Raw genomic sequence first — 230686 nt, 5'->3', positions numbered from 1 at the left:
GAACTTCCAGCCTGGCTTTTTATCACTGGCATCAATATCGACACGAGCCACTTTGCCAAGAGAATTTTTCAATTCATACGCAAAATCAAGCACGCCTTCTTTATGCTGCGCAATTGGAACAATCATTACTTGAGTTGGTGCAGCCTTTGGCGGAATGACAAGACCACGGTCATCGCCGTGAACCATAATTAGTGCACCGATAACCCTTGTTGTAAAGCCCCATGATGTTTGATGAACATATTGCAGTTTTCCATCTTTGTCAGTGTATTGGATTCCGAATGCTTCAGCAAAGCCTGTGCCAAAGTGATGGGAAGTCCCTGACTGAAGCGCCTTTCCATCATGCATCAAGCTTTCAACAGTAAAGGTGGCTTTTGCACCGGCGAACTTTTCTTTTTCAGTTTTTTGCCCTTTTACAACTGGAATAGCTAGGATCCCTTCAAGAACCTCAGCATACACATTTAACATTTTGATCGTTTCTTCCATCGCATCTTCGTCTGTTGCGTGTGCTGTGTGGCCTTCCTGCCATAAGAACTCCAATGTTCTTAAGAATGGGCGGGTTGTTTTCTCCCAACGGACAACGTTAGCCCATTGGTTATATAGTTTTGGTAAATCACGATAAGAATGGATGATATTTTTATAATGCTCGCAGAATAAAACCTCAGAAGTCGGGCGAACTACCAGTCTTTCAGCAAGTTCTTCAGAGCCTCCGTGAGTTACCCAGGCAACTTCAGGAGCAAACCCTTCAACGTGGTCCTTCTCCTTTTGCAGCAGGCTTTCCGGAATAAATAAAGGCATATACACATTTTCATGCCCCGTTTCTTTAATGCGGCGGTCCAGTTCATTTTTGATATTATCCCACAGGGCAAATCCGTATGGCCGAATAATCATCGAACCGCGAACGCTTGAATAATCGATTAAATCTGCTTTTGTGACAACATCTGTATACCACTGCGCGAAGTCCTCATCCATCGCAGTAATATCTTTTACAAATTCCTTAGCCATTTTGACACCTCATCATTTTCTAAAAAATATTTCCCGCTCCAGCGCCTGCTATAGACGCATTTAATTTTTTACATATAAAAAGGCCCTGATCCTAAAAAGGGACCAAGGCCTGGCGGTACCACCCTAAATTCATAAAGCGAATGCTTTATACTCTTTCCATGATAACGGATTTGATCCGCATGTATCTTCAATCCATCCGATACAGAACTCGGAGGCAGGTTCAAATGACCGTCTTAAGAAACCTCGCACCAATGGCTCCCTCTCTTGGTAAGACCTTTTCATTTTACTAATCCCCGTCATTGTTTCAGTTTATATTTTTGAAAAAATTATATATTTCCCATAGCTAAAAGTCAATTCCTTCAAAGGAATATTTTTCATCAGCAATAACCATTATCGCCATTTTTTAATTTTTGATACCTCTTTAATTGACGTTCCGAATCAGTTAAAATGCTATTAATAGCTAAATTGGGGTGGTTTGCATGAAACAGGAAAAAAAGGATGAACTCGTGCTCGATGAGGAGGAAAAAGAAGCATTGCTTGAATACATGAGAATGCAAAATGAAGCCCTGAAACGCATTTTTCATAATGCTGTAGATAAGGAAAAAGATGAAGAGTAAACCGAAGATAAGGATAAAAAAACAATTTTTAAAATCTAGCATTTTCCCCCCTTGCCCCGAATATCAATAGAGAAATGATAGATTTCTAAGGGGGGGCAGGATGTGATAAAGAAAGAACCGGGATTAAAAAGTGGTCCTACTACAAACAACAATAAAAATGATGTTAATGTTAATAATCATTTCAGTTTAACGATTAACTTTGGCGATTCATTAAATGTACTGGCATTGATTGCTGGCATATATCTAATTAGAAGAATCACGAAAAGAAAAAGACTACAAAAACATATAGAGAAATGGCCTTGATTGTTATATAATCAAGGTCTTTTTTTTTGCTCATTGTTCCTAATTGACACAATATTTACTTTGTTATATAGTTTAACAGGTGAATAATTCAATAGGTTAACTACTTTTTTATAAATTAATGGGGTGGAAGCAAAATGGATAACAACACAATTCAGGATTTAATTGACCGCTATGTAAACATTTCTTTTCAGGTACATAGAAAAGCGGAGGCCCTAATTAAAAATCAGCTTGGGAACGAATTAACCAATGACCAGCACTACATCTTAAGATATATCCAGAAGACAGGAGAATGTACCTCGACGGAATTGGCCGAAGCTTTTCAGGTCAATAAAAGTGCAATAACAGCTATTATCACTCGAATGACGGATAGAGGCTTAATACAACGAACTAGAGACGAAAAAGATCGGAGAGTGGTTTATTTAACACCAACCAAAGAAGGCGTCGAACTGTTTCAAAGTGCCCAAGAAAAAGTCCATCAATTAGTTGAATCTATCATTACACAGTTCGATGAAACCGAAATCACAAACTTTATTAACACGTATGAAAAACTAGCAAAAATATTGGATAACAAGAAACTGGAAGAACTGGGGGAATAACAAGTGAGAGCCATTATTAAAGGGAAATGGTTTATCTTAATCGCTTGGATAGCAGTCATCGCTGCGCTTTTTATAGCTGCGCCAAATATGGAAAATCTCGTTCGAGAGAAAGGGCAAATTTCCGTTCCTGAAGGCTACCCCTCCACCCTTGCCGAAAAAGTTCTCAAGGATGTTCAGTCTAGTGAAAATAAGGGTAATTCCTTGCAAACCGCTCTTGTCTTCCATAGTGAAAAAAAATTAACGAAGGACGACTTTGCAGAGGCTGAAAAAGCGATTAAAGAACTAGAAAAAAATAAAGAGACGCTTGGAATTACCGAAATCCTCACCCATTTCACACAAGAAGAACTGAAGGATCAGTTGGTTTCAAAGGACGGTAAAACAATTTTAGTCTCCATTAAAGTTACTTCGAATGATAGAGAAGCTAAAGAAATTGTCAAAGAATTAAATAAAGCAATGGATGATGTCAAACTTGATCATTACTATACCGGCAGCTGGGTGATTGGCGAGGACCTCATCACAAACTCCCAGGAAGGTCTGAAAAAAACCGAAGGTATTACGGTAGTTTTCATTTTAGCAGTGCTGCTGCTTGTCTTTAGATCAGCAGTGGCACCTATTATCCCTTTGATAACGGTAGGATTTAGCTATCTGACAGCGCAATCCATTGTAGCTATTTTAGTAGATAAGGTGAACTTTCCATTATCAACCTTTACCCAGATTTTCTTGGTTGCCGTTCTCTTCGGGATTGGAACGGATTATTGCATCCTGCTTTTAAGCCGCTTTAAAGAGGAATTATCAGTGGATGAAAATGTATCTGAGGCCATCATTAAAACATACAAAACAGCTGGAAAAACGGTCTTTTTTAGCGGAGCGGCCGTGTTAATCGGATTTGCTTCGATAGGTTTCTCCACCTTCCAGCTATACAAATCCGCCGCTGCGGTGGCAGTTGGAGTAGCGATATTATTAATTGCACTTATCACGGTGGTACCATTTTTCATGGCAGTCCTTGGGAAAAAATTGTTTTGGCCAGCTAAGGGGAAGATTGAACACGGCGATAGTAAGATATGGGGTGTAATGGGGAACTTTGCCTTGAAACGTCCATTGATTGCTTTTATTCTTGTTGCCATTATCGCATTACCTTTCCTATTTACGTATAAGGATCAATTATCATTTAATTCGCTTGAAGAAATCAGCGATGAATATCCATCTATTAAGGGGTACAATCTAATTGCAGATTCGTTCGGTCCTGGTGAATCCATGCCAACACAAATTGTCATTAAAAATGACGATAAAATGAACACCACTGAATATTTGTCTATTACCGAAAAAATCAGCCAGGAACTCAAAAAAGTCGATGATATCAAAACTGTCCGTTCAGTCACCAGCCCGACCGGCAAACTAATTGACGATTTCTATATTTCCAAACAGGCCGCAAGCCTTGAGGACGGCCTTGGCAAAGGAAATGAAGGAATTAAACAAATCAGCGGCGGACTCTCTGAAGCAAGTAGCCAGATGGCAGCTAATCAGCCAAAAATGGAGCAGGCAACAGCTGGTATCAGCCAATTAATCTCTGGCACGAATGAAATCAAAACGAATCTGGCAAAGGTTCAAAGCGGCCTTTCAGATATCGAAACAGGACTTAGGCAAGGTGCTTTAGGTTCAACACAAATTAAAGAAGGCTTAACCCAAATCAAAATTAATTCTCAAAAAGCTTTAGATGGAAGCAAACAATTGCTGGCGGGCTATCAACAAACAGAAGCTGGGCTGGGCACTCTATTAAGCAATTATCAAAAAACGGTCGCTGGGTTGGAATTACTAAGCAGCAGCCTTGACTTGAAAGCTAATTTTAATCAATTAGAAACAGATTTTTCAGATGTCAAGAATAGTCAAGACTATCAAACTATTAAGGCGGTAATTGAAGGCATTCCAGGTAATCCGGATGCCACTGGGGCTTATGCGGCAGCACAGCAGCTAACTGCAGGCTTGAATCAGCTTAACGCAGGCCTTAAAGAAGCACAAAACGGTCTTTATACGGCCAATAGCGAATTTGCAAAACTGATTGCAGGCCAAGAACAGTTAATCAAAGGTATGGAACAGCTCCTTCCGGGACTCGAGGCACTTGAGTCTGGTTTATATCAAATGGAAGACGGTCAGGGGCAAATTGTCGCAAATATGCCGAAATTTACTGACGGTCTGGGCGGCATCAATGATGGCCAGCAGGGACTTCTGTCCGGATTTGAAAATATTGGCAGCCAAATTAACCAGCTTTCTGACGGATTAAATCAAAGTTCCGATGGATTAAACCAAGTCTCTAATGGTCTGGTAAGTGCCCAAGATTATTTGACCGGCGTAGCCAAGCAGCAGCAAAATGGTTTTTATATCCCGCAGGATGTTTTAGACAGCAATGATTTTGCGAAAGTTCTGAATGCCTATATGTCAAAGGATCGCAAGGTCATGACGATGGATGTTGTCTTTAATAAGAACCCATACTCTAATGAGGCGATAAACAGAATACCAGTCATTAAAGATGCTGTAAAACGCGCAGTTAAAGGTACCAAGCTTGAAAATGCGAAGGTTGCTATTGGAGGTGTTTCAAGCATGCACCATGATCTGGATACTATTTCCAAAGGTGACTATTCCAGAACTGTTATCTTAATGCTTGCGGGAATCGGAATCATATTGATCATCCTGCTTCGTTCACTGATAATGCCAATTTACCTGATCGGTTCCTTAGTCTTAACCTACTATACTTCAATGTCAATCTCTGAATATATTTTTGTAAACTGGTTAGGTTACACAGGCATCAGCTGGGCTGTACCCTTCTTTGCCTTTGTTATTCTTGTTGCGCTTGGAATCGACTACAGTATTTTCTTAATGGATCGCTTTAACGAGTATCGTGATCTGCCAGTTGAAAAAGCCATTCTTGAATCAATGAAGAAGATGGGGACTGTCATCATTTCAGCAGCTGTCATTTTAGGTGGAACGTTTGCAGCGATGATGCCTTCCGGTGTTTTATCATTACTAGAAATTGCTACGATTCTATTAATTGGCCTTGCTTTATATGCTCTAGTGGTTCTTCCGCTGTTTGTACCAGTTATGGTACGCACCTTTGGAGAAGCCAACTGGTGGCCATTTAAAAAATAACTCCAACACCTAAGAGACTATGAATCACAGTTGAAGGATGGTAAGGACCCTGTCTTTGACCCTGTCAAACTCGGAATTCAAGACGCAGACTTCTGGGAAAAGGAATACAATCCACTTGAAAGTGAAAAGACAGGCTGATATTTAAGCTTATATCTTAAAGGACTAACTCTGATTAAATTCGGGTTAGTTCTTTTTATTTGATTTAATGAAACTTTTTTAGGACTAATTCGTAGAAACTGTTATATGTATTCAGTATGTTTCTCCCTATTCTTATATAAATTTATATGGGAAAGATTGTTAGAAAAATAAGGAGTGAAAAATATGGGTGTTACATTAAGCAAAGGTCAAAAAGTGGATTTAACAAAATCCCACCCCGGCCTTCAAAAAGTTGTTGTGGGTTTGGGTTGGAATATCAATCAAAACGGTTCGAATTTTGATTTGGATGCATCCGCTTTTCTATTGGGTCCATCAGGAAAAGTACAAAGCGATCAGGATTTTGTTTTTTACAATAATCCATCCGGAGGAAATGGAGCCATTATTTATAGCGGCGATAATCGAATTGGCTCCGGAGTTAAGGACGACGAACAAATACGAATTGATCTAAACCAGGTACCCGCTCACATTCATCGGATCGCCTTCACCATTACAATTCATGATGCCCAGGCGAAGCGACAAAATTTCGGACAAGTATCTGATTCCTATGTCCGAATATTTAATGAGCTAAACAATGAAGAATTATTGAGATTTAATCTAGGCAGGGATTTTACAGTTGAAACCGCTATTGTCGCAGCAGAAATATATCGTCATAACGGTGAATGGAAATTTAATGCCGTTGCCAGTGGATTTCAAGGCGGATTGGCTGCCCTTTGTGGAAATTTTGGGGTAACTGTTGATGATGCCCCTGTCAATTCGTCTTATTCTGCTCCGGTTCAACAGTCAAACCGCCAGCCTGGGAATTCATTTCAACCAAGCTCATCCAATCAGTTCATGGGAAATCCTTATCAAACCCAGAACAATAATTCCCATCAATCTCAGTCCTTTTTTCCGCAGAACGGGAGCCAAAATAATAATAATTATGATCCGTATCGCCAAAGTCAAAATCAATATGATCCATACCCGCAAAGCCAAAATACATCCCAGCAGCCGATCCATCTTCAGCCGGATTCTACACATCGACAACCTGCTTTTGGCTTTCCGTCTCAAACATTCCCTTCTTCAACAAGCCCGAGGTCTACATATGGGGGCGATGATATCGTTTGCCCACGTTGTCATTCTTCAAATGTACGTACCGGCAAAAAAGGGTTTGGTTTGGGCAAAGCGGCAATTGGCGGTTTAATTCTGGGTCCTGTCGGTTTGCTTGGCGGGTTTATTGGTCATAACCAATTAAAATTCACCTGCAATAGCTGTGGTAGTAATTGGTCCCCTTCTCAAACAGACTATGCAGAATGGGCAAACACACAAAAAAGACGAGCACAGGAATTATTTAGTCGATACAAGAGTCAGGATGTATTAGATGCCGTCGTTGCAGCTTGTGCATTGGTAGCCATAGCAGATGGTTATTTAGATGCTTCTGAGCGGCAAAAGATGGTCGATTTTGTTAATCAAAGCGAAGAGCTGCGGGTATTTGATACCACCAAAGTCATTCAAAGATTCAACTTTTTCGTCTCCAGGATTGAAAATGATCGAATGCTTGGCCGTGCCGAAGCATTCCGTGCGCTTGGGAAGATTCGCACAAAACCGGAAATTGCCCGCCTGGTCGCCCGCTACTGCATTGCCATCGGCTATGCTGATGGGAACTTTGACCATAATGAAAAGCAGATGGTCGTTGATATCTGCCACGAACTCGGTTTAAATCCAGCTGAGTTTTTATCTTAGGAATGAAAAAAGCCTCATGCAACTAATAAGCGGCAGAGGCTTTTTTCTATTTAACTTTCCAAACTCGTTTATTTTCAACTCGTTTTGTAAAATCTTTTGCATCTAATTTTTCCAAAAATGGAATCATGTATTTACGTGAAAGGTCAAGGACCTCTTTCGCTTCACCCACTTCAAATTCGAGACCCGTAGCGGTTTGAAGTTTATGAACGGCATCATTAAAAACATCTCCATGATAAGCAAACTGATCATCGAGCACCACAATCAACTCTTGGTCTTCTAGGAATCTTCGTAAATCCCCTTCAAGAGAATCCGGAATGCCTGCAGCCGATATATAGTCTTTTAAATTGCGAACTTTTAACTCATCCTTTTTCAATTCAGCGAGCAGATTTTCCGTCCGTTTTGCCCAGTTTTTTGGAACATGCGGTAAAAACTCAGCCAGCGAGACAAACTGTTCTCTCCGGTTAAAAACCTTTTTAGAGATCGCATTTTCTACTACATAATCAAGAAGAGATTTCGGGAATTTTTTTTGCATCGATTGGAGAATTTCAGCTTTATTGACACCCTGCTTCATTGGATTTAAATGATGAAAATCCTGCAGTCTGTCGTAAATATCTTCCTCGATAGACTCGATTAACTGTTGTAATGTGTATTCCTTCCCATTAAAAAGAACAAATTCATTATCCTGGAGATGCTCGGATAAGGTTTCTTCATCCAAGGCAGTCCGTTTGATTAATTCTGGTAATGAGAGGCTTTTCGCTTCCAACAAAGTGGCTGTTATCCGTTCTTTAGGCGTGCCGGCTTTTTTCTTCTCCAGTTCCCCTATCGTTTGCTCTCCAAAACGATATTTATTTCCCCTAGGATCAATAACCCAGCCGCCGCCAATCGTTTCGGTCGGGCTAGGCCGTCTTAAGATGAAACGATCGCCGCGTTTGGTCAGGATTTCCTCCTCAAGTCTTAACTGGCAAAGGATTTCACCGTTCTCTTCTTTGATTTCATTTCTGTCAAAAAAGACAATCCGTCCCATTACTTCGGCTGTCCCAATATGCAGTTTAATCGGCATCCGCTGCTTGATTAAATGCTCCAATTCCTCCACAACACGAATGGAGACATCTATTATTCTGGTTACAATAAAATGCTCCGAGGAAACAAGAACTTCACCGCGTTCCAAATCTTCTTTTGAGACTCCTGACAGGTTAATTGCTGCACGTTGTCCGGCGTATGCTTTTTTCGATGGTTTGTGATGAACTTGTATCTGCCGGGCTCGGACTTCCAGCCCTTTAGGCATGATTTTTAAGACCTGTCCCTCTTCCACTGTGCCTTCATAAACCGTGCCGCGGACAACTGTCCCCTGCCCTTTTACAGTAAACACCTGGTCAATCGGCAGACGGAACGCGCCTTTGGCATCGCGCATCTCTTGTTCCTTGAGCTTTTTAATGATTAGCTGTTTTATTTCTTCAATCCCTTTATTGGATAAACTGTCGATTAAAACAAATGGGGCATCCTCAAATACAGTGCCTTGCAGTTCTGCTAAAATATCATCTTTTACAAGTTCAATGAATTCGTCGTCAACTCGGTCTATTTTAGTAATTGCGATGATCCCGTTTTTGACACCGAGAAATTTTAAGATCTCGAGATGTTCTTTTGTTTGCGGCATGACTCCTTCATCAGCCGCTACAACTAGCACTACTAGGTCAATACCGGCAACGCCAGCAATCATTTGCCGTATAAAGCGTTCATGCCCCGGAACATCGATAACGGAAATCTGGATTTCTTCATCTTCATATAATGGAGCAAATCCGAGTTCAATCGAGATTTGCCGTTCTTTTTCTTCTTTTAATCGGTCAGTATCAATATTGGTCAAAGCCTTCGTTAGGGACGTTTTCCCATGGTCAATATGCCCCGCCATTCCAATTGTAAAATATCTCTTTTCCAAGCCTGCCACCTTCTTTACCGGTCTTCTTCTCTACTGTAGCCTTAATAGGGGGATTGTTCAAGCGAACTTTCTTGGACAAGTATTATTTGGAGGTTTATTTCAAGCGTTTTTTTTGGATGAAGGACATTCCATAAGTCTCTTTGTTGATTTTGTCCTTCATTATGCTTATGAGGGACATTTTCCTCTTTCTATTGATCGAGTTTGTCCTTCATCACGCTTATGAAGGACATTTCCCTCTTTCTATTGAACCAATTTCCCTCTTTCTAATGATGGATTTTGTCCTTCATCACGCGTATGAGGGACATTTTCCTCTTTCTTTTGATTGAGTTTGTCCTTCATCAGGCTTATGAAGGACATTTTTCTCTTTCTCAAAGCCGATTTTGTCCTTCATTATGCTTATAAGGGACATTTTCCTCTTGTCTCGTGTCAATTTAGACTTCATCATCAATTTAATAATTTCGATAGCTGCCCCAGCTTAAATTGATAGCAATGCACCAACCGCACCACAGTACTCTCCATTTTTTAAAAACGTTGGCTGCAATCCAAGCAACTTCAGATAGGTATCAAGGGTCTCTGTCAAAAACGGATTTCCTATCAATGAACTCCCGATAAATACAATTTCTTTCACCTTATGTATGGCTGCAGCCTGCAGTGTTAATAACATAATCGTTTCTCCAATCATATTAGTCAAAGCAGCCATCCTGTCTGCATTGGTATGCTTAACATTCAAACCTTTTGCAAAATTAGCCGCAGTAAGGTCACCGTTAATTGGTGGCTCGTCGGACTCATAGATATCCTTTACTAGTAAATCAAGATTTTCCTTCTGGCCCTTTGCCGCCATTGTGGTTAACTGCTGAAATTCCGACTCATTGGTAAGAATCGTACCAAGCCCCATGAAAGTTCCTCCACCAACCCCGCTTCCAAGTATACGTTCGTACCTTTCTCCATCGACCAGATGCCACGAAGTCCCTGTTCCTACATTTACGACGATAAATGGAGCAGTAATATTCTTTCCCTCTTCAAGTAACAACAGCCTGGCCCCTTCACATGTTGCTTGAAACTCAGGAACAATCGTGCTGTTCGGGAAAAACTTTTCCTTCAAAATGTGAGCCTTTCCACCTGTTAAAGCAGCCATTACATTCGGTGCAACCACTTTTAACCAGGAAACAGCTGAATTTAATTCACCAATTGGATATTTTTTATAATGCATTACTCCATGTTCTCTAAAAGCAATTTTTATCAGCGTACCACCTGCGTCAATTCCTACCTTTTGCATCGTCAATCCCATCACCTCTTCAAGAATTCCAATTATTTAATTCATTTTTAAAGGATATCGACTTGCCATGTCAATTCCTATATGTATTAAGACTAGGAGGAGCAAAAATGATTAAACTAGTGAGGGTTTTAAAGGAAGAAGAGCAAACCCTGCATAATCTCATGCAATTTTATATTTACGAATTCAGCCAATTTATACCTGCCATCATTTTGGGGGAGATTGGCGCTTATAAGCCCTATGATTTAACCCCATATTGGAGCAGTCCCATCCACCATCCATTTTTTATAAAAAAGGATGGGGAACTAATAGGGTTTGCTTTAGTAGAAAGTGCAGCAGAATCGGAACCAAACACCATTCTAGAATTTTTTATTATTCGCAAATATTCAGGGAAAGGCTTTGGAAAAATAGCTGCAAATGAAATTTTCACTCTTTTCCCTGGGAAGTGGCGAGTTACTCAAATCGAGAAGAACGAACCGGCTAAGGCTTTTTGGAGGAGTACCATATCAAAATTCACTGGAGGCAGATTCCACGAAACTACTGATGAAAGAAGATGTACCATACAAGAGTTTGTAACGGTTTGATAAAGGGGTGCCTTCAAGACACCCCTTCTTATATTCTATTATTACGGTCTTCTTTTTTCAAAATGACTAATGAAAAAACCTGGTGCTGCCTCCCTATCCTCCAACAATATGAAGCCATTTTTTTGATATAAATTTTTGGCAGGTTGATTATCCTTTCCAGTGGAAACTTTATATACCTTGATGTTCCGGTCGATTTCCTCAACAGCATTTAAAAGCTTCTCGGCAATTCCCTTTCTGAAGTGTTTAGGGGCAACTACCATTCGGCAAATCGTCAGCTCTTTCACCTCGACTTCATAAGAAACAGCTCCAGCAAGTTCCCCTCTTTCAAAATACCCTAGAAATGATTCACCGGAATTTAGAAAGTCTTCAAAGTTCTCCTTTAGAGGCGGGATATCATTGAAGCCTATTAGATTAGCTTCCACTTGATAAGAGGCTATTTGCATGTTAAATAATTCCTTAACTAAACTACTATTTATTAAATCAATTTTTTGTATCATATAGTCAATTCCTTTTAGTAATCTTCTTTATTTTTTTCATTACCACTGCCGCGGGTGATTCGGTTATGTTTAAAACTAGGATATTAATAGCAATTAAATAAATGAACTCACCAAGAGTGGAGATTCCCACGCCGAATATATAGAAGAAATGAGTTTCTCGTGCATAGCCATCCACCCTCTTATTCTTTCATAGAGAGATGCTCTACCCGATTATACGCTTTAATTTTCCAACCATTTTCCTCAAAATGAATATCATTTAGGCAAGCGTTATCAATCCTCGATTTACCATAGCCTAATTCCCCATTCGACAAATGGGCGAGAATGGCATTAATAACTGCACCGTGGGCGACTAGCAGAACGTTTTTATCCTTGTAGTTGCGTTTGATTTTCTCCAGCCCTCCCATAAGACGTTGAATCAGGGCGTCTGCACTTTCTTGATTGGTATATTTTCTGTCAGGGAATGCCACCCTTATTTCCTCAATGGTCATTCCTTCTGCGTCTCCAAAAGACTTTTCTTTGAAATCGTCCATAACAACCAAAGGAACATTTATATAAGTATTGATAATTTCCGCTGTCTTTTTCGCTCTTTGTAATGGGCTAGTTATGACTACATCCCATTGTGAATTTTTTAGGTATATGCCACTTTCTTCGGCCTGCTTGATCCCTTTCGAATTTAAGGGGATATCCGATCTTCCCTGAAGTCGTCCGATAGCGTTCCATTCTGTTTCCCCGTGTCGTACGATGCAAATCTTAGTAATGTTAATCCTCACCTTTCAATATTTATGATATCGATATTAAATGGAATCTCCAGCAAATCCTCGATCATATAATCTGCTTCCACTTCATTCCATTGAGTGTCTTTTTTCCTAATTGCCTCTTCTTTAATACTTCCAGCATACTAATTAAGTTTGGAAATGGCACACAGTGATTCTTGAAATTCCCCAAATAATCTTCGAGCAATAATTCCCATTTTATATTATTAATATATAGTTCAGAAATCAATTCCTTATACACTCGATCCTTCCAAACATAGCCGTGGCAATCCAATTCTATGAATCTAGATTTATATATTTCTTCTTTTGGAATATGACCCATCCATTTTTTGAAATGCTCATATTGGTTGTCGATAAACTTATGTACTGAGGCATCCCTGTCCAACAATGTCCCGACTAAATCAAATAATACTGCTTTTATCATGGTTTTCCCCCCTACTCTAGATTACCTAAAACCATCATTTACATCAGAACAACCACTAAAAGAATTTTCATTATTAAATACACCTCAAGTCTTAGTTGAAAATAAATCCCTGGTACATCGTGAAAAATCAAAGGATTTCTTAAGATATAAATAGAAAATGTATGAAAGAAAAGGGGATGAGTTTTTAATGAAAAGAATTTTAATACTACTATTGGTTATAACCGGCTTATATATTATTTTTAACCAATCCTACACATTTGATTTGTTTGGGTCTGGCAAAAATAGTATGCGGCCTGCCATTACCAATGATACGAAGGTGATCAAGGTAGATGTGGGCAGTGTCAATGCAACCATTATTCCTGAAGATAGACAAGATTTAAAGGCAGTTTATGAAGGTAAACAAAAGCTGACTGTTAAAGAAAATGGTGATACTGTAGAGGTTAAGCTTAAGAGCAAATGGTTTACATGGTTCAATTGGGGTAAAAACAAAAGCAACCTAAAAATCTACATTCCGAAGGATTACGATAGAGACATGACCATTGATCTTGGATCAGGATATTTAACTTTTTCCGGGGAATCCAAAACTAAACCAATGCAATTACAAAAATTAACTGTTGATATCGGATCTGGATACATGAAGCTTAACAATCTTGATGTGAAAGAGCTTTATCAGGATGTATCATCAGGAAAAGTAAACATCAATACTGTTAAGGCTGATAAAGGTATATTTGATCTCAGTTCTGGGGTTCTCGACATTAAGCATTATTCTGGTGCATTAGCAGCTGATGTCAGCTCAGGGAAGCTGGCAGTTCAAGTTGATGAATTAACGAAATCCATCAAAATGGATGTCAGCTCAGGTTTAGTTAATCTTGACCTGCCGGATGATGCTGATTTTAAATTAAATGGCGAGTTTAGCAGCGGTGTGATTAAATGCGATTTGCCATTGACAGAAAAAGTCCAGGATAAAGACAGCTTCAATGGTACACATGGGTCTGGAAAGCATGCTATTGACCTAGATGTTTCTAGCGGGATTATCCATATTTATTAATCATACTATCTATATAGTTTCCTAACATTCTAAAAAAAGCGGCGCTTAATAATGAGTGCCGCTTTTTGTATGGTAGTAATCTGAAGCAACCCTCCAATCCTCCAAAAATATTGACCAAAGATTAGGACGGCGCCTTACTGCTAAGGGATGATAGCCGACTACAGTAGGGAAACCCTTAATTTCATGAATGGCACCACGAAGCGATTTTACCTCTGCGTCCGGATTTCCGAAAAAGGATTGAACAGCTACATTTCCGAAGCAAAGAATCAGCTTTGGCTGTTTTTCCTCCAACTGCTGTTTAAGATGAATCATGCATGTTTCACGCGCATGTTCTTTGTCATAGGCTCTGACCGGTTTTCGTTTTAAAATAAAGGTTACATACAAATCGTCCATAGTGAAACCAACTTCATTGGCAGCCTTTTGGAGTGTTTGCCGTGTCCCGCATACAAATGGATTTCCTTCCCGGTCTTCACGTGCCCCGGGGTTATCAAGGATAATCATAATCGGGGCATCCGGGTTTCCCTCTCCCCAAACCATCCGTGAACCATGTTTATTTAAGCCGCACTCACTGCAGTCTATTAAGTCTCCCGGAGTTGGTTCTTCCGGCCACAATATTGGACAAAAGTCGGACATATTATCCCTCCAGCCATTGTAAAAACTAATGGTAGTTTAACCTTTTTCCATTTATATAAATACGAAAAATAGCGCGTGGATCTCCCCACTCGCTATTTTTTTAATTCGTAAACACAAACTGCGTCCGACTCCCGGCTTGCCCCGCGATAACCTCAAGTCTTGCATCTATTCGTTCCTTTAATTCCGGAACGTGCGAAATGATTCCCACCAAGCGCCCGCTGCTTTGAATATCCATTAACGCCTCAATCGCCTGTTCAAGTGATTCAGGGTCTAGTGTACCGAATCCTTCATCAATAAACATTGTTTCCAACGAAACCCCGCCAGCATAGTTTTGTACCACGTCTGCGAGCCCAAGAGCAAGTGACAAGGAAGCTTTAAAGCTTTCACCGCCTGATAATGTTTTAACGTGGCGTTCCTGCCCTGTGTATTGGTCAAACACCAGCAATTCTAAACCGCTCTGAGCATTCCCTTTAGCACGGTCTGTTTTTCGCAGCAACTGGAAACGGCCTGACGTCATTTTTCTCAATCTGTGATTGGCTTCCTGTAAAATATCATCCAAGAATGCTGCCAACACATATCGTTCAAAGGTAATCCGGAAGCTGTTTTGGCCCTTTGTGATCTCGTAAAGATGTCCAATCAGCTTATACCGTTCCTCTAGGACCTTCATATTTTCGTTTAATTTTTCCACACGGTTGAAGATTTCCTCGTTATCCCGCTTTTTCACAAAAAGGCCCGTATAATTTCGGTTTAACGCCGCTATTTCACTGTCTATTATTACAAGCTCTTTTTTAAGCCCGTCCACATCTGGAGTTTTCACATTCATTAATTTTTCCGTCAATTCATTCAACCGGTCGGAAACAGAACGTAATTCTTCCCTAAACCCTCGAATCTCTGTTTCTAGGCCGTGAATCACCGCTTCAGAAAGTTTTGACGCATGATAGACATTATAGTTTTCGAAGCCTTGTTCCACCAATTTATTCTTAAAAATCTCACGTTCAGTGGTTAATTCCTGCTGTTTAGAATCAAAGTGCTTCTCAGCGTCTTGCAATCTTGCAGATTCAGCAGCAAGCTTTGCGTTGATGGATTGTAAATGCCGTTGTGCCTCTTCCAGCTGTTTAATGAGCGCATCATATCGGTTTTTAGAAGTGGTGAGTGCTTTTTCATAAGCTGATTCAGAACGAAGATTCTCTGGAATTGTATTCATTATTCTGGTTAGATTTGTCTTCTTCTCAGTATATTGAATTGTCAGTTCCGAAACTTCTTGTCCTAATAGTTGAATCGCCTTTTGCAGCTTTTGTTTTTCTAATTCTTGATTCCCCAGTTCCCTTTTGACCAAATCGAGCTTGTTCATTTTTTCTGCTAATTTTCGCTGCGTTTCCTGCAGACTTTTTTTATTAGTAAGAAGCTCCGATTTCAGCAGTGGCAGGTCAGGTTCAGAGAACTCAGCCCGGTAACCGCGAATTTCCTTTAGGACTTCCTCTAATGTTTCCCTTTGTGTATATTCTGCAGACTGACTCTGGTAAAGCTTTGCTTCATCAAGAGATTTTTCTTTTTCCCATTTTGCCGCTTGTGCTTTCGCTGCCTTCATGTCTTCTTCACTAGGAACACTTCCATCGTGCAGGACGGCTTTAGCAGGGTGATGTTCAGAACCACAAACTGGGCAAGCTTCCCCCTCATGCAATTTTGCGGCTAAAATCGAAGCCTGTCCATGCAGCCATCTTTGCTCCAGTTTTTCCACAAGGGCCTTTGCATCTTGAAATCTGGCAGCCGTGTTTTCATATCTCCCTGAAATTACTTGCAGTTCCTGTTTAGCCTTGTGATGGCGGCCAAGCAAGTTTTCAAATTTATCAAGACGTTCAAGCTCTGATTGCAGTTTTTCAATCTGCTGTTTATTTTCAACAAATGCTAGCTGGCCTCTTTCAATATCCTCCTTTTGCTGCTGAAGGAGTTTTAACCGCTGTTCTGTTAATTCAAGATTACGTTCCGTTGTCACCTGGTTATTTCTTGCAGTTTGCAAAGAGGTTTCTACCTTAGCAACCTCTTTCATGAAAGATGCAAAAGAATAAACATCCTCTTTCATGTTAGCTAAACGGTTTACTTCCTCTTGTGCTGCTTGCCGGTCTACTTCTCTTTCGAGTTCAATTTGGAGGCTAATTTCTGCTTGTGCCTTGACGCTAGTTAAATTTCCTACCTCCGCTTTTAGTGTTGCAACATTCGCCTTTAATCGATCCAATTCGCTCTTCAAACGATGGCATAGCTCTTCCTGTTTGGCTAAAAGGGCCGCTTTTTGGGCACGCTGAACCTGCCTTTCTTTTTCCAAGAACAAATCAACCTGAGACTCAAGGAGAGCCTTCTTTTCCTTCAGTTCTTCCTTCTTTTGCAATTGTTTAAGTATCTCTTCTGCTTCATAAAGCTTGGCTTTAAGCGAATCTTGCTGCTTTATCTTTTCCTTTAGCTCTTCAGATAACTGCTCCAATAATTCCCCCATACCGGCAATTTCCTCTGCCAATAGCGGCATAATGATGGTGTCATTGTCACTTCCGGCAGCTATATATTCACGAAGTTCATTATTGGTCACTGCTTGAATCCGACGAATGGCTTCGTTCCTAGCCTGTACTTGGCCTTCAACGGACTTTTTCAGCTCGTTCGCTTCCTCTTTCAGCTTATCCTCAACCATTTTATAAAGCTGCGTATGGAACAGTCGCTGCAAAATGACTTCCTTATCTTTACTGTCTGATGTTAGCAGCTTGCGGAATTCGCCTTGAGGTATCATTAAAATTTGCCGGAATTGATTGGCATCTATCAGCATGATTTCTTTAATTTTTTCTTCGACATCGCTGATTTTTGAGGCTAAAAGCTTTTTCTCACCTTCGGCATCCCACATATATAATTCAGCTTTTGCTCCGATTGAAGTGTAGCCGTCACCTTTTTCCTTTGGTTTCAGCTGCTGAGGTGAGCGAGTAATGGAATAAACCTTGCCCCTTAATGAAAAATCTAGAGAAATCTCGGTAAGCAAATCATCCTTGGCAAATTGGCTCCTGAGCTCGGGACCGTTTCGATCCTCGCCGCTTGCCTTTCCGTAAATGGCATAGCTAATCGCATCGAAAATCGTTGTTTTTCCAGCTCCCGTTTTTCCGGAAATGACAAACATAGTCCGATTGCCCAGTTCCGTAAAATCAATGATTTCCGTTTCAGCATAAGGGCCAAATGCTTTAATCGTTAGTTTCAACGGTCTCATCTTGTGCCTGCCCCCTTTAACACTTTATCGATGATTTCTGTCATGACTTCTTTTTTGTCCATTGTAAATTCAGACGTTGTCATCTCGTTGTAGAATTGTTCAAACAAATCGATTTCCGACTTTTTCTCGCTCCGAAGGGCATTGAAGGATTGTTTTTTCTTTAAATCAGTCATCTCAATTTTCCGCTCTAAATGCAGCACGTTTGGGTATACTTGGCGCAGCTTATTAATTGGGTCAATAAGAGCCCCATCATCTAATAGGTTTATTTTTAAATAGTCTTGGGTCCGTTCTTTCTCATAAAATTGCGGGTCGAGCAGTTGTTCAAGATATCCCTCAATCTCGCGCATATCATGTGAAGGAGTAAGAGAACGGTAACGCTGTTCAAAGTTCCCCTTCTCATCCATTTCAATGATGGAAATAGTCTTTCTTTGTTTGGCTTCGGAAAATGAATATTTTAACAAGGAGCCAGAATATTTAACCTTTTCGTGGTTAATTGCATCAGGGCTGTGAAGGTGGCCCAACGCCGTATATGAAAACGGCTCAAACGATTCAGCGCCGACGCACCCTGATCCGCCAACGGATAGGATTCGTTCAGAATCGGATTGAACTCCGCCTAAAACAAAGGCATGTCCAACCAAAACATTCGCCTCATTCGGGTTTAAAGTTTCTTCGATTTTGCCAATCATCCTCTTCATCGCTTCTTGATGGGAGTGGATGGAGTCATCCTCTAATAGTTGGCGGACGAAACCAGGTTCTGCGTATGGGAGAAGATAAAAGTTAACCCCATTAATGCTGACTGGTTCAAAGCTGTTCGTGAGTTTGCCAGATAAATAAAATTGGCTGTGCTTGTACCATGAACTGCCAAACGAAAGGCGCTCGGCGCTGTCATGATTTCCAGCAATGGCTACAATTGGAGTTTTTAATTCAACATTTATTTTAAAAAGTATTTCGTCAAGAAGTTCAACGGCATCGGTAGGGGGAACAGATCGGTCGTAGAGGTCTCCGGCAATGACAACTGCATCCGGCTTCTCCTCAGCAACGACGTCCACGAATTGGTTGAGGACCTCGCGCTGATTTTCCGTCATGTAAACGCCGTGTACCAATTTCCCTAAATGCCAATCAGCGGTATGGATAAATTTCATATGCATCACTCCATGTTTTAAATACGTCTATACAATACTATTATTATAGCAAAATATAAAACGGCCTGGTCTTGGAAATCGGTTAAGTTTTTGGAAGTTTGGGGGATACTATCCATTGTGTGGATGCCAATAAAAAACAGTCCGGCACAAGTACCGGACTGTTATAGACTGTTTTTGTTAGTTTGGGAAATTACTTCTTAACTACGTTAGCAGCTTGTGGTCCACGAGCTCCTTCAACTACTTCGAAAGAAACTTCTTGACCTTCTTCTAAAGTTTTGAAACCTTCTGTTTGGATTGCAGAGTAATGAACGAATACGTCGTTTCCGTCTTCTCCTTCGATGAATCCGAAACCTTTTTCTGAATTAAACCATTTTACTTTACCGTTTTTCATGAAAAAAAATCCTCCTATTGGCTTGAAAAAAGCCATGTGTAAAATTCACCAAATTACAACGCAGATAGCTTTACTCATTACTTCATCCAAACTTCGGTCAAAACCTTGATCAAGCATATTACATAAATCTAATCTCGTGCAACGGCTGTTTACAATTTAACACTATTTAGTAGGAATGTCAAGGAAGGGAGGGACGACATAAACTGACATCATTCTATGATATTTTATTATCTAAACAAAATAATTACTTATTAATCTATCAGACGAGGAAGAAAGCAAGAATCATATGTCGTTTTTTGATGAAAAATATTTGGGCTTTCCTTTTGAAAAAGTTGTGACTGGTTTTATTATTTAAATAGAAAAAACCGAAGAATTCAATTCTTCGGCGTAGCTGTTGGTACTTCTTCCTCTTCTTTAAATTTATCCAATATGGTGATGGTATCGACCAAATGATTGTTGAAAATTTGTCTTGCAACTGCTAACAAGTCAATAATCACCGGATCCTTTAACGTATAAATAACTTTGTTTCCATCCTTGGTCCCGGAAACAATGTTTTTCGCCCTTAGTACCTGCAGCTGCTGTGAAACAGCCGAGCCTTCACTACCCGCAAGTGTTTGAATTTCATTGACACTTTTTTCTCCCTCAGCGAGTATTTCTAAAATACGAATTCTTAATGGATGAGCCAAAGCTTTAAAAAATTCTGCTTTAAACCGCTGCATTTCTAAATTCAATTCATCATCACCTTTACTACAAAACTAGAAGGTAGCCGTTAATTTCTGTCTGCTTCCTTCTTTTGCCTCAGTACCGGAAAGATTCTTACATTCTCTAAATGCAAAATGCTTACAGCCCAGGCATTTATTTTGATTTATTTCCTTTAAAGCATATTGAATGGCTTCACCGGTATGGGCAAAGAAATGTTCATTGCCAACCACCTCGTATAACCCTGTTTTTTTCAATACACTTTCCGGCTGCGGATTTATTCCTGATATTAATACTATACCATTTTTGGAAAAGTGGCGTACAATACTTGCCAAATTCGCTTCTCCGGTTGTGTCCATAAATGGAACCCTGCCCATCCTCAGCAACAGAATCTTCGGACGGTAATTGATCGTATTCATGATCGTTTCTTCAAATGTAAGGGCAGCACCAAAAAACAGCGGCCCTTCAATATTAAAGATGCTAATCTGCGGACAGTCGTGTGTATCGGTCACCATCCCAGTTTCCATCTTGGCCCGATTGGTTTGCGGGTTAGGCAGCGCTTTGGCCGTAATCATAACGTCGCTCATCCGTTTGACAAACAGAATGGCTGACATGACAAGCCCTACTTCCACTGCCACCGTCAGGTTCACAAAAACGGTCAATACAAACGTCACCACCAGAACAAGCGAATCGGTCGATTTCGTTTTAAAAATGTGAGCAAAAACTTTTCGCTCGCTCATATTCCAAGCAACGACCATTAATATCGGCGCCATGCTTGCAAGTGGAATAAACGAAGCATATGGTGCAAAAAAGATTAACACAAGCAGAACCACAATTCCATGAAAAATCCCTGATAAAGGTGAAACGGCTCCATTTTTTATATTCGTTGCTGTCCGTGCGATGGCGCCTGTCGCCGGAATCCCGCCAAATAACGGCGTAATCATATTGGCAATACCCTGTCCGACGAGTTCTTTATTGCTGTTGTGACGACCGCCCGTCATCCCATCTGCGACCACCGCCGAAAGGAGCGATTCAATCCCGCCAAGCATGGCAATAATAAATGCCGGCCTTATCAATTCAAGGATGATATCCATATTTAGCTCAGGAAGATGCAGTGCCGGCAGCGTACTTGGAATTTGACCGTAGGCTGTTCCAATGGTTGCTACCTGTCCAGAATAAAACAATGAAGCGGCTGCCGTTGATACGATTAAGCCGATTAAAGGGCCAGGAACTTTTGGCGCGATTTTGGGTGTTATGATAATCGTGACCAAACAGATCGCCGCTGTTAAAATACTGAAAATATTCGTAGTACCAAGGTGTATGATAATTTCCTTAATGTTTAAAATAAATTCTTCATGCTTTTTGATTCCCTCTAAACCTAGGAAACTGGCAATCTGTCCTGTAAAAATGGTTACTGCAATACCTGCAGTAAACCCGATGGTTACAGGCCTGGGTATATATTTAATCAGCGAACCAAGCTTAAATATCCCCATTAAGACAAGGATTACTCCAGCCATGAAACCTGCTATCAGCAGATTTTCATAGCCATACGTCATGACAATTCCAAACAAAATCGGAATAAACGCACCTGTTGGTCCGCCAATTTGATACTTGGAGCCGCCGAATAAGGAGATAAGAATCCCGGCAACAATGGTCGTATAGATTCCATACTCCGGCTTCACTCCTGAAGCTATGGCAAAGGCCATACCAAGAGGGATCGCAATCACCCCAACAATCAACCCAGAGAGCAGGTCCTTTGGTACACTCTTTAAAGAATAATGATGGAACCTTTTGTCAGTAAACATAATCACCCTTCTTATCACCTATTTTTATATATCTGATTATTTGAATATATAATAATAGGAAAATATAATCAATAGTAATTGTTAAATGAAAACTCGCCGATTTGCGGGTCCGATAGGACGGTTCATGAGGCGTAGTTGAATTTATGCGTTAAGAATATAAATTGGAAAAATTTTATTCTTATTAGCTTAAAAATGTACAATTGTTTTCTTTTTTTGTTTATGGTACAATAGCATAGCGATGAGCTGAATTGCATAAGACGAGAAACATTCCTTTTAGGAGCACACAATGTGGAGTGTGGTTTTTTCGCCGCAATACGCAAAGACGCCTGATTTTTCAGGCGTCTTTTTTATTTGCCTCTCATTAAAGTTAGAACTTTTTTCCTATTTCCTTTAAAATATAGATAGGTGTTAATTTTTTTAAAGTGGAGGAATCCGTTATGAATAACCACGAAATTGATTACAAGATTTACGGCGATGATATGCAGTTTGTAGAGGTGGAGCTTGACCCGCAGGAAACAGTTGTCGCAGAAGCGGGGAGTTTCATGATGATGGATGACGATATTCAGATGGAGACCATTTTTGGTGATGGTTCTGGGGGTAGTGGCGGGGGCCTGATGGGCAAGCTATTTTCAGCAGGAAAACGAGTGTTAACAGGGGAAAGCTTATTTATGACAACCTTCACGAATGCAGGTGCAGGGAAACGCCATGTTTCTTTTGCTTCCCCTTACCCTGGAAAAATCATCCCAATGGATTTAAGTCAGTTTGGCGGCAAAATTGTCTGTCAAAAGGATGCTTTTCTCGCAGCGGCAAAAGGTGTTCAAGTCGGCATTGAGTTCCAGCGAAAAATTGGCGTCGGCTTCTTCGGCGGCGAGGGCTTTATCATGCAGAAGCTCGAAGGCGACGGAATGGCGTTTGTTCACGCAGGCGGAACGATCATTAAAAAGGATCTTCTTCCCGGTCAAAGTTTGCGTGTTGACACAGGTTGTTTGGTGGCAATGACCCGTGATGTCCATTATGATATTGAGTTTGTAAAAGGCGTTAAAACGGCGTTATTCGGCGGTGAAGGCTTATTCTTCGCAACATTGCGCGGCCCTGGCTCAGTTTGGATTCAGTCGCTGCCATTCAGCAGGCTCGCGAGCCGGGTATTTGCTGCAGCACCATCACGAGGCGGCGGCAAAGATGAAGGCAGCATCGCCCGCGGACTTTTTGATATGTTTAATGGTGATTAATTAAATTATGGGATTACCTAAATCCAGCAAATAACGAAAACAAAACCGGGTCTAAAGCCCGGTTTTGTTTATTGCTAATTTAATTGAAGCTTTTTCAACTCAGTAAACGCCTGTTCTCTTTTTAAATTATAGGATTGCCAAGAAGGATTCCCTGTTAGTGCCTCCTTTTGCCTGACTTCTAAAAGTTGCGTCAAACCTTCAATATTCTTATCTTTTTCGTATAGTTCGATTAACCCCATGACACCTGTATAGGACAGGCTGTCAAAGTGGTGAACATCAATTTTCCCTGTTAATTCATAGCGGTCGAGGTTCTTGCTTACGACAATTTGATTAGGATCGATAACAGTCATGGCTGTATAATAAAGTAAGGATGAAATAAAGAAAAAATGAAATAACGACAGCCGCTCTATCCAAACTTTCACCAATGTATAGGTAAATATAAGCACTAAGAATATCATAAACGAGTGTGCCATGACTCTTATAAAGGTAAATCCGTACGCATCTTCATACATACTTAGCCTGATAAAAGCGGAGCAAAGCATCACAGCACTTGAAAACACCAAAAGTGTCAGCAGGATTTGCGTAAATCTTTTAATAAAAAGAGATGTCAGACCCACGAAAGTCATCACAACCACAATGATCGATAAATTAATGATGGTGACAAATAACAGTTCAAAAAAACCCTTCCTTGCATACTCGGCATAGGTAAATTCATCCTGAAGGTTTCCGCTGAAGAAATATTTAAACTGAACAACGGTAAATAATAAATAAACGATATTAATTAAACAAAGAACCGTTATGGTGATAATCGCATCCACTTTCAAGCCCTGTTCTGCCCCCTGCTGCCTTATCACATCAATTTGGTTATTAATGGAGACTTGCATAAACCCAAAGAATGCTGCTGTAAAAATAAGAATGACGATTAACCTTATTAATCCTTCAGCATCAAATGCATCGAACCAATTCGGAATACCGCCCATAATCCGTTCAAACTGGGTATCCGCAGACATAAGAAGACTTAAGACTACAAATAGGACCGGAATTGAGATCAGAATACCGATTAAAACCTTTTTCCAGATGATAAATTTTTCTTCATCCACGCCTCGTTTTACACCGCTTCCAATCAGCTTAGTCATTGCTGCATTATATTTAATTACATCTAGCATTCTAAAAAACAAATAAGGTATAAACCAGATTTTATTCCACTGCATACTTTTCGGACTTGTTACAATGACTATATGAAAAACAACTAGTGCAGGTATCACTAAAATGTTGAGTAAATTAAAAAACATATTGTCATTCAAAAAGTAGCTAGCTGCCAGAAGCCAGATGCAGCATAGTACCAGGTAACCGAATCGTTGGTGGGTAAACAAAATGTGCCGGTACCTCCAAAAAAAGACTGCATAAAAAGCCATAAGAAACACCAAATATGAAATCCCTATTTGCCCGCGAAAAAAAGATTCCTCAGCTAAGATCCCAAGCAATAAGCACAAACCTAGAAACAACCAATCCATTTTTTCCATTTTGCTTTCCATATTCATCCCCCATTTACATTGCTTTTCTATATACATCGTAATTCTAGGTAATATAGCAAAAAAAACAGCTTATATCGACGCTTTTCTCCCCCAGCGATAGCCAAGCATACTTATTGGGTACAGAAATATCGTAAAAATGATACAAGCAATAATAAATGTTTTCGTCAATAAAGGAGCAAACCACGAATGTGGTATGATTTCGAAAACAGTTAACATCATTAAAATTAAGTTGGGTATAAGTGATAAAAGAAATGTTTTTCTGAGCAGCTTGCGGCCGCCATGCCCAAAGCCTTTGCCGATTTCATAACCCAATAACGCCCAAAAAAACATATACAAGAAGGCAATTAGAGAGGGTATAGATGTTAGATGATCCCAAATTGATGTCAGCCACGGCCATTGGTACAAGTTATGTATAAGCGTAAGAAAACTGCCACCTGCAAAAAAAATAATATTAAGGAGAAAGAACAGCCATTTCATATTACTTGGCGTGACGGACAAGTCTTCCTTCCAAGCGGCAGCAATTTCTTTCGGACTGCCGAGCCTTGTAAATAAAAGGTCCTCGAGCTTCTCATGATCCGTCCTTTCAAAGGATTCCAAGATGATTTCATCAATATGTGTCTCGTATTCGCGAAGAATATTTTCTTTATCTTTGTGAGTACCGAGTTCTTCGGAAATTTCATTCAGAAACCTATTCTTCAGCTGTTCCATGCTTCGATCTCCCAATAACCTTATTCATTACTTTTACAAAGTCCTGCCATTCTTGTGTTTTTTCTGCAAGCACGTCTTTTCCAGCTTCAGTGATACGATAATACTTGCGGGCCGGTCCCTTCTCCTGCTCCTGCCAATAGCATTCAATGTATTCCTGCTTTTCAAGCTTATGGAGCGCAGGATACAATGTCCCTTCCTTTACACTTAAACCATTTTCACTGCGCTGCTCCAATTCCTTTACTAGCTCGTAGCCATACATGTCGCGTTCGTTTAATAATTGTAATAAGATTAACGAAGTGCTTCCCTTTACCAGTTCACGGTTAAACATTTTTTCACCTACCTAGATTTATTAGGTATATAGAAATTCTACATGACGATTTTTGCCTTGTAAAGGGTTTAAAGATAAAAAAGGGGCTATCCCAAAATGAACTATTAGGGACAGCCCCTTTTTTATGTATAGAATCATTAATTTTGTCTGTTGATTTCCGCTTCAGTGGCTTCGCTTTCCGCGGGCGTGCCCGGGAACCTGGCAAAAATAATGAAAATAAAAAAACTGCCCCAAAAGAGTCGTTATTCAGCGGTCTTTTGGGGCAGTCTCTTCCTGAGCCATTTTATTTCATTTTGAAATCATCCTGCTGACGTTCAATATACTCATCACGTTCACCGCCATCAGACAATTCCTCAGAAAATCCATATCCGGTATCACTCTGCACCAAGTTGCTTGTCCTGATTGTTTTTGGATGTAAATTGTTATTCGGTGCAGCCTGCTCATTCCACTTTCCCATCGATATCACCTCATTTTTATTATTTGGTGATTTTAAAAGATTATCCACTAAAAAACGCTTGGAAATGCCCAAGCGTCATAAGAATTAAATAACCATTTTTTTATCATTTTGAAGTTGTAATTCTTGCTCTTCTGTTCCATCCTGCTCGCGGTTCTTTTTAATTTTAAAATGATAAATCAAATAGCAGGCGATAACAAATGGAATGCCCAGATACAATGCCAAGCGTTGCTCTGAGTCAAATGCCAAACTAGACAATACCACAACGTTTAAAGTTAATGCAATAATTGGCAGAATTGGGAAAAGCGGTGTTTTAAATTTCAAATCCTCCACCTTACCGCCCTCACGGATAAATTTACGACGGAAGGCAATTTGTGAAGCAGTGATGGAAATCCAGCCCACCTGTGCTCCTAAACCCGCCACTGACAAAAGCCAAACAAAGACAGTTTTTTCAGCAAAAAATCCTGATAATAAAGATAATAATGCAATCCCAAGTGTTAACAAAAGCGCGTTTAATGGAACACCCGTCTTAGTTACTTTTGTTAATATAGGGCTGGCCATCTTTTCCTTAGACATTGCATACAACATCCGGGTTGCAGCATAAAGACCTGAGTTTGCTACAGAGAGTAAAGCTGTTAGGATTACAAAGTTCATAATATCAGCAGCATATGGAATACCGATACTGTCAAATACCACAACGAACGGGCTTTCAACCACACCTGCTTTTTCCATTGGAATTAAACCGGCTACGACAAAGATTGCTAACACGAAGAAGAATAGTGTACGCCAAACAGTTTGTTTAATCGATTTTGGAATAGTTTTCTCAGGCTCTTCACTCTCTCCGGCAGCAATCCCGATTAATTCGGTTCCCTGGAACGAGAAGTTTACTGCAATCATTGTAATGATTAAAGCAGTAAAGCCGTGCGGCATAATTCCGTGAGCTGTAAAGTTCGATAAGAATGGGGCAGCATGTCCGCCTTTCATATGAATCAGGCCAAACATGGCAGCGCCGCCTAGTGCGATAAACAGGATAATAGCTAAAATTTTTATACTTGAGAACCAAAATTCTGCTTCACCAAAAGCACGAGCAGATAAAGCATTTAGAGCAAATAATACGATGGCAAAAATTGCACTCCATACCCACACATCTACATGCGGAAACCAACGCTGCATTAGCTGTCCTGCTGACAGTAGTTCAAGTGCAACAGTAACAGCCCAGCCTAACCAATATAACCAGCCAAGAGCAAATCCTGTCCCCGGTCCAATAAATTTAGTGGTATAGGTTTGGAACGATCCCGATACTGGCATGGCGACAGATAATTCACCAAGACAAAGCATTGTTAAAAACATAATGAAACCGCCGACGATATACGAAAGAATTGCTCCTGACGGCCCTGCCTGGCTGATGGTATAACCAGATCCTAAGAACAACCCTGAACCGATGACTCCTCCCAACGAAATCATGAACAGATGGCGGGACTTCATCGTTCTTTGCAGTTCATGGGTTTGATTGTTTTCAGGTAATTGCATGAAATTTCCCCTCTTTCCCATTTAAGTATACGCTTTCAATTTGATGATGATTGTAAAAATAGGAGAAAATGTGACTGGCAGGCTGCCTTTCCCTTTCTGTCATAGAAGAAAGAATAAGCGGATTTATAATTTTATCCAACCGGCAAAACTTTCTAAAATTATCACTATTTTTACGTTATAATTATTTGCAATTTTCATGCCAAAATAAAAAGCTTAATCTTTGACCATTTTTCGAAAATTATAGTGCCAAATTTTTTTGCATATTATTAAATATTTTGCGCTTCAAATGCAAAAATACTCTTCTCAGCAAAATGGGAAGAGTATTTTTATGGATGGAAAATTTAATATTTCTATTAATCGCAGCCGGTAATTTGTAAATCATCTTGAATGATTCCTAACTTGGTTTGCGGATCCACCTTTTGTCCCTGCTTGACATAAATGGATCTTACATACCCGCTTATACCGAACGAAATCTCTACCATGGCACCGTTCTCTGCTCTTACCAGAAATAGTTTCTCCCATTCATACACATGGTTGTTTTCCTTTGTTACAACTTTTTCAACCGTGCCAGAACAGGGACTATAAATGGTTTCATCCTTATAAATCAATTTTGTTCTCTCCTTTTCCAAGATTCCGTCCGATTTCGAAAGCTTTTTTATACCCAGCCGCGGAATTGTGCTGCTTCCGCCATTTTTCTAATACCTGTCATGTAGGCAGCCAAACGCATATCAACTTGATATTCCTGTGCTGTTCGATAGATTTTTTCGAAAGAATCCACCATAACTTTTTTAAGCTTATCTGCTACTTCCTCTTCGGTCCAATAATAGCCCTGATTATTTTGCACCCATTCAAAATAGGAAACTGTTACACCGCCTGCACTTGCCAAAATATCAGGGACAAGCAAGACTCCGCGTTCAGTCAGGATATTCGTTGCTTCAAGAGTTGTCGGACCATTGGCAGCTTCCACTAAGATTGCAGCTTTAATATTGGCTGCATTTTCCACAGTGATTTGGTTTGAAATGGCAGCAGGAACAAGGATGTCACACTCTAATTCAAGCAGTTCTTTATTGGTAATTGTCTCTTTAAAGAGCTGTGAGAATGTACCAAAACTATCTCTTCTATCAAGCAAGTAGTCAATGTCAAGACCATTTGGGTCATGGACTCCACCATAAACATCGGAAACGGCAATAACCTTTGCACCTGCATCATGCATGAATTTAGCTAAATAACTGCCCGCGTTTCCGAAACCTTGAATGACTACCCGAGCACCTTGCAGTTCAATACCTTTTTTCTTGACCGCTTCTTCGATACAAATGGTTACGCCGCGTGCCGTTGCAGTTTCACGCCCTTGGGAACCGCCTAATACGATTGGCTTACCGGTAATAAATCCTGGTGAGTCGAACTCGCGAAGACGACTGTATTCGTCCATCATCCACGCCATAATTTGGGAGTTGGTATAAACATCCGGCGCCGGAATGTCTTTTGTCGGACCAACAATCTGGCTAATTGCACGAACATAGCCGCGGCTCAATCTTTCTAGCTCTCTAAATGACATCTTCCTCGGGTCGCAGATGATGCCGCCTTTACCGCCGCCATAAGGAAGATTGGTGATCCCGCACTTTAAGCTCATCCAGATGGACAATGCTTTTACTTCTTCCTCATTCACTTCCGGGTGGAAGCGAACGCCGCCCTTAGTTGGACCAACCGCATCGTTATGCTGGGAGCGGTAACCGGTAAACACTTTAACAGAACCGTCATCCATTCTGACTGGAATGCGGACTGTCAACAATCTTAATGGTTCTTTTAATAAGTCAAACATCTCGTTTTGGTAGCCCAATTTCGCCAAAGCTTTTTGTATTACTGTTTGTGTAGAGTAAAACAAATTTAATGACTCCTGCTCCTTTTGCTGCTCTTTTGTCATTTCATTTACCACTGCATTAACCGACATGGAAGACACCTCGTCAAAATTTTAAATTATTTATAATCAATTAACTTAAGACCTTTTGAATTTTTGCAACTGCCCAATCAATTTCATCTTTGGAGATGATCAGCGGCGGTGCAAAACGGATAACTGTATCATGCGTTTCTTTACATAACAAGCCTTCTTCTTTTAACTGTTCACAATATGGTCTTGCTTCTTCTGTTAATTCCACCCCGATAAACAATCCCATGCCGCGGACTTCTTTAATCATCGGATTGCTGATTGTCCTTAATTGATCTAAGAAATATTTTCCTAATTCAAGTGATCGTTCAGGCAATTTTTCCTCTTCGATAACATCAAGTGCTGCAATAGACACGGCACAAGCAAGCGGATTACCGCCAAAAGTGGAACCGTGTGATCCTGGATTAAACACACCTAAAACATCGGCATTGGCAACCACGCAGGAAATTGGGAATACCCCGCCTCCTAATGCCTTACCTAAAATAAGCATATCTGGTTCAACTTCTTCCCAATCGCAGGCAAACATTTTACCTGTACGTGCTAAGCCAACTTGAATTTCATCCGCAATAAATAAGACATTGTTTTCTTTACAAAGTTCAGAGGCAGCCTTTATAAATCCTTCAGGAGGTAAAATGATTCCCGCCTCACCTTGAATTGGTTCCATTAAGAATGCTGCAGTATTTGGTGTAATCGCTGCCTTTAGCGCTTCAAGGTCACCGTAAGGAATTAATTTAATGCCAGGAAGCATCGGGCCAAAACCTCGCTTATACTCAGGGTCGGAAGATAAGGAAACTGCTCCCATGGTCCGGCCATGGAAATTTCCTGTGCACGCAATAATTTCTGCCTGATTCTCAGCAATGCCTTTCACATCATAACCCCAGCGGCGCGCAGCTTTTAACGCCGTTTCAACTGCTTCAGCCCCAGTGTTCATTGGAAGCGCCATGTTTTTGTTGGTCAGCTTGCAGATTCTTTCATACCATGGGCCAAGCTGGTCATTATGGAATGCGCGTGATGTTAGAGTTACTCGGTCTGCCTGGTCTTTCAAAGCTTGAATAATTTTTGGATGACGATGCCCCTGGTTTACTGCGGAATATGCACTAAGCATATCCATATAGCGGGTTCCTTCAGGATCTTCCACCCAAACCCCTTCTGCCTTGGAAATGACGATTGGCAGCGGATGATAGTTATTAGCGCCAAATTTATGTGTTTGTTCAATAATTTCAGTAGATTTAGTTGATGTCATAGTCATTTTATGTCCTCCCTTTATATTTGCAAGAGAGCTTGTGAGCCCCCTTGCTATCCTCTAAAAAATTAAAGAGTCTCTGAAGTCGTTTTTGCTTGCATATGAAGAATTAAGTAGTCAGGGCCGCCTGCTTTTGAATCCGTTCCGGACATATTAAATCCGCCAAATGGCTGATAGCCGACAATGGCACCTGTACATCCGCGGTTGAAATAGAGATTGCCAACATGGAATTCACGGCGTGCTCTTTCAATATGCTCGCGGTTATTGGAAACCAATGCACCTGTTAAGCCATAATCGGTGTTATTAGCAATCTGCATCATATGGTCAAAGTCACGAGCTTTAGCGATAGCCAATACCGGCCCGAAAATTTCCTCAAGCATAATACGGGCATTCTCATCGACATCTGCAAATATCGTCGGCTGAATGAAGTAGCCTTTTGAATCGTCCCCTTCACCACCGGTCATGAGTCTGCCTTCTTGTTTGCCAATTTCTATATAGCTCATGATTTTTTTGAAGGATCTTTCATCAATGACAGGTCCCATATAAGTATCGGCTGATTCAGGACTTCCTAGCGTTAAAGTCTTTGTAAGTGCAACCACTTTTTCAAGAACTTCATCATAAACATCTTGGTGAATAACAGCACGTGATCCTGCCGAACATTTTTGACCAGAGAATCCGAAAGCTGAGTAAACGATGGAAGACGCGGCTAAATCTAAATCTGCATCTTTATCGACAACAATGGTATCTTTTCCGCCCATTTCCGCAATCACACGCTTTAGCCAAATTTGGCCCGGGTTAACTTTAGCTGCGCGTTCGTAAATGCGGCAGCCAACTTCACGGGAGCCCGTGAAGGAAACAAAGCGCGTCTTAGGATGGTCAACTAAGTAATCACCAATTTCTGCGCCGCTGCCAGGAACGTAATTCAACACCCCGTTAGGAAGTCCCGCTTCATGCATTAGCTCTACAAATTTTGCAGCAATGATTGGCGTTGAGTTTGCCGGCTTTAAAAGCACAGTGTTTCCGCTAACGATTGCAGCTACTGTTGTTCCCGCCATAATTGCTAATGGGAAGTTAAATGGCGAAATGATGATGCCAACCCCAAGCGGAATATAGTGGAACTGATTAAATTCGCCGAAACGGCTGTTTACTGGAATGCCATCTTTGATATTCAGCATTTGTCTGCCGTAGTATTCTAAAAAGTCAATGGCTTCTGCAGTATCAGCATCGGCTTCTTTCCATGGCTTCCCTGCTTCCTTCACCATGTAACTGGAAAACTCATGCTTACGGCGGCGCAGAATGGCTGCGGCACGGAATATAATGTTGGCACGATGTTCAGGTGACCAGTTTTTCCATGTTTCAAAGGTAGTTAATGCTGTTTGCATAGCACTTTCAGCTAAGTCTAGGTCAACCATCGATACGGTACCGATAACTTCTTCCTTATTTGCTGGATTGATAGACGCAATCTTTTTATCGGTTGTAATTAGCTCTCCGCCAATTACGACTGGATAGTGCTTGCCAAGCTGTGATTGAACAAAGTCTAGTGCATCTTGAAATGCTTTTTTATTTTTTTCTTCAGAAAAATTTGTAAGTGGTTCGTGTGTATACGGTTGCATGTAATTAGACCTCCTTTGTTTGTAACATTCTTTTAATATGCAAGTTCCGTGCCAACTATTTTTTTGCAGTTTAACAACGTTTTTATAAAAAAATACGCCAAGTTTTTTTGCTATTTTGCATATATTTAAGAATTTATGCAAAATCATTTTGCATTGTAGTCTGATTTTTGATTAAATTAGTGCATAAGGGATTTGCAAGGAGAGAAAACGTCATGGAAAATACAAAAAAAACAATCCAACAGCTTCAATATATTAACAGCATGTACAAAAGGATATTGGACGAGGTCGACGTAGGTGTCCACGCCGTCGATAATACGGGGAAAACAATCGTTTACAATAAAAAAATGATGCAAATAGAGTCGATGGATATTCAGGAAGTGATCCATAAGAATTTGCTCGATGTTTTTAAATTTAAAGATAATCAATCTAGTACTCTTGTAAAAGCCCTGCAGGATGGCAAGGAGACCAGCAATGTCAAGCAAACCTATTTTAATAATAAGGGCCGTGAAATTACGACCATCAATAACACTATTCCAATTTATCAAAATGAAAATCTGCAAGGCGCAGTAGAAATTGCCAATGACGTGACAAAACTCGAACGCCTGATAAAAGGAAATACTAATAAAAGCGGCACCAGATATACCTTTGATAATATTATCGGGAATAGCCCTGCCCTTCAAGAAGTGATTGAAGCAGCGAAACGTGCCAGCAGGACTGCATCCTATGTACTAATCGTTGGGGAAACAGGTACTGGCAAAGAGCTTTTTGCGCAGAGTATTCATAATGCCAGCACTCGGCTTGCCGGGCCATTTATTTCACAAAATTGTGCTGCCCTTCCTGATAATTTAATCGAAAGCCTTCTTTTCGGAACGAAACGCGGAGCATTTACTGGTTCTATTGATTCACCGGGATTATTTGAACAGGCTGAAGGGGGCACACTGTTACTTGATGAAATTAACTCATTAAATATGAACCTTCAGGCAAAACTGCTTCGTGTTCTACAGGAACGAATGATCCGCAGAATCGGCGATACAAAGGATACACCTGTTGATGTCAGGGTGATCGCCAATATCAACGAGGATCCGATTGATGCCGTCGCCAATAACAAACTTCGAAAAGATTTATATTATCGGCTGGGGGTGGTAACGATTTTCATCCCGCCACTAAGAGAAAGAAAAGAAGATATTCCATTATTGGTGGAGCACTTCATTGAAAAATATAATGAACGTTTTCAAATGAATGTAAAAGGATTATCTAATGAGGTTAAGCAATCATTTTTTGACTATGATTGGCACGGTAACATTCGTGAGCTTGAACATATCATTGAAGCTGCGATGAACATCATGATGGATGAAGAAATCATCAAGTACTCCCATTTACCGTATCAATACCGCAATAAAATGCAATTGAAGGAAAGAATGCTCCCTCTTTCTTCGGTTAATACCTTTATTAATGAAGAGGCTGATATTGCGATTCCTCTTAAGGAGCAACTGGAGCTTTTTGAAAAATCCTACATCGAACATGTGCTAAAAAAGAATAACCACAATATTTCAAAGAGTGCCAAATTACTAGGCCTAAGCAGGCAAAGTCTGCAGTATCGGATGAAAAAACTAAATCTCAGCCTTTAATAATGAAAAAAAAAAAGCGGTAATGAACGGGATTACCGCTTTTTTGCATTCACAAACAGGGCTTGTTTTACATAAAAATATTATTATATAAAAGTATTTGCAGCAGCTGTTACCTTTTTAAAAATAAAAGCATAATTATTCCATTTTTATCCCATACTAAGAAAAGCGGAAGGCGCCCTTCAATCGGCGTATGGACTGGAGCGCTTCGACTGAGATAAAGGAAACACGGAGAGCGCAAGCGATCCGATGTTGACTTATCGTAGGGAGAAGAGCGAAGTACACTAGCCGATGGCGCCTGGAGCTGGACAATTTTCAAAGTCAAAACTTTTGTCCTATTTGATTAAAAACGTTGAGGTGAAAAAAATGGGACTGCTCAGCTCATTCAATCAATGGAGAGAAACACGCTATCAAAATCATCTCTCCAATATGAAAGACCAAGGCAAATGTCCAGATTGTTTTGGCCGAGGCTACACTGTTTACCCTTACAATGAGTTTGCTTATTTTAATTCGTTCGAATGTCCTGGTTGTCAAGGCAGCGGCCATTATACAGATTGGGAAAGTTACAGATAAATATCCCCAAATTCAAAGAGGCTGTCTCATAAGGTCCTAACACCTTTACTTCAAGAGACAGCCTTTAAATTATTCTATATTCCTATATTCGCTGCTTTCACCAATTCTTTCTTCAAAGCTTTTGAGATTTTCCCAGAATGAAGAGCGGCATAAAGTTCTTCTTTTGTTACCACTGCACCGGCGTCGTCCATGATTGCAGAGGATAAAACTTGAAAGGCATCTTTTACCTCGATTCCTGTCTCCAGCCCTAATTCTTGAGTTAACTCCTGCAGTTCCATCTCATTCTTGCTCAATTCCTTAAAGGCTTTCCTCACTTTAATAGCTTGAGTCAGAAAATCATGTTTTGCCTTGATTAATTGATATTTTAATTTTTCTTTTTCGTTATCAATCTCCTCAATATATTTCTGTTTCAAATCAATTAAATTCTCCAATACCTTTTTAAGACGATGTTGTTGATAAATTTCAATTGCCTTAAGCTGATTTTCCATGTCATGTGAAATACTTGATGCTATTTCATAATCCTTTTTTGCTTTAATGTATACCTCCTCTTCCACCTTGCCGGCTTTAAAAGCTTCCTCAGTTTTTCTATAACGATCCTTTACATCATTGAAAACCATAATCCTTACTTCATTTTCGTCCATCACTCTTTGTTTGGCATTTTCATAGCTATCTTTTATTTCTATAGCCTCTTCAAAGTATTTATAAAGCATTGATGAATATTTGCTAAAATCCATCCCCGCAGTCTCCCTTCTTCCAAATTATTTTCTTGTCTTTTTTAAAAGACGACCCTTATTAATCAAATTATGCAGCATGGCCATTTTTTGCATAGGGTTTCTAACTAGAAGGGCTGGATTTTTTAAAATTTAAAATGAATAAAAAAAAGAAATATGACCAAATTATTGTTAAACACTTACATTTTGGGGGTGCCGCGGTGTCTGTTGTGGTTTATCAGACATTTATCATTAGACAGGGTAAATTTAAAGAGGCGATTGATAATCTAAGAGAAATAAAAAAATTTAGAACTGAAAATTATAACCACAAAGTAGAGATTTTAACACCCATTTCCGGAAATGACCATACATATTCGTTACTCTCTACTTATGATGGGTTAGCAGAAATGGAATGGCAAAATAAAAAAATGTTTGACGATGAGGAATATTTGGAGCTGATTGGCCCATTTTTTCTTGAGAATATTGTGGAAGGCAGCATGAATACGCAGATTTATCGCACGCTTAGCGATAAAAGCAATGAGAAGAGAAATGACAAATAACAGCAGAAAGCATGCAAAAATTCTTTGCACGCTTTTTTTCTAATGGCTCTTTTCGTAAAGTTTGTTGTTTTTTGGAAAAACACTGTCCGTTCCTTTCCGCTACAGGCGCTCAGCAAACCCGCGGGGAGGAAGTCGAGCCTCCTCGACGTTCCGTCTGCGGGGTCTCGACCTTTCCTCTATTTCCCGCAGGAGTCAAGCACCATTCGCTCCAATTCACTCAGTGTTTTCAATATAGTTAAAAGCAACAATCTCTGAGAAAAGAGCCTTTCTAATAAAATCATATAGTTGTCGATAGCTGTTTTTCTTTCCAAATCTGTTCAAGTAAGATAGCCATAAAAGTCCCGACTAATAAACCATTTTTACCCAGATTTTGAATCACGTAAGGAAGTCCATTTAAACCATCAGCAGGTAAAAACATTGTTCCAATCCCTAATAGGAGTGACACTCCAATAATGGCTATCTTCTTATCGTTTAATGGGTGTTTTGTCAATGACCTGATACCAATTGCAAGCATATCAATTAGTGTTGCTAAAAGAGCAGCACTTGCAACCGATATTGGCAACGATGCTAACAAACTCACTAAACCAGGAAAAAAGGAAAAAGTCATTAAAACCCCACATGCTGCAACGAATATCTAATGCATTATCGAATTCAAACGGCTAAACGATTATTACTTTCTAAACCGAACTGGACTATTTCAGAGGTTGCCGAAAATTGTGGTTTCAGCAGCCAACACTATTTCAGCACCCTATTTCGAAAATTGGCAGGTATCTCACCAACAGAATACCGCGTTTGTGAAAAGTAAATTAAAGGAAGGTTGCCAACTTAGACAACCTTCCTTAGCACAGTGCAAATTATTTCGTGAAATCCTATCTTAATCTCTATCTAAAAGTGCCGCTCCAGCAATCCCCGGTTTTGTCATTTCATAAATATTAAGGATTTGATCTAATTCTTCCTCAGTTAAAACATCATGCTGCAAGCACAATTCGCGGACGGACTTTCCAGTTAACGTTGCTTCTCTCGCAATTCTTGCCGCTGCCTCATAGCCAAGATGCGGATTTACTGCTGTAATAATCCCAACACTCTTTTCAACATATTCTTTTAATCTAGCTTCATTCGCTTCAATGCCAGCTAAACAGTGATCAGTAAAGGAGCGGAAACCATTATTCATGATACTAATCGATTGCAGCAGATTGAAGACTAAAACTGGCTCCATTACGTTTAACTCAAGCTGCCCTGCTTCTGATGCCAAACAAATGGTATGGTCATTGCCAATTACCTGAAAAGCAATTTGGTTAATCAGTTCCGGCAGAACTGGGTTTACTTTACCTGGCATGATGGATGAGCCTGGCTGACGGGCCGGCAGTGAAATTTCAGCCAGACCTGCTCGTGGACCTGAAGCCATCAGGCGAAGGTCGTTAGCAATTTTAGACATATTCATCATACATACTTTTAGAGCGGCAGAAACCTCCGTATAGGCATCAGTGTTCTGGGTGGCATCCACCAGGTGCTCCGCATTGATCAATGGTAACCCGCTGATTTCTGCCAACTGTTTTACCACATCTTTAATATATTTAGGGTCAGCATTTAATCCTGTTCCAACCGCAGTTGCCCCCATATTTACCTCATATAAATGGTTCCGCGATTGAGCAATTCTCTTCATATCCCTTTCAAGCACACGGGAATATGCCTCAAATTCCTGACCAAGGCGGATCGGCACAGCATCTTGAAGATGAGTTCTGCCCATTTTGATTACTGTTTCAAATTGCTTTGCTTTTGCCTTGAAAACGCTATGCATGTACTTCATTGTCTCTAATAATTTGGTCAATAGGTTTAGTGTTGCTATATGGATGGCCGTTGGGAAGGCATCATTTGTCGATTGTGACATATTGACATGGCTATTTGGGCTTAAATGCTTATAATCCCCTTTTTTGTGTCCCAGCAATTCAAGTGCGCGGTTTGCGATGACCTCATTCGCGTTCATATTTATGGATGTCCCGGCGCCACCCTGAATTGGGTCGACAATAAACTCATCATGCCATTTCCCTTCAATGATCTCCTCGGCAGCCTGCACGATTTTTTCCCCTAGTCCGCTGTACAAACGTTTGGTATTCATATTAGCAATAGCTGCTGCTTTCTTGACCATTGCTAATGCCTTAATTAATTCCTCATTGATTCGGTATCCTGTAATCGGAAAGTTTTCAACGGCCCGTAATGTTTGAATCCCATAATAAACATTTTCAGGTATTTCTTTTTTTCCTAAGAAGTCATGTTCTAACCTAGTTGTATTCGCTTCCATTTTTCTACCTCGTCTCGTATTTAGAAATCTATTTTAATAGTATCCTATTAAAAAAAATAACCTTTACATATTTCATTGTAATACAATCCTGCTATAATTTCATTTATATTGCTAAAAAACCCGAAAATATTTTTTTAAAAAAATATTTTCGTCAGCTGATAGCAATGATAAATGACAATTATAAACCAATTTTCTTTATCAACCCCTTACAATATACGTTATGTCGAAACCGTTTTCAACCATACCGTTGGTTTTCTGAGTTTTTGTAATTGTCAAAAATGAAAAAAATGTAGAAATTTGTCTGAATATTTACTCGTTAAATACTTTATATTAGTAATATATACATGGTATAATCTTCTAAAATATTATTTTAAAATTATTTAGAGTTAAATCTCTCGAGGAGAAAGGAAGGTTGTTTAAACGAATATGTCTACTTCCGAAATTGCTGCGATACCGCAGCCGAAAACGTATGGCCCACTTGGCAATATGCCATTGCTTGATAAGGAGGCTCCGACACTTTCCTTGTGGAAAATCGCGGAACAGTACGGTCCTATATTTCGCATAGAGTTTTTTGGCGGCTTTTCTACCATCTTTATATCCGGTTATAAATGGGCTGGTGAAATTTTAAACAGTGGAAAATTTGATAAAAGTCTGCTTGGCGGCCTTTATCAGGTTCGCGCATTCGCAGGCGATGGGCTGTTTACAGGTAAAACATTTGAGCCAAACTGGCAAAAAGCCCATAACATTCTTATGCCCTCGTTTAGTCTATCAGCTATGAAAGGGTATCACTCGATGATGGTAGACATAGCTAGCCAGCTCGTCCAAAAATGGGCACGGCTGAATCCAAATGAGAGTATTGATGTACCGGATGATATGACCAGACTTACGCTTGATACTATTGGGTTGTGCGGCTTTAACTATCGTTTTAACAGCTTCTACCGTGAAACGCATGACCCTTTTATTATCAATATGGTGAATGCCCTAGATGAAGCCATGCATAAAGGGACCCGGCTTAAAATTCAGAATAAATTAATGGTGAAAAAACGCCAGGAATTCCAAAAGAATATTCAAGCGATGTTTTCCTTGGTAGACAAACTAATCGTTGAACGGAGGGAACACGGTGATCAAGGGGAAACAGATTTGCTTGCTAGGATGCTAAGCGCTAAAGATCCGCAAACAGGCGAAATGCTCGATGATGAAAATATCCGTTACCAAATCATCACCTTCCTGATTGCTGGACATGAAACAACCAGCGGTCTCTTGTCCTTTACGCTTTACCTGTTGTTAAAGCACCCGGAAATACTGCAAAAAGCCCGAGCGGAAGTTGACCGCGTATTGACAGGACCAGTTCCAACCTTTAAACAAGTTTTGGAACTGAAGTATATCCGGATGATTTTAAATGAATCACTGCGTCTTTATCCGACAGCACCGCAATTTACCCTGTATGCCAAGGAAGATATGGTCCTTGGAGGAAAATATAAGATAAACAAAAAGCAGACGGTTGCCATTTTACTCCCACAACTGCACCGCGACAAAGAAGCTTGGGGTGAAGATGCTGAAGAGTTTCGTCCCGAACGGTTTGAAGACCCGAAAAAAATACCGCATGATGCCTATAAACCTTTCGGCAATGGACAACGTGCATGTATCGGAATGCAGTTTGCCCTTCACGAGGCAACCTTATTAATAGGTATGATTTTGCAAAACTTTGACTTAATTGACCATACGAACTATCAATTAAAAATTAAACAAACAATGACTCTTAAGCCCGAAAATTTCACTATGAGCGTCCGGCTTCGTGATAAACGACTTGTTGAATCGTTTGTAATACCTGCTGAAGAAAAAAGCTCTTCTGCCTTACATTCAGATAACCAAAAATACGATTCTTCGATTGGAAATAACACACCATTGCTTGTGCTATACGGTTCAAACATGGGGACTGCGGAAGGAATTGCAAAAGATTTGGCAACTAGTGCTCGTTTTAAAGGTTTCAAAAGTGAGATAGCACCGCTTGATGAATACGCAGGCGTACTTCCGAAAGAAGGAGTTACTCTAATTGTCACGTCCTCTTATAATGGCAATCCACCAAAGAACGCTCGGAAGTTTGTCAAGTGGATGAAAGAGTCTGACGGTGAGGTCCTCGATGGTGTTCGTTACGCTGTTTTTGGCTGTGGAGATACGAACTGGGCGAACACCTATCAAAGTGTTCCTAACTTGATTGACGAAAAGCTTACTGAAAAAGGTGCAAACAGAATATCTCCAAAAGGCCAAGGGGATGCAAGTAGTGATTTTGATCAACAGTTTGAAGATTGGCATGAGCAATTATGGCCAAATGTGTTCGAGACATTAGGGCTTAAAGTTGAAAATAAATCAAATGAAACCCATCAGGCATTGACAGTCCAATTTGTCGATAATGTACACACCACGGAGCATGCTTCAAGCAGTGCTGTGGTACAGACTGTGAAAACCCGCAATTCTATTAAGACTGTCGAACGTGTTCTTAACCGCTTTGCATTAGATACTAACGCACAGGTTGTCTTGAGCGGGAACCAGCACTTCGCGGCCCTGCTGCCACTAGATTTCCCTGTCCGCGTCAGCGACTTACTATATTTAAAGGTTAATTTGGAAGAAACCGTTACCCGTCTCCAGCTTCAAGAGTTGGCGGAACATACAGTTTGCCCGCCTCATCAAAAAGAATTAGAGGCACTATTAAATGAGGATGCCTATAAGGCACATGTCGTAGACAAAGGCATTACGATGCTGGATTTACTGGAAAAATACCCAGCCTGTCAAATGCCATTTGAAAAATTTTTAGAGCTTTTAGCTCCAATAAATGAAAACTAGGTAAATTAACGAAAAAGAGGATGAACGCGTCCTCTTTTTCTATTCTTGAATGGCTGCAATATTGAATTTTGTTAAAAGGTTTCCAAATAAAGCACGTTCTTCTTCAGACCAATCCCTTGTCACTTCAGCCACTCTTTCCTTCCTTGCTTTTCTTTCTTCCCTTAATTTTCTTAAACCCAATTCCGTTATTTCCAGAGAGTAGGCCCTTCCATCAGTTGGATCAGGGATTCGATATAAATATCCTTTTTGTTCAAGTGCAGAGGCCTGCCTGCTAACAGTAGAAATATCCAATTGAAATTCCCCAGCTAAAGCTTTCACTCCTGCCGCACCATGTGTTGCGATTTGATGTAAGAGTAGATAAGCGGAACGATCAAGATTGCCAATTCTTTTGTGCGAAGAATATGTTGTGATACGGCGAATCATAATCGCAAGTTCAAGCTCAATCGTTTCAAGCGATTCTTCAGTCATTATAATCACCTCACAAGGTGTCCATTCTTGTTCTTATGATATCATACCAACACTGATTTATATAACATATAGGCAAAAACACTATTGACGTAGTGAAAAGTAGTTGTATAATACAAATATATAGTTTCATTATACAACTATTTTTTCGGTATAGTAAATTATAGAAAATATTAGGGGGATTTAAATGGCATCAACATCACAATCTGTAGTCACTAAAACTTCAGCCACCTCATCTTTAGAAGAATCAAGTTTGCTTAAACAGCCAAAGGCGGTTTGGGCTGTATTCTTCGCCTGCATCATTGCCTTCATGGGGTTGGGGCTAGTCGACCCAATATTACCAGCAATTGCAGAACAACTGCATGCATCCCACAGTCAGGTAACACTTCTTTTTACAAGCTATAATGCTGTAATGGCCGTAGCCATGTTAATCACCGGCGCAATTTCTTCTAGACTTGGCATTAAATGGACACTGCTTTCCGGAATTGTCATCATTGCTGTCTTTTCAGCACTAGGCGGTTATTCAGACGGCATATGGGCACTCGTCAGCCTTCGCGGCGGTTGGGGCCTTGGAAATGCGCTTTTTGTTGCTACTACATTAGCAGCGATTGTGTCGCTTTCTAATAGCGGCACTGCTAAAGCTATCATCCTTTACGAGGCTGCCATTGGTTTAGGAATTTCTGTTGGTCCTTTGCTCGGAGGCTGGCTGGGTGCCATGTCCTGGAGAGGACCGTTTTATGGTGTAGCGACACTTATGATTGTTGCCTTCATTGGACTTTTGACATTAATGCCGCGAACAGCTCAACAGAATACAACACTTAAGAAAACATCATTGCTTGACCCATTCCGTGCCTTAAAATTTCGTTCGTTAATGGTTTTTGGCATTGCAGCTGCACTTTATAACTTTGGCTTTTTCACCCTCCTTGCGTACGCGCCATTTGTGATGGGACTTGATGAACACGGCTTAGGCTATGTCTTCCTTGGCTGGGGTGTTTTGCTTGCCATTACTTCTGTAGTGACTGCACCAAAGCTGCAGCAAAGGTTCGGCACAATCAATTCGATGGCGACAATGTTAACCTTATTTGCGCTAGTCCTATTGGCGATGGGGATCTGGACCTCAACCCAATGGGTGATCATTGCTGCTGTCATTGTTGCTGGAGCTTTACTAGGTAATAATAATACGCTTATTACAACTGCAGTTATGAACTCAGCCCCGGTAGAACGCGGGACTGCTTCTGCTGCATATAGCTTTCTCCGCTTTATTGGCGGTGCGATTGCACCATATACTGCCGGCAAGCTTGCTGAAATTTACACACCGTCAACTCCATTTATTGTAGGTGCTGGTTTTGTTCTTGTTTCGGTTATATTTATTTTCATGAATCGTCACCATGTCAAGCATGTCGACGATGCGGAATTAGGCCATTAATTTAAACATAAAAAAGCGAACAGTTTTACGGCTGTTCGCTTTTTTGTGTGCTTTATTCAGTAAATCCATTCATAAAATCATCCGGATCTGGGCCAACCCGCTCATCTTTATTCAAGCTATCGATTCTTTCCATATCCTCTGAAGATAATTCAAAATCAAAAATATCTGCATTTTCAATGATTCGCTGTTCCTTGATCGATTTTGGAATTGTTACTACCTTGGATTGCAGATCCCAGCGTAAAATGACCTGGGCTATGGACTTCCCATATCTGCGAGCAATATCACTTAAATTAGGATCATTTAATAATTTACCCTGCTTAAGAGGAGACCACGCTTCTAATTGAATGCCTTCTTTTTGACAAAAGTTGAGCAGTTCCTTCTGGGTTAAGTGAGGATGATATTCCACTTGATTCACCATTGGCTTAATCTCGGCATCCTTTAATAGTTCCTCTAAGTGATGAACCTTGAAGTTGCTGACACCGATGGCACGGACGCGGCCATCCTTATATAACTTTTCAAGGGCTTTCCAAGATTCTTTGAATTTGTTTTTCCCTGGCCAGTGGATGAGATATAAATCAAGGTAATCTAGTCCCAGCTTGTTTAAACTGGTTTCATACGCTTGAAGTGCGGAATCGTAACCTTGGTCGGAATTCCATAGCTTTGATGTGACAAATAGCTCATCACGGGAAACTCCGGATTCTCTAATGGCCTGGCCAACACCTTCTTCATTTTGATACACCGCCGCAGTATCAATGCTGTGGTAGCCATTTTTGATAGCAGCCTTAACAGAGTCAATTACCTCTGAACCTTCTTTCACTTTAAAAACACCAAGTCCAAACCAAGGCATTTCAACACCATTATGTAATGTAGTTGTATCCTTTAAGCTTTTAACCATTGCTCTCACCTTTCTGATGGATTTTTGGCATATACCAACCTATTTTGGCACTTAAACCCAATGAAAATTCTATTTTAACTAGAAAATATAATCCTAGCTAAAGCTAATTTAGTAAGTATTTTCATAAATCTGCGGAAATATGAATATATCCGCAAATCCCAGATAAAAACTTATTCGTTTTTCAAAGCCCGCTTAATAATAATATCTTCAATAACATGGTGTCTGCTCAATTGACCTGTATGTATAATCGAGTACCCTTCTTTTCCTTTTTTCCTCACTTTTTGGGTTACTTCATTTAAAAGAAGTCCGGAAAACAGTAAATAAGGAACGACAATAATCCGGCCCGGAGCCTCGTTGCATACAGTTTCCAATCCCTCATCGAACCTGGGTTCAGCGGCAGCTAAATAGCAAACAGAAACACGATTAATTCCTAGACGATTTCGCATTCCATCAACAATGTCTGCAAAATCCGCTTGTATATCCGGGTCGCTGCTTCCCCTGCCGACAAGTAAGATGCTTTCTTTTGCTGTTAGCCTCCCTGCTTCTTCCTTAACAAGTTCTGCTAAACCATCAAGAATGTTCTCTTGTACCCCAAAGGGATCCTTCACATTTACCTTAACGTGATGATATTTCTCACGAAGCCCTGCTAATGCATTTGGTATATCCTCTTTTATATGCCCAGCGGCAAGCAGGAAAAGAGGAACAACCGTTATTTCGGTTGCGCCCCTTTCTATACAGCGCTTAAAGCCTGCTTCAATCAGCGGCTCAGCCAGTTCTAGAAAACTCATTTCCTGAATCGGCACATCGATTCGGGCCATAATCCGCTGGATAAACTTCCTTGCCTCATCCGCCCCTTTCCTTGAGCGAGTACCGTGTCCAATATAGAGAATTGCTTTCATGCTGGCTGCTCCTTCCACCTTTTTATCCACTCAAACGGGTACTATGTAATTTCATAGTACCCGCGTCTTTTTAAATAATATTCTTGTCTCGTAAATATCCTAACACTTGTTCCACTGCTTCTTCAACTGTTACCAAATCAGAGCGGATGATGATTTCCGGATTTTCCGGTGACTCGTATGGTGAATCAATCCCCGTAAAATCCTTAATTTCACCTTTGCGAGCCTTTACATAGAGCTGCTTTGGATCACGGCGTTCGCATTCTTCAAGAGGACAATCGATGAAAACCTCGATAAATTCCCCTTCCGCAAATAACGCACGGACATTGTCCCGGTCGGAACGGAATGGTGAAATAAACGCAGTCGTGACAATCTGGCCGCTGTCAACAAACAGCTTTGCCACTTCCCCGATGCGGCGGATATTTTCTGTTCTATCTTCTTCAGAAAAACCAAGATCCTTATTTAAGCCGTGACGGATATTGTCACCATCAAGAACGTATTCATTAATTCCCTGCCGAAACAATTCGTTTGAAACTGCATTCGCAATTGTTGATTTACCGGAACCAGATAACCCTGTAAACCATAGCGTACAGCTTCCATGACCGTTTTGCGCACGTCTGTCTTCTTTTGTAATGGTAGCATTATGCCATGTAATATTCGTTGATTTGCCCATTCTCCTACTCCTTATACTGTCGCTTTTTCTCTCATTCCTTCAATCAGGACCTCAACCACTTCTTTACGGCTGAAGGTTGCAGGCGGTAAAACTCCTGAGCGGAGCATCTCTCTAACTTTAGTTCCCGACAGGATTACACGATCTTCCTTGCCGTGCGGGCAGGTTTTGTCAGATGCCATGCCATCGCATTTTGTGCAATAGAAGCTGTGTTCAAAGAATAATGGTTTAATCCCTAGTTCTTCTTCAGTGAAATTCCTGAAAATATATTGTGCATCGTAGGTTCCGTAATAGTTTCCTACTCCAGCATGGTCACGGCCAACAATAAAGTGTGTGCAGCCATAATTTTTGCGTGCAAGAGCGTGGAAAATAGCTTCTCTTGGACCTGCATAGCGCATTGCAGCTGGGTGGACGCCAAGCTGGACCCGTTCTTTTGGATAATAGTTTTCCAATAAAACACGGTAGCTTTTCAGACGAACATCTGCAGGAACGTCATCTGATTTGGTTTCACCGACAAGCGGGTTTACGAACAATCCATCAACGGTTTCAAGGGCAGCCTTTTGAATGTACTCATGCGCACGATGAATCGGATTTCTTGTTTGGAAACCGACAACTGTTTTCCAACCTTTCTCTTCGAAAAATGCGCGAGTCTGTTTTGGTTCAAACCACACATCACCGAACACGCCTTTTTCAGGTTTTTTAACTAGCACAACTTCCCCTGCCACATAGACAGGCCCTCTTTCGAATAGTCGCTTAACGCCCGGATGAGCAAGTTCTTCCGTTTTATAAACTTCTCTTGCTTCTTTGTTTAAATCTGGCTCATACCATTCGGAAACCTTTATCACACCGAATACTTCATCCTTATGTTTTAATTTAATTTCCTCGCCGACTACTAATGATTCCGCAACTTCCTTAGATACAGGAAGAGTTACTGGAATGGACCAGATTGTATTGTCGACTAAACGCATATTGCTGACAACAGATTCATAATCCTCTTTACCAAGAAAACCTGTTAACGGGCTGAAAACCCCCACTCCAATAAGTTCAAGATCGCTTAAAGCAATCGCATCAATTTCTAATTCTTTTGCTGCATTGGATAAATCATAGTTTGGATCAAAAGCTTGAACAAGTTTGCCTCCGTGAGGTTTTGGTAAAAATGACATTTTTGATATCAGCCCTTCTATTTGTTTTTTATTTATTTACAATATCGGTAGGCGCTCCAATCGATGCGGATGAAGTGCGTTTCATTAAGAACAGCACTCCAAAAACAGAGATAAGGACGCCGACCATGACAATAATCGGATAAAAATTCCGAACTATCACTAATTGAATAATAGTGTATGAGAGCACCATTGAAATAACAGGTGAAACAATCCAGACCGTAAGAAGCTGTACGACAATACCTTTTTTCAAGATTGATTTTCCGTATTTTGCAAAACCAATTCCAATAATAGAAGATGTCGTAATTTGCGTAAGCGGAACTGGAATTCCAAAGAGCGATGCAACCGTGACGATGCTGGCTCCAGTACCTGATATGATACATCCATCTTCCAAGCGAAGCTTTGTTATTTTCTTACCATTGGTCTCAATTACTCGGTGGCCGAGCAGGAAGGCACCAAGCGCTACGGCTAAACCTCCCCAAAGAACGGCTGTCTCTTTAGACATTAATGATGCAGCGACAAGGGGGCCGACGGCATTGGCTACATTGTTCATTCCTGCCGAAAAGGCCTCTAATAATCCCATAATGACAACAAGTACCGCAAGAATAGCTCCTGCCTTTGGTTTCTCCACCATTTTTTTAATAGGTTTGATTTTTAAAAGATTAGCAGCAAAGATCGCCACCACAAAAGCTGCAACTGGGGTTAACAGCCAAAACACCATTATCCATAGGAGCTTGCCAAGAAAAACGGATTGATAGACAATCCCCGCCCCCACCACGGCGCCCACTGCTACTTCACTTGTCGAAAGTGGTATTCCAAAAATGTTCGCTAAAAACAGCGACATAGCTGCTGAAGCTAACACGATTAAGGCAATGGCGTTTGAAAAGGTACTGCTTGGAACGATACCTCCGCCAATGGTCTTTACGACCTCGCCGCCGCCAAGCCATGCACCAAGGAACACCGCTATTCCACAAAGGAATAAAGCCAGTTGTTTTTTGACAACGCCGGCGCCATAGGAAATTCCCATTGAAGCAGCTGCCCCGCTGGCCCCGATATTGACTGCAAAAAACAAACCTATCATTATGGCAATGATTGTGATCGTTTTGACCGCCCCCTATGATGTGTGTAATCCACACTCGGTTTTACTACTGCCAGACCAGCGTCCGGCACGGGAATCACCGTCACCAGCAACTGCCTGTGTACAAGGGAAGCAGCCGATGCTTGGGTAGTTGCGGTCATGCAACTCGTTATATGGAAGGTCTTTTTCCCGAATATAGGACCAAACCTCATCCCATGTCCAATGAATCAGCGGGCATATTTTAATATTTTTAAATTTTTCATCTTTGTTAAGAAACTCAGTATCTTTCCTTGTCGGTGACTGTTCTCTGCGAAGACCTGAAATCCAAGCTTCCTTTGCAGTAAGAGTTTCCCTAAGAGGAATGACTTTTCTGATCTGGCAGCATTGGTTAGGGTCGCGTTTCCATAATGCTGTGCCATATTGCGCAGCCTGTTCATCAAGAGTTAATGCAGGTTTCTTCTTCTCGATTTTCAATGATGGAAAACGTTCTTCGATCCTTTTGATAACATCATAGGTTTCTAGAAAGTGAAGATCTGTATCCAAGAAAACGATGTGCGCATCAGGTTTCACCTGAGCAATCAAGTCAATCAACACAATCGCTTCCGCCCCAAAGCTCGAAGCATAAACAATTTTATTGTCAGAATAATTCTGATATGCCCATTCCAATACTGCTTTAGCGCCTTTCGTTTCATCTTGAATCGAAAAAGAATCTGAAATGGAATTCCAATTTTCATATGTCACTGCGTTTGTCATTCACGCAAGCCTCCTTATTCCTTTAAAAAAAGGCAGCCTTCAACTTTAATGGTGAAGACCGCCTCTAGTTTGTCTAGTCAGCGAGTTTTATTCGATTGAAGACGAACCTTCTCGTTTTTCTCAATTTGCACAACTTTACCGTCCTGGACAACAAGTGTAATCGATCCGAATTTGATTGATTCGAGCATCGGCCTAAGGTGTGCCGCAATTTCTTGCCATTCATCTGGTGTTTTCAGCCGATTCGCCCCCTTTTCCTAAAAATTCTTCCTATTCCAGGAAAGGCATTATATGTTTCAATTTCTTAAAAATTTAATCCAACTAGACCAATAGGAATTTATATATATAGTTGATGAAATTAATCCTACTAGACACATAGGGATTTGTCAATATAAATGGTGAAAATATTTTAACTATTTTTTCAGCAAAGCAGCTGTCTGTTTTGCACTTGCTAAACTTTTTTTCCTGATATAAGAATTTTAAGTCAGGACTAAAAAGGTTTCTCTAGACCCACATAATAATAGATTGCTAAGATAATGAAGGTACTGAAAAGCTAAGGGGCAATTCATATGGAAAACGAAAAGTATTTAGCACTAAAAAAAGGTGAACAAGCTGCATATATCAGTATATTGGCATACATTTTTCTATCCATTTTAAAACTGGCAGTTGGTTATGCATCAGACTCGGAGGCACTAAAAGCCGATGGGTTAAACAACAGTACGGATGTGATTGCATCAATCGTTGTGTTAATCGGCCTAAAACTTTCACAAAAACCTGCAGATAAGGACCATCCTTATGGTCATTGGAAAGCGGAAACTGTCGCATCCATGGTTTCATCGTTCATTATGATGGCTGTGGGTATTGAAGTGCTCTATGATGCGGTTATCACCATAATCAATGGAGAGAGTGAGTCGCCAGAACCCCTTTCTGCTGTGACCGGAATTTTTTGTGCCGCTGTCATGTATGCTGTCTATCGCTATAACCATAAGCTTGCCGCAAAAATTAACAGCCAAGCAGTAATGGCTGCTGCGAAAGACAATCTCTCTGATGCCTGGGTGAGTATTGGAACTGCTGCAGGGATTATTGGCGCTCAATTCAATCTGCCATGGCTAGATCCAGTTACAGCAGTAATCGTAGGACTTCTTATCTGTAATACGGCATGGGATATTTTCCGCGATGCATCCCACAGCTTAACCGATGGTTTTGATGTGAAGGAGATGTATTCTTTTAGATATACAATCGAAGGGATTTTGGGCGTTAAAGGAATAAAGGACATCAAAGCACGGAATTATGGCAACAGCGCTATCGTGGATGTGGTAATCCTAGTGAATTCCAATTTAAATATAAAGGATGCACATGATGTTGCTACAAAGGTTGAAAATGCCCTAAAAAAGGAACACGATGTGTTTGATGTTAATGTCCATGTGGAGCCAAACTAAGCAGGTTGAATAATCATTTTGAACTGAGGAAAACTACCCCTAAAATTACATAAATAGTAAGGGGATCGTTTGATGGATAATGAAATGTCATATGGAAGTGATTATAAATTTATTCCGGCCACCTCTATTGGCAGCGGGGTCGGGATTCAGGTTTTGCCTGATTTATTTTCTTATACCATCCAAATCGTCAATATATGTTTTGTGGGCAGCCCCGATATTGGCGAGTTCGTTTTAGTAGATGCCGGTATGACTGGGTCTGCAGACGAAATTATCGAAGCAGCAGAGGAACGCTTTGGCAAGGGGTGCCGCCCGAAAGCGGTTATTTTAACGCATGGTCATTTTGACCATGTTGGAGCAATTATCGAACTGGTGAATCATTGGCAGGTACCTGTATTTGCCCATGAAATTGAATTGCCTTATTTGGTGGGGCAAAAGAGCTACCCTGAACCCGACCCCAGTGTGGAAGGCGGAATGGTGGCAAAGATGGCACCGCTGTTTCCGAATGAGCCGATTAACCTGGGCAACCATGTAGAAAAGCTTCCTCCGGATGGGAGCGTCCCACATATGCCTGGTTTCCGCTGGATCCACACCCCAGGCCACACACCTGGACATGTTTCATTTTTTAGAGAAGAGGACCGTTCGTTGATTGCTGGAGATGCGTTCATAAATGTGAAACAGGATTCATTATATAAGGTCATGACTCAGGAGGAGGAAGTAAACGGTCCGCCCCGATACTTCACGACAGATTGGCAGGCCGCTTGGGACTCGGTTAAAAAGCTGGCTGAATTAAATCCTTCGACAGCAATAACGGGTCATGGTGCTCCACTGGCAGGCGAAGCATTAACCAGCGGACTGCAAAGGCTGGTAAATAATTTTGACAGCTTAGCGATTCCGGATTACGGAAAATATGTGGATGGGAATTTACATTAAACTTGTTTATTTGGAGCCTCCTATAGATACTTTTATGGTTTATTGCAGAATTATTGGGTTTTAAAAAGTAATGATGGACATTTCCATCCGTTTTTCACCTGGTTTTGTCCTTGATCCTGCCTATACTCTAAGGATGGTGAAAAATTTAAAGGGTTGCCGCATCATCACGTTTCGCGGCAACCCTTTTCAACCATTACACCATAATTTTGCAGATGTTATTCGTAAATTCAACCGGATCTTCAATTGGCAGACCTTCAATTAGCAGCGCCTGATTGTACAATAGGTGGGTATACAATGTCAGCTTGTCCTTGTCGCCTTCAAATGATTCTTTTAAGGCGGCAAAAACCTCGTGATTTGCATTGATTTCTAGTACCTTCTCAGCTTTTATTCCCTGGTTATTTGGCATTGCATTTAGGATCTTTTCCATCTCGATTGAAACATCACCATCTGTTGATAAGCAAACTGGATGGGACTTCAGGCGTTTAGAAATACGGACATCCTTCACTTTGCCCGCCAAAGTCTCCTTCATATAATTAAACAGTTCTTTATTATCCTGCTCTTCTGCTGCCAAATCCTGAGACTTTTCATCAGCCTCAAAGCCTAAATCTCCACTAGAAACGGACTTAAACTCTTTATCTTTGTAACTCATTAGCATTCTAATGGCGAATTCGTCAATTTCGTCTGTAAAATACAGAATTTCATAGCCTTTATCTGCAACCAACTCCGTTTGCGGCAGCTTTTCGATCCGCTCATTGGATACACCAGTGGCGTAGAAAATATATTTTTGATCCTCTGCCATTCTAGAAACATATTCATCTAACGTTACGAGCTTCTTCTCTGTTGAGGAATGGAACATCAATAAATCCTGCAATTCTTCCTTATGAGCCCCAAATTCGCTATAGACGCCATACTTTAACTGGCGGCCAAATGCCTGATAAAACTGCTCGTATTTTTCACGTTCATTTTTCAATAAGCTTAAAAGCTCACTCTTGATTTTCTTATTAATATTTTTCGCGATTAGCTTTAATTGACGGTCGTGCTGGAGCAACTCACGTGATATATTTAATGATAAATCTTCTGAGTCGACCATTCCCTTAACGAAGCTGAAATAGTCAGGCAGGAGGTCGGCACACTTATTCATAATTAAAACGCCGCTCGAATAAAGCTCAAGACCCTTTTCATATTCTGCAGAATAATAGTCAAACGGGATGTTTTCTGGAATATAAAGAATCGCGTTATAACGGACTGCCCCATCCACCCTGATATGAATGTGCTTCAGCGGTTTGTCGAATCCGTATCGCTTTTCCGCATAAAAATTTTCATAATCCTCGGTGGTCAATTCATTTTTATTTTTCCGCCAAATCGGCACCATGCTGTTGATGGTTTCTTCCTCTCGATAATCTTCATATTCAGATTCGCTGCCCTCTTTAAGACGGCTTTTCAACACATCCATTTTAATTGGGTAGCGGATAAAGTCAGAATATTTCTTGATAATCGCTTTTAAACGGTATTCCTCTAAATACTCATCATAATTTTCCTCTTCGGTATTTTCTTTGATTTTTAGAATAATTTCAGTACCGATCGAATCTTTCTCACAAGGGACAATAGTGTAGCCCTCGGCACCTTCCGATTCCCATTTATAAGCCTCATCACTGCCTAAAGCCTTACTAATGACCGTTACTACATCAGCAACCATAAACGCTGAGTAAAAACCAACGCCAAATTGGCCGATGATGTCATAGCCATCCTTCAGTTCATTCTCGCTTTTGAACGCTAAAGAGCCACTCTTAGCAATCGTCCCAAGGTTATTTTCCAATTCTTCCTTGGTCATCCCAATCCCAGTATCAATTAATCGTAAATTTCTATTTTCCTTGTCAGCGATTACCTTTATGTAGTAATTGTCTTTATCAAATGACAAGGAATCATCTGTTAATGCTTTGTAATAGATTTTATCGATCGCATCACTCGCATTTGAGATCAACTCACGCAGAAAAATTTCGCGATGCGTATAAATCGAATTAATCATCATGTCTAATAATCGTTTCGATTCCGCTTTAAATTGTTTTGTTTCCATACCCAATTCTCCTTCCATTTTAACCCTTTTCATCATAATTGCAGGAGGTCAATAAATCAAATGATTAGCACTCTGTCAAGAGGAGTGCTAACAAATATTTAAATATCATAAAATACACTTATCGTCAATAAAAAAACGAACGGTCTTTCCTCCGTCCGCTAAATTCACTATATTGGCAGTAATATTTCTATCGTGGTTCCATTTTCATCACTTGAGATATTTATGGTGCCATTGTGATTTTCAATAATTTGCATGCTAATCATCAATCCTAATCCATTTCCATTTTCCTTGGTTGTAAAAAATGGCTGGCCGATTCGTTCGAGATGCTCTTTTGGGATACCGCACCCTTGGTCAATAAACCGAATTTTTATTTGATTAGAATCTGTACATTGAACCTCTATGATGATTTCTCCACCCTTCTGCATTGCCTCAACAGAATTTTTGAGGAAATTAATAAACATTTGCTTAAGCTGGTTTTCATCGCAATAAACTTCAGGGATTTCCGTCAGGTAAAGAATATGAATACCTATATTACTCATAATCGCATGTGTATCAGCAAGCGTTTTAACATGCTCTAAAATGGTCGGCAAATCACGTTTCTCAAATTTCATCGACTGCGGTTTCGCTAGCAGCAATAATTCACTGAGAATTAGTTCAATGCGGCTTACTTCGGAATTGATAATTTCCAAATATCCAGAATTAAATTCACGGCCTGTATCCATTAGCTTAATAAAGCCTTTTATAGCGGTTAATGGATTTCGTATTTCATGGGCGATTCCAGCGGCAAGCTGCCCGGCAACCGTTAACTTTTCGGACTGGAGAAGCATTTTTTGCGTTCTTTTCTTCTCCATTATGTCCCGAATGATAATATGACGTGCAGGTTCGTTTTGATAAATGGCTGGAATGGCTTTTACTTCGACCTCAATAACCGTGCCATCAAAACGGACCAGCTTTTCCACAATAAAATCAACTGCCTTACCATTTTCAACCTTCTTGGCCCGTTGTTTCACAATGTCAGAATCAGGGCTGGCCAAAAAATCGTATATGCTTTTTCCGATCACTTCATTTTTATCTTTCGCACCAATTAATTCGACGGCTGTATCGTTTGCAAATAGGATTTGCTCATCTTTAACAATTGCAACGGCATCAGGTGAATGCTCTACAATATCGCGATAGATATTCTCCCGCTGCTGAATATCCTCCATAAGCTTTTTTCGCTTTTGTTTAAGTTCCGTAATATCCTTTGCTACTGCATAAATCCCTACAATTTCACCATCAATGACAATCGGATAATTTGTCATATTTAAATCAATTAATTTCCCGCTTTTATGAACGATTTGACAATCGAAATTCTGCAATTTGCCATCAATTGCTTTGTAAAAAAATGAAATGGCTCGATCCAGATGCTCCAATTTCATTACTTTCATATACGTTAATTTTGAAAATTCATCCGAATTATATCCAAAAATGTGAGCACAAGCAGGGTTTAATGGAATGAAATAACCGTCTAAATCCATCGCATATATGGCATCAGAATCGCATGCGATCAAAGACTGATAGCTTTTTAGACTGCCATTTAAATGCTTCTCTAACAAGATCCGCTTTTCCTTTTTAATATCAGTTATAGAACTTTGCATCACGATCAAAAGTTCCTTTCATTATTTATAAAAAAGCCAAATTAGAAATAGTCAATGATCCTACTTCCAATTTGGCTTGTCAAAGGTCTAGGTGTACTAGTTCATTTTCACTATTTCATATGATAATAGTCATTAATCTTACTATAATATTAATCTTAATAATTGTGATTTTCAATCCTAATATTGCAATTTAAAACATCGGTAGATTGGGAAAACTTCGTTTTAATACAAAATATTCCTACATATTCTTTTTTCTTCACTCATAAAATGGACAAGAAAAGGCTAGTCCAAGGAGGAATAACTGTGAATGGTTTGAAGAGAATTTTTAGAGATTATTTCTTTTAAATAATGAAAAAAACAGTATTAATTTACCTATGTTTGCTATTTGGGGCAACCCTGCAAGGACTTTCAATGTCCCTGTTTTTATTTCCCCATTCCATACCTTCCGGCGGTGCGGCAGGACTAGCCATCTTAATGAATTATTGGTTTGGTTTATCGCTCGGCTTCTCCCTATGGCTGGCCAATATTGTCTTCTTACTCTTTGCGCTAAAATATTTTGGCTATACATGGACATTTCGAACCATTCTATCAGTTGCTACTACCTCCACAGTTGTTAGCTTGATTACGACACATATACCACATCAGCACGTTCATTTAATGTTTGATATGGTTAGCGGGAGCATCTTTTTTGGCATCGGCGTTGGCCTTTTGATTCGTGCAGGGGCTTCAAGCGGCGGCATGGTCATTCCTGCACTAATGATTGCCACCTATAAACATTGGAGTCCAGGAAAAGTGATGATGGGCATCAATATGATAATATTTTTATTAACCGCGTTGGTCATTGATTATAAAATTGTCGTGTACGCCATTGTTTGTCAATTCTTTTCAACCAATATCATTGATTTTATTTATGAATTAAGATTTAATCGGCTACTTTTCCTTTCTGCCAATTGGCGAAGACGATAAAGAGACTGTCTTGATTTGGCAGTCTCTTTTTCATATCGTTTTTACATCTATAAAAACCTCGATATAAATACAAATACGCGCTTACTTAGTCCCATCCAGATTAAACTGTAGAACATCGATATTAGGAAAATTATGATCGAAGTTTTTAAATTAAATATAGATGAGACTGTTGGCCCTAAAACCGGAAACCGGATAACGTAAAGCAAAAACATTATTCCAATTGAGAGTCCCAATCCGCTGGCAAACATGATAGAAAGCCAACTTTTCCACAACTTGAATCCGATTCCCAAGGAAATTCCTAATAGTCCTGTTGTAAAAGGAAATACAAACAACTCGCTGGGCTGGAAAATAGCTAATAGGAAAATGGTAATAACATAGGACATGAACCCAATCCTTAGTGACAACATAGAAGCAAGAACAATGGGCAGTGTAGTTAACATACTGAACGCATAGCCAATCCCAGTAAAAATTCCGGCTGCCTGGAGGATGGCTGCGATTCCAGCAAGGAGAGATCCTAGTACTAATTTCGTTGTATTGGAGTAATTTTGAGTTGAAATTGTTTGGGGATTTTGTCCTGAAATATTATTTGTTCTTTTTTTCACTGTAGCCCCCCACAAATAAGGTAAAGGAAGACCTGTTAAAGGATCTTCCTTACCTTTAAATAATTTAAAATCTCTTTTACCGATGCCTCAATCGACATTCGACCTGTTTCAATAATGATTTCTGGATTGTCAGGGATTTCGTATGGCGAGGAGATGCCGGTAAATTCAGGGATTTCTCCCATTCTTGCCTTCCGATATAATCCTTTAGGGTCCCTGTCCTCACAGATTTGAATCGGGCAATTCAAGAAAATTTCGATGAATTCACCTTTTTCAAACATATTACGAACCTGCGCCCGGTCCTCTAGAAAAGGTGAAATAAATGCGGATGAAACGATTTGCCCGCTGTCCACAAATAGTTTTGCCACTTCCCCGATTCGGCGGATATTCTCTTTCCTATCACTGACACCAAAACTTAAATCTTTGTTCAAACCATGACGAATATTATCCCCGTCCAATACATAGCTTCTATAGCCTTCTTTAAAAAGCGCCTGGTCTACGGCATTTGCCAATGTCGATTTTCCCGAACCTGATAACCCAGTAAACCAAAGCACGCAGCTTTTATGACCATTCTTCAGATGACGGTCATTTTTTGTAATCGTTGATTGATGCCAGGTAAGATGTTTACTTTTCCCCATTTCCTACACCTTCTAGTTTGTAGACTTCCCTCATCCCCTCGATAAGGATTTCAACGACTTCAGGACGGCTGAATTCTTTTGGCGGCTGCTCGCCGTTTTTGAGCATTCCCCTGACTTTAGTTCCAGATAAGATGACATGATATTCCCTGTCATGCGGGCAGGTTTTTTCAGAAGCCATGTTCTCGCATTTTTTACAATAAAAGCTATGTTCAAAAAACAGCGGTTTGATTCCAAGCTCCTCTTCGGTAAAATGAGAAAATATTTTTTGAGCATCATAAGTGCCATAGTAGTTTCCTACCCCAGCATGGTCTCTTCCGACAATAAAATGGGTGCATCCAAGGTTTTTCCGGACAAGGGCATGAAAAATTGCTTCCCGAGGTCCGGCGTACCGCATCGCTGCCGGGAAAACGGACAGGAACACCCGGTTCTTTGGATAGTAATTTTCAAGTAAGGCTTGGTAGCTTTTCATTCTAATTTCGCCTGGGATATCATCTGCTTTTGTCTCGCCGACAAGAGGATTAAGGAACAGCCCGTCAACCGTTTCCAATGCCGACTTTTGAATGTATTCATGAGCCCTGTGGACCGGATTGCGTGTTTGGAACCCGACAACTGTTTTCCATCCTAATTGCTGGAACATTTCCCTTGTTTGCACTGGTTCTAAATAAAAACCCTCAAACTGGCCTTTTTCGGGTCTTTTTATAAGGGTGACTGGGCCAGCCAGATAAACTGCAGGACGTTCAAAAAGTTTTTTTACTCCTGGATGAGCTAGGTCAGTTGTCTTGAATACCTTCTCAGCCTCTATGTGCTTATCTGGCGAAAACTTTTCGGTTACTTTCATGACACCATAAACCTTGCCATTATGAATGAGGTTAATGGTCTCACCGATAGTTATTTCGGCTGCTTTGGTCTGGTGGACTGCCAAAGTAATCGGCAATGACCATGGCAGTCCCGAAACAAGCCTCATTTCATGTACAACTGACTCATAATCGGCTTTGCCCATAAATCCTTCGATTGGGCTGTAAGCACCATTTGCAATTAACTCAAGATCGCTTAATTCCAATTTATCGAGTTCAACATAATTAAGAGAATAGTCCACTGGATAATTTAGATTGATTTGATTGATTAATTTCCCGCCATGGGGAATACTCTTGTTCAACGGTTTTCCCTCCCCAAATTTCTTTATCTCTAAGTTAAATGGAGTCCGCACTCCGTTTTAGATTGGCCTGCCCAGCGACCCGCCCTCTGGTCACCAGAATCAGTAACCGGCTGGGTACACGGTGCGCAGCCGATACTTGGATAACCGTTATCATGTAATGGGTTATAAGGCAACTTGTTTAAGTCGATGTAAGTTAAAATATCATCCCAAGTCCAATGAATAAGCGGACAAATCTTGATATTATGAAACTTTTCATCTTTATTGATGTACTGGGTCTTACTCCGTAAAGCTGACTGTTCACGTCTTAACCCAGAAATCCAGGCCTTCGTACCCTTTAAAGCTTCCCTTAACGGAGCTACTTTTCTAATTTGGCAGCACAAATTAGGGTTCTGACGCCAAAGCTCTTCACCGTGCTCCTTCGCCTGTTCCAATAACGATAGCTTCGGTTTGATCATTGTGATGTTCAATGAAGAGTAGCGGTCCTTCACCTGATTTATTAATTCATACGTTTCCGGGAAATGAAGCCCGGTATCAAGGAAGATGATTTTCGCCTGTTTGTTTACCTTATGAATTAAATCGATTAATACAATTCCTTCTGCACCAAAGCTGCAGGCGTATACCACTTCCTCGCCATATTCCTGATAGACCCATTTTAAAATATCAAAGTAATCCCTGCTTTTACCGCTAATCTCTGCTATTCTTTGTTCATCCCAATTTTCATACGTAAGTATCGATGCCATTCCCACCCCTCCAAGTAAATTATGAACACATCTCCAACGTTACACAGGAGTTATTTTCCAAAATGATTTTATTCATCCTATTAATATGACCGTGCTTTGATAAAGAAACCAAAGCCCGAATCCAGCAGCCATGGCCAAATACTAAAATGTTTTTATATTCCCGATATTTCTCCAAGAACATGGAAATGCGTTTTTCAAGGTTATGAATGCTTTCACCTAAAACCAGCTTGCTTGGGTTCTCTAACCAGGCATCGCCAAATTCATCAACAAGCATTGCCTTTGGCTGGCCTTCAAACGGACCAAAATCCAATTCATCTAATAAGCACTCCGTCTCCGGCTGAAATCCATAATGCTGTGCAGTTTGACGGGTTCTTATTAAACTGCTGGCCAAAACAACTTCAAATGGTGCAAGACTATTCAACATGCTTTTATTTTCAGTAATGCCTTTGCTAAATTCCTCGGTTAATGGGGAGATTCCGATATCCCTTCGCCCTTGAAGCATGTTGTTGTTATTCCAGTCCGTAGGCAAATGGCGGATTAAGGTAATTTGCATTCCTGCTGTGCCTCCAAATAAAATGTTTCACTCCTCAGGCCACAGCGCTGCGCTTCTAACATTAAAACATCCGAAAGCTTCACATTACCCAAATTTACATTTGGCCCAAGTTCCCTAATAAAGTACATTTGATGTTTTGCTGAGGGTGCCTCGAAGATAATTTTATTCGGATCTAAGTCTCTGACTAATTCCTGAATCAGATCACACTTGACCGTACCACATTTTTCATAAATGCCGGAAGTCCCGGAATCACGCCCTTCAGTGATGACGTATTGACAGCCAGCCTCAAGCAGCTCCTTGATTTCTGCCCTCCATTCCAAAATGGACATTTCTTTCTCGGTATCCTTTGAGCCTACCTCGGCAATCACGTTAAAATTATTTTTTAGCAAATAAATCAATTCCAGCCTCTTTTCAAGGGGAATATCCAAGGTCCCATTCGATACCTCAACCCATTCAATCCCGAGATCACATAAATAAGAGAGGTATTCCGGTATTTTGTTTTGGTAATAACATTTTTCAAATAATGTGCCGCCGCAATAAGGCTTGATATCGTATTCCTTATACAGTTCCACCTTCTTCTTTAAATTGGGGGTGATATATGCGGAACCAATTCCAATTTTGGCAATGTCAATGATATGGCTGTAATCGGCCAATATATTCCTTAATTCTCCCATAGGAGTTCCAAAGTCGGCGACAGAGGTCAATCCATAAGTTCGACTGCCGGAAGTCCGTTCAGGAAGTGTTAGAAAATCCATAGGCATTACGCCTCCTCTTTTTTTCTAGGATAGATTATTCAAAAACTGGGTGAATGTGTAGATATTGGGCCAATTCCTTAGAAATTAGGCATTCGCCTTGTATAAAGTGATGTCCCCAGTCAAACACTAAAAGAGTTCATTTAAACGATAGGGGTGCACTCCATTGCCAAAACAAAAACACAAAGGCATGACGATTTTCGCAATTGGTTCAATCCCGATGATTTTAGTATTAGGAAACTCAATGTTAATCCCAATCCTTCCGAAAATGAAATCGGAGCTTGATATTTCTCAATTTCAGGTAAGTTTGGTTATTTCGGTATTCTCGATTGCAGCAGCAATCTCAATTCCGGTATTAGGGTATTTTTCCGATCGCTTTTCAAGGAAAGCAGTCATCATCCCGTCCTTAATTTTATATGGTATCGGCGGGCTTTTAGCAGGTGCTTCAGCAGCATGGTTCGGAAGCTCGTATACTTGGATTCTTGCCGGCAGAATCATGCAAGGAATAGGCGCAGCGGGAACAGCCCCGATTGCAATGGCGTTAACAGGGGATTTATTTAAAGGAGGAGAACAAAGTAAAGTTTTAGGGTTAGTAGAAGCATCCAACGGTTTTGGTAAGGTGATTAGTCCAATCATCGGCTCGTTATTGGCCCTCATTTTCTGGTACGCCGCCTTCTTTGCCTTTCCAATATTTTGTTTCTTATCCGTATTGTTAACCATCTTTTTTATCAAGGAAAAGAAAACAAAAAAAGAGCCGCCGCCAGTTGGAAAATATGTAAAAGGCCTTATATCTGTTTTTAAAACTGAAGGGCGCTGGCTTTTTGCAGCGTACTTGACAGGAGCGGTATGCTTATTTACTTTGTTTGGCATCTTATTTTACATTTCAGATATTCTTGAAAAGGATTATCAAATTGATGGAATATTAAAGGGGGCTATTTTAGCCATCCCACTTTTATTTATGACCACAACCTCTTACATCACTGGAAGTAAAATCGGCAAGAAAATGAAGCTGATGAAAGCACTGATTATTATTGGACTTCTCTTGATGACCGGTTCATTTGCATCGTTAATTTTCTTTAAAAAGCTGGTTCCGTTTTTTTCTGTACTAGTTATTAGCAGTATCGGAACAGGTCTTGTGCTGCCTTGCATTAACAGCTTTATTACTGGCTCAGTTCCGGCAGACAGGAGAGGATTCGTCACCTCCTTATATGGCTCCGTCCGTTTTTTAGGCGTTGCCATTGGGCCGCCCATCTTTAGTAAATTAATGGATTGGTCTCGGTCCGGAATGTTTTTAACAACGGCCGGGTTAACCCTCATTTGCGCTTTACTATGTATGGTTCTGATTCATGTGTCGAAAAAAGAGTCTTCGAAGGAAAAGGAAAATGATACGCTATTTGAAAAATTGCAGTTTACGTAAGGGAGCTGAAAACAGTGCAAATATATTTTTCACCTGAAGTCATCACTCCTCATTTTCAGGTCCTAAATGTTGTCGATTCCACCAATAAAGCAGTTGGCAATGTTGCCTTCTTATTTGATGAGAAAAAATTGTTCGTATATGGAATTTTGGAAGAAGAGGGTGTCGGACTAGACTTTAAGGACCTTGTTACACCTTATATCAAAGGGATGACTAAAGCAAAACAAGGGCTGGATATTTTCTCTTGTATATATGTTGGCTGTAAAAAAATCAAATTGAATGAAGAGGAAGAAAAATAAATGAAAACTCGCCGATTGGCGAGTCCGAAAGGACGAAGACAAAGGCTTAGTTGAATTTGTGTGTTAAGAAAATTCAGAGAAATTTTCTTATTAGCTAAAAAAGATTTGCAATGAGGGCATATGTCCTCTTTTTTATTTGAAGAAATGGGCTGACAAGGCGTTTAACTACTTCATATTTTATTGATGAAATGTAGATTAGAGATATTGGAGTGTTTGCCTAATGAGTGTCGGTATCATTATCATGGGGCTTTTTATAGGCTTTATGGTCGGATTAACCGGGGTTGGCGGTGCTGCCTTGTTAACACCAATCCTCATTTTATTGGGAATTAGTCCTTCGATTGCAGTTGGTACAGACTTGTTTTATAACTCCATTACAAAACTATTTGGTTCAATCCAGCATTGGCGGCAAAAAACCATCAATTTAAAACTCGTAAAGTACCTCGCCATTGGCAGCATTCCCAGCGCCCTTTTAGCGGTTGGTCTGCTTCATTTATTTGATTCCTTTTTCCATAACCAGGAGCAGATTATCAAGCATGCCCTTGGTTATGTACTTATTTTAGTTGCAGCGGCGACCCTGTTTAAAACATTTATGAAGAAAAAAATAGAGTGGAACCCTATGCAGCTAAAACCTCTTGAGGAGAAAAAAGCCTTAACCATCACTATTGGAGCGGTATTAGGCTTTATTGTCGGGTTAACCTCGATTGGTTCCGGTTCATTATTTGCCATAGCCATGCTTTACTTGTACCGGATGAGTTCGTCTGAACTGGTTGGAACAGATATTGCCCATGCATTTTTGCTGGTTACCGCTGCAGGTTTTATGCATGCTGGAATTGGCAATGTTGATTATTTATTAACTCTAAATTTGTTGTTAGGCTCCATCCCTGGAGTTCTAATCGGAAGCACGTTATCGTCAAAATTCCCAGCAAAACCATTACGAACAATCATGGCCTTGATGATTTTATTTAGCGGAATAAAATTAATCTAACAACTTGATTTCTCCATAAAGAAACACGGCTTTAATACCGTGTTTCTTTCCTCATTCAAGACGTATTAACTGGTTTGGTTTCCTTCCTTTTAAGAACCATTCTTTTTAGTAATAGGAATAAAATGACAATGCATCCTTCCAAAAATATTCCAAGTGAATTCCAGGCATAAAAGGAAAAATGAATATGGTTCATGCTGTTTTTAAACAATAAAATCGACAAATAGCCGAGAGTAAACGCTATAGGCAGAAGAAATTTATTTGTATTGGATTTATAGAAATAACTAAAACAAAAATTAATCGCATACATTAAAAAGGCTACTTTGCAGAAAAAAACCGGAATCCATACTGACACAATTACTAAATCCAGCCTGTCAAGAAAATCAGTTAAGTTTATTTGCTGGACAAGTACATAGGTTGGATAGGCAGCCTCCCGAACAATTTTTGTTCCTAAAACCGAGATGTTTAAAATAAGCACAATCAAAAACAGAAACACCCCCAAAGCTGTTCCGGTGATAACTGCTTTTCGGGCTGCTTTTAGCGGGTTCACACTTGCAATGATCAGAATGAAAAAAAACAGCTCCCCTATCCAGGAGAAGGATATAAAAACAGATTTCGTTAATTCTTTAAATGAGTGCAGGCCAGGGAGCGGCTGTAAATTTCCCGCATCTAGTTCATTTAGCAAAAGAAATGGCAGTAGAAGAACCACAATGATGAGAATAAAAAAATGGATGGCATTAATTCTTGCAATGACTTCTATTCCAGCCATGCTGATATAGATGATGACCAAGGTCGATAAAACCATTAACATATTATTAGGAGTGTTTGGCAAAAGTACGGATGCTACAAAATCAACAAGCGCCCGTAAATCACGTACAAAAACCAATAAAGCTAAAAAGAAAAATAAAATGATGATCCCTTTTTCCAAAAGGCTCCCCTTCTTCCCGATGGAAAAGAGATGTTCAAATCGTTCTGCATTCCCTTTCTTTCCAAAAATCAGATAAATGATCAAAAGAAAAAATGGAAAAGAAAGAATCGGGACAAGCCATGCGTTCTGCCGTCCCGTATGAACGATGATCTGCGGCAGGCTTAGTACGGCTGCACTCAAAATAAAGTTTGCAATTAGAAAGATTAACTGTAGATTGGAGATTTTTTCCCTCATATATTCACAACCATTCTTGACAGCCTCCCGAATGAATCATTTAAAAAAGAGGTAACACTATTTAATGATAGATGTAATCCCGACAATACCGTACATCCAACAGTCACAAGAATGATTAGGAACACCCATTTACGCTCTTTTTTATCAATAATTTTCGCCTTGAAAATAATCACAACATAAATGGCAAGAGATAATAAAACAATCGCTATATCCATATGTTAGTTCCTTTCCACATTCCCGGTATTCGTTGTTCTTTGAATATCGGCGTCCACCTTAACCGTTACCTTTAAAGAGGGGAGCATCGATTTCCAATTCTGTTTCCACTCATGCTCCCAATTTTGATGATGACGTTTAAATAAAAACCATCCAAATCCATAAATATCTATACCTTGTGAATGAGCATGGCCCAGTATTGTCTGGATATCATTCTTTATTTTCTTTTCCATATTATCAATAATGATGTTATAAGTTGCTGGGTCTTCGATTCGTAAGTTAGCTTCATTTTCCAGCAGATATCCGGTTACCCTGACGGAAACGGCAAATTCAGGCTTCCCATTCACTATTTTTATGTTTGGGCGGACACTATTTTCGTTAATATGAACTGTCATTTCCTTATTTTTCGAAACGGAAAATGAGTAGCTTTTCCTTTTCATTCGTTCGAGCAGCCATAAGATTCCCTGAGATTCCTTTTTACTTGTAAAAAAGGAAAGCTTGTCAGCACTAAACACAGCAAAACTGTCCATTAAGAGTTCTTTCCCATCGCTCTCCTTTTTTAATGTCCCAGTTGGTTCAACCATCGGAATGATCAGCGACTTTCCTTGCCGGTCTAAATTCTGCAGGACATCCATAACAGTCAAGTTCGCACCTGATTTGGCCATTTCCCGTATCGCTTCAGCGGACGATAGTTCCATTCGCGGCTGGGCTTTTAACATTTTAACAGCCTCTCCTTTTGAAATAATTAGAAAGGTTGATAATCTAGACTGAGGCTGGGTAAAAACAGCATTAAGAATTTCCCTTATTCCTTCTTTTGCCTGTTTCTCACCAATTACCAAGACCCTTCGGTGAGCAAAATAAAGCTGTCTTGATAACCTGGACTGGATGTCCTCAACACCTTCCCTGATGTTTCGACCGGTCCCGGTTGCGATAAGAAAAGGACCTTCACCGCTTGTCCCGCCGCCTCCCCCGCTCGAGCCTGTTCCGCCTAATGAGCTTGGCAAGGGCACCTGTACAGAAAAACGGTATAGCTGCTTCGGTGCCTTATCAACTCCCGTTGCAACAACAAATGCCAAATCGTTTATTTCCGTCCGATCCCAACATCCTGTTAAAGGTATGAGAAGGAACAGGATCGATATAAAAATGCAGGCCTTCTTCATGAGGGACTCCCTTCTTCTCCAGCTTTGGGAGGACCAGGCATTAAATGATCAGCTTGCCTGATCACATCCTCTTTTACAAACTGATTTGGTCTCTCATTCATTGCCCACCATGGAACCCTGATTAAGGTGTCCTTTAGAGCTTTAAAGGACATTGGGGCAATAGGCCAAAAATATGGAATTCCAAATGATCGTAATTTGCATAAATGTGTCAAAATAATCATGAATCCCAATACTACACCAAACAGCCCAAACATACCGCCGAGAACCATTAACGGAAAGCGGAGCATCCGTACGGAAATAGACATATTGTACCTTGGAATTGTAAATGATGCGATCCCGGTAAGCGCAATCATAATAACCGTTGGCGCTGAAACAATACCTGCTTCTACAGCCGCCTGTCCAATAACCAGAGCACCAAGAATCCCTACTGCCTGTCCGACAATTTGAGGAAGTCGAATTCCCGCTTCCCGCAATGCTTCAAACGCCAATTCCATAATCAATGCTTCGACAAACATGGGAAACGGTATGGCTTCCCTGCTTGCCGCAATCGATAAAAGAAGCGAAGTGGGAATCATCTCCTGATGAAAGGTGGTTACAGCCACATATAAACCCGGTAATGTGATGGCAATAAACACGAAGGAAATTCTGAGCAACCTTAAAAAAATAAAAATATGAAAACGATCATAATAATCTTCACTTGACTGAAAAAACTGCCAAAAGGTTGCCGGCAAAATTAATACAAAAGGTGTCCCGTCAACGATGATGGCAATTCTGCCCTCGAGGAGGTTGGCTGCCACAGTATCAGGTCTCTCGGTGTTTTGGATTTGGGGAAACATGCTCCAAGCACTGTCCTCAATAAACTCTTCAATATAGCCGCTTTCTAATATCCCATCAATTTTTATTCGATCCAGCCTTGAGAGGACTTCTTTTACCAATTCCGGTGGAGCCAAACCTTCTACATACAAAATGGCCAAGTTCGTTTGTGTTTCTTCTCCGACGTCTTTTGAAAGAATTTTTAATCGATTGGAGCGGATCTTATGGCGGACCAGTGCCGTGTTTACCCTTAATATTTCGGTAAACCCTTCGCGCGGTCCACGGACGGCGGATTCAGTAGTGGGCTCTGAAACCCCTCTTCTTTCTCCCCCTTTTGCATCGAAAATAATCGCCTTCGTCAGCCCATCAACTAATAGGACAGTATTAGCCTTCAATACGTTTTTGACCACATCATCCAATTTAATTGTTTCAGATACAGAACTGATCGAAATAACTCTTTCTGTTAAAAAATCTGCTGTAATCCTGTTCACTTCATTTTCTTCGATCAGTTGCTTTAATCCATGAAGTTCAATTGATTTCGTATCTATAAAGCCATCTACAAACAGTAAATAAGCATGGACGCTGCCAGCAATCAACGGACGGAAAACCACATCAGTACAATCCTGAAATAGTTCTTTTAAGATTTCAATGTTGACATGTAAGTCTGCCTGGATCTCCTTATGAGTCTCATCACTTGATAGTGATTTTTCTTTAGAGGATTTCAATTTTTTTAATTTCTTCATTGGAGTCCTCCGTATCCAAATTTTTGGCTGTTAATATTTCAAAACCATTTTTTAATATTACCCAGTAGTTGAAAATTATCCCTTTTGGTATTTTAAAAACTTGTCCTTGTATACGAATTGTCTTCATATAATGAGAAGGACTAACTGTTTTCAGGGGGTTACATATGTTTATTTTTATTGAAAAAGCGGTTTTGGCCATGGCTATGCTAAGAGTCCTGTCTGGCAGTATCGAAATATTTGCTGCTATCCTGATGATAAAATTTAATTCAATTGAAAAAGCACTTATCGTAAATAGTTCACTTGCACTGGTAGGCCCAGTGATCCTGATCATAACAACAACCATTGGCGTTCTAGGCATGGTAGGCGGGGAATTATCAATTGTTAAAATATTGTGGATTTTCCTTGGGGTAAGCTGTATTTTAATTGGGGTGAAATGGTGACTAAAAAAGGCGATTACTGACCGCCCTTTCGTTCCTAGTTGAGTAAAAAATAACCTACTCCGGTTAAGAGTAGGTTATCTTGCTAATATTCCATCGAAGTCCTCGGTAATTTCTATCCTTCTAATAAAAGAGAATGAGGATCCTCCAATAATTCTTTTACTGCTGCCAGAAAGCTGACAGCCTCTTTTCCGTCCACAATTCGATGATCATATGAAAGAGCAATATACATCATTGGGCGGTTTTCCATTCGTTCCGCATCAATAGCAACCGGCCTTGTTTGAATTTTATGCATGCCAAGAATACCTACTTGCGGACTATTCAAAATTGGTGTGGACATTAATGAACCAAAAACTCCACCGTTTGTAATCGTAAATGTTCCACCTTGCAAATCATTTAAAGTAAGGGCGTTATCACGAGCTTTTTTACCAAGAGTACTGATTTCTTGCTCGATTTCGGCAAAGTTTTTCTGGTTGGCGTTACGGACGACCGGTACTACCAAACCCTCTGGGGCTGCAACAGCAATTCCGATATCGTAAAACTTTTTAAGAATCAATTCATCGCCTTGAATTTCGGCATTTAACAGTGGGAATTGCTTTAAAGCTGAAACCACGGCTTTTGTAAAGAACGACATGAACCCTAAACGAACACCATGTTTTTCAAGGAATGCATCCTTCCGCTTATTACGTAAATCCATAATGGCTGACATGTCAACTTCGTTAAACGTAGTTAACATCGCTGCTGTATGCTGGACTTCTACTAAGCGCTTAGCGATCGTTTGACGGCGGCGTGACATTTTCACACGTTCTACCGGTTTATCAAACTCAACTTCTGTTTGTTGTGCTGGTGCCGGTTTTGGGCTTGCATTTTCCACTTTTGGTGCTTCTTGTACTGCAGGTGTTTGCGTATGTGCTTTCACATCATCTGGACGAATTCTGCCAAGCGGGTCACTGCTGTTTACTTGGTGCAGGTCGATTCCTAGTTCTCTTGCCAATTTTCTAGCAGCCGGTGAAGCAATTGGACGTGAAGAATTAGAAAGTTCCGGTTCAGTCAGGGCAGTTGGTTGGTTGACTGTTTCTTGTGCCGGTTTTTCCGGTGCTGCTGTTGGAGCTACTGGAGCAGATCCTTCTGCTGCATTCTCTTCGATGATGGCGATAACATCACCTACCTCAACTGTATCGCCAGGCTCTTTTAACAGCTTAGTGATAACCCCTGTGTCTTCGGCATTTAATTCAATATTCACTTTATCGGTTTCCAACTCTACGATACTATTACCCTTGGTAACTTTATCTCCAATATTAATGAGCCATTGTGAAATGGTTCCTTCTGAAATGGATTCCGCGAGCTCTGGTACTTTGATTTCAATCATGTGTCAAATCCTCCTAGGTATTCTGTTACGTGCAAATGATGCGGATCTAAAGGACATTTCCTTTGCTTTCTCCAGCAGTTTTTCCTTTAGAGCTCCTCTATTGGACATTTTCCTTTGCTTTCTCCAGCGGTTTGTCCTTTAGGGCTCTTCTATTGGACTTTTTCCTCTGCATTCACCAGCGGATTGTCCATTAAAGCTTTCCTAAATGACTCTTTTCATTTTCAGCGTGTAACAAATTGTGTTTCTTGTTTCTGTGTATCTACTAGACTTTCAGAATTTAATGCCTGTTGGATAATGCGTTCTTGTTCCATTTTATGAACGAGTGGATCTCCGCCTGCCGTGCTTGAACGGTACTGACGTCCAATGTAGCCGACTGACATTCTGCCCGATGCAAGCTCAAAGAGGGTTGGGGCAATATAATGCCAAGCTCCCATATTCTTCGGTTCTTCCTGTACCCAAACGATTTCATTCAAGTTTGGATACCGCTTGATGATCGCTTCTATTTTTTCTTGTGGGAATGGATACAACTGTTCAATACGAACGATGTGTATCTCATCCAAGTTACGATTTTCTTTACTTGAGTCGATTTCAACTGCCAAATCGATGGCCATCTTCCCAGTTGTTAATACTAATCTTTTTACTTTATCTGTCGCTTTTCCGAGCTGCGGCTGTTCAATAACCGTTTGGAAACTACCTTCGCTAAGAGCGGAAGCAGGAGAAGCGACCTGCGCGTGACGAAGCAGACTCTTTGGTGTCATAATCACCAATGGCCGAACAAATTCTGTTCCTAGTGTGGCTGCTTGTCGACGTAAAATATGAAAATATTGTGCCGCACTTGTCAGGTTGGCAACAGTCCAGTTGTTTTCAGATGCCAATTGTAAGAAGCGTTCAGGACGAGCGCTGGAATGCTCAGGTCCTTGGCCTTCATAACCATGTGGAAGAAGCAGAGTAAGCCCTGATTTTTGCCCCCATTTTGCTCTTGCCGATGAAACAAATTGATCAAATAGAGGTTGTGCCGTGTTAGCAAAGTCGCCATACTGCGCTTCCCACATGACAAGTGTCTCAGGTGCAAATACGTTATAGCCATATTCGTAACCTACTACGGCTGCTTCTGACAGCGGGCTATTATGAACCGCAAACGAAGCGCCTGCCTGCGGAAGATGATGCAATGGTGAATACGTTTGGTTTGTTTCTGCATCATGAAGAACGATATGCCGCTGCGCAAACGTTCCGCGCTCAGAGTCTTGACCCGTTAGACGGATCGGTGTGCCTTCTTGTAACATAGACGCGAATGCCAGTACTTCTGCTACTGCCCATTCCACTTTTCCGTTCTCTTCCAATGCAGTTTCTCGGCGCTCAAGAATCCGTTTTAACTTAGGATAAACATGGAAACCTTCAGGCCATTTTAGCAATTCACGATTTATTTCTTGAAGAGTGCCAAGCGGTACTTTTGTTTCCATCGGTGGAATTCCCTTCGCTATAACACCCGGAACCGCTACTTCTACTGGTGGTTCATCCTGCTTTGTCTCTGACGCTTTGTCATACTCAGCCTGCAATTGTTCCTGCACACTAAGATTGATTTGTTCAACTTCTTGTTGATTAAGAGTTCCGTTATTTAACAGTTGAGCAGCATATAATGCTCTTACAGTTGAATGCTTGGCGATTTTTTTGTACACCTGTGGCTGGGTGACAGCAGGATCGTCCATTTCATTGTGGCCGAACCGGCGGTAACCGACTAAATCAATCACAAAATCCTTTTGGAAACGAGCACGGTATTGATAGGCAAGGTGAACAGCTGCCAGACATGCTTCCGGATTATCTGCGTTCACATGTACAATCGGAATCTCAAATCCTTTTGCTAAGTCACTGGAATAACGAGTTGATCGAGAGTCGTGGCTATCTGTCGTAAAGCCGACCATGTTATTCGCAATAATATGAACCGTTCCTCCCGTTTGATATCCCTTTAATCCGCCTAAATTCAAAGTTTCCGCTACAATTCCCTGGCCTGGAAAGGCTGCATCGCCATGGACCAAAATCGCAAATGCTTTCTTGACATCCTGCTCCGGGTAACCTGGTTTCTTTCGATTCTCTTGGGCTGCTCTGGCAAAACCTTCGACTACTGGGTTGACAAATTCAAGATGGCTTGGATTATTTGCCAAGGTAATACGAGTACGAACGGTACCGGTGCCTTCAATGAATTGATTACGTCCTAAATGATATTTCACATCTCCTGTCCAGCCCTCGCTAATGTCGACTAGATCTGCTGTTGGACCTTGTTGTTTGGCGTGAGAGTGCTGGAACTCAGAGAAAATCTTGCTGTATGGTTTCTTTAATACATGTGCTAGAACACTTAAACGGCCGCGATGCGCCATTCCAATCACAACGTTGCGGACTCCTTCATCGACGCCTTCACGCACTGCTTCGTCAAGCATGGGGACAAGCATGTCTACACCTTCAATGGAGAATCTCTTTTGACCAACAAAGGTTTTATGCAAAAACTGTTCAAATCCCTCGACTTCAGTCAAGCTCTTTAACAGCTTAGTACGTTCTTCTTTAGATAATGATGGTTGTAAGGAACCCTTCTCCACCATCTGTGTCAGCCAAATTCGCTCCTCCGAATCACTGACATGTGTAAACTCGTATGCAAGGGATGATGTATAGCGTTCTATTAAACGGTTCATCGCATCAAATGCGGTTTCAACATCTTCCGGTGCCTCTTCCCAAACCAATTTAGCTGGTATCGCTTTCAAGTCTTGTTCACTTATTCCATGTTTTTCAGGCTTGAACAACTCTTGACCCCTTCGATTCTCCTCCAAAGGGTTTACGTTTGCTGCCAAATGGCCATTTGTCCGAATGTTTTCAAGCAATTTAGCAACTTTCATTACTTTTTCTATACTTCCCGAAGGAATATCAGGTACATGTTCGATGATTTCATTCGTTTTAGCTGTTTCATAAGACACTGGTGAGCCCCATTTAATGAAAAGCTCTTTTAAATTTTGATCAATGGTTTCTTCTCCGCTGGTGAACCTTTCATATTGTTCAATCACATATCCAAGGTTCGGACCAATAAATTTCTTCCATGGATTTGGTTGGTTGTCCTTTACACCCATTTACAATACCCCCATGATTTAGTTCTAATGTTTATATTTGAAAGATTAATAGTAATAATTATCAATTGCCTATGGATAAGGATAATGTAATAATTGAAATAAATAAAATGCTAAAAAATTATATTTTATTATAAAAATTATTTATATCAGATAGATAGGTGGAACAATGGATTATCGTGATTGGGAAATATTAAAGGTACTTTATAATCAAAAAAATCTAACGAAAACAGCTCGTCAATTATTTCTAACACAACCCGCATTAACGAGCCGATTAAAGCATATGCAGGAAGAACTGGGTGTGAAACTCGTAACCCGTGAAAGCCGGGGTGTGCATTTTACCCCGCAGGGAGAATATCTGGTTCAATGTGCCGAGGAGGCATTGGCCCATTTTCAAAAAGTAAAAGAAAATGTCCAAAATATGTGTAATAACGAAAAGAATGAAGTGGCTGGTACGTTGAAATTGGGGGTATCCAATTATTTCGCGAATAATGAACTTCCTTACCTTTTGAAATTATTCAAAAAGCAATATCCCCATGTGGAATTCAAAGTGATAACAGGTTGGAGCAGAGACGTAACGCAGCTCATACACAATAAGGATGTTCATATTGGTTTTGTTCGAGGAGACTATGGGTGGAGGGGGCTCTCGATCCATCAGTTATTTGAGGAAACCATCTGCATCGCATCCACGAAGGAAATTGATATAACGGATCTTCCTCATCTTCCGAGAATCGATTATCGAGGGGATTACTTATTGAAATCAATAATTGATCATTGGTGGGCTGAAAATTATGCCGAAGCTCCTTTTATCAGCATCGAGGTAGACCAAGTTGATACCTGCAAGGAAATGGTTATAAATGGACTTGGCTACGGTATTCTATCCAGCAGGGTACTTGCCGGAATAGATGACTTATACAAGATTCCTTTAAAGGATAAAGAAGGAAGTCCTATCCTTCGAAGAACTTGGATGTATTATCATAAGGAATCACTGGAATGGAATGTTGTTAACGCATTTGTCCATTTTATTGAAAACTTTGATTGGAAAAATCATTGATAATTACGAAGTATAAAATAAAAAGATTCAGACTAATTGGGTCTGAATCTTTTTATTTTATATAGTTTGTTAAAACTGGCAGGGGCATTTCCGGAAACTCCTTAGCCGTGTGCTATACTGACAAAATAAAAAAACACTCAAACCGTTTGAGTGCCTAAATGGTGCCTGCTTATTTAAATTTTGTCCAATCATACATTTTTTGTCGTTGTTTTCTCAGCCGTTCTTTCTTTTTACTTTCAACTTGTTTTTCTTGAGTGAAATTCATGATGAAACCACAATCTTCACAAATGTAAGTAAATAAATTTGATTGCTCCGGAATGTTTTTTAATGGGTGTTCCTCCTCAGATTCCAGTAAGAACTTTAAGTCAGCATCAGCAGTCTCATTAATTTTATAATTCTCATGGTACCTTTCATATTTCACCGCAATATACCCTTTTCGAAAGTGAATACCATTGCAAACAAGGCACTCAATTTCACTTGTTTTATTTTTCAATATCAACACCTCCAATTGAATTTTATGAAGATTCCATATTATTCAAGACCACTTAACCAACCCCTTACCAAAAAAAGGATCCCCTTTTCATTTAATACCTCCAAAGCCCCAACATATGCAATCCCTTTTATTCCCCACCCTCAAATACTAGATTTTTAGAATGATAACCCATAATCCGCGCCCTCCATAACACAGTCATAGTTTTTTTAATGATAATTTGTTGGAATTGATTTTTTTGTAAAAAAATGTATATCCGAAAATTAATAAAAGGGGATTAGTATCGGACCAAATCTATTACAAAAAAAATAGGCGCGGTCTATAACCTCGCCTAAACTCCAGATATACTTAGCTTCGATTTCTCGATTATTTCTTCAAAAGACTTAATATTTGCTTCAAAATTTGGTACAGTATGGGACTCTTCGGCATCCTTTACCAATTTTACAACCATATCATTAAAAGGGGTAGAGATTCCTGTACCTTCAGCAAGCCTTGGGATAACCCCATTAATAAAATCAATTTCCGTTTTGCGTTTCTTTTCCAAGTCCTGCAGCATGCTTGCTTTTAACAGTCTAGAAGCTTTTAATATAAATCGAAATGTTTCGACATGTCGAGGTATATCTTTTTCATTGTGGATTCGTAAGGTTTCGTAATCAAAGTTCCTCTTACGGTCAAATTTTACACCATTTGCTTTTCCTACTCGTATCGTTTCATCCGCTATATGTACAGCACTTAAAATAGCAATCTCATGGTCTAGAATTTCCCCATACGTTGCATTTAATGCCGCCGACAAGCCGCTAAACGCATTGTTGATGAGTAACTTTGACCACTTCGTTCCAATTAGGTTATTGGAAATGTGTGTCCCGCCAACAAGTTCTAAAATAGATTTGATACGTTGAATTCTTTCTGTTATTTCACCGTTAAATTCCCCTATTTGAAACGAGAAATTCTTAAACTTGCTAAATTCTGTTGTAAGCATGGATACACCTGGTTCGATATATGTAGCACCAAATTCAACAGCCCCAGCAATAACACGTTCCCGCCCGACAATGGAAGCCACCTTCTCTTCAGGGATACCATTTTGCAATGAGCATACGATACTATGGTCCCCTAAAAATGGCAGCAATTCTTGAAGAACTGAATCGTTGTATAACTGTTTAGTTAAGAGCAAAACTAAATCGTAAGTTCCTGACATGTTGTCAGGAGTAGTAGCTTTAACCTCAGCATGATACTCTATTGTGCCGATAATTTTTGCACCTGATTGATTCAAAGCATCAACGTGTTCCTGGTTGATATCAATCAATTCCACGTCTTTTCCACCAGCAGAAATGAAAGAACCAATAATCGTTCCCAGAGAACCTGCGCCTAAAACAGCAATTCGCATGTCAAAAACCTCCTATTCATCTGTTAAAAATGATTTGTCTTTTTCTTTTATCTTAATGTTTAGGGAAGATTTATCAATTCTTTCCTATTAAATATTTTAAAATCACTTGCTATTTCATAGTTGGCAGGTGTTATTTTCTTTAGTTGCCCCATTGTGATTTCATCACTCATTTCCACTAACCAAAGCTGCTGATCTCGAAATTTAAAAACGGCATACTCTGTGATAATGGTATCGACTCTTTTTTTAGCGGTAAGTGGGAACGTGCATTCACGGAGTATTTTGGGCTCCCCTTTTTGATTCAAATGTGTCATGGCTGCAATCACCCTTTTGGCCCCGACTACTAAATCCATAGCGCCGCCAACTCCAAGAACATCCTTTCCTGGTATTGCCCAACTTGAGATATCACCTTGTTCTGATACTTGCAGTGCTCCAATAACGGTTGTATCGATATGACCACCCCGCATCATTCCAAAAGAGATTGAACTATCAAAATAGGACACATGCGGCAAAACAGTTACCGGGGCTTTTCCAGCATTAACTAGATCAAGGTCGATTTGATCCGGACTAGGATCCGGTCCCACCCCTAGAATCCCATTTTCCGAGTGGAGCGACACTTGACCTTGCGGAAGATAATCAGCAACTAGAGTAGGAATACCGATACCAAGATTCACGATGCCTGATGTTAATTCTTGTGCACAACGCCATGCAATATACTCTTTTATTGATTTTCCCATTACAGCTCCTCCCTTTGAACCACAATATCTACAAATGCAAAAGGAGTGACAATAGACTCTGGATCAAGCTCACCTATTTCAACGACTTCCCCTACTTCAACAATGGTAAGATCAGCGGCCATTGCCATGATGGGATTGAAATTCCGAGCGGACTTCCTATAGATGAGATTACCTGCCTTATCTGCTTTATAAGCCTTTATTAAGGCAACATCGGCAAACAGGGTCTGTTCAAGAACATATTCCCGCCCCTTGAAGGTCCGCGTCTCTTTCCCTATTGCGAGTTCTGTCCCAGCTGCTGTCGGAGTGTAAAAGGCAGGAACTCCTGATCCGCCTAAACGAATCGCTTCTGAAAAGGTTCCTTGCGGTAATAATTCGATTTCTATTCGGCCTTCCCGATAAGCCTGAACAACCTCTTTATTGGTAGTAAAATACGATCCAATCGCTTTCTTAATGCGATCTTGTTGAAATAGAACATTCAAATTCGTCTCTTTTGTTATATTGTTGCTAATGATGGTCAAATCCTGAAGTTCCGGTCTATCGATTACTCCTTGCAGTAAATATTGCGGTACCCCTGTTGCACCAAAGCCCCCTACTAACATAGTTGCACTCATAGGAATTTGCTTAATCGCTTCGTCAACTGATAGAAATTGAACATTCGTCTTAATCGGATTCTCCAACTCAGAATGCAAATTTTTTCCCCCTTTTCATTAACAAGACCACTCAGACCTAGAGTAGAAAAGTTTGATAATTTTTAAATTTTAGATATTTAAATTTTAAAATAATATATGATTTGAGTCAATCGTATATTTTCTTACTAAAACGCTTTGTATAGCTTCAAGTAACGAAAAAAAGTCCCCACGGTTGGGGACTTTTTTTCGTTACTTATATTTACATTTCTTTTTAAGCCAATATAATATCCTGCTAAATATCCATCGACCTTACAATTTGGGTTATTTTAGGAATTACCTCGAGTAAGTGCTTTTTTGTCAGTTGTTCAGCCAAATCTCCATCTCGTTCAGAAACTGCCTTCAAAATTTCTTTATGTTCATTAAGAGACTTTTGGGTTGTCTCTTTATCCTGATAGTAAATTGGATACCTTGCCGCTAGACTAGTTATATCTTTAATCATTTTAATGAGCATTTGATTATTACAATGTCTATATAAGGAATTATGAAAGGTTTCGTTTATATGAAAATACCCTTCAAAATTTTCCTCCTCACAAATTCCGATTGACTCATCTATGATCAGTTCCAGCTCTTTAATATGAGCATTTGAGATGTGTTCGACAGCGAGTCTTGTTGCTAATGATTCCAGATTGGCGCGAATTTCAAAGATTTGCCTTACTTCATCTTCCGTTAAGCTAGTCACAGTTGGCCCGGCATGGGGATGCAATTTAACATACCCTTTTTGAGCAAGCCTCTGAATAACCTCACGTACTGGAATTTCACTCACATTAAATTCTTTAGCAATTTGTGAAATGACTAATCTTGAACCAGGGCGAAAGACTCCCTTAACAATTTTCTCATGTAATTGTATATATACTTTATCGGTCTTTGTCATAGACATTGTCTTTGCCCTCTCGTTCTATAATAAATACTCATTTTAAATAGTAGAAAAATATCTATTTTCACAACTATTATACAAAAATTTTTTAAAAAGGAATATAGATGAAAATCGATATTTTCGAATAATTATGAACAAACAATGACAACTTATTTACTTAATTTATAATGCCGCGGCGAGTTCGTAGGAAAGTGAAAAAAGTCCAAAAGACAGCAGCAGTTGTAAAACCACTTTGCCTCTTGGACTTTTTTTACATGTTAGATAGCCCAATCACCATTCCTGAAGATTGGCACGACTGTACCGTCTTGTTTGATGCCGTCTATATTCATTTGGTTAGAGCCAATCATGAAATCCACATGAACAGTTGATGTATTCATCCCGTTTTGCTGCAGCTCTTCCTGGCTCATTTTTGTTCCTCCTTCAATCGTCGTCGGGTAAGCCGAGCCGATTGCCAAGTGGTTCGAAGCATTTTCGTCAAATAGTGTATTAAAGAAAATAATCCCAGATTGAGAAATCGGTGACGGATCTGGCACAAGAGCGACTTCACCTAGGCCTGTTCCGCCTTCGTTGTCGAATACCAGCTTCTTGATGGTATCTCCACCTTTTTCAGCAGTGATCTCGACAATTTTCCCGTCTTTAAAATGGACTTCAATTCCTTCAATTAACGTCCCCGCATAGCTTAATGGTTTAGAACTGCGAACTACCCCGTCCATGCGTCGAGTATCAGGAGCCGTGAAAACTTCCTCGGTTGGCATGTTTGCGATAAATTCTTCTCCTTTTGGATTTTGGCTTCCCGCACATGCCCAAATATGGTTTTTCGGCAGGCCGAGTGTTAAATCTGTGCCAGGTGCAGTATAGTGGAGTGCATCAAATTGGATTTCATTTAATTTGTCTGCTTTTTCATTCAAAATATCTTTATGCTTGTCCCAGGCAGCAATCGGATCTTCCTCGTATACACGGCAGGTTTTAAAAATTTGATCCCAAAGGGCATCCACCTGTTCTTCAGGAGTTTCCAAATTAGGGAATACCTTTGCCGCCCATCCTGCTCCGGCAGCAGCAGCCACTGTCCATTTTAAATCATCGTTCTGGGTCGCCTTGCGTTGGGCATGGAAAGCCTTACCAGCAACCTTTTGATACTCCGCTACTTTAACCGGGTCAACTTCATTTAACAAGCCCGGATCGCTTGAAAGAATAGAAAGACGGCTGACACGATGGTTTAATACGTGGTCTTCAGATTCCTGAATTTCATAGTCAGGAATGTTGGTCAATACTTCCACCGGTTGATGCAAGTAATGTTCTTTTGTAATTTCGTCATCGGACCATTTGATAATTACCTTTTCAGCCCCCAGGGCATAAGCCTCTTTCGTGATGTGGCGGGCTAAAGGTGCTTGATCGACGTTAATGGTCATTTTCACCCAATCACCTGGTTGAACATTGATCCCTTTCGCCACTAAAAGCTTTGCATACTTATGTAAGTTCTCTTCAAAATTAGGCAGCACCATATATTTACCTCCCGGAATTTTTTGTCACGATATTATAGTAGCATAATTGGGAGAAAAAGATGCAACAGGGGACTGTGCAGCTGTTGTCAGGCCGGCATTTTATGATTTTTGCATATCAGGTTTTTATTTTTTTTAATATATCTGCAAACTAACAAAAAACTGAGGTTGAATTTATAAGCAGATTTTTTCAATGTTACATAATAACGTGTTACAATATAATTATGTAACATGGATCAAGGAGCGTTTAGCATGGAATATGTTGAAGCTTTAAGGGATGTAAAGCAAATCAATGCAATTAAGAAATATTTAAAAAAGCATTCCGAACGTGATTATCTTCTATTTGTGTTTGGCATTAATACTGGGTTGAAAATTACCGAAATGCTGGAAATAAGGGTGGCCAATGTTTTAGAAAACGAGCACACGGCAAAGAATTTTTATCAGTACTTACACCACGATATTAACAAGGAGGTTTACCTTAACCAAAAGGTCAAAAAAGCCCTCCTCCATTATGTCCAAATCAACCAGCTGTCCACGGAAGACTATTTATTCAAATCCAACAAAACACAAAAGCCTATCACTCGCCAACAAGCCTATCGAATCATTCATCAGGCAGCTGAAGCCATTGGCATTACGGGGAAAATCGGGACCAATTCAATGAGGAAAACATATGGATATCATGCGTATAAACGCGGGGTTGCCATCTCCCTATTGCAAAAACATTTCAATCATTCAACCCCATCTGAAACTCTAAAATATCTTGGCATCTCTAAAGAGGAAAAAATTAACACTGAAATTGATGTAAACCTATAAAGGTTAAACCCGCTTAATCCATGTAGCTAATTTTTAGAGGAGGTATCGGAAATGAACATTCGCGAAATCGAACTACCGGGAATCGGGAAAAAATTTGAGGCCATCACCAAAAACAAGGATAAAATTGTGGTGATTATTCATGATGACGGCAGAAGGGATATTTATTATTTTGATCAAGATGATTACGAGGAGGCAATCGCCAGCACATCCTTTGATGATGCCGAAGCCCGGCAGATAGCTGCCATCATCGGCGGAATGACGTATGCACCGAAGGCATTGGAAACCATTGAAATGGCATTTGATGAATTGGTTATAGAATGGTTTAAAGTGCAAGACGGGTCAGAAGCAGTTGACCAAACTATCGGACAGCTCAATATCCGTCAATCCTATGAAGTTAATATCGTCGCTATCATAAAACAAAAGAATCACAAAGAAATTCATACCCCTGGACCTGAAACACTTTTAGCGGAAGGTGATACTGTGATCGTATCCGGACAGAGAAAGCAAGTAAAAATGTTCGTAAAAGAAGTTCTCACAAGAAGGGACGGGTGATATCAGATGAATAACACTTTACTTTTTGAAGTCGGGACAGCACTGGTCTTGGTCGCCTTAACCGCCCTTTTGGCAAACAAATTAAAATTCTCCCTCATTCCATTTCTCATCCTTTTAGGGATGGCACTTGGCCCCCATGCCCCTGAGATTGGTATATTTGATTTAACATTTATTGAAAGCGCGGAAATCATCGAGTTCTTCGGGCGCATTGGTGTTTTATTTTTATTGTTTTATTTAGGAATTGAGTTCTCTGTCGGAAAATTAATACGTTCGGGGCGATCAATTGTTGTCGGCGGTACGATTTATGTAGCGATGAATTTCTTCCTTGGCCTGATTTTTGGATTTGCTACAGGATTTCCGATAATGGAAACGTTAATTATTGCAGGACTCCTAAGCGTTTCCTCCACTGCGATAGTGGCTAAAGTGGTGGTTGATTTAAAAAGAACAGCCAATTCCGAAACAGAATTGATTCTTGGTATCATTCTTTTTGACGATATTTTCCTGGCGTTATTCCTCTCCATCATGTCGGGACTCTTGTTAGGCGGATCTACTACTATATTAGGCACCGTCATCTCGGTTCTCATTTCTCTTGGTTACATGCTGCTGTTTTTCGTTATTGCTCGTAAAGGGTCTCCTATTCTTAACAAACTGTTAGATATTAAATCCAATGAAATTTTTATCCTCGTCATCTTTGCGTTGCTGTTTTTTGTAGCAGGCTTTTCTGAAAAACTCCATGTTGCTGAAGCGATTGGCGCATTATTATTAGGTTTAGCCCTTTCAGAAACAAAACATCGGGAACGAATCGAACATTTGGTTATTCCCTTTAGAGACTTTTTCGGCGCCATCTTTTTCTTCAGTTTCGGTTTAAGCATTGACCCATTTAGCTTAGGCGGCGCCATATGGCTTGCTTTAGGTGCCGTGGTTCTCACAATCATTAGCAACTTTGTAGCTGGGATGATTTCCGGGAGAAAAGCTGGTTTATCACACAAAGCTTCCTCCAATATCGGATTGACAATCGTTTCAAGAGGTGAGTTTTCGATCATTGTTGCTAATTTGGGGCTTGCCGGAGGGTTGATGCCAATTCTTAAACCTTTTACCGCCGTATACGTATTAATTTTGGCGATCCTCGGGCCGTTGCTGGCGAAGGAATCTAAGAAAATATACAAATTTTTGAACAAGATATTTAAATGGGAGAACAAGGCAAAGAAACGACTAACCCCTGTCCCGCAAAAATCAGTAGAGAATCAAAACAACACCTTTTAAAGGAGGACTCGTAAAAGTGGGCATTGAGTTAGCAATTACATTGTTAACATATGTCTTATTGGTTGTCATGGCTTATCTTGTCTTTGTCTTATCTAGTGAGAAGGAAGAACGCGGCTCTCTCATTATTAACCAGGCATATAATTATGCGTTTGCCATATTATCCTTCGGCCTTCTTGTCGTCATTGCCCTAGTCAAACTGCCAAATGTCACATTGGATAGTCAAACAACGACCTACTTAATTTTAGCAAGTAAATTTATTTCGGTAATTACGCTTGGAGCAAGTGTTTTTGTACTAAATAGACAATACAAAAGGTGATGTTTACCTGGTTAAATAGGTATCTTTGGTGTAGATGGGATTTCTACTTTGATATTGTAGACTCATGGGGACAGGTTCGCTTTTGATTCAGTGGGGCTTGTCCTCATGACACAATAATGAGGACAGTTACGCTTTTGATTCGGTGCGATTTGTCCTCATGACTCGTTTATGTGGACAGATTCGCCTTTGATTCGGTACGATTTGTCCTCATGACATGCTTATGTGAGGACAGGTTCGCTTTTGATTCGGTGCGATTTGTCCCCATGACTCGTTTATGTGGACAGGTTTGCTTTAGATTCAGTGGGGCTTGTCCTCATGAACACGCTTATGAGGACAGTTTCGCTTTTGATTCGGTGCGATTTGTCCTCATGACTCGTTTATGTGGACAGGTTTGCTTTAGATTCAGTGGGGCTTGTCCTCATGAACACGCTTATGAGGACAATTTCGCTTTAATTTCGGTGCGATTTGTCCTCATGGCACGCTTATGAGGACAGGTTCTATATTATATAGATTCAGTGCGATTTGTCCTCATGACATGCTTATGAGGACAGTTTCGCCTTTGATTCGGTGCGATTTGTCCTCATGACTCGTTTATAAGGACAGGTTTGCTTTAGATTCAGTGGGACTTGTCCTCATGAACACGCTTATGAGGACACTTTTGCTCTTGGTTCGGTGCGATTTGTCCTCATGACATGCTTATGAGGACACTTTCGCTTTTGATTCGGTGGAATTTGTCCTCATGACTCGTTTATGAGGATAGTTTCGCATTAGTTTCAGTGGGGCCTGTCCTCATGAACACGCTTATGAGGACAATTTCGCTATTGGTCCGGTGACTTTTATCCTCATGACTCGCTTATGGGAACAGTTTCAATCTAAATTTTAGTGAGCCTAGTCTAGTATTTCACTACTATCACCCTTTTTTCCCCCACCAAAATAAAAATCTGCCCCAATCAAACTCCAGAGGCAGATTTTTAATCTTAAAGATCATTTATAACAATATAAGTGGCTTTCACAGGTCCATGCACCCCAACCACAAGGTTCAGCTCAATATCCGCCGAGTTGCTTGGTCCAGTGATAAAATTGATGCATGATGCAACGCGGCCGGTTTTATCATGGATTTCCCGTATTTTTTGAGCGGCCTGCGTCATTCTTGGGACTAACGAGCTTTTTGGAATGAGGACTACCGAAGCAGCAGGTAAAAAGCTTACTGTCCTTCCCTTATTCTTGTCACTAAATAAGACAGCTGTACCGGATTCGGCAAGTGTGACTTCACTAATTGTGATGCCAATATTGGCGGTTTCTGCTACTGAAATGTTCTCTTCTCCACTTGCAAAATCCCATTCATAGACATCAATATTCTGTGATGGCCATTCTGACTTCATAAGGGAATTTAGACCCCATAGTGCAAACCGCTCATCCTTCCAAGTAACAATTGGACCTCCGCCATAATCAACCACCACTCCATTAAGAGTTGAGGCCAGATTTATAAGATCAGTTGTATAAATGGTTGTATGAATTCTTTTACACTGTTCTGTTAACACTTCCAGTAATTCATCCTGTGAGGCGCCTTGTAACACCTCATCCTGCGGACGGAATTTCCATCGAGGGCGTTCAACTGTTGTGGCGATTCTTGAACGTCCCAGCTGCCCAGCAATTTTATTTAAGAATGCATCGCGATTTTGGATTGTACCAGTCATCGTTCTATTTACCCCCTTTCTCGCGATTTTTAAACCAATCTCTGAATCTCTCTTTATTCGGTGCAGGGAATTCGCGAATCTCTGTCCAGGCCTTCAATGGACCTGGTCCCTTCGAAATCTTATCCCCAACCGTAAATGGATTCATCGCTGTTGGTGCAATTTTCGAGCCAATTTTATATAAAGTGGGTGACGCTGCTCCTAAACCGAAAGCCTTCATGGCCAGCTTTTCCGAAATAGGTGCTTTGCCTTCCCTTTCCACAATAACTTCACGATGTTTATGAAGCAGGTTATGCAGCGGAATTTTCACAGGACACACTTCTGTACAGGCCCCGCAAAGTGTCGATGCGTAAGGCAGTTCTTTGTATTCGTCATAACCGCCAAGCAATGGAGACAACACAGCCCCTATTGGTCCGGAATAAATAGAACCATATGAATGTCCGCCGACATGACGATAAACTGGGCAGACATTCACACAGGCGGCACAGCGAATACATTGCAGGACGGATTGGAATTCCCCGCCCAGGATGTTGGAACGACCGTTATCTACAATTACTAAATGGAATTCTTCCGGTCCATCCACATCCATTTCCTCACGAGGTCCAGTCAACACAGTAATGTAACTAGTTAGTTTCTGCCCGACCGCACTCCTTGTTAATAAAGAAACGAGCACTTCCATTTCCTCGAAGGTTGGAACAATACGTTCCATCCCCATAACGGTAATTTGGGTTTTTGGCAATGCCGTAACCAAATCTGCATTTCCTTCGTTCGTTACTAGAGTAATAGAACCTGATTCAGCAACAGCAAAATTACAGCCCGTTATGCCAATATCCGCAGACAGGTATTCCTGGCGCAGCATTTGCCGTGCGTGTCTAGCCAATTCCACTGGTTCAGAGGATTTATTATATCCAAGTTTTTTTGCAAAAACTTCACGGATTTCCTCTCTATTTTTATGTAAAGCAGGCGCAACGATATGGGAAGGGGGATCGTGATCATCCACTTGGAGAATGTATTCGCCAAGGTCTGTTTCAATTACCTCGCAACCTTCTTCCTCCAACGCCTGATTTAAGCTGATTTCTTCCGTAACCATCGATTTCGATTTCACAATCTTTTTAGCGTTTTTCCGTTTAGCAACACCTCGAATATATTCAACGGCTTCTTCCTTCGTCTGGGCAAAGAAAACATGCCCGCCCCGTTTTGCGACGTTTTCACTTAATTGCTCCAAATAATAATCCAGATGCTCAAGGACATGCTGGCGAATTTCTTCACCGTGTGAACGCCACTCTTCCCAGTTCCCCAGCTCCTCGGCCGCAAGTAGTCTTTTCATGCCCATTCCATCCTGGGCACTGGAAACCGCACCGCGCATAAAGTCATTATGGATTCCCTTATCTACACGATCTTTAAATTGCTCATTGCCAATTTTCATAGCCATTCAAAAATCCCCCCATTTCTATCATTCTTGCAACAACCTTTAACGGCTATTCAGTACCTCAGCAATATGCAGAACCTTCACTGGTTTTCCTTTTCTATCAATACGGCCGCCAATGTTCATGAGGCAGCCGGCATCTGCGCCAATCAAATAATCCGCACCAGTTTCTTCGACGTGGCACACTTTTTCATCGACCATTTGCTCAGAGATCTGTGCCATTTTTACAGAAAAAGTCCCGCCAAAGCCACAGCATTGTTCCTTGCCAGGCAATTCTGTAATTTTAAGACCTTTGACATTTTTTAATAGAGTCATAGGAGCTTCCTTTACTCCTAGCAATCTCGTCATATGGCAGGAGGTATGATAGGTGGCATTCCCTTCAAATCTTGCCCCGACATCCTCGACCTTCAAAACATCGACAATGAATTGAGTAATTTCATAGGTTTTCTCCGCCAATTTCCTAGCTTTCTGTTCCCAAACTGGGTCGCCTTTAAAAATATGAGGATATTCTTTAAACATAAACGCGCAAGAACCGGAGGGCGATACGACATATTCAGCATCCTCAAACGCTTCGATCATTCGTTTCATGGCTTCCTTCGATTCTTTTACATACCCGCTATTATATGACGGCTGTCCGCAACAGACTTGTGATTCTGGAAATTCTATTTCGCAGCCAAGCCGCTCGAGCAGTTCAACCGAAGATTTCCCTACATTACCCTGAAACATATCAACCAAGCAGGTTGCAAATAGACTCACTCTCATTGTAGTATGCCATCCCCTTTGTCCGAAAATTTGTTATGATTCGGATTTGTTTTTATTTTTATTCTATTATAATATATTTCTGTTTATTTTTTGAATTTTAAAAAAGATAATTTATTAGCTTATGCAAAAAAAGCCGCCTCTATCATACTGAGACAGCTTTGATCCTATTATTTTTCAATCAATTTTTGTAAGACATAAAAATAAAGATTCGGTTGGCTGCTTTTCTTTAAAGCTGTCACAATCCAGCCTTTATTCAAGTAATGGTTGAAAACCTCCCGCGTCCGCATCCTCCACTCTAAGGCGAGAGACATCCGCTGGGATTTAATTTCCTGGATATTCCCCGGAACCGGAACGTATAAAAGCTTTTCGTCATTTCCGTAATTACGGTGGACGGACTCCGGCACAGGTAATCCCTGCTCGTCAACGGTAACAGTAATCAACAATGGAACCTCGCCATTTTCGATCACGCCAAGAACCGAATCCGCCCTTTCTTCCGTAATTCGCCACTCCACCAGAAACCGGTCAGACGGCATTCCGGCATTAAGCACGTCGGGCATATCCCCATAGCAATTTTCAATATATTTCCTACAAACCCCGCCCAACTTGCTTAAATTCAAATATCCGTTTACGGTTTCAAGTGGATCATATGTCCACTCAATATGCTTGTAGCCTTTTTCTAACGCGACTTCCCGCTGCTTTCGTTTTAATTTTTCGCCAATCCCGATTCTTCTATAATCAGGATGAATCCCCATACTATGTGAGCATAAATAGACCTTTGAGCCGTTAAATCCCGGAAAGCTATATTGGAAACCAATTAGTTTTTCATCTAGGAAGGCTCCTATGACAAGCCCGCCGTTTTTTACAACTGCAACATAATGGTTGACAGGGACGGGATCATCATCTGCCCAAACAATCCGTTCAAGGTTGGTGACCAAAGCCAGTTCCTCGGGTGCAGTTATTGTTCGTAAAGAAATCGTTTCTGTTATTTCTTTCAAAAATCCCCCTGCTTTCTATTATTTATTTGTATATCAATCAGTTAATTTTGAGTATACCAAAAAGGCTGAGCACATGTCTCAGCCTTTTTTCATTTCTATTAGCAGGATATGGGAGGTTTCATTTGAATGAATCTGGATATCCTCTTCAACAACTTCAAGAGCATCTCTTGTATTTAAGGTAAGGGCATTTATGGTAGAGTTTCCTTCGATTTGCACCAAATAGGCTTGTCTTCCTTCAATTACTGGAAAACTGATTTCTTTGCCTGCTTCAAGTTCCAATGAATAGATGTTTGCATCCTGGTTTATTTTGATTGGGGCGTCCCCTTCCTTACTTGAAACCATATGAAGCCACTGGTTGTGCCGGTCTTCCCAATTAAATCGGTAATCACCATAATTCGGCTCATACCCCACCCTATCTGGGAGAATCCAGATTTGCAAAAATCGTAATGTCTCGGAGCCAAGATTATGCTCGCTATGGAAGACACCTGTCCCCGCACTCATATATTGGACATGGCCCCGCGTAACCGTATTTTTGTTTCCCATACTGTCTCCATGTGTAAGATCTCCATTTACCACATAAGAAACAATCTCCATTTCTTTATGCGGGTGAAGATTAAATCCAGTACCGGGTGCAACCAAATCGTCATTGATGACTCTCAATTGCCCGAAATGGATATTTTTCGGATTATAGTACTCTGCAAATGAGAAATGGAAAATACTATTTAGCCAGCCCAAATTACTTCTTCCCATGTTTTCGTTATCTACTTTTCTGAGCATGTCATTGGCCTCCTTCATTGCCTCTAAAAAACCTCAATTTAAATCATTTTGAATTCGAGATAATTCTAGTATATTAAATTTAGTTTGTCAAATGAGGAAAAAATCCCTGCAAGAATTATTTTGTTAGCTATAAAGGCATTCTTAATTTGTATGAAACTAAATATATATTGTCTTATAACCTTGGTAAAAGGGGTGTGAAAAGGTGTGAAAAAAATTGCTGTTGCCATTATTCACGGAATAGGCAGACAGGATAGCGGATTTGCAACCAACATGATTGAAATGCTTAAAAAGAGCTTTGCAAAGAAAATCGGCAGATTGTCAGCGGACCCTTCTTCCCAGTTGGTTTTTCAACCTATTCAATGGTCCGAGGTATTAGAAGACAGAGAGGAAGAACTTTTTAAGAAAATCGTTTTAAACCAGAAATTGGATTATCAAAAACTTCGTCATTTTCTTATTCATTATATGGGCGATGTTATCGCCTATCAGCCCGTGGAGTCCGCAAAGCATAATTATGAAAGAGTCCATGAAAAAATTGCCGAAAATCTTCATGAGCTTGCAAACAATGCCGGCGGGAGTGCCCCATTATGCGTGATTTCCCATAGTTTAGGGTCGGTCATCACGAGTAATTACTTCTATGATTTGCAGTATCAGGAAAATGCTGGAACTATATCCTCAAATCAATTTTCCCCCTTAGAAAACGGGGATACTATTACACTTTTTTATACTTTAGGTACGACCCTGCCATTGTGGAGCCTGCGCTATTATAATTTTGACCGTCCCATCAAAATCCCTTCTCCAAACTTAAAAGAATTTTACCCTGGGTTGGAAGGTGAGTGGATCAATTTTTATGACAAAGATGATATTCTCGGTTATCCATTAAAGCCTATCAATGACATATATAAGAACGCAGTAACAGAGGATAGGCAAGTGAACGTTGGCAATATTTTAACAAGCTGGAACCCGCTTTGTCACACAAGTTATTTTAAAGATAAGGATGTAATCGAGGGAATTGCAGATGGATTGGTTCGGACGTGGAGGCAGATAAATAATCGGTAGTTTGCTGTGATTCGCACTAACAAAAACACTGTTTTTATTCTTTGTCAGTATTTCAAAATAACCGGAGCTTCATGTTTTTCGGGGGTTGGTCGTTATATGCCTTTCATAACAACCGGGTCTCCTCTTTGCTACCACCCTCGGGCGTTATGAGCCTTTCATAACGACTGGGACTTCTACTTCCTTCCTCCTTCGGGCGTTATGAGCCCTTCATAACAACCGGGTCTCCTCTTTGCTACCACCCTCGGGCGTTATGAGCCTTTCATAACGACCGGGACTTCTCTTCCTTCCTACTCCGGACGTTACAAGTCTTTCATAATGACCGTGCTTCTACTTTTTTCCTCCTTCGGGAGTTATTAACCTTTTGTAACAATCGCAACATTTTTTCCATAAAACTTGTTCCCGGATAAAAAAAATCTAAACTGAAAAAAATAACAATAATGTCACTATACAATTAAACAATCGGGGTAATATTCAGATGAATGAAAACCAAATTCAAGCCATTAAAAATTACGCCATTCCACTAAAAGAAATAAATGACCTGCAGCCGTTACTAGAGGAAATTAATCACCAGAAATATGTATTATTAGGAGAATCCTCCCACGGAACCTCTGAATTCTATAAGATCCGTGCGGAGCTTACCAAAAGGCTGATCCAAGAAAAAAGCTTTACATTTATTGCAGTTGAAGGTGATTTGCCGGCCTGCCAATCGGTTAACCGTTATATCAAAGGTTACGATCACGAACATACGAATGCCCGCGAGGTATTAGCCTCGTTTAACCGCTGGCCGACATGGATGTGGGCAAATGAAGAAATCATTGGGTTGATTGAATGGTTAAAGGACTACAATCATAACCTGCCATCGGACCAACGGGTTGGCTTTTATGGAGTCGATGTTTATAGCCTATGGGAATCAATGGACGAAATCATTAAATATCTTGAAAAAACAAACCCTTCAAGCGTCGAAACAGCAAAAAAGGCATTCACCTGCTTTGAACCATTTAACCGTGAGGGGCAAATGTACGGCGTATCGGCTTCCTTTTATGGAGAAGACTGCCATGATGAGGTCATTAATCTACTGACAGATATTGTAACAAATAAAAAGAAAAATACAAGTAACGAAGAATTCCAATTAAACCTGGAAGTTAACGCAATCGTCACGGCTAACGCTGAAAACTATTACCGGACAATGGTCGTAAATGATAATGAGTCCTGGAACATACGTGACCGGCATATGGTTGAAGTCATGAACAAAATTAGTGAGTATTACGGAGAAGCTTCAAAAGGCATCATTTGGGAACACAACACCCATGTCGGAGACGCTAGAGCTACGGACATGGCAGATGAGGGACTGGTGAATGTAGGGCAATTATTAAGGGAGCAGGAAGGAAATGAAAATGTCTATATCGTCGGATTTGGCACGAATCGCGGGACAGTTATTGCAGCAGATTCATGGGGTGCAGATTTTAAAAGAATGACTGTTCCTCCCGCCCAAAAAGGGAGCTGGGAGGATTTGATGTACCAAGCAGGAAATCTCGACAAACTCCTTCTTTTTAACGAAATGAACCGGCAGCTTATTTCCAGCAGGATCGGCCACCGTGCAATCGGAGTGGTTTATGATCCCAGGTATGAGCACTTTGGAAACTATGTACCATCAGTAATGGCGGAACGGTATGATGCCTTTATCTATATAAATTCTACCACAGCACTTGAGCCATTGGTTGTCGAAACTGTATTTGTATAATAAAAAAGCCGCTAAACAATAAGCGGCTTTTTTATATATTTCCGATATTATCTCGCTAACCAGCCGCCATCAATCGCCAAGATATGTCCATTCATATAATTAGAGGCGTCACTTGCAAGGAATACTACCACACCCATTAAGTCAGACGGATCCGCCCAGCGTCCGGCAGGGATGCGGGAAAGAATCTCCGCATTGCGTTTTTCATCCGCACGAATAGGCGCTGTGTTGTCGGTCGCAATATAGCCTGGTGCAATCGCATTTATTTGAATATTATATTCGGCAAGTTCGTTGGCAAACGCTTTAGTCAGGCCTGCAACAGCATGCTTGCTGGCTGTATAGGGAGGAACAAACTTCCCGCCCTGGAATGACAGCATGGAGGCAATGTTGATAATCTTCCCTGATCTTTGCTCCACCATGACCTTCGCCACTTCCTGACTGAGCAAGTAGATGGAATTAAGATTGATTTCCATTACGGCATCCCAATCCTCTCCCTTATACTCCAGAAGAGGGGCACGGCGGATGGTACCAGCGTTATTTACCAGAATATCAATCCTGCCATATTCCTTCATACATTCTGCAGCTGCCTGCTTAACTTTATCCCTGTCGCTTAAGTCTGCTTGGAAAAAGACGGCACGTTGACCAGTCTCTTCGATCAGCTCCTTTGTTTCCTGCCAGTCTTCACTGCGGGACACCACAAAAAGATCGGCCCCGGCTTTTGCAAGGGCAACAGCATATGCCTGCCCAAGCCCCTTGTTGCCGCCAGTTACGATCGCGACTTTTCCCGCTAGACTGAAAAAATCGAGAGAGAATGATCTTAAATTATTAGTCATATCGGTAACCTCCGCTTTTTATATAAACTAACTGCCCAAAAAAACCTATCGCAAATCTTCCATTTTCACAAAATCCATATCAGTGTAGGTGATATTCTCACCGCACATCCCCCAAATGAACGTATAGTTGCTGGTTGCTGTACCGGTATGGATAGACCAGCTTGGAGAAATGACCGCCTGCTCATTTTTCAACACTAAGTGTCTTGTTTCATTCGGCTTGCCCATAAAGTGGAAAACGCGGGTTTCAGGTTCCATATCAAAGTACAGGTAGACTTCCATTCTTCGTTCATGGGTATGGCATGGCATGGTATTCCAAACACTGCCCGGCGCAAGCATCGTTAACCCCATTTGCAGCTGGCAGGATTCACAAACATTCGGGTGGACATACTGGTAAATTTTCCGCTCATTTAATGTGCCCGGCTCACCCGTTTCAAGGGGAACAATCTTGTTAATATCAATCTTGACTGTAGGATAGGTATGATGTGCTGGAGTCGAGTTGATATAGAATTTGGCCGGATTGTTTGCATCATTGGAACGGAACAGGACTTCCTTTGTTCCCTTGCCCACATACAGGCCGTCTCTTCCCTGCATCTCATATTCCACACCATCCAGAATAACCGCACCATCACCGCCGATATTGATAATTCCCAGTTCACGGCGTTCAAGGAAATACTCCACACCAAGCTCTTTATCCAATTTGATCGTCAATTCTTGTTCAGCAGGAGTGACTCCGCCAAAAATCATCCGATCATTATGTGTATAGGTCAAGTGAACCTGCCCTGGCTCAAAAAGGGATTCCACTAAAAACTCCCTTCTTAATTCTTCTGTTGTGTATTTCTTCATATCCTCGGGGTGAATTGCATAACGAGTTTCCATTATTCATTACTCCTTCATCAATAATTTATCGTTTTTAAAACCTACGGACCAATAGCCGATAGGCTTCATGAAACGCGAATGCTTCCTGCTGTCACGCCGCTTTGCAAACGTTAACATTTTTATTCATTTATAGTCTATCAAATCTAGTAATATATGTAAACGTTTATTGTTAACGTTAACATCTCATTCAATAGGCTGTATTAAAAACCCGACATAGCTGCATAGAACCATTTTATAATATAAAAAAGAAGCCGCCAAGACATTGACCGCTCTTAAAATGATTAAATTCAATTTAGTTTAAATACATTCGAAATCCGATGATGATAAGTAATACCGACAACATTTGAAGGACAATCCTACCTGGGATTTTTTGTGACATGATGACTCCAAGCTGTGCACCGATGGTAACCCCTGCTCCTCCCCAAATGATTGTCATCCAATCAAAACATAAATCCACTTCTTTTTAGATGGAACCTTAGTTTTTAAAATTATCTAAATTCATTTTATAATTAAAATATTTTTAAGTAAATTTACTCTTTTTGATAGTAACTTAAGTGTTATTTATATATATAGGCTCTTTTCGTAAAGTTTGTTGTTTTTGGGAATAACACTGTCCGTTCCTTTCCGCTACAGGCGCTCAGCAAACCCGCGGGGAGGAAGTCGAGCCTCCTCGACGTTCCGTCTGCGGGGTCTCGACCTTTCCTCTATTCCCCGCAGGAGTCAAGCGCCTTTCGCTCCAATCCACTCGGTGTTTTCAATATAGTTAAAAGCAACAATCTATGAGAAAAGAGCCTATATATAACTTAAACCAGCGGAATAAGAAAAGACCCATGCTTTTCGCCCAGGTCTATCTCAAAGTACCAGCACATATTGAATTTGATTAGAAGAAATGGGTGTAATAGCCGCAATCCGATAACCGATACTTAATAATTGTGATAACGTTTCTGCACAGTTAAGCCGGGGCGGTTCAATCGGAGCGTGGTAGCTTTTATAAAGCTGCAGGAATTGATTATTATTTGTACAATGAAGCAGGATAACATGTTTACCTGTCCATGCCTGCCCGATGATGGGGTGTATTTGCATTTCATTCATGTTTCTCATATTGAACACCTTTTCAAGTTGATACAATAGATTATGAATGATATCCAGTCCAGTGTTCGCAATATTGATATTCAATAAAAAAACTGACTCCAAAAAGATGAGTCAGTTTTTCCGCTTTAATTTTATCCTTCCATCAAACAACAACCAGGCCAAGTCTCTCTTTCGCTGCCATATACTCCTGATAAAGCTTGTCAACGAATTCTCCAGCACCGCTAACTTTATTAATGACGCCAATTCCTTGGCCGGAGCCCCAAATTTCCTTCCATGCCTTAGGTTTCGAACTGCCGTCTGAAAAACTCATCTTAGACGGGTCACTTTCAGGGAGTGCGTTAGGATCTAAACCAGCGGCACGAATGGATGGCGCCAGATAGTTTCCATAAACACCGGTAAATAGACTGCTATAGACAATATCATCAGACGTACAATCGACAATTGCTTGCTTATACTCTTCTACGGCGTTTGCTTCGTGTGTTGCAATAAATGGTGAGCCAATATAAGCAAAATCTGCCCCCAGAGCTTGGGCGGCAAGGATTGCGTTGCCTGTAGCAATCGAACCAGCCAAAGCAAGCGGGCCCTCATACCATTCGCGAACTTCCTGAACTAAGGCAAACGGGCTCTTCACACCAGCATGGCCGCCGGCACCTGCTGCAACAGCAATCAACCCATCCGCCCCTTTATCAACTGCCTTATGAGCGAATGTATTATTAATAACATCGTGCAGCACAATACCTCCGTAACTATGTATTTCGGTATTTACTTCTTCACGTGCTCCAAGGGAAGTAATAATGATAGGAACCTTATACTTCTTACACATTTCCACATCATGTTCAAGCCGATTATTGGACTTGTGGACAATTTGATTAATCGCAAATGGTGCTGCTGGCCGCTCCGGATGACGGGCATTATGGGCAGCAAGCTCCTCAGTAATTTCGTGCAGCCATTCATCAAGAAGTGATGCCGGTCTCGCATTCAACGCCGGCATGGAACCGACAATGCCTGCCTTACATTGGGCAATAACCAGCTTTGGGTTACTAATAATAAATAGCGGTGAACCGATTACAGGTAAACGCAAGTCTTTCAGTACTGTTGGGATATTGGGCATTTTTTCTTGTCCCTCCATTCAAATTTTTAAACTAAATTTTAATTCTCCAAGTAATGTTTATTTTCCTTCTTTTATTTTTAAAACAGATTCCGTTTCATAACTTCCATCCTCTATGATTAGTGCGTTTAATTGGCCGTCGAAGGCACAGCCTCCATCGATTCCGATTACCTGGTTTGGACCAAAATAAATATTGTTTTGTTTATGGATCCTTCTGGTCGGAGTATGGCCAAAAATGACCGTTTCAGGATGCTGATATTCATAAATAAATTCATCCCGAATATTTAGAAACTCCACTTTTGTCGTTTTTTCCAGACCTTTTTTCGGATGAATTCCTGCATGGACAAAAATTAAATCCTGTTCCTTAATAAATAAAGGGAGAGATTGTAAAAATGAAATTTGTGAAGAAAAATGAGCTAGGATGATGTTTCTTATGTCATTTTCCTTTTTCATGTCATTCAGCAATTCCGAGTATTCAATCGGTTCCAAACCAAGTCTATGTAAACAGCTATTGATCGTCGCTATTCCGCCAACCCGGCCATAATAAAAGATGATTTCTTTTTCAGCCAGCCATTGCAAAAACATATCATCATGGTTGCCAAGTAAAGCAGCGGCTCCCTGACTGCACCATTCTTGTACCCTGTCTAGTACATCCATACTGTCGGGTCCTGTATCGACATAGTCACCTAAAAAAATTACTTCTTCCGGTTGTGCATTTGTTTTTGTTAACAATTGATCCAGCTCCGCTGCACAGCCATGAATATCAGATACCACAATTTTCCTCAAGGTTTCACCTCACATTATCGACTTATCTATTCCATCTATAACTATTTAGTTCAATTACAAATACGGGAATTCCTTTAATTTTTATATTTTTGTACGCTCTTATTAAAAAAGAGCCCCTAAGATACTCGGGGCCCCGCAGAATGATGTTCTATGTGAGCTTTTTGCTTCAGCAATCTGAGTTTCTGGTTTCTTGTTAACAATCTCCAGAATGCTACCTTGAATACCATGTAAACCCCTCCCTCTAACTAATCAATTTTCTTAAAAAACATTTTATATCGAGTTCCTCCGACATTCCTTCATGTTTTTCATTGTAACAAACTTCGCAGATTATTAAAATTTAAATATTCCGACTACTTTAACCCTTTTTTTACAAATTTATTCTTTATTCTATTATGAATCACCACTATTAGAAAGAAAAAACCAAGAACTTTGTACATGAGTGTCGAAATGTAAAACAAAGATTTTGATAAAATATGTCATTCATGTGAACAAGTTAATTTATATTACTGAAAATCCTTGTCATAATTTCTTGTAAGTTCAAATTTTTCCCCTAAATTATCTGAAAATTCACCATCTTTTATATTTAACTTTACCTAAGATGAAAATAAAAAGGTTGTTCCCAAGAACTGAAGAACAACCTTTCATTATAGGTTAGAAATTATTTCACAATCAGAACCGGGCAATTCGCCTTCTGTACAACATAATGGCTGACACTTCCCAAGAATATTTCCTTCAGACCGCTTAATCCTCTGCTTCCCATGACAATGAAATCTGCGTCATTCTCCCTAACAAAATCTATAATCGTTCCTGCCGGGTCCCCTTCTAACACAAATGTTCTTGTCTTATTCGGAAGCTTAAGCAGCTCATGGTTTATTTCTTCTCGGACAGGCTCAATCGCTTTAAGCTGATCCTCGCGCCGATCTTGTATCGGAACTGCATAATGGTAACCAAGGAGACTTTCCGGTTGAACAACCATGACAACATACAATTCAATTTTTTCGTCTTGTTTTACTAGATTCATTGCGATTTTTAAAGCTTTTTTGCTTAATTCGGAATGATCGTAAGGAACCACGATCCTTGAATAATCAGTCAGCATTTTGTTATCCCCCTCGTTTTGGTATAAATACCATTTATTCACTTTCATTATATAATTTCTTACCACTTCCGATCGTACGTGGATTAGAACATTGTGTGAATTTTTTCGTATTTTGCTGGAACATATTGTTCATTAAAATATAGAACTTTCTGTATTATGATAGATTTAATGAAACCCAACTATTTATAGGGGAAATGTCTATGTTTAAGAAAACAATTACAACTTTGCTATCGTTCTCATTTTTACTTTGTGGAAATTTTCCCATATCCTTTTTTGACATGGATGAGGTAAAAGCTTCTTCCTATAATAGTTTAGGAGAACGACCAATTATGGGCTGGAGCAGCTGGAGCTCGATTCGGAAAAAACCTACGGAGCAAAACATCAAAGCTGCAGCCGATGTAATGGCTGCGAAATTCAAATCGCACGGATACCAATATGTTAACTTGGATGATTACTATATGCTTGATTGGTCCACCTCCGTTGATAAATACGGCCGGTGGGTGGTAGATTCAAAGAAATTCCCAAGCGGGATGAAAGTACTTGGGGATTATATCCACCACAAAGGCTTAAAGTTTGGTCTATATGTTACGCTGGGTATTCCAAGTGGCGCGGTGGATAAAAACACGCCGATTGAGGGAACACCCTACCATGCTAAAGATATTGTGGACTTCAGTAAAGGGCAAAAAGTGAATTTTAACTTCAAGAATATGTATGCCATTGATTTTTCCAAGCCAGGGGCACAGGAGTATATTGATTCTTGGGCGAAGCTGTTTGCTTCTTATGGGGTCGATTATCTAAAAATTGACGGTGTCCGCAACCAGGATATTCAAGATGTTGAGGCCTGGGCAAAGGCGTTGAAGAAAACTGGAAGGCCGATACATGTGGAGTTGTCCAATAACCTTGATATCAAACATGCTTCGACATGGAAGAAATTATCGAACGGCTGGCGGACCGATCACGATGTGGAGGCTTATGGGAAGCCCACTCTCACAAACTGGAACAAGGTATCTAGAAGATTCGATGATGCTGCAGAGTGGCATCTCCATGCCGGTCCGGGCGGGTGGAACGATTTTGATTCACTCAATGTGGCAAACGGGGGTAAGGATGGTCTGACAGAGGAGGAAAAACGGTCTTATGTATCTCTGTGGGCGATCGCGTCATCTCAGTTTGTGATTGGGAACAACCTTACGAAGCTAGACGATTACGGGATCAGCTTGTTGACAAATGACGAAATTATTGAGGCCAACCAAAGTGGAGCAGTGGGTAATCGTTTATACAAAACCGCTGACTCTCAAGTATTCTATCAAAAACTGCCTGACGGTTCTTATAATATCGGGCTTTTTAATACCGGACCCTCCTCACAAAACGTAAGTGTGAAATGGGCTGATTTGGGGGTTGAAGGCTCGGCGATAGTGCGTGATATGTGGAGCCATCAGGATTTAGGCAACATGGATTCAGGATTTACCGCAAAACTTTCTACTCATGCTTCCCGCATGGTTCATGTGATTCCTGCTTCATTGGAAGGAACCAGATATAACCCCTATGATGTAAAAATTTCGACAATTCCTGCTGCCCCTGATTGGGTAATGGTTAACAGGAATGATCAAAATTCCGTTACGATTACTTGGAATCCCGTATATGGATCGGAATCCTATACCGTCTATCGTAAAAAAATCAATAGATATGGATTCAGCAGCGGCTACAAACTTATTGCAGCTAACCTAACCGAACCTAATTTTGAAGATAAAACCGCTGCACGTGACGGAGTCAGTTATTCGTATATCGTAACCGGAAAGAATGCAATTGGAGAAAGTGAAAAGTCACCTAAAGCTCAAACAGACAGCCCATCCTTAATGCTTGTTGTCATTCCAATGTTGTTATTTATTACTGTTATCATCTTATTAAAACTATTTAGTAAGATAAGGGATAAATATCAACTCTCTAGAACAGCATGATCTCAATACTAAAAGCCGCACTGTGAAAGGTGCGGCTTTAATTTATGAGGTTGATGCCAGATGTTTTAATTTTAAATTTCCACTTCTTCACCTAAAATTTTTATCGTCGTTCCGTCTAATACTAACCGATTTTCCTCAGCTGCTACCATTAGTTCAACGCATTCAATAAACTCAAGTGGACTTACTTTCATTTCATACACCTCTTTTAGGTTTTTTTTTCATAAATCCCTTGCACCCAAATCCTCTTTGCGTCACCAATAAAGCGCTTACATTGTTTCAAAACCCAATTTCTACATTTTATTAACATGTTTATGTTTTAATTCTGTAAAATTTTTCTAATTCCTCTTTTTTTGGTTAAATTTTTTTAAATTAAATTGTTCTAAAACAAAACTAGTTCAATTGACCTAATATCCTGCATTATTCGTTTAGGAAATAGCACCGATGTCCATAACAATACAGTATGAATAAATTGGAGGCATCTCATGAGTTACGTGGAAATTATCTTTGAACTGGTAATTGGATACATTGCCCTTTTTATTACGGTGAAATTTTTAGGAAAAACACAATTAAGTCAAATTACTCCATTCGATTTTATTTCAGCATTAGTCCTAGGCGATTTATTAAGTAGTGCCGTCTTTGATGACGGTGCAGGCATTCTGAAAATCCTTTTAGCTATTGGTGTTTGGGGATTCCTTATTTATATTACAGAGATGTTTACACAGAAATCGCGAAAATTACGCCTGATGTTTGAAGGTAAGCCTTCGATGATTATTAACAGAGGGAAGATTGACTGGAGAGAGTTAAAAAAGAACCGGTTAGATTTGGATCAATTAAAGCAGATGCTGCGTTCCAAAGACGTTTTCTCTCTTGAAGAGGTAGAGTATGCGATTTTTGAAAACAGCGGCGGAATCAGTATCCTCAGGAAGCCAGAGGCGGATACTCCAACATGCAAGGATTTAAAAATCAAAACGGAACAGAAAACCATTCCTCTTACCATTATCAGTGACGGCGAAATCTTAGAAGAGAACCTTAAACAAGCCGGGTTAGATGAGAATTGGCTTTTTAAGGAATTGGATAAAGGCGGGGTTAAAAATCCAAAGGAAATCTGTTATGCTGAATGGCAATCGGGGAAGTCACTCTATTTTCAAAAATATTGAAACTATTTTTTGAAAAAGGACCTCGATGGGTCCTTTCTATATTTATTACAATATATCATTTTGTTTTCTTAAATACCAAAACGCGTTTAAGCATTAAAGGACACTGCGAAAAAAATATTAAAATTCAAAATCAACGACAATAATGTCTTCGACCCCAATTTCCTGTAAATAAGCAAAAACCTTTTGGTGTGCCGGATGTGGTCCATAGTTTTCCAAGGATGTTCTGTCCTCAAATCGAACGGTTAAACCAATTTCAAAACCTTTGCTCCTATTTGAGAAATTGATTCCTTGCTGTATATCCATAATACCTGGGATCACTTCTTTTAGCAGCAAGGTCCGGCCAATGGCCTCTTGCTTTTGTTCCATAGTGGTCTTTGAAGAGAATTTCAGTAATACAATATGTTCTACCATTACTGTTTCCCCGCTTTGCTGTTTAATTTCTCCCGATCAAAGCCGGCAATTTGCTTATATTGCTTGGCGATTTCCTGTAATTCCTGCTGGGAAATGACATCATCTAAATCGTCAAAACCGTTTGGTGCGCGGTCTTCGACGATTTGCATGACCACTTCAGGTCCATTTTTCCGGTTTGCCATAACAATGTTGGCAGTTGGTTCTAATCTAGCTTCCTCATATGCCTTCAATGCCTGTTCTGCATTCTGATTTGTTAATATAGCCTCTCCTAGGGCATCTGCATCCAAAATCGCCTGTGACGCACCATTAGAGCCAATTGGATACATAGGATGGGCTGCATCTCCAAGCAGTGTGATACGTCCGAAGGTCCAAGCGGGAAGCGGATCACGGTCGACCATTGGGAACTCATACACTGCATCTGTTTCCTCAATTAACTGCGGAACATTCAGCCAGCCAAAATCCCATGCTGCAAACTGCGGAGCAAATTTTTCCTTATCAATTTTTTTATTCCAGTCCGCACGGTCAGGCATTTCGTCTTCAATCGCCAATTCTGCAATCCAGTTAACTAAAGAGCGCCCTTTTGCTGCGGTTTCAGGACATACTGGATAAGCAACAAACTTTTGATCCTGATAACCAGCCATAATCATTGATCTGCCAGTCAAAAATGGATCAGCTTCTGTAATTCCGCGCCATAAGATCCGGCCGCTGAATTTTGGCAGACCTTCATTTTGATAAAAGCTTTTTCGGACAACTGAATGGATACCATCGGCTGCAATCATCATGTCCGCACTGTAAGAGCCAAGTGAACCCCCAGTTTTACGATTGATGAACCGAGCCGTCACCGTGTCTCCTGTCTGTTCAAATGATTGTAACTGATGCCCGGTTATAACGGCATCCTTCCCTAATCTTTGAATGACAGCATTTAATAGCAGCATTTGCAGGCGCCCGCGGTGAATCGAATATTGCGGCCAATGATAACCTGCAGCCTTCCCTCTTGGTTCCTGCCAAATTTTCTTCCCAAATTTATTGACGTACATGAGCTCAGCAGTTGGCAGGCCAGTTGCTTCAAGGTCGTCTGCGAGACCTAGCTCGGTGAGGATCTTAACAGCATGCGGTAAAAGGTTAATCCCCACTCCTAGCGCCCTTATTGTTTCTACACTCTCGAAAACACGGACCGCCACTCCGGCCTGGTTAAGTTTTAGTGCCGTTACAAGGCCGCCGATTCCGCCCCCGACAATGAGTGCGGTTCTTATCTCTGACATTGCTATCCCTCCTATAAAAAATTCTGCTTAGTATTTTGATATTTCTTAATTATTGCAACAAAATAAAAATATATCAATATATTTGTTCACCGTACCTTAAATACAAAAAGACCCACTTAAAAGTGGGCCCGTTAATGCTTATATTAATACTTTATAAATATTCATTTCTGTACTTTCTCGTTGTTTCCTGAGTTCTGGCACAATTCTCCGAACGTGTTCACTATTATCGTGCTGTCTCATAGCTTCTTCATCTTCCCATTCTTCAATTGTAGCGAAAATGGTTGGATCATTAATATCACCATGAAGCGTATACATGAAGCAGCCTTTTTCTTTTCTCGATTCGGTAATCACTTCACTAGCCAACTTAAGATATTCCTCAACGTTTAAGCCCGGTTTTAATTTGGATTTGCAAACAACCCTGATCATGGTATTAGCTCCTTTATAAAAAAATATTCCTCACGATTTTCGATACTCAATATATAAATAGTAGCACTTTTATAAAAATAAAGTTACTGACTTGTTTTAGAAACTTTTATAATTATTTTAGGTAGAAAAAACCCAACAGCTTTTTTCTGCCAGGTTAACCAAAATCATTAATTTTGTTGATAACTGACTGCTTGCTGCCCCATTTGAATCCATGATTCTTCAAAACTATTTCTTGGAACAGATTTATATGGCTGAACCGCTAATGGATCGTTAAGATAAACATAATTTTCGTCATAGCCTACTAATAAAACACTATGTTCTTTATAGGTAATTTGCACTTTTCCAGATGCAGTATCCCAAATGGAAAATTCACTTTGAGGGAGAGAGGCAAATCTTGAATTGGTGATGACCCACACAGGGGACCCTTTTTTAAGCATAGTATATACAGAGTCAATACCGTGTCCTGTTATATCTATTATTCTACCAGGCAAATAATTTTCTGCTAACTCCACAATAGGCCCATGGTACACCCCATATCCCGATTTCTTAAATGAGTAAATATCGCCAACGAATCCGTCATTCGGATTACCTATCAAGCCATTTTGATCTCGAAAAGGAATCGTTTTAATTTGTTTTGCTAGTGTCATTTTATCAACTGACACTCCTGCATACTGCAGGAGTATTGCTAGACTGGTCACTTCGCATCCGCGTGCCAATTCCGGCATTTGCTGAATATGAGGCACATTGTTGATGATGATTTTTTCGTTTTGTGGTTGGTTTTCTTGCTGGGGTTGAGTTTCTTGTTGAGTTTGAAATTCTTGTTGGGTTGGAGGAGTTTCTGCCTGGGCTTGAGTTTCCTGAGACACTTCCATACCAGTCTCATTAATATAAGAAACTTGTTGTTCTGCCTCCTTTGTCGCTTTCGTTAAAGTACTTTTTTCTGTTGTTTTTGAAGTAAGGTCACCTTTTTGCGCTTCCGCATAACTAACACTTGCGAGTATCCCTAATACAAAAATAACAGCAAATATTTTTAGCTTCAATTCTGACAGGCCCCCAATTTTTCTCTATTTCCTTTTGGATGGCCTAATTATGAAGGGAATTCCTTAATTTTTTCTTAAAAATAATCAATTCCATGTTTTCAGAAATAAAAAAACAAGCTGCATCATTCTTCAGCTTGTTTTAATCTGTTAAAAGAGTTTGCTTTTATACAAAAAAGGGGTAATTGCAACGCGAGAACCGTCCCCATGCCTCAGTGCATTTTTCCTCCTCTTTTCGGAAGAAGGTTTAGGTCTTTTATTTTATCGGGGTGGTTGGTCATGATTTCTTCTAAAAGTTCTTCCGTTGTTTTGCTTTTTGTGTTTATTCCTAATTTCTCTGCTGCTTGATAAACCCTTTTATCTCGGACTTCATCGGCTAGTTGGTGCAGGTCTTTACCTTCTGTAGGTATGCCTAACTCTTTAGCCTCTTTTTTAATTTGCGCTTCATGGACTTCTTGGGCCAATTTTGGTAACTCTTTGCCATCAGTTGCAATTCCCAGTTCTTTTGCCTCTTTCTTTATTTGGGTTTCATGGACTTCTCGGGCTAACTGCTGAAAATCTTTGCCTTCTGTCGTAATCCCCAGCTCTTTAGCCATATTTTTTATACCTGTTTCACGGATTTCCTCCACTAAAGTATCAAGATTTTTCCCTTTCGTGTCAATCCCAAGTTCTTCGGCCCTTTTTTTAATCATTGCTTCCTTAACTTCTTTTGCTATTGTCTCAGTATCCTTACCATCTGTATTAATCCCGAAAGCCTCTGCCCTTTTTTTCAAATATTCCGGATTAGCTTTGAAATGCCAGTGACCGTGGCCATGGCCATGTAGCACCGAAGGATGAATTTCCCTCTTCTCTTCTGCTGCGGCGTATGCTTGGAAAGAGCCCAAGAGTCCAACCAATAAAACACCTGTAAACATATAATGCATCCTTAACTTCTTCATCTGTTAATTCCTCCTAAAATGGTTTGAGTTTACAGATGATAGGATGCTCATATATTGTTACCTAATTATGAATAAATTGTTAAATTTATCATTTGCTAACTTAATCCTTTTTTCTGATTCTTAACAGTTGATTTTCTAACACCAAATCCGTATCCAACAAATTTAAGGTTTTTAATTCCTCTATAGAAATAGCAAATTCTTTAGCGATTTTATATAAGGTATCTCCTTTTCGAACTTTATATGTTTCGAAACCATCAAAAGAATGAAAAAATAATATCTCACCTTTCCCTTTTATTGCGGTTGGCCTATTTGCGATAATTCCGTTATCTATTAATGCATTAATGATTTGTTGTGCTCTGCAGGTATAGGAGTGCGAGGCAACAGATTTTCGGCCCTGCTTTTGGATTTCGAACCGTTGTTCTGATTGATTTAGATATAATTGCACTTTCTGAATGGTTTCTTCCGGGGATAGAGAGACTTCTAAATCTTTACCTGGTACGAAATTTCTCCTGACGCCTGGCGAATCCACGGTAAGCAGAAAGCCGCCTGACCCTAATATTTCATAGGTCCTCTGGGTCAATAAATCCGGATAATTTTGCAAACCTAAGATAATTTTCGAGGAGCTGTACACTTTATTTGCATCCTTATAGTTTAGAAAACCGTGAATCCATTCTTGAGGGATTTTTACGCCGAAATAATCATCCATCTTGTCCCAATTTGCCCCCCAAAAATCAATCCGAATATTTGCCTCAAGAAGCGGCTTAATTAAGATTTCTAAAGACCGATGGCGAAAATGACCGGGATACTTTTCTAATATATCCGGATAAGCATTCGCAACAATGGCAATCTCTGCTTCAAACTCTGGTTGGCTGCGAATAGGATGGTGAAGACTCTCTTCAAAACCGAAATCTAAATACTCTGAAGGAATGCCCAATTGCTTATACGTGTCTACCTTATCAGGGCTTAATGTGAAAACAAAGTCAGGCTTAATCGTAGATACTAAAGGAATAGACCAATCGTCAGTATAGGCAGGGTCTTCCACTGCCCAATACACTAACGGAAGTTTATGCTTCGCCATTTGTTCACGAATGGTGATTTGCTTATCCTTTGTATGTTCCTCTCCCCAGCCAATGGTAATGGCAAAATCAGGCTCAAAACTTTCGATCAACTTGGATAGGCCTTCTCTATTTATTGGACCCGATATGAGAATGTCATGTCCGTGGGCAGTAAACCCCTTTGTTAGATTATTACTCCAGATTTCCCCGCTCTCTATAAAGAGAATTCGCACTTAAATTTCACCTATTTCTTATTAATTTTTAAAAAATCGTTAACATGAATGATATCTGTTTTGAGTCCGTTTAATTTTTTGATATCATCAACACTTGTACCAAATTTTCTTGAGATGCTCCACAATGTATCCTTTGGCTGAATGATATAAATTTCGTAGTTTTCCTTTAAAGTATCAACATAGTGAATGAATTTTCCAGGCTCTGAACTTTCCGAACCTTTCGGGAGAATCCCTGCCTCGATGAGTGTTTCGATGATAAAATCAGCCCGATGCTTGTACGAGTATTTTTTAACCGCCTCCATACCGGCGGCTTTAACTCTCCTTACTTCTTCAGGATGACTCAAATAGTATTCTACTAGGTGAATGGTTTCTGTTGATGAATTGCTGACTAACAAATCTTGTCCAGGAGTAAATAATCTCCTAATCTCAGATGTATCATTTGTTAACAATAAGCCTCCCGATCCGAGCACTTCATACGTACGCTGGGTAACCTGAGTATCATGATTCTGGACACCTAGAATAATATCTGCGGAACTGTAAACCTTATTCGCTTTTGTATATGGAAGAAACCCATGAATCCATTCATCGGGTATTTTCTTGCCAAGAATATGGTCCATTTGCTCCCAATAACGACCCCAAAAATCAATTCTTATTTCTTCTTCCAAAAATGGAGCAAGAAGATTCCTGAGCGCTTTAAAACGGTAGTGGTCCGGCCTTTTTTCATAGAGCATCGGATAACCGTTCGCAACAACGGCAATGGAAACCTGATACTTTTCATCCGCATTGTCGGGATAATGAACATCTGAATGATAGCCAAAATCCAAGTGCTCGGACGGAATTTTTAAGTCCCTGTAAAACTCCACTCTTGGAGGACAAATGGTAAACACAAAGTCTGGTTCAATCGTCTTAATTAGTGGAAGGGAAAAAGTCAGCGTATAGCCTGGGTCCTCTGTCGCCCAATAAACATGTGGAATGTTTGCACTCGTGACATGCTTTCTAATCATCAATTGTTTTTCCTCTGTATGCTCTGCTGTATGCCCCATTGTAAATATTAAGTCAGGTTGAAAGGTTGAGAGCATGTCAGGAATACTTTCCTCAGTCAGCGGACCGGAGACCATGACAGTATGTCCAGCATCACGAAAGCCGTTTGGCAGTCCATAAATCCACATTGGATTACTTTCTAAAAACAATATTCGCATTCTCAACCCTCCCCTTTAAAGAATTTAGTCCCATAGCATGTCACTTACTTTTACTAATTGATAACCTTGTTTTTTGAGTTCTGGTATCACAAGCTCCATTGCCTCTGCTGTTGGTTTCCCATTTAGATGAGCTAAGACAATGTCATTTCCTGTTAGATTCGAAAATATCCGTTGAAAAATAAACTCTGCCGTTGGTTCCTTCCAATCGAGAGTATCGATACTCCAATAGATGGTATACGGAAGCTCCATTTCACCCGCTGCTTCAAGAACGTTTTTATTCCAATAGCCAAACGGCGGCCGCAATAACGGGCACCCTTTTGTTCCAAGGACTTTTTCAAAAAGTGCGGAAGTGGAATGTAATTCTGATAGAATCTCGTTTCTCGATAGTTTGGTTAAATCAGGGTGGCTATGCGAATGATTTGCTATTTCATGTCCATCTAAAATCATTCTTTTGGCAATATCTGGATATTTTTCCACCCATGCCCCTGTTAAAAACATCGTAGATTTTACATTGTATCTTTTTAAGACATCTAGGATGTGCTCAGTATTCTCGGCACTGTCACCCGCATCAAATGTTAAGGCAATCATATTATCGTCTATTAAACCTTTCGAAATAAAAACCGAAGGCATTTTGTGATAGTTGGTATAACACTTTTCAATTTTTAAATATTGACCAGCATACATAAAATCTGAGGTTAATTGATTATCCTGTTTTAGTTTTTCTATTGAAATACCAAACTGCTTGGAAATCCTAGTTAATGTTTCTCCATGGCAGATGGTATATAAATCATACTTATTATGATCCAAATTCTTTCGGACTCTAATTTTTAAAGGAAGGCCGGAATCAATGATATCGGTGGTTAGATTATTTAATTCCTTTAACCTGGCAACTGGAACGCCAAAATCTCTAGTTATATGCGATAAGGTATCGCCATTTTGAACTTTATAGATTTCAAATTCACCCTGTTGAAAAGTTGTCCTTTTTTCCATTTTAAGACTGTACGTACTTTTCCCTTTGCTGAAGATCCCGTTTTTCTCCAAAACATCTATCATAAATTTTGCTCTTTCTGTATAGGAGTGCTCGCGGACAGCTTCAAGGCCAGATTGGCGAATTCTCTCTCTTTCTTCAGGGTGCTGAAGGAGATGGGTCACAATTTCAAGTGTTTCTTCAGGTGAAGATGAAGTCAGTAAATCTCTTCCCGGTTGGAAAATCCGATTAATTTCCGGTGTGTTATTCGTAATAAATAAGCCGCCTGATCCTAGGACTTCATAAGTTCGCTGCGTCAATTGTGTTTGCAGGTTTTGCAACCCAATCGTGAAATCAGAGGAACTATACACTCTATTGGCATTCGTGTAATCAATATAGCCGCGAATCCATTCCTTAGGGATGTCCACACCCAAATGCGGCCCCATACTTTCCCAATTGTTTCCGTAAAAATTAATTCGGATATTGTTTTCAACTAATGGAGTAATCAAGCTTTTCATCGATTGATGACGAAAATGGTCCGGGAAATAGGATAGCTTTTTTGGGTAACCATTCGCTACGATTGAAACTGGTGCATAATAGTTGGGGTCGACATCGACGGGATGATGTACTTTAGGATGATAGCCAAAATCTAAATGTTCGGCAGGAATTCCTAACCCCCTGTAGTATGGTACACGTTCTCGACAAATAGTGAATACAAAATCCGGGTGGGTTCTCTGAATATAGGGTATGGTAAAAATTTGTGTCGATGTCGGGTCCTCTGTAGCCCAGTACACATGAGGAACAGTGACATTGATCGTGCTTTCGTAAATTTTCTTCTGCTTCTCCACAGCCGTGTTTTCTGGCCCCCACCCCATCGTGATTATTAAGTCGGGCTGAAATTCGGAAATGAGTTGGCCAATATCCAGATTGTTGATTGGACCGGAAATTTTCACTTCGTGCCCGGCATCTATAAAGCCATTAGGTAATCCGTGAATCCACATGGGATGACTTTCTAAGAATAAAACGCGCATTATTTTACTCTCACTCCCCTTTTGTTACTGTTTGTCCATCATTTATTCAACAGATCTATAAATAAACATACAAATCCAATATTTGTAGAATCTAAAAGCATAGTATGCATTTTTTTGAAAAATGCATAGAATGATTGCCCAATACGGGAAGAATTGAAATATTTTTTCAGAAAAAACACTTTGATCATGAAGCAGCCGATTTATTCCTATCATGACATTTATACATGCGTTTTTTATTATTTCGACATATATTAATTAATGATTAATAAGTAAAGGAGACGGCGATGGAAGGTAATATAAACTCGTTTCCCATATATCATGGCAGCAAATCAATTCCAAAGATTTCGTTTATTGTAAATGTGGCATGGGGAAATAAATATTTAATAGACTTATTGGAATTATTGAAGGAAAAAAATATTAACCTAACTTTTTTTCTAGAGGGGAGATGGGTTGAAAATTTCCCTGAATTTGGACACATGATTAAAAATGGGAATCATGAGATTGGCAACCACGCCTATTCCCATCAGGATATGAGTACTTTACGAACAGAAGAAATTCATATGGAGATTGCAAAAACAAATGAAATCATCAATAGAATACTAGGCGTTACACCAAAATATTTTACGCCCCCATATGGATCCTTTGATCAAAGAACCATCGACCATGCCTCGCTACTTAATATGAAAACGATCATGTGGTCATTGGATACGCTCGATTGGAGAATTGAAAATCCAGATGAGATTATTAAGAACCTTGTCCCTAATCTTAAGAATGGCGATATTATTTTAATGCATCCAACTAACTCCTCATTAAAAGCACTTCCATTTCTGATAGAAAAAGCTGAAGAAAAAAATCTCCAAATTGTTACTATTTCCAACTTGCTGTGGTCTAAATGAGATTTGTTTACTATTTTGAAAGGAGCTTGATTTTTAGTAGATGGAAAATAAGGAGAATCGTAAACTTCAATTATATATAGTGAGCCCTTCAGACACACTTTGGGGAATTTCTAATAAATTTGACGTCACAATAAGCCAGCTAATGAAATTAAATAATCTCACTTCAGAAGAAATAATTGTGGATCAAGTCTTAAAAATCCAAGAACTGATGGAAGATGACGTGTTTATAGACAAAAATGTTAATGAGGTTATACCTGATCAAATTCCTGGAGGAACACAAGCCAAAAGGTGGGCAAAAGCCATACTGGAATCATCTCAAAAACACGAAGTCCCCTTTCAGATTCTCTACAGTATAATGGTGACTGAAAGCGGCGGAAACCCCAATCTAGTATCTCATAGGGGCGCTATAGGATTAATGCAGCTACTGATTAAAACTGCGAATTTCCTTGGGGTTAATCCCTGTATTCCTGAGGAGTCGATTGATGGCGCTGCTCGTTATTTAAAATCCCTCTATACTGAGTTTAATGATTGGACTCTTACCATAGCAGCGTATAATTGTGGTCCCGATCGAGTAAAAAAATACAATGGAATCCCTCCAATAGAAGAAACACAGAATTATGTTAAAAGTGTCCTTTCATATTCTAGTGCTATCAATTGGGATGATAATTAGAAATTTATTAAAAATTAAGGCTCTTTTCTCAGAGGTTGTTGCTTTTAACTATATTGAAAACACCGAGTGGATTGGAGCGAAAGGCGCTTGACTCCTGCGGGAAATAGAGGAAAGGTCGAGACCCCGCAGACGAAACGTCGAGAATGCTCGACTTCCTCCCCGCGGAAAGCAAGCGCCTGTAGCGAAAAGGAACGGACAGTGTTATTCCCAAAAACAACAAACTTTACGAAAAGAGCCAAAATTAATAAAGGAGGGAAACCGCTCTTGGGGATTCCTTCTTATCAAACCGTACATGCGCTAATAAGTCATATAGCTTACAAACGTGCTATATTGAATGCTTCATTTAAATTGTGCATAGAAAATCATTTGGACATTTTTGGTGAGGAAGCTATTCTTCAACAAGTTCATTAATCTGAAGATTCATAATTAACCTCAAAACAGCACTCTTTCGGAATATTTAGTGACAGTAAATCAAATAATAGGAAAAATAATTTAATGGTGATTAAAAAATGAGACAACTATTTATTTTCGTACTTTTGTTTTTCCTCGTAAGCGCATTAAGTGCTATTCTAGATATCATTCAAGGTTTGGGTATGGCGGAATCGCTACATGGTTTATTAAAAATAATACAAAAGATAACAGGTGAAGAAATTTGCCTTATTTTACTGTTTTTCTCCCCTCCAATTTTTTTCAAATTAAGAAACAATAAACAAACATCGTAACTACATGCCAGGAGTGTTTTTATTTTTTACTAAAGCAATAATTAAAAGAACACAGGGTATGACAATTTGAAAAGGCAAATGTAAATAATAAGGAACAAATTTTAGCCCTTCATTAATATGCTCAATGTAGTTAGGAGCCATGATGAGGGAGCAAATTAAAACCGTAATACCGATTGGATAAATCAATTTTTGTCGTTTAACATTAAATAAATCAGCAGCCCCCAATAATGCACAGAAGAAAAAAACGGTTATTTTTACAAAACCTAATAGGACCATGCTAATGATGACCAAAATATCCAGCCGCTGAATAAATTCTGCTATGTTAATATAACTAACTGCGGTAAGCAGCGGGAAAGCAGATCTCGAAGCAATATCGGCACCTACTATCGCGATATTTAGTAATGTGAAAATGAGTAGGATAATGCCGCTAGAAGCAATTCCAAAAAGCCCCACTTTTCTGGCAATCCCTTTTTTATTCAAGAAAGGCAAAAGCATGGTAAAAGTAATCATCTCACCGAAGGGAATTGTCAAAGTGGTTGGAAATAGAGATTTCCAGATTGGCCTCCAGCCGTTTTCCAGTATTGGACGAAGATGATGAAGCTTAATAATCCCACTGGCTGTTTCAAAGAAAATTAACAGAAATAGCACGAACACAATGATGAAGAAAGTAATCTCGGATATGCGAAAAAAAACTTCAATTCCCTTATACGCCGCATACATCACACAGGCGATCATAATGATTCCGATTGTCAGGAGTGAACTTGAACGATATGCTGTTATCACTAATAGTTCCTCAAAATCACGTAATACCCTGGATGAAATATATATAAAATAAATGACATACAATAGACCTACTATCCAGCCTGGATAACGACCTAGAATTTTTTGAAGGTAAGAGGTCAACGGAATAGAGGGATACAGGACATATAATTTAGAAAACACCATATATAACATGCAGCCCAGCCCAATTCCTATTATAACGGTAATCCATGTGTCTTGTTGTGCACTTTCTATCATTCCAATGATTAGGGCGCTGCCTAATTCAAATAAAAAAATAACCACAAACAATTGAAATCCGTTGACCTTTTCCTGAATCATTTCTTTTACCACTCCTTGATTAATAAGGGTATGGCTTAATCCGCATTCCTGTCCCTTCAATCTCCACATTCACATCGACTTTAATCTTCGCCTCTGAAAATACCTGATTCCAGCGGTTTTTAGATTCTTTCCATCTGCCAGGATCACTCAACCTGAATATTTCCCCAAAACCGAAGACATCACTTTTTAACTTTTGCGCAGCCAGAATACCTTCCATTATTTCCTTTTTTAGTTCTTGCTCAGCCTTTTTCTCATATTCTTTTAAAGTCTCGCGTTTACTTATGTCCTTATTGCAGAGCAATTCAGTTATAGCTCCATAGGCATTTACTTGAACAGTTATGATTGCTTGTTGATTTTTCAATTTGACTTTTGATTTATTTTTCAAATGATTCACGATAATGTTGTTATAACGTTTCTTATCACAATGAAATTTCAAATTGGTTGTTTTTAATTTATTAGTAATGATTTGCAAGGACTTTGTTTTCTCACCATCAATCCAGCCCACGAGCTTCCCTTTCCTAAACACAGCCACCCCATCAAGGACGACAAATGTTTTTTCCATTTTTTCCAAGTTATCTTTGCTGGTTCCCGTTTTCTGGTCCCCTTTCACAGTAATCCCACTAATGTATGGTTCCGAACCAAAGTTTGTTAAGTCCTCGATAACTTCATAAATTTTTGTCTCCCCATGTTCCCCCGATGTTAATGAGGCATTCTTTAATTTTCCTACCAGATTTCTGACAGGGATTTTATCAATAGAGGATAGGGTATCCATCGTCGCCTTTACCCCTGAATCCCGGGCAATTAATACAGGTACATTGACACGAACACCTGCATCACGCTCAAACACATCAAAAACGAAGTTTAAACTTTCTTTTATAGCCAGCTGCTCACCAATGACAATTAAATGAATATGTGAAAAAATATTGCGTCGTGAAAAAATACTTGTAGAATTCAAAGCTGCTTCTGATAAGGTTTTGCCCGTAGATTTAAAGTCGACCACTGGGGTAGATCCTGTTCCTGCCCCTTTTGCTACGTTTTCACTAGGGTTAATCACCTGAAAGGTAAACTCGTAAAGTTCTTTTTTTGGAAGATAGTCGATGCCGAGTCCAATGACTATACCTATTTCATTTAATTCTTTATAATTGGAGAATCCTGAGAGTGCTGAAAATAAAGTTATGAAAATGCACAAAAATGATTTTCTAAATCGAATCATTCTCATTCTGTCTTCCTCACTCTTACTTTGTTCTTTGTATTGGTTGTAGATGGTCTTCTAATTAGGTTCTGGATGGAAAATCGAAATAAAACGTCTTTTTGATCATCCAGTCTGAATGGAGCCATTGGTGCAAGATAAGGTACCCCAAACGAACGAAGCCCGCACATATGCATGCCTATAATTAAAGAGGCAATTAATACACCATAAAGTCCTGCATAGGCTGCCACGATTAATAAAATGAAGCGAAGCGTTCGTGCGGTGATTCCAATATTGTAGTTGGGAAGAGCGAAACTAGCGATTGCGGTAACGGAAACAATGATGACCATCGCAGCAGAGACAAAACCTGCTTCCACTGCAGCTTGTCCTAATATTAGTGCACCTACGATCGATAAAGCCGAACCAACTGCTCTTGGCATCCTAATCCCTGCTTCGCGTAATACTTCAAAGGTAATCTCCATAATAAAAGCTTCTACAATAGCCGGAAAAGGAACGGCTTCCCTTTGTGCAGCTATACTAACAAGCAAAACGGTTGGTACAAGTGTCTGATGGTGGGTAATCATGGCCACATATAAAGCTGGTGCATATAATGCCAAAAAGAATGCCACTAATCGCAGGGTCCTTAATATACCGCCAATGTACTGGTTTTGATAATAATCCTCAGGAGATTGAAAAAGTTGTGTAAAGGTGACTGGGACAACTAGAACGTAAGGAGTCCCGCCGATAAAAATTGCCACTCTCCCTTCGAGTAAATTTCCAACCACTACATCCGGACGTTCAGTATTCTGTATAGTTGGAAAGGGTGTGTGCTGTTCATCCTGTATAAAGCTTTCAATATAACTTGATTCAAGGATCCCATCAATTTTGATTTTTTTCAGTCGCTCTCTTACTTCCCTAACAATTAATTCATCTGCGATTCCCTTTATAAACATAATTTCTATTCCAGTTTGCGTCACTTTTCCAATCTTCATCGATTCAATCCGCAAATTTGGACTTTGGATGCGGGATCGGACAAGTGAAGTGTTCGTTCTAAGGTTTTCCGTAAAACTGTCTTTTGGCCCGCGGATGACGGTTTGTGTAGTAGGTTCAGCGATACTGCGTTTCTCAAATTCTTTTGTATCAAGGATGAATGCGCTTGTGCTACCTTCAATAAATATGACTGTGTTCCCGGATACGATGGCAGAAAGTATTGGTTTAAACGTGTTTTTTTCCTTAATATTTGAAATGGCTACTGTTTGTTCAATTTCATCCACCACTGAATCTAGTTTCCAGTTATTTCTTATAAGAGGGTCGATAATGTGTTCATTAATGATTTGTGTATTTGTAATCCCATCGATATGGATTACTGCCAAAGCAGTTGGAATATTATTTCGCTTAATATAACGAACAATTAAATCTGAACTATTACCTAACTCTTCTGTAATATAAGCCACATTTTCACTAACATTCTCTTTCAATAACTCGTTAGTGCGAGTTGGCTCCTCTTTATTTTGTTGATTTTCATTAATAGAAATTGTTTCCACATAGACCCCCTGCTTACTTTCACCTAATTTTTATTATTTTTACAAATAAATAGCAATTTATGTAAATTTACTCCATTAATAAAAATAAAAGGCTCTTTTCGTAAAGTTTGTTGTTTTTGGGAATAACACTGTCCGTTCCTCTCCGCTACAGGCGCTCAGCAAACCCGCGGGGAGGAAGTCGAGCCTCCTCGACGTTCCGTCTGCGGGGTCTCGACCTTTCCTCTATTTCCCGCAGGAGTCAAGCGCCTTTCGCTCCAATCCACTCGGTGTTTTCAATATAGTTAAAAGCAACAATCTCTGAGAAAAGAGCCAAATAAAAAGACGGGATTGCTAAACTGGCAATCCCGTCTTTTTTCTTTATTCTTTTCCAATTCGTTACATACACAACCGCTTTCAGAGTGAGTCCGGAAATTTCGGCACTAGTTTTTTAGAGGACTTATTGAGTCGTGCAGTCTATTTCAATTGGTGAACTAACTGTTAAATTTTGTATTAGATAATAAATATATTTTAACCGGCCAAGGGTAACCTAATTTCAATTATCGTACCTTCATTCAAATTACTTTTAAAGCTAATCCTTCCATTATTCTGATTAATAATATTTTGGCAATTCATAATTCCAAGTCCGGAAACTTTTTCTTTTATAGTGGAAAGCGGGGTTCCTAAAAGTGTTAGCAATTCCTTGAGTATATCTTCGCCATGTATTTGAAAGATGATAATACATTCACCTTTTGAACCATTTCTTAGATGAATACAGATTTCTCCTCCATTATTAACTGCTTGGATGCTGCTCTTCATTAAATGGAGGAATACTTGTTTTAATTGATTCTTTTCACCAATGACAAATATAGGCGAATTTTCAACATTAAGTTTATATGTAATGTCATTCAGCCTAAATTGTGGAGTTAGTAAATCTAGCGTATTTATAATTAATTCTATGACATTTATACATTCCATTTGAACTGCTTGTGGCTTCCCTAAAAAAAGCAGTTCGCTCGTAATCGTTTCAATTCGTTCCAGTTCACTAAGTACCAATTTAGTATACTCATCCGAATGGTTATCCTTTTGATATAGTTGAACAAAACCTTTTACGGTTGTAAGCGGGTTCCGTATTTCATGCGCCACTTCTGCTGCTAGTTCACCAACTATCGAGAGTACATCGGATTGCATGATCATTTCTCCCATCGCTAATAAATAACTTTGGTGTTATTCATCTGATATATTTTTTGTGCGACCCCTGATTTTATGGCTGCAGATGCAACAGCTGATGCTACATGAACCACCACCCTTTGGTCAAAAGGATTAGGGATGACATAATCTGTGTGAAGCTCTTCATCAGAAATCAATCCAGCGATAGCAAAAACTGCGGCTAATTTCATTTCTTCATTGATTTCCTTTGCTCGAACGTCTAATGCTCCTCGAAAGATACCTGGAAATGCCAAAACGTTATTTACCTGATTAGGGAAATCTGACCTTCCGGTGCCGACCACAAGTGCGCCGGCAGCTTTTGCATCCTCCGGCGTAATCTCTGGCACCGGATTTGCCATTGCAAAAATGATCGCGTTTTCGTTCATGGAACAAACCATTTCTTTTGTAACAGCACCAGCACCCGATACACCCACAAATACATCCGCTCCTACTAATGCGTCCGCCAATGTCCCTTGTTTTTTCTCCTTATTTGTGATACATGCCATTTCATCCTTAAATTTATTCATACCAATTTTGCGGCCTTCATATATAATTCCCTTTGTATCACATAAAATGATATCTTTTACACCCATATTCTGAAGCAGCTTGACTATGGCAACACCTGCAGCACCTGCACCATTCACGACTACACGAATGTCTTCAATTTTTTTTTCCGCTAGTTTAAGAGCGTTAATTAACCCTGCAGCCGTTACAATGGCAGTACCGTGTTGATCATCATGGAAAATAGGAATCTCGCATGCTTTTTTTAAGCGGTCTTCAACTTCAAAACATTGTGGCGCAGCAATGTCTTCTAGATTTACTCCCCCAAATGTGGGCTCTAATAGCTTTACAACCTCGACAATTTTATCGGGGTCCGTAGTGTCTAGGCAAATAGGGAATGCATCAACATTTGCGAATGCCTTAAATAACAATGCCTTTCCCTCCATTACTGGCATGGCAGCTTTTGGCCCAATATTTCCAAGACCGAGTACGGCGGTCCCATCTGAAACAACTGCAACAAGGTTGCCTTTCATTGTGTAATCATAAACTTTGCTATCTTCTTCATAAATGTCTATGCAGGGCTCTGCCACACCTGGTGAATAGGCCAGACTCAAATCATGTGCATCCTTTATATCGACTTTAGAATAAACTCCAAGCTTTCCTTGGTTTTCTTTATGCAATTTTAATGCTTTTTCACGTAAATTCTGCACGCTGGTAATCTCCCTTCAAGAACACAAAGTATCCCTCTTCCCATTTCCTTTTAATTCACCAAACATTTGCCTTCCATTTTCCCGCTTTCATGAATTTCCCCAACTGGCTGCAAATCAACTCCACCCCGGTTCCTTCATGTAATAATGGTGGAGCAATTATTAATTGGTTCACAACCCCAATTCTTTTAGCTTCAATTCCCCCATATATTTGACCACTCATGATTACTTCCTTTGCTTTTTCTTTTCCAATCAGGGTTATTAAAGAATCCTCCCCAGGCTTTGTCGGGCTTGACCCTTTTAAGAAACCAAATCTAGCAGATTTAGTTGCCACCCTATAATCACATCCAAGAGCCAATTCAAAACCTTCTCCAATTGCAAAACCCGAAACTATAGCGATAGTTGGAAATGGCATTCCTTTGATTTTTTCAATAGCTCCGGTAAAAAGCTGCATGTTTGTTACAAATTCTTTCTGCATCCCTCGACTTCTTTCAACTTCAGTCTCAGCAAAAACAACTTTGCTTGTGCTCATTAACACCATCGCCTTTACCGTTTTCACCTGCTCAATTTCGTAAAGACAAACATTCATTTCTATTAAAAACTTCCTATTAATAGCATTTGAGGGAGGGTTACTCATTTTTATTACTGCAATCTGCCCTTCCATTTCCCAGCTGACTAATTGAGACATATTAATCCTCCTGGAAAAATTGAAGCAGTTCTCCATTTTTTAATTTGAAATCTGACACTTTCATTCTTCACTTCCTGTTTTTCAAGTGTCAAGCAATTCACCAATCTAACCATTTCTGTAATTTCAAGCATTTTTACCATAGTCCACCTCTTTCCATTTACCTAAAAATATTATTATTAAACGATTTTAACCTTTCAGTTTATTAGTGTAAAATACACATAAGTTGCGTATCGTTAACTTATAGTTAAATTTCAATTAAAAACTACCAATTTCGAACACATGAGGACGTAAATATTATATAAAGCAACAGCCAATTACGAAAGCTGCTAAAGGTGTTCCAGAAAAAAGAAGTCTCTAATCTATTAATCTTTAAAAATATTTTTAGCAATTATGTCCTTCATGATTTGATTCGTTCCAGCATAGATTGCCGCAACTGGAATGTCACGGTATCGGCGGGCAATTGGATATTCCTCCATAAAGCCATACCCGCCATGCAGCTGCATACACTCCCCCGCTATTCGTTTGGCCATATCGGTGATCCACCATTTCGCCATGGATACTTGGGTCACTACATCTTCTCCATTCATATGCTTGATGATGAGATCGTCAATGAAAGTACGGCCCAGTGCAACCTCAGTAGCCATTTCAGCAATTTTAAATTGTGTATTTTGGAATTGGCTTATGGACTTTCCAAAGGCCTTTCTATTTTTCACATAGTCTATAGTCATTCGAAGCATTTCTTCCGCACTTACTTGAGCTGTAATGCCAATAATCAGCCTTTCCTGCTGAAGTTTGTTCATCATATAATAAAAGCCTTTTCCTTCTTCACCTAAAAGATTAGCAGCAGGAACACGTGCATCCTGAAAAATCAATTCAGCTGTGTCTTGACTGCGCAAGCCCATCTTGTCCAATTTTTTTCCTCTAGAAAAGCCAGGTGTACCACGTTCAACGACTATCAAGCTGATTCCTTTATGGGCTGGAACCGCATTTGGATCCGTTTTACATGCTACTACAATAAGATCGGCATGAATTCCATTGGTGATAAACGTTTTCTCTCCATTTAAAATATAGTAATCCCCTTCTCTTCTGGCCGAAGTTTTAATATTGGCAAGGTCAGATCCAGCTCCAGGTTCGGTCATCGCAATGGCCGCCACCTTTTTACCGCTGACACAGTCAGGCAGCCAGCGCTGCTTTTGTTCCTCGGACCCATACTCAATGATGTATGGCACTACGATATCATTGTGTAACCCAATCCCTATTAAACTAGTGCCAACACGTTCCAGTTCTTCATTAAAAATGACTGAATATGCAAAGTCTGCGTTTAAACCACCATACCTTTCATAGACGTTTGGACACAGAAAACCTTGATTCCCAACCTTTAGCCAAAACTCCCGTGGAATAATACCCTCTCGTTCCCATTCTTCATAATAAGGAACTGCTTCTCTTTCTAAAAATTTTCGAACCGATTCTCTAAATATTTTGTGTTCATTTTGAATGTATTTAGGTGCCATCAAGGTCTACTCCTTTTGATTAATGATTTCCAAAAGAATTCATATTTTATTACTTAACATTTATTTCGCAATATTTATTTTATTTTAACTATTATTAAAAATAGTGTAAAATACATGATAGTTTCTTATCTTTAATTTTCAGTTAAACCTTGGAGGTAATTGTATGCATTTTGAGCAAATTCAGTACATTGTCGAAATTGGAAAACAAGGATCTATCACCACTGCTGCGGAAAAACTCCACGTTTCTCCGCCGGCCATTAGCAAATCCATTTCGAACTTAGAAAAAGAGCTCGGGATTCAAATTTTTAGACGTTCAAAAACTGGGATGGTACCGACCCAACAAGGAAAAGCCGTTATCAAGAAAGCATTTGAAGTAATTTCAAAAATTCACGAGTTAAAAGAAGAAGCGAAATTACAAGAAGGGTTAACAAAGACTGGGCTAAAGATTTCATGTTTACCGGGTTTGACATATTCTGCCTTTGACTCTTTGGTTAAACTTCAAATTGACTTTCCTGATGTCATAGTGGAAATCCAGGAAGATGAAGTAAGTAAAATCATAAAAGACATTAAAAAAGGAAAATGTGATATAGGGTTAATCGCAGCAAATAAAACAGATTTACAAGATGTGTTTGATATTAACTATAATGAATTGGCTATTGGAACCCCGTGCATCTGTGTTGGAAGAGAATCACCGTTTGCGTTCCATGAGTTTGTAACCCCTGACGATCTCATGAATGAATGTTTAATATCAAATAAAGGAGAATATATGAAGACCTTGCGGAATTCTTATTTTCCCCATAATCGTGTTGTAATTAGTACAAACAACATTGAAATTATTCGTAAAGCTATAATTGAAGGTTTAGGCATTGGCATTGCCTTTGAAGAATTATTTCGAAATGATAAAGATGTTCTAAACGGAGATATCATTATTATTCCTATGAAAGATAGTGAACTCCTAATTAAACCTATTTGTTCTATTAATTCAAATGACAAAAGGCTTTCACCCGTAGCCGAGAAATTTTTGAAATATGTACAAGAATATTGGTATTGATTGGATATCATCTTTATTTTTCTAGGAGGCGCTTTGTTCCATCTTTTTTCAAATCAGTGACAAACATAGCTTTTCTTACTGCATTCTTTTAATGCTCCAATACCAAAAGAATTAGGCGATGATTTAGCCTACATTAAGCAAGAGACCTTGCTTAATAAGTGAATCATCGCCTACATTTTAGGAAGAATTCTCTCACTTTGCCCCATTAATGGAATTCATGTTATTTTCCTGGAAACTGAGGACGTCTTTTTTCCAAGAATGCTTGTACACCTTCTTTTACATCCTCAGTTAAGAAAAGCTCCTGAAACAATTCTGCTTCCCGTTCGAGTGCTTTATTTAAAGGTAATTCATGTCCCTCATCTACTGCCCTTTTAATATTCCGCACAGCAGTTGGGGAGTTTTTACAGATCTTTTTTGCCAGTTGAAGGCCCGCTTGCAGCCCTTCTCCCTTTGGGACCACTTTATTTACTAAACCAATCCGCAATGACTCTTCTGCGGTAATATGTTCACCCGTAAACATTAACTCCTTTGCCTTCGCTTCACCTATAAGGCGAGGCAAACGCTGTGTGCCGCCTCCACCTGGAAATAAACCAAGTGTTGATTCAGGTACCCCAATCAATGCCTGCACTTCTGCAATGCGGATGTCACATGTTAGTGCAAGTTCACATCCCCCGCCAAGTGTATAACCATTTAATACGGCAATCGTAGGTTTTGGAGAGAAATCAATTTTATTAAACTTCTCATGTGTTTTTAAAAAACTTGGGATTAAATTATGATTTCCGATTTTATCTGGGAACCCTTTTATGTCTCCACCAGCCATGAATGCTTTTTCCCCAGCACCTGTAATAATAATCGCTAACACATCACTGTCATTGTTTATGTTATCGAAGGTTTCACCTAATTGATGGATGACCGCATCACTCAATGTGTTCATTGGCGGGTTGTCAATGATCACGATTGCTATTCTGTCTTGCTTTTCCACTTTAATTAGTGTCATTTGGAATTCACCTCAAGAAGAATTTAATAGGAAACATAACTATTACTCTATTATTTTGGCTGCATGCGGATAGCACCATCTAAGCGAATGACTTCTCCATTTAACATCGGATTTTCAATTATGGTTTGTACAAGATGGGCGTATTCACTAGGACGACCTAAACGCTTAGGGAATGGAATCTGGGCACCAAGTGAATTTAATAGTTCCTCAGGAGCTCCATCAAGGATTGGCGTTTTAAAGATTCCTGGTGCAATCGTTACAACACGGATTCCATAGCTTGATAGGTCACGGGCAATAGGAAGAGTCATCCCCACAATGCCGCCTTTAGATGCACTGTATGCAGCCTGTCCAATTTGTCCATCAAAAGCTGCAACAGAAGCAGTGTTGACGATGACGCCTCTTTCGCCGCTTTCATTCGGTTCGTTTTTAGCCATCTTTTCAGCTGCTAAACGAATCACATTAAAACTACCAACTAAGTTTACATTGATAATTTTTGTAAATTGCTCAAGTGTATGTGGCCCATTTTTACTGTAGGTTTTTTGCGCTGCTCCGATACCAGCACAATTAATTGCTGCAGTGATTTTACCGAATTTTTTAACTGCTTGATTTAATGCTGATTGAACAGCCGTTTCATCTGCTACATTTGTTTTAACATAATGGACTTGATCTGATCCAAGTTCTTCAACTAAATTACTCGCTCTATCATCGTTAAGGTCAATAATAACCGCCTTCCCGCCGTTTGCGATTGTATTTCTTACTGTCGCTTCGCCTAGACCTGACGCCCCGCCTGTCACAATCAATACACCGTTCTTCAATTCCATTTCCAAACACTCCTTAATTTATATATTAGTAGAAAAAAAATTATAATCTTTCAATGATGGTTGCATTTGCTTGTCCATGGCCTTCGCAAATCGACATCAAGCCATATTTACCACCTGAACGTTCGAGTTCATGAAGTAAAGTAGTCATGATACGAGCACCTGTACAGCCAATAGGATGCCCAAGAGCAACCGCTCCACCGTTTACATTCAACTTGTTCCAGTCAGCACCAAGTTCTTGTGCCCAAACGATAGGAACTGGAGCAAATGCTTCATTCACTTCATATAAATCCATATCTGCGATGGTAAGTCCTGCTTTTTCCAATGCTCTTTTCGATGCTTCAATTGGACCTGTTAACATTAGCGTAGGATCAGAACCAACAACGCTTCGTGAAATAATACGAGCACGAGGTGTTAATCCCAGCTCTTCCGCTTTATCACGAGACATGATTAATAGGGCTGAGGCACCATCACTTATTTGGCTGGAATTTCCCGCATGAATTTTACCACCCACTTGGAAAACAGGCTTAAGTGATGCTAATTTTTCTAAACTAGTATCCTCCCTTACCCCCTCATCAGAAGAAACAATGGCTGCTGTACCATCAGGCAGCGTCACTTGGATTGGAACAATCTCACGATCAAATCGACCTTCTTTTTGTGCGAGGGCTGCCTTTCGATGACTTTCTAAAGAATATTCATCTAATTGCGTACGGCTAAGACCCCATTTATCGGCAACACGTTCAGCCGAAACACCTTGATGAATCACTTCAAATCTTTTAAAATACTCTTGGCTATGGTCTGCCACCGCTAGCGATAATGTATGTGACATGACTTCAACGCCGCCGGCTATAACAACATCCATATCACCACTTAGGATGGCTTGTGCCGCAAAATGGATGGCCTGCTGCCCGGATCCACATTGACGTTCTACCACAACTCCAGGTACTTCAATTGGAAAATCTGCGATTAACGCAGCAACCCTGGCAAGGTCAAATCCCTGTTTTCCGACCTGAGAGCCGACACCAAAAATGACATCTTCGATAATACTGGGAGAAAGCCCTGTTCTTTTAATAAGCTCTTTTAGCGTATGAGCCGCTAACTCCTGGGGATGAACAGTGCTTAAGCCCCCTTTGTGTTTCCCAATTGGAGTTCTAACTGCTTCAACAATTACTGCTTCACGCATCGTATTCTCCTTCCTAATCTTTTACATATTTTTGTCTATTTGAAAATCAGTAAGCACCAACAGAAACAATTTCCTGTAATATGCCTATTGAGAATCAACAAGTGAATATTTATTTTTAAAATTTAGATAATTAAGAATAGTATAAATTCTGTTTTGTTTTTCCTTATCATTAAAATACAATACAAAATATTAAATAATGGTTAACTCTAGTAGTTAAGAAATATCGGTGCTCTAACAGAATTCAAGTTAATTCCATAGCTTGATAATATGCTCATACTTCAAAGACTTCTTCGAATAGCCTTTTATACTTTATTGGATTCCATTATAAACCGAGGTTGGCAGCGATAATATTTTTCATGATTTCGTTTGTTCCAGCAAAGATTGGCGGGACCGCTGTATCTCTGTACCACCTGGCAATCTCGTACTCCTCCATAAACCCATACCCGCCATGTAGCTGCAAGCATTCTGAAGCTGTTTTCTTTGCCAATGCGGTCGTCCACCATTTTGCCATGGACACCTCAGTAACAATGTCCGTATTAAGCATGTGCCGCTCAATGATATGATCCAAAAACGTACGGCCAATTTGAATTTCAGTTGCCAGCTCTGCTAGTTTAAATTGAGTATTTTGGAAGGAACTAATTGGTTTCCCAAAGGCGTGGCGTTCCTTAACATAGTGTAAGGTAATATCCAACATTCTTTCTGCGCTAGCTATGGCTGAAATTGCCACTGTCAGTCGTTCTTGCTGAAGTTTTGACATTAAATAATAAAACCCTTTATTCTCTTCCCCAAGAAGATTCTCAACTGGTACAATCGCATCCTCAAAAATGAGTTCTGCTGTATCCTGTGAATGCAGTCCCATCTTTTTTAATTTCTTTCCTTTTTTAAAGCCTGGTGTACCTTCCTCTACGACGATTAAACTTATTCCTTTATGGCCCGGTACTGCATTTGGATCTGTTTTACAGGCGACAACAAATAGGTTTCCTAAAAACCCATTGGAAATAAATGTTTTTTCACCATTTATGACAAAATGGTCCCCTTTTCTTACAGCTGTAGTTTTAATGGCAGCAAGATCAGATCCTGTCCCAGGTTCAGTCATGGCCACCCCTGAAATAATTTCACCTGAAACAGCTCCAGGCAGCCACCTTTGTTTCTGTTCTTCCGTTCCGTAGCTTTCAATGTACGGCATAACAATATCATTGTGAAGTGTAATACCGCCGCCAGGTCCCAATCCTAGTTTGGTAAACTCCTCACCGATTACGACGGAATAAGCAAAATCAGCATTTAGGCCTCCATACTCTTCATCAACCCAAGGGCATAAAAACCCTTGTTCCCCCATTTTTCTCCAAAACGATAAAGGGACTATTCGATCCTCCTCCCATTGATCCACAAAAGGTGCGGCTTCTTTCTCCAAAAATTTTGCAAATGCTTTTTTGAAAATGTGATGTTCTTCTTTTAAATATGCTTTAGCAGAATGATTTGTTAGCCCTGTTAATGTTTTTGCCATGGATATCTCTCCTTTTTTACTTTCCTAAATTTACTCCTTGTTATTTTTCGAAAAATCATAACATTTACTTTATTTTAGTTTTTTCCAATAATAATGTAAAATACATGATAGTTATCTATCTTTAACTATAAGTTAAATGTCGGAATGATTCGTGATAAGTTAATGTATACTACATAGCAGCACATATATGTAACTATGAGTTACGTCTAGGTGGGATATTGCCTATTCATCTTGAGCAACTCCAATATCTAATTGAAATCGAAAAGTCCTGCAACCAGCAAATCCATTTCTACCTTGGAAAAAGAACTGGGGATCAAAATTTTCACCCGTACCAAAAACGGGACGGTTCCTACGAAGCAAGGGAAAGAATTAATAAAATAAGCATACGAAATACCCTAAAAGCTTTAAGGGTTTAAGGAAGAAGCAAAACACCAAGAAGAATAATCCAAATCCGTTTTGAAAATATCCATTAACACCGCTCTTTGTTACCAAGTATTCCATGCATGATTAGAATTTCAAAAAAATATTTCCAAATGTCACGGTTGAAATTCGAGAAAATATACCCAGTAAAGTATTAAAGGATGTAAAACAGGATGAATGTGATATCGGTTTATTGCAAGCGGATCTCACAGAATTAGAAGAAGAACTAGGGATGGTTTATGAGGTTTTTAAAAGTGGAAGACTCTGCATATGCTTGGAAAAAAATTCAAAACTAATTTCACATGAATTTGTAACTCCTGAAGACTTAATAAATGAACGGTTTGTTGTTTATAACGAAGAACATGTTAAACGGTTAATGGATTTATATTTTCCAAATAATAAAGTGGCATTCCTTACGAATAATCTTGATATTATACGAAAATCAGTAGTAGCCGGACAAGGTATCTCCATTGGCTATGATTCAGTAATTAAAAATGAACCTGAATTGCTTAACGGAGATATAAAACTCATTCCCTTTAAAAATATTCATTCCAATATATCCTCAGATATCAGTTTTTGGTATATTCGTTCATATGACAAGTCGTTTTCAGAAAATTCCAAGTGTTTTTTTAATGTTTATAAATATATTGTTAATATCCTGAATAACGAAAAGCTCCCATCCAAGGATAAATGGATGAGGCTTTTGCATCTAAGATTCCTTCATTTCTATTCTTGCTCTGGCATTATGTCATCTTTTGTTATTGATTCTATAACATGAACAAGTTCTTCTATAATATCATTTAAACTCATAATGCTTGTATCTTTTTTTAATATGCTGGAAGTTTTGTATTGTAAAGTTTTTTCTTGTTCATTCATATTAATTCCTTCATTATAAAAAAAATCAATGATGGGTGATTCATTAATAAATCGTTTTTCTAACTCATTAGCCAATAACTGGATAAAGTCTTTGCAAAGATTTAACTTAATAGCAGTATTAAATGCTTCTAGCAATAGTTCAGTACTAAGGTTATGCATAATAGTCTCACTCCACTATACTCAAATACCTTCTTTTAAGTAAGAACATGAAGAGGGAATATTCTGTTTATATCGCAGTCAATAAATAAAAAAAGCAGCGGTTCAGATCATCACCGTAAAGCTGCTTTTTTTGTGTGATATAGGATATTTTTTACAAAAAAAGAATGATCCTATAAAGAAAGTATTTTCCTCTAGATATGTACACTATTTACTAGGAGCAACTAGTACACGCACACTATCTTCCAATCGATGAGCAATATGTTTATGAGTTTTTCTAGCTTGTTTTAAATAGTTGTCTGTGAAAGCTTCCCAAGTATTCAGTGCTTCATTTGTATATTCAAAGATTGCCTTGCTATTTTGTTCAAAAACCTTTTCAGTTTTTTCCATTAAATCAAATGCTGAGTTAATTGGAGTTAAATATAGCTCTTCTAATTTACTAGCTGCTTCACTTACATGACTCTTTAAAGATTCAGTCAGTTCATGAGTAGTTTCATTTGTTTGAAAATTATTGTTTTGGAATAACCTTTTACGGGAATCTCTATTAATTTTTATTGCTTGTTCAAAAAGACCCTTTAAAGTTTTGCGGTATACTCCATTATACTTTGTTGTTTCTTTTATTACTTTTAAGTAAAGTTCTTGGCGTTGTTCTCTAAATTCTCTTGTACGAGAGACTGCACCTTCAAATTGATCCCAGAATGTTTCAATAAATGAATCTGTAACATAGCTTGTTTCTTTTTGCTGCTCTACCTTTTGAGTCTCAACTTTTGCAACTTCAACTTTTGGAACCTCCAGTTTTTTAACTTCCATTTTTAGTACTTCTTCTTTTTGATCAATCACCTTTTGAGCCATTTTATTTCCTCCTCATTTATTTTGTAAATTTCTCTATTTTATCCTCCCTATGAAACAGAGGTATGTAGAGTTCAAGAAAGCTAGAAGTCATTTTGAGAATTTGTCATGACACACCTCACAAAATTTCTATATATGTATTTTACATATATGAGGTACATTTCTCTAATAACAAATCTTTTCATTATGGAAATAACCTTATATTTATATTTGTATTATATTATTCTAATAAGTTAATGTATACTACATGATAATCACATATACTTAACTACTAGTTACATATATGATGAATGTTTCCTATGCATCTTGTAGAGTGACCCCATTTACCACAAAAGACCGGTATAAAGTCACTCTTCTTGAAACTAATTCTACAGTGCTTCAAGCTGTTTTATTGATATAAAGTTTTAATATTTTCTATTTCGCTTCACGAAGTATTTCTGCATTTTCGCCTTTATATTTTCCTACCTCTGGTAAAGGTTTAAGTGCAACGATGCCAACCACAGTACAAATTGATAGAAACAAATAGAATAACGTCCAGTTAGAATGTCCACCACCCACTGCAAGCAGTACCGGAGCTATCGCAGGTACTATTGATTGTGGTAAAGCGTTTGCCACATTCATAAGCCCAAAATCTTTTGCGGAATCTTCTTTGTTTGGTAAAATACGTGCTACTAACGCCATATCAACAGATGTAAAGCAGCCAAGACCTAGACCCATGATTATGCAGGCTAGAAGTAATGCATTGTGGCTCGGCACAAAAGAGAAAATTAATAATGCAGCAAGAATCATGAATGCTGAGATGTATAAAAATGGTTTTTGTTTACGTAATTTGTCTGATAAGAGTCCACCGATAATGCTCGTCACACCAGCAGCAGCTAAAATGAGCATGTTCATTGTACCAACACTCGTAGTTGCTTCTTCTTTCGAAAATCCTAAGCGGTTGATCAGCATTAAAGTTAAATAAGTCGTGCTGCAAAACCCCATCATAAGTAGGAATTTAGAAAATATAGCCCATGAGAATTCCGGGAATTTACGTGGACTCGGATAAACTCTACTAATTTTTTCTCCAAATGATGTTTTTGTTTTTTCCTCTTTTTCTATAACAACTTTACCTTCATTAATAAAGAGCAAGCTAACGATTGGTCCAACAATAGATGCAGCTACAACAATTAACCATTTGATATGTTCCGGAGCTGTTTTTAGAGCCATCATAGCAACTAACCCGATTACAATTCCAATAGGCATCGTTAAGCCCAACAAACCAGAAACGGTACCACGTTTCGCTTCTTCTACTTGATCAGGAATCAATGCAGTGTAAGCTGCCATTCCAAAGTTGAAGAATAATTGTGCCATACTCCAAGCCACAATGACTTGCCATATTTGCGTAGCGAAAGCTATCCACACTAGTGCGAAACAGCCTAAAAGCGAGCCAAGAAAAATCCATGTGCGTCTGCGGCCAAATTGGATATTCGTACGGTCACTGACAGCGCCGCCCAATGGATTGCCAATCAATGCGAAGAAGGCACCGACTCCAGCCACCAAGCCATAGGATGTTGTGTAACCATGTGGATCAATGTCCACCATTTTTAGAGACAACAGCAGTACAGCAGGAGTCAAAAACCCTACCATCATAAAGGTATAACCAAACATAATTCCGAACGTCAATTTGCCTAAAGGCGTTTTTACTTGACCATTCAACCCTTTTTCCGTCATAATTCTCTCTCCTTATTAATGAAAATGATTATATTTAGTGTGACAAAAGTGTTAAATTCTTTTGTCATAAAGCCTGCCGTTTAAAAAGCAGACGAACTCCCCAAATTTAAACAGTCATTTTTTCTTGCACTGTGTTTAATTGATTGATCATATCTGCAAGCATTTCCTCTGTAAAAGCTCCAGGAAAGCTTACAAGCGCACGAAATGGCAAATATTTCAAAATTGCAGCCCTCATCTCAGAAGACTCGGACTCGGAATCTGAATTTGATTCAATTAATGTTGAAATTGGATGATTGGCAAATGCCTTTTTCAGCAGTTCTTGTCCAAGTGGTGCTAAAACAGGGTCCGCTAACACATCCCCAACTAACGTATTTCGATGAAGTGGTTTTCGAATAGAAATCGTTGAGTAAATATGAACGCATTCCTTTAATACAATGTCATTCGAAGACTTCCCAATTAATATTTCAAATTCTCCTGTTTCGACGTGCCACTCCTTTATTTCAACGTTATAATAGGCAAAAGCTCTTTTACTTAATGTAAATGAAACTGTTTTTTCTTCACCTGGCTGCAGTTCCACTTTTTCAAAGCCTTTTAACTCTTTTTCAGGGCGAATGACAGTGCTTTCTTTATCTTTTACATATAGCTGAACGATTTCTTTACCCGCAACTTTTCCAGTATTTCTCACATTGACACTTACTGAAATCGTATCTGTATCTTTCATTTCCTTCTTATTAATAGTGAGGTTACTATAATCAAAGCTTGTATAACTTAATCCAAAGCCAAAAGGGAACAACGGTTCCACTTTTTTCGTATCGTAATATCGATACCCGACAAAAATGCCTTCCTTGTATTCGACTTTATCTGCCTCACCAGGGAAGTTTAAGTAAGAAGGATTATCACTTAAAACCTTTGGAAAGGTCTCAGCAAGCTTACCGCTCGGATTAGCGTCTCCAAATAATAAATCAGCAATAGCTCCCCCTAGTGCTTGTCCACCTAAATAGCCTTCCAGTATGGCCTTGACTTTATCGATCCATGGCATTTCAATTGGTGCACCGTTACTAAGCACGACGATGACATTCTTTTGAACTTCTGCCACTGCTTCAATTAATTGTTTATGATTTTCAGGCATTTGCAGATGCTTACGATCATATCCTTCGGATTCATAGCGATCCGGAAGTCCTACGAAAAGTATTGCCACATCGGCATCCGCCGCTGCTTTTTTCGCCTCAGAGAGTAAGTCTGCATTTGTGTCATCGCTTTTAAGGTTATAGCCTTGTGCAAATGAAATGTTCGTATTTGTTCCAGCAACAATCTTCATTTCTTCAAGAATGTTATCAAGCTTCGTTGGGTTAATATTAGAACTGCCGCCTCCTTGAAAACGCGGTTTCATGGCAAACTCACCGATAACGGCTACCTTTCCTTCTTTTTTCAACGGAAGAAGGCTGTCCTCATTTTTTAATAACACCATACTTTCGCGTGCAACTTCTCTCGCCAGCTGATGGTGATCATCCTTACTATAGGAAACGTTTTCTTTTTTGTTATCAGCTGCTTTAAAAACAATATTTAGAATTCGTTCTACTGCTTGGTCCAGCTTTTTTACGGACAGCTCACCTTTATTAATCGCATCAACTATCTTCTTTTCACCGATTCCAAGGCTTGAAGGCATTTCTAATTCCAAGCCATTTTCTAAGCCTTTTACACGCTCATTTACAGCGCCCCAGTCAGAAACAACGAAGCCTTCAAATCCCCATTCGTCCTTTAAAATTTCATTGAGCAAGTAGTTATTTTCTGAAGCATATTCACCATTGATTTTGTTGTAAGCACACATAACAGTCCAAGGCTGTGCCTGCTTGACAACGCCTTCGAAGCTAGCAAGGTAAATTTCACGAAACGTTCTTTCATCCAGCACCGCATCAATCGACAGTCTGCGGTGCTCTTGATTATTGGCAGCGAAATGTTTTAAGGACGTCCCAACTCCTTGACTTTGAACACCTTTTACATGATTCGCCGCCATTTCAGACGATAAATAAGGGTCTTCTGAAAAATATTCGAAGTTCCTCCCACAAAGTGGTGAACGCTTTATGTTTGCACCAGGTCCAAGGAGAACTCCGACATTTTCAGCTTGGCATTCCTCGCCTAATGCAACGCCGACCTTTTGAATTAATTGTCTATTCCACGTACTCGCCAGTCCTGCAGCAGATGGGAAACAAGTAGCTGGAACACTGTCGTTTATCCCTAAATGATCAGCATTTTGCTGCTGCTTCCGTAGGCCATGCGGGCCATCTGTAACCATAATTGATGGAATCCCAAGTCTTTCAATTCCCTTAAGTTCCCAGAAATTTAATCCTGAGCAAAGGCTTGCTTTTTCTTCTAATGTCATTTCTGATATTAATTTCTTGATATCTCGTTTCATTATGAACCTCCAAAAAGGAATAAATATTAGAAAGCGTTTTCTTTATTACGATTTAATTGTATTAAGTTCTTAGCAGTAGTTATGGTAATTTTTTTTGAAAAATAGTATTATCTTAATTACTAGAAAAAGTTATTTATATATAGATCTTTTTTAAAGGAAGATTTAATATGTCAATTCCTAATAATGACCACTTAGAGTATATTTGCAGGCAATTGTATGAGACCTTAAAAATCCCGTTTTTCCTAATTGATTCGAATGGCGAACTGCTTTTTGAAGCATCATCAGGTTATTGGCAAAATCCACTGTATCCTGAAAAACTAGCCTACTTAACACAGCTGAGCAAGAACGATGATCCTTCAGATTACCCGATCATTAAATCTACTAAGTTACTTGAAAATTTCCTGGTTATTAATTTGAATTGCAAGGGTTCATTCCATGGAAGTATTATTGGAGGTCCTTCAGTTTATACAAATTACTCAGAAGACATGGTAAGAAGGATGATTCATGACTTTAATATTTATAAAAATCATGAAATCATTATTCTTTACTACCAATCACTTTCAGTCATCAAGCATCTTGATTTAACACGTACCGGAATCCTTGCCCACTATATGATTTATCATCAATTGCTTGATACGGATTATGTAATCCAACAAAATCAAATAATGGAAGATCCAGTGATTCTTACGGAAAATCCCAACCTGGAAATATCCATAAAACGCCAAAATGCTAAATTACACTATGATCATTTATTAGAAAAAAATTTCTTACATGCTATCACCCAGGGAAATAAGGAAGAGGTTTTTAAATATATGCAGATCGCTCGTGAAGAGATAGAATATGGAGTTCTTTCAAAGAAAAGTCAATTAACAAATGAAAAGAATTTAGCTATTTCAGGCATTACCTTGGCAACCAGGGCCGCGATCGCAGGCGGTTTATATCCTGAAGTCGCTTTATCCTTAAGCGATTTATATATTCAAAGACTAGAACAACTGCAGAACATAAATGAGGTAAAAAAATTATTGAAAAAAGCATATGGAGACTTTGCTGATCGAGTTCACTCCAGCAAAATTGAACAGGATTCGAAACCAATTTCACTATGTATGAATTATATTTTTAAGCATGTGTATGAAAAAATTACATTGTCTCAATTATCAGAACTGGTACAATTGAGCCCACCATACCTATCCTCACTTTTTAAAAAAGAAACAGGTGTTTCTTTGAGCGAGTATATCCAAAAAGTGAAAATAGATGAAGCAAAAAATTTATTATCCTTAACCTCCTATTCTTTATCCGAAATTTGTACTTTGTTAAACTTTACGGATCAAAGCTATTTTATAAAAGTATTTAAGAAATTTACAGGAGTTACACCAAAGCATTTTAAGGATCATCCTATCCAATGAAGAGACCATGGTAGGGAAATCGACTTTTTATCTGAAATTGGCGTTCTAAGACGAAGGGAATCTTCTTTAGCAAAGATTCCCCTTGTTTTCTTACTTTATAGACACTTGTTTTTCTTGCTCTTCATTCGGTTTAGCGAAATCATTTATTGGGCCGAGTAAAAATGCGGCCACGTGTTTTTCCTTGAGCGAATTGTTCTAATACTTCGTCCAATTTGTCAAAAGGAACTTCAGTGAGTTCCGGCGTGTAAACACCTTCGGTGATTAATTCGTAAACTTTTTTAAGATCTTCCTGTGTCCCACCTGACGAACCAATTAATTGGATTTTTTTAGTAACGAGTAAATTGGTACTGATGGTAGACTCGATTCTTCCAAGTCCGACTTGAACGACGCGTCCGTATTTGGCAACTGCTTTGATGGCATCGGCGGTTGTGGTGCCAAATCCGGCAAAATCAATAATTACAGATGGTTTCTTGGCACTTAGCTGTAACACATCTTTAAAACATCCTGCAGCGCCATTTTTGAGGGCTTCTTTGAATAGATCTTCATTAACATCTACACCATATACTATAGCACCAGCAAAGGAAGCAGTTCTAAGTCCATTCATACCCAATCCTCCGAGTCCGATAATTCCAACAACATCACCAGCTTTCACTTTTCCAGCTGTCATAACTGCACTATAGGCGGTAGTAATTGCATCTGTAGCAACTGCACCTAACTCGAATGATACATTTTCTGGCAACGGAATAAGTCGTGATGCACGAACCAACATTTGCTCCGCATAACCTCCGTTTACATGAAGACCAGGTGCGCTGCCGCCACGCGGCCCATTTGCGGTCCCAGCACCTAATCCGACGTCATCCTCATCATGCCCTTCTCTTAGAGAAACACCAACTCGGTCGCCTACCGTAAATCCGACGACACCTTCACCTATCTCTGCAACAGTACCAGCAACTTCGTGTCCAAGCACCATGGGTCTATGGTCAAGAGCATAAGTCATTGTACCATCCACTATTCCAACGTCAGAATGACACATTCCCGCAGCCTCAACATTGATGACAACCCAGCCGGGTTTGGCTTTCGGATTAGGCAGGTCAACCAACTTCATTTTTTCTCCAGCGTTTTCAAATAACCATGCTTTCATGTTCTTCTTCCCCTTTATCTGCGATCCATCTGTAAATTTGGATTAATAATCGTGATATCCATTGATCAGTATAATACAAAAAGCAGGTTTAAAATATTTTAATTTATACTTAATATAGGTTAAGTAAAACTAATGGGTGAACTACGAATATCAAAAAGGAAAAAAGGAATTGGCTGTGCTTCTGCAAAAGCAATAGCGATTTGTTTTCCAATCCCTGTTCCTCCCCCAGTAACAATTGCTGTTTGGTTGGTTAAATCAAATAATTCCTTAACATGCATTTCTATTTCCTCCTGTGCAAATTCTATTAAAAGTTAATTTTTTATAAAGTACTAATCAAAAGATTGTCAAATTGTTAGAATTATCCTCTTAAACGAAGTTCTCTTTTCAGTATTTTCCCAGAAGGATTTCTCGGAAGGGACGGAGCCACTTCGAGCACCTTTATATTCTGAAATTTAGCTAATCTCTCATTGCAATATTTAATTATTTGCTGTTCGTCAACCACCGACTCTGGCTTTAATACGCCAACTATCATTAATTGTCGATTAAATTTAGGCTTGATCCCTTCAATTTTAGCAAAAGGAAAAAAACTCTGTGTATTCGCATTTCTAGATACGATCACATAGAGGTGTTTAAATACATTACTATTTTTACCCTGAATTCTTAATAAAGCTCCATTTGTAATGACAAGTGTTATGCCAAGTTAATCATAAGAAATATTTCTTGATATTTCCGATTCACTTGTTTTACATGGTCTCTTATCTAACGCATGGTTGCTTTTTGGACACACTTTATCTCGCCCTCAAATGTTAAGCAAAATAACAAATGAAATAACCTTAGCCATTTAGAATTTATGGCTAAGGCTTCCTATTGCAATTGTATATGATTTGAATGAGGATTTACGATTTTTTCTGGGAATCCTTTTATATCTCTGACAGCCATGAATGCTTTTTCCAGCTCCAGTTAGAAGAATGGCTAACACATCACTGACTTTGTTATGCTTTTGAAGGCTTCGACTAATTCATGAATTACTTCTGTACTCAATGTATATCCTAATAAATTAAAGCTTTGTATCATATCTTGAAAGACTTTGTAATTAATCCCCATTGTTCCTCGTCAGATAGTTCACGGTAATTAACTTTTACCATTATAAACATATTTAGATAATTTTTAAGCAAACCAGCTAGCATCTTTACACCTGTATACATTTCAATTCCCCTCTCCTATACAATTTAATGTATGAGCCGCTAACTCATGTGGATGAACAGCACATAAAGCCCCTCTGTGCTTTCCAATGGGTGTTCTTACTGCTTCAACAATCACAACTTCACGCTAGGGTATGCATCTTCCAACTCAATTTAGTACTAAAATTTAAATAATTCAGAATTATAGCAATTTACCATATTTTAACTTCCTGTATCGTTAATGTAAAATACATATTAATTAACTTTGATTAATAAATAGTTAATTATTAACAGCTTTCATCGATGAATAGAATTGATCATCACCCAATTCTTTGCGAAGTTCGTTCACGGTCACGATTATTAATCAGAAAATTCATAACCCAAAAACAAAAGTCCCCATCCAAGTATATGGATGGGGATTTTCATTCGAATCTTGATTCATTTCAATTCTTGTTCTGGGAATTTGTCATCTTTTGTTTTTGATTCTATTACATGAACAAGTTCTTCTATAATATCGTTTAATTTCATTAAACTTGTATCTTTTCCTAAAATGCTAGAAGTTTTGTATAGTAAAGTTTTTTCTTGTTCATTCATACAAATCCCTCCATTTTTAAAAGAATGCTGAATAAAGAATAATTAATAATGTAGAAAAGTTCACCCGATTAAAAATGTGTCTCAAAAGATTTGTAAATTATTTACTTGGTTTAACTAGTACACGCACGCTATCTTCCACTCGATGAGCAATATTTAGGTGGGTATTTCTTGCATGTTTAATATAATTATCTGTGACAGCTCCCCAAGAATTTCGTGCTTCATTTATAAATTTTATGAATGCCACATTGTTTTGTTCAAAAACCTTTTCTGTTTTTTCCATTAAATCAAATGCTGAGTTAATAGGAGTTAAATAAAGCTCCTCTAATTTACTAGCTGCTTCACTTACATGACTCTTTAAAGATACAGTCAGTTCATGAGTAGTTTCATTTGTTTGAAAATTATTGTTTTGGAACAACCTTTTACGGGAATCTCTATTAATTTTTATTGCTTGTTCAAAAAGACCCTTTAAAGTTTTGCGGTATACTCCATTATACTTTGTTGTTTCTTTTATTACCTTTAAGTAAAGTTCTTGGCGTTGTTCTCTAAATTCTCTTGTACGAGAGACTGCACCTTCAAATTGATCCCAGAATGTCTCAATAATTGAATCTGTCATATAGCTAGATTCATTTTGCTCCTCTACTTCTGGAACCTCCACCTTTACAGCCTCTCCCTTTGGAACCACTGCTTTTTTACAACTTCTTCTTTTTGATCAATTACCTTTTGGGCCATAATTCTTTCCTCCTCATTTACTTTAACTATTTCTCTATTTTATCCTCCCTATGAAAGGGTGGTATGTAGAGTTCAAGATAAATTTATAAAAATTTCTATATATATGTATTTTACATATACATGTTTTAATGAGTCAATATTAAAATACCATATTTTCCATATATGTGTTTTACATATATGTTTCATGTGGTCAGTAATTAAAAAAATTATATAGTCATTTTGTCAGCAACCTGAAATTTACTTACAGAGAAAAGCCTCAAATAGAGGCTTTCTTTAAGATGAGATGTGAACTTAGTGACACCTTTGCCACTGTTTGTTGGCTTTCAATGTATTACGCTCATTTGACCCTGAATATTTTAGTTTTGAACTTGTTTAGAACGCTCGATCAGCCACTTATCCATATAGTCTGGACATTTGTCAGATAGAAACATTCCAATATGTCCTGTTACAAACTTCTCATAGGTCTTGTCTTTGCTAGAAACCAAATCCATGATTGGCAGACTTGCAGCTTCAGGGACGACAGTGTCATTAGCTGCAGTCATGACAAGTAAGTTTGCTCGAATATTGCTAAGATCAATTCTTTTTCCTCGGACGATTAACTCACCTTTGATAAGCTTATTTTCAATGATCAACTCATTAACTATTTGCCGGAGAACTTCGCCTGACATTGGAACATGATCCTTCGTCCACATATCCATTCTCGCCCATTTATCCATAAATTTATCGTTATGACAATGATTAAGGAGCATAGCATATGAACTAAAGTGAACAGGTGTAGAAATGAATCGGCCAAGATAGTGCATGTATCTTGCGGGAATCAGTCCATTTACATCAAAAAAACGATCAACACCTATTTCCTTATTTAGGATTGCTTCAGCTATTTTATCTGGCAGAATTTGTGTAATGACTCTAAAGTCAAAGGGCGGCGTTGAAAGAATTAAATTTTTAATCGGTTCCTCTGAAAAGGATGCATAGATGGAAGCCATTACACCACCCAAGCAAGCTCCCCAAATCGTAATCTCATCTGCATTGGAATGACGAAGAGCCCTTTTTACTGCTTTTTGTAGATAATCCACAATATAATCATCGAGCGTTATCCCTTTATCTTCATATCCCAGTACTCCCCAATCCAGCAAGTATACATCGTAGCCACGATTAACAAATTGTTCAATCGCACTTATACCTGGAGCCAGATCAAAGATGTATGGCTTATTTACTAAGGAATAAACAATAAATATTGGTGTACTATGTTTTTTTCCCACAGCAGGATAATGCCATAATGTTGCTTTATTTTTCTTCCAAACTACCTGTCTTGGGGTATGGTTAACCTTTGGTTTCGGATCATTCAATCTATTAATAAAACGATTCCATCGTTTCTGTTCTTTTATGATATCAAGTGATGGAATATTCTCTATTAATTGGGATATCATTGCCATATTCATTTCTCCAGTTCAGCTTATTTTTTATTACCAGCTTTAGCTGGTTCAAGTTGTTTGGATTTTTGCTTCTTCATGTCAGGTAAATAGTTAACCTCTGAAGAAATGATAGACTTCAATAATTCTTTCATCGAACTCATTTCTTCTTTGAGTTCAATATATTCTTTTTTATATTCGCTTAATTCTGCTTTTTCTTTCTTGAACTCGGATAATTCAGATTTTAAGTGATTTATCACTTTCAGAACTTCTCTTGATGATTCTACAGTACTCACAATTTCTTGATTCGTTTTATCAATAGAGTCGTTTACATTCCATAGCTGTTCTTCTAAATCATCAAGTTTTTCTTCAGTTTGTATGGCGATTTTTGCCACATTTGCCAGGTCGGTTTTTGTTGGTATGTTTAATTGCGAAGCTAACAATTCTTGGTTCTTACTAAAACGCTCCTGTAAAAGAGAATGTGTAAGAGAACCCCTACCTATTAGACGGACAATTTCCTTATTATCCGTAATCTGATATACAAGATCATTTATCTGTTTTTCCAATTGACCACTAAGTTTAGTTAATGTATCAAACGGATCGTACGGTCTGTTATTTGACATCCTTTTGCCAGCCTTTCTTTACTTTTTGGCTGTGTTATTAATCTTGGCTGTTGATTTCCACTCCAGGCGGCTTCGCTTTCCGCGGCGTTCCGGGGGCGTTCCGGGGAGCCTCCTCGGCGCTATGCGCCTGTGGGGTCTCCCCAGCACCGTACTCCCGCAGGAGTCTTCGCCGCCTTCCGCTCCAATCAACGGGTGGAAAAATCAATAATATCCTTTAACACAGCCTACTATTAATAAATCAAACATATATCTATAAAATTCTAGTTCACAAACCGAACTATATTTCCTCGCACTTTGGTGACACTTTACTTAATGGATCAATGAACTTATTAAAAGGAAATAAAACGTTATTAATAGGTTTGGAAAGTAAATGAATTACTTTTTCTTGACTATTGTGAATAACCCTTGTCTTCCCTTTTATCCTTTCCACTAACCTTTCTCGACTGTTACGTCTAATTTCAATATATTTCTCTGTTGTTTGAACTAATTTTTCAAGAAATTCAGGTCTTGAAAGCTTTTCAACAGGCTGCTTTGAAAACTCCATTACTTTATTATGGAATTGCTCAAAGTTTTGATTGATATCAAAATATGAAAATTTTGGAAATGCCAATGAAAGGGCTGTTGTGTATAAAAAAAACTGGTTTCTTGCCTTTTTTTCCCAATCTAATTGTTCTTTTGTAAACTGTTGAATAAGTTCCTTCGCATTTTGTTGATTACGTTTTACATTCTTAACTAAATTTTTTACTGATTTTAAAAGAACCTCTTCTCTTTGACTCGCTCGTTCGCTCCATACATCCAGTTGTTGATATACTTGATTCCATAGTAGATCTAAACTCTTAATTTCTCTAACATTGGTGCTAGTATTCTCTTTATACATTCAACTTCACCCTTCTTATATCTTTTTATCTTTCATTCACAGATTATTAATAAACAATGGCAGCTTGTATTCCGCCGTCTACCCCTAGTACCTGACCAACTACAAAATCAGAAGCATTCGAGGCTAAAAATAAGGCTGCTCCCTTCATGTCATAATTTGAACCTGAGCGTCCAATAGGTGTAAACCTTTTTGCCTTTTCAATAATAGGGTCTGCCATTTTTGTATGGAAGAATCCTGGTGTAATGCAATTTACTTGGACATTTTTAGGTGCAAGCTTGACAGCAATATCTTTCGTAAAATTGATGACAGCACCTTTACTTGCAGAATAGCCAATAGCGTCACCTATTTCTGGCGTTTGTCCACCTAACCCGCAAACAGAAGCAATATTTATGATTTTACCTGATCCTTGCTCGACCATTAATTTGGCAACTGCTTGTGAGAATAGGAATACACCTTTTGCATTTACGTTCATCACTTTGTCCCATTTGTCCGCAGGCATTTCTAACACAGGTGCTGCCCAAGTAGTCGCGCCATTATTGACTAAAATATCAATCCTCCCAAATTTCTTTAATGTCTCGGAAATTACATAATTGATATCATCTGGATTTGATACATCGCATTTTAGTGCAAGTGAGTCAACCCCCATTTCATTTAGCTGATTACAAACTTCTTGACATACTTCAACTTTACGGGAACATAAAACCACATTTGCTCCTGCTTCTGCATAAGCAAAAGCAATTTGTTTTCCAATCCCAGTTCCTCCTCCAGTTACGATCGCCGTTTTATTAGTTAAATCAAATAATTGCTTTACGTTCATGTCAATTTCCTCCAGTTGTATTTTTAATATTCCGAGAATTATAAACTTTTATAAACTTAGTTAATTATTCTAGATTGTCCATTCCAGTATTGCATGCGTAAGTCACGTTTTAATATTTTTCCTGCACCGTTTTTCGGCAGCTCAGTCATAAAATCAACTGATTTTGGAACTTTATAGTTTGCAAGATGTTGGCGAACATATAATATAAGTTCTTCCTCGGTCACACTATTTGCTGTTTTCAGTACTACCACTGCTTTCACCGCTTCTCCCCATTTTGCGTCCGGTACTCCAATAACCGCACATTCCAACACATGGGAATGCTTGTACAATACACTTTCAATTTCAGCAGAGTATATATTTTCACCGCCGGAAATAATCATGTCCTTGGCACGATCCACAATGTAGAAGAATTCGTCTTCATCTTTGTAACCCATATCTCCTGTATAATACCAGCCATCCTTGATTGCTTTCGAAGTTTCTTCTGGTAAATTCCAGTATCCCTTCATAATATTTGGCCCCTTAGCAATTAACTCCCCTATTTCCCCTGCAGGAAGTTCAGTTCCTTTAGAGTCGACAACCTTCATCTCCACTCCTTGAACAGTTTGGCCACAAGATAATAAACGCTTCCCTACATGATCTTTTGATTTTAGTAATGATACAATGGGAGCTGCCTCTGTCATTCCATACCCTTGGAAAAACTCTACCTGTGGCATCAGCTCGGCACATTTTTTTAATAATTCAGGTGACATAGGCGATCCGCCGTAAAGAAGTTTCTTCAATGCACTTGCATCCTTTTGATTAAAGTCAGGTGAGTTAATCAGCATATTAATCATCGTCGGTACCAGCAGCATGCACGTTGGTTTAATTTTGTTGATGGATTCAAGGACATCCTTAGGTGTAAATGAGCGGACAAAGGCATGTGTTCCACCGACCATGGTTAGTCCAAAAATCCCGCCCGCTTCGGCCAAGTGAAACATTGGTGCAGCGTGTAGATAGGTATCCTTTTCTGTGTATGGTAAACTTACCACTGCATGAAATGCATTCGTTAATATGTTTTTATGCGTAAGCATGACACCTTTGGAGCGGCCAGTAGTACCTCCTGTATAAAAAATACCGGCTACATCTTCTTCATGGATGTCTTCTACAGTAAAAGTTTCTTCTTTCTGCTCTCTCAGGAGTCGTTCATAGGAGTGAACTCCTTCTATACCATCAAACCCTTCTGCAATATCCTCATCCTCAGCCAAAACAATATGTCTTAACATTTTAACGTGAGTTTTAAGTTCAGGAATTATCGATAAAAATTCCTTATGCAAATACAGTACTTCTGCTCCAGAATCATTTAAAATATCTACTATTTCTACAAGATTAAGTCTCGTATTCAGCGGAACTATGATGGCTCCCGCTGCCATTACCGCATAGGTAATTTCTATATATCGAAATTCATTTAACATTAACTGCGCAACCCGATCCCCTTTATTTACTTGCAGTTGAATCAAGGACTGTTTTACTTTTGCAGTCCGAGATGCAAATTCTTTATAGGAAAATTGGTGATTCCCATCGATAATCGCTGTTTTCTCCGAGAAATTACGTGATGTATGACTTAATCCTTTTGTTGCTAACATTAATCTTACCCCTCCGATTAACCAGTGATTTTTTTACATAAATCGAGTTTCGCATATGCCCTAAATTAGTTTATTGGGACATTAATGCAGAATGAAATATAATGTTTTACTAGATCCCCTTATCTAAAATTGTACCCGCTTACTTTTTCTCCATGAATCACCTCCCTTCATTATCTTTAACGTTTAGTAACCATGATCAGTTTTCTCATTAAATCGATTAATGTACTAATAGGATTAATAATAGATTTAACAATTAGGACGGGTAAAAATACGCCCCCGTGTTTTTCCTTCACGGAATTGCTCTAAATAATAGTTAAGTTCATTAAATGGGACTTCTGTTAGTCTCGGGGTAATTAAACCTTTTGCAAGTAATTGATAGACCTGTCTTAAATCCTCATGAGTTCCACCCAATGATCCTTTTAATTCGATTCGGCGTCTAATCAGTACTTGTGTGTCAATGATCGCTTCAAGCTTTCCTAGTCCTACTACAACAACACGTCCATTCACATTTACCACCTTCACGGCCTCGGAAGTTGTCGTACCCATTCCTGCAAAATCAATAATGACATTCGGCTTAACAGATCTTAACTCACTAATATCTTTAAAGCATCCACTTGCTCCATTTTTCAAGGCTTCTTCAAAAAGATCTTCATTAAGGTCCACTCCATAAACACTTGCCCCAGATACTGCAGCAATACGAAGACCGTTCATTCCTAATCCGCCAAGTCCAATAATTCCTACAACATCACCCGATTTAACCTTACCGGACGACATCACAGCATGATAAGCAGTGGTAATGGCATCTGTACCAACAGCAGCCTGTTCAAAAGAAACTTCATCAGGTATTGGGATTAGACGAGAGGCACGAACCATCGTTTGCTGCGCATACCCGCCATTTACATGGATACCTGGAATACTATCGCCGAGAATGCTTCCGTTATTAACAACATTTTCATCATCCTCTGCACTCCCAGACACACCTACTCGATCACCAACTTTAAACCCAGTAACTCCTTCACCAATTTCAGCAATAGTCCCGGATACTTCATGTCCTAGGACTATAGGCAAATGAGATAACCACTTTGTTCCAGTCCCATCGGTCATTGCAATATCCGAATGACACATTCCCGCCGCTTCTATATTAAGAACAACCCAACCTGGTTTCGCCTTTGGATTGGGTAAATCAACCAGCTTCATAGGTTCTCCTACTCTTTCAAATAGCCAAGCTTTCATTTTTATCCCCTTTTTTCACTTTTTTTAAATTTGGCTCTGTTAAACGATATTGTTGTTTTTTATACCCTGTTGATTAAAGCGGAATGCGCTCGACTCCTGCGGGAGTACGGGGCAGGGGAGACCCCACAGGCGCAAAAGCGCCGAGGAGGCTCCCCGGCACGCCCGCGGGTTTGCTGAGCGCCTAGAGCGGAAATCAACAGCCATCGTTAACAGAGCCTTTAATCTAGTAAAGCATCGTTAGGATTGATGATTACGCTGTTAATTGTTCAACAATTCGAATTAATTAATGAATCTTGTTTCATTATAATTTAATAATAGGGTTTAGAGGAATTTAAACTTAATTAACATCATCTTAAAAATCATTAAAGGTTCTTTCAAACACATCGTGAAAATGCATTGGATCAAATATAGAGGCAACAAAATAGTTTTATAAACGCCTAATCAGAATAGAATAATGGTAAAATTTACATTCAATTAAAAATAATAGTAAATCAGAAGGTAAATCTGTTACAATATTAGACAAATCTAATTATTATAAGCAGCTTTAGGATAAATTAAAGAGGTTGATATATTTATGAAGATAGAACAACTTGAGTATATGGTGGAAATCGCGAAGACAGGATCATTGTCCAAAGCAGCAGCCAATTTAAATATCACACTTTCTGCTGTTAGCCAATCTATTTCCAACCTCGAGTCAGAGCTTGGAATCCTGTTATTTCACCGGAGCCATTTGGGAGCAACACCAACTCCCGAGGGTCTAATCATCTTAAAAAAAGCATATCATGCCATGAGTATCCTTCAGGAAATAAAAATGGATGCTTTAAACTTTTCAGAACCTCAATTCAAGGAGATAAGCGTTTCTAGTATTCCCGGGTTAATGCCAGTGGCTTTAAATACTATCAAGAGTATTAAGAGAGACTACCCTCAAACCAAGATTATTATGACAGAGAAAAATATGACAGAAATTACAGAGGACATACGGCAGCAAAAAGTCGATATTGGATTGACGATATTATTTGATGATTATTTATTTGAAATTAAACAATTTTTAACAGGACGACTGTTTGATAGTAAACTTGTATTGGTCGTAAGCCGAAAGTCTTTTCTTGCGCGGTATAAATCCATTTCCATTGATGAACTGTTAAAACTACCGCTGGTAATCCATAATGCTGAGATATTACAACGTATGCTGGGTCTGTTAACCAATGAATTCGGCCCATTGAATATATTATTTTATACGAATCACTCGGGTACCATTCAAAGGTTAGTACATGAAGACTTTGCCGCTACAATTGCGATGGATATCCCTTTTAGGCATAATTCATCTATAATAAGTAAAGAGTTTACTTGTATTGAAATAGAATTTTCTCGCTGGAGACCTTTACCAGTAGGATGGGTGTGTTCGAAAGATAAATTAATATCCGAACCGGCGAAGATATTTCTTGCAAGATTAGAGGAAGACTTTTCAAAAAGCTAAAACATAAATTCATTTTTATGTCCTATCTCCTCACCATGAATTCTATTTTTCTAAACTTATAAAAAAGCTAAATCCTCACTGTTAACAGTGAGGATTTAGTATTTAGCCTACATTAAATTACTTTTTTAAAGCCCTGATTCTGCTTATTTAGAAATTCAAGCAATAATTCATTATACCTTTCTTTACATTCAATGATAGGTGCATGGCCACATTCATCCAAAATGACTAATTTTGCTTTACAAAAGGTCAATAAGTGTGTCTGTCTAGCTAATATTACCGGTAAAAGTTTGTCGTATAATCCTCCAATAATTAGAGTTGGTACTTTAATAAAAGGTAACATGAATAAATAATTTGCTCCTATTGTTGCTTTTGCTGTTTTAATATATGTTTCATCCTTTAATAATAAAGCATCTTTTACTTCTTGGATAAATTCTGGTTTTTGATCATATAAACAATTGGAAGCGGCCGCTGAAACTATATTTTCTCTAGGTGCCGATAAAAATAGGTCAATTTTCTTTTTAAGAAACCACTTTGCCCCAGTTTTCGGAAGATATGAAGTGGTATTTGTTAAAATCATGGATCTTACTCTCTTTGGAAATAATTTGTAAATTTCTTGTACTATAATTCCACCTAAAGAAATCCCACAGAAGTGTGCTGATTCTATTCCTAAATGATCTAGCAGGCTCATAATATTTTTAGCAAAATTCGGTATCGATATATTTTCTACGTCATTTGATTCACCATGCCCTAATAAGTCAGGAATAATTAAATGATATGATTCTGAAAGCTCATATTGATTTTTCCAGCTTTCTTTTTTACTGCCAAAGCCATGAATCAATACCAATGGTTCACCTTTACCCATATCTAGATAATGGAACACCACCAACAACAACTCCTTAAAAAAGATAGTGTTATTAGGAAAAGAGTTTTCATAGATCGTTTGTTTTTTAGAACTAACTCCTTAACCGTAGTTCTCTTTTTAGTATTTTTCCAGAGGGGTTTCTCGGAAGGGAAGGGGCCACTTCGAGCACTTTAATATTCTGATATTTTGCTAGCTTTGAATTGCAAAAATCTAACAATTGCTTTTCGACAATATCTGAATCTGACTTTAATACAACAACAGCTTTTACCGCTTCCCCCCACTTCTCATCAGGAATACCTATGACTGCAGCGTCCAGAATATCAGGATGTGTAAATAGAACATCTTCAATATCCTTCGGATATATGTTGACACCACCGCTTATAATCATATCTTTTTTGCGGTCGAGCAAATAGTAGAATCCTTCATCATCTACTTTGCCCATATCCCCAGTCTTAAACCAACCGCCTGGTAAAAATGATTTTTCCATTTCTTCCGGCAGCTTATAATACTCACTAAATAATCCAGATCCCCGAACGACAAACTCGCCTTCTTCCCCAACACCTACATCTATACCTTCATCATCAACTAGCCGGACTTGAAAAAAGGGACACTGTTGACCGACACTGCTTGTTTTACGAATGACATCATCTGGACGAAGGATAATAAACGCACTGGTTTCTGAACACCCGAAAAATTCTGATAAATTTGTCTTGAACTTCTCGATAATCCGCTTTTTAACAGACTCAGCTAGTGGTGCTGCAGCACAAAGTAACATCTTCAAAGACGATAAGTCAAAATCATCAAAATCTGGAACCTGCAACATCATTACATATTGTGTAGGTACAAAAAACGCAAACGTTACCTTTTCATTCTGAATTATAGATAGCGTATCTCTTGGATCAAAATCTCTTGTAATGACAAGTTTGGTACCCGTCAAACCTATATAAAATGAAAATAAATGGCCAACACTATGATACATAGGAACAGATATCAATACAGTATCACCGAAATTTAATTTCCATTCAGTTGCCCCGATAAATGCCCGGTAAATCATCGTTTCATGTGTAAATATAATTCCTTTTGGTAATGAAGTGGTACCTGATGAGTAGATCATGGCCGCAACGTCTTTACCAGTCACTTCAATATTAGGTGGCTCCGTTGATCCATAGGAAATGAGTTTCTCATAATCAAGGTAAATGGAGGATGATTCTGTTCCACCGATGATGATTGTCGAATTAGCAGTAATTGTATGCAGAACGTCTAAGACCGTTTCGAATGCTTCCAGTTTTTCCACCTCTACGAAGGCATGAGTTGCATCCGAACTATTCAGTAATGTGCGTAGATCATTCCCTTCTATCATGTAATTAACTGGTACCGCTACCGCTCCTGCTGTAGATAGCGCATAAAAAACTTCCAGCATTTCCATTCGATTTTTCATGTACAATACAACGTGTGTCCCTTTTTTTACACCTGCTTCAATGAGTGAATTGGCAAGCGCATTTACTCTGTCAAACAGTTCCTGATATGTCCTTTTTGTTTCTCCGTAAATTACAGCTACTTCATTTGGTTTGTTTTTTGCATAAATTGGTAACCGTTCATGTAAATTTCCGAGGTTCATTTTCTCATCTCACCCTTTTATCGTTATGGCAATAACTTGAGCATTTCTATCTGAAATCATTTATTTTTCTATAAATACACCTCCCTTCAAAATCTCGAATAAAACCTTTTACTCATTACAATCGGAAATCCCCTTTATTCAACGAATGTTCATATGCATGCTCCATGAACATTTTAGCCGTATTATTGAAGTTGACGAATCTCAAATCCTGGGTTGCTCCTATTTTCCAGCGATAATGCATTTGCTGCAGTACAATGGCCGTTCTGAAATAAGAAAAGGTCAAATAGAAGTGGAGGTTGGAGACATCTCGCTTTGTTTTCGCTGCATAGCGTTCAACAAACTCTCTTCGATTGATAAAGCTTGGATTTGCTGTAATACTTGTGAGCCCATGCTTAAGCAATTCAGGATCATCATGCTGATTCCAATATCCGAGAGTAGTTCCTAAATCGAATAAGGGGTCGGCAATCGTTGCCAATTCCCAGTCCACCACTGCCTCTACTTTTTGAAGATCAAGAGAAATAAGCATATTGTTTAATTTGTAGTCATTATGAATAAGGACAGCTTCATTTGATTGGGGAATATTCTCGACCAGCCACTTGGAAAGCGTTTCAAAAACGGAGATTTCTTCCGTCTTGCAAAGCTGAAACCGTTTAATCCAGCCATGTACCTGTCTTTCCAAAAAACCATGCGGCCGGCCAAACTCCTCCAGCATGGCTTTTTTGACATCCACCGAATGTAGTTCTGCCATGGTATCGACAACCAGATTGGAGACCTGTTTGCAGTCTGCCTCTGAAAAGGTGATCCCCATTGGAAATTCCTTATCGAAAACCAATCCGTTTTTTCGTTCCATCACATAAAATGGTACTCCGATGATACTTTTGTCTTCACAAAATAAATAAGGTTTAGGTACATACGGAAAAAACGGATGAAGCCGGGACATAATATTTGATTCTCTTTCTACGTCATGGGCTTTTGGCGGGAGAGGACCGGAAGGCGGCCGGCGCATAACAGCCTCCCAGTCTCCACACTTTATGAGAAAAGTGAGATTGGAAGCCCCCGCCTGAAACTGTTTTATTGTCAATGGTTCATCTGGCAGCCCATCGATATGTTTTTGCAGATACTGTTTAACTGCTTCCCAGTTCGTCTCGTCAATTCCATCTTTTGACACCATCTTGACCTCAAACTCTTTACTCATGCAAACAGCTCCCAACAAAGCTTTTTCTTTCCAAAAAATTACTCGGCATACTTTCTAATTTCCAATTTCGCTACGGTTTCTTTATGCACTTCATCTGGTCCATCTGCAATTCTCGTCATCCTTGCATTTGCGTACATTCTTGCCAATGGAAAAACATCGCTGAGACCGCCAGCTCCATGTACCTGAATGGCACGATCAATGACCTTACACGCCATTTCTGGGGCAGCGACCTTAATCATGGCAATTTCTGCCCGAGCTGCTTTATTTCCAACTGTATCCATCATATAGGCTGCATTCATCGTTAAAAGCCGGGCTTGATCGATATCGATGCGGGACTCCGCAATCCAATTTCTAATAACACCTTGTTCAGATATGGGTTTTCCAAAAGCTACCCGGCTTTTTGCCCGTTTAATCATTAATTCCAAGGCGCGTTCTGCTGCTCCAATCTGGCGCATACAATGATGAATTCTTCCCGGGCCAAGCCTTGCATGGGCAATCGCAAATCCTTTCCCTTCAGCCCATAAAATATTGGATACTGGAACACGAACATTATCAAAAATAACCTCTGAATGCCCATGGGGAGCATCATCATATCCAAGTACCGTTAACTTTTGGACAATCTTCACTCCGGGAGTGTCTTTTGGTACTAGCATCATAGATTGCTGCTCAAATTTCGGGGCAGAAGGATCTGTTTTTCCCATGACGATCAATATTTTACACTTTGCTGATTCAGTTCCCGATTGCCACCATTTTCGTCCATTTATCACGTAATAGTCGCCATCTCTTTGTATACTGGTTCTGATATTGGTGGCATCCGAGGAGGCCACATCCGGTTCTGTCATACTAAAAGTAGATCTTATTTCCCCTTCCAATAAAGGTCTTAACCATTTTTCTTTTTGATCTTCCGTTCCAAAGCGGTCCAAGATTTCCATATTTCCAGTATTCGGTGCATCACAGTTAAATACTTCAGGAGCCATTGCTGACCGGCCCATGATTTCACACAACGGGGCATACTCTAAATTGGTCAATCCTGCACCATTATTACTTTCAGGTAAAAATAAATTCCATAACCCAGCCTTTTTTGCTTTTTCTTTCAGTTCACTCATTACCTGCGGTTCATCCCACCGATTTTGATTTAATTGTTCCTCGTAGACAGCTTCGTTTGGATAAATGTATTTGTCCATAAATTGAATCAGCTCTTGTTCAAACCGCTTTGCTTTCTCCGATTTTTCAAACATACTTTTTTCAATCCTTCTATTTTAAGATTATTTGATCAGAATGCATTATTTCCGGTAACCACCGTCAACTGGAATGATGGCACCCGTGGTATAGCTCGATGCATCAGATGCAAGGTACAGAGCCGTTCCGATAATTTCTTCCGGCCGGCCTGGCCGCCCTAACGAAGTTTGACTTTCAAATTTCTTCAAGACCGTCTCATCCCATGATTTTGAAATATCAGTCAAAAATGCGCCCGGCATGATACAATTGACGCGTACTTTTGGTCCATAGGTGTTGGCAATACCAATTGTAAGCGCATGCAAACCAACCTTTGCGGCGGCATATGGTACCTCATCCTTCGTCGGACTGACCGCTGTAATGCTACTAATGTTTATGATTGAACCTCCCTCACCCCCTGCCATTCGTTTCCCCACTATAGCAGATAGTCGAAACGGTCCTTTTAAATTTAACGAGATGACGCTGTCCCACATTGCCTCACTTACATCTGCCAAGGACTCATATAATGGCGATTTCCCGGCATTATTAACTAAAATATCAATTTTTCCGAAATGCTCATAAACCGTATTAACAAGTTCATCGATTTGCTCCCAGCGCCCGACGTGACATGAGATTGGCAATGCCCTCCTGCCAAGTGCCTCTACTTCAGCTGCCACCTTTTCACAGGCATCAAGCTTACGGCTGACGATAACAATGTCAGCTCCAGCTTTTGCAAACGCTAATGCCATTTCCCTTCCTAATCCGCGGCTAGCCCCCGTAATCAGCGCCACCTTACCAGATAGAGAAAAAATATCCTCCAAAGATTTCATAACAAATTTCTCTCCTTTTATTTTTGCAATTGCTGAAGTGGATTTACTATTTCTTTGTTATGCTCACCAAGTCCCACGCCGATATGTTTATATTCGGGCTTGAAGACAGAAGTCTTAATCGGGCAAGCTACCTGTTTTTGATAGCCCCCATTTGGTCTCGGAACTTCTACAATCATTCCCCGACTCACGATTTGCGGATGCTCACATGCCTCGGCAAATGTAAGGACTGGTTCCACACAAGCCTCGATTTTAGCAAAGATTGTTTGCCACTCTGCAAATGTTTTTGAAAGGAAGGCAGTCCGAACCGCCTGTTTAAAAGCCTGAATATCCTCTTGCAGCTCACTTAAGCTGAGTTCAATCAAGTCTGGACGTTCTATTCCTTCACATAGAAGCTTACGGAATTGAGGCTCCAAACTTCCTACAGAAAAATAGCGGCCATCTTTTGTTTCATAATAGTCATAGAAGATACCGCCATTTAAAAATGTCTGCTCGAGCTCAGGGGTAATTCCTCCCATCAAATAACCGGCTGCAGTGGTAGCATTGAGGGCAAAACTGCAATCTGTCATACTGATATCAATCCACTGTCCTTCACCTGTACGGCCTCTATGGATAACAGCTGACAGGATTCCAATTACCCCATGCAAGGAACCGCCAGCTACATCCGCAATTTGAATTCCCGCTGGTGCAGGTCCACTTATTTGACGGCCTGAATAACTTGCAACTCCAGCAATGGACAAATAGTTGTTATCATGTCCTGGGCGATGGCGGCATGGCCCAGTTTGTCCAAATCCTGTGATGGAACAGTAAATTAGTTTTGGATTTACTTCTTTTAAGGCCTCATATCCTAATCCCAATCTTTCCATAACACCCGGACGGAATTGTTCAATTAAAATGTCATATTCTACAATTAACTTTTTTACGATTTCAATAGCTTCTGCTTTTTTTAAATCAAGGGTAATAGACTTTTTTGAGCGATTAATATAGCCGTGATTAACAGAATCCTTTCCATCTCGTGGATACCCATCCCTAAGCATGTCGGGCCTTGCATCGGATTCAACACGTAAGACATCAGCACCAAGATCTGCTAACATCAAGGTTGCATAGGGACCAGGAAGCAATGTAGAAAAATCTAAAACCTTTAACCCTTTTAGTAGAGTCATATACCTCACTCCAATCTTAAAATTTGTTAGCTGCTACATTTCTGCTTGAAATTCCTAATAATATTGAAGTATGAACTTGCTCTGGAGATGAATAAATGTGGAAATCGATGAAGAGAAACTTGCTGATATTTACTAATATTTCCGGTGACACACTTTAAAACAATATTAAAATTTTATTGAACAGGGTTGTTCGAAATAAAATTCAAAATATTTACTTTATTCTAACTTTTTAAAATCAAAATTGTAAAATACATAATAGTTACCCATCATTAATTTCCAGTTAATTTTAGGCTCTTTTCTAATAGATTGTTGCTTTTAACTATATTTAAAAAGCTGAGTGGATTGGAGCGAAAGGCGCTTGACTCCTGCGGGATCAAGAGGAGAGGTCGAGACCCCGCAGACGGAACGTCGAGGAGGCTCGACTTCCTCCCCGCTGAAAGCAATTACCTGTAGCGCAAAGGAACGGACATTGTTTATCCCCAAAAAAAAATTTACGAAAAGAACCTAATTTAAAAAAAGCCTTTAATCCTTTAAATTCTAGGATTAAGGCTTTTCGAATTATCTATTAAATACTATTTAGAAACGGTAATCTTCCCGGTTTCTGGTTCATAAGAGATATAATTAGACTATATATATGGTTATTCATCAAAATCGATATCTTACTTCTGCCGTTTACGAATTAAGTCGCAAATAATGAAAAGAATTGGCAATAGCATTTGCCAATCCCTTAATACGCATTTCGACCGATTATTAAATGCATCATTAATAACTTTTTGATATCTTGCATTTTATTTAGGCACCCATTTTCATAATGATAAGCATGTAAACTGATGAAAGGATGGTTATGATGGCGATTGCCATTTTTAATTGGTGAATAGGTACTTTTGTGGCAAACCGTGCACCGGTGACAATTCCCACACTTGTACCTAGTAGACTTGCGATAATTAATGAAGGGGTATTTACAGTGCTTGCATGGGCAAAATATCCGATAATAGACGGAACGGCAATAACTACGGAGTTTAAGAGACTGACCCCTACTGCCACCCTGATGTTTACCCCAAGACTTGCTAATAACGGCACTAGTAAAATAGGACCTCCTGCTCCAGTTAATGAGCAAATGGTTGATGTAATGAAACCGAGTAAAACAACGATTAAGGAATGATTGAGAATTTTTGATTTGTTATCGTCATTATCTGAATCTGTGTCTTCTTTATTTTTCTTTAATAAAATGGATAATCCAGCTACCAAGACAAAAAAATAAAGAAGTAGTTTTGCCAGAATTTCCGGTATCATCACATTAATTTGCACACCCAAAAAAGCGCCTGGCAGACTGCCAATACTCAAATAAAGTGCCAGTTTTAGATCCATATTTCTTGATTTCCAGTAGGAATAGGCACCGATGATGCCTGAGACTGAAAAGGACAAGAAACTAAGTGCAAGGGAATCATGCACGGGAATTTTTAAAACACCTACATAAATCAAGGGCAAAAGAAAACCAGAAATCCCGGACAACCCTAATAAAATTCCGATAATCAAATTAGAGCCTATAACAAAACTCATTAGAAATAAATTAGTTAACATATTTGCTACCTCAATTCCGCCAACATTCCATTTGCGAAATATTAAATATTTGCCCTAATGGAAAGCTCCTTTAGAGCCTCCTTGCTTTCAAATTTTATTTTTTCTTCATCAAGAGTAAGAACTTCTCTGTTTCTCATTAATATTTTACCATTAACCAAAACATCTGTTACATCATTGCTGTTTACCGATTCTATGAGCGTGTTAATCAAATTATGTGTTGGCTGAATATGGGGCTGTTCGATATTGATTAAGATCATGTCCGCTTTTTTCCCAACTTCCAGCGTTCCGAACTCATGGCCCTGCAGCATTGATTTTGCTCCGCCTACCGTTGCTATTTCGATGATGTTTTTTGAAAAGCATGACCACCGGGTCGAAAATCCCAAAAGGCGCGCATTAAGGATTTATACACTTTCATCTTGTCAAATAAACTCAAACCAGAATGACCTGCTCCATCTGTTCCTAAGAGATTCCAATTCCTTTTTGCTATAAACTCGGTGTTTTGGTGAATTTCTTACCTGAGTTACTAATTGAGCAGTGGACAACTTTCGTGTCGCGATTTTTAATAATATCCATTTCATTTTCCGAAAGCAGGATACTAACCAAAGTGTCAAATGGAAAAACAGGGACGGTTCTCATGCATCAAATTGATGGATGAGAACCGTCCCTGCGCCTCACTTAATATACTCTTTTAGCCCCCACATAATATTTCGCCCAATACCCGGTATCTAATGGATAGGCGGCGATCCCCTTTGATGTGGTGGCGGAAACAAATTGGTTATCGCCTATATAAAATCCTACATGTGAAATTGTTCCAGGCGTGTTTACGGCGAAGAAAACCAAATCTCCCGGCTGTAAATGTGACCGGTCAATGGCTGCCCCTGTTTTAAAAAGTCCCGCAGAGGTATTGCGGGACATATTTACACCATGCTGATTGAACATGAAATAAACAAATCCTGAACAATCAAAGCCATTAGGTGTCGCACCACCCCACTTGTATGGAACTCCAAGATATCTCGCTGTGTTTCTGACTAATTCTTTCTTAACAACCGCATGATTAATGGCAGTAATTGTTGCTTCATTAATTGTCCCTGTCACAGGAAGACTGTAATCTGCCTGAAAGGTTTTGATCGCCTGAGTTGTTGTGGCATCATAACTTCCAGTCATAGTTGGAACAGTATAGTAGCCGAGTATCTGCAGGTTCTTTTGAACCGATACCAAATCGACACCGGGAACTGCAGTTTGTACTGGCCCAGATACCGGTGAAGCGGCAGCAGGTCCACCTTTTGGTACGGATGCCCCCATGGAAGTTGGAATAATTAAAATCTGTCCGACTTTTAGTATGTCACTTGTTAATTGATTGGCTTGTTTTAATTGATCGACAGTAATGTTATGCCGCTTAGTTATGGAATATAAAGTATCCCCCGGTACAACCGTATATTTCGTTTCTGCTTTAATAGCGGCAGCCGCTGGTTCGGTACTTTCATTGGCCTGAGCATCAAATCCATCTTTAGGAATAATAAGTAACTGACCAATATGTAACAAGTCATTTTGCAAATCATTTGCCTTTCTTAATGATTCTATGCTTACCTTAAATTTTGCAGAAATTCCCCACACAGTGTCTCCAGCAGCAACGGTATATTGAACATTCACTTGTTTCGGCACAGGTACTGGTACTGGGGGCTCTACAAAGGAAGACTCTTGGACATTATCGGCGGCTTGGGGAATTGTTAAAATTTGCCCAACTCTTATTAGATCTGATGTTAATTGATTAGTACTTCTAAGTGCCTCAACTGACGTACCTAATCTTTTTGCAATTACAGACAAGCTGTCGCCCGAAACAACTGTATAGGTTGAAATAGCTTGGTTTTGGGCAGTGGGCGTTACCTCCCGGGCCTGGCCATCGCTCGGTTCACTTCCTATTAAAATTGGAATAATCAGTGTTTGCCCAATAAACGTTGCATCACTATTCATGTTATTGGCTTGCTTAATTCCCTCAACAGTCGTTCCATATTTCTTAGCTAGAACTGTTAAATAATCACCTGAAGCTACGGTATGAAACGCTTTTGGGATGATTAAAAGCTGATTCACCTTCAAAATATCGGAAGTTAAATGATTGGCTCTTTTGATATTATCAACACTTGTTCCAAATTTTGCGGATAATCCCCAAAGTGTATCCCCAGATGAGACGTGGTAATAGATTGAGTCTGCGTGTGCCATCTGTGCTGGGGTGTTTCCGTTTGAATCCTCCGCATGTGCAGTAGTCGAATGATTAGTCAGTGGAATCGAAGCAGCTGCAACCCCTCCAAGGATTACCTTAATCAATGTTACTTTTAAAAAGGGGTACCTATTATTTAGAATTTGCTTAGCCATAGAGGTAATATCTTTTGTATCCTTGGGAACAGTCCCTAATTCACCTGCAAACTCCGTTAATTGTCCATCAAAATAAAGGATTAATTCAAACTCATCCCGATTGGGAACAAGTCTTTTTATTTCATAGGTTTGTAAATTCTCCATATGTAACCTTCTCCTATGCCTTAAGTTATGTTTAGGGGTATTCTTCGCAAAAAAGAATTGAATACAACCCAAAAGACAATATTCCCTGTTATTACCAAATTAGAACATGGGGACGGTTCTATGTATCAAAATGATGCATAAGAACCGTCCCCATGTTTCATTTTATTAAATGGAGGTGGTTAGGTGGAGATTAGAAGATATGAGCTGCTCCAAGAGCAAGGCGGGTTTACTTTAGTGGTATACCTTGATTCTTATTTGGAGGAGTTTTCAAATGAGCTGAAGCCCGCGGATTTGAGAAAAACAACACTCCAGGTACAAATCCATGAATTAATTAGAGAAAGATTTCCTTATATAAATATTACTGCTGCTAAGGTGGTGGCTGGATCACTTTTGGTGACGACGATTTATTTTGGATCCGCCCTTACAAAGGCAGGAGCGGAAACGACGACTGCAGGCCAAGTACAGCAAATCGGTCAATATGATACTTATAAGGTACAGTCCGGTGACAGTTTATATTCCATTGCGAGAAAGTTTAATGTAACAGTTTCGGCTATTAAAACGGCAAGCACTTTAACTTCCGACATCATTTATGCAGGCCAGGTATTAAACCTGCCTTTTTATACATATACAGTCGTTGCAGGCGACACTTTATATTCGATTTCGAGGAAGTTTAACATAACCGTTGATAGTATTCGTTCTTATAATCAGCTTCCGAGCGATATCCTTTCGATAGGACAAAAAATTAGGATTCCTAGAACTTTGGAGCAAACTACAGCTACTGTTTCACTAGCACCAACGCCGACACCTGCTCCGGAACCCGCGCCTGCTCCAGCACCTGCTCCTGCTGTGGAAACCAAAACAAGTACGTATCAAGTTGCGGCGGGAGATACCTTATATCAAATAGCAAAAAAATTCGCCACTACCGTGGATACAATCAAAAACCTAAACAACTTAACTACTGATAGCATTTTTATCGGCCAATTCTTAATTGTTCCGCAGACGCAAACCGCTCAAAACCAAGAACCAGTACAAACGCAGACGCCGCCTGCTCCAGTAACCGCCACAACTTATACAGTGGCATCAGGCGACTCTTTATCACTTATTGCCAAACGGTTTAACACCACTGTGGAGCAAATTAAAGCAGCAAATAATTTAACAAGCGATTTGATTTTTGTCGGCCAGATCCTAACGATTTCAGCAGGCAGCTCAGTCCCTGCCGATACTACAGCACCTGCAGCACCTTTCCTAAACTCAATTAGTAAAATTACTTCAATCAATCAGGCAAGTACTTCCCTTTCAGGGACTACAGAAGCAAACGCAACAGTTTATCTAACACTATTAGATGGAATCAGTCCAGCAAAAATGCTTCAAATAAAAGCTGATGCCAGCGGCAGGTTTGAAACAAAAGTGGACACTTCCAGCTCACCGGACGGAACGATTACAATTACAGCTGTGGCAGCCGACCAGGCAGGAAACCGAAGCCCTGAAAGCCGATTAATAGTCACGAAAGATACTATTATCAATGAGCCTGTCCTGGATAGTACCGTAAAGGTAACGATTGAGAATGTAAAAGATTACACCCTTTTTGGAGTAACCGACCCTGGAGCCTTCGTGGATTTGACCGTTTCAGACGGTGTCCATCCTAATGTAACCATGAGAGCTATTGCCAATGAAATAGGCGAATTTCGTGCAAATACCGATTTAATTTCTTTAAATGACGGGCAATTAACCGTCACCGCTCGTGCCATCGACCCATCAGGAAACATTAACGCCATTAGACAAACCACGATTACAAAAGAAACTAGCCTGGGTGCGCCGCTGATTGGCAATACGAAAATCATTAACAGTCTAACAGCCGCAATTTATCCGATATTCGGGACTGCCCGGCCGGGATCAAGAGTGGACATATTTGTTTCAGATGGGAGTTTAGGAGATGCGATCACTACTACTGCTGTTGCAAATGCCAACGGCGAATTTATTGCTAATGTAGATGTAACTTCCCTGAGGGATGGTACCCTCATCATTTCGGCTGTGCAAACAAGTCCAACAGGAATCAAAAGTTCTACTGGAAAAATGAATGTTGCCAAAGATACAAGTGCCCCAATTGCACCAATTTTAAATAATAACAATTATATTAATCAGGAAAACCAGAACTCATTTTTGCTAAACGGAACTGCCGAGCCTAATGCACAGGTGAACATCAAAGCCTTCGATGGTACAGGCAAGATCGTTGAATTAATCGGACAGGTAAATGGAACTGGTGGATACACTATTCCCGCAGACCTGTCCAGTCTAAATGATGGTGATATCCGATTTGAAATCACTCAAGTAGACCAAGCCGGAAATATGAGCCCATTGGCCGTCAAGACACTGAACAAGGATACACTCGGTCCTGCGAGTATCCAATTTAACCAGCCTCCAAATATTTTTAGCGGAAACGTCAACTCATATAATCTAAGTGGTACTGCTGAACCGTTAATCACACTGGACTTGACCATTTCAGATGGTGTAACCAGCCTGGTTAAAACCACCGGAACGGATTCGCGAGGCAATTTTTCTCTGCCTGTTGATGTTAGCAGCCTGAAGGATGGTGATATTACAGTAGCCATTATGGCCGCTGACGCTGCCGGTAACAGGAGCAAACTTCAGCCTCTGACCATAACAAAGGATACAACTGCACCTGAAGTGCCAGTAACAACCATGGCACCATATGTCAATCAGTTGAATCAGGGGCAATTTTCCGTTAGCGGTTCATCTGTTGAAGAAGGTGCTTCGGTTAAGATCACCGTTAGCGATGGGACCACTAATATAGCCAAAACCGCCATAATTTCAAACGGCAAATTTAATTTCAACTTTGATTTAGCCAGTTTGAAAGATGGATCCTTAACGCTGGAAATCATGCTGACAGATAAAGCAGGAAATGCAAGTATCGTACAAACTTCAACAGTTGTAAAAGATACTGTAGTTCCAAACCCAGTCGTATCCAAAAACGGCTTTGGTTTTGAAAATAAACGTCCGATATTTACAATACTTGGCACAGCGAAACCCTATTCCGTCGTTAATGCGACCATTCGCAGCACAAATGGGGCAGAGTTATTGAGTACCTCTGGGACAGCGGACGCAGAAGGTTTTTATACCTTAAAATTCTATTTAGACCAAGCTGATATGACCGGGGCCGCGACGGCTTCTGTTTATCAAACGGACTTTGCTGGAAATATCAGTACCTTAGCCTCGGTTCCGCTTTACAGCCATACAGCTGCAGCTGGCGAAACCTTATATACGATTGCCAAACGGTATAACACCACCGTAGAGGCATTAATGGCATTAAATCGGCTGGCTATTGATGTTATACAGCCAAATCAGCTATTACATTTGCCTGTAACAGCAAGTGAAATCGTCAATCTCGGCTATATGTATTTTGGCAATACTCAAGATTACGTTTCGATGGTGAACCAAACATCCAGCTCCGTCAACACCGTGTCACCCAGTTATTTTGACATTAATGCCAATGGTACATTGAAACTAACGTACAGCTTGGACCCAGCCTTCATTTCAGCGATGCATTTGCAAGGAATCCGAGTTGTCCCATTCTTAAGCAATCATTGGGACCGAAATCTCGGCCGGGCATTGCTCGCCAATAAAGAGCTGGCCGCACAGCAGATTGCCGATGCCGTAGCCCGCTATAATTTGGACGGTGTCAATGTGGACATTGAAAATGTCACGGAAGTGGATCGGGCTAACTATACTGAGTTTGTTCGGTTATTGCGTGAAAGGATCCCAGCTTGGAAGGAAGTTTCCGTTGCCGTGGCGGCTAATCCTAACGGCTGGACGACAGGATGGCATGGTTCGTATGACTATAACAGCTTGGCTAAGTATGCTGATTATTTAATGATCATGAGTTACGATGAAAGCTATCCGGGTGGAGAAGCTGGACCTGTTGCCAGTGTCCCTTGGGTGGAAAGGTCAGTCCAATATGCCATCAATCAAAATGTTGCAGCCAATAAACTTGTCTTAGGTATTGCCCAATACGGCCGATATTGGATTCAGGGGCAAACCTATGGAGGGTTTGGAATTTCCAATTGGCAGGTGGAACAATTAATAAAACAATATAATGGAACGGTTGTTTTTGATGAAGTAAGCAAAACACCAAAGACAATTATTACCATTAAAGATGGAGACTCAAAGCCAGTTGTCGGCGGGACCACTTTGGCAGCCGGAACCTATACCATCTGGTTTGAAAATGAGGAATCTATTCGGCAAAAATTATTGCTAGTCAGTAAATACAATTTGCGGGGTGTCGGAAACTGGAGTATCGGCCAGGAGAACAAGGAAGTATGGAACAGCTATGCCACTACCCTCCCAACAACATTAGCTGTGGCCCTGACTCCTCCAATTGTTGAGGCATCAGCGCCGCCTGTAACTGCGGCTCCAACATACATTTCTTATACAGTGGCTGCTGGAGATACTTTATATTCACTTGCGAAACACTACAATACTACCGTCAGTCAAATAAAAGAAATCAATAATTTAACTTCGGATAGTCTTTATATTGGACAGGCATTAAAATTACCGAATTCGACCAACGAGATGGTTACAGATACAGCACCTGCTACTACCGCACCTGCCACCACCACCGTGGCCTATACGGTAGCGCCGGGTGATTCTTTATCGATTATTGCAAATCGGTACAATACGACGGTGGCAGCCATAAAAGAAGAAAACCATTTAACAGCTGACACGATTTATGTTGGGCAGACCTTAAAAATCACGACAACAAACACTACACAAGTGAATGCAACAGTCATTACTTACAAAGTGGTATCCGGTGATTCCTTATCCGCCATTGCGAAGCGGTATAACACCACGGTCACCGCTATTAAAGAGCTAAACGGCTTATCAACAGATACAATTTATGTGGGACAAACTTTAAAAATACTAGAATAAGACGCAAGGACGGTTTTTTTGCATCATTGATGATGCAAAAAAACCGTCCCCATGTTTCACATGCATTAGTATTGTATGGTTTTCAGATTGTGTATGGGAAAATCTGCCGCAAATAGTTGAATCACCTTTATTAGCTTGCATAAAAAAACCTATAAAGTGACTTTTTTCAAAAAGTCCACTCTATAGGTTCCTTGTTATTACTTCAGATCCTTACTGTATTCTCTCATCTGCCCGCCGTTTTTATTGTCATATGCAATTAACACTACGCCTAATTCATGTTCCAGCTGCTTGATCTTTTCCTTCTGATTTTCTGTGATATCGGCTATCTGATACATTATCCCACTCCTTGTTTAAAAGAATCATGGGATTATTTTCACCAGATCCATTAGGATTATACGATACAAGCAGCTAGCAATTAAGTTAATCAATTAGTATTTTCGCTGCTCTTTCTCGTTTAACTCGATAATGTTTACTAGCTCCTCAATAATATCGTTTAACCTCATCATGCTTGTGTCTTTATTAAGGATTCGAGAAGTTTTATAAAGCAAAATTTCTTCTTGATCACTCATAAAAAAGCCTCCATTCGATGTAGGTTCCCTAATTCCATTCCCTACTTATATATGTAATTTACACCTATTATACAACAGAGAACCTTTATATGTAAATTACATATATATAAATTTTCCCTAAAAGACAAGGACAGTTCTTGCGTCTCTATTTCATGACACAAGAAAACTGTCCTCGTGTTTCACCCCTGTTTCAAAAAGGAACCTGTGTCTAAGACTCAAGTTCCCTCTACGATCTTATTTGCAGCTTTTCTCGCTCTCAAAAATCGGACTAGGTTTAAAACAATAACTTTTGAAACAGCGTAGGTTGGGACCGCCAAGACCATTCCGAGTACGCCTGCCAGGTTGCCTGCAGCCAATAAAATAATGATGATCGTTGCCGGGTGTGTATCCAATGATTTACCTAAGATCATCGGTGACAGGAAGTTCCCTTCAATTTGCTGAGCGACAAGGATCACGACGATAACCAATAAAGCTTTCGTTGGTGACTCAAACAAAGCAACAAGGACAGCGGGGGCGCCGCCAATGATTGGACCTACATAAGGAATAATGTTGGTAAAGGCAACAATGATCGCCAAAATTAGCGCATAAGGCAAATCAATGATTAAATACCCAATAAAGGACAAGGTTCCGACTGCCAGAGCAACCATAACCTGCCCCTGAATGTAAGCGGACAGCGTCTCCCCTGTTTCTTTCAAAATCTTTAGTCCTTCGTCTCTGTAACCTGCCGGAATAAAATTTGAAACGGCTTTTGGAAAATTATGACCATCCTTAAACATGTAAAATAATAGAAATGGTACTGTGACAAGAATAATAGCTAGATTGGTGACCATTCCAAATAAACCCAATAGTGCGTTGGTCAGTGTTTTTGGCAATGTATTGGCATATTCCATTAACCGTTGCTGGACCGTGTCAATAATTTCACTTTGGGTATCCCGAAAGCTTTTAAACTCTGAAGATTTAACCATATTTTTTAAAAACTCAGTAGTGTCATGAGCAAAGACCGGCAAATTATTGGCAAGGTCCGTCGCCTGTTTAGATACGATTGGAACCAAGCTGCTAATCGCCAGCACAAGGAGGCCAATAAACCCGACATATATGATAAGGATCGAGGCTATTCTTGGCAGCTTTTTACGTTCGAGAAAATTCACCAGCGGGTTTAAAAGGAAATAAAGAAATCCAGTAATCAGAATTGGAAAGAAAACCGTAGAGAAAAAGACTCCTATCGGCTTAAACATGAAGGTGATTTTTGTTGAAACGAAAATAATCGATAAAATAAGTAAAATTTGTATGAGCCAGAATTGTAATTTTGATTTTGACACGTGTGTACCCCTTGCCTCAATATTTGGGTTAAAGTATATCAAAGTATTGGAATAATATACAGTATTTTCATAGCATTTTTATATGTTCTTGTTAAAAATTATTACAACACATCTCACAATTATGAAACTGATTTGAAAAATCTATAGAAATATAGGGACGGTTCTTGCGTATCAAACGTAAGAACCGTCCCCTTTTTCCCTTATGAAGTCCCATTAAAACATACTCAACCGATATTTCCTTGACAATAGTTCGAGAAGTTTAAGTCCAGCCACACTGTTCCCTTTCTCATCCAAAGCAGGACCAAAAATACCAATTCCAAATTTACCAGGAACAGCCCCCATGATTCCTCCTGAAACACCACTTTTAGCTGGGATGCCTATTTTTATGGCGAATTCGCCCGATGCATTATACATTCCGCACGTAACCATAAAGGTTTTGCAAATTCTCGCTACATCGTCTGGCATAATCCGCTTTCCGTTTAAAGGATCCACTCCATCCATGGCAATAATCATACCGATTCTAGCCAAGTCCAAACAATTCATTTCCACCGCACACTGTTTGGTATATAAATCCAATAATGTTTCGACATCCTCGGTAATAATTTTATGCTGCCTTAGGAAATAACATAATGCCCGGTTTAAATCAGCCGATTCAAACTCGGAGCGGGCTACCTTTTCGCTATAGCCAATATCCGGGTCGCCTGCCAATTCCCGGATAAAGCCTAATAATCGATTGAACCGATCCTCCACTGAATCCCCTTTGATCATATGGGTTACGACAAGTGCCCCGGCATTGATCATCGGGTTTAATGGTTTGGCCGGAGCCATTGTTTCTAATTTAGCAATTGAATTAAATGGATCTCCGGTCGGCTCCATCCCAACCCTTTCAAACACATTGAGAAAGCCATTTTCCATTAGAACAAGTGCCAAGGTTATAACCTTTGAAACACTTTGAAGAGTAAACTTTTTATCAATATCACCAGCTGAAATACATCTTCCGTCAGGATAGTTGATCGCAATCGATAAAGCATGAGGATTTGCTTTACCCAACTCAGGAATATAGTCTGCGACCTTTCCCTCTTTTGTACATCTTTTTGCTTCTTCCACCAATTGCCTTAATTCGTCACTTGATTGACATGACATTCTGCATCACCCATAGTAGTATGGGCGAATAATTTTGCCATCATTCACTATATAAAAAGGCCTGGCTTATAAGTTTGAGCCAGGCCTAAACTTTATTCTTATTTTTCAAAAACAGCATTGGATAATAGTCGGAACAAGTAATCTGTATGATCACGGAAGCCAGCTTCCAATCCAATCAGAGTGACGTCTTTATCCTGCTCTTTCACAATGACAGCCTGGCCCTTTGCTTCCGCTTTTTTATTAATCCAATGGCCAGCCATAAAGAATTTATCTTCGCTTCCTAAACTAGCTATTACTTCATCATTGCCTGTACCAGTATACCAAACGGGACGGTAAACAAAACCAAGATCATCCTGGCCGTATCCGGCAGATACACCAGTTCCTGAATAATTTACCTTTACGATTCCGTTACTGTTAGATCCGGCGGTATTAATGGTATCATCAGTAAGCCCTAAGGTTTTGGTTGCGCTCGATGCCCCTGCACCTACAGCAATATATTTTCCGCCATTACTTACAAATTCACTAACTTTGGATTTAAATGCATCAAATTGACCGGCATTTTCGAACCCAAATTCTTTATTTGCTGCTGATAATCTTTCAGGCAAGGAGATGAGACTTTCTGTACCGCTATAAACAAATACATCGAACCCACTAAGTCCATTTTCAGCCACCTCAACCGGCGTCACTTCCGTTACAACAAAACCAAGTCGTTTGAGGGCAAGCTTTGTCCCGCTGTGAGACTGTTGTTTTCCCATGCCGCCGTCCTTTAAGATCGCCACTTTTAAGCTATTTAATTTAGCTGTATTAGCTGGTACCTTTTCAGCGCTTCTCACTTGAAGGCCAGATTCCTTGACCTCTGCAGCAATTTGATTAGCTGCTGCCTCAACATAAAAGTCACCGTTTTCATCACGCTTCACAGATACTCCCTGCTGAAGTAGTGTATTTACTAGATTAACAGCGTTTACAGAACTATTCGGAATAACAAAAGGTCCTTTTCCGGTAACCGCACCTTTTTCTGTAACCTGATTAACCTTATTTGTAACTACATTCACATCATTTTGCGTTGAAATGGCTTCAAAGCCCCAAAGTTCTGGCAGGCTCCATGCTGAAATATCGTACATTGCAGGTGTGTCATTCGAGATGTCCTCGCCATCCCATAGCATGGTGTTAGCTAACCCAGCCTTGGCTTGATCCATTCTCACAAGATAGGTTCCTTTTGGATACGTTTTTCCATCAACATTGAAACCCTTTGCAGCTTGAACTACTTCAATATCGTTTTTCAGCAAATGATTAACAGCTTTTTCCGTGACAGTTGGATCCTGTTCATTAACCGGCAGGATATAAGCTTTTGGGAAGAAGCCGTCCTTATGGAACGGATGGTCATAGTTGATACCACGTTTAAACATTTCAATTTGATCGGTAATCATTGCTTGCTTATTCTTCGTAGCAAATTTCAGTGCACCCATAATGGCATCATACTGCCAGCGAACACCATCCCAATCGTTGGTTGGTGCTTCTAATGTATGACCATAGGCACCATGGTACATCGCATACATCGGAGTAAAAATTGGCGGATAGTCATCCCAGCCGGCAGAGTCATTACGCTGCGGAACATATACACCTTCCATGCTCTTATACAAATTACCAGTAAAACTAGCTTGATCGGCCATGATATTGGCTTCCATTGCTTCAGCCTGCTGATACGCCCATTTATTATATAGATCATACTCGTAGTTCGGATTATGCGGCGGTGTACAAGGTTCAATTAAGCCCTGATGGTTTGGAGCATAATTTTTTACATAACCATGTGTATCAAGGAATACCATTGGGTTCCATTCTTTAATTAGCGCCACAGTTTCCTGCGTTTCCGGCTGTGATTGCGTAATAAAATCACGGTTTAAATCAATTCCTTCCCCGTTAAAACGGGTAGCATTGACACGTCCATCAGGATTTTGAACAACGTTAAAAATTAGTATATTGCTAGCTAAAATATCTTTTGTCTCCTGGTCATCCTGTGTCGCAAATCGTTCAATTAATTGAAGAACGGCATCGCTTCCCACAAACTCTGTTCCATGTATAGATCCGTTGATCATGATTGGAACTTTAAAATCCGGGTTGGCGGCAATCCAGTCTTGAGCCTTGCTTGGATTTTTAAACATTTGTTTCCGTAAAGCTTGTATCATACCAAACTTTCCTTGTGTGGTTGGGTCAGCTATGGTAACAACATAAAGAGGATTCCCATCTGCTGATGTTCCGCGGACTTCCACTTTCACACGGTTTGATTGCTTCTCAATATTCTTTAGCTTTGTACCTATCTGCGAGAACTTAACAAAATCATAGTTCTCACTATTAAACTTGCTTCCATCTTGTTCTTCGTATGTATTAACGTTTGTCCATTTTTGTCCCTCGGCATAACCAGTTGACCATGGAACAGTGGAAACTAGACTAATAATCAACATGCTTGCTGCGGCTTTTTTCTTTTTGTTCTTTTTCACAGACTTGCCCCCTAATTGTGTATGTTTATTATATATATTGCATTTTTATTCTATTATCAATAAACAAAAATAACATCCTACTATTTTCCTTAATTGTAACAAAAAGGAATAGGGTGGATGGATTATGTTATTAGACTACAGCAAAAAAAACCTAGATAATTCATCATTATCTAGGTAATCTTCCTTATAGAATCTCTCTTTTCAGAGAATTTTTAATCAGTTTAATTTCTCCATTTGTTTTAGGAACTAATTCACTAATGTTTTCATATTTATCTTCCCTATTGGAATTGGTTGAGTCTTCTACTACATATTCCTTAAAGGAGCAGCTAAAGAGTTTACGCGCGACTCTTCCTTTTTCACCAATTAGGTTGAACCAGCTTTGCGCAACATAAAAAGGGTTGGTTAATATTCTATCAATAATAATAGAAATGCTGTCCTTTTCTTCCTCTGATGAAAATTTTATTTTAGAAGAAAGGGCCAAAATAAAATAGTTTTTCGACTTATCTACTTCCAGTAATTGAAGATGGTACATCTCACGCTGCTTTTCATTGAAATCCTTTAGTACCGTTTCGATACTTTTATCAATATCTATTTCAAATTTAACCGCGTCTCTCCAGTTCGATATTCGAGAATCAAATAATGACAGTGTTAGTATATAATATGCTTCATAGTTTTTGTGATCAAATACTTCATTGCGTTTTCTTTCATCTTCCGGTACAACAATAAATTTTTTATAGTCTGCAAAAAAATGATCCATCATATCATACACCTTCTTTCAAACCTTAATAGAATGGTTGAACACAGTTTTTCTCTTTATCTTTCAACATATCTTTTATATTTCTTTTTAAAAACCTAAATTCCTGCTTTTTATTACATAAATCCACATAAATCATGGCTTTTACTAAAAAAGTCCTATCACCTGATCAAAAAATGTCGTAATAAGTAGCACAAAATGATCCCGATAGCATTTGCCATCGGGATCCCCTACCTACATATTAAATTACTTTATCCTCCAAGCTCAATTCGTCATCCCTTTTACGAGAAAATAAATTAGCAAGGGCCTCTGGCAGGGCAATCATCGCCGGCAAAAAGACAGGAAGCAGAATAAAGCATAGCACGACGAGACCTGTGATGACAGCAATTGCCAATTCACCCAACAGGATAATTCCGGATGGCATTAGTGTTGCAAAGGTACCACCGAGTATAATTACAGCCGAAATAATGACCCCGCCTGTATTTCTGGAAGCCAAAACAATCGCCTCTTTTGGCGGCAGATGTTGATATTCCTTATAGCGCATCATTAAGAATATACTGTAGTCCACGCCCAAAGCTACAATAATGATGAAAGAGAAGAATGGAACAAAGGAAGAAATACCAGCATATCCCAGCCAATCTATGAAAATATAGTTAATGATGAACATCGCAGTATAATATGCTCCTAAAAGTGACGCAGTGATAAAAACTGGTGTCCAGAACGAACGGATGACTAAGAACAAGACAAGTAATACTCCGATAATAACGATTGCGGTTGCTTTGTTCAAATCACGGCTCAATATATCATTCATATCATTCGTTGTGGCGCTTGGTCCTGACACACCAGACTTGGCGTGTGAAAGATTTGTGCCTTTAAGCCCATTGGAAACAGCTTTATTTATCTTATTTATCGTGTTTAAAGCATCTTTAGAATAAGGATCATCTTCTAAAACAATCGTCATCTTCGTAATTTTTCGATCATTGGACATGAACACATCTAATGATTTTTTAAAGTTTTCATCAGTCAGTGCTTCTTTCGGTATAAAGAAGGTTTTACTCGTATTAAACTGTGATAAGAAACCATTCGTCTTTCCTAAACCGTCAGAAATTTGCTGTAAACCACCGTTTACTTCTGATAGCTTTTGTCCAAACGTACTGAATCCATTGAGACCTTCTACAAGCTGCTGCTGACCTGACTTCATCTGGCCAAGTCCATTGGTGACACTATTCATATTTGTTACGATTGTGCCTATTCCTGACGAAGCTTTCTCCAGGCCATCCTCAAGCATTTTCAAACCATCAGCCATCTGGGATAAACCGCTGCTCATGCTGGCAAGATTATTATTTGCTGTAGCAAATCCAGCTGTTACTGCATTATAATTTTCAATTAATGTGTTGATTCCTTCAGGTGTAATTTCGTTTAAAGATGATGATAACTGATTGATAGTTTGTTTTAAAGCTTGGAAATTCGCATCACTATTTGAATTTGAATAACTGCTGCCTAAAGCATCCACCATGGTCTGCATTTGAGTAAGTGCGCTTTTTACACCTAGAAGTGCCTGTGCCGCACCTTGATAGTGGGTTCCCATCTCAGCGTAGCCATCCTGCATTTTTCCATAATTATCTGCTAACACCGCTATACCGCTGCTCATCTTTGCCAAATTCGTTTGGATGGTTGCGATACCGCTCGTAATCGTTTGGGAATTGCTTGAACCGCCATCTATTCCTGATTGGATTTGCTTTAATCCATTTGTTAGGGCGGTCATACCTTCTTGAAGCTTTGCCGTACCATCCACCATTTGGCTGACCTGGGAAAAGTCAGCTGATCCTAATTTTTCTTGGGCAAGCTTTAAACCGTCATTTATTTGATCCACACCGTTTTGAGTTTGCGAGATACCATCGGTAACGGAATCCATTTGACTATCAATGTAAAAACCCTCAATTGGCTCACCCTGTGGTTGAGTTGCTGTTGAGACCTGCTTAACCCCATTAATACTCTTGAGTCTCTCAGTCAAGTCATCAACGACGGCAAGAGATTCATTATTATCTAATGTTTTATTATTTTCAATGACCACAGTAGCTGGCATTGCTTGGCCTTTGCCAAAATGTTCCGCAACAATATTAAATCCTTTAGAAGAAGAATATTGATTTCCAAGTTCTCCAATGGTATCAAAGTTGAGCTTTTCCTGATGTAAATACACCATTGGCCCTATGATTAATAGTAATACAACGACTGTTACAATAGGATGCTTTGTTCCAAAGGAGGATGTTTTCCCCCAGAACTTGTTTTCCTTATGACCCAATACATTCTTTGAAGGCCAGAAGAGCTTTTTGCCTAAAACTTTCATAATGAATGGGGTTAAGGTCAAAATTTGAAGCAAGAGTACGGTTACACCTATGACGACAACCACACCAGATTTATAAATTGGTGATTCAGCAAAAACAAGAGCAAGAAAAGCAATAAATACCGTTAGTATACTATAAGCAATCGTTTTACCCGCCGTTTTATAGGTGATTACAATGGAATCATCTATCGAGTTACCATGTGATAGTTCCTCCCTAAATCGATTGAAAAGAAGAATATTGTAATCAGTGCCGATACCAAAAAGAATGAGTACAAGAAGCATTTGTGTCAGACTTGTTATCGGAAACCCTGCTTTATCAATTAATTGAGCGGCAATTCCCATCGAACATAGATAGGAGAAGGCTACTGCTATTAAGGAAATAAAAGGTGTAACTACTGACCTGAACGCAAGGATAAGGACAACTAAAATAAAAATTACAGTCAATGCAGCACTTTTTTCAACTCCTGCTTGTGATGCCTTCAAATAATCATTATTGATGAAATCCTCACCGCTAAGATAATATTCAACTGGTACTTTACTAAGCTTCCTGTCTATTTGTTTTTTTATATCATCGATTTCTCTGGCTTTCTTATCAAGCTTGAAGCTTACCATCAGTGTGGTACCATCTCTAGAAATTAAAGAGCTTTTTGCTTCAGGTATACTGAAAGGATCAATCATGTCTGCAATACCAAGCTCTGAGCTGTCATCGCTTAGAGCCTTTACAGCATCACCGATTTTTTCCATTTTAGCATTAGAGATTTTATTTTTCTCGTAGAAAACGATAATGCTGTTTGTACCTTTAGTCCTCTCCATCTTTTTCAAGATATGATCAGCGATAGCTGAAGGACTGTCATTACTCGTTCCTTGCTGTCCTTTACTGCGCAGGATTGCATTGATGTCCGGCTGGAGGGCTGTTAGCAAGATCGTGGCAATTAACCATATTGCAAATATCGCCCACCGGCTTTTAATAATTGTTTTCACCTTGTCGCTCCTTCCTTTCTACGGTGTACATATTAATTTTCCCTGTAGGATTTCTCCCTGCCTTTACACTAGACACAATAATAGCAAGGGATACGGAAGGGTTCAAAGAGCAAAATGGAACAGGTGCATTAAAATAATACATTTTCAGCTATTTGTATTATTCTTTCATAATCTGATTAAAGATTTCGAACAACTCGTCTTTATCGTAATTATATTCTCCACTAATCCAATTCAGTAAAATGGTCATAAATGATGTGGCGTATAACTCAGAAATGACATCGGGATATTTAGATTGAATAATTTTTTTAGAAATGGGATCATCCTCTGTTTTTGAATGTTCGCGTATAATATCACTTGCAATTTTAACCATGCTTTTAAATAAAATATGTCCATCAGAACCTAATAAAGTGTTTTCGAACAACACAAAATTTTTTTCTACATAATCAACCAGTAATTTAAAGGGATCTGTATTCGATTTTTTTTTCAAATTAATGATTTCTTCAGATAGATGGTAAACAAAATCTTTTAATAAACTATATTTATCTTCATAATAACGATAGAACGTTGTGCGATGAATTAAGGCATCTTCACATATATCTTGAATCGTGATGGAAGAGAATCGTTTCGTTTGCAGGACATGAATAAAGCTTTGGATGATTTGGCGTCTGGTTCGTTCGGTAGTATAATTCATAGTGCACAATCCTTATATTTAATTTAGTTTTATCAAACCTTCTCCTAGAACAGATGTTCCCCAAAGTAATGATAAATGATCTTTATCCCTTACTGGCCCAACTCCTTCCGGGGTACCTGTAAAGATAATATCGCCTTTGCTCAATCCAAAGTTTTGGGCTGTGAAATCGATGATGGTCTGCAAATCAAAGATCATGTTGTTAATGTTGCCTTGCTGCACCTTTTCGCCATTCTTTAGAAGAGAAAAGTCAATTCTCTTCAATTCTTCTATTCCAGGAAAGGGAATAAATTTACTTACAAGGGCTGAGTTCGGAAAACCTTTTGCCAATAGCCATGGATGCCCTTTTTTCTTAAGTTCACTTTGAACATCCCGCAATGTAAAATCGATGCCAATGGCCATCCCTTCTACCATTTCATCAACTTTTATACCCTTCTCATATGGTTTACCCATCCTGATGACAATTTCTGTTTCAAAGTGAACAGCCCCCCGATTTCCAGGAAGGATTACTTCCTGTCCCTTGGCTTCCACTAAAGCATGAGTAGGCTTGGAAAAAATCATTGGAGAAGTCGGCACTTCGTTTTGCAATTCCTTGGCATGCTCAGCGTAGTTGCGGCCGATGCAATAGATGTTAGTAATCATATTCATGAAAATCCCCCGTTTAATAGAAATAATTAATTACATGTAAAATCTTTACTCTTAACTCAACTATACTACATAAAAAATGGGCTGTCCCTTATAGGGTTATGCTTATATAACAACCCCTTTTCGGATTCAGCCTCAATGAAATGCTAAATTCTTTAACAATGTATTTTTAAAGTTTACCCTTTCCATTCAATGCGATACAAATCATTTCTACGATCGCGTAACTGCCTCAGCGAACCAGAATTCCGAGAACGTCTTAGCTTCTCAAGGTCTACGTCACCCACCACGACGGTATCAACGTTAGCATCACATTCCCCTACTATCCCATCCCTTGCAAACTCAAAATCGGCTGGCGAGAAAATGCCAGATTGGGCGTACTGAATATCCATATTTTCCACATGGGTTAAGTTGCCCACATTTCCGGCAATACAAGTATAAACTTGGTTTTCAATCGCACGTGCCTGGGCACAGTAGCGTACCCGAAGATAGCTTTGCCGATCTTCTGCACTGAATGGAACAAAAATAATATTAGCACCCTTTTCAACTGCAATTCGAGAAAGTTCAGGAAACTCGATGTCGTAGGATACCTGGATAGCAATTTTTCCGCAATCCGTATCAAATACATTGATCTCATTTCCTTCAGCGATTCCCCACCACTTTTTCTCGTTTGGTGTCACATGTAGCTTTGATTGTTTTTCAATCGTACCATCCCGGCGGAAAAGAAAGCCGACATTGTAAATATCTCCATCTTCTTCGATAAAATGAGTTCCGCCGACAATATTGATGTTATATCTTACAGCAAGCTGCGTAAACAGTTCTATATATTGATCTGTATAGGTCGATAGCCGCCTTACTGCCCGGTCCGGCCGTTTTTCTTCAAGAAAGGACATCAATTGGGTCGTGAATATTTCTGGAAATACTGCAAAATCCGAACCAAAATCTGCAGCAACATCCACATAATATTGCACTTGTGTACTGAAATCCTCATAAGAGTCAATTTTCTTCATCATATATTGGACGACGCAAATTCTAACGGGGAATGAGGTACGATAAATACGCTTTGATTTTGGCCGATAATCCACATTATTCCATTCCATCAAGGTGGCCATTGAATCAGATGCTTTGTCGTCTGGAAGGTAGCTTGTATTAATCCGTTTAATTTTAAAGCCTTGCAGAAGTTGAAAGGATAACACAGGGTCATAAATATTATGCTTCTCCACTTCTTCCACATATTCCCTAGCTGTCATCTCATCCTTGTATTTGTGATAGTTTGGGATACGTCCGCCAATAATGATGCTTTCAAGATTTAAACGAACGGCAAGCTCCTTTCGAGCCTCATAAAGGCGGTGACCTAATTTCATGCGCCGATATTCGGGATCGACCATTACCTCAATGCCATATAAATTATGTCCACTTGGGTTGTGATTCGTGATATACCCATGGTCTGTAATGGTGTCCCAGGTGTGCTGATCGTCGTATTCGTCAAAATTGACGATAAGGCTTGAACATGAACCTACGATTTTGCCCTCATATTCCACACAAATCTGACCTTCAGGGAAAATTCGAATATGGCTAAGCAGTTGCTCCCGCTTCCATGGGTCCATGTTAGGGAAGCAAACTTTACCGAGCGAAATAATATCATCTATGTCTTCCATTCGGATGTTGCGAATCACAATTTTTTTCTCGTATTTCGACATATCTGTCTCTGACACATTCTCACGACCTTCTCTTTTAGTAACGTTTGAAGTCAAACTATTTGAATACATTTTTCACTTAAAAGGGTGCATATTAAATTTTTTCCTGAGTTGCCCATTTCATACAATAGTGTGCCATTGCATTAACAAACGTTGAAATTTTAAAAAATTAATGACTAAAGTCATATATCACTGTTGACGAAGGTGACTATATTCGAATCTCCTGTGACCTTATAATCAAGTTGTAAATAAGAAAACAAACATAAAATGAAAATAAGCTCACAGAAAAGGAGAATGAGAAATGAACGGATTAGCAATGTATGGAATATTTTTTGTGATTTTTGGATTGGTATTTTGGAGACGTACGAGAGCAATGGTTCGTCCAGTTAAAGGGTCGGGGATCAAAATATTGCTCCCGATGCTCTTTTTGCTTCCGGGGTTTTCCGCACTTTTACAATTACAATTGCACTTAAAAGTCTGGGAAGTTAGCGTTGCAGCTATAATCGGAGTATTGCTAGCAGTTCCGCTTATCTTTACAACCAACTATGAAATTCGTCAGGATGGAAAGATTTATGCCAAAAAAAATAAAGCCTTTTTTATTGCACTAATTGCCGTTCTTGTAATTAGAATCGCTTTACGACAATTTATTTCCGGCATCGATCCAATCAGTTTAAGTATGCTTTTCTTTACAGTTGCTGTTGGCTATGTTGTTCCGTGGAGAATTATTTCATTTATTAAATTTAGAAAGGTAAAACAGTCACAAATACTTGGAGAAGAGATTATAACGATTAAAGCATAACTTTATCTTTAGGAATCTGGGCACGACATTTTATCAATGAATGTCGTGCCCAGATTATTTTACTTTATTCATTTAGTCATTTTTTCAAAAAGCCCCCTTTTTTCTGCCGTTAACTAATTTTGGGATAAGGTAAATGGGACATGGGAATAATGAGAGGTTTTCGTGAAAAAAATCATAGAAAAAGAGAGATTTACATGCCTCAAAGAGCTACGGAAACAAGCACCTTGAAGGTTGGTGAACAAGCACATGATTTCACCTTGGAAGCACATGACGGCCGCAGGGTTACTTTGAGTGAATTCCGCGGAACAAAAAATGTATTTCTTTGTTTTTATCCACTAGATTGTACCCCTGTTTGAGGCGCGCAAATGCCTTCTTTCGAGCATGATTTAATCGTTTTGAAGAGTTCGATACCCAGGTCTTGGGTATTTTCAGTTGATAGTGTCCACAGTCATGACGCATGGCAAAAATCAATTGGCGGCATTTCCTACCCGCTTTGTTCCGATTTCTATCCGGATGGCGAAGTTTCGGAAAAATTTGGAGTCCTTCGCAAAAACAAAGGCGCACCAGCAAAGAAGGGTCAGCAGAATGCTGGCCCATTTTCTGTTTTATTACCAATTTTATAGGAACAACTTTCTTCGGACACTTCCTCCTTTTTTTCGCGGCTGTTTTGTCCGTAGGATCAAGACTAATCTCCCTATGGACTCGTCCAAAGGGACAAATGTAATAAAGGCTGCCGAAGGTTTTTTCGACAGCCTTTATTGCATTTTATTGTTGAACCTGCTTTTGCTGCTCCATTACCTTCTTGTGTGAAGGAAGAAGGAACGTACCAAGCAAGTTTGCGATTGCGATAAAAAATACGAGAATGAACACAAGGTGCATACCATGAGCGAGTGCCTCTTGAATCAAAGTCAACACGCTTGCAGGCAGTTTAGCTGCGGCATCTGAGCTTAAGAGATCATTAATATTGCCTCCCCCGCTCCATGCTCCGTTTGAATGTTCTTTTCCAAACTGAATGAGTGAGTTGTTAAAAATCGTTCCAAATACAGCAATTCCGACCGTTTGTCCAATTGACCTGGTAAACGAGTTAGAAGCAGTTGCCGCTCCGCGCATTTGCCAGCCAACTGCTGATTGGACAAGAACAGTAGTTGGGGTTGTCGCGTAACCCATCCCAAGACCAATAACAATCATAATCCCTACAAAATACCAATATGGCGAGTCAAGTTCAACAGCCAGTAACCATGTTCCCCCAAGGGAAATCAAGACTGCACCAATGACTGCAGTTAACTTGGAGCCGATTTTGTACATATAGCGTCCGGCAAAAGTAGCACCCAATGGCCATGCAATCGACATTGGCATCAGTGTTAATCCTGAGCTCGTCGCACTGTGTCCAAGAATGGTTTGGATCCACATTGGCAAATAAACATTTACCCCAATGAGAACAGCACTCGCCAGAAAACCGATAACATTTGAAACGAGAATCACTGGAATCCGGAATAACGATGGCGGCAGCATCGGTTCCTTCACTTTGGTTTCAATATAGCCAAACAACACAATGAAGATAACGGCAACAGCAAACAGCAGATAAATTGGAGTCGAATTCCATGCATATTTCTGCCCCGGACCAGCATTTAGTAAAGCATATAGAAGAGTTGAAATTCCGATTGTAAAAGTAATAGCTCCAAGATAATCCACTTTACGGTCTTTTTTCAATTCAACTGATTCGTGGAAAAAGAAGGTGATTAATACAATTGACACTAAACCGACCGGCAAATTAATGTAGAATATCCACCGCCAGCTGATTTGATCGACGAAGAATCCGCCTACCAATGGACCTAGAAGACCTGCAATTCCCCAGACCGAACTAAACACTCCCTGCATTTTCGCACGCTGTTCACCAGGATATAGGTCACCGATAATCGTAAAGGTTAACGGCATGACCGCCCCTGCTCCTATACCTTGAAAAGCACGGAACCAAATTAATTGATGCATCGTCTGCGCAGCCCCTGACAACATCGAACCTGCGACAAACAAAATAACCCCTGTCATAAAAATTTTCTTTCGGCCGAATAAGTCAGCCAATTTTCCGTAAATTGGTGTTGTTACAGAAGTCGTCAGAGTGTAGATAGCAAATACCCAGCTGATTAATTTTAACCCGCTTAAGTCGCTGACAATCTGCGGCATAGCGGTACTGACAACCGTGACATCAATAGCGACTAGTAAAATCGCAACCAACATCGCAACAGTAACCATTTTACGATTTGTAGTTGTTTTTGGCATGTTTTTGTCTCCTTATATTTAGCTTAAATCAGGACAATCACCATATTTGTCAAGTTGTTGACTAAAATAGTGTAAGTTATCATTGTATTTTAGTCAACAACTTGACTAAAATAATAAATAGAAAATTATTCGGAGGGTTTTATGGAGGATTTAAAAACAAACATTACTTTAGATTTCATGAGAATATCCAATCTTTTAAGCAGATATGGTGCAAAAATGGTCGCTGATGTTGGATTGACCAGCATACAGCAATGGGTGATTTTGAGAACGATTATTCAAAAAGGAGAGATTTCCATTGGTGAACTTAAGGAAGAAATGCTTGTCACAAAACAAAATATGACGGGGATGATTAATCGCTTGCAGCAATCAAATTTAGTAACTTTAAATCAAGACCCACAAGATAAAAGACGAACTCATGTGAGGATAACAGAGGAAGGACACCGAGTTTATGAGCAATTGAGTACTTTACGAAATGATTTTAATGCCCAGACATATCATATTTATAATGACCAAGAAATAATGGTTTTAAGTGATTTACTTAATCGGCTTGTGAAGCATTTGAAAGAGGGCTAATACAGTCAGAAAAAAAGACCGCAGGTGCAAAAACACCCTACAGTCTATCGAATTTAAAACCTAGATTATTTGAATAGAGCCAAACTCACCATGGGGATGGTTCACTAATTTATATTTCCGATATTCAGATTCTAACTTTCTTAGAGTCATACCATAAAGGTTCTGATCTTCTTTATTATATACATTAAGGAAAATTAATTTATTGATAAGTTTTTGTCGCTTTTTTTCGTCGTTATTTCTCATCAGAAACACTCCTTTGATTTTACAAAAAGCTTACTGTGACTGTTTGGTTGATAATTTAATTATAAACTTATAATTCCTATCTGTAAAGTATGAATTAAAAAATATGTTTATGGAAGAACACCACCATACTGGTGTTTCAACAATGAAATAATGCGTGTTAAGGTGCAAACTTAACAATTAGAAATACAATTTTAAGGCGAAATCGCAAAGATTTCGTCTTTTTCTTTTGTTGATATATCAATGTTAATTACTAAATGATGAGTTTACTAGCAATAAAATCATCCCATTTTTAAATTGGTGACAATGCTTGTTGTCAGCGGAAGAATTATTATGCGAAAACCATTGTTAAAACACTTAATAAAATGAGCTCCAAAAATGAATTCAAAGCAAGAATAAAATAAAAAAATAAGACCGCAGGAGTAGATGATTTAAGACCGGGGCTCATTATAATATTATTTTCCTACTATTATAATGAACACTGTAAGAAGCAGTAAGGTACTTTTTGTTAAAAGAATGTTTATAAAAGGGTTTATAAAAGGGTTTATAAATATTTTATTAATATTAAAAACATTAGAGCAACTTGGAGGTTTGAATCATGAAGAAAATTGGACCTAAAGGTATGAAGTGGCTAAAAATTATCCACGTTTTTCTCGTTGTATTATTTTTCGGAGGAATTGTAAGTTCTTTGGCTTTAAATCTTCATATTGATTTCACAAAATATGATGAGTCCTATCTCGGCTATAAAAACATTATCATAATTAGCGATAATATTGTCAGATGGGGTGCGATTGGAACTTTAATAGTGGGTTTCATTTACGGATTTTTTACCAACTGGGGGTTTTTTAAACATAGATGGGTTGGTGTAAAATTTATTCTATATATTATTCAAACTATCGTTGGAATTTTTGTTATAGACAAGTTAATGGCAGCTAACATGGAATTATTGGAAACTCAGAAAGAAATGGCATTAACTAATCCAATCTTTATTCAAAATCACGAGATAAGACAATATGCGGTCTATTTTCAAGTTCTTATTACAACTTTCATATTTATTATTTCGTTTTTAAAACCTTGGAAGAAGAAAAAAATCCAATCAAAACAAAGTTAGTTTTGAGCTAATTACAATGCGAAAAGCGTGGTTAATTAACCACGCTTTCTAGTTTTTCCATTTACTAATTATGATGCTGTTTTATTTAAGTGGCTTAGTGAGAATCCTTTATCTCGATGGAGTTCTGAGTTTGTACCTTAAAGTACTCTCCTTTTTCCATGCTGATATGCCCTGATTCATAGGGTTTATTATCAATGGTGAGATATACTTTTGCAGTTTGATAATATTGACCTACTGTGTTGACAATGCTTTGAAGAAGCATTTCCTCGTATGCTGATCCAGCAGACATTTCATTCCTAAAAGCCTGATTCAAATCAATATACACGCTTCCATCTTGGTTTAAATATAAACTTTTAATCTCGGTATTTTTCGAAAAAACTACTCCCAATTGATTATTTATTGGCTCCTTATACGCTTTTGCCAAAATTTTTCTAGTAATGTCATTTGTATAAAACGTTATTTGCTTGCTTTTAAAATAAAGCTTTCCCTCATCAATATTCGGGTAATAAAAGTTGATGTTTTGAACCATTGGCACATTTTCCTCGATTTTAGTTAACGTAGAGGATATTTCAGTACCGCCGGAAACAAAAACGGATTTAACCAAACCAACGTTTTTGGCATAATAATCAACGGTTTTATCATTTCCACTTTTTGTAGTAACTTCAATCGCTTTATAATTCCCTGTCGGCGTTGGAATCTCTACTGCAGTATTCGTGATCGTTCTTACTCTTCCATCCGTTAATTTCCAAGTGGTCCCCTTTGTTAATGGGGACATCAAAATGACTTCTTTTTCATCATTGACAGCTTTTAATAGATTTTCTCTATAGTAGATCTCTTCTTTGGAGAATACCTTTGTAAGCTTACCATCCTTAAGTTCCAATACATTAAACATAACGGTACCGCCATTATTGATTCTTTGTTGAACTTTTTCTTCAGAAATATAATCATTGTAAACTTCATAAGAGGCAAATTCGTTTCCTGTTCCTTCATATATATATCGAGTATTTTTCTTCATTGGATAATATTCTATAATGGATTCTATATTATTCTTTGGTTCTTCATTTCCTTTATTATTGGGATTGTTATTGTCGGATGTACTATTGTCGTTTTTACCATTATTGTTGGAAGTGCTATTGTTCTTACTATTATTGTTTTCGTCGTTGTGGTTTCCAATTTGTATGCCACAACCCACAAGGCTACCAACCAAAATAACGACGGCAAAGAAGACGATCACCTTTTTCATATCAATATCCCCTTTTCCATTTTTGAAGAGTCATGTTATAAATTCCCCCTTTCTTTAAAGTATTCAATTTTGCTTTCAAATATAGCATATTGAGATAATGAAAAGAGACGGTTCTCGTGCATCAATAAAATGATGCATGAGAACTGTCCGAGACTACTGAAAAAGTCGGTATTTTTTTAACATTGGTTAGACTGTTCACGTTTTTTTGTTTAAAATCCATAAAATTATCCACTTTTTTCAAGAATCGAGCTTAATATGTAATAATATGGGGGGGTTAAGTGGATAGGATGTTTGCTATCCGCTTTAAATTTACCGCAAAAGCAGTTAGCTTTGCTTGTGTAGACATGCTTTTTAGACCGTACCCCCTGGCACGATCTAGCCCGTGGAAATTTTTCATTTCCCCGTTCTTCCATTCTTGGCAAGCCCTTTTTTTGTATTTTTCTTTGAATTCCTCCGTCTTTTGCTTTTGGCTATACTCATAGAATTCCGGGGCGTTGATTCCCACTACTAAAATTCGTCTAACAGTGCTTCCTTTTATACATTGCTCTCTCAGCGGGCAGTTTCTGCATTTTTCCTTCGCAAAATAGTATTTGTAGGATTCTCTGCCTCGCTTATCTTTTCTGTACTTTTTCTCTTCCGTTTTGTTTCCTTGCTCACAAAACCATTCATCGGAGTCTTTGTTATAACTAAATCTTTCCTCGTCCACCCTATAGGCCATCGGATTTACAGGTATGTAAGGAGAGGCTTCTAATTCTTTTATTTTATCCAGAATGTGCTTCTTGAAGTAGGCTCGATCCCCAAATACTTCTTTAATTGTGATTCCACTTTTCTTGGTTAAATCCATTAGTTCGTCAAACTTTGTTCCATCCACATAGGATCCATTATCAACTCTCACAGCCGTTATAATTCTTTCTTCCGTTGTAATGGCATATTCAGTCTTATACCCAAAGAAGTTCTGTGTTTTACTCTTGTGGCCCACCCGGGCCTCCGAATCTACGATGGAACGAACGCCTTTTTGCTCCATAAATTTAGGATCACTAATAATATCTTTTGCATTTTGAAGAACTTCTTTTATCTTTTGGTTTTTTTCTACCTCAATCTGCTCTTTCACTTTGGAGATAGTCTCTTCCATGTAAGCTTTCATCGTTTCTTTTGCTTCTCTATGATCTTCGATTTCCTTGTATTCAGGGATATTCTGATTGATAGACTCAGGAACTTCACCAGTTTCATCTTTTATTGTTTTAAAGATTTTTTTGGCAAGCTGCTTTATTACCCTTTCGGGTGTTGCTTTAAATGTGTTGGCTTCAGTGTGGGTAGTATCAACACTTATGCTGGAACCTTTGATAATTCCCTTATCCACACATTGTTTAACTAACTCTGAAAGGAGGTCATCTAGTGTTACATCTTTTAATTTGTGTACTCTGAATTTTGCCAATATGCTTGGATGAGGCAATTCTTCATCTGGGTTGATATCTAGAAAATACATGTAGGCAAGATTCAAGGAAGCATCTTCGATAACCCGCTCGTCGGAGAGTTTATAAAGTTTTTGTAGAACCAACAATTTCACCATTAGTTCAGGTTCTTTGGCAGGTCTTCCGTAATATTTACTGTAAGATTTTTCGAGGAGTTTATTAATAAAACTAAAGTCAACGGCATCATTAATTAATCTAAGAATATGATTATCTGGAATTTTATCGTATAATAATGAATAGATGCTTAACCGCATATTTTTTTTAAGCATATAGAAAAGCCCTCCTAATTTGGTTTTTTGGTTTCTAGTCAACTCCATTATACCAAATTTGAGGGCTTTTCTATTTATTTATTCATGGGATTTCCAAATATATGGAAGTGTTTTTCAGTAGTCTCGAACTGTCCCCGTGTTTCATCTATCATCAGCCTTGGCTGGCATGACTTACCTTTTCTCTTGATAAAGCCTGTTTAAACTGTTCAATCAGGATCGGAACGATTTCAAAGGCATCGCCTACAATTCCATAATGACAGTTTTGGAAAATCGGAGCTTCTTTGTCCTTATTGATAGCAATGATTAACCCGGAATTTTTCATTCCCACAATATGTTGTATGGCACCGGAGATTCCAATCGCAAAATAAATCTTCGGTGTTACTGTCACACCGGTTTGCCCTACTTGATGGGCGTGGTCAATCCATCCCGCTTCTACTACATCCCGGCTGGCGCCAACTGCACCTCCAAGTGTTTCCGCCAATTGGTGGATTAACTGAAATCCTTCGAAACTCCCTAATCCTTTTCCACCCGCGACAATGATATCGGCTTCGTCGATTCTTACTTTCTTTACCGTTTCTTTTACAATCTCCAAGACTTTCGTCCGTATATCTTCTTCTTTTAATAGTATTGTTTCTTCTACTACCTTGCCTGTTCTCCCTGGCTGTGGAGGCAGTGCCTTCATGACTTTGGATCGGACCGTAGCCATTTGAGGCCGGTATTTTTTACAAAGAATGGTTGCCATAATATTTCCGCCAAAAGCTGGCCTGCTCGCGAGAAGTAACCCTGTTTCCTCTTCCACGTCCAACTCCGTCGTATCCGCCGTCAAGCCCGTCGGCAAGTCGGTGGCTACTGCGCTTGCCAGATCTTTTCCGGTCGAAGTGGCCCCGAACAGGATAATTTCAGGTTTATGTTTATCGCTGCAATCAAGCAGTGCCTTCATATATGATTCTGTCCGGTAATGTTTAAAGATGGGCTGGTCATAGACATACACGGTATCTGCCCCGTATTCAAATACAGTGTTTGTTAAATGCTTAACATTTTCTCCGATTAAAATACCTGCTAATTCTACTCCCCGTTTGTCTGCCAGCTTTCTTCCGGCACCCAAAAGTTCAAGTGATACGGATGCAACGGCTCCATCTTTTTGTTCAATAAATACCCAAACACCTTTGTAATCTTTGAAATCCAATTACAGCCCCTCCTTTGTTTCAAAGAGTTCTTTCTTTTCGAAAAGGACAGAAAGCAATTGTTCTACTTGGGTCGTTGGGTTACCTTCAAATAACGTTCCCCCAGATGGTTTTTGTGGAGCCCATACTTTGGAGACAATTGTTGGCGATCCCTTTAAACCAAGCTGCTTTATATCTACCTCATCCAGGTCATCAACAGACCAGATATGGGGTTTATATCTGGCAGCTTTGAGCATGTTTGGAAGCGGAGAATATGGCACTTCATTGATTGTTTTTTCAACGGAAAACAAACATGGTAATGTGGATTTTACGACTTCATATCCATCCTCCAGCTTGCGATGGACAATGGCATATCCTTCTTCATGATTGATTTCCTCCACCTTATTCACCGAAGTCAGCGGCGGAATATCAAGCCTTCTTGCTATTCCAGGTCCGACTTGCCCAGTATCGCCATCGATGGACATTTTTCCGCAAATAATCAGATCTACTGGCTTCGTTTTTGAAATTTTTTCAATCGCCTTTGTTACGGCATAGCTCGTTGCCAATGTATCCGCACCAGCAAACCGGCGGTCCGTGATTAAATAGCCCTCATCCGCGCCAATTTCAATGCACGTTTTAATCGCGTTAACCGCCGGAGGCGGCCCCATCGTCACAACGGAAACGTGTCCTCCATACCTATTTTTTATACGAACCGCCTCTTCAACAGCATGGGCATCATACGGATTCAAGATCGCAGGCGCCGTCCTCCGGTCCATCGTGTTTGTTTTTGGATTCATCTTGATAATTTTGGTGTCCGGTACTTGCTTGATACAGGCTACAATATGCAGCATTTAATCCCTCCTTTTATTGTAAAAGCGAATGGCGGTGCCATTACTAAACCTTTTATTATGAAACTCTAGGTTCTTAAAAGCTTTAAGCCCGTTACCATTACTTTATTAACAGAGATGTCCTAACATTCGAATTTTCGGATAAATATCTTATTAATCCTCGCTGATTTTTGGATTCGAGGATATCCTGCGAATTTCTGAGCATTTAGCATTCTCCAATTTCAAAAAAATAGCAGGAGAAATCCATCTCCTGCTAAGCTATCATTCTAAATATTTATTTGCTGTTTTCGTAGATATTTTATATAAAATTAAAGCATTTTTCATTTATTTTTTCTTATTCTTTTGGTTTGATTTTTTCGAATTATTATTTTTATTATTGCTATTTTTAGATGCTGCATTGTTCTGCTTTTTGTTGTTGTTTGATTTTTTTGCCAACAATATCACCCTTTCGAAACTTTTGTCTTGAAGCGTAATATAGAATATTCATGTCCAGAAAAAAATTCCAATATCGGGCAAAAAAAGGCGGTAGTCTCTGCCTTTTTTGGTCAGCCCTAATTAGGTACTAATAGACCAGTTCTAATCATATTTTTATAAAAGAAACACAGGAGAAGGAGTGTATAGTTAGGTGAAAAAAGTAAAGGTTAATTTACTGCCCATTGTTAGTAAGATAAATTTACCCACTGTCTTGAAAACAGCTATACTTCCAGGCGACTCAACGGAAAGATTATTTATCGCAACCCAGGTAGGAGAGATCTTTTACATTGGAAACGGTAGTTTACGGACCTTTTTAGATATACGCCCGCAAATTATAAAGCTTGGAACTTCTGAACCAGGTGTTTCTCGAGGCGGCTATGATGAACGGGGATTGATAGGGCTGGCATTTCATCCCAATTTTTATTATAACAGTCTGTTTTATCTTCATTATTCAGTAGCTGGAACACAGGGTCCGGGTGCTCTTTCTCAACAATTTAAGCCTAACCCGTGTGACCCCGGTACCTTAAACCTAAGGTGGTTAAATAGAGAGACTCAATATGATCATATCGATACCGTGGAAGAATGGGTTTTACAATCGAATGGACAGCCTCAAAAACGAAGGACATTACTCAACTTAAGAAGACCATTTTTCAATCATAATGGTGTCAATAGCTTAAATTTTTCTCCTGAAACGGGGAAACTTATTTTAACAACCGGAGATGGCGGTGCAGGCTATGATCCTTTTAATTTAAGCCAGGATGATATGGAAATAGCCGGAAAAATAATAGAAATTGATGTAGCTAAGAATACATTTATCGATAATCCACCTGTAGTCACACGCTTTAATGAACTCCCTATACCTATTCAGCAAACCCTTACGGTTATTGCCAAAGGAGTTCGCAATATCCCAGGCATTTCATTTCAAAGGTTTTACAATCAATATATTAAATATGTTGGAAATGTCGGACAGGATTTTGCAGAATCCGTTTTTTCATTCGCTCATTATAAACCAATACCGGTTACACAGCTTATTCAAGCTTCCTTAAGAAACATCGAACTTGACCAAGAAGGATTGATTAACCTTGGCTGGCGAGGGTGGGAAGGTGCTTTTCCTACTTCGATTATTCGCAGTTGCTCAGGAAATCCAACTTTAGATGAGAAAACAATTGCTTATTACAATGAAGCTTTAACCACTTCAGTGAAGCGTCTTCCGCCCCTAACTAGTTATTATCATAAAGATCCGCGCCCCGATAAGTTTGGAGGAACTGCCCTTACAGGAATTCAAGCCTATACGGGGAATGCAATCCCCAATTTAACGGGAAGACTTGTGTTTACCGACCTAGCCAGAAATGAAGAAACTAAACCTCCGGTTAGAGGCGTTTTAGCTTATACCAGGGTAAGAACAGATGGTAGACTAAATGATTATAGTGTTATAGAAACGGATTATAATTTTGGGTCTCAATCTGCCTACTATGTTAGTTTGGGAACGAATCTTAACCAAAGCAGACTATATTTAGGGGTTAATAGCTCGATGAAAGTAACTGATTTTAACCAGGGTAGTGTTTTTGAAATTGTTCCATGATTCAAGGTTATGCGGAATCTTAGCACTTACAGACTTGTTAAACATAAATGTTTGGTATTTGAACAGAATAAAGATTTGGAGGTGATAAAAAAATGGATGAAAATACAAAGATATACCCGAATGTAAAATTAGGCGGACAAAAGTCTAATGAAAAAGGCGAAGGTGATTCTAACCATAAACGTTATGACTATCCGGATAAAGACGAAATAAAAGGAAACAAATAAGTAGTTATAACAAGGCTGTACATTTAGTTTTTTGGAAATTAACATCATCTAATCAGGAATAACCCAGCTATTGCTGGTTATTTTTAGTTTAATCGTTTGTCCTATTTATTAAGGCTAATAAAAAAACGGTAAAATTTTTGCATATTTAGTTCATAAAGTTTTCTGCCTAAATTCAAAAAGATATGAAATACCAATATCATAGATGTTCAAAAAATATACAGAAGATGACCCGAATATCAAACAATCAGATAAAGTTTGGGGTGCGATCAAAACGATTGCGATTGCTGATTTTGCCATGTCTATTGATAATGTTATCGCGTTATCAAGCGTTGCAGAAGGAATCCTGCCAATTGCTGTTGGAATTGCCATATCGATCCCAATCTTTATTTTTGGAAGCAAATTATTAACGAACTTAATGTAGAAATTTCCAATCATCGTTTATGCTGGTGCGGGATTATTAACCTATGCTGCAGGTAAAATGATGGTTGAAGACAAAGGATTAGAAAAGTTCCACATCTTAATTCCAGAATCCCTTCATTTAGTGATTCCGATTGCTATGGCGATTATTTTGGTGGCAGTCGTGTTTGTAAAGAACAACATGGCAAAAGAAGCAAAAGCAACAATATAATCATGAAAAGCACCGATCAATCGGTGTTTTTTCTATGCTTTGACTTGCCTAATGTCATTCCATTTCATTATAATGGTAATATAGGAAAATATTTAACTTCTTATAACCCTTTTATTAAATGCATTATCACTGTCATAATTCTTCTAAGTGCACTTTTACATTCTCATTTACAATTATTATTATCATTCTCCTCTACGAAAATACTACTTTTTTAGAACAGCTAACATAATAATCTGGATGCCCTGGATCATGATTTTAGTATTTCTCAACTATTTCTTTCCTTTTTGTCATGAATTTCACAAATCAAACTTAGCTTTTACTTACATTACCTATGAATCTTCAGTATTTAGCACTCCTTTTGAAAAATTAAGATAGATTTAATTGTTGCTAAAATATATTTTTCCTCCGTGACTAATTTTGTTTCAAAATTTTCTTTCAATTAATTTTATCATTTTGCTTTCTTTTTATTTAATAATTTACTATAATAACTATATAATAATTATTATAATTATGGTTTTAATATAAAAATATAATTATAATAATTTTAAACTTATCCAAAAGGAGAGATAAATAATATGGATGCTAAAGACCATGGAAACATCGGGGGATGCCCGTTTCACGGCGGTGCAACAAGTGTCAAATCAAGTGGTACGTCAACTCGAGATTGGTGGCCAAATGCGTTAAATCTAAATATTCTCCATCAGCATGACAGAAAATCTAATCCTATGGGAGAAGATTTTCATTATGCAGAGGAATTTAATAAATTAGACTATGCTGCTCTTAAGCAGGATCTTCAGACTCTAATGACAGACAGTCAAGATTGGTGGCCTGCTGACTATGGAAATTATGGTCCATTCTTTATCCGAATGGCTTGGCACTCTGCAGGTTCTTATCGTACTGGTGACGGCCGCGGCGGCGGCGGTACTGGCAACCAGCGATTTGCTCCACTAAACAGCTGGCCAGACAACGGTAACCTTGATAAGGCACGCCGTCTTCTATGGCCTATTAAACAGAAGTATGGGAACAAGATTTCTTGGGGCGACTTGATGATTCTAGCCGGTAATGTAGCGATTGAATCAATGGGCGGCAAGACATTTGGATTTGGAGGCGGCCGCGAAGACATTTGGCATCCTGAAGAAGACATCTATTGGGGTAATGAAAAGGAATGGCTAGGTGATAATCGTTACACAGGTGACCGTGAACTTGAGAATCCACTTGCTGCCGTTCAAATGGGGCTTATCTATGTTAACCCAGAAGGTCCAAACGGCAAACCAGATCCGCTTGCAAGTGCCAAGGACATTCGTGAAACCTTTGCACGTATGGGAATGAATGATGAAGAAACAGTAGCACTAATTGCTGGCGGTCATACTTTTGGTAAGGCACACGGTGCAGGAGATGCCTCTCATGTTGGTCCAGAGCCAGAGGCTGCACCTATTGAAGCACAAGGCTTGGGCTGGTTAAGTACATACGGCAGCGGTAAAGGCCGTGACACCATCACCAGCGGTCTTGAAGGTTCTTGGACAGCTAATCCAACACAGTGGGATAATGGTTACTTTGATCTTTTGTTTAAATATCAATGGTGGCTTACAAAGAGTCCTGCAGGTGCTTATCAGTGGCTTGCTGTGGATCCTGCCGAGGAAGATCTTGCTCCGGATGCAGAGGATCAATCAAAACGTGTTCCGACAGTGATGTTCACTTCGGATATGGCATTGCGTTATGATCCAATATACGAAAAAATTTCTCGTCGATTCCATGAGAATCCACAAGAATTTGCAGATGCATTTGCTCGTGCATGGTTCAAACTGACACACCGTGACATGGGTCCTGTTACAAGATATCTAGGCCCGGAAGTTCCAGAAGAAGAGCTTATCTGGCAAGATCCTGTACCAGCTGGTAATTATGAATTAACAGACGCAGATGTAGCTGAGATTAAAGCAAAAATCTTAGACTCAGGACTTACAATCAGCAAGCTAGTAACAACTGCTTGGGCCTCTGCTAGTACCTACCGTGGCTCAGATCATCGCGGCGGTGCAAACGGTGCACGAATCCGTCTTGCTCCACAGAAGGATTGGGAAGTGAATCAACCGGAACAACTAGCACAAGTACTACAAGTATTAGAAGGCATTCAAAAGGAGTTAGATAAGCCAGTCAGCTTGGCCGATTTGATTGTATTAGGCGGTAGTGCCGCGATCGAAAAAGCGGCACAAGATGCAGGTTTTGATGTTACGGTTCCTTTTGCTCCAGGACGCGGCGATGCCACACAAGAGCAAACGGATGTAGAAAGCTTTGCAGTACTAGAGCCTATCGCTGATGGTTTCCGCAACTATCAGAAGGGACATTTTACTGTAAGCCCAGAAGAGCTTCTAGTAGACAAGGCACAACTACTAAACCTTACTGCACCAGAAATGACTGTTCTTATCGGCGGTTTACGTGTTCTGGGTACAAACCACGGCGGCACACAGCACGGTGTATTCACTGATCGTGTAGGTCAACTCACGAATGACTTCTTTGTTAACTTGCTTGATATGGGAGTGCAGTGGAAGCCTGTAGGAGCCAACGTCTATGAAGGACGTGATCGTAAAACAGGTGAAGTAGTGCGTACAGCAACTCGAGTGGACCTAGTGTTTGGTTCAAACTCCGTTCTACGTGCCATTGCAGAAGTATATGCTCAAGATGATAACAAGGAAAAGTTTGTGACTGACTTTATTGCTGCCTGGGTCAAAGTGATGAATGCAGACCGCTTCGACCTTAAAGCGGTTGAGCTTAAGCAAGCTCAATTAACAAGCAAGTAAGTTTCAAAAAAGTAACCGCCGTCGGTTGACGGCGGTTACTTTTTTGAAAAGATTGTTGCTAATAAAGATTCGCAAACAAAACTCGTAAAATTGCATTATCTATTTAATTGTTTCACTTTATTAGGCTTCGCCTCCTTGCTTACTTTGATAATTTCCCCGATAATACTGATGGCAATTTCTTGTGTTGTTTCCGAGCTAATATCCAATCCGATTGGAGAATGGACCTGTTCCAAAAGGTCTTCTGTGACCCCTTCATTTTTTAGTTTTTGAAGTATGGTGATGGTCTTACGCTTGCTGGCAACCATGCCAACATAGGCAATCGAATATTCCAGAGCTGTTTTTAAAACAATATCATCACCATCTTTGGTCACAATCACGACATAAGACTTTTCAGTTGGGTTGGCCGCGCGCAATGCCTCTCCAATATCCTCATTCACAAAAATGTTGGTTGCATTGGGAAAGCGTTCCTTTGTAGCATAACCAACCCGGTCATCGACTACGCTGTACGGAATTTCAAGGAAGTCAGCGAGTGTTGCCAGCGCATGCGCCAAATGACCTGCCCCCGCTAAAATGAGCTCAGGCCTATTTTTATATATTTCAATAAACACCCGCAACGTCCCGCCGCAGCTCATTTGAATTCCATCTTTTGCATGTCTATTCAATTTGTATTCAACGATTTTTGATTGACCCTTTTCGAGCGCCTTTACACTCTCCTCGATAATGTAGTGTTCGGCCAGTCCCCCTCCGACAGTACCTTCAATCGAACCATCACGGTATACTATCATTTTTCCAACATGCCTGGGAGTCGAGCCCTTTGATTCAATTATCATAGCAAGTGCAAAGGCTTCGTTTTGACGGTTCAGCATGGCCACTTTTTCCATTAATAGTATGAGTAGCTCCCCCCTTTTTTAGGACCTTTTCTAATGAGTGTAGATAATATGATTCAATAAATATTAAAAATCGCAAATAACACTCGTATAATCGCAATTAAACGGGTGATTTCGCAAATATAAGTGCTGAATACATTTACAAAAGCAGCATATTTAAAATTGCTGCGTTAAACTAAAACGTTACAACAGGGTGAACAAGTCTAACGCAGCCAATCACATTAATTCGGTTGAAATTGCTTCCTGCTAAGAAAATAACGTAATAGATTTAAAGCTACTTTTTTTCTATATACAGCAGTCGAGCGGTGGTCGTCGATTGGCCGAATGATTTTATCGAAGGCTGCTACAACCTCAGCAATGTCTGAATCTGCTAATGGTATGGTTTTTCCAAGCAGCTTCTTCTCAATATCAATAGAACGAACCATTGTAGGCCCGACCGCGCCAAATGCAACGCGGACATCCTCGATTTGGGCAGCATCGATCCGGATAAGTCCTGCAAACCCTACTTTGGCAATGGCATCTGCGTTGCGGTTGCCGACCTTCTCAAACACAACATGCGAGCCTTCTTCTAATACGGACGGCAAGATAACTTCAGCCAAGATTTCATTATGTTGACGCCCAACCCTTCTTACGCCTTGAATAAAATCGCTAATGGGTATCACCCGATCACCATTAACGGACCGCAGCAAAAGCTTGGCGTTATAAACATATAATAATGGCAGTGTGTCTCCAGCCGGAGAAGCATTACAAATATTCCCTCCCAATGTCCCTCTGTTTCGGATCGCCGGTGCTGCGATCGTTTTGATTGCGTTCTTTAAGGGAAGAGGGATTAGCGGTTCCTCAAGTAATTCACTATAGGTACAGCAGGCACCGATATGGAGATCCTTTTGATTTTGATATACCCGCTTTAGTTCAGATAGATGATCAATAAAAATAACCGGGTTCGAGATTTTCGGAGGCACTCCCCTTCGACTTTTGTGCAGGACCATGACATCGGTGCCTCCAGCAATAATGGAACAGTTTTCATTATTCAATTGGCTCAACGTTTGGTCTAAACGATCGAAGCGATATGCGGTTATTTTTTCTGCCATAAGCCGTCCCCTTTTTTCGCTGCTAAGTTAATCGCATCCACAATCATATTGTAGCCGGTACACCGGCACAGGTTTCCGGAAATTCCCTCCCGAATTTCAGCCTCCGTAGGATGAGGGTTTTTGGATAATAAAGCGGCACTAGCCATGACCATCCCAGGAATGCAGTAACCGCATTGCACTCCTCCAGCATTGGAATAGCTCTCATCCAAAATTTTAAATTGTTCCGATTCCATGATTCCTTCTATCGTGACAATTTCAGCTCCATCAATCGAACCAATAGGAATCAGGCAGCTGTTTTGCAGAAGATTATTGACAAACACGCTGCAGGCTCCACATTCTCCTTCACCGCAGCCTTCCTTTGTTCCGATTAACGCAAACTCATCTCGTATAAAATCTAGTAATCTTGCTGTGGGAGGGGCATCCGTTTCTACTAATCTTCCATTAAGCGAAAATTTTATCAACCTTGTTCACCTGCTCTCATTCATAGACTTTCGATTATGACTTCCGGTGTAATGGGAATTTGCTGAAAAGACGTTTGCAGTGCATCCTCGATCGCCGCTTGAACGGCTGGAGCCCCGCCGATTAACGTCAATTCTCCTGCACCCTTCGCCCCGTATGGACCATCCGCATAAGGATTATCAAAGACCTTGCTTTCGATTGAAACCACGTCCATTGAAGTCGGAGGTCCATAATCCGAAATGCTTTTTTGTTGGATTCTGCCTTCCTTTGACGTCATCTTTTCTAAATAACCGTACGCTAATCCTTGAGCCAAGCCGCCGTCAATCTGGCCTTTCATAATCCTGTCATCGATGACCTTACCCACTTCATAATTGCCGTATACTTTTTCCAGCTTAACATTGCCTGTTAACGTATCCACTTCGACCTCAACAATATTAACGCCCCAGGAATAAGCCGGGTAGGCATCTCCTGTAAAGGTCTTCTCGTCCCACGGAATCATTTCACGGTGAACATAATGCTCCACTACTTCCTGCTCCACCCCGGTTTGCCACTGCGCCTTTAGTTTTTTTGCGGCACGTTCAAGCAATTTCCCGACAATCATGGTAGTCCGTGAGGCTACAGTCGGACCCGAGTCCGGAACCTCTTTTGTATCAGGAGCAGGATACAAAACTCTGTCATATGGAAGGTCGAGTGCCTTAGCGACAATTTTACTCAGTGTCGTATAAATTCCTTGTCCCATATCAGAATTTGAGATTTTTAGTAATACCTTGTCATCCATTGATTTAACCAACTTTACTGTTGCTTTAATATGATCTCTTTCGCCGCTGCCTGTAAAACCGCAGCCGTGGAGAAACAGCGAAGTTCCGATTCCTTTTTTATAGCGTAGATTATGTTGATTGAAACGCTGAAACTCCTCTTTTTTCTTTTTAAAATCCGATGCATTAAGCAAATCCTCAATCATGTCTTCCATAAGGATTGGGTCTCGGAATTGTCCTTTGGTAATGGTGGGGTCTCCTTGTTTGACGAGGTACTTTCGTTTATATTCAAGTGATTCAATATTTGCCAGTTTACTAAGATGTCCCATATGACTTTCAATTCCAGCAAAACTTTGTGGAGCACCAAAGCCTCTGAAAGCCCCATTTGGAACGGTATGGGTCTTTAGGACGTATCCTTTTGCATGAAAATGTGGAATTTTATAAACACCTGCACTGTTTAATAATGCGCGTTGCAGGACGACTGAACTCAATCCTGCATTCGCTCCGCCATCAAGAAAAACGTCCACACACATGCTTAAAATATTTCCTTTTTCATCAATAGCTGTTCGGTACTTGAATTTGGCAGGATGCCTTTTCGTCGTTACCACCATATCTTCAGAGCGGTCGAACACCAGCATCACCGATTTCTTGACGGCATTTGCCGCAACGGCTACGTGACACGCCATCATCGAAGGAAATTCTTCTTTGCCGCCAAAACCTCCGCCGGTAGGGCTTTGAACCACTCTGACTTCATCATCGCCGCAGGCTAAAGCACTTATCAACGCATTTTTTATATAATAAAGGCATTGCATCGAGCCCTGGACGACAATTTCATCATCCTTATAGATACCTAGCATTCCTTGCGGCTCCAGGTACACATGTTCCTGATAACCTGTGGCATATTCTTCTTCAATGATTTTGTGGGCTACCTGCTCAATCGCAGAAATGACCTCTAAGCTTTCCCCAAATTCATAACTTGCCATTGTAACCCCGGGTGCAGATTTTAGTCGGATCGCATCATCCAATGTGTAGATAGCCTGCTGCTCTTCAAAATCAATTTTCACTTCATTTAACAAACGGTACAGGATTTCCAGATCCTTTCCCACGAGCATAAGTATCGGTTCCCCAATATAATTAACCCACTCATTAGCAAAAATGGGCTGGTCTTCTTGGATGATTTTGACAACATTCGGACCGGGAATCTGCTCTGCCCCAATCGCTTCATACCCTTCAGGAAAATTGGGCAATTGAATGGATTTAATTTTTCCATAAGCAATGGGCGAACGAACCAAAACACCATAAACCATATTTTCCACTTTCACGTCGCTAATATATGCCAGCTGACCGGACACTTTACCACTATGGTCCTTCTTGGGCACTGAGGTGCTTATGTCTTTGAGACTCATTGAACAACACCCTTCGATTCATTTTTTAACAGATAGATATATTAATAGAAACCTCTTCCTACAATTTTATAGATAATAAGGATATTTTATGATTCATTTTTATCCCCATTACGTCACTAAACCGAACAGTGATCCTTCGGGTTTATCTATGATCAAATACTTGATTCTGCCGAATGATCCGATTTGAGATCTTCTAATATATCATTATTCTTTTGGTCTTCCCTTTTATTTAAAAATAAGTTGAGCACAATAGCGGTAAAACTTCCGATTACAATACCGTTTTGAAAAAGCAAACGCAATCCTTCGGGCATTTTTGCAAATGCATCAGGGACTACGGAGGCTCCCAGACCAATTCCTACCGAAACGGCGATAATCAGGAGATTTTCATTTTTATGGAAATCGACGCGGGAAAGCATTTTGGCACCAGAAGAAATAACCATACCGAACATCGCAATCATTGCTCCTCCAAGAACTGGATTTGGTATGATCATTGTAAGCGCTGACACTTTTGGTACCAAACCTAATATCATCAGGATCACACCAGCGGCAATGACTACATTGCGTGTTTTTATTCTCGTAAGGGCAACCAATCCCACATTTTGAGAAAATGTAGTGTAAGGAAAAGCGTTAGAAATTCCTCCAATCAAACTAGCCAATCCTTCTGCCCTCAATCCTTTTTTGATGTCAGTAGATTCCAATTTCTTTTCACAGACATCCCCCAAAGCCAAAAATACACCTGTTGATTCAATCATGCTTACAATGGCAACAAGAATCATAGTTAAGATTGCCGTTACATGAAAAGTGGGAACCCCGAAGTAAAAGGGCTGCACCATGTGAAACCATGAAGCCTGGTAAACTGATGAGAAAGTTACCATCCCCATGCTCATCGCTACAAGAGTACCTATAATCATAGAGATTAGTACAGAAACGGCTCTCATGAAGCCTGTAAAGTAGCGGTTAAATACTATAATCAGGACGAGCGTCAATGCCGCCAGCAATAAATTTCTTATATTCCCAAAATCCGGTGCCCCTACTCCTCCGGCAACGTTGTTCATCGCTACCGGAATGAGTGATATCCCAATGATCGTTACAACAGATCCCGTTACGACAGGGGGAAAATACCTCATTACTTTACTCATAATTTGAGCAAGTATCATGACAACAATCCCGGAGACGATGATGGCACCATAAATAGCGGTTATGCCCTGAAGTTTTCCAATTGCAATCATCGGTCCAACAGCAGTAAAAGTACACCCCAATATAACTGGAAGCTTGATTCCAAAATACTTTCCTCCAACAACCTGAAGTAATGAGGCAATTCCGCAGGTGAACAAGTCAATGGAAATAAGGAATGCCAATTGCTCCGCGTTCATGCCTACCGCAGGTCCTACAATAAGGGGAACAATCACGGCCCCAGCATACATGGCCAATACATGCTGCAGACCGAGAGTTCCTACCTTCCATGGAGTTAACTTTTCCATTATTCAGCCCCCCTTGTTTAAGACTTTTTGAGCAGGTCATAATGATAAATTCTACTTTTAATTATATTTCTGATAATAATGGATATACCTTTCTATGTAATTAAGATTAATAATGGCATTTAGCCAATATTAAGAATCATCTAACAACAACTGTTGCTTTACACTCAAGTTAGTAAAACTACATTCATTATCGTCCCAAAACTCAACAATTCCTTTGACAGCATCTAATTTTTGATTTTTAGCTATGCTTTTTCCAGTCCATAGGACAACCTAAATAAGGAGAGTAGACTACAGCGGGATCGTCTACTCTCCTTATTTAAAGTTTCAGCAATTTATTAAACTGGGAAATTAATGACCCGATATAGAACAGCAGCAAATTAGGCAAACTAAAAATACATCCGGTCTTGCATATCTCCGGGTAACAAAACTGCATCTATTAATTTTGTAAAGTTCATCTACTTCTCCGCCTCATTGATTTTTTATTTAAATGGTAAATATTCTTTGATAACTCGAAGTGTGTTTAATTGTTCATCCTCTGCACCTTGAACAGGAAGACCGGCTTCGATATTTTTTCTTGTGTATACTAAATTATCTTCCGTTATTATTTCACCCGGTATAAAAATTGGGATACCAGGAGGATAAACCATTACAAACTCTGCAATGATTCTTCCAACAGACTGTTCAAATGGAATCACTTCCGTTTCAGCGTAAAAAGCATCCCGTGGTGTTAAAGCCAACGAAGGAATTTCAGGTAACAAGACAGAACTGTTTATATTCATGTCCGCTTGAACTTTATATTCCTGTGACAATACAGTTAATGCTTTTATAAGTGTGTGTAAATCTACCTGAGTATCTCCAGGTGTTACAATACAAAGGATGTTGTACAGATCGGACAGTTCGACTTCAATATTAAATCGATTTCGCAGCCATTTTTCAACATCATATCCTGTAATCCCTAACTCTTTTACAGATATTAAAAGCTTGGTAGGATCCATCGCGACTGCAGCGCTTGATTCTAGAATTTCACGCCCCATACAATAAAGGTGAGGAATTTCATTAATTTTCGAACGTGTTTCTTCTGCTTTTCGAATCGTGTCCGTCAGCAGTGCTTGTCCTTCTGTAGCTAATGATTTTCTGGCCACATCTAATGATGCCAGTAATAAATAAGAGGTCGAGGTTGTCGTCAACATACTCAGAACCGATTGTACCCGTTTGGGTGAAACAAGTTTTCCCCGTAAATTTAGAATGGAGCTCTGAGTAAGGGAACTGCCTAATTTGTGCACACTTGTTGCAGCCATGTCAGCCCCTGCCTCCATGGCAGATAACGGCAGTTCCTTATGGAAATTAATATGCGCTCCATGGGCCTCATCTACAAGAACCGGAATGTTTCTAGAATGTGCAATGTTGACAATTTTTCTTAAATCCCCAGAGATTCCATAATAGGTTGGATTGATAACAAGAACAGCTTTTGTATCCGGGTGTAAAACTAATGCACTTTCAATGGAATCTGGTGTAATCCCATGAGAGACACCAAACTTCGAATCTACTTCCGGATGAATAAAAATAGGAACTGCACCTGAAAAAACGATCGCACTCATGATTGATTTATGAACGTTTCGCGGTACCAGAATTTTATCACCCGGTGCGCAAACAGACATAATCATGGCCATTATGGCCCCGCTCGTACCTTGAACAGAGAAAAAGGTATAATCCGCACCGAATGCTTTTGCAGCCAACTCTTGTGACTGTTTGATGATTCCTTTTGGAAGATGTAAATCATCAAGTGGTCCAATGTTGATTAAATCGATTGAAAGTGCATTTTCACCAATAAATTCTCTAAACTCAGGATCCATCCCATTCCCTTTTTTATGGCCGGGAATGTGGAATTGGATTGGATTTTTTTCTGCATGATTTTTTAAAGCAGTAAATAACGGAGTTTCAAATTGGTTTACCAATTCATTTCTCACCCTTTCTCATCTGCAAATTAAAGTGAATCAGTGTTGAAATAGATGATGAAAGTGTTCTCTTGAAACATTCTTTCCTAACCCTAACCCATCAAGTGTTTTGGAGCTTTAGACATTACTTTTTACTCCCTTTTTAATAGTTCGTTTATTCCTATATAGATCAATTCAAAAAGTTCTTCCAAATCCTCTTTTTCAACACAAGAAAAAGCGATTCTTAAGTCAGTTGCGTTAATGGCTATAGTGCCTACTCCATATTCGTCCAACAAATGATGTCTCAGTTTTTCAGCATTAACATTTAATAGCTTTAAACACATAAAATACCCAGAGTTAAATGGATAAAATCTCCAAACTCTCTTGTACCTTTCCTGGCTGACAATCTCTTTTACCTTTGTTGCTCTTTTCTTCATGACTTCAAACTTTTCACGTTTTTCTATTTCAAATTCTTTAGATTGCAATGAATGTAAAATAATTGTCTGAGATAGGTGGGAACTACTAGAAATCGTCCCACGGATTAGACCTTTTGTTTTCTGTTCAAGTATTTCTAAAATTTCTGGATTTTCAGAGGCAAAGGTGATAAATCCAACTCTTAGGCCCCACACATAATTTTCTTTTGTTGCCCCATCTACCTTGATAGGCAATATTTTTGGATGCAGTCCAGCTAATTTCCCAAATAAAGATTCTTTTACCGAATCTTCGTAGAAAAGCCCGAAATAGGCATCATCAAGAATAACAGCTACTTTAATACCCGATTCTGCCGCTTCCTTAACCACTGAAATAATTCCGTTAACTTCCTCTTCACCAGGGGTGTATCCTGTAGGGTTATTCGGAAAGTTCAGGATAACAATTGCCTTACCTGCATCCTGTTGTGCCATTAAACATTCTCTGAACGCAGAAACATTGAATTTTTCGTATTCGTCAAAAAGCTTAAATGTCTTAAGAAGGCCTCCCCTTCGAACATGAAAAATAGTTTGATAGTTTCCCCAATATTTATCCGGCAGGATAATGGTGTCATTCTCATCAACAAATAGATCCGCTGCAAGACTCAAACCATGGGTCAAGGCATTGGTTACAATAGGTAGTCCAAAACTTTTATCCTCTAGGGATTGATTTTCCCGAAGTAATTTCTCCTTCCAACCCAAACGCAATTCTAATTTTCCGGAAGGCGGGGCGTACGGGTAAATATCCTCTGGGGAATAACCTTGTAATGATTCCTGTATATGTTCAAAATGCATTGGGACATTCTTTTCAGTAGCAATTCCTATTGTTGCATTAAAACGAGTAGCTTTTTTGCTTGCTTCAGCACTTTGGCTTAAGATTCCTTTTGGATAGTATAGCTTCTTGCCCAAATTAGATAATAAATCATATACATTGGAATTATATTTAATTAAATCATCATTTAGCTTCTTTGCGAGTTCGTTCATTTTATCTCTCCTTTAAAGTTAGCTAACCTTAATTTTAAGAGTATGGAACTAATTGCTTCTATTAATATTGTATTCTCTTCAGGTGTACCAACCGATATTCGGATATGATCCGGCAATCCCCATGTATCGCCGTAACGGACAATTACTCCATGTGCTAGAAGCTGTTGGTAGATTTCTTCTGCATATGAGCCCAATTCAACTAGAATAAAATTGCTCATGCTCTCAGTATAATGTAATCCAAGTTCAGTTAAGGCTTTGTATAATTGTTCACGGCCTACGGTATTTGCCTGCTTTGATCTTTCTACATGTTCCAGGTCCGTTATAGCGGCGGCGGCTGCAATCTGTGCTAGACTATTGACATTAAACGGTTCTTTAACATGAAGAATACTTTGGATAATGGATTCTGGTGCTGCACCAAAGCCTACCCTTACACCTGCAATCCCATAAATCTTAGAAAAAGTTTGTAAAACAATAATGGGATAGCCAGAACGAACATATTCCAGTCCATCTGTATAATCTTTATTAGTCGCGAAATGACTATAGGCACTATCAAAAACTACTAGGATATGTTTTGGCAGTGAAAACAGCAACTCTTCTAACATTGATTTTTTTAAATAAGTACCTGTTGGATTATTTGGAGAACAGATATAAATTAATTTAGTTTGATCCGTAACTGCCGATAAAATTGTATCAATATCAAATTGGTACCCTTGATCAAGACAAACAGGTATTACTTTTGCCCCCATTAAATGTGCGCCGAAATCATATTCACTAAACGATGGGGAAGGGACGATGATCTCATCTTCAGGTTCAAGATAGGTCTCTGAAATTAATGTAATTAATTCATCCGCACCGTTTGTAATAATTAAATTCTCAGTGGACAATTCTAGACTAGATGCGATCGCCTTCTTTAACTCATTGGCATGTGCATCCGGATAACGATTAAGCTCTGAAAGACCACCAGAGATTGCTTTAATGGCTTTAGGTGATGGTCCGAGAGGGTTCTCATTAGATGCTAGTTTTATTACCCTTTTTAACCCTAATTCTTTTTCCACTTCCCATAATGGTTTACCTGGTATATAAGGCTTCATGTTATCCAATGCCTTACGATTTTTTATTTGAATGATCTCGTTCATAACCATTCCCCACAATCAATTTAGTATTAAATTTATCAACATTTGAAAAATTAAATAGACTATTAAAGATGAAATTTTGTGAACACATTCACACAATAACCTTAAATATTAATAGAACATGTTGTTTACTTCAAATACACAATTCAATAATAAAGGAATTAAAATTTTTTTAATCATCCACTTATACTCTTTTTTAACCATCCATTCCTAAAAAAAGATAGAATGCATTCCTGATATAGGAACTTTTTATAAAAATGTAAATGGATGGTAATAAAAGTTGATGATTGGATGATGTAAAAACTGATAACTCTTTATAAAATTAGATTAGTATACAATGGATCTACTTGTGCAGAATGCCAAAAGGTAAATATTGTATAAGCCAAAAGAGGGGAGAACACAGATTATATATGGAATAGGGGGAATCTATTATCTTTAAAGACTTAAATCATAAAAATATTTCGGCAGGTATGGTTGCGGGAATATTCGTCATAACAGGTCCGACTGCTCTTATATTGGAAGCATCTTCAAACGGAAACTTCAATACAACACAGTCGATTTTATGGATATTTGCAGTTTACGTTTTTGGTGGGTTATTCGGAATTATTCTCCCTTTGTATAGTAAGATACCAATTGTTGGAGGCCATACACTTACAGGTGTAGCATTTTTAGCAACGATGACATCTCAGTTTACCTTTCATGAATTAATTGGGGCCTATTTAATTTCAGCATTACTAATGGTCATCATTGGATTTCTTGGTTTTTTCTCAAAATTTATTAAGTTAGTGCCTAAAGAAATTATTTCTGCCATGCTGGCAGGAATGATAACCCACTATATGGTGAATTTTATTGTTTCTATAAACACTCTATTTATTGTTGGATTTATCTCTTTAATCACCTTTTTAATTTTTTTGAGATGGAAACTTAAGTTTCCACCTGTTATTTCCGCAATTGTTATCGGGTTTATTGTATTGAACCTGTTCTATCCATTGAATAGCATTGAAGGTACTTCAGCAGCGTTTATGCCTAACATTCAGTTTCCTGACTTTAATACATCTAGTTTCCTTTCGATCGCGATCCCTCTTACTCTTCTAATTCTAAGTAATGATATAGCGGTTGCTATTGGCGCATTGGAACAAAATGATTATCGGGCTCCTATAAATAAAATTATCTCCTTTAGCGGGCTATTTTCAGTAATAACTAGCTTTTTTGGAGGTCAATCAGCAAATATCGCAGGTATGGCAACTGCAATCTGTTCAGATAAAGAAGCAGGACCAAAGGAAAAAAGATATATGGGGGCTGTAATAGCCGGTGCTATTCTTTTAGTTTACGGATTATTTTCCTGGAAATTGGTTCCACTTATTCAAGCCTTGCCGAAAGAGTTTATTTCCATAATTGTTGGATTTTCTTTACTAAATGTGTTCGGAAATAGTTTATATCAGGCTTTCTCGAAGCATTCAATAAAAACTAGCACTGTATTTGCCTTTATTATTAGTTTATCTGGCACTACAATTCTAAATATCAGCGCACCGGTTTGGTCCTTACTTATAGGTTCATTTATTGCTCGATATATAGAAAATATTACAGAAGAAAAAGGCGAAAAAAGTGTAAACAAAACAGCATAAGTATGAACTGTGTATTAATAAAGACCACTAAAAAACTAAATTAAATCCCATTTCCAAAGACCACAACATTTTAGTTCTGTATAAAATGTTGTGGTCCGATTCTTTTCTATACACCACTTCACAATCAGTCGTCACCAATATAAAAGAGCTACCTCAGTAGCCCTCTTATAAAGTATTAAAAAATGAATAAAAGACCGTTTTCCACAATAAATAACGGTTTTTGGTAGTAATATACAATTGATTGAAAGAAATATAATCCGTTTCTTTTATGCATCTATACTATTTGAAATAGTAAACTTTTGGAGATGCTCAGAACTAAGACTGTAGGAAGCAACTTTCTTCTTCCATTGCTTTACTACATCAACGCGATCATTGTAACAATATAAGAAGAGATTTACCTCTTTTTTCTTCCTTTTTACGTTTATAATAAACGGAATAACATTAGTCTCTGGATGTAGAAACAATTTCTCATTGCCTGGAAATATTGGATATTTTTTTAAAAAGTTAGCCTCATTAAAATAATTTATCAAGCTAATTTTCTCCACCTCTTCCAGGTACTTACCATTAAATGTGATAGTAATATTATTTAAATCAAGTTGTGGATGTAGTGCAAATTTGCTTACAACCCAACCTACAACAGCACTTGGGGGACTCATTAATAATTTGAAAGTTACACCAATCACTATAATAACAACAGCCGTCCATGTCATTTCATATCATCTCCTTGATAAATATCTGGTTTACCTCAAGTACTTATGTTAAGAATTAATAGAGTAAGAATCTTAAAATTTTCAACAAAGTAGTTGTCATTAAAGGAAATTAAGTGCCTCAGCAAACCTTTTGATTCCTTCATGTATGGATTCTTCATCTTCCCTTGCAAAAGTAAAACGGACGAATCCCTTTTTAGATCCCATCGTTGAACCTGGGACAAAAATGACCCCTCTTTTGATTGAGTCCTCCAACAATTGCATTTCATTATAGTCTTTTTTAACCCTGCACCATAGATGAATTCCTCCTTGAGGGATGAAAAATTCCACTTGATCCCCTAAAAAATAATTTAGGCTGATGACAATTTGATTCCTTCGTTTCTCTAATTCCTTTACCAATCCTTTGATATGCGAATTGAAATTTTCCGATTCTAGAAAATCATTGGCGATCCATTGAGTATAACTTGCATGCCCGAAGTCAATTTGTTGTTTCGCATCGGATAATCTTTCAATAACCGGTCTTGGTCCAATAATCCAGCCAATCCTTAAGCCGGAGGCGACGATTTTTGATAAAGAGCTTATATATAATACATTTCCATTGATATCCATCGATTTTAAAGTTGAGACTTCTGCTCCTGTAAAAGATGTTAAACTATATGGATCATCCTCGACTACGGGAATTCCGTATTCAGAAGATATTTCTAAAATAGCTTTCCTCTTCGTTTCACTAAGCAGTGTCCCTGTAGGGTTTTGATAAGCCGGATTCAAAAATATCATTCTGATTCGGTGTTTTTTATATAATGTCAGCAAATCATCCGGTTCAATACCATCCTTGCCTACTGGTAAAAAATACGGTTTAATTCCTGCAGTTTTAAATATTGGAAGATTGTAATTGTAAGAGGGGTCCTCTAAAGCAACAGCATCTCCTGGTTTTAACAGACATTGAACAACCAAGTGCAACGCTTGTTGTGCTCCAGATGTAATTAAAATAGAAGATGGATTTGTTTCAATTTTACGAAACAGCTTGACATGCTTTGTAATGGTACCCCTTAATACCTCGTTCCCCCGTGGATGATCGTATCCTAAGCTTCCAATAAATGATCTAGTTGAGGTAATCTCACGTAAGAATTTCAAAGGTAAAAGATCTTCCGACAGCTCCCCGCTTGCAAGATTAATCAACTTATGTTCTACTGCTTCTTTTCGAATCCTTTGTATGACAGGTTGATTTGGTAAAAACGAGCCTGCCTCGACATACCTGTTCCAGCTCGGTATACGCTTCTTGGTAATTCCCCAAATATCTTTACTTATTGTTGTCCCGCTTCCCCTATTTCTTTGAATGAGTCCAATTGATTCCAATTCGTCATATGCAGCAACCACTGTACTTCTGTTTACATTAAGTTCTTTAGCTAAATTTCTTTCGGAAGGTAGTGGTTTATCAGGAGGAAAAGTACCATCTGCAATTCCATTTTCGATAAATTCTGCAAGCTGCTTATAAATTGCTTTTTTGGCGTTTCGATCTGGTTTCCAATCCATATTCAACATTCCTTATTTAGTGATTATTAATGGTCTTATTATTCTTCTTATTTACAGGAAAAATCTTTTTTTTAAAAAAACCTATCGTCATACGACAATAGGCATTTTGATTAGGTAAAAAACACAATAAATATTCCAAGAGCTATTAAAATTAATGGAATAGAAATTGCATAAATCAAGGTCAAATTGGTTGTGTTTCTTTTGGTGGAACTACTATAATTTTCGTCAGCCTTTCCGGCTATAAATAATGTTGAAATAATTGCGATTATGATGACAACGATTACCAAGGTAATTAAAATTTTCATGTAACACCTCTTAGAAATAAAATTCAATTTATTTAATTTTTGTACTTCAATCACAAAAATACTATTTTATTAGTCTTATTAGTATTTCCACTTTAAAATTATAATATATTGATTATAATTCAATACCATCCAATTACACTTTAATTCAGCCATCCACTTTATCACAAAAACTATATTTAAAATTTAACATTCAGTGGTTGATCTTTAAATAGTTTTCTGGCAGAGAAGCTATCATTCGGTATTTTGCCATATTAACCATAGTCCTTTCTACTTATACAATCCTTCTCTAATTATTTAGTGTTTAATGAGGAAAAGGGTTATGGTGTTTTTTCAAAACTTGTGGAAGTTTTATGACCAATTAATTACTTGAAACCTGAGCTATAGAAAGGTATGAGATACCTTTTTCCTATAACAAAGATTTGGGGGCTTTTCTGCTGATTTACTGCATAGAATGTAGACAAGTATAAGTGACCTTAACCAGGAGGGAATGGAACTATGCAATTTATTGAAGGTGTAAAAGATGTGAAATTTAGTTTTTTGGAAAAACCTCCGGCGTCGTCTATGGCTTATGCCTTTGTTTATGCGAATAACGACAACGAATACTATGCAGTAAAAAATGGAGAGCGCTTGACACGCAGTGAATTGCGGATTGGCAAGTATAAAAGAGTTTATACCGTCAATATGCAGCAGCAAACCTTCACCTACAATGAGGAAGTTCCCTCGGCCACAAGAGGGAGAAGCTTTTCGGTCAATATATCTATCGATATTGCCGTTGAACACCCTGAATTGTTAGTACAACAAAATGCAGGGGAAATTGGCCAGATTTTCAACAATAACCTGCCCTTCTGGGTGGAGTCGGAAGCAAGATTTTATCCTATCGAGGAGGAACTGAGTTTTGCCAGACATATTGAGGAATTTTTTCAAACATCAAGATTGGTCAAGGTATTAAGAGAAGCTGGCATTGTGGTTCGAAATGTTAGAGTTTTGATCCGGCATGGTATTCGGGACCAGCACCATGATGTGGCAATTGCAGATTTAGACCGGAATGCAGAATTATCTGCTTATCAAGAGTCATTGGACTTGGAGGAAGCGCGGCGCATTTCGGCCTCAATTAAAGAAGCCCTTCAAGAGGGTGATTTTGTCACTGCCGGGAAGCTGGGAGAAAAGAATGAAATGGCAAAGCGGTTAGTAGAATCGGAGTTTAGCCAAAATCAGGCCTTTAAATACGAGGTAAACAAACAACTTTTAAACTTGATCAACGATCACTCTATTGACCAGTTTGAAGCAGAACAAAGATTGGCCAAGCTAAAAAAACTGTTCCCTTACCTCCCTGTCAATCTGGAAAACAGCAATAAAAATAGACAGATCGTCGGTCCAAGGAAAGAACTTCAATCCTATCTAAATAAAGGAGATTAGCGATTGTGGAATCAATTTTTAAACAGCTGTTTTGGATTTGGTCACCTATTTCTGCCCTGACTGAATGGTTGCGTATTTTTTTGGCTCTCTTTTTGCTACTTCATTTCCTAAGGCTAATTTTGTTGTATATTCTCCCCCCCTTCTTAAACTTGACGGCTCGTTTGTTGAAAAAAATGCTTTATCTCATTTCTTATCCGTTCATGGCATTCATTTGCACGATGCAAAGAAGCCGGAGAAAAGCTGGAAATTCTGACATACCTGTTTGGATTGATATCATTGAAGGAATGCTTGCCTACTTCGAAGGCTTTTTCAATAAAATCATCCAGCTTTTCACGAAACGTAAAAGGAATAAGAGGAGGATTAAAAAATGGACCTTTTATGCTGCTACAACATTAGTGATTGTGCTTACTGTAGCAATCACCAACAATCAAAACGAGTGGTATTCACAAAGTTGGAAGAAAGCTGAAGCATGGCTAAACCAAGATCATGTGCACGTACAAGTATCCGAAGCTTCATCTGAGAAAAAAGAATTAATTTTAAATAAGATATATGAGGACGGCGGAAATATTCGGAAAGCCCCCCGACTAACCGCTCCACGTCTATACACGATAACAAATGGAGAAATCATCCGCTTTTTGAACGAAGAACAAGTAGATTCCAAAGGAATTAAGTGGCTAAAGGTTGAAACCGCAAACGGGATCGAAGGCTGGATTTCTGCCTTGATTGTCAGGGAAAAATAGATTAAGAGTGATATATTAAATATTTAAAAAACGCTGTACATCTATACTGATCATTTGAATTTGGGAACTTCTTCAATATCACAAATCTTATATACTTTCATATTAACATTAAGGGACAACAATCCTGAAAAAGATGTGTTGTCCCTTCTTAAATGTTAACATTTTTCTACATTTGGTTACTTAGCAGCACTTAATGAGAGTCTCAATTCTACCGTTTTATCTTTGTCGATGGTTCTATTTTCAGTTATGACAACCCCATATTCCTCATAGGCTTTTTCTATTGTTATATACCCATCGAGCACATCTTCCAATACCTGCTCGATATCCCTTTCCAGAGGATTTCCATATCCACCAGCGCATGGTGTTTTTATTTCCAGGATATCCCCGGAATTTACTTTAAAATTGGTTAATTTAGCATGAAGATTATTTTCGCGGTCGGTATTCGGATTTAGTTTTAATGAACCAGGCAATCCGTCTTTTCCTCCTTTTACTCCTTTTGGGGGATCATAATGTCGATCGCCTTCACCTGTAAACAATCCTCCCTCCGTAAACTCCCATGTTCTCACGATTCCGATACCCCCACGCCATGTTCCAGCGCTTGCACCTTCTTCACGCAATTCGTAACGATTACATCTCATGGGCAGACGCATTTCCAGTTCTTCAATTGGGTTATTTCTTGTATTGGCAATCAAATTGTCAACACTATCTAACCCATCTTTTCCATAACGTCCTCCATATGAACCTTCATTTACCTCAATGTACACCCAGTATTCACCTGTATCCGCCTTTAAGCCGGCATACGAATTGAAATGCACATGAGCAGAATTACCCGCTGTTGTATTATGAGGCAATACATCTGATAGCGCTAGATTGATTTGGTCAGCCAATCTTTGAACTTGGTTAATCCGTGCTGTACAAGCTGCTGGGAATTTAGGATTCCAAATACTTCCTAATGGGGCCTCAACTTTTATTGGCCTGAAGATACCGCTGTTTTGAGGAATAAACACTTCAGAGGTAGCTTCATCCAAAAGAATAGCCCTAACAATGGTATATGTCGCTGGCAAAGTTGATCCGGAAAAAGGTACATTATAAGCTGTTTCCACCTGAAGTGAGCTTCCCGTTAAATCAACGGTCAAATCACTCCCTTCAATTTTTACACTCGTTTCAATTCTTAGTGGAACGCCGTAATTGCGCCCATCATCATCTAGCCACCCGGTTGGAGCTTTATAGACTCCATCAGGAATCTTTTCAATTTCTTTTCGCAGCATTTGCTCGGAATAATCCATCCAGCGTTCGGCTGTAGCTTGGACCGTCTCAAGACCATATCTTTCAATTAGCTCTAAATATCTTTTCCTTCCAAGCCTGGCCGAGGCGATAAGCGCCTCCACATCACCTTTATTTTCTTTAGGTGTTCTTACATTTTCAAAAATATGACGCCATATATCTTCGTTTTTCTTCCCTTTGCTATACAGCTTTACAGCGTTATAATGCTTCCCTTCGGCAAATACATCTACCACATCTACCATCAAACCTGGAGACATTCCACCCGCATCCAGTACATGTCCAGTGTTGGCAGCAAAGGCAACGAGCTTATTATCATAAAAAATAGGGATAATGATAGCTAAATCGGGTGTATGAGATGCTCCATAATATGGATTATTGTGGAGAATGATATCTCCATCATGGATGTCGTCGCCTAAAAAATGCTTAACACCCTCTATATATCCAGGCAGTGATCCTATATGCATAGGAGTTGAATCACTTTCACAGAGTTCATTGCCGTTTGCATCGAAAAGTCCGGCACCCAAATCTTCTGATTCACGAATAATGCTAGAATAAGCCATTCGATAGAGTACTAATGCCATTTCTTTGGCAATTGAATTAAACGAACCTGCAATGACTCCTAAAGTAACCGGGTCAATCTTCTCATAAGATTTTTTTTGTGTGATCAAGGTCATTTTTTTCATCCCCTTTCTTAATCTACAGAGACTGTGCTAGCAACGTATTTTTCAACTTTCGAAGCAATCTTCTCACGCATATCAATTACAATATTTCCGTAGCTATCAAATGTGGCAATTGTTTTTGGAGGCAGAACTGTGGTACTGTCCTTTTGTTGGATTACGGCCGGCCCTGCCAGTTTTGTTCCAGTCGAAATATCATTTCGATTATAGAAAGGTGTATCAAATTTCTTTAACTTATCATCGACCCAGAAATAGACGGTATGCTTGACTGCTTCTTGGCGTAAAGACGAAATGTTATGATTTGAACTTTCTACTGGCTTATCGCCAATTTTTTGGATCAATCCGATTCCAACTACTCGGATGTTAATGACCACAACCTCTTGATCAGGGAATTGGCTAGCATACTCTCTTTCATGGGTTTCATGGAACCTTTGGATAACGGTATCGATCCATTCTTCGTTAATTTCTCCTCCAGGCGCATCAACACGAAGCTCATAGCCTTGGCCTGCATAGCGGCAGTCACAGATACGTTTTACGACAATCTGGTTATCGTTTAATCCATCTGCTTTAAGGTCCTCAATTGCTTCCCTTTCAAGATTTTCGAAAGCTTCAGAAACAGCCTTGACATCCGGGAAGGTCAAGCTCTTCCAGAGAGTAAACACTTTTTCATAAGAAATATCCGTAGCCAAGAGACCCATGGCCGCCGTGATTCCTGGATACGGAGGAACCACCACATAAGGAATATTCAATTCATCTGCAATATCACAAGCAAATAAAGGTCCTGCACCACCGGCGGCCACCAGCACAAATTCTCTTGGATCATATCCTTTACGGACACTATTCATTTCTATAGCATTCACCATATTATGAGTCATGATTTTCAAAGCGCCAGCTGCAGCTTCTAGCGAAGTCATGCCTAATTTTGTGGCAATATGTTCCTCGTAGGCCCTTTTAGCCAATTCCGGCCTAATTTCCATACTGCCGCCAAGGAGACTATTTTCCTGGATGCGGCCTAATAATACATTGGCATCAGTTGACGTAGGCAATGTCCCTCCCCGGTTATAGCAAGCTGGACCTGGTGCGGCACCAGCACTTTGTGGACCAACTCTAAAAATACCTCCTTGATCCACATAAGCTATCGATCCGCCACCAGCCCCGATCGTGTCAATATCCACCATAGGAATCATAGCATTGTATTGGCCAATTCTTGAATCAAGAAGGTGCCTCATCCTCATTTCACCGTTTGGAGCCACTCCAATATCGGCAGATGTACCGCCAATATCTAAAGTAATAACATTATCAAAACCTGCATTTTGGGCTGCTTTAATGCCGCCTATCAAACCAGCTACCGGGCCAGATAATAGAAGATTAATAGGTTTTTCAGCAGCTGCATCAGATGTTGCGATACCACCATTGGATTGCATTAGATGTAGATCTGTTTTGATTCCTAAGTCTTTGATGTTAGATTCAAGATTTCTGATATAGTTGCTTGTTTTTGGACCGATGTAGGCATTCAGAGCCACAGTACTGAATCTTTCGTACTCCCGGTATTGCGGTAGGATTTCATGACTGATAGAGAGATATACTTCAGGATATTCTTCCAAAATTATTTCCCTAACACGCTTCTCATGGACAGGATTTTTGAATGAGAACAGGAAACAAACGGCAATCGCTTTTACTCTTGACTCCTTTAATAACCGAACTTGCTCTCGTGTCTTTTCTTCGTCTAATGGGGTTAACACAGTTCCCTCAGCTGTAATTCTTTCAGGCACCGTCAAACGATTACGTCTTTTTGCTAACGGATACTTTTGCCAAGGTAAATCCTGGTACAATGAGAAATTTAATGGTCGTTTATGGCGGGCAATATGTAGAATATCTCTAAATCCCTCTGTCGTGATCATCCCGACATCTGCACCATTATGTTCCAAAACAATGTTTGTAGCTACGGTTGTTCCATGAAAAAATTGTTCAATATCAGACGGACTTATATTCGCTAATTTACATATTTCCTCTACCCCTGTGATAATTGCTTCAGAAGGATCATGAGGAGTGGATGGAACCTTGTGAACCCACGATTGGTCCTTTTGATCGTCTAATAAAATTAAATCAGTAAATGTTCCCCCTACGTCAACACCTAGTCGAATCATTTGTGTGCCTCCTTTTTTGCTTTTATATTTTCTTACAGTTAAATTGCAATTAATGTGCCAATTTCTAATATTCTAACAATTATAAAAATAAAATTACCACCAATATTGAAGAATTACCCTAGTATCTATGCCTTTGATGAAAATATCAGATATATAAATCGTTGATATTTGATTATAAAATCCATTAATGATTTTGAGTTAATTATGATTTTTTTCATACCTTTTATTCCATTCGTAATACTTTTCATTACATATTGGGTAATTTTATAGAGATTTCTTTTTCATATGCACTTCCAAAACGGTAAAGATTCGCTTCATCAAAGGGTTTTCCTATCAATTGCATACCGATTGGTAACCCTGAGTCGGCTAGTCCACATGGAATAGTTAGGCTTGGAAATCCTATAAAATTTGTTGGCGCTGTTAATTTTCCTAAAATGAAGTGTTCTTTTCTTACCCCGTTTATTTCAATGTCTCTTTCATTTATATCAAATGGTAGAATCGGGACAGTTGGGGTCAATATGATATCCACTTCTTTTAAAACCTGATTAAATTCTTGGATAGCCCGCCTTTTCACATTTTGAGCACGTGCGTACTGATATACCTTTAGGTCTCTGCCGTGTATAATGCGCTCCCGTACCTCATCGTCCATCAGATTGGCCTGATTTCTTAAGTTCTCTTCGTGAACAGCATACGCTTCAGTCACCATTGTAACTCGTTGACCTGAAACAATCTCTTCCATATGAGGGATATCTACTTTTTTTATTTTCACTCCAAGAGCTTGAAAAACTTGAATGGCAGTATTTATTCCTTTTGATACTTCGTTGTCTATATCTTCAAAATAGAAAGTTGAAGGAACCCCAATGACCGCATCCTTTATGCTGCAGTCCATATACCTTGTATAGTCTTCAGGATCCTTGCAGATAGAATAGGGATCCTCTTCATCATAGCCAGACAGAATTCCTAATACCATCGCATTATCCCTTACCGATTTTGTAATTGGTCCAATATGATCAAGTGACCAGCTTACAGGATATACACCAAATTTACTGATAAGTCCAAATGTTGGTTTCATGCCCACAACACCGCAAATAGAGGATGGGATTCTTATAGACCCACCGGTATCGGTCCCTATAGCTACAGGACATAGTGACGATGCAACTCCTGCCCCGGCCCCGCTGCTTGAGCCTCCCGAAATTTTAATAAAATCATACGGGTTTTTAACTGGTCCAAAGTAGGATCGGTCACCAGTTGGCCCCAACGCAAATTCGTGTGTATTTAACTTACCAACAATAATAGCACCGGCTGATTTTAGCTTTTGAACAACGGAAGCATCATAATCGGGAATAAAATCCTTAAAGATCTGAGAACCCATTGTTGTTTTTATACCCTTCGTATAAATAATATCTTTTAGTCCTACTGGAACACCATGAAGGGGTCCCTTCCAATTTCCGTTTAATATTTCCTTTTCAGCATGCTTTGCCATTTTTATTGATTCTTCATGCAAGATAGTAATATACGCATTAACTGATTTGTTTAAATAGTTAATGTTTTCTAATAAATTGTACACTACTTCTACAGGTGAAACCTGTTTGTTTTTGATTAAACCTGATAATGTTGTTGCATCTGCATGCATTATATCATCCTTTAACCCAGACATTTGTTAGCAATCACCTACTTTTCTAATTTTTAATAAACAAATAAATGTTATTTATTAGTTCCATCCTTTCCCAAGTTTTAATAAGAAATCATAAAATAATAATGCAAGAATTATGCCATAGGATTTGAGTAAATAAATCACAATATCTTGCAAATAGTTTCAATTTAAATTATTATAATTTTCATAATACATATTCTATTTGGAATACCATGGAGGTTACATTATGGTAAATTTAAAGTCCTATGAAGGACAAATCTTCCTCCAAGAAACTCTCAATGCATTCCAGACTTCATATATTCTATTTGATCTTAACAAGCGAATTTTAGCAATGTTTTTATCAGATTCCCTATCGAACGAAGTAAATATTGATAATGGAAATTTTCAAAGATTCCTAGATTGTATAATTCAGCATAAAGAACCCAAAAAGGAATTGCTTCATTTTTTTCATGAAAAGAATATTTTAGTTCAGGGCATCCCTATTAATTCTGCTGATCATACGTTTGGAGTTTTAACATTTTTCCCGGATCACAAGGATACCACCGATATTGAATATGAAAACATGGCTATTGACCTTAAAACTATTTTTGAGTCTACTTATGATGCCATTTTTGTGGCAGATGGTAACGGGATAGCTTTGCGAGTCAATTCTGCCTGTGAAAGACTTTGGGGTATAAAAAAAGAAGACTTTATTGGGCGAAGTACATTGGATATGGAGAAAGAAGGTTTTTTTCATCCCTCTGTAACACGGCTAGTACTAGAGAGTAAAAAAAAGAGCTCCACTATCCAAAAAACGCGTACAGGTAAAACCTTGTTAGTTGTAGGGACACCTGTTATGGACGAAAATGGAAAAATTCTTCGAATCATTAATGCCTCTAGAGATATCACTGAAATTGACCAACTAAAACAAGAGCTTCAAGAGTCAAAGGAAATTTCCGAAAGATATCAAAGGGAAATTCAAAAATTAAGATTGAAAGACCGGAAATCTTTAAAACAAATTATTTATCGCAGCCAAATTATGGAAAAATTAATAGAACAAACAAAAAAGGTGGCTGAATTTGACAGCACCGTCCTAATATCCGGAGAATCGGGTGTGGGAAAAGAGGTGCTAGCTAACATAATTCATGAGTCCAGTAATCGTTTTGAAAAACCTTTCGTGAAAATAAATTGTGGCGCCATTCCGGAGTCTTTATTGGAGTCTGAACTATTTGGTTATGAAAAAGGGGCCTTCTCAGGAGCAAATAAGGACGGCAAAATGGGGCTCTTTCAGTTAGCCGACCATGGAACCATTTTTTTAGATGAAATCGGAGAAATGCCCCTACCACTTCAAGTCAAGATCCTCAGAGTCCTGCAGGAGCGTGAAATTCAACGAATTGGCGGGACAAAACCCATTAAAGTGAATATACGAGTTATAGCAGCAACTAATAAAAACCTTGAAGAATTAATTCAACAAGGTAATTTTAGGGAGGACTTGTATTACCGTCTTAATGTCGTCCCACTCGAAATCCCTCCTCTTAGAAAAAGAAAAGAAGACATACCAGTCCTAGTAGATTATTTTACCAAAAAATTCAACTCTAAATATGGAACCCATAAGAAATTTAGCTTGGAGGCCATCCAGGAAATCCAAAAGTTTGAATGGAAAGGAAACATAAGAGAACTACAGAATTGTGTCGAACGATTAATCGTAACGATTTACGATGATGAAATAAAACAGGAGGAGGTCAAAACCCTTCTAGCTTATAATACTAATGACGCAACCCTCCCATTTGGGATTCAGTACGATTATGATTTAAAAGAAACAATATCTCTAGTAGAAAAGTGTATTCTCGAGCACGCCGTAAAAAAACATAGGACCACGGTCAAGATAGCCCAAGTTTTAAATCTAACACAATCCGCCGTAAGTAAAAAATTAAAAAAATATAAAATTCCACTAAAATGATTTTTTACATATACACATGCATATCCTCCCTTTTTAGACTAATGTAGAAATCATCCATTTTTTGAATGAAGAACAAGTAGATTCCATAGGAATTAAGTGGCTAAAGGTTCAAACCGCAAACGGGGTCGAAGCCTGGATTTCAGCCTTGAACTTGAGGGAAAAATAATAAATGTAAAGGGATATTTGATTCTTTTTCCAATTCATAGATCAACCCAATTAAGGGGAGTAGACTCCAATAGGAATAGTCTGCTCTCCTTATTTAATGCTCTCTCTAATCTTATCAAACACTGAATCTCCAAATTAATCAGAAAGTGTTACTGACGTTCTATTTTGGCAAGAAATTGACGGTATCATTTGTCCTAAATCTGACGAAGATTTTGACCGAAAGAAAGGGGAAGACCTTAGCTTCCCCTTCAATTAAATATCAACCTGATAGGTTTCGTTTTGTTTCAAATAAAATTTTGTATCATTCCTACCGGCGATAATATACCAATCTCTTCCGAGTTCCATACGGCAAGAAAGCTTCCTTCCATCTCCGAGGTGAAGATCAAACCAATCGTCACAGCGTACCTTGTAGCCTGTATTATCACCCCACAAGACCACCCAACAATTGAAATCCTCATTATACTTCATTTCTTTCCAGCGGCTCTTCATGACAGTTCACCCTGAATGACATGCTTAATCATATGATCATCAATAATCCGACGGCCATTTTGAGCTCCATAAAGAAGGCTGTGTGTACATACTTTATTAATAAGCCTTGGGGTTCCGCCAGAAAATCGATGTATTTCCTCCAAAGCACCATCTGAAAAGATTTGTTGGTCAATTCCTGCATATTCTAGATGTCGTGAGACATACGCATCTACTTGTGCACGATCATAGTGACTTAATTTGAACTGAATATCGATTCTTTGACGTATGGCAGCGTATGATTGAAGACGCAGACGATCCCATAATTCACTTTGGCCCACAAGGATAAGGGCCATTGGGCTTTGTGCATCCATCTTAAAGTTGAGTAAAAATCTAACTTCCTCAAGCATTTCACGATCTAATAGGTGTGACTCATCCACCACGACGACAGGCTGAATCCCATGAATACCTCTCATTAATTCAATTTCTCGATGAAGCTGTCGTTTGGCATCGCCTCTATAAAACTTCGATTCCGATCCTAGCTGTTCTAACAAGCCTTTATAAAAATGTCTAGGAGTTAGTTTTGAATCGGATAAATATAGTATTTGAAATTTCCCTTGATCAAGTCCATCTACAAATTTCCGAATGGTGGTCGTTTTCCCAGTACCGCAATCCCCAGTTAAAACGGCAAATAGCTGCCTTTCTGCGGTATACTTTAAGCGACCTAAAACCTCTTGCATCGTAATGGAATCATAAAGTTGAGTAGTAGGCACATCTCTTGTAAAAGGGGTATGCTTCATCCCATAAAAAGACTCAAACATCTTCGCCGTCCTCCTTCCAAACAGCACGGAAAGAAACGGCTGGAGCTTGTTCAATTTTTCTTTCTTGATGCTTCTGTTCGGCTGCTTTAAGTAATCTGGAAGAATCAACTTCAAGTGATTGAAGGTGTGAAGGCAAAGTTGGACGCCTTCCGGCTCTTTCTCCAATCACAAGCTTTTTTGCTCTCCAAGGGGAATAACCCTCGTATTCAATTGTTAGCTCCTCAAAATCCGCAGGATCATATACAACATCTACTTGACGACCAATAAAAGAAAGACCAACTTCATATTTCTGATCCATAAAACTAATGCATCCCGACTTATCTACTTTCCTCGTCTCACAATGCAAGAAAGCATTCGCTAGTTTATCAGGATCAATAAATCGAAGTGCTTTTTTATCGCTTCGAAAAGCAGTTTCAGGGCTAATGTTCTCCCCAAGACCGGAATGGGATTTATTCTGATAACACTCTGATAACCATACTTGAAAAAGCTCATTCAATCGATCTAAAGAATTGGGCTTTTCAAGGGCTGCTTCACTTAAGAAGGAATCAACGACTCTATTGAAGCGTTCAACTTTACCTTTTGACTCAGCCGCATAGGGTTTTGCATAGATTAATCTTGTCCCCAATTTGGAACATGTACGTGACATCCACTTGGTTCGATATTGTTTACCGTTATCAAAATAAACGGCATCGGGGACACCGTATTTTTGTATGGCGTTTCGAAAAGCATCTTCAATAATCCTAGAATCAAGAGTAGGATAGAAGGCTCCATGTAAAATAAATCGAGTCGCGTCGTCTATTATAGCGACTAAGTAGACCTGCTTCTTCGTGCCATTTGGTCCAATGGGTAAATAAGGGCCAAACTTAATATCGGATTGCCACAGCTGATTCCGGTGACGCTTTTGAAATCGTCTAGCTGCTACTCCAGTTTGAGAGTAGAGCCTCATTTGTCGTGAACTGTAGCCTCTTTCAGTTAACTTTTCTTGAAGAGTTGAACGCTTTAGCTGCCCTGGTGTAGCCAAGCCTTCCCACTCAAGTATTTGAATAATTTGTGCAACACTTCTAGTAGGGGCCTCATTTCGAAGGAGAATCGCTTGTTCCAATAAATGCGAGGGAATAATCTCTTTTTTCATTTTTCCCGAGATTCCTTTTGGTTTTAGCCCTTCAAAACTTTCATTACGGTACTGCTCAAGATAACGTCTAATGGTCCTTTCAGAAAGACCGCTGGTCTTACATATATGGTTTTTCAATTCCTTTGCTTTTCCAGCATCTAGCCCTTCCGCCAAAAGAGGGGCAATGAGCTGGAACCTTTGTGCTGCGATTTCTTCTGCCTTTTTACGATCTCTCATGATAACACTCCTCTAATATGTGTTTATCATGAGTGTAAATCAGCTATCCTCGGACAAGAATGCAGAACGGGTATGTTCCCACAAATTAATATTCACAATCGGACGGACAATTCTCTCCAGCCATCTGGGGGCATTCCCTACCAGTCGTCCTATTCTATGAAGTGCAGTCTCTGAATTTGCGGACGTCAAATTCAAAGGGACCTTATCCTGACTAGTTCGAAGCACAATTGATAAGAGACAATTAGCCCAGTAATCTACGAAATAATTAAACCAATCATACCAACGAAATAAAGTAGATTCATCAGCTGGAACATCATGTGTAGAAGGGTTCGTGAGAACCGACTCTATACACTCTGCCTTATATCTTTTATATGGAACTAAGAAATCTGGTAATTCATGATGAATCCGGCCGCATTGATCACACCCTAATCGCCGAATATTATATACTATTGTCTCTCCAGAACATTCTCTTGATTTTCTTTCTCTAGTACCAATTACGCTCATGCTTTTCCCACAACAGGGCGAAGGAATCCTCCCCGCACCTCTAACCAAAAACTCCATTGTTTTCAATTATTTTATAATCTGATACAATAATCATATGGGTTTTTTAGGGGACGTCTCCTGTATATCTGTTGGCGCAGATATACATTATGGGAGGCGTCTTTTCCTTTCTCCAGAATTATTAATGTCGAAATGTTTCGAATTATGTATACATGGACATTATAACCGTCTAATTCTGGACAGGCAACACCGTCAACTTTCGGTCATATTGGGATGGCAATAACAAGAAAGTTCTCTGCCGTATAAAAAAGAAGATAAAATAAAAGAATTTAAAAAGTTAAGATGAAGTGGTGTGGTGTATATTTAAAACTGTTATTTTTTGTACATAAGAAATAATGAAACTCCTAGTAAAAGAGCGGCAATACCTCTTTGCCAATCAAAGGGAATTTGTTTTCCGCCAAAAAGACCGAAATGATCAATTACACCACTTACTAATACTTGGCCAAATATAACAGATACTATTGTTGTAGCTACTCCGATTTTTGGCACAGCTAATACCATAATAAGCACATATATAGCTCCTAACAATCCGCCTGTTAACTGCCATTTTGGAACTGAGAAAAAGTTTAATAGGTTCCCCTTACCCAGAAAAATAGTACACACTAATAAGATTAATGTACCAATCGCAAACGAAACAAAAGCACCTTCAATTACCCCTATTTTCTTTCCTAAACCTCCATTAATTCCCGCTTGAGTACCTATAGATATTCCTGCTATAACAGCGAGAAGGGTCATGATCCAATTCATAATGAGCCTCCATGGTTTTTTAGTTAATTCAAGAAGTATGAAAACACTTCCTTTTATGATTGATCTACTACAAGCCATTATAACAGAAAAAGGAAATACAGCATCATATCTTAAAATATTTTGGTATATACATAGTACCCACCCTTTATACGAGTTTTTTAGTCATGATAAAGTCCCTTTGCTCTTCATCACCCATATAAAAGGAGTGCGCTCCCGTTTGAACAAACCCCATTTTCTTGTAAAAAGCAATAGCATTTTCATTCTTTTCCCAGACACCCAGCCAGATTTTCTTTTTATTACATTCCCTCCCAATTTCCAGCGCTTTATTTAGCAGGTATTTACCAAGCCCATGTTTTTGGAATTCTTTCTTTATATAAATCCTCTCGACTTCAAGCGAATCATCACCCATTTCTTCAGACTGTGCATGATTGGTATTGACCTTTAAATATCCAGCCAAGTCATTATTAAAATAAATGAAAAAGAATTGCGAAGATAGATTAGATAATTCTTTTTCTAATTGTTCTATGTTAAATGCCCTTTCTAAATAGGCAATCATATTTTTGAGTGAATTCTGATCCTTAAATGTCTCGTTAAATGTTTCATAACTAATTTCCTGAAGTCTGTGTAAATCTTCAAGGTTGCATTTTTTTATATTTATAGTCATGTTACAATCTCGCTCCTTTTTAATAAATTCTCTTGTTTCCCTTTTTTACAAATTCCCAATCTTTTTCTACATTTTTTCTTACTCTTTGAAGAAGGTTGAAAATGGTTTCTACTTCTCTTTCGGAAAATCCCTCTAATGCAACGAGATTGGAATAATCATTCTCTCGTCTTATAAAAGGATAAACATTTTTCCCTTTCTCTGTTGGAAAAAGCTTTTTTATTTTTTTGTTATGTTGATCTTCTTTCTTTTCAATAAAACCATTCATTTCAAGTTTTTTGATAGCACGAGCTGCAGTTGTTCGATCTACTTTTATCGTCTCGGCTAACTTTTCTTGAATGATTCCTGGATTTTCACAGATTCGCACCAAGTACATATACTGCCCTTTTGTAAGGTCATATTCTTTAAATTCTATATTACTGATAGAATCCAAAGCCCTTGCGATCATTCCAATTTCCCGAAGAATTTCCTTCATTATTAACTCCTTAGCACATTATTTTTGTTGCAAATACAATAAAAAATGGTATAGATTAAATTTAACTTATCTTTGTTGCATTTGCAACAAAATCTCTAAGTAAAAGGACTGATAAAAATGTTTGCAAAAAGAATAAAGATTGAAGAAGATTTAAGGACAGCATTTGCCATTCGAGAACAAGTATTTGTGAAGGAATAAGGTGTTCCACTAGAAGATGAATTTGATCAATTTGATACACTGGATGGAATTTGCGAACATATATTAGCCCATTACAATGAACAACCAGTTGGAACAGGAAGGATAAGGTTTATTAATGGAGTAGGTAAATTGGAGAGAATCTGCATTCTTGAACACTTCCGTAAATTTGGCCTTGGAAAAATCATTATAAAAGCGTTAGAAGAAATCGCTGAAGAAAGGGAAGCCTCACAAGTTAAATTACATGGGCAAACGCAGGCAGAAGGATTTTATAAAAAACTAGGGTACAGGACTTCATCTGAGATCTTTATAGAAGATGGAATCCCACATATTCTCATGCTCAAAGAATTATCTCCAAAAAATGATTATAAGACCAAGTAATATGAAATATGTCGTTTATGTATTAGGGATATTTATATGGACCTATTGGTGTTGGAACTTTATTAACCGATTGTTTAGGGGGACTAACCCTTAATTACTTTATGCAAATTACTGAAAAAGTATTAGACCGCATATTGACACACACTAGTACATCACCAAATTATGATAAAGATAAAGACCATTCGATATAGGATGGTTTTTTTGCTGTTTAACTAAGCATTTAGGTCAATAAACAATAGGAGTTACCGCCACAACAACTCCGTTTTTCATTTACACACATGTTAATATAAAAGTTTAGTCTCAACACCCTGTGTATTTTTAAACTCTTCCACCAGCCCCTCCCATCTTCGATTTTACTCTCTAAAATTAAAAACTATCAAATCGGTACGAAAATCACGAAATTAGCCTTCTTATATCCAATTTGGAGCCGAAAATCACATTTTCCTACCCAAATTCGCTCCAAATTGGAAATGAGTGAATTCGACTAAATTTGCTTAACCCGATATCTTATAAGTGCCAGAATCGTGAGTGTTAACGAGGAACTGGCCTAATAAATAGATCATAAAGGGTGACGCAAACAAATGAGTTTAAAATCAGCCAGCATTGAACACTTTGAAGAATTTGCCCAATTTACTAATCTCATCGAATTTAATCACCACTTCGAACAGTGGCTGCTTGAGCATAAGACCGACTTTTCCAAAGGCGAAATCATAGGCTTAAAGCGTCTCGTCCGCTTTGCCGCCAAGATACCAGGTGTCTGCAACGCCAAAATCGGAACCATTCTAAAGGCCATAAACGAGGAATATAACGAAAATGGCATATCCCGGTCCACCTTTAAACGGATGATCCTAAAAGCAAAAGAATTCGGAATCATCACCGTATACGAAACAGAGAGAAAAAACGGCTCACAGACTAGCAACTTATATGTTTTTAATCGTTTTCCTGTAAATGAACCACCTAAACCGGAAATAATGAACCAGCCAATAGAAACTAGTAATCTTTTAAAAACAGAAAAAGATCAAAAGAATAATAAACGTAAAGAAGAACCGTTGGAATTAGATCATAGCTATGTTAGCAATCATGTTCCAAAAGATTTCGTCAAGCTGGTTAAGTATTTCTATTCAGATGCTAAGACCATTGAGGAATTCTGGCATATGACACAAATTGCTGCTTATAAATATATCAGCGAAAACAAAACAGAGCAAATGCTTGATGTAGCTATCGATGCCTTTAAACAGCTAATTCGCAAATTAAAATTCACCAAATCTGTAAAAAATCCAATCTCCTACTTTTATGGCATTTTGCTCAATAAATTTAGTCAGCGATTCTATGACGAACTCTTTGAAAAATATGATGAATCAGGATCCACTTCTAACAATTCCATCGTAGATATTCTGAATTATGATTATTTGAATACGCAATTTAATTATCATTGAATAACTCTTGTACCAAAAGAATACCATCTTGTTCCAAATTACCTAACTGTTGTGGGAAAGCCGGTTGAGCGATTTTTAGCCGATCGGCTGTTCTCTATTATTATTTAGTCTTGCCACTTCGATGAAGTAAGTTTACTGTCTAAGCTACATTAATTCAAAAACCACCTTATGATTTTTGTTTATTTTGTTCGAGGCCTTGGGTTTTTAGGATTAGTTATTGCAGCGACGAACTGACAGCTCTTTCTTGTAGCAATTAGCGGCGGATTAGTGGGGGCAGGGTCTGTTGCTATGTCTATAGCAATTTTAGGTGATCTTTATGGAACACGTTTACTTGGCATCTTAAATGGCTGGGGATACTTCGGACATCAAATTGGAGCAGCCTAGGGTTCGTTTCTTGGCGGCAGGTTATACGATATTTTGGCACTCATTTATATTCATTTATTACCGCTGCTCTTGCGATAATTGCTAGCTTAACTTCCCTTACATTGCCCAAACATCTATCATTCAATAAGCAAATAAAGCTAATTTAACAGCAGACTTTCGTTAAATAAAATAATTTAACAGTAATTTGGCTAACAAGGCCCCAAATTATTTAATTAAAATTGCTAAGTAACGTAATAAGGAAGCAGAAAACCATTCTTCTGCTTCCTTCATGCTTATCCCCGCAAAACATGTTTCAGGACTTTTCCACTCGCGTTGCGTGGTAATGTATCGAGAAAGTCTAGTTCCACAGGCAGTTTGTATTTAGCCAGTTTCGTTTTGCAGTAGGTGAGGACGTCTTCTTCTGTAAGTGTTCTTCCTTCTTTAGGTACTACAAACGCTTTTGGGACTTCACCGTAAATCGGATGCGGGACGCCGACTACCGAAGCCTCCAAGATTTCCGGAATTTGATAAAGGACTTCTTCGACCTCAACGGGATAGACGTTTTCACCGCCACGGTTAATCATATCCTTTTTTCGGTCTACGATATATAACAGTCCATCCCGGTCTAACCGGCCTAAATCTCCGCTGTATAACCAACCATTTTTTAATGCCTGCCTGGTAGCTTCTTCATTCTTCAAGTATCCCTTCATCACAAGCGGCCCTTTAACAACGATTTCTCCTACTTCCCCGGTTGGCACTGGTTCACCAAATTCATCAACGACCTGCACCTCGAGCCCGGGCAAAGGTTCGCCGACAGAACCGACTTTGTCCAGGGCATAATGGTCCTTTAAGGTTGTTGCGCCAGGTGAATTTTCTGTCTGCCCATATAAGTTTTGTACTTTTACATCCGGATATCGTTCCTTTACAGTACGGACCAGTTCATATGGCATAGGAGCCGCCCCGTACGTGAACAAGCGCAGTCGGGACAGATCCATCTCGGCCATTTTAGGAGTATTTAAGAGAATACTATAAATGGCCGGGACTCCAAAGAAGATTGTCACCTTCTCCTTTTCCATTGTGCTCAAGGTTTTCTCAGGTGAAAAAGCCTCCTCAATTACTACTGTCCCGCCCTTATAAATAGTAGGAACAGTAAAACAATGGCTGGCAGCACAGTGGAACAATGGGGTCACGATATGCATGCGGTCATCTGTGGATATTTCCATAACCTCTGACCAAATTTGAGCAGCAGCACGGACATTTCCGGCTGATAACATAACCCCTTTGGGCTTGCCAGTCGTTCCGGATGTGTAAAAAACAACCGCTGTATCATCCTGATCAACCTTTACAGGATGAAAAGGGATAGTTTCATCATCTAAAACTGTCAGTAACGAATCCTCGCCGCCAACAGCTAAACGGTCTTTAAACCGTTCAAAGGATGGACCAATCTTATTCAAGAGCGATTCATATCTTACATCATAAATAATCGCTTTCGCTTCAGAATGGCTGAAAATATACTCCACTTCCGGTGCAGTTAATTTCGTATTGACGGGCATGACCGAAAATCCTCCAAGCTGGCAGGCATAATAACAGATTACAAAATAATCAGAGTTAGGCAGATAGACCGCAATGATGTCATCCTTTTGATAGCCTTTCTCCTGCAAATACCCTGCTAAATTTTTCGCCTGCTGGTATAATTGGCTGTAGGTCATCTCCCTGCCCTGATAAGCGGTAATCACCTTGTTAGGCTGCAGCTTTACATGTTCTTCTAATTGTTCTGAGACAAACATTTAAACAACCCCACTTCTTTAATAGGAATTTTCTGAATAAACTAAATAATTCTCTATATTTTCTAAAATTCCTCTAAATTCTACAAATTCCCGCACTTTTCTACCGCGTCTTAGAATCTGCTTTCTTCCTATCACATTAGAATTTATTTTCGTAAATATTGTTGTTTTTTCCTATAAGACTGGACCACTGATTTTTTCAAGATTTGGGGAGCATAGGATGGCTTTATGCGACCGAAACGCTGTTTTTTTTATCCGTTGGGGAGCATAGGATGGCTTTATGCGACCGAAACCCTGATTTTTTTAAGCGTTGGGGAGCATAGGATGGCTTTATGCGACCGAAACCCTGATTTTTTTATCCGTTGGGGAGCATAGGATGGCTTTATGCGACCGAAACCCTGATTTTCTTAACCGTTGGGGAGCATAGGATGGCTTTATGCGACCGAAACCCTGATTTTCTTAACCGTTGGGGAGTATAGAGAGGCTATATGCGACCGAAACCCTGATTTTTTTATGCGTTGAGGCGCATAGGATGGCTTTATGCGACCCAAACCCTGATTTTTTCAAGAATTAAGGTGCATAGACAGGCTTTATGCGACCCAAACCCTGATTTTTTTATGTGTTGGGGAGCATAGAGTGGCTTTATGCGACCCAAACCCTGATTTTTTCAAGAGTTGAGGAGCATAGGATGGTTATATGCGACCGAAACCCTGATTTTTTCAAGAATTAAGGTGCATAGACAGGCTTTATGCGACCCAAACCCTGATTTTTTCAAGAATTAAGGTGCATAGACAGGCTTTATGCGACCCAAACCCTGATTTTTTCAAGAATTAAGGTGCATAGACAGGCTTTATGCGACCCAAACCCTGATTTTTTTATCCATTGGGGAGCATAGATAGGCTATATGCGACTGGACATATTATTTTTCCGAGTATTCGGTCGCATATAACCAGGCAATAAGTTATTCCTTCTTACTTGGAGCAGTTTTTGTATAGGAAAGCAACAATCATCTACAAAAGAGCCAAATAAAAAGCTGACCCAAAAGTGTCGTCATTAAACAACCTTTTGGGTCAGCCTCTTTATTTATTATGTGAAAGATAAAAATCGCAGCAAATTATCCGCGTCTTCCACCTCTACCGCCCTGTTTTGCAGTACTGTTACGTTTTAGGGTAGACAAATTTTCTTCACTAGTCTTTAAAAATTTAGCCATTTTATCTTCAAAACTTTCCTTTGGCTTGAAATTACCCTTTGAACGAAAGTCTTTGGAACGGTTATCCCCTCTACCCGGACGTGATGGGCGTTGTGAATAAGAAGAGCCTTGTCCTTCGGGTCTGTCAATCGCCTTTTTAATGGACAAGGATGTCTTCCCGTCTTTCATACTAATTACTTTTACTTCAACTTGGTCTCCTATTTTAAGATGGTCATTTACATCTTTTACATAGCTATCTGCTACTTCACTGATATGCACAAGACCTGTTGATCCATCCGGTAATTCCACAAAAGCTCCAAAATTAGTAATACCTGTTACTTTACCTTGTACTTTGCTGCCAATTTCTACTGACATATTAATGGTTTTCCCCCTCAAGAATGTTAAAAACACTTAATTATAACAAATAAAGTGGAATGTAACAATTGATTTTGATTTCCTAGTTAATATTAATCTGGTTCTTGTTAGCAGAAAGAATACAAAAAGAATGATATTTTAATCCTCCAAAAATTTACTCACAAACATTGAATTAACTACATTTTTGAGTGTTTTTCTAACCATTTTTCTCTGTTTTATCTGACGGGAGCTGCTTCAGCTCCCTGATAAATTCGATATGCAGGAACAATTGTGTCGGTAACAATTTCTTTTCCTTTATCACGAATGAAGTCCAATTTATAATAGGCATCGAATCTTCGGCTGATTTCCGTTTTCACCAATTCGGGCGGAGTGACGACGATGAATTGGAACTTCAGCTTTTCAGCGACTGAGAAGATCGGATCAAGGACGTGTGCTGACGCGGCTTGTCCGAACGGATTATCACAGACTAAAGGAACCCAGCTTTGGTCTGACTCGTTTTTAACTGACAATAGCATCATCATCATAACCATACGAGCAGACAGCTTTTGTCCGCCGCTGCCATCTGATTTCGTCTTTGAACCTTGATTAATCGTCTGCCACGTTGAATAATGTTCTCTTTGCGGTTTTCCGTACATAAAGGCATTATCCGTTCGCATGTTATAGACGAGAAGCTCAGGGTATCGATTTCGTAGTGATACAAACAAAATCTGCTCATCGCTAATGAGTTGTTTTATTTCTTGGTCTACAGCTAAATTATTATGATCAATCGTATCAAATTGTTTGGTAATTTTATTGATGGCAGATACAAAATGCTGCTTAAGCTGCGGCTCGATCTCTTCGGGCTTCTTAGGTAAAATATCTTCTTTTAGCTGTACGAGCGGGAATGATCCTCGTTCATTTTTCAGCTTCATTTTTGCCATCATGGAACGAATCGCCTCTGAAATACTCATCACCTTCATGCTGGCTCGGCTGGCCCAGAAGTTTTGAGCCTTTTCTGCCCGTTCCTTGTCACGTTCTAATTGTTCCAAACCACCTTGTGAGAAGCGCTTCATATTTTTAACAATGCTTTGAATGTGAGAATAGTGCCTCGTATCCATATGATCTAGTGTTGTTAATACTTCATTTTTAAAACGAATCTCCCAATCTTTTCCTTCAATCGTTTGCTTTAGATTACGTAATGATTGTTCGATTTTCGCATGCTTCTCGTTGCCTTCTTCCTGAATTGTTTGATGTTTTTCACACCAGGATATGATACATGCTTTCCCTTGACTCCTGACTTTTTCTACATCCAAATCAGTAAATGCTGCCGCTTCCTCTTTAAGGACCACGGATAATGTTAACAAATCCCCTTCATAACCCGCAATATTGGAGTCTATTTCTTTTTGGCGTTTTTCAGCCTGCTTTACTTCCTCCAGTGTATGTTTCGTTTGGTCTTGTATTTCTACTCCCTTAACTTCTAAGTCAAGCTCTTCCCATTCTTCAGACGGCTTTTCATGTTTGGCCACTTTCTTAGCTGATTTGTCACGCTGAACAATCGCATGCTTTAAAGAAGTTTCTGCGACGGTTACAGCCGTTCCTTGTTCCCTTTCTTCTTTTTCCGCTGTCCTTGCTTCCTTTTGGGCTGTTTGCAGCATATTTTCTAATATGCTTATAGGTTCATCTGGTTCAGGAGTGTCTTTCCACTCCTTGTTATAGGTATCTAGTTTTTTTTCTAATTTATTTTGCTGCTTTTGTTCTGTTTCTTTTTTTGCTTGTATAACCAGCAATTCTCTTGCTTGTTCTTCTTTTGATTTTTGGAGCTGTTTTAACTCTTCAATACGGCTGTTTAGCTCCTCTAATAAATGAAATGACAACCGTGGGATGTCTTCACACTGCTCTGATTTTTCTTCAGGAGGAAATACCGCTTTTTCAATAAAGACGCCAATCTCTTTAATCGTTTGTTCGGTCGTAACCTTCCATTCTAAATACGTTTGATGCCATTGGTTTTGCAGGTCAATGATATGTTGGTGCTCTTTTCCTATTTCCTGCTGCGCTAAAACTGAAGCTTCTTTTTGTTTCTCTTTCTCTAATTTCAGACGTTTATTTTCTTGATGAATTAGCTTTTCGCGATCATATTCCGCTAATGTTTCTACATCTCTTGTAAGTTTTTCGATTTTTTCTCTTGCCGTCTCCATCTGTTCTTTTAGCTGGAGCTGTAATTCTTTTTCTTTTTGCTGCTGTGTTGTGATTTCCTGTAATTTCGTCTTCATAGAATGAAGAGATAACTGTTCCTGACCGAGCTCTCTCTCAATATCCACCGCAAGCTCGTGTGATAAAAATCGGTCCATTTCTTTTAGAATACGACGTAAGGAAGTTTCTGTTTTTTCAATTTCTATAAGTGTTTCTGTCTTTTCCTCTATTTGCTTGGCAATACTGATTTTCCAGTTGGAAAATTGATTTTTATCCGTTAATAGCTCCCTCTCTGTTCCGTTAATAATCACAAAGGTTGGCTGGTGATTTTCGCCGTTCATTTCCTCACGTAAAAAAATCGGAACTGGACTTTTAAACATTCTTCCTGAAAGGACCTGCTGATTAATTTTTTGCCATTGCTGTCCGCTTACGACTAGCCCATATGGAAGGAGTGGATAGGTCATAAGATAGTTCGCAAGCTCTTCTTTACTTAAAGATTGGAGAAATTGAGTTCCATAAAACACATCGATACCAGTCTTTTCATCAATCCATTCTTTTAATTCTTTCACATCTTTATTCGGTATCCAGAAGTGCTCATCATTTAAGGAATGGTCGAGTTGTATCTCCCATAGATCTTTTTTAATTTGTTCACCTTGTTCTCTATTACTGCCAAGTATGTCTTCAATCTGGATGACATATTTCGAAAGAAGCGCATGAGTTAGTGGTGCCGCGGCATCTTCTAATATTCCACGAAGCCGCTCCAACAGTTTTGCTTCTTTTTGTGTTTGTTCCTCATTTGCTTCCTTTAACTTTTCACATTTTTCTTCCGAAAACTGAATCGATTGAACGAGCGTGCCATGAGTAGTGGCTAATTGGTTTTGCACTTCACTAGACTCTTTGTCTTTTGCTTGCAGCGCTTCTATAGAAACCTTTTTGTTATCAATTTGTTTAGATAGAAATTCGATAAATCCCTTTAAATCATAGGTTATCCGGTCACCAAATTCTTTAATAAGGTTTTCTTCCTTGGACTCAAATGTATTCATTTGTGTATATAGGAGATCAATTTCCGTACTAAGCCTAGCAATCTCTCCATTCTTTAGTTTCTCCTGCTGCGACAGGTCGTTTCCTTTCTTCTTCAAGAACTTTTGATAGCCCAGATACTGCTTAACAGCTTCTTTAATGGAAAGATAAGACTGATCCCATTGTTTTCCTGCTTCTTCTTTGATTTCATCCATCCGATGATTTACTTGCTCTAAACCTCTATTTTGTTCTAATGTCGCGATCTGCTGTGAAAGAGCGCGAATACTTTGCTCGTTTTCACTCCACTCCTTTAATAATACCTGAAAGGCTAGCTGTTCCTTTCGTTCTTGTTTCTCCTGAACCATAGCTTGTAAGGAAGTATGCTTATTTCTTTCTTCTCCTAATTTCTTCTCCCAATCCAGTACCTCTCGGTGAGCTTTTGCATACTCTAGGTTGTCTTTTTGATAGCGCAATTCAGCTTGCCTTATCGTCAATTTTTCAATGTCTTCCTTTAAAACAAGAAGCATTTCCTCTTCCGATAGCTTTAAATGTTCTAAAGCACCTAACAGTTGTCTTCCTTCCTTTATACTTGCTTGCACAATGTCTTTATGTTCGGCACCTTTAGCCAGGTTCTCTTCAAAAGGGATAATGTCTTCTAAAAATTCCTTATGTGCTTGCTCTCTTTTTAGGAGGATAGGCAAATCTTTCGCGATGCTTGCCTGACTCTTGAAAATCTCAACAAGATCGTTCTTTTGCTCTTCCGTCCGGTGCAGGACTTGACTAACCGTAGGAATGATCCTTTTTTGGAATAGGGAATGATCATCCTCAGCCCCCTCAAAGTATTTGCCCACGCCGCCTTCATCCTTGTTAATTTCCTTCATAATATCCCAATCTTTACGATTGATTCCGTATGTATCAAGAATGCGATAGTGTTTCTTTATATCCCGGTAAACATCATAACCATTCCATTTTAAGTAATCCTTGAGACTTTCGGTTTCAGCCACCTCATCATTTTCAAATAATGGAATATGCTCGAGCGATACCTCTTCCTTCCGTTCAAATTCCCTTGTATAAAACGTAATATTAGGGATAATCTTCGCTTCCTGTTCCAAGGATTTGCGATCAATGCCACTTTCTTCATTCATTGAAATCCGCTGTTCGGCTGAGAACATTCCTCCTGTTACTAGATGCCTGCGGTCTGAGCCGTCCAGTTCCCATTGAATGAGAACATGAAAGGTATACGGAATAAATTGCTCTTTATTATTAAAAAAGAACTGCTGATAATAACGATTGTTTTGTTTCCCCCAAGAGGTTCCGGGTTTAAGTATTTGGAAGATGGTTTGCAGAAATACCCCTTTTCCGCCCCCATTCATCATGGCAATAAGGCCATTTGTGGATGTCTCGCCATTATGAAAGTGAAAGGTGATATCTTTATATTGCTTTTGCATTCCATCATACTTCAGGCCTACAATTCTAATTCGATGGATTTTCGGCATACTCCCCCTCCTCCGTAGTCATTAATTTTTTGAATAATTCATAACGATCATAATCGTGATAGAGGTATTCAATTCGCTCAAACAGCTCTTGTTTCGGGATTGCCTTTGGAATATCATCCCTGTCCAGAATGATGATCAGCCCCTCTGTTTCTAATAAGCGCATGCTGCTTGCTATTAAACCGATTCTGGTTCGTCTGTTGCCTTTTTTAGCCCCATAATCATCCGTTTCAACCTCCATGTATTTCCAGGTTGTCACAACATCCTTCATATCAATTCTTTCCTCTTCTCCGAAGGCAGGTTTCGCTTTAAGAATGCTATCCCATTTCATGATAAGATCGTCGACAAGACGCTCTAATGCGTAAAAGCTAATTCCATCCCGCTTCGTACGTATTTTAGCAGCCTGATTGCTGTCAATGGCCGCTAAAAAAGCCATGATGACAATACTAATAAGATGAAAGTGCTTTTTCGAATCGATTTGCTTATGCTTGTCTTTCAGATGCGTAAAATTTGTGGCAAAGATAGAGCCAGTGGGCTGGACAACCAAATGGATCCGTTTTGGCGATTCAATAATATATGTACCTGATTCGTCCGCTAATAAAAGAACGGTCTGTCTCACTTCTGGATCAAAATACGTCTCGAAATGTTCGCTAGTTTCGTCAATTACTTTTTCTTTTAATAGAGTAAAATAGACAGCTGATGCTTTTTTAATGGATTCTGCATTCATCTTTTTTCCTCCAGTACACAAATCTTAAACGGGGTAATTTTCGTTTGATACCAAAGAAAAGACTCCGCCCGATGATCAAACATGGTAAAGATTTTCAAGCCTTCAAACACTTGAAATTGTGGATATTCCTGCATTAGTTTATAAAGAAGAATTTCCCGCTCGTCACTTAATGTTTCTTCTTTTCGATGCAGCACTTGAACCTTCAACGGCTTTTTATCAAACATCATCCATAAATCAATCGATTCAGATTCTTCAAACCATAAATCCTGTACTTCTAATGGAAGCGTAGATAAATCAGCTAATGAAAACTCCCCGTATGTTTGTAAATGCTGAAAAACATAACTCCATGCCTTAACAACAGACTCCCAGTTCGTCACTCTCACTCGAGTAATGCTTTCTTCTGATTCTTCTTCGATTACAGCATCCGTTAATTGTTTTTCATCAAATTCTTGTTCACCCCAGATCCAATCAAGCGGCAGAATAAATTCATTCTTGGGTGAAAATAAGGGAGAAAGGATCTTATCGATTGTTTCGAAACTTTTAACCCCTTCTTTCATGAACCAATTTTCATAAAAATGTTCGCGAAATGAAACCAAACTGGTTTCCCAAAACAAGGAGGGATTTTCCGCTTTTAATTTCATCTCATAGGAGATGTTTTGGATGACTAGCTTCGCAAATCGGTCATGCAGCTGCCTTGTATGGCCAATTTTTTCATGGAGGAGCAACAATTCTTTTTGGATTGGATGGTCCTCTTCATTTCTACGTTTCGATTTTTCTATCATCCTAGTAATGGTCCGGAAGTGATTTTTTTCTTCCTCAAATTGCTTTTCAATTTCACTCCGATTGTCGGACCTTTGCCATTCTTCTTCCATCAGCAAGATTTTGGGATTATTTATCATTTCCTTTTGGAAAGTGAATTCCTTAGCCATTAAACGATTTACGCGTGAAATAAGATGATCGAGGTTTCGAGTAGCTTTTCTAAAATTACCGTTCTTAATTAGCTGAATACTATAAAGTTGTTCGATTGTAATGGAGAATTCTTCGGCCATTTCCCTGCTCATAAAAATCATTTCCTGAGAGACATCAGTGAGTTTATAAACAATCGATCCGCCCAACTCTAAATTCGTATAAATTTCATCCATCGTGACATAGCGAAAGACCTGAGTTTCCCATGATTGTTTTATTTCATCGTAATATAAGGCTTCAAACGGCTGGCTATACTCTTCTTTTCCTTGATATAATAGCCCGCTTGTGATTCGTTCAATTTGCTTATCGTCGGCCAGCAGCTTCATTTGCTTAATGGTGTCTTCTACCATATACTTGATATCTGATTTGCGTCTATGATCATCATCATTTAATTCACGGTAAAAGATGGTTAGGAGCACTTGCATGAGAATCGTTCGGACATAAGGCTTCAGCTCCCCTACTTCCATTCCCCGGCCAAGCTCAAACAGCGGATTTAATCGCTGCATCCGCTGGGCAAAACCTTCCCATGATTCGTTCACATCCATCTCCTCCATGTTTCAATCGTTAATACTTCTTGTGGGATTCGCTTGTTTTCCTGCCATAATTGCTGTAATAGCGCTTGCTCCTCATCTGTAAACCACTGAAAAAATAAATCACGGTATTTGAGGTTTTGCGTTTGTCCCATTTTCTGGTTATTTTTTTGTTCTTGACATTCTAGCATTTTACGATAAATTTTTAAGGCAGGCTGAATGCTGCAATCCGGGTATTTTTCGATCAGCCTGATGAGGATACCATACCCCGCCGCATCAAGATCACCTGCGTAGTAGAAAAGATAGGATTTGGGCGGAAACATTCGAAAGAAAAAGGAAAAGCTCTGTTCAATTTTCGTGCCTTCCCCATAAATAATGAGCTCTGGCTCATAATCGAGTTGGTTCGCTTCCAATAATTTAATAGAAGTATGAAAGAACGATAGATTTTCGACGATGAGTACTCTCTGAATATCTTTTATTTCTTTCCCTTGCTTCATCCAAAATACAAATGGCTCCCCATACTTCACCATTTTAAGTTGATCCTCAGATATTCCAATTCTCGTCAAAAAACCTTTTCCATCAGGAAATTGATCACTATCCAATAAGAATTTTTCATGGCCAAAGAGTTCCAGGCTCCTTTCTTCGAATGATACGATTTCCCGTTCCTGGCTGGACTTTAGAAACGTATATACATTCTGGATTCGCTGCCACTCTTCTTTGGTCTGCCATTCGGGATGCCGCTCATAATAGGAAAAATCAAATCGGTCACTCAATTTCATCATCTCAAGACGATCCCATTTGTCGGCCTGAACTTTTATATTGACCCAGTAATATAAGGCAAGAGCTGGTGTTTTACCATTGTATTGATTATTTTGAATAG

Annotated in this window: 200 protein-coding genes, 5 pseudogenes and 1 other annotated feature (2 of these 206 cut by a window edge); of the genes and pseudogenes, 55 read left to right on the top strand and 150 right to left on the bottom strand. The window is 39.2% G+C overall.

Translation table 11 applies throughout. The features are described 5' to 3' along the window. A protein-coding gene (gene proS / locus ACZ5AE_RS11810; protein WP_464572481.1) for a proline--tRNA ligase crosses the window boundary here: on the bottom strand, positions 1 to 1002 show its 5' portion. The gene continues 429 nt to the left of window position 1, outside the view; 1002 of the gene's 1431 nt are visible here — the first part of the coding sequence; the start codon lies at positions 1000 to 1002; its stop codon lies off the left edge, out of view. A gap of 94 nt (positions 1003 to 1096) precedes the next feature. Further along, positions 1097 to 1311: a binding site (T-box leader), on the bottom strand. A gap of 170 nt (positions 1312 to 1481) precedes the next feature. Here proS and ACZ5AE_RS11805 point away from each other — a divergent pair. From ACZ5AE_RS11805 to ACZ5AE_RS11780, 6 genes and pseudogenes are all read left to right on the top strand, one after another. Then, positions 1482 to 1619 (top strand): hypothetical protein, encoded by a 138-nt coding sequence (locus ACZ5AE_RS11805; RefSeq protein WP_464572479.1) that lies wholly within the window; start codon positions 1482 to 1484, stop codon positions 1617 to 1619. A gap of 102 nt (positions 1620 to 1721) precedes the next feature. Further along, positions 1722 to 1922 (top strand): hypothetical protein, encoded by a 201-nt coding sequence (locus tag ACZ5AE_RS11800; protein ID WP_464572477.1) that lies wholly within the window; start codon positions 1722 to 1724, stop codon positions 1920 to 1922. Between the two features lie 134 nt (positions 1923 to 2056). Further along, positions 2057 to 2518, top strand: coding sequence for a MarR family winged helix-turn-helix transcriptional regulator (locus ACZ5AE_RS11795; protein ID WP_464572475.1), 462 nt, complete (start codon positions 2057 to 2059; stop codon positions 2516 to 2518). Between the two features lie 3 nt (positions 2519 to 2521). Next, positions 2522 to 5659 carry an MMPL family transporter gene (locus ACZ5AE_RS11790; RefSeq protein ID WP_464572473.1) on the top strand — a complete coding sequence of 1046 codons (3138 nt, stop codon included), beginning with the start codon at positions 2522 to 2524 and terminating at the stop codon, positions 5657 to 5659. Positions 5660 to 5668: 9 nt separating this feature from the next. Next, positions 5669 to 5797 (top strand): annotated as a pseudogene (locus ACZ5AE_RS11785) (alanine:cation symporter family protein); the annotation flags it as partial. 183 nt (positions 5798 to 5980) lie between these two features. Next, positions 5981 to 7534 (top strand): TerD family protein, encoded by a 1554-nt coding sequence (locus ACZ5AE_RS11780; RefSeq protein WP_464572471.1) that lies wholly within the window; start codon positions 5981 to 5983, stop codon positions 7532 to 7534. A gap of 46 nt (positions 7535 to 7580) precedes the next feature. On the opposite strand, the gene selB is transcribed toward ACZ5AE_RS11780, so the two are convergent. Together selB and coaW are read right to left on the bottom strand one after the other, a co-directional pair. Then, entirely contained in the window at positions 7581 to 9467 is a 1887-nt protein-coding gene (gene selB / locus ACZ5AE_RS11775) for a selenocysteine-specific translation elongation factor (RefSeq protein ID WP_464572469.1), read from the bottom strand. A gap of 475 nt (positions 9468 to 9942) precedes the next feature. Continuing rightward, the gene (coaW, locus tag ACZ5AE_RS11770) at positions 9943 to 10743 is read right to left on the bottom strand and encodes a type II pantothenate kinase (protein WP_464573604.1); all 801 of its coding nucleotides are present in this window, start codon (positions 10741 to 10743) and stop codon (positions 9943 to 9945) included. Positions 10744 to 10850: 107 nt separating this feature from the next. Here coaW and ACZ5AE_RS11765 point away from each other — a divergent pair, with 107 nt between their 5' ends. Continuing rightward, on the top strand, positions 10851 to 11324 hold the full coding sequence (locus tag ACZ5AE_RS11765; protein ID WP_464572467.1) for a GNAT family N-acetyltransferase: 474 nt from the start codon (positions 10851 to 10853) through the stop codon (positions 11322 to 11324). Positions 11325 to 11365: 41 nt separating this feature from the next. Here the strand turns inward: ACZ5AE_RS11765 and ACZ5AE_RS11760 are convergent, their stop codons facing one another. The 3 genes from ACZ5AE_RS11760 to ACZ5AE_RS11750 all read right to left on the bottom strand — a co-directional run bounded on the left by ACZ5AE_RS11760 (position 11366) and on the right by ACZ5AE_RS11750 (position 13018). Further along, complete coding sequence (locus tag ACZ5AE_RS11760) at positions 11366 to 11821, bottom strand: GNAT family N-acetyltransferase (RefSeq protein ID WP_464572465.1); 456 nt, start codon at positions 11819 to 11821, stop codon at positions 11366 to 11368. A gap of 179 nt (positions 11822 to 12000) precedes the next feature. Then, positions 12001 to 12579 (bottom strand): histidine phosphatase family protein, encoded by a 579-nt coding sequence (locus tag ACZ5AE_RS11755; protein ID WP_464573603.1) that lies wholly within the window; start codon positions 12577 to 12579, stop codon positions 12001 to 12003. A gap of 64 nt (positions 12580 to 12643) precedes the next feature. Then, positions 12644 to 13018, bottom strand: a complete 375-nt coding sequence (locus tag ACZ5AE_RS11750) for an HAD family hydrolase (protein WP_464572463.1) — start codon at positions 13016 to 13018, stop codon at positions 12644 to 12646. Between the two features lie 187 nt (positions 13019 to 13205). On the opposite strand from ACZ5AE_RS11750, the gene liaG reads away from it, so the two are divergent. Beyond that, the gene (gene liaG, locus ACZ5AE_RS11745) at positions 13206 to 14066 is read left to right on the top strand and encodes a LiaG family protein (RefSeq protein ID WP_464572461.1); all 861 of its coding nucleotides are present in this window, start codon (positions 13206 to 13208) and stop codon (positions 14064 to 14066) included. 45 nt (positions 14067 to 14111) lie between these two features. Here liaG and ACZ5AE_RS11740 read toward each other — a convergent pair whose 3' ends face one another. From ACZ5AE_RS11740 to ACZ5AE_RS11715, 6 genes are all read right to left on the bottom strand, one after another. Further along, positions 14112 to 14699, bottom strand: coding sequence for a uracil-DNA glycosylase (locus ACZ5AE_RS11740; RefSeq protein WP_464572459.1), 588 nt, complete (start codon positions 14697 to 14699; stop codon positions 14112 to 14114). Positions 14700 to 14799: 100 nt separating this feature from the next. After that, entirely contained in the window at positions 14800 to 17937 is a 3138-nt protein-coding gene (locus tag ACZ5AE_RS11735) for an SbcC/MukB-like Walker B domain-containing protein (protein ID WP_464572457.1), read from the bottom strand. Next, entirely contained in the window at positions 17934 to 19079 is a 1146-nt protein-coding gene (locus tag ACZ5AE_RS11730) for an exonuclease SbcCD subunit D (protein ID WP_464572455.1), read from the bottom strand. Before ACZ5AE_RS11730 ends, ACZ5AE_RS11735 begins: the two co-directional genes overlap by 4 nt. A gap of 190 nt (positions 19080 to 19269) precedes the next feature. Beyond that, on the bottom strand, positions 19270 to 19470 hold the full coding sequence (locus ACZ5AE_RS11725) for a cold-shock protein (protein ID WP_173067194.1): 201 nt from the start codon (positions 19468 to 19470) through the stop codon (positions 19270 to 19272). 374 nt (positions 19471 to 19844) lie between these two features. Continuing rightward, positions 19845 to 20201 (bottom strand): ArsR/SmtB family transcription factor, encoded by a 357-nt coding sequence (locus ACZ5AE_RS11720; RefSeq protein WP_464572452.1) that lies wholly within the window; start codon positions 20199 to 20201, stop codon positions 19845 to 19847. Positions 20202 to 20225: 24 nt separating this feature from the next. Continuing rightward, the gene (locus ACZ5AE_RS11715; RefSeq protein WP_464572450.1) at positions 20226 to 21974 is read right to left on the bottom strand and encodes a SulP family inorganic anion transporter; all 1749 of its coding nucleotides are present in this window, start codon (positions 21972 to 21974) and stop codon (positions 20226 to 20228) included. A gap of 437 nt (positions 21975 to 22411) precedes the next feature. On the opposite strand from ACZ5AE_RS11715, the gene ACZ5AE_RS11710 reads away from it, so the two are divergent. After that, a complete protein-coding gene (locus ACZ5AE_RS11710; RefSeq protein ID WP_464572448.1) occupies positions 22412 to 23203 on the top strand; it encodes a TIGR00266 family protein in 792 nt (263 codons plus the stop codon). A gap of 74 nt (positions 23204 to 23277) precedes the next feature. Here the strand turns inward: ACZ5AE_RS11710 and ACZ5AE_RS11705 are convergent, their stop codons facing one another. From ACZ5AE_RS11705 to pruA, 9 genes are all read right to left on the bottom strand, one after another. After that, positions 23278 to 24738: a DUF4153 domain-containing protein gene (locus ACZ5AE_RS11705; protein WP_464572446.1), complete on the bottom strand. Its 1461-nt coding sequence runs from the start codon at positions 24736 to 24738 to the stop codon at positions 23278 to 23280. A 69-nt stretch (positions 24739 to 24807) separates the two neighbouring features. Further along, positions 24808 to 25446 carry an HAAS signaling domain-containing protein gene (locus ACZ5AE_RS11700; RefSeq protein ID WP_464572444.1) on the bottom strand — a complete coding sequence of 213 codons (639 nt, stop codon included), beginning with the start codon at positions 25444 to 25446 and terminating at the stop codon, positions 24808 to 24810. Next, a complete protein-coding gene (locus ACZ5AE_RS11695; RefSeq protein ID WP_464572442.1) occupies positions 25427 to 25774 on the bottom strand; it encodes a PadR family transcriptional regulator in 348 nt (115 codons plus the stop codon). Before ACZ5AE_RS11695 ends, ACZ5AE_RS11700 begins: the two co-directional genes overlap by 20 nt. 283 nt (positions 25775 to 26057) lie before the next feature. Then, on the bottom strand, positions 26058 to 26231 hold the full coding sequence (locus tag ACZ5AE_RS11690; RefSeq protein ID WP_378581396.1) for a hypothetical protein: 174 nt from the start codon (positions 26229 to 26231) through the stop codon (positions 26058 to 26060). An 84-nt stretch (positions 26232 to 26315) separates the two neighbouring features. Further along, positions 26316 to 27758 carry an amino acid permease gene (locus ACZ5AE_RS11685; RefSeq protein WP_464572440.1) on the bottom strand — a complete coding sequence of 481 codons (1443 nt, stop codon included), beginning with the start codon at positions 27756 to 27758 and terminating at the stop codon, positions 26316 to 26318. A gap of 353 nt (positions 27759 to 28111) precedes the next feature. After that, the gene (locus tag ACZ5AE_RS11680; RefSeq protein ID WP_464572438.1) at positions 28112 to 28387 is read right to left on the bottom strand and encodes a biotin/lipoyl attachment domain-containing protein; all 276 of its coding nucleotides are present in this window, start codon (positions 28385 to 28387) and stop codon (positions 28112 to 28114) included. A gap of 26 nt (positions 28388 to 28413) precedes the next feature. Beyond that, the gene (locus ACZ5AE_RS11675; protein ID WP_464573602.1) at positions 28414 to 29679 is read right to left on the bottom strand and encodes a Glu/Leu/Phe/Val family dehydrogenase; all 1266 of its coding nucleotides are present in this window, start codon (positions 29677 to 29679) and stop codon (positions 28414 to 28416) included. A gap of 67 nt (positions 29680 to 29746) precedes the next feature. Further along, a complete protein-coding gene (locus ACZ5AE_RS11670) occupies positions 29747 to 30949 on the bottom strand; it encodes an ornithine--oxo-acid transaminase (protein WP_464572436.1) in 1203 nt (400 codons plus the stop codon). A 62-nt stretch (positions 30950 to 31011) separates the two neighbouring features. Beyond that, entirely contained in the window at positions 31012 to 32556 is a 1545-nt protein-coding gene (gene pruA, locus ACZ5AE_RS11665; RefSeq protein ID WP_464572434.1) for an L-glutamate gamma-semialdehyde dehydrogenase, read from the bottom strand. Positions 32557 to 32768: 212 nt separating this feature from the next. On the opposite strand from pruA, the gene ACZ5AE_RS11660 reads away from it, so the two are divergent. After that, positions 32769 to 34184, top strand: coding sequence for a sigma-54 interaction domain-containing protein (locus tag ACZ5AE_RS11660; protein WP_464572432.1), 1416 nt, complete (start codon positions 32769 to 32771; stop codon positions 34182 to 34184). Positions 34185 to 34828: 644 nt separating this feature from the next. Here the strand turns inward: ACZ5AE_RS11660 and ACZ5AE_RS11655 are convergent. Continuing rightward, on the bottom strand, positions 34829 to 35488 hold the full coding sequence (locus ACZ5AE_RS11655) for a hypothetical protein (protein WP_464572430.1): 660 nt from the start codon (positions 35486 to 35488) through the stop codon (positions 34829 to 34831). Between the two features lie 134 nt (positions 35489 to 35622). On the opposite strand from ACZ5AE_RS11655, the gene ACZ5AE_RS11650 reads away from it, so the two are divergent. Next, complete coding sequence (locus ACZ5AE_RS11650; protein ID WP_464572428.1) at positions 35623 to 36024, top strand: hypothetical protein; 402 nt, start codon at positions 35623 to 35625, stop codon at positions 36022 to 36024. Between the two features lie 277 nt (positions 36025 to 36301). Here ACZ5AE_RS11650 and ACZ5AE_RS11645 read toward each other — a convergent pair whose 3' ends face one another. Next, positions 36302 to 36658 (bottom strand): purine/pyrimidine permease, encoded by a 357-nt coding sequence (locus ACZ5AE_RS11645; protein ID WP_464573601.1) that lies wholly within the window; start codon positions 36656 to 36658, stop codon positions 36302 to 36304. 3 nt (positions 36659 to 36661) lie between these two features. Here ACZ5AE_RS11645 and ACZ5AE_RS11640 point away from each other — a divergent pair, with 3 nt between their 5' ends. After that, the gene (locus tag ACZ5AE_RS11640; protein WP_464572426.1) at positions 36662 to 36829 is read left to right on the top strand and encodes a helix-turn-helix transcriptional regulator; all 168 of its coding nucleotides are present in this window, start codon (positions 36662 to 36664) and stop codon (positions 36827 to 36829) included. A 69-nt stretch (positions 36830 to 36898) separates the two neighbouring features. On the opposite strand, the gene aspA is transcribed toward ACZ5AE_RS11640, so the two are convergent. Next, positions 36899 to 38323 carry an aspartate ammonia-lyase gene (gene aspA / locus ACZ5AE_RS11635; protein WP_464572424.1) on the bottom strand — a complete coding sequence of 475 codons (1425 nt, stop codon included), beginning with the start codon at positions 38321 to 38323 and terminating at the stop codon, positions 36899 to 36901. Positions 38324 to 38749: 426 nt separating this feature from the next. On the opposite strand from aspA, the gene ACZ5AE_RS11630 reads away from it, so the two are divergent. Beyond that, on the top strand, positions 38750 to 41164 hold the full coding sequence (locus ACZ5AE_RS11630; RefSeq protein WP_464572422.1) for a cytochrome P450: 2415 nt from the start codon (positions 38750 to 38752) through the stop codon (positions 41162 to 41164). Between the two features lie 39 nt (positions 41165 to 41203). On the opposite strand, the gene ACZ5AE_RS11625 is transcribed toward ACZ5AE_RS11630, so the two are convergent. Further along, entirely contained in the window at positions 41204 to 41632 is a 429-nt protein-coding gene (locus ACZ5AE_RS11625) for a MarR family winged helix-turn-helix transcriptional regulator (protein ID WP_464572420.1), read from the bottom strand. Between the two features lie 184 nt (positions 41633 to 41816). Between ACZ5AE_RS11625 and ACZ5AE_RS11620 the strand changes: the two genes are divergently transcribed. Then, a complete protein-coding gene (locus tag ACZ5AE_RS11620; protein ID WP_464572418.1) occupies positions 41817 to 43055 on the top strand; it encodes an MFS transporter in 1239 nt (412 codons plus the stop codon). 52 nt (positions 43056 to 43107) lie between these two features. Here ACZ5AE_RS11620 and ACZ5AE_RS11615 read toward each other — a convergent pair whose 3' ends face one another. The 7 genes from ACZ5AE_RS11615 to ACZ5AE_RS11585 form a co-directional block, all read right to left on the bottom strand. Further along, positions 43108 to 43950: an aldo/keto reductase gene (locus tag ACZ5AE_RS11615; protein ID WP_464572416.1), complete on the bottom strand. Its 843-nt coding sequence runs from the start codon at positions 43948 to 43950 to the stop codon at positions 43108 to 43110. Between the two features lie 170 nt (positions 43951 to 44120). Continuing rightward, positions 44121 to 44849, bottom strand: coding sequence for a sirohydrochlorin chelatase (locus ACZ5AE_RS11610; RefSeq protein WP_464572414.1), 729 nt, complete (start codon positions 44847 to 44849; stop codon positions 44121 to 44123). A 70-nt stretch (positions 44850 to 44919) separates the two neighbouring features. Further along, positions 44920 to 45519, bottom strand: a complete 600-nt coding sequence (cysC, locus tag ACZ5AE_RS11605) for an adenylyl-sulfate kinase (protein ID WP_464572412.1) — start codon at positions 45517 to 45519, stop codon at positions 44920 to 44922. A gap of 11 nt (positions 45520 to 45530) precedes the next feature. Next, a complete protein-coding gene (sat, locus tag ACZ5AE_RS11600) occupies positions 45531 to 46679 on the bottom strand; it encodes a sulfate adenylyltransferase (RefSeq protein WP_464572410.1) in 1149 nt (382 codons plus the stop codon). 28 nt (positions 46680 to 46707) lie between these two features. Further along, positions 46708 to 47757, bottom strand: coding sequence for an anion permease (locus ACZ5AE_RS11595; RefSeq protein ID WP_464572408.1), 1050 nt, complete (start codon positions 47755 to 47757; stop codon positions 46708 to 46710). 33 nt (positions 47758 to 47790) lie between these two features. Next, positions 47791 to 48507, bottom strand: coding sequence for a phosphoadenylyl-sulfate reductase (locus ACZ5AE_RS11590; RefSeq protein ID WP_464572406.1), 717 nt, complete (start codon positions 48505 to 48507; stop codon positions 47791 to 47793). A 77-nt stretch (positions 48508 to 48584) separates the two neighbouring features. Next, positions 48585 to 48695 carry a YezD family protein gene (locus ACZ5AE_RS11585; RefSeq protein ID WP_378581377.1) on the bottom strand — a complete coding sequence of 37 codons (111 nt, stop codon included), beginning with the start codon at positions 48693 to 48695 and terminating at the stop codon, positions 48585 to 48587. A 378-nt stretch (positions 48696 to 49073) separates the two neighbouring features. On the opposite strand from ACZ5AE_RS11585, the gene ACZ5AE_RS11580 reads away from it, so the two are divergent. Together ACZ5AE_RS11580 and ACZ5AE_RS11575 are read left to right on the top strand one after the other, a co-directional pair. After that, positions 49074 to 49943 (top strand): cation diffusion facilitator family transporter, encoded by an 870-nt coding sequence (locus tag ACZ5AE_RS11580; protein ID WP_464572404.1) that lies wholly within the window; start codon positions 49074 to 49076, stop codon positions 49941 to 49943. Positions 49944 to 50015: 72 nt separating this feature from the next. Then, positions 50016 to 50873, top strand: a complete 858-nt coding sequence (locus ACZ5AE_RS11575; protein WP_464572402.1) for an MBL fold metallo-hydrolase — start codon at positions 50016 to 50018, stop codon at positions 50871 to 50873. Positions 50874 to 51066: 193 nt separating this feature from the next. Here the strand turns inward: ACZ5AE_RS11575 and htpG are convergent, their stop codons facing one another. Further along, complete coding sequence (gene htpG / locus ACZ5AE_RS11570; protein ID WP_464572400.1) at positions 51067 to 52947, bottom strand: molecular chaperone HtpG; 1881 nt, start codon at positions 52945 to 52947, stop codon at positions 51067 to 51069. A 167-nt stretch (positions 52948 to 53114) separates the two neighbouring features. Then, positions 53115 to 54584 (bottom strand): PAS domain S-box protein, encoded by a 1470-nt coding sequence (locus tag ACZ5AE_RS11565; RefSeq protein ID WP_464573600.1) that lies wholly within the window; start codon positions 54582 to 54584, stop codon positions 53115 to 53117. Positions 54585 to 54932: 348 nt separating this feature from the next. On the opposite strand from ACZ5AE_RS11565, the gene ACZ5AE_RS11560 reads away from it, so the two are divergent. Beyond that, positions 54933 to 55550 carry a YitT family protein gene (locus tag ACZ5AE_RS11560; protein WP_464572398.1) on the top strand — a complete coding sequence of 206 codons (618 nt, stop codon included), beginning with the start codon at positions 54933 to 54935 and terminating at the stop codon, positions 55548 to 55550. 47 nt (positions 55551 to 55597) lie between these two features. Here ACZ5AE_RS11560 and ACZ5AE_RS11555 read toward each other — a convergent pair whose 3' ends face one another. The 6 genes from ACZ5AE_RS11555 to ACZ5AE_RS11530 are packed head-to-tail and all read right to left on the bottom strand — an operon-like array spanning position 55598 to position 59991. Further along, positions 55598 to 56152 (bottom strand): hypothetical protein, encoded by a 555-nt coding sequence (locus ACZ5AE_RS11555; protein WP_464572396.1) that lies wholly within the window; start codon positions 56150 to 56152, stop codon positions 55598 to 55600. A 35-nt stretch (positions 56153 to 56187) separates the two neighbouring features. Then, positions 56188 to 56787 (bottom strand): adenylyl-sulfate kinase, encoded by a 600-nt coding sequence (cysC, locus tag ACZ5AE_RS11550; RefSeq protein WP_464572394.1) that lies wholly within the window; start codon positions 56785 to 56787, stop codon positions 56188 to 56190. After that, positions 56774 to 57943 carry a sulfate adenylyltransferase gene (gene sat, locus ACZ5AE_RS11545; RefSeq protein ID WP_464572392.1) on the bottom strand — a complete coding sequence of 390 codons (1170 nt, stop codon included), beginning with the start codon at positions 57941 to 57943 and terminating at the stop codon, positions 56774 to 56776. Before sat (ACZ5AE_RS11545) ends, cysC (ACZ5AE_RS11550) begins: the two co-directional genes overlap by 14 nt. Before the next feature lie 29 nt (positions 57944 to 57972). Next, a complete protein-coding gene (locus tag ACZ5AE_RS11540) occupies positions 57973 to 58683 on the bottom strand; it encodes a phosphoadenylyl-sulfate reductase (protein ID WP_464572390.1) in 711 nt (236 codons plus the stop codon). A 19-nt stretch (positions 58684 to 58702) separates the two neighbouring features. After that, positions 58703 to 59236 (bottom strand): histidine phosphatase family protein, encoded by a 534-nt coding sequence (locus ACZ5AE_RS11535; RefSeq protein WP_464572388.1) that lies wholly within the window; start codon positions 59234 to 59236, stop codon positions 58703 to 58705. After that, a complete protein-coding gene (locus tag ACZ5AE_RS11530) occupies positions 59221 to 59991 on the bottom strand; it encodes a phosphosulfolactate synthase (protein ID WP_464572386.1) in 771 nt (256 codons plus the stop codon). The genes ACZ5AE_RS11535 and ACZ5AE_RS11530 overlap by 16 nt, the downstream gene beginning before the upstream one ends. Before the next feature lie 187 nt (positions 59992 to 60178). On the opposite strand from ACZ5AE_RS11530, the gene ACZ5AE_RS11525 reads away from it, so the two are divergent. The 3 genes from ACZ5AE_RS11525 (at position 60179) to ACZ5AE_RS11515 (ending at position 62686) form a co-directional block, all read left to right on the top strand. Then, positions 60179 to 61405 carry an MFS transporter gene (locus ACZ5AE_RS11525; RefSeq protein ID WP_464573599.1) on the top strand — a complete coding sequence of 409 codons (1227 nt, stop codon included), beginning with the start codon at positions 60179 to 60181 and terminating at the stop codon, positions 61403 to 61405. Positions 61406 to 61419: 14 nt separating this feature from the next. Beyond that, a complete protein-coding gene (locus ACZ5AE_RS11520; protein ID WP_464572384.1) occupies positions 61420 to 61701 on the top strand; it encodes a hypothetical protein in 282 nt (93 codons plus the stop codon). A gap of 220 nt (positions 61702 to 61921) precedes the next feature. Further along, positions 61922 to 62686 (top strand): sulfite exporter TauE/SafE family protein, encoded by a 765-nt coding sequence (locus ACZ5AE_RS11515; protein ID WP_464572382.1) that lies wholly within the window; start codon positions 61922 to 61924, stop codon positions 62684 to 62686. 55 nt (positions 62687 to 62741) lie between these two features. Here ACZ5AE_RS11515 and ACZ5AE_RS11510 read toward each other — a convergent pair whose 3' ends face one another. The 4 genes from ACZ5AE_RS11510 to ACZ5AE_RS11495 are packed head-to-tail and all read right to left on the bottom strand — an operon-like array spanning position 62742 to position 66774. Next, positions 62742 to 63845, bottom strand: a complete 1104-nt coding sequence (locus ACZ5AE_RS11510; RefSeq protein ID WP_464572380.1) for a GerAB/ArcD/ProY family transporter — start codon at positions 63843 to 63845, stop codon at positions 62742 to 62744. Further along, positions 63842 to 64060, bottom strand: coding sequence for a hypothetical protein (locus ACZ5AE_RS11505; protein ID WP_464572378.1), 219 nt, complete (start codon positions 64058 to 64060; stop codon positions 63842 to 63844). Before ACZ5AE_RS11505 ends, ACZ5AE_RS11510 begins: the two co-directional genes overlap by 4 nt. Before the next feature lie 3 nt (positions 64061 to 64063). Further along, positions 64064 to 65218: a Ger(x)C family spore germination protein gene (locus ACZ5AE_RS11500; protein ID WP_464572376.1), complete on the bottom strand. Its 1155-nt coding sequence runs from the start codon at positions 65216 to 65218 to the stop codon at positions 64064 to 64066. Continuing rightward, entirely contained in the window at positions 65215 to 66774 is a 1560-nt protein-coding gene (locus tag ACZ5AE_RS11495; RefSeq protein WP_464572374.1) for a spore germination protein, read from the bottom strand. Before ACZ5AE_RS11495 ends, ACZ5AE_RS11500 begins: the two co-directional genes overlap by 4 nt. Positions 66775 to 66938: 164 nt before the next feature. On the opposite strand from ACZ5AE_RS11495, the gene ACZ5AE_RS11490 reads away from it, so the two are divergent. Beyond that, positions 66939 to 67214, top strand: a complete 276-nt coding sequence (locus tag ACZ5AE_RS11490; RefSeq protein ID WP_464572372.1) for a YqhV family protein — start codon at positions 66939 to 66941, stop codon at positions 67212 to 67214. 112 nt (positions 67215 to 67326) lie between these two features. On the opposite strand, the gene odhB is transcribed toward ACZ5AE_RS11490, so the two are convergent. Both odhB and ACZ5AE_RS11480 read right to left on the bottom strand, forming a co-directional pair. Further along, positions 67327 to 68580 (bottom strand): 2-oxoglutarate dehydrogenase complex dihydrolipoyllysine-residue succinyltransferase, encoded by a 1254-nt coding sequence (odhB, locus tag ACZ5AE_RS11485; RefSeq protein ID WP_464572370.1) that lies wholly within the window; start codon positions 68578 to 68580, stop codon positions 67327 to 67329. 221 nt (positions 68581 to 68801) lie between these two features. Then, positions 68802 to 71690, bottom strand: coding sequence for a 2-oxoglutarate dehydrogenase E1 component (locus tag ACZ5AE_RS11480; RefSeq protein ID WP_464572368.1), 2889 nt, complete (start codon positions 71688 to 71690; stop codon positions 68802 to 68804). Between the two features lie 166 nt (positions 71691 to 71856). Here ACZ5AE_RS11480 and ACZ5AE_RS11475 point away from each other — a divergent pair, with 166 nt between their 5' ends. Further along, entirely contained in the window at positions 71857 to 72741 is an 885-nt protein-coding gene (locus ACZ5AE_RS11475) for a LysR family transcriptional regulator (RefSeq protein WP_464572366.1), read from the top strand. A 169-nt stretch (positions 72742 to 72910) separates the two neighbouring features. Here ACZ5AE_RS11475 and ACZ5AE_RS11470 read toward each other — a convergent pair whose 3' ends face one another. The 6 genes from ACZ5AE_RS11470 to ACZ5AE_RS11445 form a co-directional block, all read right to left on the bottom strand. Next, the gene (locus ACZ5AE_RS11470; protein WP_464572364.1) at positions 72911 to 73234 is read right to left on the bottom strand and encodes a hypothetical protein; all 324 of its coding nucleotides are present in this window, start codon (positions 73232 to 73234) and stop codon (positions 72911 to 72913) included. Positions 73235 to 73562: 328 nt separating this feature from the next. After that, the gene (locus ACZ5AE_RS11465; protein ID WP_464572362.1) at positions 73563 to 74615 is read right to left on the bottom strand and encodes a ketopantoate reductase family protein; all 1053 of its coding nucleotides are present in this window, start codon (positions 74613 to 74615) and stop codon (positions 73563 to 73565) included. A 59-nt stretch (positions 74616 to 74674) separates the two neighbouring features. Then, positions 74675 to 75349 carry a 3-oxoacid CoA-transferase subunit B gene (locus ACZ5AE_RS11460; RefSeq protein ID WP_464572360.1) on the bottom strand — a complete coding sequence of 225 codons (675 nt, stop codon included), beginning with the start codon at positions 75347 to 75349 and terminating at the stop codon, positions 74675 to 74677. Then, positions 75349 to 76038: a CoA transferase subunit A gene (locus tag ACZ5AE_RS11455; protein WP_464572358.1), complete on the bottom strand. Its 690-nt coding sequence runs from the start codon at positions 76036 to 76038 to the stop codon at positions 75349 to 75351. The genes ACZ5AE_RS11460 and ACZ5AE_RS11455 overlap by 1 nt, the downstream gene beginning before the upstream one ends. Positions 76039 to 76270: 232 nt before the next feature. Then, the gene (locus ACZ5AE_RS11450) at positions 76271 to 76915 is read right to left on the bottom strand and encodes a GntR family transcriptional regulator (protein ID WP_464572356.1); all 645 of its coding nucleotides are present in this window, start codon (positions 76913 to 76915) and stop codon (positions 76271 to 76273) included. A 254-nt stretch (positions 76916 to 77169) separates the two neighbouring features. Then, positions 77170 to 78414: an aminopeptidase gene (locus ACZ5AE_RS11445; protein WP_464572354.1), complete on the bottom strand. Its 1245-nt coding sequence runs from the start codon at positions 78412 to 78414 to the stop codon at positions 77170 to 77172. 249 nt (positions 78415 to 78663) lie between these two features. Here ACZ5AE_RS11445 and ACZ5AE_RS11440 point away from each other — a divergent pair, with 249 nt between their 5' ends. The 4 genes from ACZ5AE_RS11440 to ACZ5AE_RS11425 are packed head-to-tail and all read left to right on the top strand — an operon-like array spanning position 78664 to position 81355. Beyond that, entirely contained in the window at positions 78664 to 79224 is a 561-nt protein-coding gene (locus tag ACZ5AE_RS11440) for a tyrosine-type recombinase/integrase (protein WP_464572352.1), read from the top strand. A gap of 51 nt (positions 79225 to 79275) precedes the next feature. Then, positions 79276 to 79776, top strand: coding sequence for a cation:proton antiporter regulatory subunit (locus ACZ5AE_RS11435; RefSeq protein ID WP_464572350.1), 501 nt, complete (start codon positions 79276 to 79278; stop codon positions 79774 to 79776). A 6-nt stretch (positions 79777 to 79782) separates the two neighbouring features. Beyond that, positions 79783 to 81039: a cation:proton antiporter gene (locus ACZ5AE_RS11430; protein WP_464572348.1), complete on the top strand. Its 1257-nt coding sequence runs from the start codon at positions 79783 to 79785 to the stop codon at positions 81037 to 81039. Positions 81040 to 81055: 16 nt separating this feature from the next. After that, positions 81056 to 81355 carry a hypothetical protein gene (locus tag ACZ5AE_RS11425; RefSeq protein ID WP_464572346.1) on the top strand — a complete coding sequence of 100 codons (300 nt, stop codon included), beginning with the start codon at positions 81056 to 81058 and terminating at the stop codon, positions 81353 to 81355. A gap of 977 nt (positions 81356 to 82332) precedes the next feature. Here ACZ5AE_RS11425 and ACZ5AE_RS11420 read toward each other — a convergent pair. From ACZ5AE_RS11420 to ACZ5AE_RS11400, 5 genes are all read right to left on the bottom strand, one after another. Continuing rightward, a complete protein-coding gene (locus ACZ5AE_RS11420; protein ID WP_464572344.1) occupies positions 82333 to 83052 on the bottom strand; it encodes a LutC/YkgG family protein in 720 nt (239 codons plus the stop codon). A gap of 4 nt (positions 83053 to 83056) precedes the next feature. Then, positions 83057 to 84481 (bottom strand): LutB/LldF family L-lactate oxidation iron-sulfur protein, encoded by a 1425-nt coding sequence (locus ACZ5AE_RS11415; protein WP_464572342.1) that lies wholly within the window; start codon positions 84479 to 84481, stop codon positions 83057 to 83059. A 39-nt stretch (positions 84482 to 84520) separates the two neighbouring features. Continuing rightward, positions 84521 to 85237 carry a (Fe-S)-binding protein gene (locus tag ACZ5AE_RS11410; RefSeq protein ID WP_464572340.1) on the bottom strand — a complete coding sequence of 239 codons (717 nt, stop codon included), beginning with the start codon at positions 85235 to 85237 and terminating at the stop codon, positions 84521 to 84523. A 167-nt stretch (positions 85238 to 85404) separates the two neighbouring features. Beyond that, positions 85405 to 86232: a GNAT family N-acetyltransferase gene (locus tag ACZ5AE_RS11405; RefSeq protein WP_464572338.1), complete on the bottom strand. Its 828-nt coding sequence runs from the start codon at positions 86230 to 86232 to the stop codon at positions 85405 to 85407. 78 nt (positions 86233 to 86310) lie between these two features. Next, positions 86311 to 87009 (bottom strand): pirin family protein, encoded by a 699-nt coding sequence (locus tag ACZ5AE_RS11400; protein ID WP_464572336.1) that lies wholly within the window; start codon positions 87007 to 87009, stop codon positions 86311 to 86313. A gap of 204 nt (positions 87010 to 87213) precedes the next feature. On the opposite strand from ACZ5AE_RS11400, the gene ACZ5AE_RS11395 reads away from it, so the two are divergent. Then, positions 87214 to 88065, top strand: a complete 852-nt coding sequence (locus tag ACZ5AE_RS11395; protein WP_464572334.1) for a chemotaxis protein — start codon at positions 87214 to 87216, stop codon at positions 88063 to 88065. 475 nt (positions 88066 to 88540) lie between these two features. Beyond that, positions 88541 to 89806, top strand: a complete 1266-nt coding sequence (locus ACZ5AE_RS11390) for an erythromycin esterase family protein (RefSeq protein ID WP_464572332.1) — start codon at positions 88541 to 88543, stop codon at positions 89804 to 89806. Positions 89807 to 89853: 47 nt separating this feature from the next. Here the strand turns inward: ACZ5AE_RS11390 and kduD are convergent, their stop codons facing one another. The 7 genes from kduD to ACZ5AE_RS11355 all read right to left on the bottom strand — a co-directional run bounded on the left by kduD (position 89854) and on the right by ACZ5AE_RS11355 (position 95594). Continuing rightward, positions 89854 to 90636, bottom strand: a complete 783-nt coding sequence (kduD, locus tag ACZ5AE_RS11385; protein WP_464572330.1) for a 2-dehydro-3-deoxy-D-gluconate 5-dehydrogenase KduD — start codon at positions 90634 to 90636, stop codon at positions 89854 to 89856. Positions 90637 to 90681: 45 nt separating this feature from the next. Next, complete coding sequence (gene kduI / locus ACZ5AE_RS11380; protein ID WP_464572328.1) at positions 90682 to 91512, bottom strand: 5-dehydro-4-deoxy-D-glucuronate isomerase; 831 nt, start codon at positions 91510 to 91512, stop codon at positions 90682 to 90684. A gap of 292 nt (positions 91513 to 91804) precedes the next feature. Next, positions 91805 to 91948, bottom strand: a complete 144-nt coding sequence (locus ACZ5AE_RS11375; protein WP_464572326.1) for a hypothetical protein — start codon at positions 91946 to 91948, stop codon at positions 91805 to 91807. Positions 91949 to 92364: 416 nt separating this feature from the next. After that, positions 92365 to 92688: a hypothetical protein gene (locus tag ACZ5AE_RS11370; protein ID WP_464572324.1), complete on the bottom strand. Its 324-nt coding sequence runs from the start codon at positions 92686 to 92688 to the stop codon at positions 92365 to 92367. A gap of 58 nt (positions 92689 to 92746) precedes the next feature. Continuing rightward, positions 92747 to 93715 (bottom strand): NAD(P)H-dependent flavin oxidoreductase, encoded by a 969-nt coding sequence (locus ACZ5AE_RS11365; RefSeq protein WP_464573598.1) that lies wholly within the window; start codon positions 93713 to 93715, stop codon positions 92747 to 92749. A 57-nt stretch (positions 93716 to 93772) separates the two neighbouring features. Beyond that, positions 93773 to 94498, bottom strand: coding sequence for a metallophosphoesterase (locus ACZ5AE_RS11360; protein ID WP_464572322.1), 726 nt, complete (start codon positions 94496 to 94498; stop codon positions 93773 to 93775). A gap of 658 nt (positions 94499 to 95156) precedes the next feature. Next, positions 95157 to 95594, bottom strand: coding sequence for a universal stress protein (locus ACZ5AE_RS11355; RefSeq protein ID WP_464572320.1), 438 nt, complete (start codon positions 95592 to 95594; stop codon positions 95157 to 95159). A 278-nt stretch (positions 95595 to 95872) separates the two neighbouring features. Between ACZ5AE_RS11355 and ACZ5AE_RS11350 the strand changes: the two genes are divergently transcribed. Further along, a complete protein-coding gene (locus ACZ5AE_RS11350; RefSeq protein ID WP_464572318.1) occupies positions 95873 to 97549 on the top strand; it encodes a glycoside hydrolase family 27 protein in 1677 nt (558 codons plus the stop codon). 482 nt (positions 97550 to 98031) lie between these two features. Continuing rightward, positions 98032 to 98706 carry a DUF421 domain-containing protein gene (locus ACZ5AE_RS11345; protein ID WP_464572316.1) on the top strand — a complete coding sequence of 225 codons (675 nt, stop codon included), beginning with the start codon at positions 98032 to 98034 and terminating at the stop codon, positions 98704 to 98706. 117 nt (positions 98707 to 98823) lie between these two features. Here ACZ5AE_RS11345 and ACZ5AE_RS11340 read toward each other — a convergent pair whose 3' ends face one another. The 8 genes from ACZ5AE_RS11340 to ACZ5AE_RS11305 all read right to left on the bottom strand — a co-directional run bounded on the left by ACZ5AE_RS11340 (position 98824) and on the right by ACZ5AE_RS11305 (position 107265). Further along, a complete protein-coding gene (locus ACZ5AE_RS11340) occupies positions 98824 to 99117 on the bottom strand; it encodes a Dabb family protein (protein WP_464572314.1) in 294 nt (97 codons plus the stop codon). Continuing rightward, a complete protein-coding gene (locus tag ACZ5AE_RS11335) occupies positions 99117 to 100379 on the bottom strand; it encodes a flavin-dependent oxidoreductase (RefSeq protein ID WP_464572312.1) in 1263 nt (420 codons plus the stop codon). Before ACZ5AE_RS11335 ends, ACZ5AE_RS11340 begins: the two co-directional genes overlap by 1 nt. Before the next feature lie 138 nt (positions 100380 to 100517). Next, positions 100518 to 100805: a putative quinol monooxygenase gene (locus tag ACZ5AE_RS11330; RefSeq protein WP_464572310.1), complete on the bottom strand. Its 288-nt coding sequence runs from the start codon at positions 100803 to 100805 to the stop codon at positions 100518 to 100520. Positions 100806 to 100972: 167 nt separating this feature from the next. After that, positions 100973 to 101845: a C39 family peptidase gene (locus ACZ5AE_RS11325; protein WP_464572308.1), complete on the bottom strand. Its 873-nt coding sequence runs from the start codon at positions 101843 to 101845 to the stop codon at positions 100973 to 100975. Between the two features lie 209 nt (positions 101846 to 102054). After that, entirely contained in the window at positions 102055 to 102780 is a 726-nt protein-coding gene (locus ACZ5AE_RS11320) for a hypothetical protein (protein ID WP_464572306.1), read from the bottom strand. Between the two features lie 100 nt (positions 102781 to 102880). Next, a complete protein-coding gene (locus ACZ5AE_RS11315; protein ID WP_464572304.1) occupies positions 102881 to 104068 on the bottom strand; it encodes a DUF3880 domain-containing protein in 1188 nt (395 codons plus the stop codon). A gap of 11 nt (positions 104069 to 104079) precedes the next feature. After that, positions 104080 to 105267, bottom strand: coding sequence for a DUF3880 domain-containing protein (locus ACZ5AE_RS11310; RefSeq protein ID WP_464572302.1), 1188 nt, complete (start codon positions 105265 to 105267; stop codon positions 104080 to 104082). A 24-nt stretch (positions 105268 to 105291) separates the two neighbouring features. Further along, positions 105292 to 107265: a DUF3880 domain-containing protein gene (locus ACZ5AE_RS11305; protein WP_464572300.1), complete on the bottom strand. Its 1974-nt coding sequence runs from the start codon at positions 107263 to 107265 to the stop codon at positions 105292 to 105294. Positions 107266 to 107549: 284 nt separating this feature from the next. Here ACZ5AE_RS11305 and ACZ5AE_RS11300 point away from each other — a divergent pair, with 284 nt between their 5' ends. From ACZ5AE_RS11300 to ACZ5AE_RS11290, 3 genes are all read left to right on the top strand, one after another. Next, a complete protein-coding gene (locus ACZ5AE_RS11300) occupies positions 107550 to 108161 on the top strand; it encodes a polysaccharide deacetylase family protein (protein ID WP_464572298.1) in 612 nt (203 codons plus the stop codon). A 40-nt stretch (positions 108162 to 108201) separates the two neighbouring features. Beyond that, a complete protein-coding gene (locus ACZ5AE_RS11295; protein ID WP_464572296.1) occupies positions 108202 to 108831 on the top strand; it encodes a lytic transglycosylase in 630 nt (209 codons plus the stop codon). 509 nt (positions 108832 to 109340) lie between these two features. Continuing rightward, complete coding sequence (locus ACZ5AE_RS11290; RefSeq protein WP_464572294.1) at positions 109341 to 109553, top strand: hypothetical protein; 213 nt, start codon at positions 109341 to 109343, stop codon at positions 109551 to 109553. On the opposite strand, the gene ACZ5AE_RS11285 is transcribed toward ACZ5AE_RS11290, so the two are convergent. The 8 genes from ACZ5AE_RS11285 to ACZ5AE_RS11250 form a co-directional block, all read right to left on the bottom strand. Further along, on the bottom strand, positions 109554 to 110720 hold the full coding sequence (locus ACZ5AE_RS11285) for a GerAB/ArcD/ProY family transporter (RefSeq protein ID WP_464572292.1): 1167 nt from the start codon (positions 110718 to 110720) through the stop codon (positions 109554 to 109556). Further along, the gene (locus ACZ5AE_RS11280) at positions 110671 to 111870 is read right to left on the bottom strand and encodes a Ger(x)C family spore germination protein (protein WP_464572290.1); all 1200 of its coding nucleotides are present in this window, start codon (positions 111868 to 111870) and stop codon (positions 110671 to 110673) included. Before ACZ5AE_RS11280 ends, ACZ5AE_RS11285 begins: the two co-directional genes overlap by 50 nt. Continuing rightward, positions 111867 to 113384 carry a spore germination protein gene (locus ACZ5AE_RS11275; RefSeq protein WP_464572288.1) on the bottom strand — a complete coding sequence of 506 codons (1518 nt, stop codon included), beginning with the start codon at positions 113382 to 113384 and terminating at the stop codon, positions 111867 to 111869. The genes ACZ5AE_RS11280 and ACZ5AE_RS11275 overlap by 4 nt, the downstream gene beginning before the upstream one ends. A gap of 238 nt (positions 113385 to 113622) precedes the next feature. Beyond that, the gene (locus tag ACZ5AE_RS11270; protein WP_464572286.1) at positions 113623 to 113769 is read right to left on the bottom strand and encodes a hypothetical protein; all 147 of its coding nucleotides are present in this window, start codon (positions 113767 to 113769) and stop codon (positions 113623 to 113625) included. A 122-nt stretch (positions 113770 to 113891) separates the two neighbouring features. After that, the gene (locus tag ACZ5AE_RS11265; protein ID WP_464572284.1) at positions 113892 to 114551 is read right to left on the bottom strand and encodes a histidine kinase dimerization/phospho-acceptor domain-containing protein; all 660 of its coding nucleotides are present in this window, start codon (positions 114549 to 114551) and stop codon (positions 113892 to 113894) included. 17 nt (positions 114552 to 114568) lie between these two features. Beyond that, complete coding sequence (gene ystJ / locus ACZ5AE_RS11260; protein WP_464572282.1) at positions 114569 to 115780, bottom strand: NADP-dependent malic enzyme; 1212 nt, start codon at positions 115778 to 115780, stop codon at positions 114569 to 114571. A gap of 55 nt (positions 115781 to 115835) precedes the next feature. Next, on the bottom strand, positions 115836 to 116465 hold the full coding sequence (locus ACZ5AE_RS11255; protein WP_464572280.1) for an enoyl-CoA hydratase/isomerase family protein: 630 nt from the start codon (positions 116463 to 116465) through the stop codon (positions 115836 to 115838). Between the two features lie 362 nt (positions 116466 to 116827). Continuing rightward, positions 116828 to 117976: an acyl-CoA dehydrogenase family protein gene (locus ACZ5AE_RS11250; protein WP_464572278.1), complete on the bottom strand. Its 1149-nt coding sequence runs from the start codon at positions 117974 to 117976 to the stop codon at positions 116828 to 116830. A gap of 163 nt (positions 117977 to 118139) precedes the next feature. On the opposite strand from ACZ5AE_RS11250, the gene ACZ5AE_RS11245 reads away from it, so the two are divergent. Further along, positions 118140 to 119027, top strand: a complete 888-nt coding sequence (locus tag ACZ5AE_RS11245) for a LysR family transcriptional regulator (protein WP_464572276.1) — start codon at positions 118140 to 118142, stop codon at positions 119025 to 119027. A gap of 220 nt (positions 119028 to 119247) precedes the next feature. On the opposite strand, the gene ACZ5AE_RS11240 is transcribed toward ACZ5AE_RS11245, so the two are convergent. The 4 genes from ACZ5AE_RS11240 to ACZ5AE_RS11225 all read right to left on the bottom strand — a co-directional run bounded on the left by ACZ5AE_RS11240 (position 119248) and on the right by ACZ5AE_RS11225 (position 123529). Beyond that, on the bottom strand, positions 119248 to 120024 hold the full coding sequence (locus ACZ5AE_RS11240; RefSeq protein WP_464572274.1) for an enoyl-CoA hydratase/isomerase family protein: 777 nt from the start codon (positions 120022 to 120024) through the stop codon (positions 119248 to 119250). Positions 120025 to 120074: 50 nt separating this feature from the next. Then, complete coding sequence (locus ACZ5AE_RS11235) at positions 120075 to 120845, bottom strand: 3-hydroxyacyl-CoA dehydrogenase (RefSeq protein ID WP_464572272.1); 771 nt, start codon at positions 120843 to 120845, stop codon at positions 120075 to 120077. Between the two features lie 40 nt (positions 120846 to 120885). Then, positions 120886 to 122025 carry a thiolase family protein gene (locus ACZ5AE_RS11230; protein WP_464572270.1) on the bottom strand — a complete coding sequence of 380 codons (1140 nt, stop codon included), beginning with the start codon at positions 122023 to 122025 and terminating at the stop codon, positions 120886 to 120888. 322 nt (positions 122026 to 122347) lie between these two features. Then, on the bottom strand, positions 122348 to 123529 hold the full coding sequence (locus ACZ5AE_RS11225) for an acyl-CoA dehydrogenase family protein (protein WP_464572268.1): 1182 nt from the start codon (positions 123527 to 123529) through the stop codon (positions 122348 to 122350). 252 nt (positions 123530 to 123781) lie between these two features. Here ACZ5AE_RS11225 and ACZ5AE_RS11220 point away from each other — a divergent pair, with 252 nt between their 5' ends. Together ACZ5AE_RS11220 and ACZ5AE_RS11215 are read left to right on the top strand one after the other, a co-directional pair. After that, on the top strand, positions 123782 to 123910 hold the full coding sequence (locus ACZ5AE_RS11220) for a LysR family transcriptional regulator (RefSeq protein ID WP_464572266.1): 129 nt from the start codon (positions 123782 to 123784) through the stop codon (positions 123908 to 123910). A 142-nt stretch (positions 123911 to 124052) separates the two neighbouring features. Continuing rightward, positions 124053 to 124727 (top strand): substrate-binding domain-containing protein, encoded by a 675-nt coding sequence (locus ACZ5AE_RS11215; protein ID WP_464573597.1) that lies wholly within the window; start codon positions 124053 to 124055, stop codon positions 124725 to 124727. Here ACZ5AE_RS11215 and sda read toward each other — a convergent pair. From sda to ACZ5AE_RS11195, 4 genes are all read right to left on the bottom strand, one after another. Further along, the gene (gene sda / locus ACZ5AE_RS11210) at positions 124676 to 124984 is read right to left on the bottom strand and encodes a sporulation histidine kinase inhibitor Sda (protein WP_464572264.1); all 309 of its coding nucleotides are present in this window, start codon (positions 124982 to 124984) and stop codon (positions 124676 to 124678) included. The two genes, ACZ5AE_RS11215 and sda, sit on opposite strands and share 52 nt — an antisense overlap. A gap of 204 nt (positions 124985 to 125188) precedes the next feature. Further along, complete coding sequence (locus ACZ5AE_RS11205) at positions 125189 to 125833, bottom strand: hypothetical protein (RefSeq protein ID WP_464572262.1); 645 nt, start codon at positions 125831 to 125833, stop codon at positions 125189 to 125191. Positions 125834 to 126244: 411 nt separating this feature from the next. After that, positions 126245 to 127543: an MFS transporter gene (locus tag ACZ5AE_RS11200; protein ID WP_464572260.1), complete on the bottom strand. Its 1299-nt coding sequence runs from the start codon at positions 127541 to 127543 to the stop codon at positions 126245 to 126247. Positions 127544 to 127649: 106 nt separating this feature from the next. Continuing rightward, positions 127650 to 129956 carry a glycoside hydrolase family 3 C-terminal domain-containing protein gene (locus tag ACZ5AE_RS11195; protein WP_464572258.1) on the bottom strand — a complete coding sequence of 769 codons (2307 nt, stop codon included), beginning with the start codon at positions 129954 to 129956 and terminating at the stop codon, positions 127650 to 127652. A 167-nt stretch (positions 129957 to 130123) separates the two neighbouring features. Between ACZ5AE_RS11195 and ACZ5AE_RS11190 the strand changes: the two genes are divergently transcribed. Further along, positions 130124 to 131359, top strand: coding sequence for a helix-turn-helix domain-containing protein (locus ACZ5AE_RS11190; protein ID WP_464572256.1), 1236 nt, complete (start codon positions 130124 to 130126; stop codon positions 131357 to 131359). A gap of 139 nt (positions 131360 to 131498) precedes the next feature. Here ACZ5AE_RS11190 and ACZ5AE_RS11185 read toward each other — a convergent pair whose 3' ends face one another. The 10 genes and pseudogenes from ACZ5AE_RS11185 to ACZ5AE_RS11140 all read right to left on the bottom strand — a co-directional run bounded on the left by ACZ5AE_RS11185 (position 131499) and on the right by ACZ5AE_RS11140 (position 141588). Further along, entirely contained in the window at positions 131499 to 132500 is a 1002-nt protein-coding gene (locus ACZ5AE_RS11185; RefSeq protein WP_464572254.1) for a zinc-binding dehydrogenase, read from the bottom strand. 176 nt (positions 132501 to 132676) lie between these two features. Continuing rightward, positions 132677 to 132778, bottom strand: a pseudogene (locus tag ACZ5AE_RS11180) (gluconate 5-dehydrogenase); the annotation flags it as partial. Positions 132779 to 134119: 1341 nt separating this feature from the next. Beyond that, positions 134120 to 134275 (bottom strand): hypothetical protein, encoded by a 156-nt coding sequence (locus ACZ5AE_RS11175; protein ID WP_464572252.1) that lies wholly within the window; start codon positions 134273 to 134275, stop codon positions 134120 to 134122. Between the two features lie 97 nt (positions 134276 to 134372). Next, a complete protein-coding gene (locus ACZ5AE_RS11170) occupies positions 134373 to 134930 on the bottom strand; it encodes a hypothetical protein (RefSeq protein WP_464572250.1) in 558 nt (185 codons plus the stop codon). Positions 134931 to 135360: 430 nt separating this feature from the next. Beyond that, entirely contained in the window at positions 135361 to 136440 is a 1080-nt protein-coding gene (locus ACZ5AE_RS11165; RefSeq protein ID WP_464572248.1) for an alpha/beta fold hydrolase, read from the bottom strand. 20 nt (positions 136441 to 136460) lie between these two features. Further along, entirely contained in the window at positions 136461 to 137039 is a 579-nt protein-coding gene (locus tag ACZ5AE_RS11160; RefSeq protein WP_464572246.1) for a polyhydroxyalkanoate biosynthesis repressor PhaR, read from the bottom strand. A 277-nt stretch (positions 137040 to 137316) separates the two neighbouring features. After that, positions 137317 to 137916, bottom strand: coding sequence for a hypothetical protein (locus ACZ5AE_RS11155; RefSeq protein WP_464572244.1), 600 nt, complete (start codon positions 137914 to 137916; stop codon positions 137317 to 137319). A 46-nt stretch (positions 137917 to 137962) separates the two neighbouring features. After that, positions 137963 to 138733 carry a glucose 1-dehydrogenase gene (locus ACZ5AE_RS11150; protein WP_464572242.1) on the bottom strand — a complete coding sequence of 257 codons (771 nt, stop codon included), beginning with the start codon at positions 138731 to 138733 and terminating at the stop codon, positions 137963 to 137965. A 56-nt stretch (positions 138734 to 138789) separates the two neighbouring features. Next, the gene (locus ACZ5AE_RS11145) at positions 138790 to 140355 is read right to left on the bottom strand and encodes a long-chain-fatty-acid--CoA ligase (RefSeq protein WP_464572240.1); all 1566 of its coding nucleotides are present in this window, start codon (positions 140353 to 140355) and stop codon (positions 138790 to 138792) included. A gap of 246 nt (positions 140356 to 140601) precedes the next feature. Beyond that, positions 140602 to 141588 (bottom strand): zinc-binding dehydrogenase, encoded by a 987-nt coding sequence (locus ACZ5AE_RS11140; RefSeq protein ID WP_464572238.1) that lies wholly within the window; start codon positions 141586 to 141588, stop codon positions 140602 to 140604. Positions 141589 to 142162: 574 nt separating this feature from the next. Here ACZ5AE_RS11140 and ACZ5AE_RS11135 point away from each other — a divergent pair. Continuing rightward, the gene (locus ACZ5AE_RS11135; protein WP_464572236.1) at positions 142163 to 143065 is read left to right on the top strand and encodes a LysR family transcriptional regulator; all 903 of its coding nucleotides are present in this window, start codon (positions 142163 to 142165) and stop codon (positions 143063 to 143065) included. Between the two features lie 112 nt (positions 143066 to 143177). On the opposite strand, the gene ACZ5AE_RS11130 is transcribed toward ACZ5AE_RS11135, so the two are convergent. The 9 genes from ACZ5AE_RS11130 to ACZ5AE_RS11090 all read right to left on the bottom strand — a co-directional run bounded on the left by ACZ5AE_RS11130 (position 143178) and on the right by ACZ5AE_RS11090 (position 154040). Further along, complete coding sequence (locus tag ACZ5AE_RS11130; RefSeq protein WP_464572234.1) at positions 143178 to 143927, bottom strand: alpha/beta fold hydrolase; 750 nt, start codon at positions 143925 to 143927, stop codon at positions 143178 to 143180. A gap of 91 nt (positions 143928 to 144018) precedes the next feature. Continuing rightward, positions 144019 to 145545 carry a class I adenylate-forming enzyme family protein gene (locus ACZ5AE_RS11125; RefSeq protein WP_464572232.1) on the bottom strand — a complete coding sequence of 509 codons (1527 nt, stop codon included), beginning with the start codon at positions 145543 to 145545 and terminating at the stop codon, positions 144019 to 144021. A gap of 115 nt (positions 145546 to 145660) precedes the next feature. Continuing rightward, complete coding sequence (locus ACZ5AE_RS11120; protein WP_464572230.1) at positions 145661 to 146740, bottom strand: phosphotransferase family protein; 1080 nt, start codon at positions 146738 to 146740, stop codon at positions 145661 to 145663. Positions 146741 to 146778: 38 nt separating this feature from the next. Next, positions 146779 to 147978 (bottom strand): acyl-CoA dehydrogenase family protein, encoded by a 1200-nt coding sequence (locus ACZ5AE_RS11115; protein ID WP_464572228.1) that lies wholly within the window; start codon positions 147976 to 147978, stop codon positions 146779 to 146781. A gap of 45 nt (positions 147979 to 148023) precedes the next feature. Then, positions 148024 to 148785, bottom strand: a complete 762-nt coding sequence (locus tag ACZ5AE_RS11110; protein ID WP_464572226.1) for an SDR family NAD(P)-dependent oxidoreductase — start codon at positions 148783 to 148785, stop codon at positions 148024 to 148026. A gap of 17 nt (positions 148786 to 148802) precedes the next feature. Then, positions 148803 to 149945 carry a CaiB/BaiF CoA transferase family protein gene (locus ACZ5AE_RS11105; protein ID WP_464572224.1) on the bottom strand — a complete coding sequence of 381 codons (1143 nt, stop codon included), beginning with the start codon at positions 149943 to 149945 and terminating at the stop codon, positions 148803 to 148805. Positions 149946 to 150737: 792 nt separating this feature from the next. Continuing rightward, complete coding sequence (locus ACZ5AE_RS11100) at positions 150738 to 151505, bottom strand: sulfite exporter TauE/SafE family protein (RefSeq protein ID WP_464572222.1); 768 nt, start codon at positions 151503 to 151505, stop codon at positions 150738 to 150740. 62 nt (positions 151506 to 151567) lie between these two features. Next, positions 151568 to 151909, bottom strand: coding sequence for an amidohydrolase family protein (locus tag ACZ5AE_RS11095; protein ID WP_464572220.1), 342 nt, complete (start codon positions 151907 to 151909; stop codon positions 151568 to 151570). Positions 151910 to 152201: 292 nt separating this feature from the next. Beyond that, entirely contained in the window at positions 152202 to 154040 is a 1839-nt protein-coding gene (locus ACZ5AE_RS11090; protein ID WP_464572218.1) for a LysM peptidoglycan-binding domain-containing protein, read from the bottom strand. Positions 154041 to 154223: 183 nt separating this feature from the next. On the opposite strand from ACZ5AE_RS11090, the gene ACZ5AE_RS11085 reads away from it, so the two are divergent. Further along, the gene (locus tag ACZ5AE_RS11085) at positions 154224 to 158984 is read left to right on the top strand and encodes a LysM peptidoglycan-binding domain-containing protein (RefSeq protein ID WP_464572216.1); all 4761 of its coding nucleotides are present in this window, start codon (positions 154224 to 154226) and stop codon (positions 158982 to 158984) included. Between the two features lie 197 nt (positions 158985 to 159181). Here ACZ5AE_RS11085 and ACZ5AE_RS11080 read toward each other — a convergent pair whose 3' ends face one another. From ACZ5AE_RS11080 to ACZ5AE_RS11035, 10 genes are all read right to left on the bottom strand, one after another. Beyond that, entirely contained in the window at positions 159182 to 159319 is a 138-nt protein-coding gene (locus tag ACZ5AE_RS11080) for a hypothetical protein (RefSeq protein ID WP_464572214.1), read from the bottom strand. A 93-nt stretch (positions 159320 to 159412) separates the two neighbouring features. After that, positions 159413 to 159553: a hypothetical protein gene (locus tag ACZ5AE_RS11075; RefSeq protein ID WP_464572212.1), complete on the bottom strand. Its 141-nt coding sequence runs from the start codon at positions 159551 to 159553 to the stop codon at positions 159413 to 159415. 215 nt (positions 159554 to 159768) lie between these two features. Continuing rightward, entirely contained in the window at positions 159769 to 160872 is a 1104-nt protein-coding gene (locus ACZ5AE_RS11070; protein ID WP_464572210.1) for an AI-2E family transporter, read from the bottom strand. A 213-nt stretch (positions 160873 to 161085) separates the two neighbouring features. Next, positions 161086 to 162015 (bottom strand): glutaminase A, encoded by a 930-nt coding sequence (gene glsA / locus ACZ5AE_RS11065; RefSeq protein ID WP_464572208.1) that lies wholly within the window; start codon positions 162013 to 162015, stop codon positions 161086 to 161088. 98 nt (positions 162016 to 162113) lie between these two features. After that, positions 162114 to 164510 carry a M14 family zinc carboxypeptidase gene (locus tag ACZ5AE_RS11060; protein WP_464572206.1) on the bottom strand — a complete coding sequence of 799 codons (2397 nt, stop codon included), beginning with the start codon at positions 164508 to 164510 and terminating at the stop codon, positions 162114 to 162116. 184 nt (positions 164511 to 164694) lie between these two features. Further along, positions 164695 to 165270: a hypothetical protein gene (locus tag ACZ5AE_RS11055; RefSeq protein ID WP_464572204.1), complete on the bottom strand. Its 576-nt coding sequence runs from the start codon at positions 165268 to 165270 to the stop codon at positions 164695 to 164697. A 235-nt stretch (positions 165271 to 165505) separates the two neighbouring features. Then, complete coding sequence (locus tag ACZ5AE_RS11050) at positions 165506 to 168589, bottom strand: MMPL family transporter (RefSeq protein ID WP_464572202.1); 3084 nt, start codon at positions 168587 to 168589, stop codon at positions 165506 to 165508. A gap of 157 nt (positions 168590 to 168746) precedes the next feature. After that, positions 168747 to 169280 carry a TetR/AcrR family transcriptional regulator gene (locus tag ACZ5AE_RS11045; protein ID WP_464572200.1) on the bottom strand — a complete coding sequence of 178 codons (534 nt, stop codon included), beginning with the start codon at positions 169278 to 169280 and terminating at the stop codon, positions 168747 to 168749. A gap of 18 nt (positions 169281 to 169298) precedes the next feature. Continuing rightward, positions 169299 to 169925: a fumarylacetoacetate hydrolase family protein gene (locus ACZ5AE_RS11040; RefSeq protein WP_464572198.1), complete on the bottom strand. Its 627-nt coding sequence runs from the start codon at positions 169923 to 169925 to the stop codon at positions 169299 to 169301. Positions 169926 to 170098: 173 nt separating this feature from the next. Continuing rightward, positions 170099 to 171634, bottom strand: a complete 1536-nt coding sequence (locus tag ACZ5AE_RS11035; protein WP_464572196.1) for a GNAT family N-acetyltransferase — start codon at positions 171632 to 171634, stop codon at positions 170099 to 170101. Between the two features lie 283 nt (positions 171635 to 171917). Here ACZ5AE_RS11035 and ACZ5AE_RS11030 point away from each other — a divergent pair, with 283 nt between their 5' ends. Both ACZ5AE_RS11030 and ACZ5AE_RS11025 read left to right on the top strand, forming a co-directional pair. Then, positions 171918 to 172415: a CcdC family protein gene (locus ACZ5AE_RS11030; RefSeq protein WP_464572194.1), complete on the top strand. Its 498-nt coding sequence runs from the start codon at positions 171918 to 171920 to the stop codon at positions 172413 to 172415. A gap of 140 nt (positions 172416 to 172555) precedes the next feature. Further along, positions 172556 to 173038, top strand: a complete 483-nt coding sequence (locus ACZ5AE_RS11025; protein WP_464572192.1) for a redoxin domain-containing protein — start codon at positions 172556 to 172558, stop codon at positions 173036 to 173038. Positions 173039 to 173180: 142 nt separating this feature from the next. Here ACZ5AE_RS11025 and ACZ5AE_RS11020 read toward each other — a convergent pair whose 3' ends face one another. Further along, positions 173181 to 174692 carry an MDR family MFS transporter gene (locus ACZ5AE_RS11020; protein WP_464572190.1) on the bottom strand — a complete coding sequence of 504 codons (1512 nt, stop codon included), beginning with the start codon at positions 174690 to 174692 and terminating at the stop codon, positions 173181 to 173183. Between the two features lie 141 nt (positions 174693 to 174833). Here ACZ5AE_RS11020 and ACZ5AE_RS11015 point away from each other — a divergent pair, with 141 nt between their 5' ends. Further along, positions 174834 to 175265, top strand: coding sequence for a MarR family winged helix-turn-helix transcriptional regulator (locus tag ACZ5AE_RS11015; protein WP_464572188.1), 432 nt, complete (start codon positions 174834 to 174836; stop codon positions 175263 to 175265). A 60-nt stretch (positions 175266 to 175325) separates the two neighbouring features. On the opposite strand, the gene ACZ5AE_RS11010 is transcribed toward ACZ5AE_RS11015, so the two are convergent. Beyond that, entirely contained in the window at positions 175326 to 175508 is a 183-nt protein-coding gene (locus ACZ5AE_RS11010) for a Fur-regulated basic protein FbpA (protein ID WP_464572186.1), read from the bottom strand. Positions 175509 to 176103: 595 nt separating this feature from the next. On the opposite strand from ACZ5AE_RS11010, the gene ACZ5AE_RS11005 reads away from it, so the two are divergent. Further along, positions 176104 to 176616, top strand: a complete 513-nt coding sequence (locus ACZ5AE_RS11005) for a DUF2269 family protein (protein ID WP_464572184.1) — start codon at positions 176104 to 176106, stop codon at positions 176614 to 176616. A 94-nt stretch (positions 176617 to 176710) separates the two neighbouring features. Here ACZ5AE_RS11005 and ACZ5AE_RS11000 read toward each other — a convergent pair whose 3' ends face one another. The 4 genes and pseudogenes from ACZ5AE_RS11000 to ACZ5AE_RS10985 form a co-directional block, all read right to left on the bottom strand. Next, the gene (locus ACZ5AE_RS11000; protein ID WP_464572182.1) at positions 176711 to 177859 is read right to left on the bottom strand and encodes a GerMN domain-containing protein; all 1149 of its coding nucleotides are present in this window, start codon (positions 177857 to 177859) and stop codon (positions 176711 to 176713) included. 277 nt (positions 177860 to 178136) lie between these two features. After that, a pseudogene (locus ACZ5AE_RS10995) lies at positions 178137 to 179600 on the bottom strand (IS1182 family transposase); the annotation flags it as partial. Between the two features lie 151 nt (positions 179601 to 179751). Beyond that, entirely contained in the window at positions 179752 to 180786 is a 1035-nt protein-coding gene (locus ACZ5AE_RS10990) for an electron transfer flavoprotein subunit alpha/FixB family protein (RefSeq protein WP_464572180.1), read from the bottom strand. Beyond that, positions 180787 to 181614 carry an electron transfer flavoprotein subunit beta/FixA family protein gene (locus ACZ5AE_RS10985; RefSeq protein WP_464572178.1) on the bottom strand — a complete coding sequence of 276 codons (828 nt, stop codon included), beginning with the start codon at positions 181612 to 181614 and terminating at the stop codon, positions 180787 to 180789. A gap of 622 nt (positions 181615 to 182236) precedes the next feature. Here ACZ5AE_RS10985 and ACZ5AE_RS10980 point away from each other — a divergent pair. The 5 genes from ACZ5AE_RS10980 (at position 182237) to katG (ending at position 187311) form a co-directional block, all read left to right on the top strand. Then, complete coding sequence (locus tag ACZ5AE_RS10980; RefSeq protein WP_464572176.1) at positions 182237 to 183667, top strand: PQQ-dependent sugar dehydrogenase; 1431 nt, start codon at positions 182237 to 182239, stop codon at positions 183665 to 183667. A 92-nt stretch (positions 183668 to 183759) separates the two neighbouring features. Then, the gene (locus tag ACZ5AE_RS10975; RefSeq protein WP_464572174.1) at positions 183760 to 183891 is read left to right on the top strand and encodes a hypothetical protein; all 132 of its coding nucleotides are present in this window, start codon (positions 183760 to 183762) and stop codon (positions 183889 to 183891) included. Between the two features lie 202 nt (positions 183892 to 184093). Then, positions 184094 to 184312, top strand: coding sequence for a TerC family protein (locus tag ACZ5AE_RS10970; RefSeq protein WP_464572172.1), 219 nt, complete (start codon positions 184094 to 184096; stop codon positions 184310 to 184312). Positions 184313 to 184369: 57 nt separating this feature from the next. Continuing rightward, complete coding sequence (locus ACZ5AE_RS10965) at positions 184370 to 184519, top strand: hypothetical protein (RefSeq protein WP_464572170.1); 150 nt, start codon at positions 184370 to 184372, stop codon at positions 184517 to 184519. A gap of 575 nt (positions 184520 to 185094) precedes the next feature. Beyond that, positions 185095 to 187311 carry a catalase/peroxidase HPI gene (gene katG / locus ACZ5AE_RS10960; RefSeq protein ID WP_464572168.1) on the top strand — a complete coding sequence of 739 codons (2217 nt, stop codon included), beginning with the start codon at positions 185095 to 185097 and terminating at the stop codon, positions 187309 to 187311. Between the two features lie 95 nt (positions 187312 to 187406). On the opposite strand, the gene ACZ5AE_RS10955 is transcribed toward katG, so the two are convergent. The 8 genes from ACZ5AE_RS10955 to hisC form a co-directional block, all read right to left on the bottom strand. Next, a complete protein-coding gene (locus ACZ5AE_RS10955) occupies positions 187407 to 188192 on the bottom strand; it encodes an XdhC family protein (RefSeq protein WP_464572166.1) in 786 nt (261 codons plus the stop codon). A gap of 227 nt (positions 188193 to 188419) precedes the next feature. Beyond that, complete coding sequence (locus ACZ5AE_RS10950; protein WP_464572164.1) at positions 188420 to 189289, bottom strand: FAD binding domain-containing protein; 870 nt, start codon at positions 189287 to 189289, stop codon at positions 188420 to 188422. Further along, positions 189274 to 189750 (bottom strand): (2Fe-2S)-binding protein, encoded by a 477-nt coding sequence (locus ACZ5AE_RS10945; protein WP_464572162.1) that lies wholly within the window; start codon positions 189748 to 189750, stop codon positions 189274 to 189276. The genes ACZ5AE_RS10950 and ACZ5AE_RS10945 overlap by 16 nt, the downstream gene beginning before the upstream one ends. A gap of 20 nt (positions 189751 to 189770) precedes the next feature. Next, entirely contained in the window at positions 189771 to 191909 is a 2139-nt protein-coding gene (locus tag ACZ5AE_RS10940) for a xanthine dehydrogenase family protein molybdopterin-binding subunit (protein WP_464572160.1), read from the bottom strand. A gap of 152 nt (positions 191910 to 192061) precedes the next feature. Further along, positions 192062 to 193390, bottom strand: coding sequence for a nucleobase:cation symporter-2 family protein (locus ACZ5AE_RS10935; protein WP_464572158.1), 1329 nt, complete (start codon positions 193388 to 193390; stop codon positions 192062 to 192064). Between the two features lie 479 nt (positions 193391 to 193869). Next, positions 193870 to 195345 carry an aminotransferase class I/II-fold pyridoxal phosphate-dependent enzyme gene (locus tag ACZ5AE_RS10930; RefSeq protein ID WP_464572156.1) on the bottom strand — a complete coding sequence of 492 codons (1476 nt, stop codon included), beginning with the start codon at positions 195343 to 195345 and terminating at the stop codon, positions 193870 to 193872. A 131-nt stretch (positions 195346 to 195476) separates the two neighbouring features. Then, positions 195477 to 196775 carry an aminotransferase class I/II-fold pyridoxal phosphate-dependent enzyme gene (locus ACZ5AE_RS10925; protein WP_464572154.1) on the bottom strand — a complete coding sequence of 433 codons (1299 nt, stop codon included), beginning with the start codon at positions 196773 to 196775 and terminating at the stop codon, positions 195477 to 195479. After that, positions 196772 to 197911, bottom strand: a complete 1140-nt coding sequence (gene hisC, locus ACZ5AE_RS10920) for a histidinol-phosphate transaminase (protein ID WP_464572152.1) — start codon at positions 197909 to 197911, stop codon at positions 196772 to 196774. Before hisC ends, ACZ5AE_RS10925 begins: the two co-directional genes overlap by 4 nt. A 425-nt stretch (positions 197912 to 198336) precedes the next feature. On the opposite strand from hisC, the gene ACZ5AE_RS10915 reads away from it, so the two are divergent. Further along, entirely contained in the window at positions 198337 to 199533 is a 1197-nt protein-coding gene (locus ACZ5AE_RS10915) for a benzoate/H(+) symporter BenE family transporter (protein WP_464573596.1), read from the top strand. 266 nt (positions 199534 to 199799) lie between these two features. Here ACZ5AE_RS10915 and ACZ5AE_RS10910 read toward each other — a convergent pair whose 3' ends face one another. The 3 genes from ACZ5AE_RS10910 to ACZ5AE_RS10900 all read right to left on the bottom strand — a co-directional run bounded on the left by ACZ5AE_RS10910 (position 199800) and on the right by ACZ5AE_RS10900 (position 202078). Then, the gene (locus tag ACZ5AE_RS10910) at positions 199800 to 200243 is read right to left on the bottom strand and encodes a YfmQ family protein (protein WP_464572150.1); all 444 of its coding nucleotides are present in this window, start codon (positions 200241 to 200243) and stop codon (positions 199800 to 199802) included. A gap of 99 nt (positions 200244 to 200342) precedes the next feature. Further along, on the bottom strand, positions 200343 to 201773 hold the full coding sequence (locus ACZ5AE_RS10905; protein ID WP_464572148.1) for an aminotransferase-like domain-containing protein: 1431 nt from the start codon (positions 201771 to 201773) through the stop codon (positions 200343 to 200345). A 110-nt stretch (positions 201774 to 201883) separates the two neighbouring features. After that, the gene (locus ACZ5AE_RS10900; protein ID WP_464572146.1) at positions 201884 to 202078 is read right to left on the bottom strand and encodes a hypothetical protein; all 195 of its coding nucleotides are present in this window, start codon (positions 202076 to 202078) and stop codon (positions 201884 to 201886) included. 495 nt (positions 202079 to 202573) lie between these two features. Here ACZ5AE_RS10900 and ACZ5AE_RS10895 point away from each other — a divergent pair, with 495 nt between their 5' ends. Both ACZ5AE_RS10895 and ACZ5AE_RS10890 read left to right on the top strand, forming a co-directional pair. Continuing rightward, the gene (locus tag ACZ5AE_RS10895; RefSeq protein ID WP_464572144.1) at positions 202574 to 203494 is read left to right on the top strand and encodes a hypothetical protein; all 921 of its coding nucleotides are present in this window, start codon (positions 202574 to 202576) and stop codon (positions 203492 to 203494) included. A 200-nt stretch (positions 203495 to 203694) separates the two neighbouring features. Then, the gene (locus ACZ5AE_RS10890) at positions 203695 to 204234 is read left to right on the top strand and encodes an SH3 domain-containing protein (protein ID WP_464572142.1); all 540 of its coding nucleotides are present in this window, start codon (positions 203695 to 203697) and stop codon (positions 204232 to 204234) included. 176 nt (positions 204235 to 204410) lie between these two features. Here ACZ5AE_RS10890 and ACZ5AE_RS10885 read toward each other — a convergent pair whose 3' ends face one another. The 3 genes from ACZ5AE_RS10885 to ACZ5AE_RS10875 form a co-directional block, all read right to left on the bottom strand. Further along, positions 204411 to 206192 (bottom strand): hydantoinase B/oxoprolinase family protein, encoded by a 1782-nt coding sequence (locus tag ACZ5AE_RS10885; protein WP_464572140.1) that lies wholly within the window; start codon positions 206190 to 206192, stop codon positions 204411 to 204413. A 17-nt stretch (positions 206193 to 206209) separates the two neighbouring features. Next, a complete protein-coding gene (locus ACZ5AE_RS10880) occupies positions 206210 to 208342 on the bottom strand; it encodes a hydantoinase/oxoprolinase family protein (protein WP_464572138.1) in 2133 nt (710 codons plus the stop codon). A gap of 247 nt (positions 208343 to 208589) precedes the next feature. Then, on the bottom strand, positions 208590 to 209999 hold the full coding sequence (locus tag ACZ5AE_RS10875) for an amidase (protein ID WP_464572136.1): 1410 nt from the start codon (positions 209997 to 209999) through the stop codon (positions 208590 to 208592). 223 nt (positions 210000 to 210222) lie between these two features. Here ACZ5AE_RS10875 and ACZ5AE_RS10870 point away from each other — a divergent pair, with 223 nt between their 5' ends. Further along, entirely contained in the window at positions 210223 to 211935 is a 1713-nt protein-coding gene (locus ACZ5AE_RS10870) for a sigma-54 interaction domain-containing protein (RefSeq protein WP_464572134.1), read from the top strand. A 417-nt stretch (positions 211936 to 212352) separates the two neighbouring features. Here ACZ5AE_RS10870 and ACZ5AE_RS10865 read toward each other — a convergent pair whose 3' ends face one another. The 7 genes from ACZ5AE_RS10865 to ACZ5AE_RS10835 all read right to left on the bottom strand — a co-directional run bounded on the left by ACZ5AE_RS10865 (position 212353) and on the right by ACZ5AE_RS10835 (position 217178). Next, positions 212353 to 212589, bottom strand: coding sequence for a DUF5348 domain-containing protein (locus ACZ5AE_RS10865; protein WP_464572132.1), 237 nt, complete (start codon positions 212587 to 212589; stop codon positions 212353 to 212355). Beyond that, positions 212586 to 213386 carry an ExeA family protein gene (locus tag ACZ5AE_RS10860; RefSeq protein ID WP_464565672.1) on the bottom strand — a complete coding sequence of 267 codons (801 nt, stop codon included), beginning with the start codon at positions 213384 to 213386 and terminating at the stop codon, positions 212586 to 212588. Before ACZ5AE_RS10860 ends, ACZ5AE_RS10865 begins: the two co-directional genes overlap by 4 nt. Then, the gene (locus ACZ5AE_RS10855) at positions 213379 to 214734 is read right to left on the bottom strand and encodes a DDE-type integrase/transposase/recombinase (protein WP_464565674.1); all 1356 of its coding nucleotides are present in this window, start codon (positions 214732 to 214734) and stop codon (positions 213379 to 213381) included. Before ACZ5AE_RS10855 ends, ACZ5AE_RS10860 begins: the two co-directional genes overlap by 8 nt. Before the next feature lie 39 nt (positions 214735 to 214773). Then, positions 214774 to 215295: a DUF6431 domain-containing protein gene (locus tag ACZ5AE_RS10850; protein WP_464565676.1), complete on the bottom strand. Its 522-nt coding sequence runs from the start codon at positions 215293 to 215295 to the stop codon at positions 214774 to 214776. 312 nt (positions 215296 to 215607) lie between these two features. Beyond that, complete coding sequence (locus tag ACZ5AE_RS10845; protein ID WP_464572130.1) at positions 215608 to 216042, bottom strand: DMT family transporter; 435 nt, start codon at positions 216040 to 216042, stop codon at positions 215608 to 215610. Between the two features lie 145 nt (positions 216043 to 216187). Beyond that, on the bottom strand, positions 216188 to 216706 hold the full coding sequence (gene paiA, locus ACZ5AE_RS10840; RefSeq protein ID WP_464572128.1) for a spermidine/spermine N(1)-acetyltransferase: 519 nt from the start codon (positions 216704 to 216706) through the stop codon (positions 216188 to 216190). A gap of 19 nt (positions 216707 to 216725) precedes the next feature. After that, positions 216726 to 217178, bottom strand: coding sequence for a MarR family winged helix-turn-helix transcriptional regulator (locus ACZ5AE_RS10835; RefSeq protein WP_464572126.1), 453 nt, complete (start codon positions 217176 to 217178; stop codon positions 216726 to 216728). A gap of 117 nt (positions 217179 to 217295) precedes the next feature. Between ACZ5AE_RS10835 and ACZ5AE_RS10830 the strand changes: the two are divergent. From ACZ5AE_RS10830 to ACZ5AE_RS10820, 3 genes and pseudogenes are all read left to right on the top strand, one after another. Continuing rightward, a pseudogene (locus ACZ5AE_RS10830) lies at positions 217296 to 217754 on the top strand (GNAT family N-acetyltransferase). A gap of 32 nt (positions 217755 to 217786) precedes the next feature. Then, positions 217787 to 217945 (top strand): annotated as a pseudogene (locus ACZ5AE_RS10825) (YitT family protein); the annotation flags it as partial. Positions 217946 to 218335: 390 nt separating this feature from the next. After that, entirely contained in the window at positions 218336 to 219190 is an 855-nt protein-coding gene (locus ACZ5AE_RS10820; RefSeq protein ID WP_464572124.1) for a hypothetical protein, read from the top strand. A 656-nt stretch (positions 219191 to 219846) separates the two neighbouring features. Here the strand turns inward: ACZ5AE_RS10820 and ACZ5AE_RS10815 are convergent. The 6 genes from ACZ5AE_RS10815 to ACZ5AE_RS10790 all read right to left on the bottom strand — a co-directional run. Beyond that, positions 219847 to 221340, bottom strand: a complete 1494-nt coding sequence (locus tag ACZ5AE_RS10815; protein ID WP_464572122.1) for a class I adenylate-forming enzyme family protein — start codon at positions 221338 to 221340, stop codon at positions 219847 to 219849. A 1111-nt stretch (positions 221341 to 222451) separates the two neighbouring features. After that, positions 222452 to 222901, bottom strand: coding sequence for a S1 domain-containing RNA-binding protein (locus ACZ5AE_RS10810; RefSeq protein ID WP_464572120.1), 450 nt, complete (start codon positions 222899 to 222901; stop codon positions 222452 to 222454). Positions 222902 to 223116: 215 nt separating this feature from the next. Then, on the bottom strand, positions 223117 to 227586 hold the full coding sequence (locus ACZ5AE_RS10805) for a hypothetical protein (RefSeq protein WP_464572118.1): 4470 nt from the start codon (positions 227584 to 227586) through the stop codon (positions 223117 to 223119). Then, complete coding sequence (locus ACZ5AE_RS10800; RefSeq protein ID WP_464572116.1) at positions 227564 to 228310, bottom strand: DUF6063 family protein; 747 nt, start codon at positions 228308 to 228310, stop codon at positions 227564 to 227566. Before ACZ5AE_RS10800 ends, ACZ5AE_RS10805 begins: the two co-directional genes overlap by 23 nt. After that, entirely contained in the window at positions 228307 to 229821 is a 1515-nt protein-coding gene (locus ACZ5AE_RS10795; protein WP_464573595.1) for a hypothetical protein, read from the bottom strand. Before ACZ5AE_RS10795 ends, ACZ5AE_RS10800 begins: the two co-directional genes overlap by 4 nt. Further along, on the bottom strand, positions 229812 to 230686 hold the 3' portion of the coding sequence (locus tag ACZ5AE_RS10790; protein WP_464572114.1) for a Wadjet anti-phage system protein JetD domain-containing protein. 199 nt of this gene lie beyond the right edge of the window; 875 of the gene's 1074 nt are visible here — the last part of the coding sequence; its start codon lies beyond the right edge, outside the window — the gene reads right to left on this strand; the stop codon is at positions 229812 to 229814. Before ACZ5AE_RS10790 ends, ACZ5AE_RS10795 begins: the two co-directional genes overlap by 10 nt.

This window comes from Neobacillus sp. S1227 (assembly GCF_055385255.1).
The sequence above is the reverse complement of the archived record's forward strand: the minus strand, read 5'-3'. Positions and strand labels throughout refer to the sequence as shown.

Excerpts from the sequence above, each read along its gene's own strand:
- ACZ5AE_RS11310 (WP_464572302.1), bottom strand. The coding sequence starts at position 105,267 with ATGCGAATATTGTTTTTAGAAAGTAATCCAATGTGGATTTATGGACTG.
- ACZ5AE_RS11620 (WP_464572418.1), top strand. The coding sequence starts at position 41,817 with ATGGCATCAACATCACAATCTGTAGTCACTAAAACTTCAGCCACCTCA.
- ACZ5AE_RS11465 (WP_464572362.1), bottom strand. The coding sequence starts at position 74,615 with ATGCGAATTGCTGTTTTAGGCGCAGGTTCTCTGGGAACGATTATTGGT.
- ACZ5AE_RS11250 (WP_464572278.1), bottom strand. The coding sequence starts at position 117,976 with ATGGCACCTAAATACATTCAAAATGAACACAAAATATTTAGAGAATCG.
- ACZ5AE_RS10845 (WP_464572130.1), bottom strand. The coding sequence starts at position 216,042 with ATGAATTGGATCATGACCCTTCTCGCTGTTATAGCAGGAATATCTATA.
- ACZ5AE_RS11350 (WP_464572318.1), top strand. The coding sequence starts at position 95,873 with ATGGATGAGGTAAAAGCTTCTTCCTATAATAGTTTAGGAGAACGACCA.
- ACZ5AE_RS11265 (WP_464572284.1), bottom strand. The coding sequence starts at position 114,551 with ATGCAATCCGATGTACTCTCGATAGTTGGTGAACTAGCAGCAGAAGTG.
- ACZ5AE_RS10890 (WP_464572142.1), top strand. The coding sequence starts at position 203,695 with ATGGCATTCATTTGCACGATGCAAAGAAGCCGGAGAAAAGCTGGAAAT.
- ACZ5AE_RS10950 (WP_464572164.1), bottom strand. The coding sequence starts at position 189,289 with ATGGCAGAAAAAATAACCGCATATCGCTTCGATCGTTTAGACCAAACG.
- ACZ5AE_RS11290 (WP_464572294.1), top strand. The coding sequence starts at position 109,341 with ATGAGACAACTATTTATTTTCGTACTTTTGTTTTTCCTCGTAAGCGCA.
- ACZ5AE_RS11115 (WP_464572228.1), bottom strand. The coding sequence starts at position 147,978 with ATGTTTGAAAAATCGGAGAAAGCAAAGCGGTTTGAACAAGAGCTGATT.
- ACZ5AE_RS11140 (WP_464572238.1), bottom strand. The coding sequence starts at position 141,588 with ATGAAAGCTTGGCTATTTGAAAGAGTAGGAGAACCTATGAAGCTGGTT.
- ACZ5AE_RS11400 (WP_464572336.1), bottom strand. The coding sequence starts at position 87,009 with ATGCTCAGAAAAGTAGATAACGAAAACATGGGAAGAAGTAATTTGGGC.
- ACZ5AE_RS11145 (WP_464572240.1), bottom strand. The coding sequence starts at position 140,355 with ATGTTAGCAACAAAAGGATTAAGTCATACATCACGTAATTTCTCGGAG.
- liaG (WP_464572461.1), top strand. The coding sequence starts at position 13,206 with ATGAAAAGAATTTTAATACTACTATTGGTTATAACCGGCTTATATATT.
- ACZ5AE_RS11670 (WP_464572436.1), bottom strand. The coding sequence starts at position 30,949 with ATGACTATGACATCAACTAAATCTACTGAAATTATTGAACAAACACAT.
- ACZ5AE_RS11160 (WP_464572246.1), bottom strand. The coding sequence starts at position 137,039 with ATGTCAAATAACAGACCGTACGATCCGTTTGATACATTAACTAAACTT.
- ACZ5AE_RS10805 (WP_464572118.1), bottom strand. The coding sequence starts at position 227,586 with ATGCCGAAAATCCATCGAATTAGAATTGTAGGCCTGAAGTATGATGGA.
- ACZ5AE_RS10870 (WP_464572134.1), top strand. The coding sequence starts at position 210,223 with ATGGTAAATTTAAAGTCCTATGAAGGACAAATCTTCCTCCAAGAAACT.
- ACZ5AE_RS11075 (WP_464572212.1), bottom strand. The coding sequence starts at position 159,553 with ATGAGTGATCAAGAAGAAATTTTGCTTTATAAAACTTCTCGAATCCTT.
- ACZ5AE_RS11735 (WP_464572457.1), bottom strand. The coding sequence starts at position 17,937 with ATGAGACCGTTGAAACTAACGATTAAAGCATTTGGCCCTTATGCTGAA.
- coaW (WP_464573604.1), bottom strand. The coding sequence starts at position 10,743 with ATGCAAAAGGTAGGAATTGACGCAGGTGGTACGCTGATAAAAATTGCT.
- aspA (WP_464572424.1), bottom strand. The coding sequence starts at position 38,323 with ATGGAAGCGAATACAACTAGGTTAGAACATGACTTCTTAGGAAAAAAA.
- ACZ5AE_RS11365 (WP_464573598.1), bottom strand. The coding sequence starts at position 93,715 with ATGCCCAATATCCCAACAGTACTGAAAGACTTGCGTTTACCTGTAATC.
- ACZ5AE_RS11695 (WP_464572442.1), bottom strand. The coding sequence starts at position 25,774 with ATGTTTAACCGTGAACTGGTAAAGGGAAGCACTTCGTTAATCTTATTA.
- ACZ5AE_RS10985 (WP_464572178.1), bottom strand. The coding sequence starts at position 181,614 with ATGCTGCATATTGTAGCCTGTATCAAGCAAGTACCGGACACCAAAATT.
- ACZ5AE_RS11320 (WP_464572306.1), bottom strand. The coding sequence starts at position 102,780 with ATGAAGAAGTTAAGGATGCATTATATGTTTACAGGTGTTTTATTGGTT.
- ACZ5AE_RS11805 (WP_464572479.1), top strand. The coding sequence starts at position 1,482 with ATGAAACAGGAAAAAAAGGATGAACTCGTGCTCGATGAGGAGGAAAAA.
- ACZ5AE_RS11015 (WP_464572188.1), top strand. The coding sequence starts at position 174,834 with ATGGAGGATTTAAAAACAAACATTACTTTAGATTTCATGAGAATATCC.
- ACZ5AE_RS11650 (WP_464572428.1), top strand. The coding sequence starts at position 35,623 with ATGAATAAAAAAAAGAAATATGACCAAATTATTGTTAAACACTTACAT.
- ACZ5AE_RS11475 (WP_464572366.1), top strand. The coding sequence starts at position 71,857 with ATGGATTATCGTGATTGGGAAATATTAAAGGTACTTTATAATCAAAAA.
- ACZ5AE_RS10880 (WP_464572138.1), bottom strand. The coding sequence starts at position 208,342 with ATGATTCGACTAGGTGTTGACGTAGGGGGAACATTTACTGATTTAATT.
- sat (WP_464572410.1), bottom strand. The coding sequence starts at position 46,679 with ATGTCATTTTTACCAAAACCTCACGGAGGCAAACTTGTTCAAGCTTTT.
- ACZ5AE_RS11005 (WP_464572184.1), top strand. The coding sequence starts at position 176,104 with ATGAAGAAAATTGGACCTAAAGGTATGAAGTGGCTAAAAATTATCCAC.
- ACZ5AE_RS11240 (WP_464572274.1), bottom strand. The coding sequence starts at position 120,024 with ATGACACTAATTAAAGTGGAAAAGCAAGACAGAATAGCAATCGTGATC.
- ACZ5AE_RS11255 (WP_464572280.1), bottom strand. The coding sequence starts at position 116,465 with ATGTCTCAATTAGTCAGCTGGGAAATGGAAGGGCAGATTGCAGTAATA.
- ACZ5AE_RS11505 (WP_464572378.1), bottom strand. The coding sequence starts at position 64,060 with ATGGATATAGCGATTGTTTTATTATCTCTTGCCATTTATGTTGTGATT.
- ACZ5AE_RS11460 (WP_464572360.1), bottom strand. The coding sequence starts at position 75,349 with ATGGGAAAATCAATAAAAGAGTATATTGCATGGCGTTGTGCACAAGAA.
- kduD (WP_464572330.1), bottom strand. The coding sequence starts at position 90,636 with ATGACTAATAATTTAAGATCATTCTCTCTCGATTTTTTCAGTCTAGCG.
- htpG (WP_464572400.1), bottom strand. The coding sequence starts at position 52,947 with ATGGAAACAAAACAATTTAAAGCGGAATCGAAACGATTATTAGACATG.
- ACZ5AE_RS11515 (WP_464572382.1), top strand. The coding sequence starts at position 61,922 with ATGAGTGTCGGTATCATTATCATGGGGCTTTTTATAGGCTTTATGGTC.
- ACZ5AE_RS11560 (WP_464572398.1), top strand. The coding sequence starts at position 54,933 with ATGAAAAAAACAGTATTAATTTACCTATGTTTGCTATTTGGGGCAACC.
- ACZ5AE_RS11110 (WP_464572226.1), bottom strand. The coding sequence starts at position 148,785 with ATGAAATCTTTGGAGGATATTTTTTCTCTATCTGGTAAGGTGGCGCTG.
- ACZ5AE_RS11030 (WP_464572194.1), top strand. The coding sequence starts at position 171,918 with ATGAACGGATTAGCAATGTATGGAATATTTTTTGTGATTTTTGGATTG.
- ACZ5AE_RS11495 (WP_464572374.1), bottom strand. The coding sequence starts at position 66,774 with ATGAAGAAATTAAAAAAATTGAAATCCTCTAAAGAAAAATCACTATCA.
- ACZ5AE_RS11375 (WP_464572326.1), bottom strand. The coding sequence starts at position 91,948 with ATGACAATCATTTGGGGAGGAGCAGGGGTTACCATCGGTGCACAGCTT.
- ACZ5AE_RS11415 (WP_464572342.1), bottom strand. The coding sequence starts at position 84,481 with ATGGCTATGAAAATTGGCAATGAGCAATTTAAAGATCGTGTAGATAAG.
- ACZ5AE_RS11580 (WP_464572404.1), top strand. The coding sequence starts at position 49,074 with ATGGAAAACGAAAAGTATTTAGCACTAAAAAAAGGTGAACAAGCTGCA.
- ACZ5AE_RS10795 (WP_464573595.1), bottom strand. The coding sequence starts at position 229,821 with ATGGATGTGAACGAATCATGGGAAGGTTTTGCCCAGCGGATGCAGCGA.
- ACZ5AE_RS10800 (WP_464572116.1), bottom strand. The coding sequence starts at position 228,310 with ATGAATGCAGAATCCATTAAAAAAGCATCAGCTGTCTATTTTACTCTA.
- ACZ5AE_RS11510 (WP_464572380.1), bottom strand. The coding sequence starts at position 63,845 with ATGAGGGAAAAAATCTCCAATCTACAGTTAATCTTTCTAATTGCAAAC.
- ACZ5AE_RS11585 (WP_378581377.1), bottom strand. The coding sequence starts at position 48,695 with ATGCTCGAATCAATCAAATTCGGATCGATTACACTTGTTGTCCAGGAC.
- ACZ5AE_RS11155 (WP_464572244.1), bottom strand. The coding sequence starts at position 137,916 with ATGTATAAAGAGAATACTAGCACCAATGTTAGAGAAATTAAGAGTTTA.
- ACZ5AE_RS11285 (WP_464572292.1), bottom strand. The coding sequence starts at position 110,720 with ATGTGGAGATTGAAGGGACAGGAATGCGGATTAAGCCATACCCTTATT.
- ACZ5AE_RS10850 (WP_464565676.1), bottom strand. The coding sequence starts at position 215,295 with ATGGAGTTTTTGGTTAGAGGTGCGGGGAGGATTCCTTCGCCCTGTTGT.
- ACZ5AE_RS11185 (WP_464572254.1), bottom strand. The coding sequence starts at position 132,500 with ATGAAAGCATGGTTATTTGAAAACGCTGGAGAAAAAATGAAGTTGGTT.
- ACZ5AE_RS11715 (WP_464572450.1), bottom strand. The coding sequence starts at position 21,974 with ATGTTTACTGACAAAAGGTTCCATCATTATTCTTTAAAGAGTGTACCA.
- ACZ5AE_RS10965 (WP_464572170.1), top strand. The coding sequence starts at position 184,370 with ATGATGGTTGAAGACAAAGGATTAGAAAAGTTCCACATCTTAATTCCA.
- ACZ5AE_RS11700 (WP_464572444.1), bottom strand. The coding sequence starts at position 25,446 with ATGGAACAGCTGAAGAATAGGTTTCTGAATGAAATTTCCGAAGAACTC.
- paiA (WP_464572128.1), bottom strand. The coding sequence starts at position 216,706 with ATGACTATAAATATAAAAAAATGCAACCTTGAAGATTTACACAGACTT.
- ACZ5AE_RS11230 (WP_464572270.1), bottom strand. The coding sequence starts at position 122,025 with ATGCGTGAAGCAGTAATTGTTGAAGCAGTTAGAACTCCAATTGGGAAA.
- ACZ5AE_RS11640 (WP_464572426.1), top strand. The coding sequence starts at position 36,662 with ATGCATTATCGAATTCAAACGGCTAAACGATTATTACTTTCTAAACCG.
- cysC (WP_464572394.1), bottom strand. The coding sequence starts at position 56,787 with ATGGGGAAAAGTAAACATCTTACCTGGCATCAATCAACGATTACAAAA.
- ACZ5AE_RS11195 (WP_464572258.1), bottom strand. The coding sequence starts at position 129,956 with ATGAAACGAGATATCAAGAAATTAATATCAGAAATGACATTAGAAGAA.
- ACZ5AE_RS11675 (WP_464573602.1), bottom strand. The coding sequence starts at position 29,679 with ATGACAAAAGAGCAGCAAAAGGAGCAGGAGTCATTAAATTTGTTTTAC.
- ACZ5AE_RS11295 (WP_464572296.1), top strand. The coding sequence starts at position 108,202 with ATGGAAAATAAGGAGAATCGTAAACTTCAATTATATATAGTGAGCCCT.
- ACZ5AE_RS11100 (WP_464572222.1), bottom strand. The coding sequence starts at position 151,505 with ATGAGTTTTGTTATAGGCTCTAATTTGATTATCGGAATTTTATTAGGG.
- ACZ5AE_RS11445 (WP_464572354.1), bottom strand. The coding sequence starts at position 78,414 with ATGGTGCTGCCTAATTTTGAAGAGAACTTACATAAGTATGCAAAGCTT.
- ACZ5AE_RS11235 (WP_464572272.1), bottom strand. The coding sequence starts at position 120,845 with ATGGAATTGAAGAACGGTGTATTGATTGTGACAGGCGGGGCGTCAGGT.
- ACZ5AE_RS11625 (WP_464572420.1), bottom strand. The coding sequence starts at position 41,632 with ATGACTGAAGAATCGCTTGAAACGATTGAGCTTGAACTTGCGATTATG.
- ACZ5AE_RS10885 (WP_464572140.1), bottom strand. The coding sequence starts at position 206,192 with ATGACCTTGATCACACAAAAAAAATCTTATGAGAAGATTGACCCGGTT.
- ACZ5AE_RS11080 (WP_464572214.1), bottom strand. The coding sequence starts at position 159,319 with ATGTATCAGATAGCCGATATCACAGAAAATCAGAAGGAAAAGATCAAG.
- ACZ5AE_RS11000 (WP_464572182.1), bottom strand. The coding sequence starts at position 177,859 with ATGAAAAAGGTGATCGTCTTCTTTGCCGTCGTTATTTTGGTTGGTAGC.
- katG (WP_464572168.1), top strand. The coding sequence starts at position 185,095 with ATGGATGCTAAAGACCATGGAAACATCGGGGGATGCCCGTTTCACGGC.
- ACZ5AE_RS11105 (WP_464572224.1), bottom strand. The coding sequence starts at position 149,945 with ATGACTCTACTAAAAGGGTTAAAGGTTTTAGATTTTTCTACATTGCTT.
- ACZ5AE_RS11660 (WP_464572432.1), top strand. The coding sequence starts at position 32,769 with ATGGAAAATACAAAAAAAACAATCCAACAGCTTCAATATATTAACAGC.
- ACZ5AE_RS11345 (WP_464572316.1), top strand. The coding sequence starts at position 98,032 with ATGAGTTACGTGGAAATTATCTTTGAACTGGTAATTGGATACATTGCC.
- ACZ5AE_RS10835 (WP_464572126.1), bottom strand. The coding sequence starts at position 217,178 with ATGAAGGAAATTCTTCGGGAAATTGGAATGATCGCAAGGGCTTTGGAT.
- ACZ5AE_RS10875 (WP_464572136.1), bottom strand. The coding sequence starts at position 209,999 with ATGTCTGGGTTAAAGGATGATATAATGCATGCAGATGCAACAACATTA.
- ACZ5AE_RS10940 (WP_464572160.1), bottom strand. The coding sequence starts at position 191,909 with ATGAGTCTCAAAGACATAAGCACCTCAGTGCCCAAGAAGGACCATAGT.
- ACZ5AE_RS10955 (WP_464572166.1), bottom strand. The coding sequence starts at position 188,192 with ATGGAAAAAGTGGCCATGCTGAACCGTCAAAACGAAGCCTTTGCACTT.
- ACZ5AE_RS10855 (WP_464565674.1), bottom strand. The coding sequence starts at position 214,734 with ATGAGAGATCGTAAAAAGGCAGAAGAAATCGCAGCACAAAGGTTCCAG.
- ACZ5AE_RS11390 (WP_464572332.1), top strand. The coding sequence starts at position 88,541 with ATGAATGAAAACCAAATTCAAGCCATTAAAAATTACGCCATTCCACTA.
- ACZ5AE_RS11525 (WP_464573599.1), top strand. The coding sequence starts at position 60,179 with ATGACGATTTTCGCAATTGGTTCAATCCCGATGATTTTAGTATTAGGA.
- ACZ5AE_RS10935 (WP_464572158.1), bottom strand. The coding sequence starts at position 193,390 with ATGGAAAAGTTAACTCCATGGAAGGTAGGAACTCTCGGTCTGCAGCAT.
- ACZ5AE_RS10910 (WP_464572150.1), bottom strand. The coding sequence starts at position 200,243 with ATGACATGGACGGCTGTTGTTATTATAGTGATTGGTGTAACTTTCAAA.
- ACZ5AE_RS11615 (WP_464572416.1), bottom strand. The coding sequence starts at position 43,950 with ATGGTTAAAAGCTTAAAGGATACAACTACATTACATAATGGTGTTGAA.
- ACZ5AE_RS11200 (WP_464572260.1), bottom strand. The coding sequence starts at position 127,543 with ATGACGGAAAAAGGGTTGAATGGTCAAGTAAAAACGCCTTTAGGCAAA.
- sda (WP_464572264.1), bottom strand. The coding sequence starts at position 124,984 with ATGCATAACCTTAGTACTGAACTATTGCTAGAAGCATTTAATACTGCT.
- ACZ5AE_RS11340 (WP_464572314.1), bottom strand. The coding sequence starts at position 99,117 with ATGGTAGAACATATTGTATTACTGAAATTCTCTTCAAAGACCACTATG.
- ACZ5AE_RS11575 (WP_464572402.1), top strand. The coding sequence starts at position 50,016 with ATGGATAATGAAATGTCATATGGAAGTGATTATAAATTTATTCCGGCC.
- ACZ5AE_RS11335 (WP_464572312.1), bottom strand. The coding sequence starts at position 100,379 with ATGTCAGAGATAAGAACCGCACTCATTGTCGGGGGCGGAATCGGCGGC.
- glsA (WP_464572208.1), bottom strand. The coding sequence starts at position 162,015 with ATGTCATGTCAATCAAGTGACGAATTAAGGCAATTGGTGGAAGAAGCA.
- ACZ5AE_RS11630 (WP_464572422.1), top strand. The coding sequence starts at position 38,750 with ATGTCTACTTCCGAAATTGCTGCGATACCGCAGCCGAAAACGTATGGC.
- ACZ5AE_RS11685 (WP_464572440.1), bottom strand. The coding sequence starts at position 27,758 with ATGCAATTACCTGAAAACAATCAAACCCATGAACTGCAAAGAACGATG.
- ACZ5AE_RS11040 (WP_464572198.1), bottom strand. The coding sequence starts at position 169,925 with ATGAATATGATTACTAACATCTATTGCATCGGCCGCAACTACGCTGAG.
- ACZ5AE_RS11490 (WP_464572372.1), top strand. The coding sequence starts at position 66,939 with ATGTTTATTTTTATTGAAAAAGCGGTTTTGGCCATGGCTATGCTAAGA.
- ACZ5AE_RS11020 (WP_464572190.1), bottom strand. The coding sequence starts at position 174,692 with ATGCCAAAAACAACTACAAATCGTAAAATGGTTACTGTTGCGATGTTG.
- ACZ5AE_RS10860 (WP_464565672.1), bottom strand. The coding sequence starts at position 213,386 with ATGTTTGAGTCTTTTTATGGGATGAAGCATACCCCTTTTACAAGAGAT.
- ACZ5AE_RS11045 (WP_464572200.1), bottom strand. The coding sequence starts at position 169,280 with ATGAATTATACTACCGAACGAACCAGACGCCAAATCATCCAAAGCTTT.
- ACZ5AE_RS11090 (WP_464572218.1), bottom strand. The coding sequence starts at position 154,040 with ATGGAGAATTTACAAACCTATGAAATAAAAAGACTTGTTCCCAATCGG.
- ACZ5AE_RS11795 (WP_464572475.1), top strand. The coding sequence starts at position 2,057 with ATGGATAACAACACAATTCAGGATTTAATTGACCGCTATGTAAACATT.
- ACZ5AE_RS10895 (WP_464572144.1), top strand. The coding sequence starts at position 202,574 with ATGCAATTTATTGAAGGTGTAAAAGATGTGAAATTTAGTTTTTTGGAA.
- ACZ5AE_RS11225 (WP_464572268.1), bottom strand. The coding sequence starts at position 123,529 with ATGGCAAAAACATTAACAGGGCTAACAAATCATTCTGCTAAAGCATAT.
- ACZ5AE_RS11610 (WP_464572414.1), bottom strand. The coding sequence starts at position 44,849 with ATGAAAGCAATTCTCTATATTGGACACGGTACTCGCTCAAGGAAAGGG.
- ACZ5AE_RS11765 (WP_464572467.1), top strand. The coding sequence starts at position 10,851 with ATGATTAAACTAGTGAGGGTTTTAAAGGAAGAAGAGCAAACCCTGCAT.
- ACZ5AE_RS11725 (WP_173067194.1), bottom strand. The coding sequence starts at position 19,470 with ATGAAAAACGGTAAAGTAAAATGGTTTAATTCAGAAAAAGGTTTCGGA.
- ACZ5AE_RS11175 (WP_464572252.1), bottom strand. The coding sequence starts at position 134,275 with ATGAATGAACAAGAAAAAACTTTACTATACAAAACTTCTAGCATTTTA.
- ACZ5AE_RS11150 (WP_464572242.1), bottom strand. The coding sequence starts at position 138,733 with ATGAACGTAAAGCAATTATTTGATTTAACTAATAAAACGGCGATCGTA.
- cysC (WP_464572412.1), bottom strand. The coding sequence starts at position 45,519 with ATGGGCAAATCAACGAATATTACATGGCATAATGCTACCATTACAAAA.
- ACZ5AE_RS11705 (WP_464572446.1), bottom strand. The coding sequence starts at position 24,738 with ATGGAAAGCAAAATGGAAAAAATGGATTGGTTGTTTCTAGGTTTGTGC.
- ACZ5AE_RS11305 (WP_464572300.1), bottom strand. The coding sequence starts at position 107,265 with ATGCGCGTTTTATTCTTAGAAAGTCATCCCATGTGGATTCACGGATTA.
- ACZ5AE_RS11420 (WP_464572344.1), bottom strand. The coding sequence starts at position 83,052 with ATGACTGGTACAATCCAAAATCGCGATGCATTCTTAAATAAAATTGCT.
- ACZ5AE_RS11655 (WP_464572430.1), bottom strand. The coding sequence starts at position 35,488 with ATGGATTTTAGCAAATATTCATCAATGCTTTATAAATACTTTGAAGAG.
- ACZ5AE_RS11135 (WP_464572236.1), top strand. The coding sequence starts at position 142,163 with ATGAAGATAGAACAACTTGAGTATATGGTGGAAATCGCGAAGACAGGA.
- ACZ5AE_RS11690 (WP_378581396.1), bottom strand. The coding sequence starts at position 26,231 with ATGGGAAAGTGGAATGAGCAGGCTGCACCGAATAACAATTTACATCCA.
- ACZ5AE_RS11530 (WP_464572386.1), bottom strand. The coding sequence starts at position 59,991 with ATGGATTTTCTAACACTTCCTGAACGGACTTCCGGCAGTCGAACTTAT.
- ACZ5AE_RS10905 (WP_464572148.1), bottom strand. The coding sequence starts at position 201,773 with ATGGATTGGAAACCAGATCGAAACGCCAAAAAAGCAATTTATAAGCAG.
- ACZ5AE_RS11330 (WP_464572310.1), bottom strand. The coding sequence starts at position 100,805 with ATGATCAGGGTTGTTTGCAAATCCAAATTAAAACCGGGCTTAAACGTT.
- ACZ5AE_RS10925 (WP_464572154.1), bottom strand. The coding sequence starts at position 196,775 with ATGAACGAACTCGCAAAGAAGCTAAATGATGATTTAATTAAATATAAT.
- ACZ5AE_RS11590 (WP_464572406.1), bottom strand. The coding sequence starts at position 48,507 with ATGACAAACGCAGTGACATATGAAAATTGGAATTCCATTTCAGATTCT.
- ACZ5AE_RS11245 (WP_464572276.1), top strand. The coding sequence starts at position 118,140 with ATGCATTTTGAGCAAATTCAGTACATTGTCGAAATTGGAAAACAAGGA.
- ACZ5AE_RS11480 (WP_464572368.1), bottom strand. The coding sequence starts at position 71,690 with ATGGGTGTAAAGGACAACCAACCAAATCCATGGAAGAAATTTATTGGT.
- ACZ5AE_RS10975 (WP_464572174.1), top strand. The coding sequence starts at position 183,760 with ATGGATGAAAATACAAAGATATACCCGAATGTAAAATTAGGCGGACAA.
- ACZ5AE_RS11540 (WP_464572390.1), bottom strand. The coding sequence starts at position 58,683 with ATGGCATCGATACTTACGTATGAAAATTGGGATGAACAAAGAATAGCA.
- ACZ5AE_RS11565 (WP_464573600.1), bottom strand. The coding sequence starts at position 54,584 with ATGCAAAGTTCTATAACTGATATTAAAAAGGAAAAGCGGATCTTGTTA.
- ACZ5AE_RS11355 (WP_464572320.1), bottom strand. The coding sequence starts at position 95,594 with ATGCTGACTGATTATTCAAGGATCGTGGTTCCTTACGATCATTCCGAA.
- ACZ5AE_RS11410 (WP_464572340.1), bottom strand. The coding sequence starts at position 85,237 with ATGAGAGTGAGTCTATTTGCAACCTGCTTGGTTGATATGTTTCAGGGT.
- ACZ5AE_RS11440 (WP_464572352.1), top strand. The coding sequence starts at position 78,664 with ATGGAATATGTTGAAGCTTTAAGGGATGTAAAGCAAATCAATGCAATT.
- ACZ5AE_RS11120 (WP_464572230.1), bottom strand. The coding sequence starts at position 146,740 with ATGAGTAAAGAGTTTGAGGTCAAGATGGTGTCAAAAGATGGAATTGAC.
- ACZ5AE_RS11760 (WP_464572465.1), bottom strand. The coding sequence starts at position 11,821 with ATGATACAAAAAATTGATTTAATAAATAGTAGTTTAGTTAAGGAATTA.
- odhB (WP_464572370.1), bottom strand. The coding sequence starts at position 68,580 with ATGATTGAAATCAAAGTACCAGAGCTCGCGGAATCCATTTCAGAAGGA.
- ACZ5AE_RS11535 (WP_464572388.1), bottom strand. The coding sequence starts at position 59,236 with ATGCAAATTACCTTAATCCGCCATTTGCCTACGGACTGGAATAACAAC.
- ACZ5AE_RS11710 (WP_464572448.1), top strand. The coding sequence starts at position 22,412 with ATGAATAACCACGAAATTGATTACAAGATTTACGGCGATGATATGCAG.
- ACZ5AE_RS11010 (WP_464572186.1), bottom strand. The coding sequence starts at position 175,508 with ATGAGAAATAACGACGAAAAAAAGCGACAAAAACTTATCAATAAATTA.
- ACZ5AE_RS10900 (WP_464572146.1), bottom strand. The coding sequence starts at position 202,078 with ATGAAAATTTTAATTACCTTGGTAATCGTTGTCATCATAATCGCAATT.
- ACZ5AE_RS11740 (WP_464572459.1), bottom strand. The coding sequence starts at position 14,699 with ATGTCCGACTTTTGTCCAATATTGTGGCCGGAAGAACCAACTCCGGGA.
- ACZ5AE_RS10970 (WP_464572172.1), top strand. The coding sequence starts at position 184,094 with ATGTTCAAAAAATATACAGAAGATGACCCGAATATCAAACAATCAGAT.
- pruA (WP_464572434.1), bottom strand. The coding sequence starts at position 32,556 with ATGCAACCGTATACACACGAACCACTTACAAATTTTTCTGAAGAAAAA.
- ACZ5AE_RS11125 (WP_464572232.1), bottom strand. The coding sequence starts at position 145,545 with ATGAACCTCGGAAATTTACATGAACGGTTACCAATTTATGCAAAAAAC.
- ACZ5AE_RS11780 (WP_464572471.1), top strand. The coding sequence starts at position 5,981 with ATGGGTGTTACATTAAGCAAAGGTCAAAAAGTGGATTTAACAAAATCC.
- ACZ5AE_RS11500 (WP_464572376.1), bottom strand. The coding sequence starts at position 65,218 with ATGAAGAAGGCCTGCATTTTTATATCGATCCTGTTCCTTCTCATACCT.
- ACZ5AE_RS11595 (WP_464572408.1), bottom strand. The coding sequence starts at position 47,757 with ATGATAGGTTTGTTTTTTGCAGTCAATATCGGGGCCAGCGGGGCAGCT.
- ACZ5AE_RS11300 (WP_464572298.1), top strand. The coding sequence starts at position 107,550 with ATGGAAGGTAATATAAACTCGTTTCCCATATATCATGGCAGCAAATCA.
- ACZ5AE_RS11450 (WP_464572356.1), bottom strand. The coding sequence starts at position 76,915 with ATGTCTATGACAAAGACCGATAAAGTATATATACAATTACATGAGAAA.
- ACZ5AE_RS11730 (WP_464572455.1), bottom strand. The coding sequence starts at position 19,079 with ATGAAATTTATCCATACCGCTGATTGGCATTTAGGGAAATTGGTACAC.
- kduI (WP_464572328.1), bottom strand. The coding sequence starts at position 91,512 with ATGGAAACTCGTTATGCAATTCACCCCGAGGATATGAAGAAATACACA.
- ACZ5AE_RS11190 (WP_464572256.1), top strand. The coding sequence starts at position 130,124 with ATGTCAATTCCTAATAATGACCACTTAGAGTATATTTGCAGGCAATTG.
- ACZ5AE_RS11750 (WP_464572463.1), bottom strand. The coding sequence starts at position 13,018 with ATGATAAAAGCAGTATTATTTGATTTAGTCGGGACATTGTTGGACAGG.
- ACZ5AE_RS10820 (WP_464572124.1), top strand. The coding sequence starts at position 218,336 with ATGAGTTTAAAATCAGCCAGCATTGAACACTTTGAAGAATTTGCCCAA.
- ACZ5AE_RS11130 (WP_464572234.1), bottom strand. The coding sequence starts at position 143,927 with ATGGGTAAAGGTGAACCATTGGTATTGATTCATGGCTTTGGCAGTAAA.
- ACZ5AE_RS10865 (WP_464572132.1), bottom strand. The coding sequence starts at position 212,589 with ATGAAGAGCCGCTGGAAAGAAATGAAGTATAATGAGGATTTCAATTGT.
- ACZ5AE_RS11430 (WP_464572348.1), top strand. The coding sequence starts at position 79,783 with ATGAATAACACTTTACTTTTTGAAGTCGGGACAGCACTGGTCTTGGTC.
- ACZ5AE_RS10810 (WP_464572120.1), bottom strand. The coding sequence starts at position 222,901 with ATGTCAGTAGAAATTGGCAGCAAAGTACAAGGTAAAGTAACAGGTATT.
- hisC (WP_464572152.1), bottom strand. The coding sequence starts at position 197,911 with ATGAACGAGATCATTCAAATAAAAAATCGTAAGGCATTGGATAACATG.
- ACZ5AE_RS11280 (WP_464572290.1), bottom strand. The coding sequence starts at position 111,870 with ATGAGAATGATTCGATTTAGAAAATCATTTTTGTGCATTTTCATAACT.
- ACZ5AE_RS11205 (WP_464572262.1), bottom strand. The coding sequence starts at position 125,833 with ATGGCTCAAAAGGTGATTGATCAAAAAGAAGAAGTACTAAAAATGGAA.
- ACZ5AE_RS11435 (WP_464572350.1), top strand. The coding sequence starts at position 79,276 with ATGAACATTCGCGAAATCGAACTACCGGGAATCGGGAAAAAATTTGAG.
- ACZ5AE_RS11165 (WP_464572248.1), bottom strand. The coding sequence starts at position 136,440 with ATGGCAATGATATCCCAATTAATAGAGAATATTCCATCACTTGATATC.
- ACZ5AE_RS10815 (WP_464572122.1), bottom strand. The coding sequence starts at position 221,340 with ATGTTTGTCTCAGAACAATTAGAAGAACATGTAAAGCTGCAGCCTAAC.
- ACZ5AE_RS11055 (WP_464572204.1), bottom strand. The coding sequence starts at position 165,270 with ATGATGGATCATTTTTTTGCAGACTATAAAAAATTTATTGTTGTACCG.